Genomic DNA, 178,263 nt, shown 5'->3' with positions numbered 1-178,263 from the left:
CCCCCCCCCCCCCCCCCCCCCCCCCCCCCCCCCCCCCCCCCCCCCCCCCCCGCGGCCGCGCCACCTGCGAACTCTGCTCGGCGAAGTAGTGCTCCAGCAGCTGCTGCATGGCCGCCAGGCCCTGGCGCAGCTCGCCGTTGGTCAGCTTCTGCGGATTGCGCACCAGCTCGCGCGTCAGCTGATCCAGCTGCTGCGCCAGCGCCTGGGTATCGGGTTTGCGTTCATCGCCGAGGCTGCTGGGGCGCAGGCGGCGAATAAAGCGCGCGTCGCGCAGGCGCAATACCGGGTGGATGCGGATGATGGCGTGGGCCAGCTGTTCGATATGGTGCAGTTGAAAGGCGTTGCCGTCGGCGTCGAGAAAACCGCGCCAGGTGCACACCGTGCCATCGTCGGCCAGCTCGCCCTCGCAGCGATAATGAATGCGGCTCAGGCCATCTTCCCCCTTGACCCACAGCGGCGTCAGGTGGCGATAGCGCGGCAGGTGCGCATGGCCGATGTCTTTTTCGCAGAAGGTGAACACCACCTGCAGGTGGCGCTCTTTGGCCGACTCTTCACCGGGGGGAAAATGAAAGTCGTGCGCTTCAAACCGATACAGCTTCTGCTCCGGCGCCAGCAGCAGCGTCAGCGCATCCAGCAGGCTGGATTTACCCCAGGCGTTTTCGCCGAGCAACAGCGTGTTGTCGTCCAGCATCAGGGACAGCCGATTAATGCCGCGAAAACCTACAATTTCGATACGCTCCAAGAACATCCGCCGCCTCCCGTGCGCGCCGTCGCCTCTTCAATGAGGTGACCTTCACAGAGCATGGTCAAAAAACCCCTTGCAGGTCAAGCGGCCAACGTCAAATCTGCCACTTTACTCCGGCCGGGCTTTTGGTTAGCGTGTGCTCCTCGCCGCCGTTCGGCGCGCTTCAAAACTCAAGGACACAAGCTGCACCATGTACTCAGGACTGTTGATTATTCTGTTACCGCTGATTGTCGGTTACCTCATTCCCTTACGCCATCGCCCGCTGTTGGTGCTGATCAACCGGCTGCTGAGCTGGATGGTGTACGTGATCCTGTTTTTCATGGGTATCAGCCTGGCGTTCATGGAAGATCTCAGCAGCAACCTGGTGCTGATCTTCCAGTACAGCGCGGTGTTCTTCTTCTGCATTCTCTGCGCCAATCTGCTGTTGCTGGCGCTGCTGGAGCGGCGCATGCCGTGGCGCAGCAGCCATAAACAGGAAAAGCTGCCTTCGCGCGTGCACATGGCGCTGGAGTCGCTCAAGCTGTGCGGCGTGGTGCTCGGCGGCTTCCTGCTCGGCCTGACGCAGTGGCAATGGCTGCAGTTCGCCCATAAAGGCAGTGAATATGCGCTGATCTTCCTGCTGTTGTTGGTCGGCATTCAGCTGCGCAACAGCGGCATGACGCTGCGCCAGATCGTGCTCAACCGCCGCGGCACGCTGGTGGCGCTGGTGGTGACCGTCGCGTCGCTGGCCGGCGGCGCGCTGGCGGCGCAGCTGCTGGGGCTGCCGGTCAAGGCCGGGCTGGCGATGGCCTCCGGCTTCGGCTGGTATTCGCTGTCCGGCATTCTGATCACCGACGCCTACGGCCCGGTGATGGGCAGCGCCGCGTTCTTCAACGATCTGGCGCGCGAGCTGGTGGCGATCATGCTGATCCCGACGCTGGTGCGCCGCAGCCGCTCCACCGCCCTCGGCCTGTGCGGCGCCACCTCAATGGACTTCACCCTGCCGGTGCTGCAGCGCAGCGGCGGGCTGGACATGGTGCCCCCCGCCATCGTGCACGGCTTCCTGCTCAGCCTGCTGGCGCCGGTGCTGATCGCCCTGTTCTCCTGATCCTTTCCCCTGGGGCCGCCCGGCCCCCAAAGGGTAATAATTCCCATCCGCACGGCAAAATTGCGCTAAATCAAACTTGCCCGCAGTAGTCGCACAAAAGCCTTTTGCAACCCCGATCGCCGATCTATGCTTTTAAACAAGCATTACAAATGCAACTTTAAAAATAAAAGGAAGCGACTATGTTCTGTGTGCAATGTGAACAAACCATCCGTACCCCGGCAGGCAACGGCTGCGCGTATGCTCAGGGCATGTGCGGCAAGACGGCGGAAACCTCCGATCTGCAGGATCTGCTGGTGGCGGCGCTGCAGGGGCTCTCCGCCTGGGCGCTGCAGGCGCGTTCGCTGGGCATCGTCGACCACGAGATCGACAGCTTCGCCCCGCGCGCCTTCTTCTCCACCCTGACCAACGTTAACTTCGACTCTCAGCGCATCATCGGCTACGCGCGCGAAACCCTGCTGCTGCGCGATTCGCTGGCCGCCCGTTGCCGGCTGCTGGACGCCGGCGTACGCGTCGATCACCCGATGGCGGCGCTGCAGTTGGCCGGTGACGATATGCCTGCGCTGCTGCAACAGGCGGCGCAGTTTGCCCTCAACAGCGACAAGGCCGAGGTAGGCGACGACGTCCACGGGTTGCGCATGCTGTGCCTGTACGGCCTGAAAGGCGCGGCGGCCTATATGGAACACGCACACGTGCTCGGCCAGTTCGACGAGCAGCTCTATGCCGACTACCACGCCTTTATGGCCTGGCTCGGCACCCGACCGCGCGACGTCGACACCCTGCTGAACAACGCCATGGGCATCGGCAAGATGAACTTCAACGTGATGGCGATCCTCGATCGCGGCGAAACCCAGGCCTACGGCGATCCGCAGCCCAGCGCGGTCAACGTGCGCCCGGTGGCCGGGAAAGCCATTCTGATCTCCGGCCACGATCTGAAAGATCTGCGCATGCTGCTCGAACAAACCGAAGGGCAAAACGTCAACGTCTACACCCACGGCGAAATGCTGCCGGCGCACGGCTATCCGGAACTGAAAAAATTCAAGCATCTGGTGGGCAACTACGGCAGCGGCTGGCAGAACCAGCAGACGGAATTCGCCAAATTCCCCGGCCCGATCGTGATGACCTCCAACTGCATCATCGATCCGAACGTCGGCAACTACGGCGATCGTATCTGGACCCGCAGCATCGTCGGCTGGCCGGGCGTCAACCATCTGGAAGGCGACGACTTCGGCGCCGTGATCCGCCAGGCGCAGGGCATGAACGGCTTCCCTTACACCGAAATTGAGCACCTGATCACCGTCGGTTTCGGCCGCCAGACGCTGCTGAACGCCGCCGACACGGTGATCGATCTGGTGTCGCAGAAAAAACTGCGCCACGTCTTCCTGGTCGGCGGCTGCGACGGCAGCCGCGACGAGCGCAGCTACTTCACCGACTTCGCCCGCAGCGTGCCGCAAGACTGCCTGATCATGACGCTGGCCTGCGGCAAGTACCGTTTCAACAAACTTGACTTCGGCACCCTGGAAGGGCTGCCGCGCCTGCTGGACGTCGGCCAGTGCAACGACGCCTACTCCGCCATCATGCTGGCGGTCAAGCTGGCGGACACGCTCGGCTGCAGCGTCAACGAGCTGCCGCTCAGCCTGGTGCTGTCCTGGTTTGAACAGAAGGCGATCGTCATTCTGCTGACGCTGCTGTCGCTGGGGGTGAAAAACATCGTCACCGGCCCGACCGCGCCGGGCTTCCTGACCGACAACCTGATGGCGATCCTCAACGAGAAATTCGGCCTGCGTCCGATCACCACCGTCGAGCAGGATATCAACGCGCTGCTCGCCTGATGCCGTTACGTTATGGGGCCGCCTGCGCCGGCCCCTTTGCTTTTTGAGGTGCCCCGATGACTCAACCCACTCCGCTTTGCCCGAACCGCATGCAGGTGCATTCCATCCAGCGTGAAACCGCCGACGTCTGGACGCTGAACCTGATCTGCGACGTTTTCTACCCCTATCAGGCGGGCCAGTTTGCGCTGGTCAGCATTCGCAACAGCGAGGAGACACTGCGTGCCTATACGCTCTCCTCCTCGCCCGGCCAGAGCCGCTTTCTCAGCATCAGCGTGCGCTGCCTGCCGGACGGCGTCGGATCGCGCTGGCTGACGCAAGAGGTCAAGCCCGGCAACACGCTGTGGTTGTCCGATGCCCAGGGCGAGTTCAGCTGCGAGCGTCACCCGGCCGATCGTTATCTGATGCTGGCCGCCGGCTGCGGCGTGACGCCGATCGTCTCGATGTGCCGCTGGCTGACCGCCAACCGTCCGGCCTGCGATATCGCCGTGATCTTTAACGTGCGCACCCCCGCCGACACGATTTTCGCCGATCAATGGCGCGCGCTGTGCGCCGCCCATCCGCAGCTGCGCCTGACGCTGATGGCCGAGCGGGATCTACAACCCGGCTACCTCAGCGGCCGCATCGATGAACAGACGCTGCGGCAGGCGGCGCCGGATATCGCCGAACGCACGGTGATGACCTGCGGCCCTGCGCCCTACATGGAACAGGTGGAGCAGCTGTGCCGCCGGCTCGGCGTGCCGGCCGAGCGTTTCCATAAAGAGCAGTTCCACACGCCGGCGGCGCAGGCCGATGCCACCGAAGGGCTGACGCTGCGCGCCGCCCGTCCGCTGCGCGAATTCCGCGTGCCGGTCGGCAGCACGCTGCTGGCGGCGATGGAGGCCAATGCCCTGCCGGTCAACGCCGCCTGCCGCGCCGGGGTGTGCGGCTCGTGCAAAACCCGCATCCTCGAGGGTGACTACACCACCACCAGCACCATGACGCTGAGCGCGGAAGAGGTAGCGCAGGGCTACGTGCTGGCCTGCAGTTGCCAGCTGCAGGGCGACGTCACATTGGCGTGATCCCCTGGCCCCATCGCCGCGATGGGGCATTTATCGGCAAGTTCCCTCATCCCCGCCCGGTTACACTTTCCTCCGTCCTACGCTCTTTACCCTTCCTGACCGCATCTCGTCCACAGCCGGTAAGCTATGCTTGCAGTTGTTCTGCTGACACTCACCGGATCGAGTACACATCGTTTTTCAAACCATGTTTGGGGGAACCATGAAGCAAACCGTAGCCACACTGATCGCCAAAACGCTGGATCAAGCCGGCGTAAAACGCATTTGGGGCGTGACCGGCGATTCGCTCAACGGCCTGAGCGACAGCCTGCACCGCATGGGCACCATCGAATGGCTGGGCACCCGCCATGAAGAGGTGGCCGCCTTCGCCGCCGGCGCCGAAGCCCAGCTCACCGGCCAGCTGGCGGTGTGCGCCGGTTCCTGCGGCCCCGGCAACCTGCACCTGATCAACGGGCTGTTCGACTGCCACCGCAACCATGTGCCGGTGCTGGCGATCGCCGCACACATTCCTTCCAGCGAAATCGGCAGCGGCTACTTCCAGGAAACGCATCCGCAGGAGCTGTTCCGCGAATGCAGCCACTATTGCGAGCTGGTCTCCAACCCGGAACAGCTGCCGCGCGTGCTGGAAATCGCCATGCGCAAGGCAATCCTCAACCGCGGCGTCTCGGTGGTGGTCTTACCGGGCGACGTGGCGCTGCGCATGGCGCCGGAGGACGCGACCCTGACCTGGCATACCCCGGCGCTGCCGCTGGTGCAGCCGCCGATGAGCGAGCTGAACAAGCTGGCGGAGACGCTGAATCAGGCGAAGAACATCACCCTGATGTGCGGCAGCGGCTGCGCAGGCGCGCACGATGAGGTCGTCAAGCTGGCCGAGCTGCTGCAGGCGCCGGTGGTACACGCGCTGCGCGGCAAGGAGCATATCGAATGGGATAACCCCTACAGCGTCGGCATGACCGGGCTGATCGGCTTCTCCTCCGGCTATCACGCGATGATGAACGCCGACACGCTGGTGCTGCTCGGCACCCAGTTCCCCTACCGCGCGTTCTACCCCACCAACGCCAACATCATCCAGATCGACATCAACCCCGGCAGCATCGGCGCACACTGCCCGGTCAACATGGCGCTGGTGGGCGATATCCACACCACCCTCACCGCCCTGCTGCCGCAGCTGGAGCCCAAGCGTGACCGGGCGTTCCTCGACAAGGCGCTGGAGCATTACCGCAACGCGCGCAAGGATCTCGACGGGCTGGCGACCGCCAACGACGACCAGCCGATCCACCCGCAGTATCTGGCGCAGCAGCTCAGCCAGTACGCCAGCGACGACGCCATCTTCACCTGCGACGTCGGCACGCCGACGGTGTGGGCCGCCCGCTACGTGAAAATGAACGGCAAGCGTCGCCTGCTCGGTTCGTTTAACCACGGTTCGATGGCCAACGCCATGCCGCAGGCGATCGGCGCCCAGGCCACCGCGCCGGATAAACAGGTGATCGCCATGTGCGGCGACGGCGGCTTCACCATGCTGATGGGGGATTTCCTGTCACTGGCGCAGCTCAAGCTGCCGGTGAAAATCGTGGTGTTCAACAACAGCGTGCTGGGGTTCGTGGCGATGGAGATGAAGGCCGGCGGCTATCTGACCGACGGCACCGACCTGCATAACCCGGACTTCGCGGCGATCGCCAACGCCGCCGGCATCAAGGGCATCCGCGTGGAAAAAGCTTCGGAGCTGGACGGCGCGCTGCAGGAGATGTTGGCGCACCCCGGCCCGGCGCTGCTGGACGTGGTCACCGCCAAGCAAGAGCTGGCAATGCCGCCGCAGATCAAGTTCGAACAGGCCAAAGGCTTCAGCCTGTACATGCTGCGCGCTATCATCAACGGCCGCGGCGACGAAGTGGTCGAGCTGGCGAAAACCAACTGGCTGCGCTAAGCAAGCTGCCCCCGGTAAAATAAGGGTATATGATGCCATGTACCCTTTTCCTCTCCCTTACATTCCAGGAACCCTATGCTTATCGATCTACGCAGCGACACCGTCACCCGCCCCAGCGCCGCCATGCGCCAGGCGATGGCTCAGGCAGAGGTCGGCGACGACGTCTACGGCGATGACCCGACGGTCAACGCGCTGGAGGCCGAGGCGGTACGCCTGTCAGGCAAAGAAGCGGCGCTGTTTTTGCCCAGCGGCACCCAGGCCAACCTGGTGGCGCTGCTGAGCCACTGCCAGCGCGGCGACGAGTATCTGGTCGGCCAACAGGCGCACAACTATAAATACGAGGCCGGCGGCGCGGCGGTGCTGGGCAGCATCCAGCCGCAGCCGATCGAGGCCGACGCGGACGGCACGCTGCCGCTGGACAAGCTCGCCGCCGCCATCAAACCCGACGATATCCACTTCGCCCGCACCCGGCTGCTGAGCCTGGAAAACACCATCAGCGGCCGAGTTCTGCCGCAGGCCTACCTGCAGCAGGCGTGGCAGTTTACCCGCGAGCGGCAGCTGGCGCTGCATATCGACGGCGCGCGCATCTTCAACGCCGCCGTGGCGCTGAACCTGCCGCTGAAAGAGATCGTGCAATACTGCGACACCTTCACCATTTGCCTGTCGAAAGGATTGGGCGCGCCGGTCGGATCGCTGCTGTGCGGCAGCGAGGCCTTCATTCAGCGCGCGCTGCGCTGGCGCAAGATGACCGGCGGCGGGCTGCGTCAGGCCGGCATCCTGGCGGCGGCCGGTCTTTACGCTTTGGAACATAACGTCGCGCGGCTGCGCGAAGACCATGACAACGCGGTCTGGCTGGAGCAACAGCTGCGGCAGATCGGCGTAGAGATCGCCGAACCCGGCGCACAGACCAACGTGCTGTACCTGCGCCAATCACCGGCGCTGGCGGCCAAATTCGGCCCGTGGATGCGCGAACGCGGCGTGCTGATCAGCAGCGGCCCGCTGACGCGCATTCTGACCCATCTCGACGTCAGCCGTCAGGATCTGCAGCGGGTGGTCGAGCTGTGGCGGGAGTTCCTCCAGCAGCACGCCTGATCCCTCCTCCCCGGCGCGCCGGGGAGCCCTTCACCGCCCGCCGATGGCCTCGACAAAACGGCGGGTGATCTGCTGCGGGCGCGTAATGGCGCCGCCCACCACGACCGCATGCGCCCCCAACGTCAGGCAGCGTGCGGCCATCGCCGGCGTTTCGACATTGCCCTCGGCGATGACCGGCACCGGCACCGCCGCCAGCACCGCGCGCAGAAAGTCGAAATCGTCCTCCGCCAGTCGGGCGCCCCGGCTTTCGGCGGTATAGCCGTGCAGCGTGGTGCCCACGCAGTCGAACCTCAATCTGGCAGCCTCTTGCGCCTCTTCCACGGTGGCGATGTCCGCCATCAGCAGCAGCCGGGGATACCTGGCGCGGATCGCGGCAACCAGCGCCGCCAGCTGCAGCTCCCCTGGCCGAGAGTGGCCGGTCGCGTCCAGCGCAATCATCTGTGGCGCCGCAGCCATCAGCTCATCGATTTCACGCAGGGTCGGCGTGATATAGACATCGCTACCGGCATAATCGCGCTTGATAATGCCGATCACCGGCAGCGCCACCGTGCGCATGATGGCTTTAACGTCTTCGACGCCGTTGGCGCGGATCGCCGCCGCACCGCCTTGCTCGGCCGCCAGCGCCATGCGTGCCATGATAAAATCGCTGTGCAGCGGCTCGTCGTCCAGCGCCTGGCAAGACACCACCAGCCGGCCCTTAATCTGCTGCAAAATGGAAAGCGTCATAAATCCAACAACTCCTCGACTTCATTTTTAATAATGGTCACGTGCGGGCCATAGATCACCTGAACGCCGTTGCCGCGAACGATCACCGCCCGCGCGCCGCTGGCCTTCAGCCCGCTTTCGTCCAGCAACCGACTCTGTTTTACCGTCACGCGCAGCCGCGTGGCGCAACAATCCAGTTCGACGATGTTCTCTTTGCCGCCCAGCGCCGCCAGCACCTGCTGTGAGCGTTCGGTGCCGGTCGTCACCGCTTCCGGCACGGTTTCCACCTCGCGCCCCGGCGTTTTGAAATTGAAGCGCAGGATCAGGAAACGGAACGTGAAGTAGTACAGGAAGAACCAGGGCACCCCGACCAGCGGCACATACATCCAGTGGGTTTTCGCTTCGCCCTGCAGCACGCCGAACAGCATGAAATCGATAAAACCGCCGGAGAACGTTTGGCCGATGGTGATATGCAGAATGTGCGCGATCGCGAACGCCAGGCCGTCGAACAGCGCGTGCACCACGTACAGCGCCGGCGCGATGAACAGGAACGAGAATTCGATAGGCTCGGTGATGCCGGTCAGGAAAGAGGTCAGCGCCGCCGACAGCAGCAGCCCGCCGACGCGCTTGCGGTTCTCCGGGCGCGCGCTTTGGTACATCGCCAGGCAGGCGCCGACCAGGCCGAACATCATGGTGATAAAGCGGCCGGACATGAAACGCGCCGTGCCGATGTAGAACTGCTGCGTATTTGGGTCGGCCAACTGGGCGAAGAAAATGCGCTGCGTGCCTTCCACCAGCTGTCCGTTGATCACTTCACTGCCGCCGAGCGCGGTGGTCCAGAACGGCAGGTAGAAGATGTGATGCAGGCCGAACGGCCCAAGCATGCGCAGCACGAAGCCGTAGATAAAGGTGCCGAGATAGCCGCTGGCGTCCACCAGGCCGCCCATGCCGAAGATCAGCCGTTGGAAAGGCGGCCACACCACGGTCATCAGGGCGCCGACCGCCATCGCCGCCAGTGAGCTGACGATCGGCACAAAGCGCGAGCCGCCGAAAAAGCCCAGGAACGGCGGCAGCGCTATCTTGTTGTAGCGGCCGTGCAGATACCAGGTCACCAGACCGATGACTACCCCACCGAACACCCCGGTCTCCAGCGTCTGGATCCCGAGAATCGTTCCCTGCCCCAGCGCGCCGGCGTTCTGCGTGGCCAGCGTGCCGTTGATTTTCAACAGCGCATTGATGGTGGCGTTCATCACCAAATAGGCGATCAGCGAGGCCAGCCCCGCCGTGCCCTTGTCGCTTTTGGCCAACCCCACCGCCACGCCGACCGCGAACAGGACCGCCAGGTTGGCGAACACGATGGCGCCGGCGCTGGCCATCACCGTAAATACGCTTTGCAGCCAGCCGACGTCGAGCCAGGGATACGCCTCGACGGTATTGGGGTTGGACAGCGCGCCGCCGATCCCCAGCAGCAGGCCGGCCGCCGGCAGCACGGCGATCGGCAGCATGAACGATTTGCCGAACAGCTGGGCTTTTTCGAACCAGCCGCCGGAGCGCGACAATTCTGGTGTTGACATAAATTTTTCCCCGCTATCATTTTTATGATAAAAATTTTTACCACATTAAAATTAATTTAATGAAAATTTTATTCATAACGATGATCGGCTTCACAATCCGTCGATTTCGCTGGCGAGCGGCGGCGTCTTTCCGCCACAATAGAAACGGGCATACTCAGAAAGGTAACGTGATGAATACAGGCAATTTGTTATTGCGGCTGCGGCAGGATTTGGCGGGGTACAGCCCCACGCTGCAAAAGCTCGGCAACTATCTTCTTGCGGAACCCTCCCGCGCCGTTTACCTGACCATCACCGAACTGGCGCGTGAAAGCGCCACCAGCGAAGCCAGCGTCACGCGGCTGTGCCGCCATCTGGGCTGTAAAGGCTATACCGAATTTAAAATGGCGCTGGCCCTCAGCCTGCAACAAAACCAGCCGGAGGCGACGACGCGGCAAAGCGCAACGGAAAATTTGGTGGAAGAGAGCGTGCAGGCGCTGCGGGATACCGGCGCGCTGTTGGATCCTCAGGCGCTGCAACAGGCGGCGGACAGCCTGCAGCGTTGCGCTTCAGTGCAGATTTACGGCGTCGCCGCCAGCGCCATCATCGGTGATTTCCTGCACTACAAACTATTGCGCCTCGGCAAACCGGCGCAGCTGTTCAGCGACATGCACCGGGCGGCGATGAACGCCGTCTCGCTGAGTGAGCGGGATCTGCTGATCGTCATCTCCAGCTCCGGCTCCACCAAGGACGTGCTGCATGCGGTGGCGTTGGCCAAAGGGCGCGGCGCACGCGTGATCGCAATCAGCAACACCCAACGCAGCCCGCTGGCTAAAATGGCGGATACGCTGTTGGTGGCGGCCAAACCGGAAGGGCCGCTGACCGCCGGCGCCCTGCCGGCCAAGGTCGGCGCCATGCTGCTGGTGGAGTTGATGATCGCCGAACTGGCTCAGCGCGATCCCGCCTACGCTCAGGCGATGCAGGCTACCGCGAGCGCTACCCTACCGCTGCTGTTGTAATCAGAAGATCCAGCGGCCATAAACCCAGTACCACAGCCCCAGCACCGCCACCAGGTTGAGCGCCACGCTGAGGATGAACCAGGTTTTAAACGGCTGCTTCTGGGTTTTGTGGCGAAACAGCTGCTGCGCCGCCAGTGCGCCCAACCACCCGCCCAGCGCGCCGAACAGCAACAGCGTCGCCTCCGGTACCCGCCGCCACCCTTTGCGCGCCGCCAGCTTATCGCCGCCGTAGATCAGAAACGTCAGCAGGTTGGCCAACAGCAACCACATCCACACCGGATGCAGCGAGAACAGGCTGGCGACCAGCGCCAGGCCCAGCAGGGCGTAACAAATCACATTGAGCTTCATGACATCCGGTTTTTCGTTCGGTAAGGGGGCGCGTAGTGTGAACCTGCGCCAGGATGGATGCAACCGGCTTATACCCATACAAAAAGTGCATTTAAACCCTGAATTTGGCATCCTGTCGTTCTGCCAATCCTCTACCGCACAAGGCGGCCCGATGACACCCCAACGCGTACTGGTTCTTGGAGCCAGCGGCTATATAGGCCAGAACCTGATCCCGCACCTGATCGAACAGAGGTACCAGATTACCGCCGCCGCGCGGCGCATCGAGTGGCTGCAGGAGCGGAACTGGCCGCAGGTCAACTGCCTGTATGCCGATCTGTATCGCCCGGAGACCCTGAGCGCGGCGCTGTGGGAGATCGATACACTTTACTATCTGGTACACGCGATGGGCGACGGCGACGATTTTATCGAGAAGGAGCGCCAGGCGGCGGAAAACCTGCGCGACGCGCTGCGCAATGCCAGCGTCAAACAGGTGATCTTCCTCGGCGCGCTGCAGCCGAACGACGACAGCTCACCGCACCTGGCGGCCCGCCGCCTGACCGGCGAGATCTTGCGCCAGAGCGGCGTGCCGGTGACCGAGCTACGCGCCGGCATCGTCGTCGGCCCCGGCTCGGCGGCGTTCGAAGTGATGCGCGACATGGTCTATAACCTGCCGGTGCTGACGCCGCCGCGCTGGGTTCGCTCGAAGTCGTCGCCGGTGGCGCTGGAGAACCTGCTGGTTTATCTGGCCGATCTGCTGGCGCACCCGGCGCAGGAACACCGCATCTTCGACGTTGCCGGGCCGGAGTACCTCAGCTATCAGGATATGTTCAAACGCTTTATCGCCCTCAGCGGCAAGCGGCGCTGGCTGATCCCAATTCCTTTGCCGACGCGGCTGATTTCAGTGTGGTTCATCAGCCTGATCACCTCGGTGCCGACGCCGATCGCCCGCGCGCTGATCCAGGGGCTGAAGCACGATCTGCCCGCCGACGGCCGGCCGCTGCAGGCCCTGATCCCGCAGCGGCTGTACACCTTTGATCAGGCGGTCGCCACCACGCTGCAGCGCGAACAGGAGGTGGTCGATTCCGCTGACTGGGGCTACGATCCTGCGGCGCGGGCCCGCTGGCGCCCCGGCTACGGTTACTATCCAAAACAGGCCGGTTGTTCGCTGGACACCGCCGCCACCCGCGAGGCCCTGTGGCAAACGGTGCAGCAGCTGGGGGGCGAAGAAGGCTATTTCTACGCCAATATTCTGTGGCGGATCCGCGCGCGCATGGACGACATGATCGGCAACGGGGTGGTCTACGGCCGCCCGGCGCGCGCGACCCTGGCGCTGGGCGACGAGATCGACGGCTGGAAAGTCATCACGCTGAAGCCGCTGCGGCAACTGGCGCTGCTGTTCGGCATGAAGGCACCGGGGCTGGGGCGGCTGAGCTTCAGCATCACCGATCACGGCGATCGCCGCACGCTGGACGTGCGCGCCTGGTGGCATCCGGCCGGCTTCAGCGGGCTGCTGTATTGGTTCGCCATGATGCCCGCACACCTGTTCATTTTTCGCGGCATGGCGAAGCGCATCGCCGAGCTTGCCGAGAGCCTGGACCGGCAACGGCGCTGAACACCGTTCATTTGTCGATCAACCGCACAGTTTGCCGCTGCGCTTCGGGGCTTTCCGATTGCATAGCGCACGAAATCACGGAAGAATGGCATCTTATTTGCTGGGAGCGCCGCAAGCGCCCGCCGGTATTCCGATTTTGGGTGAGAATAGAGTCCGTTATGAAGGTATTGGTCACCGGTGCCACCAGTGGGTTAGGCCGTAACGCCGTTGAATATCTGCGCCGCCAGGGCATCAAAGTGCGCGCCACCGGCCGCAACCAGGCGATGGGCGGCCTGCTGGAAAAAATGGGCGCGGAGTTTATTCATGCCGATCTCACCAATCTGATCTCTTCGCAGGCCAAGGCGATGCTGGCCGACGTCGACGTGCTGTGGCACTGCTCCAGCTTTACCTCGCCCTGGGGCACCGAAGAGGCCTTCGAACTGGCCAACGTCCGCGCCACCCGCCGCCTCGGCGAATGGGCGGCGGCCTACGGCGTAGCGCAATTCATTCACATCTCTTCCCCGGCGATCTATTTCGATTACCACCATCACCGCAACGTGACCGAAGACTTCCGCCCGCAGCGCTACGCCAACGAATTCGCGCGCAGCAAGGCCGCCGGCGAGCAGGTGATCCAGCAGTTGGCACTGTCCAATCCGCAGACCCATTTCACCATTCTGCGCCCGCAGGGATTGTTCGGGCCGCATGACAAGGTGATGCTGCCGCGGCTGCTGCAGATGATCAAGCGCTACGGCAACCTGCTGCTGCCGCGCGGCGGCGCGGCGATGGTGGACATGACCTACCTGGAGAATGCGGTGCACGCCATGTGGCTGGCGACGCTAAAAGAAGATACCCCGTCCGGCCGCGCCTACAACATCACCAACCAGCAGCCGCGCCCGCTTCGCACCGTGGTACAGCAGCTGATCGACGATCTGGGCATGAAATGCCGCATCCGCTCCGTCCCCTATCCGATGCTCGACATGATGGCGCGCGGCATGGAACGCCTCGGCAGCAAAAGCGAGAAGGAGCCGGTGCTGACCCACTACGGCGTCGCCAAACTCAACTTCGACCTCACGCTCGATACCACCCGCGCGCAGCAAGAGCTGGGCTATCAGCCGATCGTCTCGCTGGAAGAAGGCATCGCGCGCACCGCCCGCTGGCTGAAAGATCACGGTAAGCTGCACGGCCTGTAATCAACGCGCCGCGCCGTACTTCACCAGCAGCGCATCGACAATCGCTTCACTCTCTGCATCCGGCTCGCCGCGCACATCGTCGGGCCGGAAGTGCATCTGAAACGCCGCTACCACGTTGCGCTGCTGCCGCGCATCCCATGACGGCTCGATCGCATAGCCGTAACGCGCCAGCTTTTCGAGCAGCGGCGTCATCGGTACCGGCGCATGACGATCGCGCCCCGCCAGCAAACGCTGCACGTCTCGTTCGTCCGGCCAGGCGCCGATGCCGGCCTGGGCCAGCTGCCGCCAGGGGAACAGCGGGCCGGGATCCTGTTTGCGCTGCGGCGCGATATCGCTGTGCCCCACCACGTCCTGCGGCTGGATGCCATAACGTTGGATAATGTCGCGGCTCAGCGGGATCAGCACGGCGATCTGCTCCGCCGTATAGGGTTGCCAGTGGGTGAACAGCATGCTGCGGGTGAAGCCCTTGTTGACGATTTCGATGCCGATCGAGGTGTCGTTGAGGTTGCTGCGGCCGCGCCAGGCGCTGGCGCCGGCATGCCAGGCGCGCATCGCTTCCGGCACCAGCCGATACACCGTCGGTTTGCCGTGCTCGCGCTGCGGGTGCGCCGGCAGCAGATAATGGGCGCTGACGTGCTCGTCGGTCAGCGTTTTCAGCGATGAATGGAAGTCTTCCGCCGTGTAGTGCATCACCAAAAACCGGATGCGTTGATCGGCGCCCTGCGCCTGATGCAGAGTTTCGAGCTGGTAAGCGCCGCGATCGACGAGCGTGTCCTGCTGCGGATTTTGGCACCCCGCCAACAGCGCGGCGGCGATGATCCCTGGCCAAATTTTCACTTATCCTCCTGATTTACGCCCCTGAAAGATGTAACGCCACGCGGTTAACCTGTATCCAATCATCACGCCCATCGAGAAATGATGACAGATAGCGCCGATGTGCAAGCGAGTGTTGCTCCCGGCTGGCGGCCCCTCACGCCCATGATAGTCTCAAAGTATCATCTGCGCCGAAAGAGCGGAGTCGAACATGTTCACGCCACGCTATCTGTCCTGGTTGCTCTGTGCCGCCATGCTGCCGCTCAGCGGCTGCGATCAGCAAAAAGTCGCCGGTGCGATGGGCGGGAGCACACCGCCCCCGGCCGCTCCCGCCGCCACTACAAGTGCGCCGGCCTATACGCCGCTGACCGCCGATCAGCTTTACCAATTGGTCAGCCCGGTGGCGCTGTTCCCCGACAAACTGCTGGCGCAAGTGTTGGCCGGCGCGGGTTACCCTGACCAAATCAGCGCCGCGGATGCCTGGCTGGCGCAAAACCGCGGATTGCAACCGGCGGCGCTCAGCTCGGCGGCCGACGCTCAGCCCTGGGATCCCAGCGTGCGCGGCCTGGTACAATTCCCCGACGTGCTCGATCAGATGGCGAAGAACATCCCCTGGACCACCGCCCTGGGCAGCGCCTACCTCAACGATCCCACCGACGTGATGAACGCCATTCAGGTGATGCGCCAGCGGGCGGCCAGCCAGGGTACGCTGAAAAACACCCCGCAGCAGCGCATCGTCGTGGCGCCCACCACCCGCTACGTGGAGCAACAGTCTTATCGTCAGAGCGTGGTGGCGGCGCCGGGCGAAACCATCGTCATCGAGCCCAGCCAGCCGGATACGGTTTACGTCCCGCATTACGACCCCTGGGTGGCCTACGGCACGCCAATCCCCGCCTACCCCAGCTATCAGTATCAACCTTCGGGCTATAGCGGCGGCGACATGTTGGCGGCCGGCGTGATCAGCTTCGGCGTCGGCATCGCGGTCGCCTCATTGTTCAATCAGCACAACAGCGGTTGGCACAACTGGGATATGCGCTGGGACGACCGACGCCAGCCGGTGGTCTACCGCAATGCGCCTTACCTATCGCACTCCACCACCGTGGTAAATCGCGTCACCAACATCAACCAATATAACAACGTCAACAATGTGAATCGCAGCAGCACCAGCACGGTGAACAACTACAATACGTCCCCCGCCGCGCCGACGCCGCGCTTCAACGCATCGGCGCCGAACGCGGCGCCGCAACAGCCGCGCGTCGCGCCTGCAACCCATGCGCCGATGACCATGCCGAACTTTGCGCATACCCAGCCGGTAGCGGCCGCGCCGCACGTGCAACAATCGGTCAACGCGCCCCATGTGCAGCAACCGATGAGCATGCCGACGTTCACACATACCGCGCCTGCGGCGCCCCACGCGCAGCAACCGATGGCCGTGCATTCAGCGCCGGTACAGACGCATCCAATGCCGGCCGTCACGCCGGTGCATCAATCCGCCATGCGGCCACCGGTTCAGGTCGCACCTCACGTCGCTCAGCCGGCGGTGCGCGAACCGGCCGTAGCGCCGCACCCGGCGGTAGTGCGCCCGACGTCGATGCCGCAAGAACGCGTCATGCCGCATCCGGCCCCGGCGCCGCAGATCCGCCCGTCGTTCGTTCAGCCGATACAGCATCGCCAGGAGCCGGCGCCGGTAAAACCGCAGGAGCACCGCCCGATCGTCGAGCAGCACAAGGTGGGGTAAAGCAAGAGAACGTCGCCCCGGCAGAACGGCCGGGGCGCGAGAATGGCGTTAGCGGCTGACTTTCACCGCGGTGCCGCTGACGGTCACCATCAGCATGCTGCCGTCTTTGCCAACGGTTTCATAATCGATATCAATGCCGACCACCGCGTTGGCGCCCAGCTCTTTCGCCTGATCTTCCAGCTCTTCGAACGCAATTAAGCGCGCCTTGCGCAGCTCTTTCTCATAAGCGCCCGAACGGCCGCCAACGATATCGCGCACGCCGGCGAAGAAATCACGAAAAATGTTGGCACCGAGGATCGCTTCGCCGGTCACGACGCCGCAGTATTCGGTGATGGTGAACCCTTCCAGGGTCGGGGTAGTTGAAAGCTGCATCAGAATTCCTTGTTTGATTAATTCAACGTATCTATGACCAGAGGATTGGCATTATGTTCGCTTAATCAATGGCACGCAGTACGAATGCAAGGCCAAAAAACGCATTTATACTGTAAGCTATCGGTCTTCATGGTAGAGACTTTCACATAAGGTAATAAGATGAAAACAAAAACGATTGCGGCTGTTTTACCCTTAGCGCTGTTGCTGAGTGCCTGTACCACGGTGGAACCGGCATACAAGGATATCGGCACCCGCAGCGGCAGCTGTGTGGAAGGCGGCCCGGATACGGTCGCGCAAAAGTTCTATGACCTGCGCATCCAGCAGGGCGCCGGCCTGCCGGACAGCAACCGCCTGGCGCAGCTGCAACCTTACCTGAGCAAAGTGCTGTATCAGGATCTGGTCAGCGCCGGTCAGAACCCGGGCAAGCACCGGATAACCGGCGATCTGTTCTCCGGCAATGCGCAGGGGCCAAGCAGCGCGTCCGTCGCCAGCGCCTCGACCATTCCTAACACCGATGCGAAAAACATCCCGCTGCGCGTTGACTTGAGCTACCAAAAAGACGCCAACAGCACCGTGAACTGGCAGGACGAAGTGCTGATGGTGCGCGAAGGTACCTGCTGGGTGGTTGATGATATTCGCTACCTGAATGTTCCAGCGCACGCCACCAACGGCAGCGTGCGCCAGGTGCTGGAAAACCAGTAACCCGCAATACCCCGGCCGACGCGGGCTTGCCGCGTCGGTCATCCCCGCCGTCCGCCCACCGCTCGAATTTCGTCCAATAGAAAAAATTTCGCTACCGATCTCACAGCCTGCGCCACAAATCCCCTCCCTCGGCTTGAGTCGCGGTATCTTGTGCTAATCTTTTACTGTCCCGCCGCACACTCATAAATTTTAACGCACAAAGATTGCATAAGTATTCTGTGGAAGTTAACATTTGCGGCATCAATGTCTATTCAATTCTGGCGCATGAGTATTCAACTTAACGGTATCAATTGCTATTACGGCGCTCACCAGGCGCTGTTTGACATCACGCTGGATTGTCCAGCCGGGGAAACCCTGGTGCTGCTTGGCCCAAGCGGCGCCGGGAAAAGTTCATTGCTGCGGGTGCTGAACCTGCTGGAAATGCCGCGTTCGGGCCAACTGCAGATCGCCGGCAACCAATTCGACTTTAAGCAGGCGCCGGGCGAGAAAGCCATTCGCGAACTGCGCCAAAATGTCGGCATGGTCTTCCAGCAATACAACCTGTGGCCTCACCTCACCGTGGTTCAGAACCTGATCGAAGCGCCTTGCCGCGTGCTGGGTCTGACCAAGGCTCAGGCGATGGAGCGTGCCGACAAGCTGCTCAAGCGTCTGCGCCTGACCGACTTCGCCGATCGCTTCCCGCTGCACCTTTCCGGCGGCCAGCAGCAGCGCGTGGCGATCGCCCGTGCCCTGATGATGGAACCGCAGGTGCTGCTGTTCGATGAACCGACCGCGGCGCTGGATCCGGAAATCACCGCTCAGATCGTCAGCATCATTCGCGAACTGGCCGGCACCGGCATCACTCAGGTGATCGTCACCCACGAAGTGGAAGTGGCGCGCAAGACCGCCAGCCGCGTGGTGTACATGGAAAACGGCCACGTGGTGGAGCAAGGCGACAGCAGCCACTTCACGCAGCCGCGGACCACCGAGTTTGCCAACTACTTATCACACTAATAATTAACTTGCTGTAATTTGGGGAGTTTGCGATGAAAAAACTAATAATCGCCGCCGTTCTGGCCGGCATCAGCGTTTCCGCCTCCGCAGCCGAAACGATCCGTTTCGCTACCGAAGCCTCCTATCCTCCATTTGAATTTATTGACGCCGGCAACAAGATTCAGGGTTTTGATGTCGATCTGGCCAACGCCCTGTGCAAAGAGATGCAGGCCGAGTGCACCTTCACCAACCAGGCGTTCGACAGCCTGATCCCGAGCCTGAAGTTCAAGCGTTTCGATGCGGTCATGGCCGGTATGGACATCACGCCGGAGCGTGAAAAGCAGGTGCTGTTCACCAAGCCGTACTACGATAACTCGGCGCTGTTCATCGCGCAGAAAGGCAAAATCGCCGACGTGGCGGCGCTGAAAGGCAAGAAAGTGGGCGTGCAAAACGGCACCACCCACCAGAAATACCTGACCGACAAACACCCGGAAATCACCACCGTGCCTTACGACAGCTACCAGAACGCCATTTTGGATCTGAAGAACGGCCGCGTTGATGCGGTGTTTGGCGATACCGCGGTGGTCAACGAGTGGCTGAAGCAGAATGACGCGCTGGCGGCAGTGGGCGCCAAAGTGACGGATAAAGACTACTTCGGCACCGGCCTCGGCATCGCGGTACGCCAGAAGAACACCGATCTGCAGGGCAAGTTCAACGCCGCTCTGGACAAGATCAAGCAGGATGGGACCTATGAAACCATCTACAAAAAATGGTTCCAGCAGTAATACGCCCCGATGAATGAATTACAACCTTTAGCAAGCGCCGCCGGCATGACCGTCGGCCTTGCCGTTTGCGCCCTGATCCTCGGGCTGATTCTGGCGATGCTGTTCGCCGTATGGGAATCGTCCCGCTGGAAAGCGGTCAGCTGGCTCGGCACCGCCTGGGTGACCGTGCTGCGCGGCCTGCCGGAAATCCTGGTGGTGCTGTTTATCTATTTCGGCTCGTCGCAGCTGCTGCTGATGCTCTCCGACGGCTTTACCCTCAACCTCGGTCTGTTCCAGCTGCCGATTCAGCTGGCGATCGACAATTTCGAAGTCAGCCCGTTCCTGTGCGGGGTGATCGCTCTGGCCCTGCTCTATTCCGCCTACGCTTCGCAGACGCTGCGCGGCGCGCTCAAAGCGGTGCCGCAGGGGCAGTGGGAGTCCGGCCAGGCGCTGGGGCTCGGCAAGGCGGCGATCTTCTTTCGCCTGATCATGCCGCAGATGTGGCGCCACGCCCTGCCCGGCCTCGGCAATCAGTGGCTGGTGTTGCTGAAAGACACCGCGCTGGTGTCGCTGATCAGCGTGAACGATCTGATGCTGCAAACCAAGAGCATCGCCACCCGCACCCAGGAACCCTTTACCTGGTATGTGATCGCCGCGGCCATCTACCTGCTGGTGACGCTGTTCAGCCAATACGTCATCAAACGCATTGAGCTGCGCGCCACGCGCTTTGAGCGGGGGCCAGTCTGATGATTGAGTATTTACCGGAGATCCTCAAAGGGTTGCACACCAGCCTGACGCTGACCGTCGCCGCGCTGATCGTCGCGCTGGTGCTGTCGCTGCTGCTGACGGTGATCCTGACGCTGAAAACGCCAATCCTGACGCCGCTGGTCAAGATCTACGTGACGCTGTTCACCGGCACGCCGCTGCTGGTGCAGATCTTCCTGATCTACTACGGCCCCGGTCAGTTCCCGGCCATCCGCGACTACCCGTGGCTGTGGAACCTGCTGTCGCAACCCTGGCTGTGCGCGATGATAGCGCTGGCGCTGAACAGCGCGGCTTACACCACGCAGTTGTTCTACGGCGCGGTGCGCGCCATTCCCGCCGGGCAGTGGCAGTCGTGCGAAGCGCTGGGCATGTCGCGCCGGCAGACGCTGCGCATCCTGCTGCCGTTCGCCTTCAAGCGCGCGCTGTCGTCTTACTCCAACGAAGTGGTGCTGGTGTTCAAAAGCACCTCGCTGGCTTACACCATCACGCTAATGGAGGTGATGGGCTACAGCCAGCTGATGTACGGCCGCACCTACGACGTCATGGTATTCGGTGCCGCAGGCCTGGTGTACCTGTGCGTCAACGGCCTGCTGACGCTGCTGATGCGCTTGGTGGAGCGCCGCGCGCTGGCGTTTGAACGCCGCAACTGAGGCCGCCTCCCCCCATGAGCCCCGCCATTGCGCGGGGCTTTTTTTATCCCCACAGCAATACTTAATCATTTATATTGCATTTTAATTCACCCAGTGGCAGGGTTATCAGCAGGCGCACACGTAAAAACCTCTGGCGATTACCAGTAAAAACAAACGATAGCGAATAATCACTTTCAGGATTCAGACAGGAGCTCTACGCATGAAAAAACTGCTGCTTGCCGCGACGATGTTGGCCGGGATCACCTTTAACGCCACCGCGGCCGAGACCATCCGCTTCGCCGCTTCCGCCACCTACCCGCCGTTCGAATCGCTGGACGCCAACAACCAGATCGTCGGCTTCGATATCGATCTGGCCAACGCGCTGTGCAAGCAGATGCAGGCGCAGTGCACCTTCACCAACCAGGCGTTCGACAGCCTGATAGCCGCGCTGAAATTCAAGAAATACGATGCGGTGATTTCCGGTATGGACATCACGCCGGAGCGCAGCAAACAGGTCGCTTTCACCCAGCCTTACTACGCCAACTCGGCGATCGTGATCGCGCAAAAAGGCAAGTTCAGCTCGCTGGCGGATCTGAAAGGCAAAAAGCTCGGCATGGAAAATGGCACCACCCACCAGAAATACATGCAGGACAAGCATCCGGAGATTAACACCGTCTCTTACGACAGCTACCAGAACGCCATTCTGGAGCTGAAAAACGGCCGTATCGACGGCGTGTTCGGCGACACCGCCGTGGTGAACGAGTGGCTGAAAACCAACCCGCAGCTGGCGCCGGTGGGTGAGCACATCACCGATGCGCAATACTTCGGCACCGGCCTCGGCATCGCGGTGCGCCCCGACAACCAGGCGCTGCTGGCCAAGCTGAACGCCGCGCTGGACGCCATCAAGGCCGACGGCACCTACAAGACCATCAACGACAAGTGGTTCCCGCAGTAAGCAATAAGGCCCGGTTATCCGGGCCTTATGTTTTATAAAATCCGCACCAACAGCGTCAGCACTTCGTAGTGCGCGGTATGCGGGAACATGTCGAACAGCTGTACCCGTTCGATGCGGTACCCCGGCAACATCTCGATATCTTTCGCCATGCTCTCGGCGTTGCAGCTCGAATAGAGAATATAGTCCGGCGCCATTCGGCTCAGGTAGTCGCACAGCGCCTGGCCGATGCCGCGCCGCGGCGGGTTGACCAGCACCAGCTGCGGCACCTGACCTTCGGCGGTGGCGAAGCGGGTGGAATCGAGCGCCTGAAAATCTACGTGCAGCAGCCCTAACCGCTGCGCCGACTGGCGGGCGCAGGCGATCGCTTCCGCGCTGATTTCGATGCCGGTCAGCCGCGTTTGCGGTTGCGCGCAGTGCAGGCCGAAACCGCCGACGCCGCAGAACAGATCCCACATGCTGTCGATACCCAGCGCGCGCACCCAGTCGCGGGCGGTGGCATACAGATCGGCGGCCACCTGCGGGTTGGTCTGGAAGAAGCTTTGCGGGCGGATAAACAGCGGCACCTGATTGAACCGCTCCTCCAGCGCCTGCTGTTCGGTCAGCGCGATCTCGCGCTCCCCTTCCATGATCGCCATGTGCACCGGCTGAATATTGGCGGAGATCACCTTGAGCTGCGGCAGCTGCTGCTGCAGCCACGGCAGCGCGGCCCGCAGCTGCGCCAGCTTGGTTTCCGAACGCAGCACGAAGCGCAGCATCACGCCGCCGTCGAGCGTGCTTTCGGTCAGCAGCAGGTACTTCAGCTCGCCGCGTTTGCGCGCCACGTTATACGGCGTCAGGCCCGCGCGGGCAATAAAGCTTTTCAGCACCGCAAACATCGGCGCAAAGCCGGCGGGATACAGTGGGCAGTCGCTCAGATCGACCGGCGTGCCGTCGCGGTGCAGCATGCCGAGCAGCGGGCGCTCCACGCTGCCGCTGACCACCATCTTGGCTTTATTGCGAAATGCGCTCAGCTCTCCCGCCACCGGCTGCAGCCACTGCGCGACGTCGCGCCCGGCCAACAACGATTGCAGGTGATGCTGTTTGTCGGCCAGTTGCTGCGGATAGGGCTTTTCCAGCCACTGACAGGAACGGCAGGTACCCGCCGTATACAAAGCGCAATGCATGAAGATTACCGTGAAGTTCAGGATGACGAATTAAGGGCGCAGAGTTTACCACTCCGCGCGCCTAAAATCTCACTTGCGCGCGGCGAAGAAGCGGCGGCTGGCGGTAGGGACGAACAGCAACGCCAGGATCACCACGTCGGGGATCTTTTGCAGGATCAGAACGTGCAGGATTTGGCCGCTGGTTTCCCCTTCCACGGTGAACACCTCGGGGAAAACGCTGCCGATGGTGGCCAACAGCAGATAAAGCACCACGATGCACTGGCAGGCCACATAGCCCCAGCGCCCCCAGTTGCGGCCGCGCATCACCGCAAAGCCGCAGCTGATTTGCAGGCACAGCAGCATCAGGCCGGCCAGAAAAATAAGGGTAGAATCCCACGCCTGCGCGCTGGTGTTGACGAACTCCTGCGCACCGTCGACGCCCAGTTCGCCCAACAGCAGCACCACGCTGATACACTTGATCGCGACCATGGCGGTACCCGCCACCATCACCGGCACCGGCGCATCCGAAGTCGATCCCATTCCCTGCCCGCTTTTCAGCATGTCTGACATATCCGTGTTCCGCTACGACGCGCCACCAATACAGATGGCGCATGTAAAGTCAGGTAGTTAATTGCAATACTTATTGATTGCAAAAATAGCAGGTTTGTTACGATTCAGCTACGGGCCGCCCGCTGTAATTCACGCGATCGTTGTTTTTCCGAGCGCGCCATAAACCACCAGGCGATCAGGCCGAGAATGCCCACCACCAGCAGGATCAGGCTGGCCAACGCGTTAATTTCCGGATTTACCCCCATGCGCACGCTGGAGAATACCAGCATCGGCAGCGTGGTGGCGCCCGGGCCGGAGACGAAGCTGGCGATCACCAGATCGTCCAGCGACAGGGTGAACGCCAGCATCCAGCCGGAGATCAGCGCCGGCGCGATCATCGGCAAGGTGATGACGAAGAACACCTTCAGCGGCGGCGCCCCCAAATCCATCGCCGCCTCTTCAATTGAGCGATCCACCTCGCGCAGGCGCGAGCTGATCACCACCGCCACGTAAGCGGTACAGAAGGTGACATGCGCCAGCCAGATGGTGAACATGCCGCGCTCCGACGGCCAGCCGAAGGCGTGCCCCATCGCCACGAACAGCAGCAGCAGCGACAGGCCGGTGATCACGTCCGGCATCACCAGCGGTGCAGTCAGCATAAACGCAAAACCGGTCGAACCGCGAAAACGGCCGAAGCGCACCATCACCACGGCGGCGATGGCGCCCAGTACCACCGCGGCAGTGGCGGAGGCGGCGGCGATGGTCAGGCTGAGCCCCACCGCGCTGATCATCGCCGAGTCGTGAAACAGTTCGGTATACCAGCGCGTGGACCAACCGGCCCACACCGTCACCAGTTTGGAGCTGTTGAAGGAGTAGATCACCAGCATCAGCATCGGCGCATACAGGAAGGTAAAGCCGACCGTCAGGATGGCGATGCGCCACGGTGAACGCACTACCGGCAAGTTGTTCATTCCTGCCCCCCCATTTCCTTGTTCTGGTGTTTGTGGAACCACAAAATTGGCACGATCAACAGCAGCAGCATGATGGTGGCGACCGCCGAGGCCACCGGCCAGTCGCGGTTATTGAAGAACTCCTGCCACAGCACGCGGCCGATCATGATGCTGTCCGGCCCACCGAGCAGTTCCGGGATCACGAACTCGCCCACCGCCGGAATGAACACCAGCATCGAACCGGCGATGATGCCGCCGCGCGTCAGCGGCACGATCACGCTGAAGAAGGTTTTCAGCGGCCGAGCCCCCAAATCCAGCGACGCCTCCACCAGCGAGTAATCCAGCCGGATCAGCGCCGTGTAAATTGGCAGCACCATAAACGGCAGATAGGAATAAACGATGCCGATATACACCGCCAGGTTGGTGTGCAGGATCACCAGCGGCTGGTCGATCACCCCTAGCCACATCAGAAAGTTATTCAGAATGCCGTTGTTTTTCAGAATGCCCATCCAGGCATAGACGCGGATCAGGAACGAGGTCCAGGAAGGCAGGATCACCAGCAGCAGCAGAATGTTGCGGGTTGATGCCTTGCTGTGGGCCACCGCCCAGGCCAGCGGATAGCCGATGATCAGGCAGCACAGCGTCGAGACCGCCGCCACGCGCAGCGACTGCAGATAGGCGTCGATATACAGCGGATCGTCGGTCAGCTGCAGGTAGTTGGCGAAGTTGAGCGCGATGTTCAGCTTGCCATCCGCCCAGCTCAGCAGCTCGGTGTAGGGCGGCACCGCCAGTGCCAGCTCCGCCAGGCTGATCTTGAACACGATCAGGAACGGCAGCATGAACAGCAGCGTCAGCCATAAATACGGCAGCGCGATCACCAGCTTGCGGCCGTGAGCCATCAGCAGGCGGTGGAACAGCGCCTTGAAGGTGCCGGGCGCTTTGGCCGGCGGTTCCGGCGTGCGTTCAGAAAGCAGGGTCATACGGGTTACTCCTCACCGGCTCCACTACACCGTCAACACTACGCAGCTGTCGGTTTCCCAGCACAGACGCACTTCATCGCCCCAGGTCGGCATCCCCTTGCGGAAACGGTGGCCGTTTTGCAGCTGGGCGCTGATAATCTGCCCGCTGTGCAGCTTCACGTGGTAGATGGACAGATCGCCCAGGTAGGCAATGTGCGCCACTTCCCCCACCGCAAAGTTGCAGCCGTCTGCCGGCACCTGTTCGCACAGCAGGATCTTCTCCGGCCGCAGCGCCACCTGGATCGGCACGCCGTCCACCACCGAGGCGTCCGGATCGACCTTGATCGCATGGCGCAATCCGGGGCTTTGCAGGATCAGCGCGTCGTCGTGCCGCTCCTGCAATACGCAGTCGAAGACGTTGACCGAGCCGATAAATTCGGCGCTGAAGCGGCTGTTCGGATGCTCGTAGATCTCTTCCGGCTCGCCGATCTGCACGAACTTGCCGCGGTTCATGATGGCGATGCGCCCCGCCATGGTCATCGCCTCCTCCTGATCGTGCGTTACCATCACGCAGGTCACACCGACGCGCTCGAGAATGTCGGTCACTTCCAGCTGCATGCGATCGCGCAGCTTCTTGTCCAACGCGCCCATCGGCTCATCCAGCAGCAGCAGCTTCGGCCGTTTGGCCAGGCTGCGCGCCAGCGCCACCCGCTGCCGCTGGCCGCCGGAAAGCTGGTGCGGCTTGCGCCTGGCGTACTCCTGCATGTGCACCAGCGCCAGCATTTCCGCCACCCGTTCGGCAATTTCTGCCCGCGGCATTTTGTCCTGCTTCAGGCCGAAGGCGATGTTCTGCTCTACCGTCATGTGCGGGAACAGCGCGTAAGACTGAAACATCATGTTGATCGGCCGCTGGTACGGCGGCACGTGTGACATATCCTGCCCATCGAGCACGATCTGCCCTTCCGAGGGCTGTTCGAAGCCGGCCAGCATGCGCAGCAAAGTGGATTTGCCGCAGCCGGACGGGCCGAGCAGCGCAAAGATTTCGCCCTTGTAGATAGTAAGGCTGACGTCTTCGACCGCGTTCTGCCCGTCGAAGGTTTTGGTGAGGTTACGGATTTCCAGCAGAGGGGTGAAAACCTTCTGCGACTTGGCTTGAGGGCGAGGGATGGCGTCGTTCAATCGGGGTGCTCTCCGGCGTAAAGCGGCACAAAACCACGGCGAGCGCCGTGGCCCAAAACGGCAATGCAGGCGGGGGCACCCGCCTGCCGGTTTACCGACGATAGGGGGCTATCCCCCTATCATCACTTCCCGCTTTTAACTTTAGTCCATGCGCGGGTAATGACACGGTCCAGCTTCGGCGACTGCACGTTGAGCGTGAACAGCTTGGCGCGAACATCGGCCGGCGGATAGACGTTCGGGTTATCGCGCACTTCGGCATTCACCAGCGGCGTGGAATCCTTCACCGCATTGGCGTAGTAAACGTGATTGCTGATGTCCGCCATCACGTCCGGCTTCAGCAAGAAGTTCAGGAACTGGTAGGCAGCATCCTTGTTCTTGGCGTCCGCCGGCATGGCGAACATGTCGAAGTAGGTCAGCGCCCCCTCTTTCGGGATCGCATAGGCCACGTTCACGCCGTTCTTCGCCTCTTTGGCGCGGTTGGCCGCCTGCATCACGTCGCCGGACCAGCCGATCGCCACGCAAATATCGCCGTTCGCCAGATCGTTGATGTACTGGGAAGAGTGGAAATAGCGGATGTTCGGCCGCAGCTTCAGCAGCAGATCGTTGGCCGCGCCGGTGTAGTCCCCCGCGTTGGTGCTGTTGGGATCTTTACCCAGGTAGTGCAGCACGGTGGCGTAGACTTCGCTCGGCGCATCGAGGAAGGAAACGCCGCAGCTTTTCAGCTTCTCGAGGTTTTCCGGCTTGAAGATCAGATCCCAGCTGTTGACCGGCGCGTCTTTCCCCAGCACCGCCTTCACCTTGTCGACGTTATAGCCGATGCCGGTGGTCACCATCATGTAAGGGATGCCGTATTTGTTGTCCTTGTCGTTGTGCGCCACCAGCTTCAGCATCTCGGGATCGAGATTTTTGTAGTTGGGGATCTTGCTCTTGTCGAGCGGCTCGAAGATGCCGGCCTGCGACTGACGCTCGAGGAAGTTGGACGAAGGAACCACCAAATCGTAGCCGGTGCTGCCCGCCATCAGTTTGCCTTCCAACACCTCGTTGGAGTCAAAGACGTCGTACACCACCTTGATACCGGTTTCTTTCTGGAATTTGGCCAGGGTATCCGGCGCGATATAGTCGGACCAGTTATACACGTGCAGCGTTTTCTCTTCGGCTGACGCCGTGACGGACGCGGCCATCAGCAGGCCGGCAACCACACCCGATAACCACTTTTTACGTTGGGTGACCATCCGTAACTTCCTCCAAAACAGGGTGAATCATAGAATTGAACTTGTATCTGCAGCGATACAAAACCTTTCCTGATTGAGCGCAATCGTTGCAACCGCGAACTGAATGGCTATGCATATGATTGCATGTGCCTTTTTTCACTGCCCTGCTCGCGTGGTCACAAGGGAAATCGCAAGCCCTTTGCAGAATCAGCAGCATAGTCGCTGCTACCGCAACCCGCCAGCCCCCAGGGTAAAAAACGCCTTTTATCGATTTTTTATGCAGTTTTTCTCTATGTGATACGCCATTAACGGCACAAAAGGCGAGAAAGATCGGGCGGCAAAGGCCAAAGTGCAGAACATTTTATTGCGGAGGGGAATAACGGCAGCATGCCGCCGGAGCGACGGCATGCTTAAGGTACGGCGAGGATCAGTGCAGCATCGGCTGACGCACAGCGCCAGCGGGGATCTCTTCTTCATCCCCCATAAACAGCAGATCGTTCGCCCGCGCTTCGAGGATCACCATCGAGACCTGCTCTTCACCCTGCTGCATAAAGTGGGTGAACTGCTCATAGGTGATGCCGACCGCCACGCTCAGTGACTGGCAGACGATCAGCTTCGGCAGGTTGTCGTCCTGAATGTCGACAAAGGCTTTGATGGTCAGCGAACTGGCGTTGATTTGGCTCAGATCCGCCACCAGCGGGATCAGCGCGGTCGGCTTCACCTCGGCCAGCGCGGAGAACAGAATGACGTTGTCCACCAGATCTATCTTGGCGTCGAACACGCCGTCGAAGTTCTGCATGTGCGGCAGGTGCAGCGCCTGGCAGGAATCGCACTCAAAGAAAGAAATGCCCGACTGATCCAGCCAGCGCCGCAACAGCGCCAAATCGGGGACAATGAGTGAATCCATAATAACCAGCCTCACAATATTCAATACGCGAAAAGGCGCATAGCTTACGGAATATTCACCCGATACGCCACGATCAATGCGGCTTAATTCACTAATTAAGATATTGCTCGGCGGGAAAAGCGCGCCGCCCGCCCCGTCACCCGCCGGATTTCAGGCGAAAGCCAGGCCGGCCGCGCTGCTCGATGTATTCGATCATCATGCCGGCGATGTCCAGCCCGGTGGTGGTTTCCACGCCTTCGAGCCCCGGCGACGCGTTGACCTCCATCACCAGCGGGCCGCGCTCGGCGCGCAGGATATCCACCCCGGCGACGTCCAGCCCCAGCGTGCTCGCCGCTTTCACCGCGATCGCCCGTTCTCTGGCGGTGATGGTCACCTTGCGGGCGGTGCCGCCGCGGTGCAGGTTGGAGCGAAATTCGCCGGGCTTGGCCTGCCGCTCGATGGCGGCCACCACCCGGCCGCCCACCACCAGGCAGCGCACATCGCTGCCCTGCGCTTCGCGCACGTATTCTTGCACCAGGATATGCGCGTTCAGGCCGCGAAAGGCGTCGATCACGCTTTCCGCCGCCTGGCGGGTTTCCGCCAGCACCACGCCGATGCCCTGCGTGCCTTCCACCAGCTTGACCACCAGCGGCGCGCCACCGACCAACTCGATCAGATCGCCGGTGTCGTCCGGCGAATGGGCAAAACCGGTGATCGGCAGATCGATGCCCTGCCGCGCCAACAGCTGCAGCGAACGCAGCTTGTCGCGGGCGCGGGTAATGGCCACGGATTCGTTTAGCGGGTAGCTGCCGAGCAGCTCGAACTGGCGCAGCACCGCCGTGCCGTAAAAGGTGATGGCGGAGCCGATGCGCGGGATCACCGCATCGTAACGCTCCAGTTGGCGGCCGCGATAATGAATGGTGGGCGCCGCCGGATTGATGTTCATGTAGCAGGAAAGCGGATCGATAATATCGATGCTGTGCCCGCGATCTTCCGCCGCTTCACGCAGCCGCTTGCATGAGTAGAGCGTTCCGTCGCGAGAAAGAATGGCAATTTTCACTCGTCACCCCAAAAAAGCCAACGCCTGCCTGGCAGGCGGGTTAGCGGCCGCGGCGCTCAGGCGCGCGGATCGCTGTCCTGATTATCTTTCGATTGCGGCTTGCGGCGATCGTTTTCCGGCGGCAGACCGCCGCGCATCAGCGGCCCGAAGCCCTGCACCACGCGCCACACCAGAAACGCCGCCGCCGGCACCATCAGCGCCACGCCGAGGAAAATCATGCCGACCGCCGCCTGCTGCGACGCCAGCCAGCCCGGCAGCTGCAGGTGGCCGTGAATGCTGAGGTAGGCCAACACCAGCATCACGATGCCCAGCCCTTCCAACACCAGCACCGGGCGCGGTAAGTCACCGAATGAACGCATATTTTTCTTCTCCAGAAGGTCTGCCCCCAGTGTAGTGAATTCCCGTCGGCGGCAACAGCCCCGGCCGACTAATTGGTTACATGAATCAGATTAACAGGTAATTCCTGCTTTTTTTTCACCGCCTCAACGGGCATAGTAGGCGCCATCTGACGCAGGTAATGACTTTTTCGGTGACGGGATGTCGTTGCGGTCGCGAACAATTTATTGAAAATCTAATTAAGGAGCGTTGCATGTTTGCAGTAATCTTCGGGCGTCCTGGCTGTCCTTATTGTGTCCGCGCTAAAGAACTGGCGGAAAAACTGACTGAAGAACGCGACGATTTCAACTTCCGTTACGTTGACATCCACGCGGAAGGCATCACCAAGGCCGATCTGGAAAAAACCGTCGGCAAACCGGTTGAAACCGTGCCGCAGATCTTCCTGGATGAGAAGCACATCGGCGGTTGCACCGATTTCGAAGCTTACGCCAAAGAACACCTGAACCTGTTCCAGTAAGTTTTTGAACGACAAAGACAAAAAAGGCGCTTAACGCGCCTTTTTTTATTGCCGCTGCCGCCGGTGCAGCTGCTGCAGCGTCTGCAACAGGCCGAGGGCGAACAGCATCAGCATCGCGCCGAACACGCACCAAAACACCGCGCTGGTGGCGTACGCCAGCTCCTGCCAGAACGAAGAGGACGGCGTCAGCCAGAAGTGGCGGATCAACAGGCACAGCGGCAGCGCATACAGCGCGCCGAGCAGCGGGCAAAGCAGCCGCTTGCGGCTCGACAGATAGCTGGCGATCGCACCGGGGATCACAAACAGCAGCAGGCCGGTTTCGCCGTGGTGCTCATGATCCGTGCTGCCGAACAGGCCGGTTTGCTGGCCGAGAAACACCAGGCTGAACAACAGAAAACAGCTGAGAATGCCCAGCCAATATCTATAACTCGTCATGCGAATTCTCCCCCGCCCAATTACTGCATCAATAGAAATCGGCCTGGCCCCCGCACGGAGACGCTGAACCGAATTTTTTCCTTGGTCAAAAGAGAGTTAAATGCGCACGGCGGCGCAGGAAATCAGCTTTCTGTGCTGGCTGTCATCGGTCATAGCGTCTAGAATGAACGCCGCCGAACGATGGTTCGCTTCGCCTTACGCTGGTGGTGATTTATGACGTCGTTTTAAGGCTGAATTTATCTCTTATAGTTATCTATATCAAGCACTTACTGGTAAACAATAAGTTATCCTCCGTGAACATAAACGTCGCTAGTTTGTTAAACGGTAACTACATTCTGTTACTGTTCGTGGTACTCGCACTGGGGCTGTGCCTCGGTAAACTCCGTCTGGGCTCCGTCCAACTCGGTAATTCCATTGGCGTTTTGGTGGTTTCGCTGCTGCTCGGCCAGCAACACTTCGCCATTAACACCGAGGCGCTGAATCTCGGCTTTATGCTGTTTATTTTCTGCGTCGGCGTGGAAGCCGGGCCCAACTTTTTCTCGATTTTCTTCCGCGACGGCAAAAACTACCTGATGCTGGCGCTGGTGATGGTCGGCTCGGCGATGGTGCTCGCCATCGGTCTCGGCAAGCTGTTCCACTGGGACATCGGCCTGACCGCCGGCATGCTGGCCGGCTCGATGACTTCGACGCCGGTGCTGGTGGGCGCCGGCGACACGCTGCGCAACACCATCGTCAACGGCCCGGCGCTGCTGGCGGCGCAGGATCATCTGAGCCTCGGCTACGCCCTCACCTACCTGATCGGTCTGGTCAGCCTGATCTTCGGCGCGCGCTACCTGCCGAAGCTGCAGCACCAGGACCTGTCCACCTCTGCACAGCAGATCGCCCGCGAACGCGGCCTGGACACCGACAGCCAGCGCAAGGTCTACCTGCCGGTGATCCGCGCCTACCGCGTCGGCCCCGAGCTGGTGGCCTGGGCCGACGGCAAGAACCTGCGCGAACTGGGCATCTACCGCCAGACCGGCTGTTACATCGAACGCATCCGCCGCAACGGCATTCTGGCCAACCCGGACGGTGACGCGGTGCTGCAGGTGGGCGACGAGATCTCGCTGGTCGGCTACCCGGACGCCCACGCGCGGCTGGACCCGAGCTTCCGCAACGGCAAGGAAGTGTTCGATCGCGATCTGCTCGACATGCGCATCGTGACCGAAGAGATCGTGGTGAAGAACAGCAACGCGGTGAACAAGCGCCTGAGCCAGCTGAAGCTGACCGACCACGGCTGCTTCCTCAACCGCGTGATCCGCAGCCAGATCGAAATGCCGATCGACGACAGCATCGTGCTCAACAAGGGCGACGTGCTGCAGGTGAGCGGCGACGCACGCCGGGTGAAGAGCGTGGCGGAGAAGATCGGCTTTATCTCGATCCACAGCCAGGTGACCGACCTGCTGGCGTTCTGCGCCTTCTTCATCATCGGCCTGCTGATCGGCCAGATCACCATTCAGTTCAGTAACTTCTCGTTCGGCATCGGCAACGCCGCCGGCCTGCTGATGTCCGGCATCATGCTCGGCTTCCTGCGCGCCAACCACCCGACCTTCGGCTACATTCCGCAGGGCGCGCTGAACATGGTGAAAGAATTCGGCCTGATGGTGTTTATGGCGGGCGTGGGCTTGAGCGCCGGCGCCGGCATCGGCCACAGCCTGGGCGCGGTCGGCGGCCAGATGCTGATTGCCGGGCTGATCGTCAGCCTGGTGCCGGTGGTTATCTGCTTCCTGTTCGGCGCCTACGTGCTGCGCATGAACCGCGCCCTGCTGTTCGGTGCGATTATGGGCGCCCGCACCTGCGCGCCGGCGATGGAGATCATCAGCGACACCGCGCGCAGCAACATCCCGGCGCTGGGCTATGCCGGCACCTACGCCATCGCTAACGTGCTGTTAACGCTGGCGGGTTCACTCATCGTGGTGCTATGGCCGGGGATACTCGGCTGATCGATTAGCGGGAGAGATGGATCGGCGACAAAAATATTTTGATTTTTTTGTCGCTGACCAGAACTTTCGTTGGGGGCCGCAGTCTGAATTAGTGCCACTGCTTTTCTTTGATGTCCCCATTTTGTGGAGCCCGATAATCCCGCCTTTTAGGTTCAAGATTATCGGGTTTTTTGTTGCCTGAAAAACGTATTACATCAACGGCCCACGGCCCCAAAATGCACATTTTTGCTGTGGTTCGGTCACACATCCCTCTTCTCATTCGTCATCTATATGTGTTAACCCGATAAATGAGGAGTTCTTATGACTACGTTAGTGAATACCGATCCTGTCAATCATGCGCAAACCATTGCCAACGTTTTTTCCGCACTGCTGAAAGTGCATGGCGCTATCGATGCGCACAATCTGGAGCGCAAGATCTACCATCTCGTCCTCCTGCGCGCTTCGCAAATCAATGGCTGCGGTTACTGTGTCAAGATGCATACCAAAGAAGCGCGCGAGGACGGTGAAACCAACGCACGTCTGGACAGGCTGGTGGTATGGGAACACGTTGATGATTTCACGCCTCGCGAGCGCGCCGCATTTGCCTGGACAGAAGCGTTAACGCGGCTTGAATCCCATACCGAGTATGGCCCACTGCGCGCGGCATTGCGCGCGTACTATTCCGAGGAAGAAATCAGCGCGCTAACCGCAAATATCACTATGATAAATCTGTGGAATAGAATTCATATTTCCGGTCACTAATATGAAAAACGACAAGTATGCAGCACTGTTCGAATCGAGAAGACCGTTTCTGATCGGCCTCGCCTATCGTATTTTAGGTTCTCTGGCCGACGCGGAAGATGCCGTGCAAGATACCTATATCAAATGGTTACATGCGGATCGCCACAGCATTCTGAATCCTGCGGCCTGGCTGACCACCGTCTGCACTCGTCGTTGCCTTGACCTGCTGCGCGCCGCGCAGCAGGCTCGCGTCGATTATGTCGGTATTTGGCTACCAGAACCCATTCAAACCGCCGTAGCCAAAACGCCCGAGCATACGTTGGAACTCGCATCGTCGCTGTCGACGGCCTTTATGCTGTTGCTCGAAAGACTCACTCCCCGCGAGCGCGCAGCCTATTTGCTGCATGACATCTTTGACTTGCCCTACGCGGATCTCGCCACGACATTAGGTGGGGAAGAAACGGCGTGTCGTAAACTGGTGTCACGCGCGCGCGAAAAAGTTGGCCGCCCAGAGGAGCGTAAAACCCAGCCCACAGAGCGGCAGGAGGCGTTGCTGATCGCTTTCAAAACGGCGGTGGAAACGGCAGATATCGGACCGCTTTTGACCCTGCTGTCCGAAGACGTTAAGCTCAGTGCGGACGGCGGCGGCAAAGTGCCCGCCAACCTGGCTGAACTCATCGGCAAACGTGACGTGCTCGAGTTTATCGGCGGTAAATTGCCAATGTTTTGGCAAACCTATGTCTGGCAACACGCGCTCATCAATGGCGTGCCGGGCGCCTTGCTATCCGAACAAGGCCGTATTACGGCGTCTGTCAGTCTCAGCTTGAATGCCGAAGGCCGACTGGCTCAGGTATTTATCGTGCGCAACCCAAGCAAACTTTCGCAACTCGACCGTCTGTGGACAATGCCTCTGCGGTAAGAACACCTTTACAACATGTGCCCAGTTTCTGGTAATACAGCGAGACGGCTTATTGACTGACAGGAGCAGGCGGCCATTTCCCACCACGCTTAATTAGCTCGTCTTTGATGCGCTCAAGAGACTCTTTCGCCTCACTGCCGTCCTGACTCCTATTAATCAGCCGTTGCAGTTGATTACCCATCGTCCAACCCGAGTTGCCTCTTATATCGCTATCGGCACCTTTTTCTAAAAGAAGAATGACGTGGTCATAGGAGTGATAGTCTAAAGCATCGATGAGCAGCGTATCACCCAGTGAATTTCTTATATTTATATCAGCACCATGCTCCAACATGACCTCTAATGTTTCTGTGTTTTTTGCAAAGATGCTATTAAATATAATGGGTTGATTATGAACCTTATCCCTAGCATTTGGAGAAAGTCCGCCCTCTAACATAGCCTGTATCCAGATACCTTTATCCGCTTTCATAACAAATTCAGCTGGGCTACCTGGCGTGTTGGGTTGAGGCTGTAAAGGATCTGCGCCGGCTTTTACCAAATCAGTGATAATTTTCAGCCTTTCAGGTGTGGTTTTATCATAGATGGCATTGTTTATTGCCCAGAACAATAAGGTCATGTCTTCCTTAGCTGGACGATTTAAGATCTCTTTGTTTACTGATGATAACTGTTTATCCAACTGCGGCCTATCACCATCATAAATGGCTTTGGCAATGTCCAATTGCTGACCGTCAAAATAATCCTGCGGTTGTAAATCCATACCTTGTTTGCACCCCTGCATGATGAGCGTAGACACTATCATCGTGATAATGAGAATAAGTTTTTTCATATTCTTCCCTTGATTGTGGCAATGTCATCGTCTTTTTCATTTTCAATGCATTGTATCGCCTGGTCTATACCGTGCTTGTCCAGCAGTGAGCCTGTTCCACCGGGAAGCGTGTGTTTTATTCCCGCGGCGTCAGGCGCCAACATGGACAGCCGTTCTTTCGCGATCACCGCCGGCGGATAAAATTTGAGGTCTTTGGCATCCTCCCACAAATCAACCTCCTGCAGCTTGGTCAACAGCTCCCCTTTCACGCGATACGCCTGAATATTATCGACACTGCCTATTATAGAGCCGCCGTATTTTTCTACGGTTCCCGCATGCAATCCAGCGGCATTAAACGTCCAAGCTGGCTTGCCGCTGGCCATGGAGGCAGCAGACGCCATGCCACCGCCTAATGAGTGACCTGCAACGTCGATATTGGATACCTTTGAAATTTTATCGCCAATACCAACCGCTTTTTTGTAGTATTCAGAATTAAGCCCTATTCCCTGAGCACCGTTGTTTTTCCAGTCACTGAGATTTTTAATGCCTGATAAGTCACCCCTTATTAAGGCTTTTTGGGTTGCGCGGCTTATTCCCTCCGGGAATTCTGGTGCCCGCGATCCGCGGAATACCACCGTCGGGTTCATCGCCTTGCCAAAGACACTTTCGTCTGGCTGATAAACTCGGGCTAAAAAGTCAGGATTCATTGGTTTGTCATAAAGCATGTTACTGCTCAAACCAAGCCGGCCCAGCGCCCCATCATTGTTACTAATGTCCTTCCAGCCCTCAGGGATGTCTATCGTGTCCTTGAGCGGGTTAGTGGTCTTGTAAACATTCTCAGCCAACTTCGCCTTTTCGACCGCGACGTTGTTCTCCGCCAATCGCTGTGCCGCCATACGTGCATCCGGGTAAATGCTGCGGTTGCCTCGCCCTATCAGGTACTGGCGTTCTTGCCAGCGTTCTGCCTTGGTCATCGGACGAATGGCCTGTACCGTGGCGGCAACGGTTGCCACTGCGGTAGCGATAGCTTGCTGCAGAGGGGGATTCCGGGTCGTATTCTGCCTCGCCGGCAGCACCGTCGGTTTTGCCCGCCGGCCATAGCGGCTGACCATTTCTTCATAGCGGGCGATCACGCGCCCAGTTGGATAAAAGGCAGGAAGAGAGCTGCCGGGATAGCGCTGTAATCGGCCTTCCGCGTCGACGTAAAACACGTATTTGGTCGGCGTCCAGGCGCCTATTTCCTCATCAATCGCCAGCAAACCGCCCCGGTTGAGATCATCGAACACGCTGCGCTTCACAGCCGCGTCCTCACGATAACCGGTGACGCCAATACCGGATTGAGTATTACGGGTTATGGAATACCGGCTGCTTATCGATATGCCGGCTGCGCCGCCGAACAGATAATGCCGTTCCAGCTCATGGCGCGCTTGTGTCGGGGTGAGTATCCGGGAGAAACTTTCCGGCGCCGTGTGTTCAGAAAAGAGAGAGAGCAGCTTCATACGGCACCAGCCCGTACGTCGCTTCCCTGGGGCGGCGTTCCGGCCCCTTTCCTTGTCACCTCGCCGAGATTTAGCGAACGATAACGCATTGGATATCCTTATCTTGCAAGTCACTGCATGTCCGTGAATGTTCGAAAAACTAGCACAATTCAGCAAAGATTGCTTTGTTGTCTTGCTGTTCACACCGTAACGCTCGGTGGAGGAAATCCATGCAGTGCCGTTTTTCGGCAACGGCGTCTGGCAAACGCCATAGGAAAATAAATCTCAGATAAAAGCCTGGCGGAGAATCAGAAGGGATATAGAGCAAAAGAAAAATGGCACACCCGACGTTGCTGGGCTGCTTTTGCTGCGCCGGCCCAGGCCGGCGCACCAACGCCCGTTTAGAACCGCTGTTTGATAGGTTCATCACTGTTCAGATTGCCGTTGGCCTGCGCTTCCCTGCAGGTGATGGGGCCAAAGGCCACCACTTTGCCGTCGCTGTTTCTGAAGCCGACGTAGAACGGCGTCACGGTGCCGTTCGGCAAGCGGTGGTTATAGTCGTGGCACACGCCCTGGCCGTTCAGCGTCGGCCGGGTGGCGATCGGCGCGCCGAAATCCCGGCTGACCGAGCGCTTGTCGGCGCCGACGTGAAAGGCCTCGGCGATCTTTTGATCGCGCAGCAGGCTGAAGGTATCGCAGCCGGTTAACAACAGGCTCACCGCCACAACGGCACTCCCTAACCCTTTATTCATTTTTCACTCCCTCTATATATATTGAATCTGGCGGCAATTACGCTGTTTTGCCGGGTAAACGTCGGCGAGCGCCCAAGGGCGCGCCTGCTCGCTAGAGCATTAAAAAGAGAAGCCATACAAATTAATGATTCAACGAATGAGATAACCGCCCCATCGCCGTGGAAAGAACCGAATGGAGACGCGTTACAGTTTGCGGATCACATTGCCAATCAGGCATTTCACGGCGTTGACTTGCGCCGTCAGCCCCGGCTTGTCGGCGGGAAACACGCCGTCCAGCGCCGCGGTACCGACGGTGAAGCCAACCGCATTGCCCGTCACCACGGCGGCGATGCGATCTTCGCGGTCGATAGACCCGGCGATATAAACCGGTTTGTCGACCGCATCGCACACCCGCCGAATCAACGTCGGCACGTCGCCGGCAAAGCGGTAGGCCAGCAGATCCAGCCCTGTCACGCCCGATAAAGCGGCGCGCTGGCGGGCGCTGGCGACAATGTCTTCGATGTCACCTTCCAGCACGCTGGGATGGCCGCTGATGCGGCCGGCAAACGGATAGTAGCGCAGGCCAGACTGACGAATGATCGGCAGCACGCTTTCCGGCCGCGTCCCCCCCATCAATACATCAACGCCCAACGCCAGCGCCGCGCGCGCCGAATTCATCTCGCTTTCCTCATCCAGGCTAACCACTTCCAGATAAGCGGTGGCGCCACCGGCGTGGATCGCCTGCGCCAACTGTTTGAGTTGATCCAGCGGCAGGCCGATATCCTTAAAGCCGATATGCTTCACGCCGGCAGCCAGCACCTCTGGTAGCCGCGCTTGCGCATCAGGCACCGTGCTGTCGTTGCGCGTCAGCATGAAAATAAACTCGGGTGTGTGCATGGTGTTTCCTTATTGTCTTCAGGTGATATGAGTTATTGGGCGTGCAACATTTTTTCCGCCTGCCGGAAGGCGTACAGCAGGCTGGCGTGTTCCGCCCGTCCGCTGCCCGCGATATCGAACGCCGTACCGTGGTCGACCGAGGTGCGGATAAACGGCAGGCCGACGGTGACGTTAACGCCATGATCCACCCCGAGATATTTCACCGGGATCAGGCCCTGGTCGTGATATTGGGCGACCACAATGTCGAACTCCCCGCGCCGGGCGCGCATGAAAACGGTATCGCCGGGCCAGGGGCCGCTGACGTCCAACCCCTGTTCCCGTGCCAGGGCGATGGCGGGCACGATGACGTCAAGATCTTCGCGGCCGAACAGGCCATTCTCCCCGGCATGCGGATTCAGGCCGGCCACCGCAATGCGCGGTTTCGCAATGCCCAGCGCCCGACAGGCCGTTTGCGCCAGATGAAACGCGCGCAGTTCGTTTTCCACGGTCGCCGCGTCGATGGCGTCCCGTAGCGAAACGTGAATGGAAACCAGGATCACCCGCAGCTCGTCGTTGGCCAGCATCATGGCGAAGTCCGGGGTGCCCGAGCGCGCCGCCAGGATCTCGGTGTGCCCCGGATAATCGATCCCCGCCAGGCGCATCGCCTCCTTGTTCAGCGGCGCGGTGACGATGCCGGCGATACGCCCCGCCAACGCCAGATCGATGGCGGCAACCACCCAGGCATAAGACGCCGCGCCCGCGCGCTTATCGAGCCTGCCGAGGGGCAAGTCCGCCGGCAGCGCAACGCCGGCGGAATAGACGGCGGTTTCTCCCCGCATCCAGGCTTCGTCCCATCCCGCCAGCGAGGCGGGCAGCTCGCGGATGTGCAGCGTCAGCCCCAGACTGGCCGCCGCGCGCGCCAGGGCACCGGCATCGCCAATCACTACATAAGGCGTGCTCAACCGCTCTGTGGCCGCCAGTTTGGCGATGATCTCCGGCCCGATGCCGGCGGGATCGCCCATGGTTATCGCCAGCGGCAAGGTGGAAAGGGTCATCGTTCTTCTCCTTCTCGGTCAGCGCGCAACCGGGTTACGCAGTTCAACAACGTGGCAGCCCGGCCAAAACCGCCCGCCTTGGTGGCGAACGGCAGCCTGCGGCCCGGCAGATTTAACAACCCGAAAGGCACGCCGGGTTCCACCTCACCGAACAGCGTCAATGAGCCGGCCGCCATGGCGTCGACGATGCGCCGCGCGGTATCGCCGCCGGTCGCCACCAGCCCGTCGAAGGCGGGCGTGCAACGGCTGACGACCGCGCCCAGCGCCGCGGCATGATCCGCCGCGGCCGCTCGCGACCGGGGCGACATCAGGCAAACCACATCGGCACGCGCAAACGCCGCTCGCACCTCTTGCGCTACCGCCTCGGGATCGGCCGCTTCCGGCAGCGTGACCAGCACCGCGCCCGCCTGCCGCAGGCTTGCCAGCTGGGCGTCATTCGCCGGATGCAGGCTGCCAATCGCCACCAGCACCTTGCGGGCTCGCAGCGGCGGTTGAGCGGGCGGCGCGTTCTCCTCCGAGGACAACGCACGCGACAGCGCCGCCGCCAGGCCCGGCGATCCCACCCACACCACCGGTTCGGCAATGCCAATCCGCCTCACGACCTCATCCAGCTCGCCGTTGTCTGCGGCGTCGAATACCTGAAAGCGCGTCGGCTCCAGCCCCGCCATGCGCTCCATGACGTAGCCGGTGACGATCGGGTTCTTCGGATCGCGCGCAAAGGCGGTCTGCTCCAGCGCGACGCCGTCGACGTATTGCCGGCCGCCCACCGTGGTGCGGCCGGCATCCGGGAAGGCCGGCGCGACGATGGCGAGACGGCGCCCGCTGCCCGTCAGCGCCCCGCGCGTTTCCGGCCCCAGATTGCCGCGCAGCGTGGAATCCACCGTTTTGTAGATGAGGCGCGCCGGTTTCACGCAGGCGGCGGCATGGCGAAAACGCCGCTCCGCCTGCTCCGGCGAAACGAAGCGGGAATCTAAATCGAAGGCGACGATCTCCGCGTCCTGCAACGCGGCATCGGGCAGGCGCAGCATGACGCAGGCGTTCAGTCCGCGTGCGGCGAACGGGGCCGCGCCGTCGAGCGCGCTGGTAAGATCATCGGCGAGAATGGCAATCATCGCAGTTACCCGTAAGTGGAAAGTGATGCACACTTTGGCGGATTTGGCTGGCAATAAAAAACGATTTGCGTAGTATCGATGATTGACAAAAACTCAATCAAAAGGGGGCGCAGTGCGTCAACGAAGATTGCCTAACCTGGCGGTATTGCGGGCTTTCGAAGCTACGGTGCGGTACGGCAGCGTGTCGAAAGCCGCCAAATCTCTCAACGTCACCGACGGCGCCGTCAGCCGCGCGGTGCGCGAATTCGAGCAGACCCTGGGATTCGCGCTGTTTCAACGCACCAGCCGCATGGTGCATCCGACGCCGCAGGCGCAAGAGCTGGCGAGCGAGATCGGCCGGGGGCTGGACAACCTGCAGTCGGCGATCGACCGCGCCTGTCGGCATCATCAGAATCGCCCGTTGGTGATCTCCTGCGAGCCGACCTTTCTGATCCGCTGGCTGATCCCGCGTCTGGCCGGTTTGCAGCAGGCGGTGGGGAAAGAGCGCGATCTGCAGCTGGTCTCCGCCGGCGGCGCCGTCGCCTTCTCGCGTGAAGGCATCGATCTGGCGATTCGCCGCAACGATTTCCCGATCGCCGACGACGTGGTCGCCCGCCCGTTCCTCAAAGAACGGGTCGGCCCGGTATGCCGCCGGGAGCATGCCGCGGCGGGGCGTGAACTGCGCGGTACCCTGCTCCACACCGAGACGCGCCCGTATGCCTGGCGCGACTGGTGTGCCCACAGCGGCATCGAGATCCGGCCGGGCAACGAGCTGCGTTTCGAACATTTCTATCTCAGCCTACAGGCAGCGGTCGCCGGTGCCGGTATAGGCATCGGCCCGTTGGCGCTGGTGGCGGATGATATCGTCAACGGCGCACTGGTGGCGCCATATGGCTTTGCGCCTGACGGGACGGATTACGTGCTGATGACCCAGGCCGACGCCCAGGAGGATGCGATCTTCTCAACGGTGTTGGATTGGCTGATCGCCATGGGGGAAGAAACCGAACGGGCGGTGTTGGTGGGCGAAAAAAAAGCGTAACGGGGGAAAGTCTCCGCCTGCCGCGCAGGGCAAGCGGAGTGGCGTCAGACGGCGATTACTTCTGTTCGGCCTGGCTTACGGTGTCTTCGGCTTTCCAGATGCGGTATTTCACTTCCGCGTCTTTCGGCGCGTACACCACGATCGGCAGGCGGCTGTTGTAGCGCTGCATCGCAGCATCACCCAGGTTGGCGGCGATGAATTGCTTGGTCTTGGTGTTGTCCGGGCATCCCATCAACGTGGAGGCCGGATCGGACAGCTTCTCCAGCACCAGGTAGTCATAGCCCCAGCCGGAGAGGGTTTTGGTCTCCAGCGTGCCGCCAATCATGTGGCGGTTGCAGTCCACTTCCAGCGTCTTGCCGATCAGCAGTTCCACCTTGTAGTTCTCTTCGTGCTCTTGCTTCGGCAGGTAGATCACCTGGCGGTTCATGCCCTTCTCGGCTTTCGGGTAAGGCGCGATTTTTTCCAGCGGCTGTTTGCTGATATCCGCATCATCACCAGAGGTCGCCGCCATGGCGCCGGCGGAAACGGCCATCAGCAGGCCAGAAAATACAACGGATGCCTTGTTCATGTTTTATCCCTACACGTTGTCAAATAATCCGCCTATAAACTAATACACTACAGCCAAGCTCGCCACAGGTTTAATCTTCTTTACAATAGGCGATCAATAGTGACAATCGCCTGATATCGCCGATTAACCGGAGTAATGACTCAGCGTTTCTTCAGGTTGGCAACATAGGCCTTCACCACCTGATAGACATAATCCTGGCATGCCAGCCCGGTTTGCGGATCGTATTTGCCCTGATTGGTGATGTTGTTGGACAACACGCGAATGCCGACGAACGGCACCTTGAACTCGGCGGCGATCTGCGCGGCGGAGGCGGTCTCCATCTCTTCGACCGACGTCCGATAGCGGTCGTGGAAATAGCGAATGCGATCCAGCTCGCTGTTCCATACGTCGGCCGAGCCGATCACCCCTTCCACGACCTTGCCCTGTCGGTAATCGCTCTTAACGCCTTGCGCAATCGCCAGCAGGTTGGGGTCGGCGGGAAACTGACGCAGGCTATGCGCCTTTTTGTCCTCGCCGGCGCTGCCTTTGGAAGCCAACAGATCCATCGGCTGCCACTGCCGCGAGTCGCTGCCTTCCCCCAACGCCTTGGCCGGCGTTTTGAACGCCCCGAGATTGACCGAATATTTGCCCAGCACGATGTCATATACTTTCAGTGCCGGATCCTGGCCGCCGGCGGTACCCTGGTTGATGATCGCCACCGGGTGAAACTGCGTGGCGGCGATCGCCGTGGCCGCCGCGGCGTTGGACATGCCCTTCAGCGTCTCCGACACCACCACCGGGTAGCCGTCTACGGTGCCGTGCCAAAAGCGCCAGCCGCCGATCTGCTCCTCGCGCGGGTTTTCCAACCGCTGGGCAAAACGTTCCGCCTCCACCGGCATGGCGCCCTGCACCACGATCGGCCCGGCGGCCGCAGGTTGGCCAAAGCTCAGCGGAGAAAAGGCCGCACCGGCAGCCGCCAACAGTAAGACACGCGCTTTATTCTGCATCACCACACTCTCATCCCGAAAAAAAGCAAACGATTACCTTAGCCGAAGGCGGTGGCCTCGGATAGGGTTTTCTTACCGGTGGACTAAGGTTTTCTTAAGACAGAATTATTACAGTGGCGTTATTCAATCCTGCCACCGAGCCTGCGCGTGAATCCAGAATCGTCATTAAATCAATCCTCAACGGCACCGCAAATTAAGACAACCGCCCTTTACTCCCTGCCGGCATCCTTTTACCGTTGGCAGGTTTTTGGCCTGCTGATCAGCGGCCTGCTGTTCCTGTGGCTCTCCCGCAACGAACAGCTGGACTGGGCGATCAGCAACTTTTGGTACGATCCCGCCAGCGGGCATTTCCCGTGGCAAAACAATTATTGGTTGGATCTGATCAACCACCGCCTGCTGAAGCAAATAGTGATCGTCGGGGCGGTGCTGACGCTGTTTTGGAGCATCTATCGCCGCAGCGCGCGCCTGATCGTGACCATGCTGTTGATCGGGATCGGCCCGTTGGTGGTGGGCATTCTCAAGGCCACCAGCGCGCACTCCTGCCCGTGGGATCTGATCGAGTACGGCGGCAAGGCGATGTCCTTCCCGCTGTTTGGCACGGTACCGGCGCTGCCGGGCCCCGGCCGCTGCTTCCCCGGCGGGCACGCTTCGAGCGGTTTCGCGATCATGGCGTTGTTTTTCCTGTTTTATCCGCAGCGTCCGCGCCTGGCCTGGTGGTGCTGGTGTGGCGGCATTGCGCTCGGCATGCTGATGGGCTTTGGCCAGATCATGCGCGGCGCCCATTTTCTTACCCATAACCTGTGGGCGGGTTGGTGGGTTTGGTTAAGCCAGTTGGCTATTTATTGGACGGTTAGCGGCTATTGGCGCCGCAAGACGAGGTAACGGTTATGGAACAGTTGAACCATTTTCTTTTCGCCTGGATCAATGCGACCCCGGCGTCTCCCGAGTGGATGATCGATTTCGCCACCTTTTTGGCGCGCGATCTGATCATTATCGTGCCGCTGCTGATCGTCGGTCTGTGGCTGTGGGGGCCGCAAAGCCAGCTGGTTTCGCAACGCCAGGTGGTAGCAAAAACCACTATCGCGCTGCTGTTCGCCATGCTCGCCGCCGCCACCATCGGCGCGCTGCTGCCGCATGAACGCCCGTTCGTTGCCGGCGTTGGCTATACCTTCCTGGCACATGCGCCGGACAGCTCGTTCCCGAGCGATCACGGCACCGCCATCTTTACCTTTGCGCTGGCGTTCCTGTTCTGGCACCGGGTCTGGTCCGGCGTGCTGCTGATGATCGTCGCCGTCGGCATCGCCTGGTCACGCGTTTACCTCGGCGTGCACTGGCCGCTGGATATGGTCGGCGGTTTCCTGCTCGGCCTGGTCGGCTGCCTGTTCGCCCAGCTGGTGTGGAATCTGTTCGGCGATGTCATCGCCGACAAGCTGTCGCGCCTGTATCGTTTCCTGTTCGCCTTCGCCATTCGCCGTGGCTGGGTGAAAGAGTAACTGCACAATATGACCGGGGCGTTACCGCCCCGTTATTTCACACCACGCCGGTGGTCACGCAAAACGCCCGCGTTTTTCCCGCTCCCAGCATCATTCCCGCCTCTTCCTCCAGCGCATTCGGGCGACAGTTCGCCGGCTGGATAAAAGCCAGCAGCCGCCGGTTGCCCTGAACGGCGATACGCCGCAGGCCATAGTTGAATTGCCCGGTAGCGAAGCGCGTCACATAGCGCCGGCCTTGCGGTGCCAGCATAAAGAACTCGGCCTGATCCACATAGCGCGACAGATCGTCGGAGCACAGCAGTTCCTGCCCGAGCGCATCCCCCAACAGCGCCGGCGCCGGCAGGTTCTGACGGAATACCGCGTCGGGAATGCAGCCGTAGTTGAGGCGACACACATAGCGCAGCGGCTGCGGCCGCTCGGCCAGGTTGGTGACCGTCATCTCAATGGCGAACTGCGCGCTCTGCGCCGCCAGACGCAGCGCCGGGCCGATGCGCCAACGCCCACCCGCCCGCTCCCCTTCGCCGTGCAACGTCAGCTCATCGCCCGCCAGCTGCAGCCACACGCGTTGCATCTGCAGCGGATCACCGTCCTGATTCGGCCAGGCAGGGCAGAACGCGGCATCGTCAGCGCGCTTTCTTCCGGCGCCCTTTACGCTGCGGCGGCCCGACTTCAGCGAATAACCGTCAAACTCGGCGTCCCAGATCGCGAGGCCCTGATACGGCAAAACCGTCAGTGCGCCACGATGATTCGCCAACGTCAGCATCGGCCCGCGTTCTGTACAGCGATGCGTGCTCACCGCGAAATCCGCATTGCGGAACAGTTCCTGCCGATGCGCCCCGAAAGCTTCAGGAGCCAGATCGATGTTGATCTTCATCTTTTTTCCCTCGACGTTGCGCCCGCGCAGGTCGCGAGCCCTGGAATGTTATTTAAATAACAAATGAAACGCCTTTAAGTTATACCTATAACAGCCTGATAGCGATGATCGGATCGACATTTTTTAAACATCACTAGGTTTATCGGCATCTGAATGTTATTATTTTCACATTATCCATCCCGTTTACTGTCTTAACCTCACTAAGGAATCGCGATGACCACCGAAACCATCGATTACGCCAGCTATGTTGACCACACCCTGCTGGCGATGGACGCCACCGAACTGCAGATCGCCAAACTGTGCGAAGAAGCTCAGCAGCACAACTTCTATGCGGTATGCGTCAACTCCGGCTACGTGCCGCTGGCAGCCCAGCTGCTGCAGGAAAGCACCGTAAAAGTCTGCTCGGTGATCGGTTTCCCGCTGGGTGCCGGCCTGACCGTCGCCAAAGCCTTTGAAGCCAAAGCGGCAATCGCCGCCGGCGCGCAAGAGATCGATATGGTGATCAACGTCGGCTGGTTGAAAAGCGGCCTGCTGGACGAAGTGAAAGCCGACATCGCCGCCGTGCGCGAGGTTTGCGCGGCGATCCCGTTGAAGGTAATATTGGAAACCTGCCTGCTCAGCGATGCGCAGATCGTCCAGGTTTGTGAAATGTGTCGCGAACTCGATGTGGCCTTCGTGAAAACCTCCACCGGCTTCAGCACCGGCGGCGCTCGGGAAGAGCACGTCAAACTGATGCGCGAGACCGTGGGCAGCGAAATGGGCGTGAAAGCTTCCGGCGCCGTGCGCGATCGCGCCACCGCCGAGAAGATGATCAACGCCGGCGCCACGCGTATCGGCACCAGCTCCGGCGTCGCCATCGTTTCCGGCGCCCAGCCGGCGGCGGGCAGCTACTGATCGTCGGCATGCCCTGACGGGCACAGCCAATACACTCCGATGCGGGACAATACGGGCGGCCAAGGCGGCCCGATATTGCCCCGCATTGTTGTGTTTAGCGCCGGACACGCCGGCACGCCCTTTTACCTCTACTACCTGTGGGAAGACGGACCTATGGAAACGCGGCGCGAAGAACGTATCAACCGGCTAGTTCAGGCGTTAAAGCGCGCTGACAAGATCCACCTGAAAGAAGCAGCCGTGCTGCTGGGGGTCTCGGAGATGACCATTCGCCGCGATCTGAGCGCCGAACCGGCGGCGGTGGTGCTGCTCGGCGGCTATGTGGTGACCGATCCGCGCAGCAACGGCGTGACCAACTACTTCGTTTCCGATCAAAAAGCCAAGCAGGTGACGGAGAAACGGCGCATTGGCCTGCTGGCGGCCCCCTTAATCAATGAAAACGACACGGTGTTTTTCGACTGCGGCACCACTACCCCGGCGATCATCGACGCCATCGCCGACGAGCTGACCTTCACCGCCGTCTGTCATTCGCTGAACACCTTCCTGGCGCTGCAGGACAAACCGAACTGCAAGGTGGTCCTGTGCGGCGGTGAGTTCAAACCGAACAACTACATCTTTTCCAGCGTCAGCGGCCGTAACGAGCTCGATCACATCTGCCCGAACATCGCCTTTATCTCCGCCGCCGGCCTCAGCCTGCAGCACGGCGCCACCTGTTTCAACTTCGACGAGCTGGAGATGAAGCATCGCGCCATGGCGATGGCGCAGCAAAAGATCCTGGTGGCAGACCACAGCAAGTTCGGCAAAACCAAACCGGCCTGCATCGGCCCCCTGACGCAGTTCGATCGGGTGATCAGCGACCGCCAGCCGGACGCCGACTTCATGGCGTTCTTCAACGACAACGCCATCGCTACCCGCTATTAATCCGCCTTCTGCGCCGTCGAAGCCGACGGCGCACCGCTGCAATCCCCTTCTTTCCCCGCCCGAAAATGAACAAATAATGCGCAATCGATTCGCGTTTTTCGCTTATCCGCACGCAACATCAGGTTAATAAAATGCAACAGGTCACCCGGGTGATTATTTTCTCGCAGGCTAAACCGGCTGTCGGCTGCGTGAATTAACGACTATTTATGGCTTTTATATGATAAATCGCGCCAAAGGCCGGGATGTTTAAATAAACGGCGGTTTAAGCGATTGCAGCAAATCTCGCCAATACCTGTTAGTTATCTGTTATTTATATGATGAATGGTTACGCATTTTTATCCGCTAACCACGTAAGTAATTTCCCTTCGTTATTAGCGGTGTTTTTTAATTAAAAACCATTAAAAACAAACAGATGAATTGAATTTTACTTAAAAATACAATGTGATCTACGTCACTAAAACTGCTTAATCCGGGTTTTTCGCTAGATCCAAAACCACGCATAAAATATATTGCTCGGCTTGCTGCTGAGCACAGCGCTTTATCCGGCTAATTATTGTACAAACCGCATAATCGCAGAAATCTTTATGAGAGCGTTCTCAGCACAAAATCTTACACAAATGTGCAACAAATGCGCGAAAAATCGATAAAAAAGCGGATAACTGCACATATTGCGCATTTGAGAGCAGGATCACGGTTGTTTCTACTGTAAATCGTTATCTTGCCGCCAACAAAAATCGACAGGCAAAGACCTGTCGGCAGCGGTAACGACTTTTATCGCCCGTGACGGTGAAAAGTCTTTAGTGAATTACCCGGCGCTGTGCCTTGGTAATGAACGCAATAAACAACCAGGGGGACGCCAAAACATCCCCGCAAGCAACACCTGATTCTTACCGCAAGCGTTGCCTGAATAGGACGTTTGACGGTTTAACCTTAAGTTTTGCCTTTTAATTTTAAATTCGTGTTCACTTCGGAGATATTTATGGACACTACACAGACCGGCACAATTGCCTCTGCGGCCTCGGGCTCCAGCAGTACCTGGCGTAAAACGGATACCATGTGGATGTTGGGCCTGTACGGCACCGCCATCGGCGCAGGCGTCCTGTTCTTGCCCATCAACGCCGGTATCGGCGGTTTGATTCCTCTGATCATCATGGCCATCATCGCTTTCCCGATGACCTTCTTTGCCCACCGCGGCCTGTGCCGTTTCGTTCTGTCCGGCAAAAATCCCGGTGAAGACATCACCGCCGTGGTAGAAGAGCACTTCGGCATCACCGCCGGTAAGCTGATTACCCTGCTGTACTTCTTCGCCATCTACCCGATTCTGCTGGTTTACAGCGTGGCGATCACCAACACCGTCGACAGCTTCATCACCCACCAGTTGGGCATGACATCGCCACCGCGCGCCATCCTGTCGCTGATCCTGATCGTCGGCCTGATGACCATCGTGCGCTTCGGCGAGCAGGCCATCGTGAAAACCATGAGCATCCTGGTCTTCCCGTTCGTCGCAGTGCTGATGCTGCTGGCCGTCTATCTTATCCCTAACTGGACCGGCGCCATCTTCGAAAACGTGTCGCTGTCCGGCAGCGGTACCGGCATGGGCCACGGCCTGATCATGACCCTGTGGCTGGCGATCCCGGTAATGGTGTTCTCCTTCAACCATTCGCCGATCATCTCCGCCTTCGCCGTCGCCAAACGCGAAGAGTACGGCGCAGACGCCGAGAAAAAATGCTCCCGCATTCTGGCTTATGCACACATCATGATGGTGCTGACCGTGATGTTCTTCGTGTTCAGCTGCGTGCTGAGCCTGACGCCGGAAAACCTGGCGGAAGCCAAGGCGCAGAACATCTCGATTCTGTCTTACCTGGCTAACCACTTTAACAACCCGATGATCGCGTACATCGCGCCGGTTATCGCCTTCGTCGCCATCACCAAATCGTTCCTGGGCCACTACCTGGGCGCCCGTGAAGGCTTCAACGGCCTGGTTGCCAAGTCGATGAAGAGCCGCGGCAAAACCGTCAGCACCGCCAAGCTGAACCGCATGACCGCTATCTTCATGCTGGTGACCACCTGGATCGTCGCCACCCTGAACCCAAGCATCCTGGGCATGATCGAAACCCTGGGTGGCCCAATCATCGCCATGCTGCTGTTCCTGATGCCGATGTACGCCATCCGTAAAGTGCCTGCCATGCGCAAGTACAGCGGCCACATCAGCAACGTGTTCGTGGTTGTGATGGGTCTGATCGCCATCTCTGCTATCGTGTTCAGCCTGCTCGGCTAATCACGTCCGGCCGGCGCCGCTGCGCGCCGGCCCTCCCGCACTCCCCCATTTCCCGTATTCACCGCCTGAAACCTGAAGAAGGAGGCGAGACCATGGTCAGCGTTTTCGATATTTTCAAAATTGGCATCGGCCCATCCAGCTCCCACACCGTTGGCCCGATGAAAGCCGGCAAACAGTTCGTCGACGATCTGATCGCCCACCAGCAGCTGCAGGACACCACCCGCGTGGTGGTCGACGTGTACGGTTCGCTGTCGTTGACCGGTAAAGGCCACCACACCGATATCGCCATCATCATGGGCCTGGCCGGCAACCTGCCGCACGACGTGGACATCGACAGCATCCCGGACTTTATCCGCGACGTCGAACAGCGCGGCCGCCTGCCGCTGGCCAACGGCCATCACGAGGTGGATTTCCCGCTGCACGGCGGTATGAACTTCCACAGCGACAACCTGCCGCTGCACGAAAACGGCATGCGCATCCGCGCCTTCGCCGGTGAGCGCCTGCTGCACAGCAAAACCTATTACTCGGTCGGTGGCGGTTTCATCGTCGACGAAGAGCACTTCGGCCAGTCCGCCGAGGGTGCCACGCCGGTGCCCTACCCGTTCAAATCGGCGCACGATCTGCAGCAGCATTGCAAAGACACCGGGCTGTCGTTGTCCGGCCTGGTGATGCAGAACGAGCTGGCGCTGCGCAGCAAGGCGGATATCGACGCGCACTTCGCCGACGTCTGGCAGGTGATGAGCGCCGGTATCGAACGCGGCATCAACACCGAAGGCTTGCTGCCCGGCCCGATGAAAGTGCCACGCCGCGCCGCCGCGCTGCGCCGCATTCTGGTGACCGGCGATAAGAACAATATCGACCCGATGAACGTGGTCGATTGGATCAACATGTTCGCGCTGGCGGTCAACGAAGAGAACGCCGCCGGTGGCCGCGTGGTCACCGCGCCGACCAACGGCGCCTGCGGCATCATCCCTGCGGTGCTGGCTTACTACGACAAGTTCATCCGTCCGGTAAACGCCAATTCCTACACCCGCTACTTCCTGGCGTCCGGGGTGATTGGCGCGCTGTACAAGATGAACGCCTCGATCTCCGGCGCCGAAGTGGGCTGTCAGGGGGAAGTGGGCGTAGCCTGCTCGATGGCGGCGGCCGGGTTGACCGAGCTGCTGGGCGGCAGCCCGGCGCAGGTGTGCATCGCGGCGGAGATCGCCATGGAGCACCATTTGGGGCTGACCTGCGATCCGCTCGCCGGCCAAGTTCAGGTGCCCTGCATCGAACGCAACGCCATTTCCGCCGTCAAGGCGGTCAACGCCGCACGCATGGCGATGCGCCGCACCAGCGAACCGCGAGTTTGTCTGGATAAGGTGATCGAAACCATGTACGAAACCGGCAAAGACATGAACGCCAAATACCGCGAAACCTCCCAGGGTGGGCTGGCGATCAAGGTCGTGGCCTGCAACTGACCGCCACGGCGAATCACTAAAGGCGCCGGCCGGTCCGATCTGGCCGGCGCCGTTTCAATGCCGCTCTTTCCCTACCGCAACGGCCGGCTGAATGCCAGCTCGCCCCCCCACGGCGCCGGGACGGGCGCTGTGCCGCAGCCAGCCGTAAAGTTCGGCATTACGCCGGAATCCCATCTTGCGCATAACGCTCATCTTGTGATTGCTGACGGTTTTCACGCTGATGTCCAGCATCCGCGCAATTTGCGTCACCCCCATCTCCCGCGTCATGCAGCGCATGATCTCCTGTTCGCGCAGCGTCAGGCCTCGGTGCTGGCATACGCAGTTCATGCCACAACCCGGCCTGCCCGGCCATTTGCTGCGCCGCTCCAGTTCGGCGCTCACCTGATACAATGCCGATACCAGCGGCGTATCGTGGTAAATGACGCCGGCCTCCAGCGAGCAGCGGGTGCCGACGGTGCGTTTATGCCGCCCCTCCGGCGTTCGCAACGAGAAATACAGCGTTTTGCGCCCTGCGGCCTGCGCCTCAAAGAAGTGACAAAAGCAGCTTTGCACGCCAGGAGGAAAATAGCAGAACACCAGATCGGCTTCGTGAACCTGCTGCGCATCCAGTAACAGCGTGCGCTTGCCGTAAGTGCTGAAATGCAGCGCCAGGGCCTCCTGCCAACCGGCGCTGAAGTAACGGTTTTCATCAAATAGCGCGATTTTTATCATGGTGTTCATCCCTGCCCTCCCGCCGTTCCGGCTTCCCGTTTAACCGCCTGGGCCCCCTTTGTCGGAGCCTGACTGTTGTCGATGCGTAATTCATAAATCATGGTGGCGTTAGGTGGCACTTTCGGCGGGTAGCCGGTTTCGCCGTAGGCCAGCGCCGGTGGCACGACCATCGTCAGCGAACCGTGGTTATGCAGATGGCTTATCGCCTCCCGGAACAGCGGCGGATACTCGGACAACGGTTGCGACAGCACCTTGCCGCTCAGTTCCATATCCTGGATCACCGTGCCGTCGGTCAATTTCTCCTTCACGACCACATCGACCACCGCCGTTGGCGCCAGCACGCCCTCTCCGGCGTAATCCACCCGATACCAAAAGCCCATCGCCGATTGTTTTACGCCCTTTTGTTGACTGAACTGCGCCAGATAATCTTCATCACGCCGCCGCTGTTCGTTAACGCGTTTCTCACGCGCGGCCATGGCGGCGGCATCCGCCTGCGCCGTCAGCGTATTCAGTTCATCCGGCGGCAGCTGCAAACGCCCCGACACGCTATCGATGACGCCCGCCAACAGGCTGTCGCGGTCCACCGGTACGCCCCAGCTTTGACGCTCCGTCACTACCCCCTGAATATCCCGCCCCAGCGCACTGCCCGCCGCATAGGACAAACGCTTGCGTTCATCCTTCAACTGCTCCGGCGTCACCTCCCATTGCAGTCGCTTATGCAGCGCCAACAGCGCTTCGCGCGTCTGCTGGGTCACTTTCTGCTCATCGGCCCGCTTCTGCTCACTCGCCTCCAGCGCGGTACGCAGAGCGTGCAGTTCCTCCTGGTGCTCGCGCTGGCGTTGTGCAAGCGTCTGTACCGATGCCTGCGCAGCGGACTCCAGCTCGGTGACGCGCCGTTCGGCCTGCATCGCCGTCGCTTTGGTTTTGGCGGTTTCCTGCGTCGCCTGCCGCAGCAGCGCCTCGGCGCGCTGCGCATCGGGCGAGCCGCGCCAGGCGGCGCCCAGCCCGGAGATCCACTGCTGCAGCGTTGACGAATCAGGCAACGTCGCGACGGGTGGCATCGCTTTCTCCGCCCGCAGCGCGGCGAGTTCCTGGCGCAACACCGTCAGTTCCATTCGCTGGCGCGCCAGCTGTTGGTCACGCGCCAATAATTCCTGGCTCAGCGTAAAAGCTTTGGCCGGTGAAGCAGGCTGGTGGGTATCCGACGGACGCTTTGCCGGCTCACGCTTTTTTTGCCCCGCCCCGCGGTCGGTTGGCGCCGCGTTTTCGCTCTTCGGCGCGGTGTTCTGCCGTTGATACTGCTCGGCAAACTGCAGCAGCGCCGGCACGCCGTCGTCCGCCTGCGCGACACCGGTGAACAGCAGAGCCGCACAGCCCAGCAGGCGCAGCCTCATTTAACCTGTTCCCCGCGATCCGCCAAGCCGGTCAACACCGCCTGATTCACCCCGGCGCACAGATAGTTGACCTTGTAGCGATACAGCGCATCTACCGTTTCCTGCGTGTCGCCGTTTACCCGTGCGCGCAGGTTGGCGTACTGCGAAGCGCCGCTCATCAGGCTGTCGAAGGCCTGTTTATAGCGCTGGTACTGTTTCTCGTCGATCGTGCGCAATGCACCCAGTTGCTCCTGGCACTGCTGCAGCTGCTCGGCCTCACGCTGCTTGCGCAAAGCCTCTTCTGACGGAGCTTGCACAGCCTGATTTTTGGTGTTCACGGCGGGCTTGCCCGACTTTTGGTTTTGACAGGCAGCGGCGCTCAACGCCAACAGGCACAGCAGGCCCATGCGCAGGGCGCGATTGAGGGGCTTTATCATCATTGCGTTTTTTGTCCTTGTAGACGCTTATTCGTATTCCAACGTAAAAGTGGCCACCGCGCTGAAGGTGCCGCGGCCGATGGACTTCGTTTGGATGGCCTCCGGCTCCCCCTGCACATAGGCCTGCAGCGTGAGCGTGGTGTTGCCGGCATTCAGGCGGAATTTATCGCTGGCGCGATTGAGCGGCAGCGCCTTGCCGGTGCTGTCCTCCAGCCCGATGCCGATCCCCGAGGCCAGGCTGCCGGCATCCAGCGCCAACAGGCCGGGCAGTTTGGCGTTCTCGGTGCCGGTAAACGTGATGGCCACCGTATTGCCCAGGCTGAGATCGCACTCGGTCAGGTGCAACGCGAAGCTTTGGCTATGGGTGCGGATGTTCAGATACAGGTATTTGTCGACGATGGTGCCGAAATCCAGTTGGATATCCTCATCTCCCGGCTGAATGACGCACGGCTCGGCCACCAGCGTACCGTGAAAGCGCATGTTTTCCGCCGCAGCCGCCGGCGGCGCCATCATGCCGGCCGCCATGACCATGCCTGCCCCCAACAGCGCGCTCCGGCGCCGGTTCGTCTCTGTCGCGCGCATAACGCCACTCCCTTTGGTTGTGCTTACGCCGGTCCGGCGCAAGCGGCGTATTAGTCGTAATAAAGGCGGAAATCGATCGCCGCACGGTAGGCGCCGGCGCTCAGCGTCGCCGGGGTTCGCACCGGCGTCACCGTATACGTCAGAGTGTTTTGCCCCGGCGTCAGCAAGATCGGTTTGTTACGCGCGCCGAGGCGCACCGGCAGGCCGCTGGCATCCGCTAACTGCAGCCCCAAGCCGGTGACGCCGGCCACCCTGACCAAACCCGGCGCGTCGTCATCCGCAGGCGCGGCAAACGCCACGGACACTGCGGGCTGACTGCCGCTCCAGGCCAGAACTCCGGTCCAGGCGTCGCGGTTGCTCGCCGGCGCCCGCAGACAGTCTTTCAGCGTCAGCTCGAACGCCACCGGCGTGCCGCGATCGCCCGGACGCTGGAAGTGCGCCGTTCCCGTCTCGCCCAGCCATACTTCCTGACGAGCAGTGGTCATTTCCAGACTGCAGGCGCTTTCCGTCAACGCGCCGTAGACGTGGAGCGTGCCGTTCGCGCCCTCCACGTCCCAGTTGTCCACCGCGCGGGCCGACGGCATCAGCATCAGCATCGTGCCTGCCGTCAGCGGTACCATCAGCGCGGCCAACACCGTCAGGCCGATAGTGCGTCGCTGATGACGTTCATAGGCCTTTCCCAACAGCATGGGGATCTTTCGTTGCATGATTCGTTCACTCCGCTGTGTTCACTCTGTCTTCCCTGCTTGCGCGCGGATCGTCATTTGGCGACCGGCACGACCTGGCAGGCATTGCCGGCGCAGCGGAAGTTCAACTGCGGCCGCCCACCGTAATCGTTGATGTATGCCAGCGACGGGCCGTTGCCGAGGCTCGCGGCGGAGACGTTCAGCGGGGCACTGGCCTTCGGCGCCACCATCAGCGGTTCAAAGCCCGCCGCCCCTTTTCCGCCCTTGCCGGCGCTCGCCTCAACGATCGTCACGTAATAAGGGGTCGGGTTGTTCACCACGTACTTGTCGCCCTGCCGGGTCAGCGTCAGCTGCTCCTGCCACGGTGCGGCGTTCTTTTTCGGGGCGAGCGCCGCCGGGCGATAAAACATTTTGATGCGCGTCTGCAGCGCTATCTGCAGCGTGTTCGGCTTATTGCTGCGCGGCGGGATCTCGCGCAGGTTGAAGTAATACAGCGTCTCCCTGTCCTGCGGCAGCTGACGCGCGGCCGGCAGCGACTGGATCTTCACCTGGCTCGGTTTACCCGGCTCCACCCGTTGCACCGGCGGCAGCACGGTGAAAGGGCTTTGGATTTTGTTGCCGCGATCGTCTTCGATCCATCCCTGCGCCAGATACGGCAACTGTTTGTTCTGGTTACTGATGTTGAGACTGACCGTTTTCAGGTCGCCGTCGAAAATCACGCGCGTGCGATCCAGCGCGATAGCCGCATGAGCGGGCAGGCTGACCGCGCCGATCGTCAACGCGGCGGCGAACGGGCCCACAAGGAAAACGGTCTTTCTGGTCATAGTCAGATTCATCATGTCTTCACGGTTCCAGTCGGCCGGAAGCGGACGAGCCCGCCCCGGCGGTTTAGCGGCGGAGCGGGCTCCGCCGGGTGTATGTCAGTTGGCGTCAGCCGCCGGCTTGCTGCCGGCAAGAGGGCGGCAAGGCAGCAGCAACGTGTTCATCAACATTTCGGCCGGCAGCGGCGACGGCAGCTGAATTTCACACTGCGCCGCGCCGTTCCAGTGCACGCTCATACGCTCGCCGGGGTTAAGGCCGGACAGGTAAACGCTGCCGCCGTCATTGATGATGCCGGTCTCCTGTTTGCGGGCATTCAGCACCGTGGCACCAAACGGCGGCTCGCTGCCGTCCGCCAGCTTGACGATCGCCATCGCCTTCTCACCGGCAATCACTTCAAACTTGCGGTAGCCGATGGCTCCCTCGGTCAACGTGGCCTGCACCACGGAACGCGTCGCCTCGACGTTGTCGCTCAGGCTGTTGAGATCGATGCTGGCCTTGTTGCGGTAGTAGCTGTTTACATCCGCCACCACCGCCTTGCCGTAACGGTTGGTCAGCACCGTACTGCCGTAGCCACGCACCGGCACACCGGCGACGCCTTCGGTATCGAGCAGCAAACGCGTACCGCCCGGCGTATTGACGCGGTGCAGCACCGCCCCTTCCGCCGCCATCGTCAGGCCGCCCTGCGCACCGATGCCGACGGCGCTGTAGCGGCCGGCCTGGTAGCTGGCGTTGGCGTTGATCTGCGCCATGTCGCCCTGATGGCTGTAATAACCGCTGGCCGTCGCTCCGCTGCGTGCGGCGCCGGCGCTGATCTGATAGTTGTTGTGTTCATCGACCCGGTTGTAGTACCCGACTCGGTGAGCGTTCTCTTCGCGATCGAGCGTCATGTTGTAACTGAGCGTGCCTGCACTGCCCCAGGGCAGCGACAGCGACAGATACATCCCGTCGTCGTTGCGCTCGTTGTAACGGTTGCGATAGGCCGACAACGACACGCTGACGTTCTTGAAATCGCCGATGTCGAAGTAGCGCGATACCATCAGGTTGTAACGATCGTTCGGCGCCCGATCCCAGTAGGTTTGGTGGCTGTAGTTGAGATAGGTGCTCAGCCCCAGCTCGCGGAACTGCTTGTTGAAGGTGATGGTGTACATCTCCTTGCTCTTGCCGCTGCGCCCCCCTTCGTAACGCGCATCCAGGTAGTCCCCCATGCTCATGAAATCTTCCTGGGAGAAGCGGTAACCGGCGAAGGTGACCTGGCTGTCGTATTCATCGAAGTTCTTCGAATAGCTCAGCCGGTACGAACCGCCGGTCAGCGTGCCATCCTGCGGCAAACGCGCGCGCGACTGCGTGGCATCGAACGACAGCGCCCCCAGCGCCATCAGATCGCGCCCGATCCCCAGCGACAGCGCGTTGTAATCGCCGCCGGCGATGCCCCCGCCGTATAGCGACCAGCCGTTGCTGATCCCCCAGGAGAACTCGCCGGTGCCGAACATCGGCCCGCGCAGATGGTGCCCCCACTCTGACGGTTTGCCCGTCGCCAGCTTGTAACGCACCGTACCCGGCCGCGTCAGATAAGGAATGTTGGCGGTGTTCATCTTGAACTCCTGCACGCTGCCGTCTTGCTCTTCGACACGCACGTCCAGCTCGCCGGAAACTGCATCATTGATGTCCTGAATGCGGAACGGCCCCGCCGCTACCTGCGTTTCATACAGCACGCGCCCCTGCTGGCTGACCACCACCTTGGCGTTGGTTTTCGCCACGCCGGTCACTTCCGGCGCATAGCCGCGCAGGTTGGGCGGCAACATGCTGTCATCGGATCGCAGACTGACGCCGGTAAAGCGCAGGCTGTCGAAAATGTCGGAGTTCAGGTAATCCTCACCCATCGTCAGCCGCGAACGCAGCGCCGGGATCGCCCGGTAGGCGTAATAGCGGCTCCAGTCGAACTGTTTATCGGTAGGCTGAGAAGAACCGGTCTGATGGTTGAGGTTGGCCTGCCAGTCGGCGCGCAGACGCCAGGCGCCCAGGTTGGCGCCACCGGTACCGTTGCCGCTCAGGCTGTAACTGCTGCCGCCTTTCTGATGCTTTTGCGTTTGGGCGTTGACGTTATAGTCAAACAGCAGCCCAGGAATACCGTCATCCCAGCGCGAAGGCGGGTCCCAGTTTTCCGAGCTGTATTCCAGATAGGCCTGAGGAATGTTGAGATACAGTGAGGAGCTGGCAAGATCGCCGCGGGCTTCCATCCCCGCCAGACTGGAAGCGTCAAGGCAACGGCCGCCGTGCGTCCAATTCAGCGTGCTTAACAGTTTTTCTTTCAGCCCCAGTTGGTTGACCAATTCCGGCGAAAGACAGGCTTCGCTGCCTTTTGGATCGTTCTCGGGCGCCATAAACGTCACCGGCTGTTCCGGCAGATCGTTCTTATTGACATGCACCACCATGGTATAAACGCCCGGCATGATGTAGCCGCTGCGCGTAAATTGGCTCAGATCGATATTTTTACGATCGTTGATGTCCAATACGTCGGTATTGAATTGAATCACGTCGGCGGCATAGACCAACGCGATTGGATTTCCCAGAGAAAGGGCAACGCAAAGCCCCAAGGCCTGAAGACGAAATAACTTCCCTGCCGGTGAAAGCATAATAAAGTCCTTTCAATAACGAATTAACCGTCAGTACGAGAAAAAATCAAAAATAATCCAGCTTAAAACGCACTGTGGAAAAATACGCTCCCACCTTCAACGGCTGGTGATTCGGCATCAACGTCATGGAATAATTCAGCACTCGGTTTCCCGGTATTATTCCCTCCATCGGCAAAGGTTTCCCTGGAATAACCGCCGTGCCGCGGCTGTCTTTTATCTCCAAAGCAACGCCGCGCGCATCGCCCTGTACGCCAAACAGAGCGCCTTCCGCATAACCATCAAACGTGACCTGAAAGAATTTCCAGTCAGGCTTGTTTTCCGGCCGTTCCAAAATGCAATTGACCAATTCGATACTGAAAGGTTTGGTCATCCCCTGGCCGTCACGAATGATCTGCCCGAGAGGAATAGTGTCCATATCGATCGTCTGATCGCGGCTGCCGGCGGCAATGGCGCAGGCGGTGTCGATAATGGCGCCGTGCATGTTGACTTTGCCCCACCCCTGCGCGGCGGAAGTTGCATAGCCGGGCGCAAACGCCAACGACGCCAAAAGAACGGCACCCGCTCGATTCCTTGGTAAAAACATCGCGACATTCCTTTGACAGGGAGATTCACCAGGCATGCGGCGAACCCCATGCCTGGTTGATTAAGCCTTCGGACTCACTTACTGATAAGCCAGGGTGAAATCGGCTACGGCAGTGAAATCGCCCGGAACGATGGCGGCGGAAGCGCCTTCACCCTGCAGGTAGGCGGCGAAATGCAGAGTGTTGTTGCCGGTGTTCAGGGTCTGCGCGGTAGTCGCTTCACCCAGTTTGATCGGCTGACCATTGTAAGAGATGGCTACGCCGGCGCCGCTGGCGGTACCCGCGATACCCAACAGATCCTTGTCGGTGGACGACGCTACGCCGCTGAAGGTGGTTTTAACGGTTTTCAGCGTGGTGATATCACACTGCTCCAGTTTGATTTCAAACGGACGCGGGTTGGATTTGCCGCCGTTTTTCAACGCCACGTTGGAAACCTGGCCCAGATCTACGGTCTGATCGATCGACTCGGGTGCAATAGAACATGGCGCATCAATAATAGAGCCCGTGAAGGTGACCTTACCGTGTCCCTGATCGGCTGCCTGTGCAAAAGAACTTGCGCCAAATGCAATCACTGCAGCCATCATGATTTTGTTAAGTTTCATAGAACCTATATTCCTTATAAGAAAAAATGCATATTCCAATCAAGAAAAAGAGCAACAGGAAACCCGCTCGCGCTTATATATGCGCAGCCCTGATTCTTTAGCATCTTGCTGGTTGGTTAACTGCCAAAACCCAAAGGCACCGACAATAAATATGTCGATTACGGCAAGCTCGCAGCGGCCCACCCATTAATGAATTCGTCATATAAAAATAAACGAAATCACAACAAGCAGAGGCCAATACTTTCTAATCCGCCCTTCTTGTCCGGCGATGAATATTCTGGCAAATGCCTCCAAGCAAAAAAGGCTTTTTTTGATCAAGGCGAACATTCGCAATTTATTTCCTAATTGAAGTTAATTTACTGTTATTTTTAGGCTCATAGATCGTAAAAGATGCTTTTATAGAGCAATATCCTGTTTTTCTGGGATTCCCAAGTAATCAGATCGCAAAGTGGCACTTTGTGAATATAATAAACCAAAATTTTAGGTTTCCGCGTGACGCCTCCCCTGCCTTGGTATAGGTAAAAACGGGGCGGGCAACGCCTTTTTTTTCAATCCTGATAAATAGATAGGATTTTTCTTTGTTCGCGTTTTACCTCGTTGTTGGTAGGCAGCGAAAGTTTGTTTTTTCTTAGGAATACGGCAATCGGAATACAGAGGAAGTGCTATGGAAGCGTTATCTCCGAAACAAAAGGAAATACGGCAATTGCAGCACGATCTGCTGCAAACATTATTTGCGCAGTCACCCCGCAAGTGCCCTGTCGCCGGTCTGCCGCCGCCGCAGCAATGGCTATCGACGCGGCAACTGGCCAATGCCGTCAACGTCGGTGTTTACCGGGCTCGGCGGCTGTTGTTGGATCTTGTCGCCCGGCAAAAAGTGATTGTGACGGACGGCTCTATCAACAACTCGTTGAGGTGGTATCCCACCGCGTTGCTGAACGGTGATAACGACGGCATCCCCAACAGAGATGCCCTCACTCCCCTTTAACGAAATAAATATGGCCAACCGGCCTGATTGGCGATATTTCATTGCGGAGTAATGCCGCACACTATTTATATATATTGGGATATTATCGTGAGAAAAACAGCCCTGCTATTTTTACGTTGCTGCCTGGCATTATCTTTCTTCATGCTGCTTGGCAATGCCAACGCATTTACCTGCCGCACGTCCGATGGCGGACTGATTCCACCCGGGGGCTCCACCACGCCGGTTGACGTCCGGGTACGCATCGGGCCACAGCTTTCTTATGGCAAAAACGAAATCGTCAACGTCAGCCAGGTCACCTGTAAAAACGACGTCGCGAGCTGGTATGACTATCTCAAAACCGACAGCCCGGCGCTGTCGATGAACAGTGCGATTTTTGGCACCATCGGCAGCGGTACCACCATCAACGGCAGCGATTACAACTCTCCGGTGCCATCAGGTATCAGCGTACTCAGCCTTACCGGGTTACAGACCCAGTCGGTCGCCATCCGGGTCTATATCGTGTTGAACCGTTTCCCAACGCCGGACATCAAGGTGAACAAGGGTGACGTCATCGGCCAAATCAACTTTATTCAGACCAACGATCAGCCGGGTTGCCCGCAGTGCGGCGTTTATCGCTGGCGCCTGATCGCCGACAACGACGCCTACTTCGTCACCACCAGTTGCACCATCAACAACGGCCAGCAAATTAACGTCGACTTTGGTCAGATCCGCCAGGACTTTCTGACTCAAAGCGCCAGCGACGCCCAAATCAAACAGGACAAGGCGCTCAGCTACCAATGCGACGACCAGAGCGCGACGCAGGATATTCTGATCCGCATGGTCAGCGACGCCAGTGGCTTCTCCAGCGATTTTATCAAAACCAGCAACCCTAACGTCGGCGTGGCCATGGTGTATAACGGCGCGGTGGTAAAGCCCAACAATGCCTTCAGAACGCGCATCGTCAACGGGCTGGGCAACGACACCGTAACCTTTGTGCCGGTGAAGAACAATGTGCCTTACACCAGCATCGCCACCGGCCCGCTGTCAGGCTCGGCCACGCTGATCTTCAGCGCACCTTGAAACGGGAGCCAGAATGAACATGACGAAAAAAATGCGCTGCGCTCTGCTGTGGTCACTGAGCCTGATCAGCGCCGCCGCCCAGGCCGCCGACCAGGGCACCAAGGTCAACATCACCGCCACCGTGGTGGCGCCTCCGCCTTGCGTGATCAATGACGGGCGCACCATCGATATCGACTTCGGCAAGGTCGGCATCAAGCGCATCGACGGCAATCGCTATATGCAACGCATCGATTACAGCATCAAATGCGAGTTTCTGGATAACAGCCGCCAGCTGAAAATGAAGATCATGGGCGGCGCGGCGTCCTTCGACGGCAGCGTGTTAACCAGCAGCGTCAATGGATTGGGCATCAAGCTGTTGGCCAACGGTAAGGCCTTCGCCATCAATACGCCGCTGAACATCGATTACGCCAATCCGCCGACGCTTGATGCAGTGCCGGTGAAAAACAGCGCCGTCACCCTGGCGGAAGGCGATTTCACCAGCGGCGCCACCATGCTGGTGGACTACTTTTAATCACCGCGACCCAGGAACTCGCGAAAAAAAAGCCGCAACGTCTCCGTTGCGGCTTGGTCGAGAATCTTGCGCCTGGGGCGCGCTCCTCACATCAGGGTATTTAGCCGAAGATCCCGCCGAACCACTGGCTCAGCTTCATCATCACCATATCCCAGATGCGGCTGAAGAAGTTGCCCTCTTTCACCTCTTGCATCACCACCAGCGGGTGCTGTTCGATGGTCTTGCCGTCCAGTTGGAAATCGATGGTGCCGACCACCTGGTTTTTCGCCAGCGGCGCTTCCAGCGTCGGCTGGGTCAGCTTGTAGCTGGCCTTCAGGTTTTTCATCTGCCCTTTCGGAATGGTGACCGAGGCGTCTTTCGCCACGCCGAGCGGCACTTCGCTGACGTCGCCGAACCACACTTTCTGGGTGACGAACGGCTTATCGGCCTTGATTGGCGTCGCGGTTTCATAGAAGCGGAAGCCCCAGGTCAGCAGCTTTTCGCTTTCGCTGAAGCGCACGCGATCGCTCGGCGCGCCCAGCACCACCGAGATCAGACGCATCGGGCCGTCGGTGGCCGACGCCACCAGGTTATGGCCGGCGCCGCTGGTGTAACCGGTCTTGATGCCGTCGACGTTCAGGTTGCTGCTCCACAGCAGGCGGTTGCGGTTAATCTGGCGGATCTTGTTAAAGGTGAACTCTTTTTCTTTATGCAGCGCGTATTCGTCCGGCACGTCGCGGATCAGCGCCTGGCTCAGCAGCGCCATGTCGCGCGCCGTGCTGTACTGCCCTTCCGCATCCAGACCGTGCACCGTCAGGAAGTGGGTATTCTGCAGGCCTAGGGATTTGGCGTAGTTGTTCATCAGGCCGACGAACGAATCCTGGCTGCCCGCCACGTAGTCCGCCAGCGCGATGCTGGCGTCGTTGCCCGACTGGATCACGATGCCCTTATTCAGCTCCAGTACCGGCACCTGATCGCCCGGCTTGATAAACATCAGCGAAGAACCGCGCAGCGCCGGGTTACCAGGCGCCCAGGCGTCTTTGCCGACGGTGACCAGGTCTTCCGGCTTGATCTTGCCGGCCTTGATCGCCTGGCCGATCACGTAGCTGGACATGATCTTGGTCAGGCTCGCGGGATCGAGACGGGTGTCGGCATTGCCTTCGGTCAGCACCTTGCCGCTGTTGTAATCCATCAGAATGTAGGCCTTGGCGTCTACCTGCGGCGGCGCCGGCGGCTCGGCCGCGTGCACGGCCGGGGTGGCCAGCAACAGGATGCCTACGCTGAAGGTCAGTTTTTTCAGGGAAGTGGATAAGTTTTTTTTCATCATGACGTCGCCAGAGTGTCCATTCAAACCATTGAAATAGCGTTAACTTTCAAACATGTTCACGTTTTAAGCCAACCAGCGAGAGTGGCCCGGTGCGCGCGTGCCGGCCGCAACCCCCTGCGGCGCCCATAGCGGGTAACGCAACGCACCGAAAATGCCCTTGCTGTGAGTTTATGTGATTTATCTTATTTTTGCAGGGTTTAGCGTGAATTTTCAGCATTTTTACATAACTGTACGCAGGCCCCCGCTTATCGTTCAAAAAAGCATCGTGACGCGCATTTTTGCATCCACCCACGGCTACACGGCCAAGCATCTGCACCGCTAAACATCTGCGCATCTATACGTCTAAAAAAGATTAATATATTCCATAATGGCATATAGAACCGTTATTTGTTCTTTTTAAAGCGCTTATCCTCAGCGCTATCATCCATATAACGACTTTTATACCGAATAATCCTGGAGATGAGTCATGGCGATCCCCCATTCCGTCATCGAGATGATTGGCAATACCCCGATGCTGGAACTGACCCAGTTCGATACCGGCCCGTGCCGGCTGTTCGTCAAGCTGGAGAATCAAAACCCCGGCGGTTCGATCAAAGACCGCGTGGCGCTGTCGATGATCGAACAGGCCGAGCGCGACGGCAAGCTGCAGCCGGGCGGCACCATCATCGAAGCCACCGCCGGCAATACCGGCCTGGGATTGGCGCTGGTGGCGGCGCTGAAAGGCTATAAGCTGCTGCTGGTGGTGCCGGACAAGATGAGCCGCGAGAAGATCTTCCACCTGCGCGCACTGGGCGTGGAAGTGCTGTTGACCCGCTCGGACGTCGGCAAGGGGCATCCGGCTTACTATCAGGATTACGCCAAACGCCTGGCCGGGGAGATCCCCGGCGCCTTTTATATCGATCAGTTCAACAACCCGGCCAACCCGGCGGCCCATACCACCACCACCGCCCCCGAACTGTGGCGGCAGATGGAGCATGAGGTGGACGCTATCGTGGTTGGCGTCGGTTCCGGCGGCACGCTGGGCGGGCTGAGCCGCTACTTCGCCGACGTTTCGCCGCAGACGGAATTCGTGCTGGCCGACCCTGCCGGCTCTATCCTGGCGGACTATCTCGATAACGGCCACATCGGTGAAGCGGGCAGCTGGCTGGTGGAAGGCATCGGCGAAGACTTCGTCCCGCCGCTCAGCGACTTTGACCAGGTCCGCCACGCTTACCGCATCGGCGACGCAGAAGCCTTCACCACCGCGCGCGATCTGCTGCGCAAGGAAGGCGTGCTGGCGGGCTCGTCCACCGGTACCCTGCTGGCCGCCGCACTGCGTTACTGCCGCGCACAGACCGAACCCAAGCGGGTAGTGACCTTTGTCTGCGACAGCGGCAACAAATACCTGTCTAAAATGTATAACGATCACTGGATGCTGGAACAGGGCCTGCTGAGCAAACCGCAGCACGGCGATCTGCGCGATCTGATCGCCTACCGCCACGACGAAGGCGCCGCCGTTTCCGCCGCGCCGGACGACACCTTGGCGATCGTGCACGCCCGCATGCGGCTGTACGACATCTCGCAGCTGCCGGTGCTGGAAGGCGATCGGGTGGTCGGCCTGATCGATGAGTGGGATCTGCTGAACGCCGTCCAGGCCGACGCCGCCCACTTCAGCCTGCCGGCCAGTAGCGCAATGACCAAGCGGGTCCATACGCTGCAAAAAGAAGCCGGCTACGACGAATTACAGGCCACCTTCAACCATGGCCACGTCGCGGTAGTGCTCGACGGCGAGCGCTTCCTCGGCCTGATTACCCGCACAGACGTGCTTAACGCCTGGCGCCAAAAATTACGTTAATAAGGACCCATTATGGCCAAGTTTGATACGTTGACCGTTCACGCCGGTTACACCCCGGACGCGACCGGCGCAGTGATGCCGGCAATTTACGCCACCTCCACCTACGCCCAACCGGCGCCGGGCGAGCATACCGGCTACGAATACTCCCGCAGCGCCAACCCGACGCGCACCGCGCTGGAAAGCGCCATCGCCGAATTGGAAGGCGGTAGCCGCGGCTACGCCTTCGCCTCCGGCCTGGCGGCCTGTTCCACGGTGCTGGAGCTGCTCGATAAAGACAGCCACCTGATCGCGGTGGACGACCTGTACGGCGGCACCTATCGCCTGCTGGAAAAGGTGCGCAGCCGCACCGCCGGCCTGCGCGTCACCTACGTGTCGCCGGCGGATCTCGCCGGGCTGGAACAGGCGATCGAGCCGGATACCAAAATGATCTGGGTGGAAACCCCGACCAACCCCTTGCTGAAACTGGCGGATCTGAGCGCCATCGCCGCGATCGCCAAAAAGTATCAGCTAATCAGCGTGGCGGACAATACCTTCGCTTCGCCGTATCTGCAGCGTCCGCTGGATCTGGGCTTTGACGTGGTGGTGCACTCCGCCACCAAATACCTCAACGGCCACTCCGACGTGGTGGCCGGCGTCGCGGCGGTGGGGGATAACCCGGCGCTGGCAGAGCAGCTCGGTTTCCTGCAAAACGCGGTCGGCGGCATTCTCGATCCGTTCAGCAGCTTCCTGACGCTGCGCGGCATCCGCACCCTGGCCCTGCGCATGCAGCGCCACAGCGACAGCGCACTGCGCATCGCCCAGTGGCTGGAGAGCCAGCCGCAGGTGGAAAATGTCTACTATCCCGGCCTGCCGAGCCACACGCAGCATGAGCTGGCGGCGCGCCAGATGACGCGCTTCGGCGGCATGATCTCGGTGCGGTTGAAAGGCGACGACGCCTATGCGCGCCGGGTCATTCAGCGCTCGCGCCTGTTCACCCTGGCGGAAAGCCTGGGCGGCGTGGAAAGCCTGATCAGCCAGCCGTTCAGCATGACGCACGCCTCCATTCCGCTGGAACAGCGCCTGGCAACCGGCATCACGCCGCAGCTGGTGCGCCTGTCGGTGGGGATTGAGGATGTGGAAGATCTGATCGCCGATCTGCAGCAGGCGCTGGCGGAATAATCGCCCGAATCAATCGCCATCAGCCCGGCCGGCGCGCCGGGCTTTTTTGTGCCTGATGTTCAGACGCCGATGACGTCCCGATAAAAGCGCTGTGCCACATCGGGGTGGGAACGGATGCGGCCTTTCAGGTAGTTATACCCCACGTCGCGCAGCAGCGGGTTGAGCGGATCGCTGGCCGGGCCGCGCGCCTGCGCCGCCAACTGCGGCGGCAGTTGATACAACGGCACCACCGCGTCCAAGCGCGCGCCGAGGAAGAAGGCGATCGACAGCCTATCGCGCCCCGCCGGCGGCGTTTCCACCCGGTGCACCGTGGCGCGCAGGTAGCCGTTGGTCGCCAGCTCCAGCAGCTCGCCGATGTTCACCACGAAGGTGTCCTCACGCGGCAGGGCGTCAATCCACCGCCCTTCGCTCACCTCCACCTGCAGCCCTTTTTGCGCGTCCTGCAGCAGGAAGCTGAGAAAGCCGGAGTCCTTGTGCGCGCCGACGCCCTGTGCGCTGGCGGTAGCGTCCCGCCCCGGGTAGCGAATCAGTTTGATGTGTTCGTTGGGCTTCTCGCCGTACAAGCGATCGAAAGCCTGCTCCGGCAGCGACAGCGCCAAAGCGAAAGCGCGCAGCAGCCGCAGCGACATGGCGGTCATCGCCTGTTGCCACTGCAGCAGCAGCGGTTTCAGCGTCGGCAGCGCCGCCGGCCACTGGTTTGGCCCCTGCAGACGCGCCCAGCGCGGGGTGTCGTCAGACAGCGTCAGCGCCGGGCGTTCGGCGCCGATATCGAACTGCTCACGCCAGTCCGGCTGGCCACGCGTCAGCTCCGCCGCCGCCCGGTTGTAACCACGAAAGTGCGGCGAATGCACCATCTGCACCGCCAATTTGTCGGCTTCCGGCAGCGCGAAGAATTGCCGCGCGCCCTGCTGCAGCCGCGCATTCAGCGCACTGTCCACGCCGTGGCCGCGCAGATAGAAAAAACCGACGTCGCGGGCCGCCACGCGCAGATCGTCGAGAAAGGCGCGCCGCCGGCGCGCATCGCCGTCAAGCTGCGAAAGATCCAGCAGCGGCAGCGTCTTCAGCGTCGTCAGGTGCGTCATCTTGCGGTTCCTCGTCCTCCCCGATCGCGATCGGGCTGCCATACAGGCGAATAATCAACATTGTCACTCCCCCCAGCGGTTGGCTGCATTGGTCTTCTAGTTAGCACCGCGTTCGCCGGGGCGGCCAATATTGTTGCGTTCTAAGTTATGCAAACGTTCAACAAACTGTCGCAAAACCGTCATCAATGTTTCTTATGCTCTGCGCAATTTCGCCGACGCCGCTGGCTGGCGATGGGCGCTATCCGCTATCCTGTAAACGACCTCATACCCTGCCTGCCGGAGAAATACTGATGGATTTAGCCTTATTCGACCTGGATGAAACCCTGATTGACGATGACAGCGCCAGCCTGTGGATCCGCTGGCTGGTCGGCCAGGGCTTCGCGCCGGCGGAGCTTGAACTGCAAGAGCAGCAGCTGATGCAGCTCTATTATCAGGGCAAGCTGTCGATGGAGGACTATATGCAGGCTACGCTGGCGCCGTTGACCGGCCTGAGCGTGCAAACCGTGGCCGGCTGGGTGCAACGCTACATTCGCCGCGATATCCTGCCGCGCGTCTACCCCGCCGCCCGTGAGCGCCTGCAGTGGCACCGCGAGCGCGGCGACTGCATCCTGGTGATCTCCGCCACCGGCGAGCATCTGGTGGCGCCGATCGCCGAACAGCTCGGCGCCGACGATGCGCTGGCTATCGGCGTGGAAATCAGCGACGGCCGCTTCACCGGCAACACCTACGGCACCATGACCTACCAACAGGGCAAGGTGATCCGCCTGCAGCACTGGCTGGCGCAGCATCCGCACCTGAAATTCGAACATAGCCACGGCTACAGCGACTCTCTCAACGATAAGGCGATGCTGCAATTCGTCGACAGCGCTACAGTGATCAACCCCGACAGCGAACTGAGCGCGCTGGCGGCGGAACACGGCTGGGAAGTGTGCCGCTGGGAGCGCTGAGCGGCAGGCAAAAAGTGCCCTGAGGTGTGACAAAAAGCGCATTGTGGCGTAGGTATTAAGGGTCTTTAATCCGCTAACGGAGTTATCCCATGCTGACCATTTGGGGTCGTGAGAATTCGAATAACGTCAGGAAGGTGCTGTGGTGCGCCGCCGAACTGGGGCTGAGCTACACCCACATCAACGCCGGTGGCGCGTTCGGCAAGGTGAACGAAGAGAGTTACCGTGCGCTGAACCCGAACGGCCTGGTGCCGCTGCTGCAGGACGATGACTTCGTGCTGTGGGAATCCAACACCATCGTGCGCTACCTGGCGGCGAAATTCGGCGACGCGACGTTCTATCCGCAAGATATGCAGGCGCGTGCCGCCGCCGAGAAGTGGATGGACTGGACCACCTCGACCATCGTCCCGGCCTTCACCATCGTCTTTTGGGGCCTGATCCGCACCGCGCCGGAATTGCGCGACATGGCGAAAATCGAAGCGGCGATCGCCACGCTGGAAAAACACTTCGACGTCATTGAACAGACGCTGGCACGCCAGCCTTACCTCTCCGGCGATGCATTCGGCTTCGGCGACATTCCGCTCGGCAGCTTCGCCTACGCCTGGTTCGAGATGCCGATCGCCCGCCGTTCGCGGCCGAACATGGAGCGCTGGTATCAGCAGCTGCGCGCTCGCCCGGCCTACCAGCGCGGCGTGATGAGCGAACTCACCTGATGCGTGCGGGGCGTTACGACGCCCCAACCTTCAGCAGCTTGCCGTCCCGTTCGTCCGTCAGCAGATACAGGTAGCCATCCGGCCCGCTGCGTACCTCGCGAATGCGCTCGCCGCGATCGCCCAGCAACCGCTCCTCCGCCACCACCTTATCGCCTTCCAACGTCAGGCGAATCAGCTCCTTTTGCGCCAGCGCGCCGATGAACAGCGAGTGCCGCCAGGCGGTGAAGCGCTGCCCGTCATAAAACGCCATGCCGCTGAGGCCGGGCGAAACCCGCCAATAGTGCAGCGGCTGTTCGGTGCCGGGCACCCGTTCCCCCTTGGCCTCCGGGATCGGCTGGCCGGAATAATTGATGCCGTAGGTGGCCAGCGGCCAGCCGTAGTTTTTACCCGGCTGCGGGATGTTGAGCTCATCGCCGCCGCGCGGACCGTGCTCGTGTTCCCAGATCGCGCCGCTCCACGGGTTCAACGCCAGCCCTTGCGGATTGCGGTGGCCGTAGGACCAAACTTCCGGCCGTTTGCCGGCCTGGCCGATCCATGGGTTGTCCGGCGGCACTGCGCCTTCGGCGGTCAGCCGCACCAGCTTGCCCTGCAGCTTGTCGGTCTCCTGCGCCGTCGGCCGCTGGTTGTTTTCGCCCAGCGCGATAAACAAGTAGCCCTGCCGGTCGAACGCCAGCTTGCCGCCGAAGTGATTGCCGACCGACAGCTTGGGCCGTTGGTGGAAGATCACCTTGAAGTTTTCCAGCCGCGCGCCGTCTTCGCTCAAACGGCCGTAGCCGACCGCCGTGCCGGCTTTGCCGCCCTCGCCCGGTTCGGCGAAGCTGAGGTACACCCGGCGGCTGGCGGCGAAGTCGGGGGCCGGCAACACCTCCAGCAGGCCGCCCTGCCCCTCGGCGTATACCTGCGGTACGCCGGCGATCGGCGGCGACAGGCCTTTGCCCTGCTGCCACAGCCGCAGCCGGCCGGGCCGCTCGGTGATAAGCAGGCCTTGTTCCGCCGGCAAAAAGGCCAGCGACCACGGGTGTTCCAGGCCGTCCTGCAGTTGGCTGACCGTCGGCGCGGCGTGCAGCAGGCCGCTGCACAGCAGCAAACCGGCCAGCAAAGTCAATCGGGGCATGGCATCCTCCTGGGGGTGAAATGACCCGTTTAGTGTAGCCCACTCAGCGGGCGCGGTCGTTTGCATTACATTTCAACAGGTTGCCTTTTGGCCACAGTGTGCTTAAGTTAACGCATCACCCAGGAGGAATCATGGACATTACCGTTACCGACGCGATTGACGAACACACCCTCGATGCGATCAGGCAAGGCCTGCGCGCTTACAACCTGCCGCATATCGACGCCCGTCACCGCAAGTCGCTCAGCGTCTATGCGCGCGACGAGGCCGGCACGGTGATCGGCGGGCTGACCGCCGAAACCTGGGGCAACTGGCTGAGCGTCGAGTGGCTGTGGGTGGCGGACTCCCAACGCGGCAGCGGCCTCGGCGGCCGGTTGATGCGCGCCGCCGAACGCGAGGCGCAGGCGCGCGGCTGCCGCTACGCTCGCCTGGATACCTTCAGTTTCCAGGCGCGGCCGTTCTACGAAAAACTCGGCTATCAGCTGCAAATGACGCTAAAAGATTATCCGGTGGAACATGAGTGTTATTTTCTCACCAAAACCCTGACTGATTAATGGATGGACGGATGGACAGCAAAAGCATGGTGGTGAACTGTGTGGCGTACAAAGCCGGCCAACGGCTGGGCGAAGTGACCATCGACGATATCAGCGAGGTGGTCAAACAGCCGGACACCTTCGTCTGGCTGGGGCTGCGGCAGCCGGAACCGGCGTTTATGCGCAAGGTGCAGGAGGAGTTCGGCCTGCACGATCTGGCGATCGAAGACGCGCTGTGCGCGCACCAACGGCCGAAGCTGGAAACCTACGGTGACTCACTGTTCATCGTGGTAAAAACCGCGCAGTGGGGCGAACACGATGAAATCGAATACGGTGAAACCCACTTCTTCGTCGGCAAAAACTTTCTGGTGACGGTGCGCCACGGCGCCTCGCCCAGCTACGCGCCAATCCGCGCCAAGGCGGAAGAGAACCGCAAGCAGATGTGCCGCGGGCCGGGCTTCGCCCTCTATTCGGTGTTGGACTTCGTGGTGGATAACTACCGCAGCGTGGTGACGCGCTTCGAGAGCACCATCGAGAATATCGAAGCCAACATGTTCCAGTCGGAGTTCGATCAGGCGGCGATCGAGAACGTCTATACCCTGCGCCGCCATCTGCTGGCGCTGCGCAACGCCGCGCTGCCGATGGATGAAATCTGCAACCAGCTGATCCGCCTGCACGAAGAGGTGATCCCGAAAGAGCTGCGCGCCTACGTGCGCGACGTGCAAGATCACGCGCATCAGGTGGTCAGCAATATCGACGACATGCGTGAAATGCTGACCAACGCCATGCACGTCAACCTGGCGCTGGTGACGGTCAAGCAGAACGAAGTGGTGAAACGGCTGGCGGGCTGGGGGGCGATTTTGGCCATTCCGACGGTGGTCTTCAGCCTATACGGCATGAACTTCGCCGACATGCCGGAGCTGAAGTTCCCGTGGGCCTATCACGCCACGCTGGGGGTGACCGCCGTCGGCTGCATTTTCCTGTATCAGAAGTTGAAGAAATCGGGCTGGCTGTAAGCGCCAAAACGGCGGCTGTTGCCGCCGAAAAAAGCCCCCTGCGGGGCAGCCCGCCCCGCCGCTTCAATACAGCATCGGCCGCCGATCGCGATGCACATGATTGTGGCGGCCGATGCGCTTGTCATCGGCCGCGCCGATATCCATCGATGCCAGCACCATGCCTTCGCCCGTCAGGCTCTGCGTCAATGGATAGCCGTCGGCGTCGACAATCACCGATCCGCCGATCCACGCAACGCCGCGCTCCGTTTCGCAACGATCGCACACCGCGATAAACAGCCGATTGACGGCGGCGTTGGCCTGCGCCTTCACCATCTCCGCCGGCCGTTCGCCCTGCGGGCGCGGTGCCAGCGGCCAGTTGACCGGCGCGCACAGCAGCTGAGCGCCGGCCAGCGCCGGCAGCCGCACCCACTCCGGGAATTCGAGATCGTAACAGATCATCACCGCCAACCGGCCGAAGCAGGTCTCGATGACCGGTGGCGGCCGATCGCCGGCGGTAAAAATGGTGCTCTCTTCGTGCCACAGGTGCGCTTTGCGATAAATCGCCCTCACCCCCTGCGCATCGATCAATGCCGCACTGTTGGCCACCTCCCCATCGGGCAGGCGCTCACAGAAACCGGCGACGATCGCCACATCCAACTCGCGCGCCAGGGCTCCCCACAGGCTGAGGCTAGGCCCGTCTTCGGCCTCGGCCAACGCCCGCGCCTCCGCCTTATCACGCAGCACGTAGCCGCTGTTCACCAGCTCCGGCAGCACGATGACGTTGGCACCGCGCTGCGCCGCCCGGCGGATCGCCTGGGCGGACAGTGCCCGATTGTGTTCCGCTTCCCCCACCCGCAAGGCTAATTGGCAGCATGCGACGCTGATTTTACCCATGACTCATCCCTCACCGTTAAACCAACTGGGCAGCGATGCGCCCAGCTGCCCAGTAAATCAGTAAAGACGCCGTGTTAAAAGCCGGGATCGTGCCTCAACGTTCGGTTTGAGCCTGCAGCTGCGCTGCCGGGCGGCTCAACAGGCTGCCCAACACGAAGGCGACGCCGCCGCCCAGCAGGCCGCCGTAGATTGGGCTGTTGGCGTCGATGCCGTGCCAGGCCATCAACCCCACCACGCACAGGCTGCCGGTCAGCATGCTGGCAATGGCGCCGGCGCTGGTGGCGCGCGGCCAGAAGATCGCCCCCACCAGCGGGATCAGCATGCCGCCCACCAACAGGTTGTAAGCCAGCGTCAGCGCCGCCAGCACGTCACGTACCACAAACGCCAGCCCCAGCATGACCACGCCCATGAGAAGCGTGGTGAAGCGCCCGGCGGCCAACCCGCCGGAAGGTTTGCGCCGGATGGCCGGCAATACGTCCTCCAGCGCGATGGTGGAAGAGGCCAGCAGGCAGGCGCTGGCGGTGGACATCAGCGCTGCCAACGCCGCGGCGGCCACCAGCCCGCTGACGCCGACCGGCAACACCGCCTGCGCGATGGCGGCAAAGGCGCCGTCAGTGTTGCTGAGCGACGGCAGCACGATCTTGCCGGCCATGCCGATCAGCGCACCGGTCACGCCGTACAGCACGCAATAGACGCCCGCCCCCAGCCCAGCGAAGCGCGCCACATTGGCGCTGCGGGCGGTAAACACCCGCTGCCAGATGTCCTGGCCGATCAGAATGCCGAAGAAGTAGATCAGGAAGAACACCAGAATGGTGTCCAACCCGATCGACGACAGTTGGTAGTAACCGGCGGGCAGCAGGCTGGTGAAGGCTTCCCAGCCGCCGGCCTTGACGATGCTCATCGGCATCAGCACCAGCATCATGCCGACGGTCATGATGATGAACTGAATGATGTCGGTCAGCGTCAGCGACCACATGCCCCCCAGCGTCGAATACAGCACCACCAGCCCGCCGCCGAGCAGGATAGACGCGCTGAACGACAGGCCGAACATCACCTGCATCACGCTGCCGATGGCGATGATCGAGGTCACCGCCACCATCAGGTCATACGCCAGCATGATCGCGCCGCTGGTGACCCGCGCCGCCGGGTGATAGCGCCGCGACAGCACCTGGCTGACGGTATACAGCTTCAACTTGAGCAGCGGCTTGGCCAGCACCAGGCTCAGCACCACGATGCCCAGCCCGAGCGCGCCGCACAGCCAGACGCCGGAGATGCCGTAGGTGTAGCCGAGTTTGACGCTGCCGATGGTCGACGCGCCGCCGAGCACCACCGCCGACAGCGTGCCCAAATACAGCCCCGGCCCCAGATTGCGCCCGGCGACCAGATACGCCTCTTTGGAATTGGCGCGGCGAATGCCCATCCACCCCACCGCGCCTATCACCAGAAAGTAAAACACCACGACCAGCAGATCGAGATTCATGGGTACCTCCACTCCGTTGTTATTGTTATCAGGGGGCCCGACGCAACCGCTCCGCCGGTAGGGTCAGCGCACCGGCCTCAGCGGGCCGGCAGCACGCACAACATTTCAAACAGCAGGTTGGCGGCCAGCAGCGCCGTGTTGCCGGAGCGATCGTAAGGTGGCGACACCTCCACCACGTCGCCGCCCACCAGGTTCAGCCCTTGGCAGCCGCGCACGATCTCCAGCCCCTGCCAGACCGACAGCCCGCCGACTTCCGGCGTGCCGGTGCCCGGTGCGAAGGCCGGATCCAGTCCGTCGATATCGAAGCTGAGGTAAACCGGCGCATCGCCCATCTGTTCGCGGATCTCCGCCATCAGCGGCGTCAGCGACCGGTGCCAGCAGGCCTCGGCCGGCACCACGCGGAAGCCCTGGCGCCGTGACCAGTCGAAGTCGTCCGCCGCATAGCCGCTGCCGCGCAGGCCAATCTGCACCACCTTTTCCGGCGCCAGCAGCCCCTCCTCGAACGCGCGGCGGAAGGTGGTGCCGTGCGCCAGCTGTTCGCCGAACATCTCCTCGTTGGTGTCGGAATGCGCATCGACGTGGATCAGCCCGACCGGGCCATGCCGACGGGCGACGGCGCGCAGCACCGGCAGCGTCAGCGTGTGGTCGCCGCCGAGCGTCAACGGCATGCAGCCGTGCGCCAGGATCTCGTGGTAAGCCGCCTCGATGCGCTGCACGCTGTCCGCCAGGCTGTAAGGGTTGATGGCGACATCCCCCAGATCGGCCACCTGCAGACGTTCGAACGGGGCGGAGCCGGTGCCCATGTTGTAAGGGCGGATCATCACCGACTCCTGGCGGATCTGGCGCGGGCCATAGCGGGTGCCGCTGCGGTTGGAGGTGCCGATATCCAGCGGAACGCCGACAAAGGCGGCATCCAGACCGTGCGCCTGGTCGGCCGCGGGCAGGCGCATCATGGTGGGAATACCGGCAAAGCGCGGCATGTCGTTACCGCTTTGGGGTTGGTTCAGCATGGCGTTTCCTTGTCTTGATCTGCGATGAATTGAAACATTTGAGCAACATTCGCAGACTACCCCGTTGGCCACCCCGGCTACCATTCCCGCTTTTGCATGTAAACATCGAAAAACACGATGCAACTAACTTATTGAAGTATTGATTTTTATTTCCAATTCATGCCATAAGGAAGGCCATATCTTCAGCGCCGCCCCTATTTCTTCGATGTTAAAAATGGGTTAACCGGCCGACGTTCTGCGGAGGGGGAATGCTCACCAACCTAAGCGATATCGATCTGAAACTGCTGCGGGTGTTCGTCGCGGTGGCAGAAGCCCAGGGCGTCAGCGCCGCGCAGGAAACGCTGCTGATGAACCAATCCACCATCAGCACCCACCTGGCCTCGCTGGAAACCCGGCTGGGTTTTCGCCTGTGCCAACGCGGCCGCTCCGGCTTCCGGCTGACGCCCAAGGGCGAACGCATGCTGATCGCCTGCCGTTCGCTGTTCAACGCCGCCCGCGACTTCACCCGGGTCAGCCAGTCGCTGAACGGCCTGCTGACCGGCGATCTGCAGATCGGTCTGGTGGATAATCTGGTTTCGCTGCCGGGCAACCCGTTCAGCCAGGCCATCAAACACTTCCAGCGCCGACATCAGGACGTGCAATTGCAGTGCCGCATCTGTTCACCGAACGAGATTGAGCAGGGGCTGCTGCACCGGCAGCTCGATCTGGGCATAGGCTACTTCGGCCAACAGTTGGAGGCGTTGCGTTATAAGTCATGGCTGGAGGAGACGCAGGCGATCTACTGCAGCGCGGATCACCCGCTGTTCGCGGTGGAAGAACCGGAGCGCGAGCAGATTGAAAACGCGCGTTGGGTCAAGCGCGGCTACCTGCTGGCGCAGCAGCTGTGCCCGATCGCGCCGCCTCACCTGGCTGCGGTGGCCCACCATATGGAAAGCGTCGCCCATCTGGTACTGAGCGGTTCCTGTCTCGGCTACCTGCCCACCCACTACGCGGCGCGCTGGGTGGAACAGGGGCTGCTGCGGCAGCTGGGCGGCGCGGCGCTCTCTTACCGCGCCACGCTCAGCCTGGTCAGTCGCCCTGTCCAGCCCGACGAGGCGTTGAACGCGCTGCTGGAGGATTTGGCGCGCGCCGCACGCCAATCACCTCATCGCTGAGAGGCCAGCGCCCGATTCATGGCAAACAGCGTGCCGGTTAAAGACAGGATGAGGAGCCCGATGATGGCCCAGGCAAAAGAGGCCGCTCCGCCCTTGTCGAGCAGCATGCCGCCGATCGCGCCACCGGCGGCCACGGCGGTATTCCAGCCCGTGGTATACATGGACTGCGCCATATCGGCCGCGCGGCCGGAAAGGCGTGACAATGCCGTCTGCGTGAGGGTGGCGAAACCGCCGAAAGCCACGCCCCACAATGCGACCGCGAGATAAACCATCGGGGCTATCCGTCCCCCACTCCCCAGCAGCACGGCGGCGAGGGCAAAGGTGACGATGCTCATTACCGTAAGAGATTGGACTCGTCGATCGACCAGCATCCCGGCGACGCCCAATCCGGCAATCGCGCCCAGCCCGAAGATAAACAGCACGATATCGACCCGCTCGGATAACCCCGACGGCTTGAGGAAAGGCTCCAGGTAGATATACAGAATGTTGTGGGCAACGATGAAGGTGAACACCACGAACAGCACGGCGCGGATCCCGCATTGCAAGAATACGCCGCTCAGAGACGGGCGATGCGCCTTAGCCTGGCCGGGGAAATCCGGCACGATGGCGATGATCCACACCACGAGCATCACCGCCATCAACGTCATCAGGCCAAAGGCGCCTTGCCAGCCGATGGCTCGGCCAAGCAACGTGCCGAGCGGTACGCCGAGCACCAGCGCCAGGGTGGCGCCGGCGCCGGAGATCGCAATAGCGCGGCCGCCAAGATGGGCCGGTGACATGCGCACGGCGTAACCGGCCAGCAAGGACCAAACGATGCCGCCGAAAACGCCGGCGAAGAAACGCGTCGCCAATGAGACGTGGTAATCATGCGACAGCGCCGTGACGAGGTTGACGATGGCAAAGCCGCCGATCGCACTCAAGAGCAAGGGGCGGCGCCGCATGCCCTGCGTCAATGCGGTGAGCGGAATGGCGGCGACCAACGCGCCCACCGCATAGGCGGTGATGAATTGCCCCGCCAGGCTTTCAGACACGCTCAAATCGCCCGCAATCGAAGAAAGCACGCCCGCCGGCATGATCTCGGTCAGCAGCGTGATGAAAGCGGCCATCGCCAACGCCAGCAGGCCCCCCAGAGGCAACCGCTCGCTGCTCGCGGCAGGCGCAGATATCGTCGTTTGATTCATCAATCACTCCTCATTCAAAGATGTTTCCGCCCATTGCGGATGACGTTTGCATCATGCTGCCCACTCGCTGATAAAAGAAAAATAGGCTAAAGTGAACAACACTCATGACGTAAAGGTCATCAATAGAATGAAAGTCTATGGAAAGCTTGGGTTCTCTCGACGTTTTCGTGCGGGTCAGTGAAAGCCGCAGCTTCACGGCGGCCGGGCAACAGCTGGGGATCTCCGCGTCGGCGGTCAGCAAAACCATCGCCCGGCTGGAGGAACGGCTCAGCGTGCGGTTGTTTCACCGCTCCACCCGCACGGTCAACCTGACGCCGGAAGGCGCCTTATTCCTGGAAAGGTGCCGGCGCATTTTGAGCGAGGTGAAAGACGCGGAAGCCGAACTGTTGCAAACGCGAGGAACGCCCCAGGGTAAGCTGCGCATCAGTCTCCCGTCGCTGGGCACGCTTTTCATGCCAAAACTGGGGGACTTCAAGCGCCGCTATCCTGAGATCGAGCTGGATATTGATTATTCGGATCGGCTGGTTGACGTGATTGAGGAAGGTTTCGATGCCGTTATCCGCAGCGGCACCCCGAGCGATTCACGGCTGGTTGCCCGCCGGCTGGGCACCTGTCGCAAGGTTTTCGTTGGCGCGCCAAGCTATTTCAGCCAAGCGGGTATGCCGAACAAGCCCGAGGATCTAACAAGCCATGCCCGTTTGCATTATCGCTTTCCCAGCACCGGCAAACTGGATGCCTGGCCGCTGGGGGACAAGACGGAGATGATCCCCGAACGGCCGGCCAGCATGGTGACAAATACCCTCGATCCGCAGGTGTGCTTCGCGGAGCAAGGGCTCGGCATCGCTTATTTGCCGGAGATCGCCGTGCGCAGACAGCTGGAACAGGGCAGCCTGGTGACGGTTCTGGATGAATACGACCGCGAGAACATGGTTTTTCATGTCCTCTGGCCGTCGGGCCGCCACCTGTCAGTCAAAATCAGGCTGTTCGTCGACTTTGTGACGAGCCACCTTTTCCCGCTTTAAACGACGCATGCTGCCTTAACTGACCGGCATGCGCGCCGGATCGGGATACTGATACTCAAAACCCAGCTCGTTGCAGATGCGGTTGCCGTCGACCAGCCGCTCATCCTGCTCCGCTTCGTCGGCGAACTGCGGCGGTTCCAGGTGCAGCTGCTCGGCCAGCGCCGGATAAAATTCGCGTTTGGCCGGATGACGCGGCGCGCACAGGTTGTACACGTGGCCGCCCTTCGGCAGCTTCAGCAACAGCTGGATGGCGGCGATGACGTCGTCCTGGTGCACCAGATTCACCCCCTGCGAACCGCCCTTCACGTCGAGTTTGCCCGCCAGGAAGCGGCCGGGGTGACGATCGGCGCCCACCAGCCCCGCCAGCCGCAGAATGTCCACCGAGGTGTTCGGCAATTCATGCAGCCAGCGCTCCAGCTCGGCCAGCACCCGGCCCGACGGCGAGACCGGCCGCAGCGGCGACTCTTCGCGCAGCGTGCCGGCGGTTTCGCCGTACACCGAGGTGGAACTGGTAAAGATCACCCGCGGTACGCCGAAGGCCATCGCGCTGTCCACCAGCATGCGCACCGCATTGAAATAGTTTTCGCTGCCTTCGACGGTGCGGCGAGCGGGCAGCGTCACCACCAGCGCATCCACGCGCAGCAGCGATTCCAGATCGTCCGGATCGCACACCAGCTCAGGCGTCAGCTCCAGTTGATAGCATTCGATGCCGCTCATGCGCGCGGCCTCGACGCCGTCCGGCGTGGTTTTGCTGCCGACCACATCATACCCGCGCCCCATCAGCGACAGCGCCAACGGCATGCCCAGCCAACCCAAACCAATAATGGCTACCTTTTTCATCCTCTTCCTCTCCTGAAGATCGCAGCGCCCTACCCCTAAGGCTACGCCACTGTGCACGGCGATACAATCTGCCCGGCTTCAGGTTAGGTAAAGCCGTCTGTGGCTAATAACCTAACCTGTTTCAATAAATTAAATTTATGACGTTAAAAAAGGGTTGCGCGGTGGACAGCGGATAGTTTAGCTTAATTGGCATACGGTTTTTACCGGCTTTTGATTAGAGAAAAACACCATGACACGCGTTCAGTTCAACCACCATCATCACCATCACCCTGACTAGTCTTTCAGGCGATGAGTGCTGGAAGACGGTTTGTTAATCTTCCAGTGGCGCGCAGAACGCAAGAGAGAGCCCTCGGAAGATTTCTTCCGAGGGTTTTTTTTTGGCTCCGGACAGACAGAAAAGAATAGTTTTTACAATAAATTCATAAAATTACAGATTAAACAGAGGTTACCATGCTGGACAAGACACGTTTACGGATCGCAATGCAGAAGTCGGGCCGCCTGAGCGATGAATCCCAGGAGCTGCTGGCGCGCTGCGGCATCAAGATCAACCTGCAGCAGCAACGCCTGATCGCCTTCGCGGAAAACATGCCGATCGATATCCTGCGCGTGCGCGACGACGACATTCCGGGCCTGGTGATGGATGGCGTGGTCGATCTGGGCATCATCGGCGAAAACGTGCTGGAAGAAGAGCTGCTCAGCCGCCGTGCCCAGGGTGAAGACCCGCGTTACTTCACCCTGCGCCGCCTCGATTTCGGCGGCTGCCGCCTGTCGCTGGCCACCCCGCTCGACGCCGAATACGCCGGCCCGCAAAGCCTGCAGGACGCCCGCATCGCCACCTCTTACCCGCACCTGCTGAAGCAATACCTCGACCAGCAGGGCGTGCGCTTTAAATCTTGCCTGCTGAACGGCTCGGTGGAAGTGGCGCCGCGCGCCGGCCTGGCCGACGCCATCTGCGATCTGGTTTCTACCGGCGCTACGCTGGAGGCCAACGGCCTGCGCGAAGTGGAAGTGATCTACCGCTCCAAGGCCTGCCTGATTCAGCGCGACGGCGAAATGCCGGAAGCCAAGCAGCAGCTGATCGACCGCCTGATGACCCGCATTCAGGGCGTGATCCAGGCGCGCGAATCCAAATACATCATGCTGCACGCGCCGAGCGAGAAGCTGGACGAGATCGTCGCGCTGCTGCCGGGCGCCGAGCGCCCGACCATTCTGCCGCTGGCCGGCGCGCAGAACCGCGTGGCGATGCACATGGTGAGCAGCGAAACCCTGTTCTGGGAAACCATGGAAAAACTGAAAGCGCTCGGCGCCAGCTCGATTCTGGTGCTGCCGATTGAAAAGATGATGGAGTAACGCCATGTCGACCTTCAACACGCCGATCGATTGGGCAACGTGCAGCGCCGAACGCCAGACCGAGCTGCTGATGCGCCCGGCAATCACCGCTTCCGACAGCATCACCCGCACGGTGAGCGAGATCCTCGACAACGTGAAGGCCAACGGCGATCGGGCGCTGCGCGACTACAGCGCCCGTTTCGACAAGGCGCAGGTCGCCGCGCTGCGCGTCAGCGCCGAGCAGATCGCCGCCGCCTGCGCCCGACTGGGCGATGACATCAAACAGGCGATGGCGGTGGCCGTCGCCAACGTGGAAACCTTCCACAACGCGCAGCGACTGCCGCCGGTGGACGTCGAAACGCAGCCGGGCGTGCGCTGCCAGCAGGTGACCCGCCCAATCGACTCAGTGGGCCTGTATATTCCCGGTGGGTCGGCGCCGCTGTTCTCCACCGTGCTGATGCTGGCGACGCCGGCGCGCATCGCCGGTTGCCGCCGGGTGGTGCTGTGCTCGCCGCCGCCGATCGCCGATGAGATCCTGTATGCGGCACAGCTGTGCGGCGTGCAGGAAGTGTTTCAGGTCGGGGGCGCGCAGGCGATCGCCGCCCTGGCGTTCGGCACCGAAAGCGTGCCGCGCGTGGCGAAAATCTTCGGGCCGGGCAACGCCTTCGTGACCGAAGCCAAGCGGCAGGTCAGCCAGCGTCTCGACGGCGCGGCTATCGACATGCCGGCCGGGCCTTCGGAGGTGCTGGTGATCGCCGACGCCGGCGCCACCCCGGCGTTCGTCGCCTCCGATCTGCTGTCGCAGGCCGAACACGGCCCAGATTCGCAGGTGATCCTGCTGACGCCGGACGCGGCAATGGCGCAGGCAGTGGCCGAAGCGGTGGAAAGCCAGCTGGCCGAGCTGCCGCGCGCCGAGACCGCGCGCCAGGCGCTGGCGAGCAGCCGCCTGATCGTGGCGCGCGATCTGCCTGAGTGCGTGGCCATCAGCAACCGCTACGGCCCGGAGCACCTGATCATTCAGACCCGCAATGCGCGCGAGCTGGTAGACGGCATCACCAGCGCCGGTTCGGTATTCCTCGGCGACTGGTCGCCGGAGTCCGCCGGCGATTACGCCTCCGGCACCAACCACGTGCTGCCGACCTACGGCTACACTGCCACCTGCTCCAGCCTGGGGCTGGCCGATTTTCAAAAACGCATGACGGTGCAGGAACTGACGCCGCAGGGCTTCAGCAACCTGGCCGCCACCATCGAGACGCTGGCTGCCGCCGAGCAGCTGATCGCCCACAAAAACGCCGTGACCCTGCGCGTCGCCGCCCTGAAGGAGCAAGCATGAGCATCGAAAAACTGGCGCGCGCCAACGTTCGCGAGCTGACCCCTTATCAATCGGCGCGCCGCCTCGGCGGTAAGGGTGACGTGTGGTTGAACGCCAACGAATATCCGATCGCGCCCGAGTTCCAGCTGACCGCGCAAACCTTCAACCGCTATCCGGAGTGCCAGCCGGCGTTGGTGATCGAACGCTACGCCGCCTACGCCGGGGTGAGGAAAGAGCAGGTGCTGGTCAGCCGCGGCGCCGATGAAGGCATCGAGCTGCTGATCCGCGCCTTCTGCGAACCGGGCAAAGACGCCATTCTGTTCTGCCCGCCGACCTACGGCATGTACGCCGTCAGCGCCGAAACCTTTGGCGTGGAGCGCCGCACCGTGGCCGCCAAAGAAGATTGGCAGCTGGATCTGCCGGCCATCGCAGACAGCCTGGACAATGTGAAGCTGATCTACGTCTGCAGCCCGAACAACCCGACCGGCAACCTGATCGACCCGGACTCTCTGCGCAACCTTCTGGAGCTGGCCAAAGGCAAGGCGATCGTCGCGGTGGACGAAGCCTATATCGAGTTTTGCCCGCAGGCCTCGGTGGCCGGGTGGCTGAGCGACTATCCGCACCTGGCTATCCTGCGCACGCTGTCGAAGGCCTTTGCGCTGGCCGGCCTGCGCTGCGGCTTTACGCTCGCGAACGAAGATCTGATCGCCCTGCTGCTGAAAGTGATCGCGCCTTACCCGCTTTCGACGCCGGTGGCGGATATCGCCGCGCAGGCGCTGAGCGAAGAAGGTATCCGCACCATGCGCCAGCGCGTCACCGACATTGCCGCCACCCGCAGCTGGCTGCAGCAACAGTTGGAAAAATGCGCCTGCGTCGAGCAGGTTTTCGCCAGCGACAGCAATTACCTGCTGGCCCGCTTCACCGCCTCAAGTAATGTGTTTAAAAGCTTGTGGGATCAGGGCATTATCTTACGAGACCAAAACAAACAGCCCGGGTTGTCCGGCTGCCTGCGCATCACCATAGGCACCCGCGACGAATGTCAACGCGTGGTGGACGCCTTGTCCGCCCTGCCCGGCACCAACCAGACTCGCCAGGAGCCTATGTGAGCCAAAAAATCCTCTTTATCGATCGTGACGGCACGCTGATCGCCGAGCCACCGGAAGATTTCCAGGTTGACCGCCTGGACAAGCTGGCGCTCGAGCCGGACGTGATCCCTTCCCTGCTGGCGCTGCAACAGGCGGGGTATCAGCTGGTGATGATCACCAATCAGGATGGGCTCGGCACCGCCAGTTTCCCGCAGGAAACCTTCGATCCGCCGCACAACCTGATGATGCAGATCCTCAGCTCGCAGGGCATTCAGTTCGCCGATGTGCTGATCTGCCCGCACCTGCCGGCGGACAACTGCGACTGCCGCAAGCCGAAAACTGCGCTGGTGAAGGGTTACCTCGAACCCGGCGTGCTGAATGCCGCCCACAGCTACGTGATCGGCGATCGGCCGACCGACGTGCAGCTGGCAGAAAACATGGGCATCCAGGGGCTGCGCTACCAGCGCGGCGTGCTGGGCTGGAAAGAGATCGTGCGCCAGCTGACCCTGCGCGATCGCCACGCGCGGGTTAATCGCGTGACCAAAGAGACGCAGATCGACGTCAACGTCTGGCTGGATCGCGAAGGCGGCAGCAAGATCAAAACCGGCGTCGGCTTCTTCGATCACATGCTGGATCAGATCGCCACCCACGGCGGCTTCCGCATGGAGATCGACGTCAAAGGCGATCTGTATATCGACGATCACCACACGGTGGAAGACACCGGCCTGGCGCTGGGTGAAGCGCTGAACAAGGCACTCGGCGACAAACGCGGCATCGCCCGCTTCGGCTTCGTGTTGCCGATGGACGAATGCCTGGCGCGCTGCGCGCTGGATATCTCCGGCCGCCCACACCTGGAGTACAAGGCCGAGTTCAACTATCAGCGCGTCGGCGATCTCAGCACCGAAATGGTCGAGCATTTCTTCCGTTCGCTCTCTTACACCATGGGCTGCACGCTGCACCTGAAAACCAAGGGCAAAAACGACCACCACCGGGTCGAGAGCCTGTTCAAAGTGTTTGGCCGCACGCTGCGCCAGGCGATCCGCGTCGAGGGCAATACCCTGCCGAGTTCGAAAGGAGTGCTGTGATGAACGTGGTGATTTTGGATACCGGCTGCGCCAACCTGGCCTCCGTCACCTACGCGGTGCGGCGCCTGGGCTATCAGCCGGAGGTGAGCCGCGATCCGGAGATCGTGCTGCGCGCCGACAAGCTGTTCCTGCCGGGCGTCGGCACCGCACAGGCGGCGATGGATCAACTGCGCGAGCGCGATCTGATCGAACTGATCAAGGCCTGCACGCAGCCGGTGCTGGGCATCTGCCTCGGCATGCAGCTGCTGGCGGCCAGCAGCGAAGAGAACGGCGGTGTGACCACGCTCGGCCTCATCGATACGCCGGTCAAGCAGATGACCGACTTCGGCCTGCCGCTGCCGCACATGGGCTGGAACCAGGTGTCCGCGCAGGCGGGCCACCATCTGTTCCGCGGCATCGATGACGGCGCCTACTTCTATTTCGTTCACAGCTATGCGATGCCGATATGCCCCAGCACCATCGCCCAGGCGAACTACGGCGAGCCCTTCACCGCCGCCGTGCAAAAAGACAACTTCTTCGGCGTGCAGTTTCATCCAGAACGTTCTGGAGCGGCCGGCGCGCAACTGTTGAAAAACTTTCTGGAGATGTAGGCAGCATGATTATTCCGGCTTTGGATTTGATCGACGGCAACGTGGTGCGTTTGCATCAGGGCGATTACGGCCAACAGCGCGACTACGGCAACGATCCGCTGTTACGCCTGCAGGACTATCAACGGCAAGGTGCACAGGTGCTGCACCTGGTCGATCTGACCGGCGCCAAGGATCCGGCGGCGCGCCAGATCCCGCTGCTGCGCAAGCTGCTGGCGGGGGTTGACGTGCCGGTGCAGGTCGGCGGCGGCATCCGCAACGAGCAGGACGTCAGCGCCCTGCTGGAGGCCGGCGCCACGCGCGTGGTGATCGGCTCCACCGCGGTGAAACAGCCGCAGTTGGTGCAGAGCTGGTTCGAGCGCTACGGCGCCGACGCGCTGGTGCTGGCGCTGGACGTGCGCATCGACGCGCAGGGCGTGAAACGCGTGGCCATCAGCGGCTGGCAGGAGGATTCCGACGCCACGCTGGAACAGGTGGTGGAGCAGTTCCTGCCCTACGGGCTCAAGCACGTGCTGTGCACCGACATTTCGCGCGATGGTACGCTGGCCGGTTCCAACGTGGCGCTGTATCAGGCGATCAGCCGCCGTTATCCGCAGGTGGCCTTCCAAGCCTCAGGCGGCATCGGTAATCTGGACGACATCGCCCAGCTGCGCGGCAGCGGCGTTGCCGGCGTGATCGTGGGGCGCGCCCTGCTGGAAGGTAAATTTAGCGTTGAGGAGGCGATCGCATGCTGGCAAAACGGATAATCCCGTGTCTGGATGTTAAAGACGGGCAAGTGGTGAAAGGCGTGCAGTTCCGCAACCACGAAATCATCGGCGACATTGTGCCTCTGGCGCAGCGCTATGCGCAAGAAGGTGCGGACGAGCTGGTGTTTTACGATATCACCGCCTCGAGCGACGGCCGGGTGGTGGACAAAAGCTGGGTATCGCGCGTGGCGGAGGTGATTGATATCCCGTTCTGCGTCGCCGGCGGCATTAAAAGCGCCGAGGACGCCAGCCAGATCCTGTCTTTCGGCGCCGACAAGATTTCAATCAACTCGCCGGCGCTGGCCGATCCTGAGCTGATTAGCCGCCTGGCGGAACGCTTCGGCGTGCAGTGCATCGTGGTAGGCATCGACACCTGGTTCGACAGTGAAACCGGCAAGTATCACGTCAACCAATATACCGGCGATGAGAGCCGCACCCGCATCACCCAGTGGGAAACCCTCGACTGGGTACAGGAAGTGCAGCGCCGCGGCGCCGGTGAGATCGTGCTGAACATGATGAACCAGGACGGCGTGCGCAACGGTTACGATCTGCAGCAGCTGCGCCTGGTGCGCGAGGCCTGCAAGGTGCCGCTGATCGCCTCGGGCGGCGCGGGCACCATGGAGCACTTCCTGGAAGCGTTCCGTGATGCGGACGTCGACGGCGCGCTGGCGGCGTCGGTGTTCCACAAACAAATCATCAATATCGGCGAACTGAAAAGGTTCCTGGTTGAACAAGGCGTGGAGATTCGCGTGTGCTGACAGAACAACAGAGAAACCAGCTGGACTGGGAAAAAACCGACGGCCTGATGCCGGCCATCGTGCAGCACGCCGTTTCCGGCGAAGTGCTGATGCTGGGTTACATGACGCAGGAAGCGTTGGCGGCTACCGAGCAGAGCGGTAACGTCACCTTCTTCTCACGCACCAAGCAGCGTCTGTGGACCAAGGGTGAAAGCTCCGGCCACTTCCTCAAGGTGGTCAGCATCACGCCAGACTGCGATAACGACACGCTGCTGGTATTGGCCAACCCGATCGGCCCGACCTGCCACCTCGGCAACAGCAGCTGCTTCCACCCGGCCGCCAGCGACTGGGCGTTCCTCTATCAGCTGGAGCAGCTGTTGGCGGAGCGCAAGCACGCCAGCCCGGACAGCTCGTACACTGCGAGCCTGTACGCCAGCGGCACCAAACGCATCGCGCAGAAGGTCGGGGAGGAAGGCGTGGAAACCGCGCTGGCCGCCACGGTCAACGATCGCGAAGAGCTGACCAACGAAGCTTCGGACCTGATCTATCACCTGCTGGTGCTGCTGCAGGACCAGGATTTGGATCTGAGCGCGGTGATCGGCCGGCTGCGCGAGCGGCATCAGAAAAAAGCGTGACGTTAAATCACGCACAATAAAAAAGCCGCCGGGCGTTAACCTCGGCGGCTTTTTATTTGTTCACAGGAAATAGAAATCTGCAGCAGGAGAGAGCCGCTTCCAGCCTACACTACGCGAATCTTATTTGTCGCTTTTACGCGAAGGCCAAAACAGAGCCATCATCCGCCATGGCCAAGAATTCACGATCTCACGATTATGCGTTTCTAACTCTTTGAGTTGATGCGTAAGCGCCTCTCTCTCTTTTTCGGCGTCTCTCAATTGATGGGCTTTCTCAAGAATTACCTCTTCGTGAGCTCTGAGTCGAACCTCTAAGGAACTCAGCTTAGCCTCGATAGCTTGCTGCTCAGCATGAAACTTCTGTTCCAATTCCTCTTTCCGTTTAAGTTCTGCGCAGGCATCTTGATAGGAGGTGGACAATATCTGATAAGATGATGCGGTTTCGCGATTGGCAGAAGAGAGATCATAATTAGCAGAAACCAGCTCATCGTTTTCATTCTGCAGACGTCGACTTAAATAAAAGAGATAGTCATCCGCTGACAAACGATAAAGACTGTCGAAAAAGACTTGTGTTCTTTCTTCGTAAAGATCCTCAAACTTGGCACCGAGTTTATTCAGATAATTTCTGACATCTTCATATAATGTGAAGTAAGCCTTACCATACAGGGTATTCAGATGCCACTCGAGGAATGAAGCCGAGTAGTTGATAAAATCGATTTTTCGTCCATCATAGAACCCTCGCTCAATCATTAAGGATCTCAATGCTTCCAACGCATCAATTGCACAGTGGTAGGACTTTTCGCGGGTATTAGACAGAGATGTTTCTCTGGAAACAGTGTGATCAATTAATACATCATCAAGAATGCATATTTTTTCAGATAACAAAACGAACGCACAAATGAAATAGAGATCGTTTGAAGTTCTTATCTGTTGAAATTGCAAACCTTCAGCTAATATCCTCTCACGCTTCAACATTTTGTCCCAAGGCCACCAAACAAAAGCGTTAAAAAAGTCCTTTTCAATCTCAACGGAAGAGAATACGTTTTTTTGTGGCAGCAGATCTGTGCGTATCGACCAGGGTATCGACAGATGCTTATCCTGCTGAACGTTATAGAACTGGCTTCTATAAATGACAACATCGGCATCATGCGATTTCGCCATTGAATAGGCCTTTTCCATCAGGTTTTCATCAACGAAATCATCATCATCGAGGAAAACAACAAACTCACCTCTAGCATGGCTTAAACCAACATTGCGCGCAGCACCTGCACCTCCACCTTCAACTCCGGAAAGCAATATAACCCTGTCATCCTCGGCAGCAATACGTTCCAGGATCGCCTTGGTACTATCCGTGGAATTATCGTCAACGATAATAATCTCGAGCGATTTCAGCGTTTGCTTTCTGACTTTATCAATGACATCGAAAATATAAATCTCGGCATTGAAAACTGGCATGACTACCGAAACATAGGGTATCGTTTTATCTTCAGACATTATTATTCCACCATGTTTATTGTAATAAAGCCAACTATAGAAATGACATTGGCCCCCAGTGAAACCTCCCGCGCTTAATCCCATAATCATATAATCGAAGGAGAGAAAATGAAAAAAGCCTTATGCTGTCGCATAAGGCCCCTTTCTAATTACTTAATTTCTTCAACCTGTTTCTTTATTTCTGCAATTCTCTGTTCCTGCAGAATAAATCCAGATTCAACCATCCGCTCTAATTCCGACAAACGCCAATGAATAGAATCCAGTTTTGCATTGTTTTCAATTAACAAAGTTCGCGTACTCTTGCGATGTAGCCCGCGTTCGACAAACTTGTGCTTGCCAACACGTACCAGCATGTTCAGCAAACCACTCGCACCCAGTTTGTCGTAGTTGAAGCGTAATTTTTCAGCCTTTGTTTTCGCTACCCAGCCATTCATGACTTCTGAGAAATCTGCACTGCTTTCTTTCATCAGTGCGATAACCAGACCTACCGTTTTTCTGTCATAGAAGCGCGTAGACAAGTACCGCTGAATTTCATCTTTCTGATAGCGTTTTACATGCGGCAACAGCGTTTGGTAGAACTCTGTGGAAAATGTAGGTGTGAGAACCTGGCTTACCCAAGCAATATGGCCAATCAGCCAGTTGAGTGAGTACTCACGATATTGCGCCAGCATTTTTGACTTTTCAAGATAGTCAAAAATAACCTGGTGCTGCAGGAAAACGCCGAGCAACCGATCCCCACCCGCCATCATCGTCTGGCCAGCACGATTACGTCGGTGATAGCACAGCACTTCGTCGACAAAGCAGACTTTATCTGACGTTAACGTGACAAACCAATGGAATCCATTATCTTCAAAGAAGTATTTTCCAACAGGGAATTTCAGATTATTGTCAGTAATGAGTTTACGCTTGTAAATTTTACGCCATGGCACAGGCAATAACTCGAGAACTTTCTTCTTGTTCTCAACACTGCGGATATCCCAAACAGGCTCTTTCGCCAATGGTGCCCACGCAGGCTCATACGGCGCATTTTCGATACCGGTTTCTGTCTCAAACTCGAGGAAATTACACATCGCGACATCGGCATTTTCAGCCACTGCAATGTTATAAAGCTTTTCGAACATTGTCGGATCGTAAAGATCGTCACCATCGGCAAAACCAATGAATTCGCCTGTAGCTGCTTCCATGCCTATATTGGCAACGGTAGCAACCCCACCAGGTGAGTTCTCTTTCATCAGAATAGGAATGATGCGCTGATCTTTCTCGGCATATGATTCGATAATTTTCGGCGTGCTGTCTTTAGAACCATCATCCACTACAATGATTTCAATATCTTCTAGCGTTTGAGCCAGAACATTGTCCAAACATTCGCCAATGTACTTTTCGATGTTATAGGATGTGACAATGATAGATAATTTTGCAGTCATTTCAAAAAACCTTTTTATTAACTAAATACTCACACACTTTAGAATGAATATATTTATCCGTGTGGAAAATTTTTTGCAGATCGCTGTAGCTACTCTGCAGGAAAACGTCTCTCACTTTGGAGATTAGTGCTGATTTGAAGTCAATGACTATATTTTCTTTTGCCCAATCAACCAGATTAACGCTAAACACGAAGAAACTCGTTGTATATACACCATAGCGCTCATCTGACTTAATATAGTCATATAATTCGGCAATAGCATCTACGCACTGCATACGTAACTGACTTTTATTATTAGTCACATTGCTGCCTTCTGGGCAAAGCATATAATTACATATTGCGTCGTTCAGAATGACAATCTTTTCTGCATTCATCAAAATTTTCCAGTGAGGTAAAATATCTTCATGCAGACGCAAACTGCCAAATTTTATGTCATTATCCTTTAAAAATTGTGTTCTACAGACTTTATTCCAAGGGTAATTTGTTAGCGTCAGAAAATTGGGTAACATTTGCAGAGAAAGGATATCACCATATTTTACACGCACTTCCTCAAACAACTTCTCATCGCCTTCCCACATGCCAATGCTTTCTTTGGCTTTGCCATAAACGATATTGTACTGAGTTACAGCAACGTCCAGTTTTTCTTTTTCAAGCTTGGCGATGGCATTATCAGCCACATTAGGCAACATAAAGTCATCGCTGTCGAAGAAGATCGTATACTCACCGCTCGCTGATGCCAGGCCTACATCTCGGGCAACACCCGGCCCCTGATTTTTCTCTTGCCTAATGAGCTTGATATTTTCTCTCTGGGCAAGATAATCCTCGATCACCAAGATAGTATTGTCACTTGAGCAATCATCGACAAGGATGATTTCATATGTACTCTTAATCGCACGTAAAATAGAATCCAGGGTTGCAACAATGAAATTCTGAGCATTGTATACCGGGATTATTATCGAGACCTTAACGCTTTCGTTTGCTGCGGAAGCATTACTATTAACGTCGATCATAGCATCCTTATTCATTCATTGAATCCACTTAAAAATTTCAGCCATATATTTGATAGTTGCTAAAATCATGCTATTTTTTTAGCGAATACATTTGCCATTTTGATTGAGGGCAAATCAACATACTTTTCAAAGTAGTAAGAAAGCAGTAGGCATACTGATACGGTTACTAACAACAGCATAATGAATGTAGACATGTGAATCTCACCATAATAACTCTTCGCTATTGCTGCGACAATATTAAGTATACAGACGTGTACGACATATAACGGGAAAGAGATGCGTCCCAAAAACTGCGCCAGCTTATTTTCGAGCAACTTTTCGCTCAAACTGCTGCCTAAAATAGACATGAAAATCAGCATACTTCCCGTCAACATAAGCATTTGATAAGTATCACGATATGAACCAACGGATATATATTCGATGTATTTATAGACCCCCCCGTATAAATACACACCATCCCGTTCATACGGCGAAGTTGCCAACACAATGCCGATCAAAAACATAAGCGCACGCAGCACTCCATGGATTTTAAATTTATTGCCAATGTATAAATCGTTTAGAATCATTCCAAAGACGAAGAGACAATAAAAGGAGCCCCATGCATAAAGGAAAGAGAAAACCAATGCATAAAATATTAGTCGCCTACGATGCATGCCGAAAAAAGCAAGCAGACCGAAAACAATAAAAGATCCATAAAATTCGAAAGATATAGTCCACAGTGCATAATTATGCAGCGGTACATGTTGGAAAGGCGCGAAATACACCGCTTCAAGAACCGCTGGAATAAAACCGAGTTCAATCACATGACCAGTTGTATACTTCAATACATAATATAGCAATGCACTCATCAGCATAGAGGCTAAAATAGGAAGAACCAGTCTCGGGTATCTCTTTACAACGCCATTGAATATGGCACTACTCTCGTGGGTTTTATTGAACTTAATTGAAAGAACAAAACCGCTTAGAATGAAGAAGATGCAAACAGGCGCAATTCCACTGTAAACTATATTTAACGGTGTCCATGCAATTAACCGCCGTAGCATCCCTCCGATATCGCTAAACGATGTATATCTAATATCTGGCTTATAGATGCTGACACAGTGATCAATAATAACAATAAAACAGCATATACCCCGTAAACCTTCAAGGTAGGTTATTTTTTTCATAAAAACCTTTGTATAAGCCTTTCTCTCTATCTAATAGTGTCGTTGAGAGTCAGCATATATATGCTGTCCTGGTAATTTCGCAATATTGAAGACAGAGGGAATGACGCCAAATGAATTAGCAACAATGAATGCAGGAACAGCTAGCGGAAATAATTAATTAAAGCCAAGAAAACCACCATGCCAATGACATGGTGGTTTAAAATATCAAACAATTACAGTATGTTAGTCTAACCACTCGGTGTGGAATACACCTTCTTTATCCGTACGCTTGTAAGTATGAGCGCCGAAGTAATCGCGCTGCGCCTGGATCAGATTAGCCGGCAGCACCGCAGAACGGTAGCTGTCGTAGTAGGCGATCGCGGCGGAGAAGGTTGGCGTAGGGATACCGTTCTGCACGGCATAAGCCACCACGTCACGCAGCGCCTGCTGGTATTCGTCGGCGATTTGCTTGAAGTATGGCGCCAGCAACAGGTTGGCGATATCGGCGTCCGCCGCATAAGCGTCGGTGATCTTCTGCAGGAATTGAGCGCGGATGATGCAGCCAGCGCGGAAGATTTTGGCGATTTCGCCGTAGTGCAGATCCCAGTTGTTTTCTTTAGAAGCGGCTTTCAGCTGAGAGAAGCCCTGCGCGTAGGACACGATTTTGCCCAGATACAGCGCGCGACGCACTTTCTCGATGAATTCAGCTTTGTCGCCGGTGAACGGTGCCACTTTCGGACCGGTCAGCACTTTAGAGGCGGCAACGCGCTGATCTTTCAGCGAGGACAGGTAGCGTGCGAACACCGATTCGGTGATCAGAGACAGTGGTTCCCCCAGATCCAGCGAGCTCTGGCTGGTCCACTTGCCGGTGCCTTTGTTGGCGGCTTCGTCCAGGATCACATCGACCAGGTATTTACCCTCTTCGTCTTTCTTGGTGAAGATGTCTTTGGTGATGTCGATCAGATAGCTGTTCAGCTCACCCTTGTTCCACTCGGCGAAGGTTTCGGCCAACTGCTCGTTGCTCAGGTTCAGCGCCTGCTTCAGCAAAGAATAGGCTTCGGCAATCAGCTGCATGTCGCCGTATTCGATGCCGTTGTGCACCATTTTCACGTAGTGGCCGGCACCGTCTGCGCCGATGTAGGTCACGCAAGGCTCGCCTTCCGCAACCGCAGCGATTTTCTCCAGGATTGGCGCCACCAGCTCGTAAGCTTCTTTCTGGCCGCCAGGCATGATGGAAGGCCCTTTCAGCGCGCCCTCTTCACCGCCGGAAACGCCGGTGCCGATGAAGTTGAAGCCCTGGTCGGACAGTTCGCGGTTACGACGGATGGTGTCCTGATAGTAGGTGTTGCCGCCGTCAATCAGGATATCGCCCTTGTCCAGGTGCGGAGTCAGCGAGGCAATGGTTTTATCCGTTGCTTCGCCCGCTTTCACCATCAGCAGGATGCGGCGCGGTTTTTCCAGCGATTCGACAAACTCTTCAACGGTGTAATACGGCGCCAGATTCTTGCCCGGGTTCTCAGCGATCACTTCGTCAGTTTTGTCGCCAGAACGGTTGAAAATGGAAACGGTGTAACCACGGCTCTCGATGTTCAGCGCGAGGTTGCGGCCCATTACCGCCATGCCGACAACGCCGATTTGTTGCTTGGACATTTAGGAACTCCTGTCTGAGGATGACCCTGCTGGCAACGTCGGCCAGCAGGTTTTGTGATGTGGCACACATGTTAACTCAGGATTGAGCCGGGTGGGTAGTGATTGGTGCGATAGGCTTTGCAACAGATTGCGAACCATCAAAAATTGCACAATCGCGACAATAACAGCGATTTAGGTTACTGCCATGGCTCTTGCTTACAAATTTGGGTTTTCCACTGCCCTTTCAGCGAAAAACCCAACGTTCACAAGACGCTCAATAACTTCCGGCTGCGATCGCACGCTGATAGAGCTTTAGCGTGTCATCAATAACCAATGATGAGGCGAACTTGCTCTCGATACGCTCACGGCTGCGCACCCCCATCTCGACACGCTTGCTTGGGCTGGTAAGCAGCTGTTCCAACTTCTCTGCCAGAACCTCGATATTGCGCATTTCCACCAGGCTACCGGTGTACTCATCAATAATCAGACTTTGGCAGCCGCCCACGTCATAAGCGATACAAGCACGCCCAACCGAAGACGCTTCCAGCAAAATACGTGGAATGCCTTCTGAATACGTAGAAGGCAGAGCGACAACGTTAGAGGCTTCAATCAGGCTGTAAACATCGCTGCAACGACCCAACCAGTTGATGAGCCCTTGCTGATGCCATTCTTCTATTTGCGACAGCGGAATAGCATCCGGATCGTCAACAATGGAAATTCCCGCCACATTCAACACAAAATCCACGCCTTTCTGCGCCAAGCGCTTTTTCACCTCAACCAGATCGCCCAATCCTTTGCTCCAGAGCAAACGGCTGGCGAACAGGACGACCGGCTTTTCGCGGTTGATTTCTAGCGAGTAGTGATAAATATCGGGGTTAATACCAGCACCATCGATCACAACCGTTTGGCTTTTTTTCGCTTCAGTCAGCGCCAGAAGCCGATCGCGGTCGTGTTCATGCTCAAAGGCCAGCAAGCATTTTTTGTTCTTAAAGATATGATTGTACGAATGTAACGTCAGATAACGAATGACGTTCATTGACAATTTATCCTCCATAAAGACACGTCCAAGCCCGACAAAGCCTAGAATAATCGGCTTGTTGTAAAAACGCGCAAAGAACCCACCCATCAAGCAAGGTTTGATAGTGATGCAATGCAGTACGTCAGGGTCAATTTTTTTCAGCAATGACCATACCTTGGCCAATGAACCAAAGAAATTGAACGGGTTGATGGACAGCTCAGATACCGACGAATCGTGGCAGATGAAACCTTTATCTGCCAACTTTTGCTGAATGTCGTCTCCCACAAAGTGGCTGACAACGTGGATTTCATAGCCAGCAGCCTGAGCCGCCAGCGCTCTTTCAACCCAATGCAGTTCAAAGTACCAATCTGAGTTGATAAAATAACAAATCTTTTTCATTTAACTCTTACCGGCTAATGTTGTTTACCATTTTTACGTGATATACCGTCAACAATACCGCGCACTACGTATTTAATATATTCGCCTTTTTTTCCTTGAGAGGTAAAAGAAAGTAAATATTTTGCAATACGTAACACGATAGCTCCGAGTGAGTAAGGTCTTTCATGTTTGTTGAAAAGCGTCCTTGAAAGGAGCAGGTTTCTGACCAGATAGTAGGCTTTCCAGGACGGGTTTATCCCCCCCTGGTTAGCAGGCACATCGTGCAGAAATACCAACTCTGGTGAGTACCGGAACCGATACCCTTGTTGACTCAACCTGTAAGAGAAGTAAAGATCATCATAATAAATAAAAAGTTCTGGCCAGATGTACTCAATGTTAGCAGCTAAAACGTCTTTGCGTATTATTGCACCAACAAATGAGAAAGTCACGACATCCGCGGGCGTAAGCTCTGCGGGGATGTAACGTACGGGTCTGGAAATATAACCCAAAGTCTGTACCAACGACGTTGGCATCTTGCTGAAAGGTACGTTCATTTTGCATAACGTCCCTTGCTTATCCAAGACTCGGCAACAGTAGGCAGCATAGTCAAACCGTTGCGCCAATTCAGCGAAACGTGTCAATAATGCGTGATCGGGATAAGCGTCATCATCGAACATAAACACCCAGTCAGTGTCTATCTTGCTCGCAATATATTCAGCTCCGAGCCTGAACCCGCCTGCGCCGCCGTCATTTTGCGCGGCGCGTATGACGTGCAAACGGCTATCTTCGATACCGTGCAGCCACGACTGCGTTTCGTCGGTCGAAGCGTTATCGACAATGACAATGTCATCAAACGGCAACGCAGAAGTTGCCGCCCAACATTGTTTTAATTTTTCCAGGCGATTGAATGTAACAATTAACGCCGAACATCTCATCTGATGCTGACCGTGAATACTGGCATAGCGTTTTCTTGCTCCAGACTGGCCAGATAGGTTTCAGCGGTTTTCAACGCTTCGGCAATGGTCACGTCCATGTCCAGATAGCGATACGTACCCAGGCGACCAATGAAGGTAATGTCATGTTCTTTTTCGGCCAAATCGACGTATTTTTCCAGCAATGCCATTTCACCGACCTGACGAATCGGATAATAAGGGATATCGTTTTCTTCACAAGCGCGGCTGTACTCTTTATAGCAAACCGACCCTTCGTGCTGTTCCCAAGGGGAGAAGTACTTATGCTCGGTGATGCGAGTATAAGGTACCGACTGTTCACAATAGTTCATCACAGCACAGCCTTGATAATCCCCTTCCACGGTAAATTTCTCAAAGTCCAGCGTACGGTAGCCGAGGCGCCCAAACTGGAAATCATAGAACGCATCCAGCGGGCCGCTGTAAAACACATGATCGTAGCCCTCGCGGTCCTGCATTTGGAACTGGGTATTCAGCTCCACCAAGATGTTCGGGTGATCCAAAATACCTTCAACCATCTTGGTATAACCGTCTTTCGGCATCCCCTGGAATTTATGATTGAAATAGTTATCATCATAATTAAAGCGAATTGGCAGACGTTTGAGGATCGAGGCCGGTAACTGCGCCGGAGACATGCCCCACTGCTTGATGGTGTAGCCTTTGAAGAAGGCTTCATACAGTTCTTTGCCGACAAAGCGCAGCGCCTGCTCTTCAAACGACTGCGGGTCGGTAATGCTGGAATCGCCTTTCTCGGCGATCAAGGCTTTCGCTTCCGTTGGTGAACAGGTTTTTTTGAAGAACTGATTGATGGTGTGCAAATTGATCGGCAGCGAGAAAACCTGGCCGTTGACCGTCGCTTTTACGCGGTTAACATAAGGCATCATTGTGGCGTACTGATTCACAAAGTTCCAGACTTGCTCGTTGTCAGTATGGAAAATATGCGGGCCATAGGTATGTACCATTACATCCGTCTTTTCATCCCGAGCGTCGTAGCAGTTGCCAGCGATATGGGTACGACGATCGATAATATGAATTTGATGGCCTTGCTCAGCCAACTTTCTCCCGATTACCGCACCGGAAAAGCCTGCTCCAACGATTAAAATTTTCTTACTGTTCATCATCTTATGATCCGCGAATTAGCTGCCTAAATTTGTAGTAGTATTTGGTCATTGCATTACGCCGCATTGTCCCTTTCGGCGCTACACTATTAAGAATAAACATTATGGAGCGTTTTAATATCGGTGCCCCACTATTCTTACGTGTGGGTGAAAAATCCTTCCTCTCGCCTTGCAAGCGGGCATAAAGCTCCGGAGCCCAGGGCGTATTCAGTATATTCTTGTAATAATTATCAAAAAAATCAACGTAACGCGTATTCCACGGTTTATTCTCACCAGCGAAGTGAATCATCTTCGGATTACGACGCGCCTCAAGGAAACGCATGTAGGTCGAAAATGGCAAGTTGGGGAAAAATGTCTCTGTATTACCGTTACCATGATAGACATTCCATTCCAACGGCAAATAATGTACGCGACCATGGAAGACTTTATTCATAATATCCTGATCGAGGAACCAGTATCGCTTGCTCTGCATGGCCTCCATCAGACTGGAAAAGGTATTTTCTTGATTCATCTGAACGATGTTAAATACTAATATTCCCGCTTGGAAATATTCATCTGGATTGGTTAAATCCAATGAAGAAGAAAGGTACTCCTTCGCCGGCATCACCCCATCACTGGATTGTGACATGGCACCAAGCAAAACGAATCCTTCCATTACGATATCTTTTACCGCCGCAACCAAATTATCGGCCAACGGAATATCGAGTAACTCTGCCAAATCATTCTCGACTACTGTATCCGAGTCAATAAAGATCACTTTTTCATACTCAACAAACAACCGAGGAATAAACAAACGCGCATAGGTTGCAGCGCTAAAATGCGCACGCGTAAACGCATTCTTTATCTCTGAAAAAGCGTTAACATCAAAGAAGCGAAGATGGATATTGTCATGCTCAGCAAGCAGAGAAAAGAAACGCTGCTTATTCGCCAGAGAGACTCCGTTCTCAAGCACCACCAAATCATAATTCAAAAGAGGATTAGCATGCTTAATGATAGAGTTGATTAATGCAGCCCCGCTAATTGCATAATTATCATCGAAGCAAATGACAACTGGTACATTATTATCAGAGAATGCAGGTTCCAGGGTCGCCGAGAAGGTCTCATTCTTAATGAAAGTTCTCTGCAATTCTTTAATATTTAAGGTCTCAACCTCTCGCTTGTGGCCAACATAAATATTAAGTAACCGCTCTGCTATGTGGCCGACAACTCGCTTTTCCTGATCGTTGTAATTTTTAAATCTCAGCCTTTCTTCCAATTTATCCAAAATAGAAAAGAGCCAAATTGAATAGTCCTCAAAGATATCCTTTCTCATCACGAACATATTCGTATAATAACCATCTGATGCTTGGTTAAATTTTTCTGCAGCGGTGATATATTCGGGGTAAAGCTCCTCCAACACGGTCAATGCAGCATCATAGTCTTCGATATGCAGATGGTTAGAGATTTTATAATGCTGATAATTATTCTTGCTACCTGCAGCACCGACATCCCATTTCTTAGGCAAAACAATATCGACGCCTTCGAGACACAGAGGAATCGCTTCGTCATTCAAACCAAATTTATCTTGGTATTCTTTACTTATCTTCTCAGCCCCCACCACACCCCATCGATCTTCAGGAACACGCTGATCTTCAGAAAAGTTTAGATGACGGCGGTAGTGCATAAACCCAACATAGTCGGCTGGCTCTGCATTTTTCCACACCCAGTAATGCGCAGTCAGCTCACAATAAAATGGGTTTTTGAACGATATATTATCACCCGTATTATCACCAAGGCATCCAATCTCGGTAAGGCTATTAGCCTTACCGACGTGGATTGGCTGTATCCACTTTGAGTCGAGAAAAGCACTAGGCTTGTGATGACATGTATATATTTTAATATTCTGCATTTGCACTACCTGGCAATCACGATTATGAATTTCAACTCATTGCTTCTTTATATTGCGCTATAACAGAATGAGCCTCACCCATAACTTTCATCTTATGGTTTTCTATCCAAATAACTCTATCGCAAATTTTTTCGATATCACGAAGATTGTGGCTAACAAAAAGAATTGTCACCCCTTTCTTCTTGAACTCATTGATTGTTTCAAGGCATTTTCGTTGGAATGAAATGTCCCCGACTGCCAAGACCTCATCGATAATCAGAATATCTGGATCAACCTGCGTAATGACCGAGAACCCCAGCTTCGCCAACATACCGCTGGAGTAAACTCGAATTGGCTCATCGATAAATTCACCCAGCTCGGAAAACTCGATAATTTTATCCAGACGCTGCTTCAATTCCTTACGACGAAGGCCTAACAACGTCGCATTCAGTCGAATATTCTCGCGGCCAGTCAGTTCGGGGTGAAAGCCGCCGCCTAACTCCAGCATCGAAGCCACCCGACCAACGACATGAACCGAACCGGATGACGGTTTCATCACACCGGCGACCAAACCAAGCGACGTACTCTTCCCTGCACCGTTTCGGCCTATAAGCGCAACCGATTCGCCTTTTTTCACCTGGAAACTAATATCCTCTATCGCCAGATAACTGCGGCCGCTCAGTAAACTCAACGCTCTACGAGGGTTAAAAATCAGCTCTTTAATGCCAGATCCAATATGATGATATAATGGATAGCGCTTAGTGACGTTTTTAAATTCTATAGCTACGCTCATTATAATATCTCTGCAAATCTGTACTTCAACTTATTGAAAATGCTGACGCCGATGATAATGAACAGTAACGCATATCCGTAGAGCATGCCTATCTGATGATAATCAATTACACCATTCATAAAAAGATCACGCCAGCTCAGTATCATGTTAGCCAGTGGGTTAAAATCAATCAGGAATCGATATTGTTCTGGAATCATATCACCGGAGTATAAAATCGGCGTGCAGTAGAACATCAGCATGATGCCCAGCGTGATGAAGCGTTCCAGATCGCGGAAGAAAAGATTCAGCGTTGATAGCATCATCGCGATCCCGAAGGTCATCATCATTTGTGCGATGCCGATAAGCGGAACTCCCCAAAGCCAATCGATTGATGGACGCATGTCATAAACATAGAGAAAGAAGATAATGACCGGAATCGTGCACAGGAAATGCAGGCACTCCATTAGGACATTACTAAAAGGAATAACCGAACGCGGAAATACGGTTTTTTTGATGATCTGTGCGTTTGCAATAAACGAATATAAGGAGTTAGTCGTTGAACTGGCAAACCACTGCCAGGGGAACAGGCCTGTAATAATAAAAATGGTATAGTTTGGTATTTGAACCCGCATGACCAATTTAAAAATAAAATAATAGATCATAGCAAAGAGTAATGGATTAGCAATTGACCATAAATAGCCAAAGAAGCTGCTTTTATATCTTACTTTTAATTCTTTCTCTGTGATGACCGAAGCCAAATCCCAAAGATAACCTAAGCTATACTTCATATAAAAACTCGATTTAAGATTGAAATTCCCTGACAGATGAAACATGGCCGTACGTCTTCAGGTCCAGCGTAACCTGGGTGGCAGAATGGGTAGAATGCGTTTCTCAACTAATCGCAGCCACGCTACCGCCCCTGGCATTGCGGCAACCAGAGCACACTTAAAACAACCTGTTGATTTTACTTCATAACCGGGAAAACTTCCTGCACCCAGTTCGCTACACACCAAGATGAGCGCGTGTAGCCTGCCCTCAAGCTACATCCAGCCGCTCCATTTTACTTTAGGAATCGGCTGGATTCGTCAGGTACCGCAGGTGTTTAAGCCGGCAGCATCCCCTTTAACCACTCAGAAAATGCTTCACCCTGCGTTGGATGACGAAGACCATACTCAACAAAGGCCTTCATGTAACCTAATTTATCGCCACAGTCATGCGAACGTCCAACCATGGCGAAAGCCTCAACCGGTTTTTGCTCCATCAACATGGCGATGGCATCGGTAAGCTGGATCTCACCGCCAGCACCATAAGGCGTTTTTTCCAGCAGCGGCCAGATATCAGCTGCCAAAACATAGCGACCAACGACGGCCAAATTTGAAGGCGCCTCTTCTTGAGAAGGTTTTTCGACGATCGCATGCATCGGCACACTTTGGCCTGGCGCCACAGCCACGCCGCGACAATCGACCACACCGTATTTGGACACATCTTTTTCTGGCACAGGTTCTACCATGATCTGGCTGCGACCGTGCGCTTCGAATTGGGCAATCATACTGGCGAGGTTATCTTTCGTCAGATCGGAGGCAATATCGTCCATCAGCACGTCCGGCAGCAATACGGCAAACGGCGCATCACCGATCAGAGGTCTGGCACAGAGTACCGCATGGCCCAATCCTTTAGATTGCCCCTGCCTTACATGCATCAGGGTCACGCCTTTCGGACAGATAGACTGAACTTCTTCCAGCAGTTGGCGCTTAACGCGTGACTCCAGCATGCTTTCCAATTCAAACGAGGTGTCAAAGTGGTTTTCAATCGCATTTTTTGACGAGTGCGTGACCAGAATAATCTCTTTAATACCGGCAGCAACGCATTCATTTACGATGTATTGGATAAGAGGTTTGTCTACAACCGGCAGCATTTCCTTAGGAATTGCCTTTGTGGCCGGTAACATGCGGGTACCAAGACCGGCAACGGGGATGACAGCTTTCAGCATATCTGTGGGGGCTCCCAACGACTTCAGTTTCATTAATGCAACATGTCAAAATTATCGCGATAACACTCAACGTTATCACCGCCCCCTGCTATGCAACCAAGGGGCCTCTATTTTCTTCGGGCTGAATTATACACCCATGTGGGAAGTTAATACATTAACGCCACATAGACAAAACGTCATTTGTCTATGCAGTAACCGCCAGTCACCAAGAAAAATTTCAATGCATTGAATAAAAATAAAAAAAAGCAAAATCCCGTACACTTTCTCACTAACCCTAAGAGTCTTCTGGCTCTTGGCACTTTTTGCGCCTGCAGGGTTGGAGGGGGCCACGAAAGGAAAATATAATTAGCACACTAACAAAAACATCAAGTTATTGAGAATGATTGCTAATTACTAAAGCTGCGTTTCCCTCACTCGCCACAGATAACAACGAAAAAGCCCACAGCTTGATGTGGGCTTTTCATTGCTTAACTTTATATCAGTATTCTTACTTATACCCTTGCGGATTTTTTTTCTGCCAGTTCCAAGTGTCGCGCATCATATCATCGATATTCCGACGAACTTTCCATCCCAGCTCTCGATATGCCAGATCCGCGTTCGCCCAGAAAGCAGGCAGATCGCCGTCGCGGCGAGGCAATATTTGGTAAGGGATCGTTACGCCGGACGCTTTTTCAAATGCCTGAACCATCGCCAGAACCGAATGCCCTACACCAGCCCCCAGGTTATAAGCCTTGAAGCCATTGATCTTCGCCAGATGATCCATCGCTTTGAGATGGCCTTCGGCCAAATCCATGACGTGAATGTAATCACGCTCTCCCGTGCCGTCTTGCGTAGGATAGTCACCGCCGAAAATACCCAACTTCTCCAGCTTGCCGATAGCCACCTGCGAGATGTAAGGCAAGAGGTTATTGGGAATACCGTTAGGATCTTCACCGATCAAACCCGATTCATGGGCACCTACCGGGTTAAAGTAACGCAAGGCAATGATCGAAAATTGCGGCTCTGCCTTAGCGAAATCTTGCAGGATCTGCTCCACCATCAGCTTAGACGTGCCATAAGGGCTGGTCGTGCCGCCGATCGGTGTTGTCTCAACATATGGCACCGGCGAATTGGCCCCATAGACAGTAGCGGAAGAACTGAAGATGAAATCATGTACGCCGGCACGGCGCATAGCATCCAACAGTACCAGCGTGCCGGTGACGTTATTCTGATAATACTCAAGCGGTTTGCGAGTCGACTCCCCAACTGCCTTGAGGCCGGCAAAATGGATCACGGCCGAGATGTCGTGCGCCTCGAAGATACGCTGCAGATACTCAGCATCCAGGATATCGCCCTGATAGAACACGGTGGCTTTCCCCGTCAATTTTTCCACACGACGTAACGACTCAGCAGAAGAGTTCGACAGGTTGTCCAACACCACCACGTCTTCGCCACGTTCCAACAGAGATAAAACGGTGTGGGATCCGATGTAACCGGCACCACCGGTGACTAGGGTTGTCATGCAAGCTCCTTTGATTACGCTAAAGTACGGCCTTAAGGTTAGATAGACGCTCATTCTAACGGGATACGTGGTGATAAACATCAGAATACATCTGGTTGAATCATACCATTGAGGCTACCTGCAGCGGACAGATACAGACCTGGCCTGGATATCGTAATGATTTTATGCGACTTACGCCCCGAACGGGGCGTCACGAGAAAGGCAGGATACGAGGGGAGCAAAACAGAAAAGAGGGTCTCATTGCGAGGAAAGAAACTAAGGCGCACCTCATCGTAGGTAGAATGACACAAAACAATCTATGCAAGCGGTGGCTGTCATCAAAGAGACAGCCCTGTTCTCACAAGTATTTGTCAATACGCGGATTTGTGTATAAAGCCTTTAAATACTGTAAGGAAAATTATTTTTAGATCGAGCCAAATACTCCAGTCACGAATATACTCAAGATCATATTCGACTCGCTTTTGCATCTTATCCAAGGTGTCTGTTTCTCCCCGCCACCCATTAATTTGAGCCCAACCTGTAATTCCTGGTTTGACTTTGTGTCGGAGCATATAACCTTCGATAAGATTTCTATATTGTTCATTGTGTGCCACAGCATGCGGCCTAGGCCCAACGATAGACATCCCGCCAATAAGAACATTGAAAAACTGCGGCAACTCATCCAAAGAGGTTCGTCGCAAAAACGCCCCGACCTTGGTCACCCTGGCATCACCTTTTTTTGCCTGGATGACTACATCATTATTTTCCATAACAGTCATAGATCTGAATTTCCAAACCATGATGGGCTTGCCATCCATACCGTAACGTGTTTGACGAAATATAACTGGCCCTTGAGATGTAAATTTCACAGCGAACGCGATCAAAGCAAGTACCGGCGAAATAAATATCAATATCAGCATTGACAAAATAATATCTTCAGCTCTTTTAAAAACTTTATTTATGCCATTCAATGGGGTATCGAACAAAGGAACGACGGGAACTCCATTTACTTCTTCAGTTCTTGACTGCAAGATATTAAACGTAAATACATCAGGGATAAACATGACAGAACAGGTTGTGTCGGTTAACTGCCCCAGTATCTTCTTAAACTTATGCTCTTCGCTCATTTTCATCGCGATATACACATAATCAAGTCGTCCTTGGCGTGCATCCTCGACTAACTTATCCAAGTCACCACAGTACTTTATTTCATTATCATTGTGACTTTGTACATCGTCGTATATACCTTCAACGATAAATCCTAACCAAGGTTCTTCTTTAAAATTTTTCAGCAGCCTTACACCGATAGGCATCGAACCCGCAACGGCTACCTTTCGGTTGTTGTATCCCAGATTTCTAATTGTCCCCACCAAAAAACGGATTGCAGAACGACAGAACGTGAACCCGAGACATACTGATAGATACCAGTATAAAAATACTTCAAATGTAAAACTGGAACTCGGCATGAATGAAGTTATACCGGCAGTAACGATTATGCTTAGCGTCCAATTTTTAAGTATAAGTCGAAGCTCTGATGAGAATTTCCCGCCACGCCAAGAGCGATAAAAATCAGTTATACCACCAATCATTTGAAATGCGACTAAAGCTATGAGAGCAACCAAAATGATTTCATAGTTAAAGTTAAAACCATTTATTTTACTTGCAACAAACGCGCCAAAGAAAATAATAGAGATATCAGAAAAACGCTGAACCATAGATATTAGAGATGCATTTGCTTTGGAATGCGCCCGCTGATGTTGTATTTTCATAATAAAAGCACTCTTATAAATGAGTGCGCAATTACTTCTAAAAAAATAAATGCGCACCCTTTAAATTATAAATTCAACAGATTCAGAATTTCCTTAACCTTTTCTTCCATCAATTTTTTATTATTTCTAGACTCTACATTAAGCCGAACTACAGGCTCCGTATTTGATGAGCGAAGATTGAAACGCCATTCAGGGAACTCAACGCTTATGCCATCGGTATAATCGACCGAGCTTGCTTTCGAAACATAGTGGTTTTTAATACCTTCAATCGAACCTTCTGGGTTCGACAACTTGATATTAATCTCACCGGAAGACGGGTGGGCGACAATGCGCCCCTGCACCAGTTGCCCCAGAGTTTGCCCTTTCACACAGACCAATTCAGCGACCAACAGCCACGGTATCATGCCACTGTCACAATAAGCAAAATCACGAAAATAGTGATGGGCGCTCATTTCTCCGCCATAAATAGCGTCTTCCGCACGCATGCGCTCCTTAATGAAAGCATGGCCGGTTTTCGACATCACGGGTACGCCCCCCGCCTCGGTGACCACATCGATGGTGTTCCAGCTCAGACGCGGATCGTGGATGATCTTCGCACCCGGTTGTTTCTGCAGGAAGGCCTCCGCCAGCAAGCCGACAATGTAATAGCCCTCAATGAAATCACCTTTTTCATCGAACAGGAAACAGCGATCAAAATCACCGTCGAACGCAATGCCCATATCAGCACCATGCTCACGCACCGCTTCGGCGGTATCTGCACGACACTCCGGCAATAGCGGGTTTGGAATACCGTTGGGGAAAGTGCCATCCGGCTGGTGATGCACTTTGATAAACTCAAGCGGTACGCCCTGCGCCTTCAGTTGCGCTTCCATAGCATCGACCACATGTCCCGCAGCGCCATTCCCCGAATTGATCACCAACTTCAACGGCTTGAAATTTTTTACGTCGACATAGGAAAGAATGTGCTCTACATAAGCACTCAACACGTCCTGGCGGACATAGTTACCACGTGTTGCCGTCGGCGCTTGAAATTGGTTTTTCTCTGCAAGCTCTTGAATCGCTCTCAAGCCCGTATCGCCGCTAATTGGGCGAGAGCCTTCGCGCACCAATTTCATTCCATTATAATCGATAGGGTTATGGCTGGCGGTCACTTCCACGCCACCATCCGTTTTCAAATAGGTCGTGGCAAAATAGATTTCTTCGGTCCCGGTTAAGCCGATGTCGATAACGTCGGAGCCCGCATCCTGTAAGCCTTTCGCCAGCGCCAGCTTCAGGCTTTCACTGGTCAAGCGTACATCGCTGCCCAATACGATAGACTTGGGCTTCAAAAACTCGCCGTAGGCGCGCCCAATACGATACGCGATGTCCTCATTCAGCTCTTCGCCCAGCTTTCCGCGAATGTCATAGGCTTTAAAACACGTCAACTTTTTCATCAAAGATTCCTTAATTAGGCTCTGCCATATCGATCGTGTAACCGTTCGATATCATCCTCTTCCAGATAGCGTCCCGATCTGACCTCAATCATTTCCAGATTGATTTTCCCTGGATTTTCCAGTGTGTGCACGCTGCCAGCAGGAATAAAAGTTGACTGATTTTCGGACAGAAAGAACTCTTTATCATCGACATTCACTTTCGCCGTTCCGCTAACCACCACCCAATGCTCCGCACGATGCAAATGGCGTTGTAGCGAAAGCCCCTCGCCAGGGCGCACGATGATTTTTTTTACCTGGAAGTGAACGCCACTGTCGATGTCGCAAATTTTCCCCCACGGACGGTACGAGGAAGAATGTTGCCGGAAATGATGAAGATTGCGCTTTTTCAGTTCCTCGACGATTTTCTTCACCTCTTGAACCTTATCTTTGGTGGCAATAAGCACGGCATCGCTGGTCGTAACAACAACCATGTCATGCAACCCTATCGTAGCCACCAGAGCAGAGTCAGAAGATATGTAATTATTATTTGAATCAATGGAGATAACCTCCCCGACATTCACATTTCCCGAATGGTCCTTTGCAGACACATCCCACAATGACGACCACGATCCGACATCACTCCATCCTGCATCGATCGGGATCACAACGGCATCCTGGGTTTTTTCCATCACGGCATAATCAATGGAGTCACTCGGGCAGCATTGGAAAGTTTCTTGCTCCACGCGAATGAAATTCATATCGCGTTGGCTCTCCATGACTGATTTTTTAGTCGTTTGGTAAATCTCCGGGCTAAATTTTTCCAGCTCGCTGAGAAATTTCTCCGTCTTGAACATAAACATGCCGCTGTTCCAGCTATAATCGCCGGAAGCGACATATGCTTTTGCTTTTTCCAGACAAGGCTTCTCAACAAAGGCTTCAACTTTGAAGCACTCCTTGGAGAGGCTGTCGCCACGTCTAATATACCCATAACCCGTCTCTGGATGCTGAGGGATAATACCAAACGTCACCAGCCGATCTTGTGTGGCAAACTGAGTAGCCGTGTTGATTGCCTCATGAAAATTGCTCACTTTCGTGATCAAATGATCGGCAGCCAATACCAGAAGTATACCGTCAAAGGCTTCTTCTGCCGCCAGATGGGCCGCCAAAGCCACAGCTGGTGCAGTATTCCGCCCCATAGGTTCCAAAATTATATTTGTCCCCAGTTGGCCGATCTCACGCAACTGTTCTGCGACCAAAAAACGGTGCTCTTCGTTACATATCACTAAAGGTGCCGCAATCTCTAGATTGGCAGCGTTCTCCAAGCGCACTAACGTCTGCTGCAACAGGCTTAAACCACTATCGTCAATCGACAGGAATTGTTTAGGAAAAGATTCTCTAGACAAAGGCCATAAGCGGCTACCCGTTCCTCCGGCCATAATTACCGGGACTATCTTGGACATAATTTAACCCTTCGCTAATCTATTATTTCAATATGAGCTTTAAAAACTATAATTCTTGATAAGAAATAGGAAGCCAGTGCATTCGAAAATAATCTTTGAAGTTATTAATGTGATAATTCTCAAAAGTCTGCAAATGACTGGTAAAAAATTTTCAAATCGATAATAAGAATAACCTTAGGGCATAATATTAATATCAGAAACGTGATTTACTATTATACAACATGGCTCCAGCACTCCAAGTGAGGCCCAGGCACTGACAGCATCAAATCGAAAAACAAAACCCGTAAAAATCAATAAATTAAAAACACAACGCTACCGCCCTTGGCTTCCAGTTACCAATCACTGATGTACGCGTCCACTTGTTGCCATTAATGGTCACTACTACGATGTTTGTCACCAGGTAAACATCGCATACCAAGCGGCGATAAAGCGTGTTAACACATCACCACATCTGACGTCATAAGGCTTATATAAGGCAGGGAAGCTATTTTTTCTCACCTCGCCAATCAAGCGATAACATAACGTATAAACACAAAAAAGAGCAGCTTTGAGCTGCTCTTTCAGATTTATACTTAGGGTGGTCAGAACTGTTCGCCGAATTATTGTTCAGCGCCCTGCAGAAAAATACTGCGCCACACGCAGCACATCCTTCTCGTCCAGCGTGCCGGAGTCGCTCAGCAAGGTAATCCAGGACTTAATGTAGGTGTACTTGGCAGAAGCCAGATCGCGCTGGGCGCTATAGAGCTGCTGTTCGGCGTTGAGCACATCGACGTTAACGCGCTGCCCCGCCAATACGCTCTGCCGGGTCGCCGTCACCTGCGTGGTCGCCGACTTCACCGCCAGCTCGTAGGCCGCCAGCTTGGCGCGGCTGCTGATGCACAGATTGAACTGTTTGCGCAGATCGTTCAGCGTCGAACCCACTTGCGTATCCATTTCGGCCATCGCCTGGCCGTAACGCGCCGCCGCCTGCCGCGTTGAGGCCGCCACGCCGCCGCCGGAGTAAATCGGCAAACTCACCTGCACCCCGATGCTGTCGGTACGGTATTTCTGGTTAACCGTGTTGTCGCTGCTGGAATCGTTCTCCGAATGCGAAGCATAGAGTTGCACGTTCGGCATAAAGCCGGCGCGATTTCTCTCTACCTCGTATTTTGCCGCATCGACGCCGTGGCGCGAGGCGGCCAGCACCGGGTTATTCTCCAGGGCGATCTTTTGCCACTCTTCGAACTTCGACGGTATCAGTGGTGCCACCTGGAACTTGCCCGGCCGTAAGACCTGCAGCTCATCCAGTTGATTCAACGGCACGCCGATGATCACCTCCAGCTCGCGCTGCGCGGCATCCAGCGCGTCGCGCGCCTCGATCACCTGCGCCTCGGCCAGGCTGTAGCGCGCCTGCGTTTCGGAAACGTCAGTCAATGTCCCTTCACCCGCACTCATCAACCGATCGTTCAACGCCAGCTGCTCTTTATAGGCCGCCTTTTGCGCCTCGGCCAGGGCGATTTGATCTTTGGAATAGGCCACTTCGACGTAGGCGCTGATCACCCTCACCGCCAGATCGAGCAGTTTGCCGCGGTAGCGTTCATCCGACATCATCGTCTGCGCCACGCCGCCTTTGTAACGCGCATAGGCCTCATAATCGAACAGCGGCTGCGTCAACGTCACCGAGCTGGAGTAGCTGCGGTACTGCTGACGCCGCGTCGCTTCCGTAATGTTGCCAAAGAAATCGCTTTGCGGGTACTTCTGCGTTTGCCAGTTGCGCGGCGAATTCTGGTAGTTCAGCGATACCTTCGGCAACAATCCCGCCCTGCCGATATTTTCGTTCTCATCTCCCGCTTCTTTTTCTTTTATAGCCGCCCGGAAGGTCGGGTCCTTTTCTAATGCCAGCGAATATGCGTCTAAAATCCCTATCGAATAAACCGGCGCAGACATCGCAAACAAAAGGGTGCCGATAACCAGACCGGCAGCCTGTCGTTTTGAATGAATCAAAATTATTCCTCGGTTAATGAAGTATGAGCGCGATCCAAAATAGGTTTAAACAGATAGCTCAGCAGCGAGCGTGACCCCGTTTTCACGAACACCTCCACCGGCATCCCCGGCTTGATGTCCTCACCATTGAGCATTTTCATGCCCTCTGGCGAGACCGTGACCTGCATCTGGTAATAAGGTTCGCCATTGGTTTTGTCGACCAGACGGTCGGCGGAAACCAGCGTGACCGTTCCCGGAATTTTCGGGGTTTTGTTTTGGTTGAAGGCGGTAAACATCAGATCCACCGGCAACCCGTTGTACACCTTATCGATCAGGTCAACTTTGAGGCGAGAATCCACCACCAATGTGGCCTGGCTGGGTACCACGTCCATCAGGTGGTCACCCGCTCCCACGACGCCCCCCTGAGTGAAGATATTCAATCCGACCACGGTGCCGTCCACCGGTGAAGTGATGGCAGTGTTGCCCAGATCGAAATCGGCCATTTGCAGTCTGTTGCGGAACTCGCTGGCGTCCATTTGGGTTTGCGCCAGCTGCGTTCTTACTTCGCGCTGATAGTCGGCGAAGCGCTGATCGATACGTTGCTGAGATTCCTGCAGCTGCTTTTGCAGTTGGCCAATCCGCCCGACGGTCTCATCGATGCTGCTGTTCACCTCGGCGAACTGGCGCTGTATTTCCAGGTAGCGGTTGCGCGGCAGGTAACCGTCCGCCGCCAGCTGTTTCATGCTGTTCATCTGCTCACGCAGGCTGGAGAGCTGGATCTGTTTGTTGGCGCGTGAGTCCTGCAGGCCTTTCAACTGGAAACGGATCCCGTCCATCGACTGCTTATAACCGTCAATTTCACTCTGCAGCCCTTGGCGACGGGAAGAGAACAGCTGCGTCTGCAGCGCAATGATCTCCGCGACACGCGGCTGATCCTTAACTTGAGCGAAAACAGGGGAAAAAGTGACCTTGCTCAGACCATCCCGTTCAGCCAGCAAGCGCCCTTCGGTGGCCAGCGTGGTGTAATATTGATCGCGCAGCGAATCGACCTGTGCCTGTGCCTGCACCTGGCTCAACTGCACCAGAACTTCGCCGGCTTTCACCTTGTCGCCGTCTTTCACCACGATATTTTTGATGATGCCGCTGGCCGGCGCCTGCACCGTTTTACGGTTGCCGGAAACGGTTACCGATCCCGGCGACGCCACCCCTTTGTCTAGAGGCGCAAACGCCGCCCAGGCCAAGAAACCGAACACACCTACACCCAGCGCCAACCACCCGAGGCGGGTATAACGGCGCTCATCCAGCGGGATCTGTTCTGAGTACGAGTCATTCGGCTCGCCAATATGCGTAGACATACCAACTCCTTTGACTGCCGGCGACGCAACAGCGCCGCCAGGCCAGTTCACGGCTTAATTAATTTGAGTTTTAGGAATATCGCCTTCATCCGGCTCGGAGTTCACCGCACGCGCCGCTTGCGGAGGTACCTGCGCTTTTTGCGCATTTGCCAAGGCCTGCAGCACCTGCTGCGTTGGGCCAAACGCATTGACGTTCCCGTTAACCAGCAGCAACAGCTTGTTGGTCATCGCCAGCAGATTGGTGCGGTGCGTAATCAGGATCACCGTCTTATTCCGCTGTTTAAGGAACGTAATGGCCTGGTTCAACGCCCGCTCACCGGCATCGTCCAGATTGGAGTTGGGTTCATCCAGCACGATAAGAGACGGATCGCCATACAGCGCACGCGCCAAACCGATACGCTGTTTCTGACCGCCGGAAAGCCCGGCGCCACCGTTGCCGATCACCGAATCATAGCCATTGGGGAAGCGCAGAATCAGCTCATGCACCCCGGCCAACTTGGCGGCCTCAATCACTTTCACCGAGTCCAGCTCGTTGAAGCGGGCGATGTTCTCCGCGATGCTGCCGGCAAACAGCTCAATATCCTGCGGCAGATAACCGATGTAAGGCCCCAGTTCGTCCTTGTTCCACTGGTAGATGTCGGCGTTGTCCAGCCGTACAATGCCTTCGCTGACCGGCCAGATGCCGACCAGCAGGCGCGCCAACGTAGACTTGCCTGAAGCGCTTGGCCCGATAATCCCCAGCACATCTCCCGGCTGAATCGCGAAGTTGACGTTATGCAGCACCGCGCTCCCCTTCGAGCCAGGCGGCGTCGCGGTCACCCCTTCAACTGAAATCACCCCTTCCGGGCGCGGCAGCGACATGGCGGTACCGCGCGGCGGATGCTGCTCCAACAAACGCACCAGGCGCTGATATGCCAGCTTGGCAGAGCTCCAACTTTTCCAAACGTTGATCACCTGCTCGATCGGCGCCAGAGTACGCCCCATCAAAATGGAACCGGCGATCATCATGCCCGGTGTGATGTGCCCATCGATCGCCAGCCAGCCCCCCAGGCCCAAAACCAGCGACTGGAGCGACAGACGCACAAACTTAGTGATCGATGTAACACGCGATGCCCGTTCGCTAGCGATGCGTTGGCTGTTCAGGAAGCGCTGATGCAGACCGAACCAACGCCCCTTCAGGTTGGGCAACATTCCCAACGCTTCGATCACTTCGGCGTTACGCAAGTTGGTGCTGGCCAGGTTGCTTGACATGATTGAAAGCCGGCTGGCATCCGCCAGCGGCTTTTTCGACACCACTTCGTTGATCACCGCCAAGGCGATCAACAGCAAGGAGCCCACCAGTGCGAACAACCCCAGCCAAGGGTTAAACAGGAAAATCACCAGCAGATAGATCGGGAACCAGGGCGCATCGAAGAAGGCAAACAGCGCACTGCCGGTCAGGAATTGACGCACGTTGGTCAGATCGCTCAACATCTGGCCGGCATCGGAGGAACCGTTTTTTAAATTCGCCTCGTAAGCCGCAGTATAAATGCGCGTATTGAGCCGCATATCCAGCTGACTGCCGATACGGATCACCACCATGCTGCGCACGTATTCCAGCAAGGACATCATGCCGAACATCCCCAGCATGATCAGCGTCAACATTAACAGTGTGATTTCATTACGCGAAGGAAGCACCCGGTCGTAAACCTGGAGCATGTAAATGGAAGGTACCAACATTAATAGGTTAATAAACGCAGTGAATATACCAACGGTCCAGAAGACTTTACTGCGCGTGCGTATAACATCCGCAATTTCGTTGCGCGGGATAAATTGATTCACGTTCTGCCCTTACATCATGTGCACTGTCAGTCCAATCCGCATTGACCCCTCCCCTAAAGAAATTCCTAAAAAAGAATCCTCCGGGAAGGCTCACCCCAAAAAAAATGCCCGAGACTGCAGATACTTTCGTTAACTATAGGTAGAGAAAGTGAAAACCGGCAAGGTATGTTATAAAAAAAAAACCGGCCACCATGCTTTTAAAAAGCATGATAAAACAGAGTGATATGGGAAAACAAAGGCGGGGATGGAAGATAACGAAATGGAATAACTTAGAGAGGATGATGCCGCTCACAAATTTAAATATGCGGGGGAATAACCTCCCCCGCATTATTTAAAACTCAATAGTTCCATTGGGAATTATTGGCTGTTGTGGTTTTACCCTTAGGCGTAGTGCAGAGTATCCACCAATTGCTGGTGGTTCTGGCCTGTCAGGTAAATGACGGTATCGTTAGCATCCAGCGTGTGGTTATTGTTATTGTCAATAATCACATAGGAGTCAGCATTGTTACCTGTACCACTGAACACCACCGAGGCCACGCCCACTTTTGCCGTCAACGAGTTTGGATTGCTCAGCCCCAGGATGCCCCCCAGCAGGCCGACAACGCCGGTAGTTAGACCGCCAACCAGCGAACCTAACAGCGCATCCAACGTATCTGAAGCGCGAGTACCGTAATCCGCCACCGCGGTACCGGTGTTGGACAGGGTCAGGCCGGAAGCCGCATCCACGATTTTGTCTTTCGCAGTGCTGAAGTCGGTGATGGTGACCCCCGCCTGCGAAGTACTGGATTTCAGATCGTAGATATTCGCCCCGGTGCCCCCGGTCAACGTGGTGTTACCCAGTACGTTGAAGCTGTCGGCCGTGGACGTGCCTTCTACCGTCAGTTGGTAACCGTTCAGACCCAGCGTGTTCAGCAGCGGGGTCAGCAATGCGGTGGTAACCGCACTCAGTGGCAACGCGTTCAACAGCTGCACGATAATACCGTCACCGGTACCCGCATGGCTTGAATCCAGGTTCAAACCGCCGGTATTGGTTGAGGCGTTAACGTCACGAACGTTGCTGAAGCCGCTACCCAACGTCAAGTTCAGCGCATGGTCACCGGTCACGTTGACAGTCTGAACCTGCGCATTGGTACCAGCCAGGGACAGAATGTTGTTGAACGAACCGGTACCGCCGGAAGCCACGTTCACCGTCGTCAGCGCGGTGCCCAACAGCGCACTGCTGCTGCTGTTCAGGCTGATGGCGCCGGCATTCACGTTCGCCGAGCTCACTGCATCAAAGTTGATGTTGAAGTGGTCGGTGGCGTTTTGGACGAAGGTGAAGTTCAGCGTACTGGCTGATGTCGCGTCGCCTTTCACTTCCAGCTGTGCGGCGTTACCGCCGGCAGCGTTGATGACGTTGACGTTAGCCAGACCGGAGATCACGAACCCTTGTGCCCCCAGGTTGGTCGCCGCTGCGTTCTGGGTGACCGTACCGCCCGTAGTCCCTTCTACCGTAGACGTGCCGTTGGTCAGGCCAAAGTCGAAGGTGTTGGTTGGCGTAGTGACGCTGGTGGTGGTCGGTGAACCAATCAGCGGTGTCGTAATCAGCGTACCGACAGACTTACCGATATAACCGGTCAGATCAATCTGCTCAAAGTTCGAGAAGTTGTTGGCGTTGCTGGTCACGGTGCTGGTGCGAACGCCCAGGGCGTTCTGGTTGGTCACGACGGTTTTGGTGATGAAGTTGGCAGAGATGGAATCCGTGCCGGTACCGCCGTCAGCCTTGACGGCATTGGCAACGGTGTTCGCACCGCCGGAGACCGCGTTACCCGCCCAGTGCAGGCTGTCGTTGCCGGCGCCGAGGTTAAACTGTGCGGTACCGGTCGCGATGTTAGCCGTCGAAGTCACGACCACGTTATCTGAACCGGAGCTGGCGTTCAGGATAATGTTGCCGTTGTTGACAGTCACCGCCACGCCAGGGTTGACGCCGTTATCTGACAGGTTCACCGTTGCAGCGCTGGTGCCGTTGATGGTCAGGTTAGCCAGGTGATCGGCGAACTTCAGATTGACCAGGCTGGCTGTGCTAGCGTTGAGTTGGACATCAGTCAATACTGCCGTTTCGGCATTACTGATCTGATGGGAAAGTCCAGAGTTAATCGTACCAATGGCATTGCCACCAGAAGCAGATGACGACAAGGCTGCAGCGGTGTTGTAAACCAGACTGGTGCCGATCTGATATTCAAAGGCATGCTGTTGCGTAACTGTAGTAGCATCCGTTGCAGTCGAGTTACGTAAGTCATTGATAATAGCCTGAGTAATAACAGACTTGTTCGTTCCCAAAGCGTTATAAGTTGCCAGTTGAGAAGCTGTGGCATTCACACCATACACACCATTAAAAATGTGCTGTATGAATGCATCACCGGCCAAATTGGCGCCTTTCTGCTGAAACTCCGAAGAAGCCAGCAGGTTGCTAACCAAAAGAGAAAATGACTTACCTGGTTGTAATAAATAGTTCGTCCAATAGTTCAACCCACTAGAGTCAGCCGAACGGTAAGGTACAGCCAGATAAACAGAAGCTACCTGTTCCTGAGACGAAAGCGCAACGCTCCACTGGTTCCATGCCGCCGTACCGTAATTATTAAACAGCAAAGCATCGATGTGGTTGTCAAAATTGGTTTGGGCAGCCAAATTAGTGCTATCGAATTGCTTATAATTTAATAAGTTATCGATTGCGCTGTAAATGGCATTATTCAACGACGTTGTACCCAGAATACCTTGGAGAACGCTATCAGCAGGTGCAGAACCATAAACCTTGGTATAAACCGTTCGTAAGATATCCAACGAAGAACTCGAGCCATACAGCGCCTGCCCTTCAGCAGATGCTAGCAGGTTGCCAACGTAAGTCTGTGCAGTAATTTGTCCCGTACGGATTTGACCGGCATCGGCATCAAAGGCTGTGAGACTAGTAAAAGTACTATGTCCTAAGACGGCGTACTGTATAGCTGCCACTACCTTCTGGTACAGCAAAACTTGAGAAGCCATAAGTATATCCTCAAAATTAAAAATTAATTTCAGATATCAAAAGGTTAACAAAAACAAAAAAGAAACATGCGGACACATGCAAGTTAAGGAAAGTTCAAAAAATCAAAATTGTCAAACAACAGGATAAAATTAAAATAAAAATAATCCTAACAACACAAAAAACCAAGAAACACAGCAATCGAAATATAATTTAATGTGACGTTGAATTTATTCGCAAATTAATAATCACATAAAAAATCAAAGTATAGCTATACTCAGGCATCGTAAAATGCAGTTTCATCAAGCGAAGTCTTCACCAAACGGATATCACCTATATGTCTTGCTATGGTGACCAACTCCCTGTATTAGATACAACGGTCAGTTAGTAATGTCGATTTGTTTACCTTCAAACGCTCCATTTCACCAGCTTGATGCAAATTCAGCCGGGGTTTGGTAATTCAGTGATGAATGTGAATGATGCTCGTTATAATATTGCCGCCAGTCATTAATCGTTTTCCTAGCGTAAACAATACTGCTGAACCAGTTCTTATTCAGGCACTCATCTCGAAGTCGTCCGTTACAACTCTCAATAAATCCGTTCTGGGTTGGTTAGCCTGGCAGAATAAGCTGCCGTTCCACGCAATTCTCGATGGCCCATTGATCCAGTGTGCGGCAGATGAATTCAGGTCACTGATCGGTTCTTATCGTCGCCAAATAGCCATGAAACAGTGCTATGCTGGCCAGACTACGAATGACCTACATACCAGAAATCCCGAAATTAGCAGTAATCGTCGGGCACTTCATAGTGAAATCATCCATACAGGTCAGGCACTTGTTCCTCCGACCGGCGGCCAATGTATCCATGACGAAATCCATCGACCAGCTCAGGTTCGGTGCATCCTGGCGCTGAAGCGAAAACAGCCCGCTCGCCAACCCTTTACGACGTCGTCTACGTTTACGCTCTGTCCGTTACGGTATACCCGCTAGTGATTGACGTGAAATCCCTCCCGACGCAGTCACTGCCAGATTCACCGGTAACCAAAACCTCCAGATTTCAAGAGCCAGTTCAGTGATGCGCCCTGATTAATATGCATCAAAAGACGGACGCTGAGAGTCATAGCGGTAGGTGGACAGGCACGAACCTATGAGCCTACAGGCACGAAGTTGCAACAGGCCCGTGGTTTCACACGCGACTTCCAAGGCTACCCGCTTCTAGTCTGCCGTAAGAACTTTCGCCCCAGAGCCACCTGAAGCACATCCTTATCCAGCATGGGTTCAGCGTGTAGCTTCTTGACCTCTTCAAGTGATTTGAACCGCTTCACTTCAGGCACATCCATGACGCCAAACTTTTTGCACGAGGAAGTAGGGGGTAGTTTATAAACTAGCATACTTGTAGTCGGGTCCCCCGGCCGAAATCCCAACTTCAATCTCGCGGAGGATACTGATGACCTGCACGTCGGTAAACGCTTCTTAGTAGCGATGTCCTCACGTTGCTTAAAAGCATTATTAGCGTGGGATTGCATTAAACTACGGAGATCAGGCTAATGAGATTAATATCAAGTTACCGGGCTAAAAGGAGGCTGACCAATAAATTCATTACAAGACCTTGCCAGCGAAACTGAATAATCAAGGTGTTTACCACCATTAATAATCACCGTATTATTGCTTATTTTGTCATTTGATGAACCAAAATTTTTTATCACACGCCCTCTATTATCAACATCAATTCTATTGAAAAAATCGAGCAGACCATCAAAGCGACAATTATCTATTTTATTCTTAAAACCGCCATTGATAAAAATGACAGGTGTTCCCATTGCCAAACATGGAAGTGCAGTGTGAATACGTGACGTAACAACCAGTTTAGCCGAAGAAAGTTTCAGCAGAAAGTTATGGGCCATTTCAATCCCCACCTCATAAGGAACATAAGGAACTATTTGAGTCATCACTCTAGCATCATTTAAGAGCTCTTTCTCAAAGCACTCTCTAAGCACTTCCCGCTTGTGGAAAAGCTCCCACACACGTCCATTAAGAATTCTTTTGGCTAAACGCAGAGGTTGTCGCAGCAGTTCGAAAGGTGTCAATGAGTCATACATAACATCAACAAAGTAAATATCATCAGAGCAGGAGTTTCGCTTATATGCTTTGCCTAATGTCAAAGTCATACACCCCGAGTAATATGCAGGTATACCATATTTCTCGAGCAAGTTTACCGTATAGAAATCCCGGCATCCTATAGGAGCATATTGCTTCAGGTGATAAATGGCCTCAGCAGAAAATATTTTATTTTCAACCGAAGAATTGATATGTACAGACGTATAAAAGGGATAAATGTTACAGGAGGGCGGAAAATTTTCTGGTGAGTCCATATACCATGCATTCATTATCACCTTCACAGGCTCCCCATGATAACCACCTATAGCATCACGTGGAATTGGGATATCACACGAAGGGAGAAACTGCCTGGCGGCAAGAGTTTGTACATAATCACCTAAATTAATCCACCCTCTTTTACGGTAAAGATCACTCTCGTAAGTCAGAAATCCATACTTTGTCATTACAATCCCCTCTCACTGTACTTCAGTTTCCTAAGCAACTTGAGAAATGATGCTCTATCATCAGCATCAAAAACGATAAAGAAGAACATTACAGCAACAAGAAACAAGTTTAAAAAAGAAACCATTAACAAAGAAAAATAACCATCAACAACCTCATTTTTAATATAAAGACAAGTCAAAACTGAAATTATTGCCACAATAAAAAACTTTGGGAGAAGCTTAAACAAAAAAATATTAAGATTACAGTGAGGAAAAATACTTTGCGTCCACAAAACCCTCAACACGAGCAGTACCAGCACGCACAGCGCCCTTATCAAAAGAACAAAATAGATTGAATAATGCAAGAAAAACAAAGCGGTCATCAACAGAATGGAAAACCCAAGAATAAGAGATATGACCAGTTGATATCTTTTTAACTCCCCTTTTGTATATATAGCAGTAACGAAAGGATTAGATAAGGAATCAATGAACACATAAACAATGACAATTCGAATAAAATTGGGAAGATAATCCGGTACACCACCAAGCCATACAGTACTCACGAAATCAGCAAAAACAAAAACAGGCACACCTGACAATATCGTGACAAATGCAGTCAGCTTGCAGGACAGAAAAATTAAGCCATTCATCTCACCAAAATGCTCCAAAGAGCCACTCTTTATTATTTTCGGCGCAAAGGCCATTTGCAAAGCACCGGTAACCCGATTAAAGGCGTTCAGGACCTGTTCAGCCAACCAGATAGAAGCATTAGCGACCAACCCTACAAAGTAATAAACTAAGAATGCAATTGATTGGGAAACGCTTACAATACTGAACGCACCTAACAATGGCCAACGAGAGAACGACAGAATCTCCTTTAAAAAGACCATGTCAATATCTCTTGAGACCCCCCCCCTATATAACCGAACGTATTTTGAACAAAAACAAACATACACAATAAAAACAAAAACAAAACCAATGAGAACAAGGCAAGAATAAGAAACAACTTTATGTCGAAACTCGAAGGACGAGAATATAAAAACCATCAACCAACGTTGAAAGGCATCAAATACTCCAACCTTAGCAAAAACAGACATCTTTTCCGTGGCGAGTAAGTATCCCATAAAGGGTGTCTGCATAATTTGAAAAAGGAGGGTTATTATTGTGAATTGGTATAGCATGAAGATATCGTTAGCGCTTACAGTTGAAGAATTCACTTGCGACAAAACAAACCATAAGCCTACAGTTTCCGCCAAAAAAAAGACAAGGAAACAAACACCCAAGTACATAATAATAATAGAAGCAAACCTTTTTTCAAATTGTTCACTTTCTTTTGCCACCTCAACAGTAAGAAATCTTTGCGTGGAAAGTGAAAAAACATTTTGAATGAACGTAAACAAAAAGATGACACTACTAACAAGGCTATAGAGACCAAAATCGGAGACACCAAGAGAATTTAGCGCCATACGCGAGGTATATAAAGTGACAAACATCAATATCAACGTACGGCCATATAAAGCAAAAGAATTAAGTAGCACCGTTTGCCTATTGTTCACGCCTCCTCCCTTCCGTCCACTGCCGTCATATTTCAGCCAACAAGGAAAATTTTAATACCTTTAGAAATAGATAAGGTATACCCTACTTATGTCACTTTTTCCCTTCCCTCTTGAAGAAAAATTCTGATATTTTCTTACTCAACTCATACGCCTCGAAGTCTGCACTGCCAGTATTATAAAGTGAGTCGGCTTTCAAATAATTAATCATTCCGTCTCTAGCTGGTGAGATAACAGGTATATTTCTCGCTAAAGACTCAAGCATTATTAATGGAACCCCTTCATACCGTGATGGAACGACAATGAAGTCTATATCTCTGGAATCTGCCCAAACATTATTTTTCCACCCTAAGAAAACGACTTCGATGTTCGGCGAAAGCTTAGTAGCCAACTCCCTAAATCGCTTGAGATCTGGGCCATCACCAAAAACTCGCAATTCAACAGGAAATATTATATTTTTCAAAGCATTAATAAGTATGTCCTGTCCCTTTTGACGAAAAAGAACCCTCCCCGCCATGACAACTTTCAATGTCTCATTTGATGGTATAAATTCATATCCCACCCCTCTTATTTCAGATATTTCTGGCCTGGCGACAAAATTTTCCAAAACCCGGACAACAGCCTTTTTATTTTTGATAATGATATCGTTAGCTGTCGTGTCACAGATAGTGAAAAAGCAATTACAATTCCTATATACATACCTAGCAAGAAAGTCTTTAATGGAAGGGGCCCAGCTTTCCATTTTCCTAAAACTATGCGTATAAGGAAGATAACTAATGATACTTTTTATCCCCAACATTTTTCCCACATTGATAAAAACAGAGCCAAACTCAATGTCTCCTTGAATTACAAAGATAAAATCAAACTTGTTTTTTATTGAAAGAAGGAAATAAGCAGTGCGAAGAATATGACATGGATTAAAAAAAGAATGGATTATTTCCATATTATTATGTCGAACACCATGAAACTCATAACAAATAGAAGAGGCATTCAATAATTCAGCCATTTTATTATTCCCCAAGGGAATATAACATACCACTCTCATCCCTTTTTTAATATATCGCCTTAAATGAGCAACAGCCATCATTTCATGGCCTCCGAGGATTGATGCCGTAAAAATAACTGCGATTTTCCGATCTTTCAACATACACCCTCATAAAACAACTAAGCTATTATCTGCATAGTGAAGTATAGTAGCGGGGGAGTAAAATATCAGAAAAGATTACTCTGAACACATAAAAACGTCCAGTTTTGTTATTAATATTTCGGCACTAGCTCACAAACCTGAAACATAACTGCATTCTTAGCACGATAAGAATAAAGAGCTGTATAGACACACCGTAAACATAATTATTTCTTCAGATAAGAACTCAAAACTTAAAAATGCAATCAGTTAAACCATAGAAAATATAAATATCATACCTCCCTACAATACTAAGTAAGCATGGTAAAATAGTCATAAAAATCACCACTGGCACAGTGATGTTATTAAAATTAATACACTGTTTGGAATCCACAATAAATCGTGGAAAGGAAAAAGACTACTTGCACCATCATAAAATACAAGTTCCATAAAAAAGGCCAAATTTTAGAATAAAATTTGGCCTATTAAAACACTTTGTAAAACTCAAAAAGACGCTTTATTTATTGACACTCCTGGTAATTTCTTTCAAAGCACTACTAAATTCTTTAGTTACTAACTTTTCAGAAAGATCATTTTTTAAGAGGCCAAAATTATACTCTCTATTTTTTTTATCAACACCATCATCGATAAAGTCGTACCACCAAACACCTTCTATATAATTCATTTTACTTGCCGATGTTATATATTCATAAGCGTATTTCGCGACTTCTGCGTCAGAGAGATTTGCCCCACCATCATATGCTGGATATCCAACCTCCGTGATATAGAAAGGAATTTTCTTACCTATGATTTTAACTAACTCAGCTTGGTAAAGGTCAATTCTCTTAAGATTAAGCTTTGGATCGGCAACAGTTCTATTCTGGTAAGAATAAGGATGCAAAGAGATTCCATCCACATAGTTAAGTATGCCTAGCTGTACGAGTGTAATTCCCCAGTTCTTGTCAGTATTATCGAGAGGATTAAAGCCGCCGGCAATGACTATTGCTGCCGGATTCTCTTTCTTCACTGCTTGTGAAGTTTTTTTAACCAACTGAAAATAGGCCTCAGCTGAAATATTATTAGCCGCATCCTGGGCCTGTCCACTGCGATGAGACCATTCATTCCAAACTTCAAAAATCTCAGCCTTGCCTTTAAAATGTCTAGCTGTCCATGCCGCATAATTAACGAAAGCGTCCATCGCTAATGGTGAAAGAGGTTTTCCTCCCCCATAGTTTTTATTACCATAGTCTAATATGATCAATGGAGAGATTCCATTGCCTTTAGCAATATTGATAAGCTTATCGGTTGTATCATTTGAACTCGTCAATATTCCTTTTGTAATCTCTACATTACTCCATGGATAGTCAGTTCGGAACGACTTAATTTGATACTTTTCCATCAAACCAATAAGTTCCTCTGCACTACCTTTAAATTCATTAGGATGAACTCCAACTCCAGGGTAGAATCCATATGAGTACCCAACACCTGAAATCAAGTAAATAAAGACGAATATGTGAAATATTTTCTTCATGACAGTACCTTTCTCATGAAACCAACCTGTTTATACAGAGATTCACCCCAAAAATCAGTATTTAATAACTTATCGCCTTTGAACAACTGAAAGCATTCCACTTATTGTTTACATACTCCTCCATTTCTGATTGGAATCGCGAGACGGAAAAACGTAATGCATTATCACGGCAATCTTGTGGAAGAATAGAAGTACTAATTTTCTCAAAACTAGAAACCGCATCAACAATAGCAGCTATTTCTTGGGTGGGAAAAAATAATCCTGTCGCTTTCGACTCACCAAATGGACGTATAGTTTCTAAAGAGCCACCTTTGCCAAAAGCAATTACAGGCGTCCCACAAGCTTGTGCTTCAACCGGAGTAATACCGAAGTCCTCTTCGGCTGCAAAAACAAATGCTTTTGCTTTCTGCATACATTCAAGCATAACATCATTTGATTGATAACCGAGAATCTCTACATTTTTTTTGGCTTTTGACTTTATTTTAGTCATTTCTGAACCATCACCTATCACAACAAGCCTTTTATCAGGCATGTGACTAAATGCTTCAACAATAAGATCTATTCTTTTATAAGGAACCATTCGTGAAGCTGTAAAGTAAAAGTCTTCTTTATCATCTTGATAGCTGAAACGTTCAACATCTACTGGTGGATATATTACATCAGCCTCGCGCCCGTAAACTTTCTTAATTCTTCGCGCAATAAATTTCGAGTTAGCGATAAAATGATCAACTCCATTCGCAGTTCGATAGTCCCACATTCTCATTTTATGTAGAATCCATCGAGCAAGATGACCTTTCATGCCTTTATCTAAACCCGCCTCTTTCAAATATTGGTGTTGCAGATCCCACGCATAGCGGATCGGTGAGTGCACGTAACTAATATGCAACTGATCAGGCCCTGTTAATACACCTTTAGCAACGGCATGGCTGCTAGAAATAATAACATCATGGGATGAAACGTCTAATTGCTCGATAGCAAATGGCATGAGAGGTAGATATTTTTGATAAGCGCTTGCTTTTGGAAGCTTTTGTATAAATGTTGTATTTGCCTTCTTACCTAGAAATTTAACACGTGCATCATCAGATAAAAAATCAACAACTGAATATAGCGTAGTTGATGGATAAATATTAATAATCTCTTGAATAACCTTTTCAGCGCCTGCAAACGTCACAAGCCAGTCAGCAACGACACCCACATTCATTTGACTACTATTCATTTTTCATCCTAAAATCAAAAAGACTTTAACTAAAATTATGAGCTTTCTAAGCTTATGATTAAATCATTTAATTTTTTCGCAGAATTATCCCAAGAAAATCTTTTTACGTTCCTAAAACCACGTTCAATTAAGTCACTTCTTATTGACTGGTCATTGATGAGTAATTCCATTGCTTTTATTATATCCTCTTCATCATCAGGTGAAAAATATAACACGCTGTCAGATAGAACCTCTGGTAACGATGCCCGATTCGAAGATGCTACCGGGCATCCGCATGCTTGAGCTTCTAGTGGTGGGATACCGAACCCCTCATAAAATGATGGGAATATAAATGCCAGTGCATTTGAATAAAGCTTGACCAACTCTTCATCAGACACTCTTCCTAAAAATTTTATACTACTTAAATCGTCATGTTCGATAGCCGAATTTAGCCTAGGATTAGCAAAGTTCTTATTCCAGCCACCTATTATTTTCAATTGAATACCATGTTCATTCGGCATTTTTTTAAAAGCACTTACTAATCCATGGAAATTCTTATGAAAATTAGAAGAAGAGACCGCCAAAAAGTATCTGTCCCCACTTTTTTCATCTACTTTCCGAGTAAAATCGCTGTTAGTTGAGTTGTATATGACATGAGTCTTGCTGAGATCATAGCCATACGCAGCGCAAATCTCACCTTTAGAAAACTCACTAACAGTAATTAATGCCTTACTGGTTCTTAATATAATTGGAATAATTGCATTATAAAGCATCCTGAATTTTAATGAATAACTATTGGGATATCTTTTATACGTTATATCGTGATGAGTCACTATTTTGTTCTTATAAAAAACAGGGGCTGTATTACTTAGATTAATCAGGAGAGAATCACCACGTCCTTTTAAATACTTAGGGAGATCATATTGTTCCCAAATATGCCCTGTATTCTTACCAATTATTTCAACATTACCTAACTGTGTAACTCTAGGGTAATTAACATTAGGAGGGCATAGTATTTTTATATCATCACGAAACTTCTTTAAGTGAATGGATATCTCTTCAGCAAAACGCTGAACACCGGTGACCTCTTGTGTAAGGAATCGTCCATTTATATATATCACAGCATTTAATTCCTTGATATTCAGACTATTTTGTCACATTCTCTAGTATTTCGCACCAGCGCTGTTTAATACTCGCCTGGCTAAACTTAGAATCGGCCACATCCCTACTATTCTTTCCCATTAAAGCTCGCAGTTCTGGCTCGTTAATAAGAGATGACAATTTTTTAATAAACGCTTCCTTATCATCCTGAGCTATAATGTAACCATTATAGCCATCAATTATAATGTCTCTGATACCCGGCGCGCAGTCATAGCTAATTAATGGCATCCCGCTAGCAGCAGCCTCAATCAAACACATTGGCATTCCCTCATATTTTGAGGTTAAAAGCATAATATCAGCAGTCCCGAGAGCTTTATCTATGTCGTTCGAAAAACCATGCATGGTGATAACATCACTACAATTCTTAGTCACTATCAGCTCAGCGAGTTTCTTTTCATCAGGGCCACTTCCGTAAACATCGAGCCCCCAACCATTTAGTTTGTTGTGATTTTTAAGGGACTCCATTATTTCTATGGCATGGGACAGTTGCTTCTGTCCCTCATCAATACGGCCAAGAAATATAATTCTCTTGTTACTTTCAGATCCCTTTCTATCGGCTATGCAAATGGTAGTACTATTAGGTACATAAGTCCCATTACTAGCGCTAAATTTCTCATGATATATTTCCGCATCTGCTTTTGATAAAAAAACAATCCTATCAATAAATTGGTGTTTTTTCTTCAACAGCGTTGACGTCACCTTACCGGTCAAATAATGCTCCAAGGAAAAATGAACCATTAATATCTTCTTATACTTATTGTTATTAAATTCTATATTTTTTATACTTGTATGAAATACCACATCTGGAGAAAACGAATCTATGCATCTGCTAATCGCTCTTTTCAGCAAAAGATCGTGTAATCGGTAAAATTTATCGTTGTACTTGAAAAGTACTACATGAGGAAATACGTAACAAATATTAATTCCTTCAGCAAGATTTAGATCTGATGCGGCATTTTTAACTTTTTGGTAAAGACTAACAATTGTTACTTCGTGGCCATTCAATTGTAGAAGATTCGCCAGTTCAATCGTTGCCTTTTCTGTTCCACCAATCTTATGGATACATTGAACAACCATAACTACTTTCATAAAATCCCCGTCCTTGATCGGTTAAACAAGGTAATAGAAAAACTCTTTATTAAACCAAGGATAACTTTTCCATAGTTCCATACCTTCTAATGCACCGCCACTATACAGCGGACCCAAAAGCAGTATTTTCAAAGTAAAAAAAGCAATAAGAATTACTTTAAAAACTAATGCTGCCCTATAGAAGGCAATAAACATAAGAAAGCCGGGAAGGTAAGAAACCATCAACATTAAAATTCTATCTGACGCTAAAGGAAGCGGCAGAAAAATGATATACATTGCACCACCAAAAACTAGCAGACTATTCCATCTTTCGTTAACTTTGCTTCTAAAGAAAATCGCTCCGCACCACATAATAATAAGAAATTTAAAAAAAGAATCCAGGTTGAAACCTGACAATTCCGTGGAGGCATAGTAATTGAATTTATAAGTTGCTGCCCCTAGCAAACTACTACCTAGTACATACGATAAGAATATTGTAAACAATGAAACAAAACCAATACTTATTAATAATATTATGTACTTTTTATATCTATCCTCTCCCATTAATGTTGTGATAACAAAAAACAATAAGACAGAACTCAAATGAGAAAATACTGCCAACGCGAAAAATATAACAAAGGATAGTTTTTTCTTTTCAGTCCAAAGCGACAAGGCATACAAAAGAAACACAGTAGATATCATCTGTCTCATCAACTGTGTAGTACTAAATAGAACGAACAATCCCAAAGATGCCGCTACACATAATGCTCTTTTATCCGCATCTATGTTCTTTAGAGCATATTTCTCAAGCCATATATAGAATAGTGTCAAGCAAAGTGCGGTAACGGAAAAGAAAATATAAACCGGATTTTCAATGTTAAAAACAGAACCGATTATTTTAAAATATAAAGGTAAAATAAACTCTATACCACCTGAAAAATCATGATAGAAAATTGATTCCCCATGTTGCATCAGTTGATATACGTAATAGTTAACGTTAAAATCGTCACCCAGTACCATTAATGTATTACGGGATGCTGCAATAAACGAACCACTTATGATAGCGATAATAGCCACATTGATCCTAAGGATCCTTAGTGAGAATCCCTGAATCGCAAGATAGATCAGTGAACCATAAAATCCCAATAATGGAGAAAATGCAGCAATTCCCCATAGAAGAAATGAACCTAAGAAAAATATCAGACTGGCATCTGTCTTTATCGTTCTGCTTTCATATTCAGTTAACACTATCAGTCCTTTTCTTCTAAAGAATTGTGCCTATTTGATAGCTGTTGCGCCCGTACATAACTGTAAAATTTCCTAAGAAAAAAGAGTCGTTTTTTTAAAAAAGCTTTAAAAACCAAAGGAAGTGTTCGGTAGGATGTGAATTTTATTATTTCATAAATAGAGAAACTTTCATTTTGCCCCAGTTTAAAATTAACATAAAGGGCTTTCTTTTGTCTCTCATCCATAAGATCTGCGTGGACATTAGTAAACCGCTCAAAACCATTTTTCACCTTATTGCTAGTAGAAATCCTTTGATGTTCATGCTCCATATGCATAATATAGCTTACGTTACCAACTCGATACCCGTTACCAAATTTATTGCAAAGACGAACCCAACAATCATAATCTTGCCAAGCAGGGAATGACGTATCAAATCCTCCAATATCTTGCAGGTATTTCGTTTTAGTCAGTACTTGATTCCCTACAATGTTTGAGCTAAGTAAATCATCCAGGCTAACTGCTCCGCGTTTGGTATAGCCAAACGAAGTTACTTCTTTCTCCCTCATTTCGATGCCACTACAAACAAATGCGTAGCGACTGTTTGCTAAACAAAGGGCACTAAATAATTCCTCAAGCCTGGTTTCAGTGAACTCGTCATCATCATCCAAACCAGTGATATATTCACCTTTCGCCTCGAATATTCCCAAATTGCGAGCTGCACATGCCCCTTTCGGGGTTGGATTTTTTAAATAGCGAATGTTTTTATATTTTTCTTTTAGTAAAGTAACAACTTGCTCAGTGTCATCAGATGAGCCATCATCACAAATTATTATCTCGACATTTTTATAAGTCTGTCTAAGTACTGAGGACACTGCCCGCTTAAGCATTTCACTTCGATTATGCGTAGGAATGTATACTGAGATCAGTGCATTATTCATATTCAAACTCTTAATTAAGATCAGGTTCTGAATAAAATCAGAACCTGATAAAAACTAACGGACTAATTAGCCACTAACATCATGTATTCGATGATTTATAGTCGTATTGATAATAACCGTAATATCCTGACGCCTTTTTGCGAACGGCATTTAGGATAACTCCTTTAATCTCAACACCACTTTGCTCAAATCGACGAATACTTACCTCAATTTCTTTCAAAGGTGTTACATCAAAACGCGCAACCATTAATGATGTCCCAGCTTGCTTGCCTATAATAGCGGCATCGGTAACAGCTAATATAGGTGGTGTATCAATTAACACAATATCGTAATTTTTTGATACCGTACTTATCAGGTGTTCGAAATTCTTATGCATTAGCAATTCTGATGGGTTAGGTGGAACTTGGCCCCTTCCCATAAAATCTAATCCGTCAATTTTTGTTCTGAAAATTGCTTGTTCAATAGAATCTTTACCAGACAATACCGACGATAAGCCTGCATCATTCTTTCCATCTGTAAAGAGTTTATGTGAATAGCCTTTACGCATATCTCCATCAATGAACAATACGCGCAATCCACTCAATGCAACCGTTGCCGCCAAGTTAGCACAAACAAATGTTTTACCAATGCCTGGGCTAGCACCGGAGATAACTATTACGTTATTTTTTGCTTCCATCATTGCGAAATGCAAACTTGTCCGCAGGCTTCTGATGGCCTCCATAGCCAGATCAGCGGGATTGCCGACCGCTAGTAAAGAATCATTGCTAACGTGATTCTTTGTAAACTTCATCTTGGCTAGGTTTTTTGTGACCTGACTAACCTGCCATTCCGAAAGTGGGATACTTGCATATACACTTATACCATTCTCCTCAAGCTGTTCCGCACTTTCAATTCCGCGGTGTAACAAACTCATAAGAACAACATAGCCTGAGGATATAACCAGTCCTGCTATCATTGCAGCTAATACGAGGATTGTTTTCTTCGGTTTTACAGGTTTAGGTTGTGTTATTGCATTATCAACAATTCGAACGTTACCGATAGTACTTGCCTTGTTTATATTGAGCTCTTGTTGTTTATTCAACAACTGCATATAAACTTCTTGCCCCGATTGAACATCACGTGTCAACCGCAAGATCTCTTGCTGAGTCTTTGGCATACTGCTGACGCGCTTATTCAATTTTTCCTTTTCGTTTTCTAGTGTTTTTCTTTTTTCTAAAAGAGCTTTATATGCAGGATGCTCTTTCGTATAAAGTTTAGATATTTCAGCCTCACTAAACGTCAATTGATTAAGCTGTGATTCAACAGAAACCATTGTATCAAGTACAGACTTTGCTTCCAGAGACAGATCAACGGAGTCATTCTGCTGACGGTAACTATTGAGCTTATTTTCCGAACTGTCTAGGTTTGCACGAATAATGGGAAGTTGTTCTTTGAGAAATTCAAGGCTTTTCGCGGCTTCTTCAGATTTCCGCTCAACATTCTGGCGCAAATAATTTTGACTAATTCCATCCACGATTTTACGGATAAGGACCGGGTCTGGACCAGTTAAAGATATCTCTAAAACACCAGTTTCCTTTCCTTTATCTGAAACCGTAAGCCTGTCCAATATGTCATTGATAGACTCTAATCGTGTATGTTTGGTAATAGTAAAGCTCGTACCCGCAGGGGCATTAATGCCACTAATCAGCAAATTCACGCCATTGTGAGACTCAAAATTATTAACTGTCCCCTTAAATAAGTCGCCACCATCAAAGGAAACCTCATAACTATTTTTATCAAGGATGGTAACCTTTATTTCCTGATCTTTGTCAGCCCAAGCTTCAGGTAATGAAAGCCTGGAAACAGCAATCTCAGCCGGTTTCTCCCCCTTTAGTCGGTTAAATCCCTTTCCGAATACTGGGAAATAATCTTGATTAGTTTCGATGTCAAGATTCAGATCATCAACCGTTTTACCTATAACCATGCGTGATTGAATGAGCTCTATTTCTGACGCAGAAGCGGACGAATTTGTCGGCAGCATCGATGATATGTCATTCAACAATGAGCTACCAATATTCTTTTCGACCTGAACTAATGCATCAGCGCGGTAAATGGGCGTTGAAAACAATGCATACATAATGCCTATCAGGGTTATTAAGGCTGTTACCGCACAAATTAACCATCGATTGTCAACCAAAGTAGCCATCAATCGTGTTATATCCAACTCACTCAAGACATCCGAAGATGGAACCGACTTCTTTTTATCTGACATAACTATTCCAATTCAGCTCTTTAACGCCGTAGCCCACAGTTTCGATGAGGCTTCAAGTGATCGGTATACAAAGTCAAATGCTTCGCGACTTTGCTTGTAAGGATCGGCTATTTCTCTATGATTATCCCAATGGCCGAAAAGCATTATCTTTCCCCGCATTTCAGGGACAAGCTGACATACTGCCTCGATATGTTTTCTTTCCATTACGAGTAATAGATCATGATCTCTGCACATTTCTTTTGTTAACTGTCTTGCTACATGTCCACCTAAACTTAACCCATAAGACCTTGCGACTTCTTCTGCACTGCTATCTGCAGCATGCCCAACAACCGCACTAATGCCTGCTGAATGGATTTTCTTCTCTGGTAGTTCACGTTGCAGCAAACGCTCCCCTGTTGGGGAGCGGCAAATATTACCAACACATATAACCAAAACTGAATCAAACATTATAAGCCTCTCTCGAACGACTAAGGCCAGTTACGAATACGCAGCGACCCTTCGCTAAGGTCGTTGAAACCTGTGATTGTTGGTACCAATTGGCTAATAACGCGGTTCCAACGAACTACAGGTGCAGTAGTGACATATACAATATCGTAGGGTTGTAATTGGAACTCGGTTCCCATCACCATAGCAGCCGCATCTGAGGCATTAAGTTGATAAATATTAGCCAATTTTTGACCTTCAGTACCTCGTAGAGGACGAATGACGAAGACCCCTGTTGCATCAGCGAAACTTTGATCCATCCCCTCAGCATTACCTAATGCCTCAGTTAAGGTCATACCACTGCGATCCATTTTGAGAGTGGCCTGTTTTTTGACTTCCCCCATGACGAATACTTTTAGATCGTCATTTCGGGGTATGTAAAGAATATCGCCAGGATAGAGTAAACGGTTTTGTGTCAAATCACCACGCTGCATCAGTGCTTGCAGAGAAATACGCTGCTCTTTACCATTATGGGTCAGAACTACATTACGCCAATCCGCATTCTCCGATAGCCCCCCTGCTGCGTTAATAGCATCCATTACCGTTAAGGGAACGTTCGTTATCGGTTGCTGACCTGATTTAGCAACTTCACCTGTTACGTACGTTTTTTGTGAACGAAAAGCAGCAATACTGACATCAACTTGAGGGCTTTCAATGAATTGCGCCAAACGATTTGCGATTTCACTACGAACTTGGCTCATCGTCTTACCGACAACCTTAACCTTCCCAATGTAAGGGTAGAAAATCGTCCCATCAGAGTTGACCCAGTTGCCTGTATCACTCGCGCTGCGATACTGCCCCGCAGGGGTCGTCAGTTCTGGATGATCCCATACGGTCACCATCAACACATCGCCGACACCTATACGATATTCATAGTTTTGCAATTCACGCTCAAGTGAGGAGTTAGTTTGTGCAACAACAGGCTTTGGTCTCATTTTTTCAACCAGACCTGGCGTCATTGGGTAAATATTAACCAGCCTGTCAAGGTCAAAATCGCTATCTTGTTGTTTGACGACATCTTTGCCGCTGGTTGAAAGATGAGAGCCAGGCACGATAGTACAACCGCTAACCACACTGATAGATACCAAAAGCGGTATCAGTTTCCATTGTTTTTTTGCCATCGAGTTATCATCACTTTCAAAGTAAAAAATGCATGTAATGCCAAGCCCCATGCCAACCATGGCACCTACCGCGGCACTTAGCGAAATGAGTTGTCAACGCTTGCACAAAGACACCATAAGATGCGCTTTCATTGAGCAAGCGTTGAATTCAAATTTGTTAGGCTTAAACTCTCGGAACATTATTGCATAGTTCATAAAAAAAAGAGCAGCGTAAGCCGCATAGTTTTATCCGAGACCTAGCCGCAATTGCTGGAATAATGCCTCGTCTCAGCCATAACAGCATAGGGTGAGCTTTACAAAGAAAGTTGTTCAGCCCACTCGCGAAAGGCCTTGCCCTGCGTTGGGTGGCGCAAGCCATAAGTCACGAATGCCCGCAAGTAGCCCATCTTCTCACCGCAGTTAAACGACTCACCAACTAATTCAGTGGCTTCTACCGTCTGCTGTTTCAGCAATCCGGCAATCGCGTCCGTCAACTGAATGCGCCCCCAGGCGCCTGGCTCGGTTTTTTCCAAAATGGGCCAGATAGCGGCTGAAAGCACATAGCGCCCAACGGCTGAATAGTTGGATTGCAGCTGAACACCACTGTCCGGCTTTTCGATGATGGCGGTAATGGGTGAGGATTCACCTTGCCGCAACGCACTGTTCTGGCACTCCACAACAGAATAGTCGCGCAAAACATGTTCATCCACGGGTTGGATTAGCACCTGACTCAAACCCGTCTCTTCGAAGCGGGAAATGAGGTGAGCCAGATTATCTTTTTTTAGATCGGCTTTAGCATCGTCAAGCAACACATCCGGCAACAGCACCACGAAAGGAGCGTCTCCGACCAGCGGTTTGGCGCAAAGTACCGCGTGACCAAGCCCTTTAGGCTGCCCTTGTCGAATATGCATCAACGTTACACCTTTCGGCGTTATCGATTGGACCTCATCCAACAACTGGCGCTTAACGCGTGCCTCAAGCATCGCTTCCAATTCAAAGGACGTATCGAAATGGTTTTCTATTGCATTTTTAGATGAATGCGTAACCAAAATGATCTCTTTGATACCCGCCGCTACGCACTCATTAACAATGTATTGGATCAAAGGCTTATCGACGATCGGCAACATCTCTTTAGGAATCGCTTTGGTCGCCGGTAGCATGTGCATACCCAGGCCAGCGACAGGAATGACAGCTTTTAACTTCGTCATACTCGTCCTCTTCAATCTTGTGAACGCACTCAGCCACAATGTTACTTGTTATTCAAATTCAGCTTCAACCATTGAGCGAAATCTTCACCTTCAGTGGTATGACGCAGACCGTATTGCACAAAGGCTTTCATATATCCCAACTTATCACCACAGTCATGAGACTTACCGCTCATATGGAAGGCCTCCACCGTTTGCTCATCCATCAGCATGGCGATCGCATCAGTCAACTGGATCTCATCGCCGGCACCAGGCGGCGTCTTCTCCAGCAGCGGCCAAATCGCGCCTGAAAGCACGTATCGCCCAACGACAGCCAAGTTGGAAGGCGCTTCCTCACGAGAGGGTTTTTCTACCACCGCCGACATCGGCGCGCTTTCACCGGCGGCCAGCACCACACCTGCGCAGTCCACTACGCCATATTTGGATACATCCTGCTCTGGTACCGGCTCAACCATGATTTGGCTACGCCCTGTGTCCTCAAAGCGTTGGATCATTTTAGCCAGATTTTCTTTACGCAGATCCGCAGTGGCGTCATCCAACAGCACGTCAGGCAGCAATACAACGAAGGGCGAGTCTCCCACCATCGGCTTCGCACACAACACCGCATGCCCAAGCCCTTTCGCTTGCCCTTGACGCACTTGCATCACGGTCACATCCGGTGGGCAGATGTTTTGTACTTCAGCCAGCAGTTGGCGTTTTACACGCGCTTCCAACACAGCTTCCAACTCGAAGGAAGTATCAAAATGGTTTTCAATCGCATTCTTGGACGAATGAGTGACCAATACTATGTCTTTGATACCGGCGGCAACACATTCGCTAACGATGTATTGGATAAGTGGCTTATCGACCACTGGCAGCATTTCTTTAGGAATCGCCTTGGTTGCCGGCAACATGCGGGTTCCCAAACCCGCTACAGGGATCACAGCTTTTAGTCTTTTCTGCATTTCCACTTCCACAAGCAAATAACTGATTTATTTGGCATATACCCCACCAATCAGGCAAGATATTGTAATGAAAAAAGTCGCTCAGGCACGCTACCGCCCTTGGCTTATAGCTGCCAAAGTGCTATTGATTCAGTATTTGTTGGCGATTATCCGGGATTATCATCACGCTTCTACACACAATAGAGTCCGTGTACCAACACAAATATTTGTCACTCACAAAACGGCAAAAAAATCTGTGCCTTATAACTAAACAATGCTAGTTTTTGCCACTTATGAGGCTAAGATTCTTATACTATTGACCTATTGATACAAGCCTTAGATACTTGACACTGGGTGTTTTCAGAATAAGACTACTAACGTGTTGAGTCCATGCGAATATTGGCATAACCTACCCACCTCAATATGTTGATTTAGTTAGCTTTTAAGGCATGTCTTTTTTCTGAACAAGCGCGTCCACGATTTGTACAGTACTTTCCTCGCTACTCTGAGTTACGCGATGAAGGTTAATGATTTATACATTACTATTTTTCTGTTTTATCCTATACAGCCCGGATTAAAGTTGAATTTTGCCGCCTCAGCGCCCATCATTCCCCTGCGGCATAAGCCGTAGAACTTACAGGTGAAATTGGGCGTATGGAATGGATCGCTGATCCAACAATTTGGGCCGGCCTGGCCACATTGGTCGTGCTGGAAATCGTTCTGGGTATAGACAACCTTGTCTTCATCGCCATTCTGGCGGACAAACTACCAAAACAACAAAGAGATAAGGCTCGTGTCGTCGGTCTGTTGCTGGCGCTGGTCATGCGCCTGGCGCTGCTCGCTTCCATCTCGTGGTTAGCGACGCTGACCAAACCGATGTTTATCGTCGCGGAGCACCCCTTCAGCGGCCGCGATCTGATCATGCTGGTCGGCGGGATATTCTTGCTGTTCAAAGCCACCATGGAGCTTAATGAGCGGCTGGAAGGCAAGGATGAAGAGCAGCACGGCGCACGCAAAGGCGCGCGTTTCTGGCCGGTGGTGGCGCAGATCGTGGTGTTGGACGCTGTCTTCTCCCTCGACTCGGTGATCACCGCAGTCGGCATGGTCGACCACCTGGCGGTGATGATGATCGCGGTGTGTATCGCCATCGGCCTGATGCTGCTGGCCAGCAAGCCGCTGACGCGCTTCGTCAACGCTCACCCGACTATCGTTATCCTGTGCCTGAGCTTCCTGCTGATGATCGGCTTCAGCCTGGTGGCGGAGGGCTTCGGCTACCACATTCCGAAAGGTTACCTCTACGCGGCGATCGGCTTCTCGGTGATGATCGAAGCATTGAACCAACTGGCACAGTTCAACCGCCGGCGCTTCCTGTCGAAGGTGCGGCCACTGCGCGAGCGCACCGCCGAAGCGGTACTGCGCATGCTGAGTGGTAAACACGAAGAAGCGGAGGTCGACAGCCACTCCGCCAACCTGCTGGCGGACAGCGACAGCGAAAACGGCGAGATCTTCAATCAGCAAGAGCGGCGCATGATCGAACGCGTGTTGGGCATGGCGCAGCGCACCGTCAGCAGCATCATGACTTCGCGTCACGATGTCGAATACCTTGAGCTGAACGATCCGCAGGAGAAACTGACGCAGCTGCTTGAGCGTAATCAGCACACGCGCATCGTGGTGGTGGAAAGCAGCGCCAGCGACGAACCGCTGGGCGTGATCCACACTATCGACGTCCTCAAACAGCAGTTGGCGCAAGCGCCGCTGGATCTGCGCGCGCTGATACGTCAACCGCTGATCTTCCCGGAACAGCTCACGCTGTTAAGCGCCCTGGAGCAGTTCCGCCAGGCGCAGACGCACTTTGCCTTTGTGGTCGACGAGTTCGGCTCCGTCGAAGGTATCGTCACCCTGACGGACGTGATGGAAACCATCGCCGGCAATCTGCCGGAGGCCGGCGAAGAGGTGGACGCACGCCATGACATTCAGCAAAACGAAGACGGCAGCTGGATTGCCAACGGCTATATGCCGCTGGAAGATCTGGTGCTGTACCTGCCGATGCCGCTGGAAGACAAGCGCGAATACCACACGCTGGCGGGGCTGCTGATGGAACACAGCCAGCGTGTGCCGCAAGAAGGCGAGCAAATCAAGATCGGTGACTATCTGTTCGAACCGCTGGAGGTTAACAGCCACCGCATTCTGAAAGTGAAGATCACCCTGCCTCCCCCACCGGAGGACTACGAGGTTTAGCATTGAGGCCGGGCATCGCCCGGCCTTTCTTTTACTGGGGAACCAACAGCTCGGTCGCCACGATCACCACCACCAACCCGACAATCACCGGCACCGAAGTGCGTTTCACCACCTCGAACGGCGAGATTTTCGCCATGCCGGAAACCGCCACCACCACGCCGGAGACCGGCGACAGCGTGCGGCCGAGGTTAGACGCCTGCAGCATCGGGATCACCAGATAGGCCGGATTCACGCCCATTTGCGCCGCCAGTTTCGGGATCAGTTCGACAAACGCATAAAACGGCGCATTGCCGGAACCGGTAGTCATGGCCGCCAGCATGGTGATCACCACCAGCACCAACATCATGATCAAACCGCCGGTGCCGAACGACTGTGCCAGCCCGATCAAGCCGCTGATAAAGCCAACGGTGCTCAGCCCCTGCGCGAATACACCCGCGGCCACCAGCAGCATCACCACGCTGGCGAAAGCGTCCGCCATGCCGCGATAGGCCACTTCCAGGCCGCTGAATACCTGTTTGGCGCTGAAGCTGCGCACAAACTCGATCACGGCCGCCAACAGTATGCACCCGACCAGTACGGTAATGATGTGCAGCTCCGGCCCCCATTTTCCGTCGAAAATCAGCACGCCGAGGATCGGCGTAAATGGCAAAATCGCATAGAACCCCGGCGCGTGGGTGTTGATTTCGCTGACGTCCATGATGTGATGCTGTTCATTGTTCTTTTTGTCGAGATAGCGCTGCCAGAAAAAGTGCGCCACGGCCATGCAGACGATGGCGGCAATCGAGATCGGCAGCGTGGTTTTGAACGCGAAGTCCACCAGCGGCATCTCCGCCGCCTTGGCCGCCAGCACCACGTCGCCAGAGGTCGGCGCCAGGATAATCGCCGCCGGCGAAGCGCAAATGGCCGCCGCCGCCCCGCGGCTGATGCCAACGTTCACCATCAACGGGAACAGCGTCGCCATCAGCAATACGCCGAGGCCAGTGGCGGAAGAGACCGCCAATGACATCAGGCAAGCGACAAAATAGGCCGCCACCATCAGCAGATAAGGCGAGTTGATCATCTGCAACGGGCGCGAGGCCAGCTTGACGACCACGTCGTTGGCGCCGATATGCGTCATGTAAGCGGCGAAACCACACAGCATCATGATCATCATGCCCAGATCGCCGCCGCGGCTCATCAGCAAGATCTTGACGTATTCGATAATATCGGTCGCGCGCCAGCCGGTAGACGCGGCGCCGGACGGCAACAGCGTTTTCCCCATTAGGGCGCTGATACCGAGCAGCAGTAACCCGCCCACCATCAAGACGCCGGTGGCGGAATACCCCTTGATGATGTAACGGCCCACGCCCGCCGCCACTACGGCGCCAATAAGAAGCTCTATCATGTTTCCTCAACTCGTCATGTTTTCGCGCTCAGGCGCATAGTCATAGCAGAACAGTCCCTTACTCTGCACAAACTGCGCGCGAGTCTTCATGACCTTCATCAAGGTAACGGAGAGAAATTATCGCGGGAAACATCGAGATTGACGCGGGCCACAATGCGACCCGCGTCAGAGGAGATTACAGCTTGTCGAGCAGCTTCTTCAGATCCTGGCCTTCGCGCGAATCCTTGTTCTTGTCAGCCCATTTGTTCAACGCATCCTTGGCCCGATCCTGCAGCGTTTTGCGCAGCACTTGATCGACCTGCAGTTGATAATTCAGCTGTTGCCAAGGCCCATAGACCCGCAGCGGGATCGGCGTTTTTTGCAGTTGCTCAATCAGCTCGCCGCGCCCTTGCCAACCGCCGGTGACGCGCACGTTGAGCGCCATGTCGCACTGTTTGCCCGGCATATCGATGCTGCCGGCGCCGGTCAGCGCCAGCAAAGGCGAATCCGCCGTCAGGCCGCTGAGTTTGACCGTGCCCTGACTCAGGCTGGCCTGCGCCGAGACGCTTTTGACTTCGGTATAGCGCTGATAGCTGTCTTGCCCACGTACGCTGTTATCATTACGCGCCACCGCCTGCTGAATCAGCTGCTGAATATTCAGGCCGTGCAACTGCGCATCCTGCATCGCCAGCTGCGCCGTACCGCGCCAGCGGCGCTCAAATGCCTGTGAAGAGAGGCGATCGCCGGTCAGATCCCCTTTCATGCTGAACTTGCCGGTGAGCATCTGCGGCATATCGAATGCCTTGAGCACCGTGCCAAGCTCAACCTGATTCAGCACTGGTTGCACGCTTATCACCGGTTTATTGCCGCGCGCGTCGAGCGTTCCCGGCAAGGAGAAATCTCCGCCGGCCAATTGCCCGGCAAGCTTGTGCAACGTCAGCAGGCCGCGTTGGTTGTCCGCCGTAACGGCCAACTGGGTAACGTTCATACCGCGATAGGTTACCTGTGCCGCCTGCAGGTTCAACTGTGCAGTGAAATCGCGCAGCGCCTCCAGGTTTTGCTGCCGATCGTCAACCTGGCTGGCGATCACCGGCGCGGAAGTCACGGCGGGCTGCTCGGCGGTCGTGGTGCTGGATTGCCAGCCGGAAAGCGCGTCGAGATCGAGGTTTGCCGAATTGAGGTTCACCACATAGCCGGGCACTGCCCCCAGCGTGGCGCTGATATCGCCGGTCAACTGACTGTTATTGGCGCTGACGTTCAGCTGGCTGACGGCAATCTGCGCCGGCGTCTGCTGATAGACCACCTGGGCATTACCCTCTCCCTGAATACCGCCGTTCAGAATATCCGCGCCCGCCAGTTGGTAATTGAACTGGGTCACTTTGGCGCCAATCTGGCGTGGGAACTGCTGCAGATCGACATCGGCCGCCATGCTGAAGGTCAGGTCACGTTGATCGCGGTTGACCCGGCTGGAAAGTTCCAGCTGCGCCTGGCGTTTCTCCGTTTGTTGCAGGGTGAGATTGATATCCCGGACATTGATTTGTTCGTTATCGGCACGCTGCCAAATCAGCAGGCTGTCTACCACCCGAAGGTTATCGATATCGAACTTCCAGGCCGCGTCTGCCGCGTCAGTACCGCTACCGGCGGGTGCGATCGGGGCATCCACCTGCGAGTGCTCTTCACTGTCGGACGTGAGGCGGATAACCGCGTTTTTCAACATCACCTGCTTCACAAACAGCTGATGCGACAGCAGCGGCAACAGTTTGACATCGAGGCGCATGTTTTCCGCACTCACCACCGGCGCTTTGGCACCCGGTGCGGTTAGCGTCATGCGGCCGGCCAAAATGCTGAGCTGCGGCCAGATGTGCCACCGCAGGTCGCCTTCGAGCGTCAGCTGGTAGCCGCTCTTCTGCTCGACTTTTTTGACCATGTAGCCGCGAAAATCATTCGGATTGACCAGCAGTACCAGCGCGGACATCCCCGCCACCACGACCACCAGTAAAATCGCCAATGTCGTCAGTAATCTTCTCATGCCACCCTCTTGTCAGCGCCACACCGACGGTGCATCCCGCGCCGTTAGTCCTTGTCGATTCGACTGGCTACTGCGCCCTGCTGATCGCGATATTTTGCGTCCTGGCGGCTGTTGTATGGCCGGGCCGCCGGGCCGGACAACGGCTCAAAGCTCAAGGCGCCAATCAGCATCCCCGGCCGCAGCGCCAGCGGCAGCTTGCCGGAGTTGTAGAACTCCAGCACGATGCGCCCATGCCAGCCCGGATCGATACGGTGCGCGGTCACGTGCACCATCAGCCCCAGGCGCGCCAAAGAAGAACGGCCGTCGAGCCAACCGACCAGATCGTCCGGCAGCGTCACGGATTCGAACGTCACCGCCAGGGCCAGCTCGCCGGGATGGAGGAAGAACGCCTCGCCTTCCGGCAGGACAATCTCGTCGCTCATCACGCGATCCAGCGCGGCGCTGACTTCGTCTTTCGGCCCGCTAAGATCGATAAAAGGCGCGGTATGGCCACTGAACACGCGGAACTGATTGCCCAAACGGACATCTACTGTGGCCCCGTTGATGCGTTCGAGCGGCGGGCGCGGGGAAATCACCAGTTTCTCGCTATCCAGCCAGGCTTCTATATCGCGGTCGCACAGTCTCATGTCTTTCTTCTCCATCAAAACGCGTCACTAAACAAAAATTGCCACACAACGGGCGAAAGGTCTACGCCGGGGTGCAAATAGTTGGCCGCCGGCCGGAAATACACATTTCCGGCCATTAAGCGGCATTATTCAAAGAATTGGCTGATTTTGGCTTTCAGAATATCGATCGCGATGCGGTTCTTGCCGCCACGCGGGACGATGATATCGGCGTATTGTTTGGAAGGTTCGATAAACTGCAGGAACATCGGGCGCACGGTCTTCTGGTATTGCGCCATCACCGAATCCATCGAGCGGCCGCGCTCGTTGACGTCGCGCTTCATGCGGCGCATCAGGCAGATATCCAGCGGCGTGTCGACAAAGATCGAGAAGTTCATTTCCTGGCGCAGGCGGATATCCGTCAGCAGCAAGATCCCTTCCAGAATAATCACTTTTTTAGGTTCGAGATGGACGGTTTCTTTCTTGCGCGTGTGTTCGGTGTAGCTGTACAGCGGCAGTTCAATCGCCTTGCCGGCCTTCAGCATCTGCAGATGCTGGAACAGCAGGTTGTGATCCATGGCGCTCGGGTGGTCATAGTTGGTTTTGACCCGTTCTTCCATGGTCAGGTGAGTCTGGTCTTTATAGTAACTGTCTTCTGGAATAACGCCGATGTGCTCATCGCCGACCTGCTCGCGGAGTTCGCGGTACAACGTGCTGGCAATAAGGCTTTTTCCGGAGGCAGATGCGCCAGCTATACCAATAATGACGCACTGATGCGGATTGTCAGTCATAAAATTAAAGACCTGATTTCGTAATGTGAAGGGGGGAACTAAAACGCGACAATTATAGGGAGTCGTCGGGGTTTGCGCCACTGTATATTGCGCGACGGCGGGCGAATTCGGGCTATCGCGCCGTATCGGCAACGCGCATTTTAAGAATCTCACGGCTAGGGCAATGCCCGGCAACAGGTTAAACTCCAGCGCTGACTTCTGGACCCCGTAGTCTTTCATCGGAGATTGATGTGCTGGATTGGTATTTTTTGACTTTTTTCGGCGACAGCATGCTGCTGCTACCCTGTGCGCTGATTCTGTTTTTGTTGCTGCTCGCGTCTTCCGCCACCCGCGCGGCAGGCTGGCAGTGGGCGTTGATCTTCGGCTTCACCGGCGGGCTGGTCTGCCTGTCCAAACTGGCCTTTATGGGCTGGGGTATTGGTAACGCAAGTTATGATTTCACCGGATTCAGCGGCCATTCGGCCCTCGCAGCCAGCATCTGGCCGCCGCTGTTCTGGGCATTGACCGGCCGATTTTCCCATCCGGTGCGCAGCCTCGCGCTATTGACCGGGTGGATATTGCCTTTCACCATCGGCGTGTCGCGGCTGGAAATTCGCGTTCACTCGGTATCCGAGGTGATCAGCGGATTGATTTTAGGCTACCTGGCCAGCGCACTGTTCCTGTGGCTGCAACGCGCCAAGGCTCGCCCATGCCTTTCCTGGCCACACCTGGCCATCGCGCTGGCCTTGCCGTTGGCACTGATGGGACAGCGTCAGCCGGCCCCCACCCAGGGGTTGCTGGAACATATCGCCAAAACGCTGGCGCAAATCGAACGTCCTTATACCCGCGCGGATTTGCACAACCCTGTCCGCATCCCATAAAAAAACCCGGCGTTTAAGCCGGGCTCTTGCATTGCCATAGGCAGATTACAGCGCGCGGAACGCAATCTCCGTCGGGATTGCCTCGCCCTGCCAATACATCTGCGCGGCCACGCGGCCAGCGAGCTGACGATACATTTCGGCGAATTCGCTGTCCGGGCGGCTGATCACCGTCGGCGTACCGCGATCCAGGTCTTCGCGCAGCGAGATATGCAGCGGCATCTGCCCCAGCAGGCGGCTGTGGTATTTCTGCACCAGCTTCTCGGCGCCGCCGGTGCCGAAGATCGGCTCATGGTGTCCGCAGTTGCTGCAGATGTGCACGCTCATGTTCTCCACGATGCCCAGCACCGGCACATGCACTTTCTCGAACATCACGATGCCCTTGGCGGCATCCAGCAAGGCGATATCCTGCGGCGTGGTGACCACCAGCGCGCCGGTCACCGGAATGTTCTGCGACAGCGTCAGTTGGATGTCGCCGGTGCCCGGCGGCATGTCCAGCACCAGATAATCCAGATCCGGCCACAGCGTATCCTGCAGCAGTTGCATCAGCGCCTTGCTGGCCATCGGGCCGCGCCACACCATGGCGTTGTCGTCGGTCACCAGATAGCCGATGGAGTTGGTCGCCAGACCGTGCGCCACGATCGGCGCCATGTGCTGACCGTCCGGCGAGGTCGGCCGCTCATGTTCGGTGCCCAGCATATTGGGGATCGACGGGCCGTAAATGTCGGCGTCCAGAATACCGACCTTGGCGCCTTCGGCGGCCAACGCCAGCGCTAGGTTGACGGCGGTGCTGGATTTTCCCACCCCGCCTTTGCCGGAGCTGACGGCGACGATGTTGCGCACGCCTTTGATCCCGGCCTGGCCGTTCGCACGCTTCAGCGTCGTGATGTCGTGTTTCAGCTTCCAGTCGATGGCGGAGGCGCCGGTCACGCGCAACAGCTCGGGGCCGACGCTCGCCTGCAGCGCCTCAAAACCGCTCTGCCAGGCAAACGGCATCGTCAGTTCGATATGCAGTACATCGTCCAGCAACGCGCAGTGATGAATGGTCTTCAATGCGGTCAGGTTGTTTTTCAACGTCGGGTGTTCAAAGGCGGCCAGTACACCGGTCACCAGGGCGCGCAGAACTTCGGGGTTGGTCTGCTCAGGGGATTTTGCGTTCATCCCGGCTCCTTGATTTTGAATGAGTAGCTTCCGGCTAAGCATATCAGAACTGCGCTGCCGCTGGCGCATATAACCTGCAAGAAACCGCCCTAGCAGCGAAGGGCGCGATCGGTTAACATCGAAGGCCCTTTTATTCATTACAGAAAGCAAGTTCTCACTATGGCTCAAGTCGCGAAAAAATTATTGGTGACGTGCGCGCTACCGTACGCAAATGGTTCCATCCATCTCGGCCACATGCTCGAGCACATCCAGGCGGATATCTGGGTGCGTTACCAACGAATGCGCGGCCACGAAGTGCATTTCATCTGCGCAGACGACGCGCACGGCACGCCGATCATGCTGAAAGCGCAGCAACTGGGCGTGAAGCCGGAAGAAATGATCGCGGAGATGAGCCAGGAGCACCAACAGGATTTCGCCGGCTTTGGCATCAGCTATGACAACTACCATTCGACCCATAGCGATGAAAACCGTGAGCTGTCCACCCTGATTTACAGCCGCCTGAAAGAAAACGGTTTTATCAAGAACCGTACCATTTCTCAGCTGTACGATCCGGAGAAAGGCATGTTCCTGCCGGACCGTTTCGTGAAAGGCACCTGCCCGAAATGCAAATCGCCGGATCAATACGGCGATAACTGCGAAGTGTGCGGCGCCACCTACAGCCCGACGGAACTGATCGATCCGAAGTCCGTGGTTTCCGGCGCGACGCCGGTGATGCGCGACTCCGAGCACTTCTTCTTCGACCTGCCGGCCTTCAGCGAAATGCTGCAGGCGTGGACGCGCTCCGGCGCGCTGCAAGAGCAGGTGGCGAACAAGATGCAGGAGTGGTTCGAATCGGGCCTGCAGCAGTGGGACATCTCCCGCGATGCGCCTTACTTCGGCTTCGAGATCCCGGATGCGCCGGGCAAATACTTCTACGTCTGGCTGGACGCGCCAATCGGCTACATGGGCTCCTTCAAGAACCTGTGCGACAAGCGCGGCGATCTGGACTTCGACGAGTTCTGGCGCAAAGACTCCACCACCGAGCTGTATCACTTTATCGGCAAGGACATCGTCTACTTCCACAGCCTGTTCTGGCCGGCGATGCTGGAAGGCAGCAACTTCCGCAAACCGACCAACCTGTTCGTGCACGGCTACGTGACGGTGAACGGCGCCAAAATGTCCAAGTCGCGCGGCACCTTCATCAAGGCCGGCACCTACCTGCAGCATCTGGACGCCGACTGCCTGCGCTATTACTACGCCGCCAAGCTCTCTTCACGCATTGATGATATCGATCTCAATCTGGAAGACTTCGTGCAGCGCGTAAACGCCGACATCGTCAACAAGGTGGTGAACCTGGCGTCACGTAACGCCGGCTTTATCAACAAACGCTTCGGCGGCAAGCTGGCCGACAGCCTGGCCGATCCGGCGCTGTACCAGACCTTCGTCGACGCGGCGCAGAGCATCGCCGAAGCTTACGCCGGCCGCGAGTTCAGCCGCGCGATCCGTGAAATCATGGCGCTGGCCGATCTGGCCAACCGCTACGTGGATGAGCAGGCACCTTGGGTGGTGGCGAAGGAAGAAGGCCGCGACGCCGATCTGCAGGCCATCTGCTCGATGGGCATCAACCTGTTCCGCGTGCTGATGACTTACCTGAAGCCGGTGCTGCCTTCGCTGACCGAACGCGCCGAAGCGTTCCTCAACGCCGAGCTGAGCTGGGACGCAATACCGCAGCCGCTGCTGGGCCACCAGGTGAACGCATTCAAAGCGCTGTTCAACCGCATCGATCTGGACAAGGTCAGCGAAATGGTCAACGCCTCGAAAGAAGACATGGCCGCCGCCAAGCCGGTGACCGGTCCATTGGCCGATGATCCTATTCAGGAAACCATCACCTTCGACGACTTCGCCAAGGTGGACATGCGTATCGCCCTGATCAAGAGCGCCGACTTTGTCGAAGGCTCCGACAAACTGCTGAAGCTGCAGTTGGATCTGGGCGGCGAATCGCGCCAGATCTTCTCCGGCATTCGCTCCGCTTACCCGGATCCGAAAGCGCTGGAAGGCCGCCTGACCATCATGGTCGCCAACCTGGCGCCGCGCAAAATGCGCTTCGGCGTTTCGGAAGGCATGGTGATGGCGGCGGGCCCCGGCGGGAAAGAGATCTTCCTGCTGAGCCCGGACAGCGGCGCGCAGCCTGGCATGCAGGTCAAGTAACCGCGCCGGCGCGTTACACCAAGGGTCGAGCTTGCTCGGCCCTTTTTTAATGCCTCAAACCCGACGTTATAAACAGTAAGAAAAAGTCATAACCGCTCTGATTCCCTCGCCTGCCGCATCTCGCTATGATGCTCCTCAACAACAAATAGACGTCCAGACAGAAAGACTGCTATAACAGACCTTCACCGGGACCGTTTACCCGCTTTTTTGGAGCCGATAATAATGAAAAATCTCAAGACTTCGCTGCTCGCCCTCAGCCTGTTGGCCGCCCTGCCGCTGCAGGCGGCGGAAAACGCCGCCGTGCCGGCCGCCATCGCTCAGCATCAGGGGCCGGTACGCATCGCGGTGATCCGCAACCTCGGATCCGACGACAACACCACGCAATTTTTGGCGGGCGCCATTCAGGAAGGACGTAAGCTGGGCTTCAAGGTGGACTCCTTCCTCAGCAACGGCGACGACGCGCGCTTCCAGGACTTCGTCAACCAGGCTATCAGCCAGAAATATGACGGCATCATTCTCTCGCAGGGGCGAGCCCCCTATTCCACCGAATTGGTCAAACGCATCGCGGCGGCCGGCATCGCCGTCGCGGCTTTCGATACCGACGTCAGCGGCAGCGTTCCCGGCGTCACCGTCTCGCAGCAGGACGACGCTTCGCTGGCCAACGCCTCCTTCGGCCAGCTGGTGAAGGACTTCAACGGCCAGGCCAACATAATCAAACTCTGGGTAGCCGGCTTCCCGCCGATGGAACGCCGCCAGGCCGCCTATCAGCAGCTGCTGAAACAACATCCGGGCATTCACGAGCTGGAATCGATCGGCGCGGTCTCCTCCGACGTACAGGGCGATACCGCCAATAAAGTGGGGGCGGTGCTGGCGAAATACCCGAAAGGCAAGATCGACGCCATCTGGGGCACCTGGGACGCCTTCACCCAGGGCGCTTACAAAGCATTGAAAGAGAACGGCCGCACCGAGATCAAGCTGTACAGCATCGATATCTCCAACCAGGACTTACAACTGATGCGCGAAGCCGGCAGCCCGTGGCAGGTCAGCGTGGCGGTGGATCCGAAACTTATCGGCGCAGTCAACCTGCGCCTGGTGGCCAACAAGATCGCCGGGGAAAGCACGCCGGACAGCTATCAGTTCAAAGCGACGGTCATTCCGCAGGCGCTGTTGCTGGCGCAGCCGGGGCCGGTCAACGTCGCCGGGCTGGCGAAGATCATCCCCGGCTGGGGCAGCAGCAGCGACTTCGTGCAGCCGTGGTTCGCCACGCTGCAGGCCGAACACGGTAAATAATGCTGTTTTTGACGAGGCTGCCGACGCAGCCTCTGTTTTTAAACTAATTTTCGGCTTTCCCCTTCCGTCCTCGCCAAAATACGCTATGTTATCTGCATTGCCCAATAACTGTATGCATACACAGGCTTCGAATGAAGGGATTTCCCTCGCTGATTAACATGCTGCTGGCCAGTTCGCTGGTGTTGACCATCGGCCGCGGCGTGACGCTGCCGTTCATTACCATCTATCTCACCGAGCATTTCCATCTGCTGCCGAAGAGCGTGGGCGTGATCCTGGGCATCAGCCTGACCCTCGGCATCCTTGCCAGCCTGTACGGCGGCTATCTGGTGGACAAATTCAGCAAGAACCGCCTGATCCTGCTGTCGATTTTATTGTTTGCGCTGAGCTTCTTCGCCCTTCCCTGGATCCCGCGCCCCGGCGGCGTAATCGTGGTGCTGGCGATCCTGCATACCTGTTATTCGGTGCTGAGCATCACCATTAAGGCCTGCTTCGCCGACTGGCTGCCGGTCGAGCAGCGCATCAAGGCTTTTTCAATCAACTACACGCTGGTCAACGTCGGCTGGGCGATCGGTTCTGCGCTCGGCGTTCTGGTAGCCGGGCTTAGCCCGCTGCTGCCGTTTTACCTGTCGGGCGGGTTGGCGCTGGCGACGGTAGCGGCACTCAGCCTGCGCTTGCGCGGCCGGGAACAGCGCGCAACGCCAGCCGCCGCCGCACCGGCAGCGCTCCCCAACTTCCGCCAGACGGTGACTATCCTGCGCAGCGATCGGCGGCTGATCTACTTCACCCTCGGCAGTACCCTGGGCGCCGTCGTGTTCGGTCAGTTCACCGGCTATCTGTCGCAGTACCTGATCACAGTCTCCAGCGCCGAGTTTGCCTACAAAATCATCGGGCTGGTGATGATCGTCAACGCCAGCATCGTCATCGCCCTGCAATACCTGCTCAGCCGCGGCATGCGTCAGGAAAATATGCTGCGCTGGCTGGCGCTGGGCACGCTGTTTTTCATCGTCGGGCTGCTCGGCTTTATGATGGCCGGCCAGGTGGTCTGGCTGTGGCTGGCGGCGATGGCGGTGTTTACCCTCGGCGAAATCATCGTTATCCCGGTGGAATACATGTTCATCGACTTTATCGCGCCGCCGCACCTGAAAGGCAGCTACTATGGGGTACAGAACCTCAGCGCGCTGGGCGGCGCCATCAACCCGGTGCTGTGCGGGGTGCTGCTCAGCTATGCTGCGCCGCCGTTGATGTTCGTGATGCTGATCGTCGCCGCGCTGCTCAGCCTGCTGTTTTTCTTCCTCGGCCACCGGCTGGCGGAACACGCGGCGATAACCGCCGAAGATACACGCTAAACCCACGCGTACCAGCTATTGCGGGCTGTCAACCCGCCGATCGGGCATGGCATCCATAGCGAGAATTCATGGTGCGATCTGTGGCATGGCTCACAGTTTAATTGTATGATGAATGCATCAGTTAAACGGGAAAAGACAATGGCCAACGTGCTCACACTGTGCTGGAAATACCTGAGAGCCCTGCTCCTCATCTACCTTTGTCTGTTCGTCGGCAATGCGCTGGCGGCGCTGCTGCCGTTCGCCATTCCCGGTAGCATCCTCGGCATGCTGCTGCTGTTCGCCCTGCTCTCTACCCAGATTATGCCGGCCAAATGGGTTAAACCCGGCTGCCATTTGCTGATCCGCTACATGGTGCTGCTGTTCGTGCCGATCGGCGTCGGGGTGATGAAATACTACGACCAGATCGTCGCGCATCTGGGCCCGCTGGTTATCTCTTGCCTGATCAGCACGCTGATGGTGCTGGTGGTGGTCGGCTATACCTCACACTATTTTCACCGCGAGCGCCGCATCGCCGGCAAGCCCGATGACACGGAGGGCAACCCATGATCCATGAAATCTGGTGGTCGCTGCCGCTGACGCTGGCGGTCTATTTCGCCGCGCGCTGGCTGGCGCGCAAGCTGAACATGCCGCTGCTCAACCCGCTGCTGGTTTCCATGGCGGTGATCATCCCGCTGCTGTTGCTCACCGGCATCCCCTATGAGCGCTACTTTCAAGGCAGCAAAATCCTCAACGATCTGCTGCAGCCGGCGGTCGTCGCGCTGGCCTTCCCGTTGTATGAGCAGCTGCACCAGATCCGCGCGCGCTGGAAGTCGATTATCGCGGTGTGCTTCATCGGCAGCCTGACCGCCATGATCAGCGGCGGCGCCATCGCCCTGTGGCTGGGCGCCACGCCGGAAATCGCCGCCTCTATCCTGCCGAAATCGGTCACTACGCCGATCGCCATGGCCGTCGCGGACTCGCTCGGCGGCATTCCGGCGATCAGCGCGGTCTGCGTCATTTTCGTCGGTATCCTCGGCGCCGTGTTCGGCCATACGCTGTTCAACCTGTTGAAAATCACCACCCACTCGGCGCGCGGTCTGGCGATGGGTACCGCATCCCACGCACTGGGCACCGCACGCTGCGCGGAGATGGACTACCAGGAAGGCGCTTTCGGCTCGCTGGCGCTGGTGATCTGCGGCATCATCACCTCGCTGCTGGCACCGTTCCTGTTCCCGGTGCTGCTGCACCTGTTCGGTTGAACAGGGTGAAACTTGCGATACATCTCGCATTTATGTATCTCATTGCATTAATTTCACCAATTAAGAGACATTAGTCACACTTTAATGTCTCTGGCCTGCCTAGAATGTTATCCCGTTAACCTGTAGAGAGACTTTCTATGCATCCGCGTTTTCACACCGCGTTCAGCGCACTGCCTGCGACACTGCAATCCGCCCTGCGGCCCTATCTGGACGCGCCTGACTTTCCGGCGATGTTCACGGCCGAGCAAGCGGCGGCGATCCGCACAGGCTGCGGGTTGGACGATGACGCGCTGGCATTCGCGCTGCTGCCGCTGGCGGCGGCCTGCTCGTTAACCCCGATATCGCACTTCCACGTCGGCGCCATCGCGCGCGGGCAAAGTGGCAACCTCTATTTCGGCGCCAATATGGAATTCAGCGGCGCACCGCTGCAGCAAACCGTGCATGCGGAACAGTGCGCGGTTACCCATGCCTGGCTGCGCGGCGAGCCGGCGCTGGCCTCGGTCACCGTCAACTACACGCCGTGTGGCCACTGCCGTCAGTTTATGAATGAACTGAACAGCGGCGGCGAGCTGCAGATCCGTCTGCCGGGCCGCGCGCCGGCCACGCTGGCGGACTATCTGCCGGACGCCTTCGGCCCGAAAGATCTGGATATCGCTTCGCTGCTGATGGACAAGGTCGATCACGGCCATCGGCTGGCGCTGGACGATGCGCTGACGCAGGCGGCGCTGGCGGCGGCCAATCAGAGCCACGCGCCGTACAGCAACGCTCACAGCGGCGTGGCGCTGGAAACGCAGGACGGTAACCTCTACACCGGTCGCTATGCGGAAAACGCCGCCTTCAATCCGAGCCTGCCGCCGCTGCAGGCCGCGCTGATCCTGCTGAACATCTCCGGCGGCGATTGCCTGAACATCCGCCGCGCCGTGCTGGTCGAGCCACAGGAGGCAATCCTCAGCCAGTGGGACGCCACCCGCGCCACGCTGGCGGCGCTGGGCTGCCAGAACGTCAGCCGCGCCACCTTCTGAATGCGCAACGGCGGAGCCACCGGGTTCCGCCGTTAACAGCCCCGCCCGCCAAATACAATGCCCCGACGCCGCCAGAGACACTTTCTTTAGTTAAAAAATCATTTGATTGTCGATAATTACGCCAACCTGGTTCATCATCTGGCAACAAATGCTGTACATCTTCTCTTTATCTCTTAGGATCGTCGGCAATAAAGTTATCTGATACGTGAAGAGTAAAACTGATGGAACTAGAATACGAAAGCAAACGCCCGCTCTACATCCCTTACGCCGGCCCGATTCTGCTGGAATTTCCGCTGCTGAACAAAGGCAGCGCTTTCACCGAGGAAGAACGTAGCCACTTCAACCTGCACGGCCTGCTGCCGGAAGCGGTGGAAACCATCGAAGAACAGGTGGAACGCGCCTACCGTCAGTACCAGGATTTCAAGAACGACAACGACAAGCACATCTACCTGCGCAACATCCAGGACACCAACGAAACCCTGTTCTACCGCCTGCTGGACTCGCACCTGAGCGAGATGATGCCGATCATCTACACCCCGACCGTCGGCGAGGCCTGCGAACACTTCTCCGATATCTATCGCCGCGCGCGCGGGCTGTTCATCTCCTACCCGAACCGCGATCGCATCGATGACATGCTGCAAAACGCCACCAAGCAGAACGTCAAGGTGATCGTGGTCACCGACGGCGAGCGTATCCTTGGCCTGGGCGACCAGGGCATCGGCGGCATGGGCATCCCCATCGGCAAGCTGTCGCTGTACACCGCCTGCGGCGGCATCAGCCCGGCCTACACGCTGCCGGTGGTGCTGGACGTCGGCACCAACAACCCGCAGCGCCTCAACGATCCGCTGTACATGGGCTGGCGCCATCCGCGCATCTCCGGCGAGGAGTACCACGCCTTCGTCGAAGAGTTTATTCAGGCGGTCAAACGCCGCTGGCCGAACGTGCTGCTGCAGTTCGAAGACTTCGCGCAGAACAACGCCACCCCGCTGTTGAACCGCTATCGCGACGAGATCTGCTGCTTCAACGATGACATCCAGGGCACCGCCGCGGTCACCCTCGGCAGCCTGATCGCCGCCAGCCGCGCCGCCGGCAGCCAGCTGCGCGATCAGACCGTCACCTTCCTCGGCGCCGGTTCCGCCGGCTGCGGCATCGCCGAGCAAATCATCGCGCAGATGAAGTCCGAAGGTTTGAGCGAAGACGAAGCGCGCGCCCGCGTATTCATGGTCGACCGCTTCGGCCTGCTGACCGACAAACTGCCGAACCTGCTCGATTTCCAGAGCAAACTGGTACAGAAGAGCGACAACCTGACCGATTGGGAAACCGCCAGCGACGCCATCTCGCTGCTGGACGTGGTGCGCAACGCCAAGCCGACCATTCTGATCGGCGTGTCCGGCCAGCCGGGGTTGTTTACCGAAGAGCTGATCCGCGAAATGCACAAGCACTGCGAACGCCCTATCGTGATGCCGCTGTCCAACCCGACCTCGCGCGTGGAAGCCCGTCCGGAAGACATCATCAACTGGACCGACGGCGCCGCCCTGGTGGCGACCGGCAGCCCGTTCGCGCCGGTAAGCTATAAAGAGCAGCTGTACCCGATCGCCCAGTGCAACAACTCCTACATCTTCCCGGGGATTGGCCTCGGCGTGCTGGCCTCCGGCGCCACCCGCGTCACCGACGCCATGCTGATGGCCGCCAGCCGCGCGCTGGCGGACTGTTCGCCGCTGGCCACCGACGGCCACGGTGCGCTGCTGCCGAATATCGACGATATTCAGGGCGTATCGAAATGCATCGCCATGGAAGTGGGTAAAGCGGCGCAGCTGCAGGGCGTGGCGATCGTCACCTCCGAAGACGCGCTGTCGAAAGCCATCGAGCACAACTTCTGGCGGCCGCAGTACCGCAGCTACAAGCGCACCTCGTTCTGAATTAGCCAGGCCTATCGCGACCTTCCCTGCATCTGTAACGATAGGCCTGCAATTTTTATTGATCATCACCGCCCGTCTAAGGATTTTCTTACCAGGCTATAAGCCTGAGTGCCGGGCAATTATTGCTCTCACTGTCTTTCACGCATGCATTACGTTTGCAATGTCGGCGATCTCATGTTTATAGATGCATTTCAACCACCTCACAAGCAAACTTCGCGGCTCGCTCTGAAGCAGTTCACCGTCAATCTCAACCTATTCTGATAATGCTCTCAGCTTCTACAGAACCCTTGAAAAATGTGACTCGCTATGTCTAAATAGCCAATAAATTGTTTTCTTAAGGCATATGATTTTGAAAAATAAAAAAGTACATTATTCTCTTGAAAAGACTTTGCACTTTTTAACAATATTTCGAAGTTGATGGGTATTTGAAATTTTCTTATTAGCGGCACTCTTATTCTTTAAATGTGAATATTATTTTCAGGGTCTAAATTAGTTTTAAGGTTTTTTATGAGCGCATCAAGTAATGCAAAGTGGGTAACTCTGTCACAAATGGGTAAGGTTTTCACCCAGTTAATGAGCATGCTCGTTCTGGCAAGGCTGATTCCTCCAGGGGAATTCGGTTTAATGGCCATGGCTTACGTAGTGATTAACTTTTCTCTTTTGATCAGAGACTTGGGCACTTCTGCGGCCATCATTCAACATCGTGAATTAAAGAACAGCACAATTAACGCCATTTTCGGTCTCAACATTACAATGGGAACAGTAATCGCCATTGCAATTGTAATTTTTTCACCGCTAATCGCGCATTTATTCAAGGAACCTCGATTAGTCGACGTCTTGCTTCTCCTGTCTATTTCCTTTCCTATTGCCAGCAGCGGCTCTACTCACCTAGCGTTATTGGAAAGAAATTCAAAATTCATGACAGCTTCTTTGATTGAGTTGTCGGCAGGTATTATATCGCTTATCGCTGCGATTATACTGGCATATATGGGTGCTGGCGTTTATAGCCTTGTCATATCAAACTTACTGACAGCAATTATATCAACGACCCTACTTTGGATAAAAAGTGATTGGCGCCCAAGCATAAAGAAAATTTTCAACAAAGATGAGTTGAAGTTGATTTTCTCCTTTAGCAGTAATCTTACATTATTCAACTTTGTCAATTATTTCTCTAGAAACGCCGACAGCATACTTATCGGCCGCTATATGAGTGCCAACGTTCTCGGCTCTTACTCTCTGGCCTACAGAATCATGTTATTCCCGCTTCAAAATTTAACATTCATCGCGTCCCGATCTCTATTCCCCATAATGAGCCGTCAGCAAGATAATAAAGCAGAGGTCAAAAAACTATTTCTGAAATCGATTGATGTAATCACATTCCTTGTTTTTCCTCTGATGGTAGGTCTGGCAACGTTACGAGAGCCGTTCTTTAATATTGTTTTCGGACCTGAATGGGCACTGAGTGCAACGATTATGCTCTGGTTAGCACCAACAGGTATTGTCCAAGCAGTGACCAGTTCTACTGGTGCAGTTTTAATGTCCAAAGGACGTGCTGACATATTGCTTATGTTGGGAGTCCTTGGAGCATTTCTATTGCTAAGTGCATTTACCATCGGTGTACGATACGACATTATTACGCTCACCATGCTTTATTTCGTTGCTAACGTAATAAATTTCATTCCGGCAATGCTTATTACAATGCGGTTGTTGGGAGGTAACCTCTTCGAGGTCATTGTCCGTCTCGTTGGACCTGCATTTTGTTCAGGAGTCATGTTCGCAGCACTCTACTGGTTGTTACATTTCTCTCATTTAAATATTGCGGTAAATAGTGTACTTTCGTTGATTGGCGTATCATTATTTGGTGCACTTGTTTATTTCATCGCATCAGTGCTATTTTTGCGTGACCGAATTAGTCACTTCAAGAAGCTTGTATTAAAGAAGGTATGATTTAACTCAAGCAGGGTCGGAGCCTACTTCCTATCCTGCTGCCTACAGTCTATAGAATAAATCCGTCACTTCAGAGTCATCTAATTATAATAAAGGGTGTACCAACATGCTAAGCCACCTATAAAACTCGGTTACGCATTCATTTTTATGTTTAAAATTGGCCTTGACCATGGTAGCATTATCGAGACTAATCTAGATTGAGTTTAATCAATATGAATCCGAAAGTCAGCATTATTATAGCAAGTTACAACACGGACAAATACATTGTTGAGTGTGTGAACTCTGCACTTGGGCAGGATTACGAAAATATTGAAGTCATCGTTGTCAACGACGGGTCGACTGATACCACTGAAGAGCTTTTATTTGAACTTGCTCGCAATAACACTAAACTCAAAACTCTAACGCAAGAAAATCAGGGGCAGTCAGTCGCTAGGAACAACGGACTTACACTGGCGACAGGTGAGTTCGTTATTTTTCTTGATAGCGATGATAAATTTTATAACTCATTGATATCAAAGTGCATTTCCGCACTAAACTCAACAAAAAGCGACATTATCTTCTTCAATGGTGAGAGCTTTTACGATAATGAAGGTGATCCTCTCACTGCGGGCTTTGCTCCTAAGTACATTAGAAACACCAGTTTGTGTGGCAAGGCGATGGATAGCCACACATTCTTTAAAAAGTCGTGGGGATTAAATAATTATACAGTAAGTCCATGCATGTTCATCGCCAGGACTCAACTTGTGAGAGATAATCCATTTTATCCAGGCATTGTGCATGAAGACAACTTATTTACCACTAAAATCTTGCTATCAAAAAAATCAACCATTGCCTGTATAAACGATATTTTATATAAAAGGCGTATACGCCCCGATTCAGTTATGACATCAAAAAAAAGCGAAAGAAATGCCATAGGTTATTTAACGGTAGCAAAAGAAATGATATCCCTTCGTTCGCAAACGGATAATGAACTGAATGCCTGCTTAAACAGCTTTATTTCTCATTGTGTTAGCTCATCACTGAACGACGCTAAAGCTTGTTTCGAACGGATACCTAAAGAGCTGAAGAAAGAGTACCTGGAGGTCATCAAAGATATTGGTTGGATGAATATCAGGAAAAAAACCTTAGCTAAATTTATTTTAGCTTACTTTTAAAACGCCACTAAAAAGCGACCCTCAGCGCTGAGTTTCAGGGTTGCTTTTTCATGTCACCTGTCTACGCCCGCAACACGTACACTTTCCTAACAGGGCTGACCAATACTTCTCAGCAAAACCGCCGAAAAATGCGGCGTTGCGCGTGCTTCAGGCGGTTCGCGTCTTGCGTCGATCGGTCAGGTAAAGTAGCCTTGATCCATCTTTTTCAGCCCGGCGCGCGTAAGGCAACAACATGTGGAAACGCCTGATCATCAGCTTGTTCATCATCATTGCGGTGTTGATGGGTTCGGCTATTGCGCTGGATCGCTGGATCAGCTGGAAAACCGCGCCTTACGTCTACGACGAACTGCAGGAATTGCCACACCGCCAGGTCGGCGTGGTGCTCGGCACCGCCAAGTATTACCGCACCGGGGTGATCAACCAGTACTACCGTTACCGCATTCAGGGGGCGATCAACGCCTATAATAGTGGCAAGGTGAAATACCTGCTGCTGAGCGGCGACAACGCCCAGCAAAGCTATAACGAGCCGATGACCATGCGTCGCGATCTGATCGCCGCCGGCGTGGCGCCGAGCGATATCGTACTGGACTACGCCGGTTTCCGTACCCTGGACTCCATCGTGCGCACCCGCAAGGTGTTCGACACCAACGATTTCATCATCATCACCCAGCGTTTCCACTGCGAGCGCGCGCTGTTCATCGCCCTGCACATGGGCATTCAGGCGCAGTGCTACGCGGTGCCGTCGCCGAAAGACATGATGACGGTCCGTGCCCGCGAGATCTTCGCTCGCCTGGGCGCGCTGACCGATCTGTACATCCTCAAGCGCGAACCGCGCTTCCTCGGCCCGCTGATCCCGATCTCCGCCATGCACACCGTGCCGGAAGACGCCCAGGGCTATCCCGCCGTTTCGCCGGAACAGTTGGTGGAGCTGGAGCACAAGCTGAAAGAAGAGAAGCAGAAAGCCAAACAGCCCTGATGCGGCAAACGCCCAAAAGAAAGGCCGGCAATAGGCCGGCCTTGTGGTCTGCGAGGTGGCAAATCTACTTCTTCTTGGCGTATTTCAACGAGTCCAGCGCCACGGCGAAGATGATGATGCTGCCCTTGATAATATACTGCCAGTACGGGTTGATGCCGATATAGGTCAGGCCGTAGTTGATGACGGTGAAGATGATCACCCCGGTCACCACGCCCCACACCGTACCCACCCCGCCGGCGAAGGAGACGCCCCCCACCACGCAGGCGGCGATGGCATCCAGCTCGTACATAAAGCCGAGGTTATTGGTGGCGCTGCCGATGCGCCCCGCTTCCAGCAGGCCGCCGAAGGCGTAGAACACGCCGGACAACGCATAGATCATGATCAGGTTCAACGGCACGTTGACCCCGGACACCTTGGCCGCTTCCGGGTTACCGCCGATGGCGAAGATGTTCTTGCCGAAGCGGGTCTTGGTCCACAGGATCCAGACGAAGATGATGGCGATCAGCGCATAGAAGGTAATGTACGATAGCTTAAAGTCGCCGAAGCGCAAGAACCCCTGGGCAAAGGTGGAAAACTTCGGATCGAAGCCCGCGACCGGCGAAGCGCCGACCGAATCGTAATACAGCGAGTTGATGCCGTAGACGATGATCATGGTACCCAGCGTAGTGATGAACGGCGTCACGTTGAGATAGGCGATAATCAGGCCGTTAACCAGGCCGATCACCGCACCAACCGCACACACCAGCAGGATGACCAGGGGGATCGACCAGGTTTCCATGTGCGGGAACACCTTGTTGACGTTATCCATCGACTGCAGCAGCGTGGCCGCCACCACCGCCGCCAGCCCCACCTGTCGCCCGGCGGACAGGTCGGTGCCCTGGGTCACGATCAGCCCCGCCACACCCAGCGCGATGATGATGCGCACCGAAGACTGCGTCAGGATGTTACTCAGGTTCATCAGGCTGAGGAAAGTCGGATCCTGAATGATGATGATGGCCAACAGCACCAGCAACACCACGTAAATGCCGCCTTCCTTGAAATAGGTAAATAAGGTTTTTTTATTTAGCGCGTTCATAATTCCGATCCTTAAAGGTGCAGGGAGGCGAGACGTAAGATTTCATTTTGCGAGGTCTGTTTGGTGTTAACGATGCCCGCAACCTGACCATTGCTCATCACCAAAATACGGTCGGTGATCCCCAAAAGCTCCGGCATTTCGGACGAGACGATAATGATCCCCTTGCCCTTCTTCGCCAGTTCGGTCATCAGCTGATAAATCTCGAACTTGGCGCCCACGTCGATGCCGCGCGTCGGTTCATCCAGCATCAGGATCTCCGGCTGCGTCAGCAGCCAGCGGCCGATGATCACCTTCTGCTGATTGCCGCCGGACAGCGAGCCGATATGGGTGTGATGCCCCGGCGTTTTCACCCGCATGGCGTCGATCACCCACTGGGTGTCGCTCTTCATCCGCGCGTTATCCAGCAGGCCGAGCTTGTTTTTATAATTGCGGATATTGGAGATCAGCGAGTTGAAGCCCACGTCGAGGTAGGCATAAATCCCGGTGGATCGGCGTTCTTCGGTCACCAGCGCAAAACCGTGGTTGATGGCTTCGTTGGCGCTGTGGTTGTCAATCGCCTTGCCGTGCAGCTTGATGGTGCCCGCCACCTTTTCGCGAATGCCGAACAGCGTCTCGACGATATCGGTTCGCTTGGCACCCACCAGCCCGGCGATGCCGAGGATCTCGCCTTGATGCAGATCGAAGGACACATCGCGGATCGAAGGCTGACGCAGCGACGTCAGGTTCTTCACCTCGAGGATCACCTCACCCGGCGTATTCTGCCTGTCGGGGAAGCGCTGGCTGAGCGAGCGGCCGACCATCATGGCGATGATCTTGTCCATATCCAGCCCTTCCAGCGGCTGGGTGGCGATCCACTGCCCGTCGCGCAGCACCGTTATCTCGTCGCACAGCTGGAAGATCTCTTCCATCTTGTGCGAGATATAAACGATGCCGCAACCTCGCTCTTTCAGCTTGCGGATAATGGTGAACAGGTGATTGACCTCTTTCTCCGTCAGCGAAGAGGTCGGTTCATCCATGATGACGATTTTGGCGTCGTAGGAGAACGCCTTGGCGATCTCGATCATCTGCATCTGCGACACCGACAGGTTGCCCACCTTTTCACGCGGGTTGATGTCGATATCCAGCTCGTCGAATATCGCCTGGGTGTCTTTGAGCATTTTTTCCTGATCGACGAACAGGCCTTTGGTCGGGTAGCGCCCCAGCCACATGTTGTCCATCACGGTGCGCTGCAGTACCAGGTTCAGCTCCTGGTGCACCATGGAAACGCCGTGCTCCAGCGCTTCCTTCGAACTCTTGAAATCGATTTCCCGGCCCTGAAACACAATGCTGCCGCTGTCTTTTTTGTAAATGCCGAACAGGCATTTCAACAACGTCGATTTACCCGCGCCGTTCTCCCCCATCAGGGCGTGAATCGAGTGCGGGCGGACGCGTAAATTGACATTGTCCAAGGCTTTGACGCCGGGAAACGACTTACAGATATCCGTCATTTCCAGCAGAAATTCGCGTGAGCTATCGGCCATAAATACACCTGGCTTAACGATCTTGCAGTCGTAAACATCCCCGCCTGCGGTATTCCTGGTGTTGGCGCCGCAGGCGGGGTCTTAGCGGGATCTCAATTCTTATTTAATGAACTGAGACAGGTTGTCTTTATCTACGCCGACGTAAGGAATACGCACGACTTTATTTTCGATTTTATATTGGGTGCCTTCGGTGGCCGGCTTGCCCGCCGCCAGGTTCTTCGCCAGCTCGAAGGTGGCTTTCGCCTGGTTGTCGGCGTCGTTCAGCACCGTGCCCGCCATCGCGCCGGATTTCACCAGCGCCAGCGCTTCAGGCAACGCATCGACGCCAAACACCGGGATACTGGTCTTGTTGTGCGCTTTCAGCGCTTCCACCGCGCCCATCGCCATGGCGTCGTTGTTAGCGATCACCACTTCGATCTTGTTGGCGTTCGGGCCAGAGAGCCAGGCGTCCATCTTGTCTTTCGCCTGCGCGGTATCCCACATCGCGGTATCCATCTGCAGCTGCTGAGTTTTGATGCCCTGGTCGTTCAACGTTTTCACCACGTAGGTGGTGCGCGCCTCAGCATCCGGGTGGCCCGGTTCGCCCTTCAGCAGCACGTACTGGATCTGGCCGTCTTTGTTCAGATCCCAGGCCGGGTTGGCTTTCCAGTGTTTGGCGATCAGCTCGCCCTGGATCACGCCGGATTCTTTAGAATCGGTGCCGACGTAATACGCCTTGTCGTAGCTGTCCAACGCCTTGCGGGAAGGTTCTTTGTTGTAGAACACCACCGGGATATCGTTTGCGCGCGCCTTATCGATAACCACCGGCGCCGCGGCCGGGTCGACCAGGTTGATCGCCAGCGCTTTCACGCCCTTGGCCAGCAACACGTCGATCTGATCGTTCTGCTTGGACTGGTCGTTCTGCGAGTCATTCATCAGCAGGGTGACGTCCGGTGAAGCCTTGGCGTCTTTCTCGATCGCCTTGCGCACCACCGACATGAAGTTGTCGTCGTACTTGTAAATCGTGACGCCAATACGGGTGTCAGCATGGGCTGCGGCGCCAAACATCATGGCTGCGGCCATGGCGGCCAGGGTGAAAACCTTCTTATTCATTGTCAGTCTCCGGTTCTGTGTAGGGTATTACTCGTCTTTAAGCCAATGGTCACCGGCAGTGCGCACACCCCAGGCCAGGCGATTTCCACTCAACACCTGTCGTCCGTGGATCTTGTTATTTCCGAGAAATGCTGTGTCAGCGCGAGGTAAAGGTTGCAGCGGCAAGGGCCTTTGCGCCGGAAAACGCCTAGAGCATAGACGGCGCGATGTTAATATTCTGTGAATTTTCTCACAGATTGAAAACGGTTACACAAGATTAAATCGTCAGAGAGTGACCGTCGCCTCACTTTGCCAGGGGGCGACAGAATGGCGGCGCACCAGCGTCGGCATGAACAGATGAGCGGCCTGCGGCTCCGCCAGGCCCGCTGCACCCTGCAATGCCAGCTCGGTCGCCAGCGTGGCCATCGAGACGATCGGGTAGCGCACTGTGGTAAGTTTGGGGCTGGTGTAACGCGCGATGGGGATGTCGTCGAAGCCGATCAGCGAGAAATGCTGCGGCACCGTGATACCGTTTTCTTTCAGCACCGCCATGGCGCCGGCGGCCATGGCGTCGTTGTAGGCGAACACCGCGCTCAGCTGTAGGTTACGCCCCAACAGTTCCACCATCGCGGCCTCGCCGCCCTGCAGATCCGGTGAACCGTAGGCGCGCCAGTTGTCGGGCGTCGCCAGCCCGGCGGCGGCCATCGCCTGCGCATAGCCCTGCTGGCGCAGCGGCCCGTCTTCGATCGGGTGATTGGAGCCCAGATAGCCGATGCGCCGATGGCCCTGCGACAGCAAAAGACGCATCGCCATTTCCGCGCCGCAGACGTTATCCAGCCCGACGCAGCGCGGCTCATAGCCGGGGATAATCCGGTTGATCAGCACCATGCCCGGCACCTGCTCCAGAAAGCCGATCAGCTCGGCGTCGCTCAGGGCTTTGGCATGGACAATCAGGGCATTACAGCGCTGGCGGATCAGCACTTCGATCGCGTGGCGCTCTTTGTCCGCCTGATGATAGCTGTTGCCGATCAGCAGGTATTTGTGGTGTTTCTGTGCCACCGTGTCTACCGCTTTCACCAGCGCGCCGAAGAACGGGTCGGAGACGTCCATCACCACCACGCCCAGGGTATCGCTGCTTTGGGTCGCCAGCGCCTGCGCATTGGCGTTGGGGCGATAGCCCAGCTCCGCCACCGCCTGCAGCACCTGCTCGCGCGTCTCTTTGCTGGTCAGCGCGCTGTGGTTCAGCACGCGGGAGACGGTCGCCACGGAGACCCCGGCGCGTTTCGCCACGTCGCGAATGGTGATCGGATGAACTGGAGGCATGCGGGATCCTGAAATCGGGGTAGTGGCCGGTGGCGCTATCCTACCCCGATTGGCCCGCTGCTCGCGTGAATTACGTCACAGGAAAGAAAACGTTTACATACATTTTTTTAACCTGCCGGCTGGCGCTCACTTCAGCGCTTTGGGTTCCGCTGTGCCGGCGGCCAGCTGCGTCAGCTTGCGCCACAGCCATTCCATCGGCCCCTGAGCGAAGTAACGCAGCCACAGTGCGGAAAACGCCAGGTTGGCCAGCCAGACCAGCGGCACGAACGCCAACAGCTGCAGCCGGTCGAACTGCTCATAGAGGCCGAAGCGATAAAACAGCGTGGTGCAGATCAGCGTTTGCAGCAGGTAGTTGCTCAGCGCCATGCGCCCCACCAGGCTCAGCCAGTGGGCGATGCGCATGCGCGACAGCGCGGGCCAGAAACCGTAGCACAGCGCCAGATAGCCCATCGCCTGCAGCGGGGCGCCCAGCTCACGCGGCACCTGCAGCAGGAAACCGCTCCAGCGATAGTCCCAGTGGACCTGCCATTGCAGCGCCACCGCCGGCAGCTGGATCAGCACCGAAAGCGGCAGCAGCCACGCCGCCTGCCGCAGGTAATAACCTGAGGAATAACTGCCGCGCAGCCAGCCGCTGCGCATCAGCCCGGCGCCGAACAGCATCAGCCCCGCCAGCTCCCAGCCATACTGCGCGCCGATGGCCAACAGGCTGGACGAGAGCAGATCGGCGCGGCTGCGCCAGGCTTCGAAACCGCCCTGCAGCTTCCAGAACTTCTCGTACTGCAGCTCCGCCACGCCCGGCTGCCAGAAGCTGCCCGGCTCACCGTGCGAGACGAAGCCGAGCAGCAACAGCACCGCTACGCCGATCAGATAGAGCACCACGCCGGTTTTCAGCAGCTGGAAGGTTTCTTTGGCTTCGCGGATCATGCGCCAGCACACCAGGCCGATCAGCCCATAGGCCAGCAGAATATCGCCGTCCCACAGGAAGATGGCGTGCGCGAGGCCGAACAGCACCAGCCACGACAGCCGCGCGCGGATCCAGCTTTTGCCGCGCCGCAGCAGCATCTGCAGCCCGGCGCCGAACAGCAGCGCGAACATCGCCAGGAACTTGGCCTGGGCGAAGAGATCGAGCAGCGCCCAGGTCCAGGCGTCGTGCGACGACGGCATGCCCAGATAGGCCGGGTTGAGATAGGCGGCCTTCGGCAAGCCGAAGGCGCTGATGTTCAGCAATAAAATGCCGAGAATGGCGATGCCGCGCACGCAGTCCAGCGTGGCGATGCGCGGCAGAGGGTGACTGTTCATTTTTTATCGCTGTCTTCCGCTCATGAAAAAGGCGCCCGCAGGCGCCTGTTGTCGTCGTGCGGGTCGCCCCGCAACGCCATCACCCCTGGTGATGACGCACCGCGCGCAGGAACTCCTGGCGGGTATTCTGGCTGGACTTGAACAGCCCCCCCAACGAGGTGGTGGTGGTGGCGCTGGTCGCGTCACGGATGCCGCGCGCCTTGACACAATAATGGACCGCATCGATCGATACCGCCACGTTATTGGTGCCGAGCAGAGTCTGCAGCGCCACCAGGATCTGCTGGGTCAGGCGCTCTTGCACCTGCGGGCGCTGAGAGAAGAACTGCACGATGCGGTTGATCTTCGACAGGCCGATCACCGAGTCTTTCGGGATATAGGCCACGGTGGCCTTGCCGTCGATGGTCACGAAGTGGTGCTCGCAGGTGCTGGTCAGCGTGATATCGCGCACCGTCACCATCTCATCCACCTTCATTTTGTTCTCGATGACGGTGATTTTCGGGAAATTGGCGTAGTCCAGCCCGGAGAAGATCTCGTCGACATACATTTTGGCGATGCGATGCGGCGTCTCCGCCAGGCTGTCGTCGGACAGATCGAGATTCAGCAGCTGCATGATTTCGGTCATGTGCTCTTTGATGCGACGCTTGCGCGTTTCGCGATCCAGCACTTCCCCGCGCAGCGGTGTCTCCAGACCACGCTCTTCCAGCGCCGCATGCACCAGCGCGGCTTCTTTACTTAATGATGTCATGTATTTGTTCTCCTGCGGACGGAACCCGCCGGCGGCCTGGTAGGGCGTGCGGCCGGCGAATTGCTTGCTCTCGTGACGGCAGAGTTTTCGTGATGGATAACGTGAACCCGGTCAAGATTTTGCCCCCACTGTAGATGAGAGCGCGGCGATTATCCAGTGATTGTGCTTCATCCGCAGGTGAAATATTCGCATTTAGCACAATCAGGCCGGCTGCGGGATCCCACGCTTTTTGTATGGATTTTAATCAGCGCATCGCCGTTTTTTGCGCCAGCCGCCGCGCCGGGGTATTCACCACCAGCGCACCGGCCACCAACAGCGCTGCCACCGCCACGTACAACGCCGGCTCCAGCCGATGGGTCATGGCGGTCGACAGCGCCGACAGCATCGGCCCAACCAGCTGGCCGATCGCATAACCGGTAGTCAGCAACCCGGCCATATAGCGCGCATGCCGCGGCGCCAGTTCACGGCCGTGCTGAAGGGCGAGCTGCACCACGCAGAGGAAACCGCCGCCGGTCAGCAACGCCCCGAGCGCCAGGCCGGCCACGCCCGGCACCACTTCGGCGCTCAGCACGCCCAGCGCCTGTATCCACAGCGTGATCGCCAGCCGGGTCTGGGTGGTCAGCCTGTGGCGAGTCAAAATGCCGATAACGATCCCCAGCACCGCCGCGCCGCCGAACACCGGCCAGACGAACTGCGCGAACAGGCTACCGGGAAAACGTGCCGCCGCCATCTGCGACAAGAACGTCGCCGGCAGGATGTAGCCGAACCCGGCCAGACTATAGCTCCACACCAGGCGCTTGAGCGCCGGCGTCAGCAGCAGCGGCTCAGGGGCCGCCTCCGGGCGGTGCAGCGCGCCGGTGCGCGGCAGATAAGCGCTAATCGCCCCCACCAACACCAACCCCAGCACGCCATACACCAGCCAGGCCTGCGCCGCCGTCAGCCCCAGCGTGTTGATGCCCACCGCCAGCATGCCGCTGAGGAAGATACCGGCACCCGGCCCGGCGAACACCGCCGCGCTCAGCGCCGGCCGGCCGTAGTGCGCCAACCGCTCGTTGGTCCAGGCCGCCACCAGCACCATCGCCCAGCCGCTGGCCCAGCCGATGACGAAGCGCAGCGCACCGTGCGTCCATTCATCCTGCGCCAGCGCCGACAGCAGCGTCAGCACCACCGCGCCCCACACGCCAAGCCACAGGCGCCGCTCGACGTGGCGCGTGGCGCGCATCGCGTCGTAGGCGCCGCACAGGTAGCCCAAATAGTTGATCGCCGCCACCATCCCGGCGCCGGTGAGGCTGAACTGGTGCTCCGCGAGCATCAGCGGCACCTGGGGAGTGAAAGCGAAGCGGCCAATGCCCATCGCGACGATCAGCGCGGCAAAACCGCTCAAGGCAATACGTAAAGCCATACCGGTATCCAAAAGGTTAAAAGAAAGTTGCCAGTATCATGCCGCAGTATTAAACTCACAAAAACTGAATAATAGTTATCAAGTTCATCACGAAACGAGAATATTATGGATCTGACCCAGCTTCGCATGTTCTGCTGCGTGGCGGAAACCGGCTCGGTCGCCCGCGCCGCCGAGCAGCTGCACCGCGTGCCGTCGAATTTGACCACCCGGCTGCGCCAGCTTGAGCAGGAGCTGGGCGCCGATCTGTTTATCCGCGAAAAACAGCGCCTGCGCCTGTCGCCGATGGGCCATAACTTTCTGTGCTACGCCAACCGCATCCTGGCGCTGAGCGATGAGGCGATGAGCATCACCCACGCCGGCGAACCGGCGGGTAACTTCGCCCTCGGCTCGATGGAGAGCACCGCCGCCACCCGCCTGCCCTCGCTGCTGGCGGCTTACCACCAGCGTTTCTCGCAGGTTTCGCTGTCGCTGACCACCGGCACCTCCGGCGAAATCGCCGATCGGGTGCGCGCCGGCACGCTGGCCGCGGCGCTGGTCGACGGCCCGGTACCCTATGACGAGCTGAACGGCTGCATCGCCTATCCTGAACATATGGTGGTGATTTCCTGTCTCGATCACGCGCCGATCCACAGCGCCAAAGACGCCAATGGCGAGACGCTGTTCGCCTTTCGCGCCAGCTGCTCCTACCGCCTGCGGCTGGAGGCCTGGTTCAAGCGCGAAGGCGCGCGGCCGGGGCAAATTATGGAGATCCAGTCCTATCACGCCATGCTGGCCTGCGTCGCCAGCGGCGCCGGGCTGGCGATGATCCCGCACTCGGTACTGAGCCTGCTGCCGGGCCATGAGCGGGTCCGGGTTCACCCCCTGCCACCGGACGTGGCCGACACCGCCACCTGGCTGCTGTGGCGCCGCGACGCGTTCGGGCCGAACGTGCGCGCGCTGAAAGAGTTGATTATTGAACAGACGGAAACCGCCGCTGTTGATGAAAGCACCCCCAACGATTTATCAGACGTTGTCGATATCGCCTGATTTAAAAAGAAAACCACTGAGGAGACTATGATGGAGATGATCAAAACCCGCGCCGCCGTTGCCTGGGGCCCGAACCAGCCGCTGAAGATCGAAGAAGTCGAGCTGATGCCACCGCAAAAAGGCGAAGTGCTGGTGCGGATCGTCGCCACCGGCGTTTGTCACACCGACGCCTACACCCTGTCCGGCAAAGATCCGGAAGGCGTGTTCCCGGCGATCCTCGGCCACGAGGGCGGCGGCGTGGTGGAAGCGGTCGGTGAAGGCGTCACCAGCGTGGCGGTCGGCGATCACGTGATCCCGCTCTACACCCCGGAGTGCGGCGAGTGCAAATTCTGTAAATCCGGCAAGACCAACCTGTGCCAGGCGATCCGCGCCACCCAGGGCAAAGGGCTGATGCCGGACGGCACCACCCGCTTCTTCAAGGACGGCAAGCCGATCTTCCACTACATGGGCACGTCCACCTTCTCTGAGTACACCGTGGTGCCGGAAATCTCACTGGCGAAAATCAACAAGGAAGCGCCGCTGGAAGAAGTGTGCCTGCTGGGCTGCGGCGTGACCACCGGCATGGGCGCGGTGATGAACACCGCCAAAGTGCAACCGGGCGACACCGTGGCAATCTTCGGCCTGGGCGGCATCGGCCTGTCGGCGATCATCGGCGCGCAGATGGCCGGCGCGGGCCGCATCATCGGCATCGACATTAACACCAGCAAGTTCGATCTGGCCCGCAAGCTGGGCGCCACCGATCTGATCAACCCGAAAGACTATGACAAGCCGATTCAGGAGGTGATCGTCGAGCTGACCGACGGCGGCGTCGATTTCTCCTTCGAGTGCATCGGCAACGTGAACGTGATGCGTTCCGCGCTGGAGTGCTGCCACAAGGGCTGGGGCGAATCGGTGATCATCGGCGTCGCAGGCGCCGGCGAAGAGATCTCGACCCGTCCGTTCCAACTGGTCACCGGCCGCGTCTGGCGTGGTTCGGCGTTCGGCGGCGTCAAGGGCCGTTCGCAGCTGCCGGGCATCGTCGAGCGCTATCTGGACGGCGAATTCGCGCTGAACGACTTTATCACCCACACCATGGGACTGGAGCAGATCAACGAAGCGTTCGATTTGATGCACGAAGGCAAATCGATCCGTTCCGTCATCCACTTCGACCAATAAGCCAGGAGGCAGAGATGACGTTGTCATTGGAACTTCTCGAAGAGCACCGCATGTTCGGCGGCTGGCAGCAGCGCTATCGCCACGCGGCGCAGAGCCTGAATTGCAACATGACATTCAGCATCTACCTGCCGCCGCCGCGCGATGACAACCCGCCGCCGGTGCTGTACTGGCTGTCGGGGCTGACCTGCAACGACGAGAACTTCACGTTGAAAGCCGGCGCGCAGCGCATCGCCGCCGAGCTGGGTCTGGTGCTGGTGATGCCGGACACCAGCCCGCGTGGCGACGAAGTGCCGAACGACGAAGGCTACGATCTGGGCCAGGGTGCCGGGTTCTACCTGAATGCCACCCAGGCGCCGTGGGATCGCCATTTCCGCATGTACGACTACATCAGCGCCGAACTGCCGGCGCTGATCGAACAGCACTTCAGCGTCAGCGATCGTCAGTCGATCTTCGGCCACTCGATGGGCGGCCACGGCGCGCTGATGATGGCGTTTCGCAATCCGCAGCGCTTCCGCTCGGTATCGGCGTTCGCGCCGATCGTTAACCCGTGCCAGGTGCCGTGGGGCCGCAAGGCGTTCACCGCCTATCTGGGCAGCGACGAAAACCAGTGGCTGCAGTACGACAGTTGCCATCTGCTGGCCAGCGGCGCGGAAAAAATGCCGGTCCTTATCGACCAGGGCGACGACGACCAGTTCCTGGCCGACCAGCTGCAGCCGGCGCGGTTAGCGGAGCTGGCGCGCCAGCGCGACTGGCCGCTGACGCTGCGCATTCAGCCGGGGTACGATCACAGCTACTTCACCATCGCCACCTTCGTGGAAGATCACCTGCGCTTCCACGCCGAGCACCTGTTCCGCTGATAGAAAAATCCGGGTGGTTAAACCGCCCGGATTTCTTCAGATTCCGTTGAGAAAAAATCGATAATTATCCTCCCATTTGTGTGGGCTGAGCGAGTGCCCAGAGATCGGCGGGCAGCCTGATACTATTTGAAAAATCAATAAAACAGGGAGAACACAAAAAATAAAAACAGGGTGATATAACGAGCAAACCTCATGACAACTAACTAATTATCTGCAATCTCCACATCTAATATTATTCTAATTAATTAAGTGGCCATTATTCCACCCTGATTTAAGCAACTCCTAATTATTGTCATTTCATATCCTTTAATTAGCTCAGCAATTAAATAATTTAATATCCAAGCTTGTTGTGGAAATAAATTACTCTGATACGATTAAGTGTAAGGCCAGGATTAAACCTCATGCCGACGCACAGATAAATAACGCTTTTTTATTACACAGTAAATATTAAAGGAAAATACCATGAGACAAGTTCAGAAAATCACCGTAAATAATAAAGGTGGCTATGTATTTAATTTCTCAGTTCAATGGTTAGGAAGCGACGGAAAATGGAATACCACTGACTGGAACAGTGGGAATTATCCTGTCGCGCAGTCCAGAACAACACCTCCGCTTAATGAAATTGGTGTCCCGGATGATGCATTGGCTGTAACGCCATATGGGCATGCAGTGCTCGGCACTTCGGGCCAGGGAACACCGTTTGTTTCCTCTGCCTCCAACGGGCAGATTGCGACCTATGATGCCGTTGGCACGACGTTAATCGGTTTTGCCATTGTGCTGATCGAGTAGCTTGGATAAAGGGAATTGCAGGCCTGAAATACCGGCAATTCCCAAAAGAGCGCGTTCAACAGCGGCAGAAGATCTTTAATAACACGATTATCAGTAAAAACTGGCCGTACCTAACCCTGGTCAAAAAGACCTGCAACAAACCACAGCCAAAATAAAATACAAACGCAGAGAAATAGGAATAAAATAACACGCCAGGACACATCATCAGAAGTAAAAGCAATTTATTGGCAAAACAGCTTTAACGGCATTAGCATATTGAACCCACTCATCGAGCGACGGGCAACCAAAAGTAAAGAAGAACGTGGATTTCACTTTTCCTCCCTTAATCGCGATAACAAAAAGCGAGCACGCAAAAAAATTGCAAAGGTCTGAATATCCGGCAGAAACAGGCTATTCGCCATGCAGAATACCCACATGGCAATAGCTTTCTCCATCATCCCTTCAGCTTAGGATCCAACGCGTCACGCAATCCGTCGCCCAACAGGTTGAAGACCAGCACGGTGATGAATATCGCCAGGCTAGGGAAGATCGCCACGTGCGGCGCGATCACCATATCGGCACGCGCTTCGTTGAGCATCGCCCCCCACTCCGGCGTCGGCGGCTGGGCGCCCAGCCCCAGAAACGACAGGCTGGCGGCGGTGATGATCGAGGTGCCGATGCGCAGGGTGAAATAGACCACTATCGAAGACAGGGTGCCCGGCAGAATGTGCCGCAGGATGATGGTCCAGTCCGAGGCGCCGATGCTGCGCGCCGATTCGATATAGGTCAGGTGCTTCAGCACCAGCGTATTGCCGCGCACCAGGCGGGCGAAGGCCGGAATGCTGAAGATCGCCACCGCGACGATCACATTGGCCATGCCGCTGCCCATGATCGCCACCACGCCGATCGCCAGTAGAATGCCGGGAAACGCGAACAGCACGTCGCAGACGCGCATGGTGAGGCGATCCCACCAGCCCTCATAGTAGCCGGCCAGCAGCCCCAGCAGGGTGCCGATCGCCCCGCCCGCCAGCACCGAGAACACCCCGGCCGCCAGCGAAATGCGCGTGCCCATCAGGATGCGGCTGAAGATATCGCGCCCGAGGGAATCGACGCCCAGCCAGTGCATCAGCGAAGGCCCTTCGTTCAGCCGGTCGTAATCGAAATAATTTTCCGCATCGAACGGTGCCAGATAAGGCGCCAGCAGCGCCGCCGCAATCAGCAGCAGCACGAACAGGCCGGCGACCAGCGCCGCCCGCTGGCGGCGAAAACGCCGCCAAAACTCGCCCCACGGCGTGCGTACCGCGTTGGGATCGATAAGCGGCATCGCCTTCAGTGCGGCGTTGCGCCGCCAATGCTTAATCATGCCGCGCCCTCATTGATAACGAATCGCTGGGTTGATCGCCGCGTACAGCATATCCACCAACAGGTTGATCAGGATGAACTCCAGCGAGAACAGCAGCACCTCGGCCTGGATCACCGGGTAATCGCGCATCTCCACCGAGTCCACCAGCAACCGCCCCAGCCCCGGCCAATTGAACACCTTCTCCACCACGATCGAACCGCCGAGCAGGAAACCGAACTGCAGCCCCATCATGGTCACCACCGGGATCATCGCGTTGCGCAGGCCGTGCTTCATCACCACCACGCTTTCCCGCACGCCCTTGGCGCGCGCGGTGCGCATGTAGTCCTCCTGCAGTACCTCGACGAACGAAGCGCGGGTGAAGCGCGCCATCACCGCCGCCACCGCCGCCCCCAGGGTGATCGAAGGCAGAATGTAGTGCCGCCAGCTGTCGGCGCCCACCGTCGGCAGCCACCCCAGCTCGACCGAGAATACCTGCATCAGCAGCATGCCGAGCGCAAAGGCCGGGAACGAGATCCCCGACACCGCCAGCGTCATGCCGAGGCGATCCGGCCAGCGGTTGCGCCACACCGCCGACACCACGCCGATCGCCAAGCCGAACGCCACCGCCCACAGCATGCTGGTGACGGTCAGCCAGAAGGTCGGCATAAAGCGCGAGGCGATCTCTTCGCTCACCGGGCGTTTGGACACCATCGAGATGCCGAAGTCGCCCCGCAGCGCGTTGACGAAGAAGTGCGCGAACTGCTGCGGCAGCGGCTTATCCAGCCCCAAATCCTTGCGCACCAGCTGCACCACCGCCTCGTCGGCCTCCGGCCCCGCCGCCAGCCGCGCCGGATCGCCCGGCAACAGGTGGACGAACAGGAACACCAGCACCGCCACGATCAGCAGCGTCGGGATCAGGCCCAGCAGTCGTTTCAGAAAATAATTGAGCATCTCATTCCTTCCCCCGCCCGCCGCCGCTTGGCCGCAGGCGGGGATGGGCGCCTTATTTCAGATCGGCGTTATCAAAGTTGAACGAGGTATCCGGCATCACGTAGAAGCCGCTCAGCTGTTTGCTGTTGGCCGACAACAGACGTTCGGTCGCCAGGAAGATCCAGGGCGCGTCGGCCCAGATGCGATCCTGCGCGTCCTGATACAGTTTCTGCTTCTCGGCGCGATCGGTGGTCGCCAACGCGTCGGTCAGATCCTTGTCCACCTGCGGGTTGCTGTAGAACGCGGTGTTGAACTGCTTCGGCGGCGCCGCCTGGGTAGAGAACAGCGGCGACAGCGCCCAGTCCGCTTCCCCGGTCGAGGCCGACCAGCCGGTGTAGAACAGCCGCACCCCGGTGTCCTTCACCCCGACACTCTCCACCTGCGCCGCACGCTGCCCGGCATCCATCGCCGTCACCGTCACTTTCACCCCCACCTGCGCCAGCTGCTGTTGGGTGAACTGCAGCACCTTCTGCGCGGTGCTGTGGTTGTGGGAAGACCACAGCGTGGTGGTGAAGCCGTTCGGGTAGCCGGCCTCTTTCAGCAGCTCGCGCGCCTTGGCCGGATCGTACGGCCACGGCTTATAGCGGGCGGCGAAGTCGATCGCCGGCGGCACCGGGCCTTCCGCCGGCACCGCGTAACCGGCGAACGCCACCTTGATCAGCGCGTCCTTGTTGATGGCGTAGTTCAGCGCCTGGCGCACCTTCGGGTTGTCGAACGGCTTTTGGGTGACGTTCATGCTGATGTAACGCTGCAGGATCGACGGGGCTGCCACTACGTCCAACTTGGCGTTGCCCTCCAGCACCTTGGCCTGCTCGTAAGGGATCGGGAAGGCGAAGGTCGCCTCGCCGGTCTGCAGCATCGCCGCGCGGGTGTTGTTATCCACCACCGGTCGCCAGGTGATGCTGTCGAGCTTCGGCAGCCCCGGCTGCCAGTAGCCGTCGAACTTCTTCACCTTGACGAAATCGGTCTGGTTCCAGGTCACGAACTGATACGGCCCGGTACCAACCGGGTGGAAACCGATCTCCTTGCCGTATTGCTTCAGCGCCGCCGGCGAGATGATCGCCGCCGCCGGGTGCGCCAGGTTGTTGACGAACGCCGAGAACGGCGCCTTCAGCACGATCTTCACCGTATTGGCGTCCACCGCCTCGGTTTTGTCGATCATCTTAAACAGGTTGTAGCGCTTGAGGTGGCTGTCCGGGTTGCTGGCGCGATCGAGGTTGATCTTCACCGCTTCGGCGTTGAACGCGGTGCCGTCGTGGAATTTAATCCCCTGGCGCAGTTTGACCGTGTAGGTCAGGCCGTCTTTGCTGACCTCATAGCTGTCCGCCAGCACGTTCACCAGCTTCATGTCCTTATCGAAGCCGAACAGCCCCTGATAGAAAGACTTGGCCACCGCCTGCGACAGCGTGTCGTTGGCGTCGTAAGGATCGAGGGTGGTGAAGTTGGAGGCCACGGCGATCACCGCGTCCTTCGCCGCCCAGACCGGGCCGGTTCCGGCCGCCAGCAGTACGGCGGCCAACAGCGCATTGCGTTTGAATGTGTGCTTCATGTCGCTTGTCTCTCCTGAGGTCTTTAAAAAGCACCGGCGATCGGGTGGCGGGCGACAAAGTGCCCAGCGCCAACCTGCACCAGCGGTGCGGTAACGGGTTCATCGCCCAGCGCGCGCACCGGGCTCGGGATCTCATCTGCCGGCAGCGGCTGCCGTTTGTGGGCATGAGCGGGATCGGCCACCGGCACCGCCGCCATCAGCTTGCGGGTGTAGGGGTGCTGCGGATTGTCGAACACCGCCTGCCGTGGGCCGATCTCGACGATCTGCCCGAGGTACATCACCGCCACCCGGTGGCTGATGCGCTCCACCACCGCCATATCGTGTGAAATAAACAGAAAAGCGATGCCGAACTCGCGCTGCAGATCGAGCAACAGATTGACGATCTGCGCCTGAATCGACACGTCCAGCGCCGAGACTGCCTCGTCGGCGATCACCACTTTCGGGTTCAGCGCCAGCGCACGCGCGATGCAGATACGCTGGCGCTGGCCGCCGGAGAATTCGTGCGGGTAGCGGCGCGCATGCTCCGGCAGCAGGCCGACGCGTTCCAATAGCCAGGCCACCCGCCGCTCCGCCTCCCGGCCGCGCATTACGTTGTGTACCAGCAGCGGCTCCATGATGGAAAAACCGACCGTCAGGCGCGGATCGAGCGAGGCGTAGGGATCTTGAAAGATGAACTGAATATCGCGCCGCAGGTGCTGCAGCGCCGACCCCTTCAATTGGTCTATCCGCCGCCCGGCGAAGGTGATGGTGCCGCTCTGGCTGTCCACCAGCTTCAGCAAAGAGCGCCCGGTGGTGGACTTGCCGCAGCCGGACTCGCCCACCAGCCCCAGCGTCTCGCCGGGGTAAAGATCGAAACTGACGTTTTCCACCGCGTGCACCCGGCGAGTGATCCGATTGAACAGTCCGCCGCGCAGATCAAAGCGCGTAACCAGATGCTCCACCCGCAGGATCGGCGCGGCGCTGGGCGGCACGGTATCCTGCGGCACCGTATCCCCCTCGCTGCCCGGCAGCGGAAATTTCGCCGGCAGTGGCCGATCGGCCATCGCCCCCAACTTCGGCACCGCCGCCAACAGCGCCCGGGTATAGGCCTGTTGCGGCGCGGCAAACAGCTCGCGCACCCGATTCTGTTCTACCTGTTCGCCGCGGCGCATCACCAGCACCCGATCGGCGATCTCCGCCACCACGCCCATGTCGTGAGTAATGAAGATCACCCCCATCTGCAATTCTTGCTGCAGCACGCGGATCAGCTGCAGGATCTGCGCCTGAATGGTGACGTCGAGGGCGGTGGTGGGTTCATCGGCGATCAGCAGCGCCGGTTTGCAGGATAGCGCCATGGCGATCATCACCCGCTGGCGCATGCCGCCGGAAAGCTGGTGCGGGTAGCGCCCCAGCACCTCTTTGGCCTCCGGAATGCGCACCAGATCGAGCATGCGCAGCGCCTCCTGGCGCGCGCTGCGGCGATCCATGCGCTGATGCAGGCGCAGCGATTCGGCAATCTGCTCGCCGACCGGAAATACCGGGTTGAGCGAAGTCATCGGCTCCTGGAAGATCATCGCCATATCGGCGCCGCGCACCGTGCGGAGCGTGCTCTGTGAGGCGCGCGCCAGATCGAGCAGCGCGCCGTCGCGCTGGCGCAGCGTCATGGCGCCGCCGACGATGCGCCCGCCACCCTGCTCCACCAGTCGCATAAGCCCCAGCGAAGTCACCGATTTGCCGGAGCCGGACTCACCGACGATCGCCAGCGTCTCGCCGCGATCGAGATCGAACGACAGGTTGCGCACCGCTGCCACGGCGCCGTCCGGTTGAGGAAAGCTGATGCTCAGATCGCGCACCGTCAACACCCGCTGCGGCGGCAATGACAACCCGTTGTCGGCGGGCCGGAATGAAACGTCGGTCATGCACCCTCCCGGTGAACGCTTAGCGGTAAATCCCGACGGACGGCGCATCGCCGACATAGCCAAAACCGCGATACATCCCCTCGCAGTTGAACGGCAGCGCGATATTGCCGTGGCGATCGACGGCGATCATGCCGCCGCTGCCGCCCAGTGCCGGCAACTTCTCCATCACCACCCGATCGCTGGCGGCCTGCAGGCTGAGGCCGCCATATTCGATCAGGGCGGAGACGTCATAGGCCGCCACGCCGCGCATGAAGATTTCGCCGGTGCCGGTGCTGGAGACTGCCACCGTGGCGTTGTTGGCATAGCAGCCGGCGCCGATAATCGGCGTATCACCTACCCGCCCGGCCTGCTTGTTGGTCATGCCGCCGGTGGAAGTGGCGGCGGCGAGGTTGCCCAGCGCATCGAGCGCCACCGCACCGACGGTGCCGAATTTGCGATCGGGATCGAGCGGCTCGCCGGCCTGCGCCGCACCGTCGTGATCGAGCAATACCCGGCCCTGCTCCGCTTGGGCGCGGTGCAGCTGATCGAAACGTTCCTGGGTAAAGAAGAAATCGGGAGCGACCATTTCCAGGCCGTGGGCTGAGGCAAACTTCTCGGCGCCTTCGGCGGCAAACAGCACGTGTTCGCTGTTTTCCAGCACCGCGCGCGCCGCCAGCACCGGGTTGCGGATACGGCTGACGCCGGCGACGGCGCCGGCATCGCAGGTACGGCCGTCCATCACGCAGGCATCCAGCTCGTGGGTGCCCTGATGGGTAAACACCGAGCCTTTGCCGGCGTTGAACAACGGGCACTCTTCGAGCAACCGCACCGCTTCGGTCACCGCGTCCAGCGCGCTGCCCCCCTGTGCCAGTACCGCCTGCCCGGCGGCCACGATCTCGGACAGCGCCTGAATATACTGCCGTTCTTTTTCCGCACTCAGCGCCGCTCGGGTAATTGCGCCCGCGCCGCCATGAATGGCAATCACTGGTTTGCTCATTTGCCTGACACCCTGTGTTAATCCCGCCGTTGCGCAGCGAATAAGCTGAGCGCGGTATCATTATTATTCAGTCTTTTTCGACTCTATTTAGTCCTACAGTGGAAGTACAGCATAACGTCCACGCCTCGCTTTTAGCGTAGCGCGCTTAGACCATTTCGCACCTTGAAATAGCTTATTGGAATAAAAACAGCAGGTTATAAAAAATCAAACCGCTGAACGTGCGGCTGAGATTATTGGTAATTTCGCGTGTGGAAATAGCGGCATGGCGTAAGGAAATAAACGTTCGCGCTGAATAACGCTTATTATGGCGCCCGGCCTGCTGTTTTTTCCCCGGCCGGGCGCAGATGATCCAACGATTAAAAGCCCGATCCAGGCTGCTGTAAAAAGGCCTCTTCTTCCGGCGTGCTGGTGCGCCCCAATATCGCATTGCGATGTGGGTAGCGGCCGAAACGATCGATGATCGCCTTATGGCGCAGCTCGAACTCCAGCTGGTCGCCGTTGTTGAGCTCGGTGTACAGCACCAGGGCCTGTTGGTGGATCAGCGGCGATTCCGAATGCATAAACGGCAGATAAAGGAAGCCGCGCTGCTCGCGGCTCAGCCGTTCGCACTCGCCGCTGCGGATCGCCTCCTGCGCCAGGATCAGCGCCATGCCATCGCAGGCGAACGACTGAGGCGTGCCGCGGAACAGGTTGCGGCTGAACTGATCGAGCACGATCACCTCCGCCAAGCGCCCTTCGATGGTGTCGCGCCAGTGTGCCAGCTCGCCCGCCGCCGCCGCCCGCCAGATTTCGCCGAAACGGCTGTGCAGCAGACGATCGAAATCATCATCCTTTTTAAACCACATGACCGGTTCGATCTCGTCGAACCAGAACTCGATAACCTGTTTATGCATGCCTTTTCTCCTCTGTTTTACGCAGTTTATACCCGATCGCCCCAGCGCCGCAGTACGAAAGATGGCAGGCATAACCCGTTCTCCCCCTCGGCGTTCTCTGCCATAATACCCGCACTTTGTCGCTACTTTAGCGCACCCTGATTACGGAGTTCCCCTTATGGATCATTGCCATACTTCCGATCTCATTTCCCTGGAGCAAGCACTGGAAAAAATGCTCGGGCAGATCGCCCCACTGCAGCAGACCGAATCCGTTGCCCTGACCGCCGCCGCCGGTCGCATCACCGCCGCGCCGGTCGTCTCGCCGCTCGACGTGCCGCCGTTCGCCAACTCGGCGATGGACGGCTATGCGCTGCGCCTCGCCGATCTCGCGGCCAATGCGCCGCTGCCGGTCGCCGGTAAGGCCTTCGCCGGTGCGCCGTTCGACGGCCAATGGCCAGCCAACAGCTGCGTGCGCATCATGACCGGCGCCCCGATCCCGGCCGGGGCGGACGCGGTGGTCATGCAGGAGCAGGCAGAGGTGAGCGACCAGGGCGTGCGTTTTACCGCACCGGTTGAAGCCGGCCAGAATATCCGTCTGGCGGGCGAAGACATTCGCCGAGGCGCGAGCGTGTTGCCGGCCGGCGTGAAGCTGGGTGCCGCGCAGCTGCCGCTGCTGGCTTCGCTTGGCGTCGCCGAAGTGCAGGTAATGCGTAAGCTGAAGGTGGCGGTGTTCTCTACCGGCGATGAACTGCAGCCAGTCGGCCAGCCGCTGCAGGCGGGCCAAATCTACGACACCAACCGTTTCGCGGTGCGCCTGATGCTGGAACAGCTGGGCTGCGAGGTGCTCGATCTCGGCATTATCCGCGACGATCGCGATGCGCTGCGCGCCGCTTTCGAGCGGGCGGACAGCCAGGCCGACGTGGTGATCAGCAGCGGCGGCGTCTCGGTCGGCGAGGCCGACTACACCAAACAGATGCTCGACGAGCTGGGCCAGGTTAGCTTCTGGAAGCTGGCGATCAAACCCGGCAAACCCTTCGCCTTCGGCAAGCTGGGCCACGCCTGGTTCTGCGGCCTGCCGGGCAACCCGGTTTCCGCCGCCCTGACCTTCTACCAGCTGGTGCAGCCGCTCCTGGCGAAGCTGGCCGGCCACAGCGACTGGCGCCTGCCGCCGCGCCTGCGGGCGCGCGCATTGACGCCGCTGAAGAAATCGCCGGGCCGCCTCGATTTCCAGCGCGGCGTGTTCAGCAGCAACGCCGCGGGCGAACTGGAGGTCAGCACCACCGGCCACCAGGGCTCGCACGTCTTCAGCTCCTACAGCCAGGGCAACTGTTTCATCGTGCTGGAGCGCGAACGCGGTTCGGTGGCGGTAGGCGAAACGGTGGAGATCGAGCCGTTCAACGCCCTGCTGAGGAGCTGAGCATGCTGCCGGAATTGACCGACGCCGAAGCGCTGCGCTACAACCGCCAGATCGTGCTGCGCGGCTTTGACTTCGACGGCCAGGAGAAGCTGAAGGCCGCCCGCGTGCTGATCGCCGGGCTGGGCGGGCTGGGTTGTGCCGCCGCGCCTTACCTGGCGGCGGCCGGCGTCGGCCATCTGGTACTGGTGGATTTCGACACCGTCTCGCTCTCCAACCTGCAGCGCCAGATCCTGCACCGCGACGATCGCATCGGCCAGAGCAAAGTCGCCTCCGCCAGGCAGGAACTGAGCGCCATCAACCCGCATATCCGCATCGACGCGATCGACGGCCGTTTGGAAGATGAGGCGGTTGCGGCAGAGATCGCCGCCTGCGATCTGGTGCTGGACTGCACCGACAACGTGGCGGCGCGCGACGCCCTGAATCGCCTGTGCCACGCGCAGCAGAGGCCGCTGGTTTCCGGCGCGGCGATCCGCATGGAAGGCCAGCTCAGCGTGTTCACCTATCAACCGGGCGAGCCCTGCTACCGCT

Annotated in this window: 159 protein-coding genes, 1 pseudogene and 1 other annotated feature (1 of these 161 running past the window's edge); of the genes and pseudogenes, 65 read left to right on the top strand and 95 right to left on the bottom strand. The window is 56.1% G+C overall.

Annotated elements, in window-relative coordinates; genetic code table 11:
- Positions 1-748 (bottom strand): DUF2813 domain-containing protein (locus ACJ8HT_RS14215; RefSeq protein ID WP_442520132.1); only part of this gene is annotated, 748 nt, incomplete at its 3' end.
- Positions 749-935: 187 nt separating this feature from the next.
- Between ACJ8HT_RS14215 and ACJ8HT_RS14210 the strand changes: the two genes are divergently transcribed.
- The 5 genes from ACJ8HT_RS14210 to ltaE all read left to right on the top strand — a co-directional run bounded on the left by ACJ8HT_RS14210 (position 936) and on the right by ltaE (position 7,732).
- Entirely contained in the window at positions 936-1,832 is an 897-nt protein-coding gene (locus ACJ8HT_RS14210) for a lysine exporter LysO family protein (RefSeq protein WP_004928363.1), read from the top strand.
- Between the two features lie 179 nt (positions 1,833-2,011).
- Positions 2,012-3,661 carry a hydroxylamine reductase gene (gene hcp, locus ACJ8HT_RS14205; RefSeq protein WP_060421649.1) on the top strand — a complete coding sequence of 550 codons (1,650 nt, stop codon included), beginning with the start codon at positions 2,012-2,014 and terminating at the stop codon, positions 3,659-3,661.
- Positions 3,662-3,717: 56 nt separating this feature from the next.
- Positions 3,718-4,719, top strand: coding sequence for an NADH oxidoreductase (gene hcr, locus ACJ8HT_RS14200; protein WP_197652059.1), 1,002 nt, complete (start codon positions 3,718-3,720; stop codon positions 4,717-4,719).
- Between the two features lie 199 nt (positions 4,720-4,918).
- Complete coding sequence (poxB, locus tag ACJ8HT_RS14195; RefSeq protein WP_049202200.1) at positions 4,919-6,640, top strand: ubiquinone-dependent pyruvate dehydrogenase; 1,722 nt, start codon at positions 4,919-4,921, stop codon at positions 6,638-6,640.
- 75 nt (positions 6,641-6,715) lie between these two features.
- Positions 6,716-7,732 (top strand): low-specificity L-threonine aldolase, encoded by a 1,017-nt coding sequence (gene ltaE, locus ACJ8HT_RS14190; RefSeq protein WP_049202201.1) that lies wholly within the window; start codon positions 6,716-6,718, stop codon positions 7,730-7,732.
- Between the two features lie 30 nt (positions 7,733-7,762).
- Here ltaE and ACJ8HT_RS14185 read toward each other — a convergent pair whose 3' ends face one another.
- Positions 7,763-8,458, bottom strand: a complete 696-nt coding sequence (locus tag ACJ8HT_RS14185) for an N-acetylmannosamine-6-phosphate 2-epimerase (RefSeq protein WP_197652060.1) — start codon at positions 8,456-8,458, stop codon at positions 7,763-7,765.
- The gene (locus tag ACJ8HT_RS14180) at positions 8,455-10,011 is read right to left on the bottom strand and encodes a PTS transporter subunit EIIC (protein ID WP_197652061.1); all 1,557 of its coding nucleotides are present in this window, start codon (positions 10,009-10,011) and stop codon (positions 8,455-8,457) included. Before ACJ8HT_RS14180 ends, ACJ8HT_RS14185 begins: the two co-directional genes overlap by 4 nt.
- 167 nt (positions 10,012-10,178) lie before the next feature.
- Here ACJ8HT_RS14180 and ACJ8HT_RS14175 point away from each other — a divergent pair, with 167 nt between their 5' ends.
- On the top strand, positions 10,179-11,006 hold the full coding sequence (locus ACJ8HT_RS14175) for an SIS domain-containing protein (RefSeq protein ID WP_197652062.1): 828 nt from the start codon (positions 10,179-10,181) through the stop codon (positions 11,004-11,006).
- Here ACJ8HT_RS14175 and ACJ8HT_RS14170 read toward each other — a convergent pair whose 3' ends face one another.
- Positions 11,007-11,354, bottom strand: a complete 348-nt coding sequence (locus ACJ8HT_RS14170) for a DUF1294 domain-containing protein (RefSeq protein ID WP_033654657.1) — start codon at positions 11,352-11,354, stop codon at positions 11,007-11,009.
- A 151-nt stretch (positions 11,355-11,505) separates the two neighbouring features.
- Here ACJ8HT_RS14170 and ACJ8HT_RS14165 point away from each other — a divergent pair, with 151 nt between their 5' ends.
- Both ACJ8HT_RS14165 and ACJ8HT_RS14160 read left to right on the top strand, forming a co-directional pair.
- Entirely contained in the window at positions 11,506-12,945 is a 1,440-nt protein-coding gene (locus ACJ8HT_RS14165) for a DUF2867 domain-containing protein (protein ID WP_197652063.1), read from the top strand.
- 158 nt (positions 12,946-13,103) lie between these two features.
- Positions 13,104-14,114, top strand: coding sequence for an NAD-dependent epimerase/dehydratase family protein (locus tag ACJ8HT_RS14160; RefSeq protein WP_004928393.1), 1,011 nt, complete (start codon positions 13,104-13,106; stop codon positions 14,112-14,114).
- On the opposite strand, the gene ACJ8HT_RS14155 is transcribed toward ACJ8HT_RS14160, so the two are convergent.
- Positions 14,115-14,951: an N-acetylmuramoyl-L-alanine amidase gene (locus tag ACJ8HT_RS14155; protein WP_100396489.1), complete on the bottom strand. Its 837-nt coding sequence runs from the start codon at positions 14,949-14,951 to the stop codon at positions 14,115-14,117. It abuts the gene before it with no gap.
- 187 nt (positions 14,952-15,138) lie between these two features.
- On the opposite strand from ACJ8HT_RS14155, the gene ACJ8HT_RS14150 reads away from it, so the two are divergent.
- Complete coding sequence (locus ACJ8HT_RS14150; RefSeq protein ID WP_197652064.1) at positions 15,139-16,665, top strand: DUF3300 domain-containing protein; 1,527 nt, start codon at positions 15,139-15,141, stop codon at positions 16,663-16,665.
- A gap of 48 nt (positions 16,666-16,713) precedes the next feature.
- Here ACJ8HT_RS14150 and ACJ8HT_RS14145 read toward each other — a convergent pair whose 3' ends face one another.
- A complete protein-coding gene (locus ACJ8HT_RS14145; RefSeq protein ID WP_004928400.1) occupies positions 16,714-17,037 on the bottom strand; it encodes a heavy metal-binding domain-containing protein in 324 nt (107 codons plus the stop codon).
- Between the two features lie 159 nt (positions 17,038-17,196).
- Between ACJ8HT_RS14145 and ACJ8HT_RS14140 the strand changes: the two genes are divergently transcribed.
- The 6 genes from ACJ8HT_RS14140 to artJ (ACJ8HT_RS14115) all read left to right on the top strand — a co-directional run bounded on the left by ACJ8HT_RS14140 (position 17,197) and on the right by artJ (ACJ8HT_RS14115) (position 21,824).
- On the top strand, positions 17,197-17,739 hold the full coding sequence (locus ACJ8HT_RS14140; RefSeq protein WP_049202208.1) for a lipoprotein: 543 nt from the start codon (positions 17,197-17,199) through the stop codon (positions 17,737-17,739).
- A gap of 264 nt (positions 17,740-18,003) precedes the next feature.
- Positions 18,004-18,732: an arginine ABC transporter ATP-binding protein ArtP gene (gene artP / locus ACJ8HT_RS14135; protein WP_038884338.1), complete on the top strand. Its 729-nt coding sequence runs from the start codon at positions 18,004-18,006 to the stop codon at positions 18,730-18,732.
- Positions 18,733-18,764: 32 nt separating this feature from the next.
- Positions 18,765-19,496: an arginine ABC transporter substrate-binding protein gene (gene artJ / locus ACJ8HT_RS14130; protein WP_004928409.1), complete on the top strand. Its 732-nt coding sequence runs from the start codon at positions 18,765-18,767 to the stop codon at positions 19,494-19,496.
- Positions 19,497-19,505: 9 nt separating this feature from the next.
- Positions 19,506-20,222, top strand: a complete 717-nt coding sequence (artQ, locus tag ACJ8HT_RS14125; RefSeq protein WP_025159684.1) for an arginine ABC transporter permease ArtQ — start codon at positions 19,506-19,508, stop codon at positions 20,220-20,222.
- The gene (gene artM, locus ACJ8HT_RS14120; protein ID WP_033637817.1) at positions 20,222-20,890 is read left to right on the top strand and encodes an arginine ABC transporter permease ArtM; all 669 of its coding nucleotides are present in this window, start codon (positions 20,222-20,224) and stop codon (positions 20,888-20,890) included. Before artQ ends, artM begins: the two co-directional genes overlap by 1 nt.
- A gap of 199 nt (positions 20,891-21,089) precedes the next feature.
- Entirely contained in the window at positions 21,090-21,824 is a 735-nt protein-coding gene (artJ, locus tag ACJ8HT_RS14115) for an arginine ABC transporter substrate-binding protein (RefSeq protein WP_197652065.1), read from the top strand.
- A 32-nt stretch (positions 21,825-21,856) separates the two neighbouring features.
- On the opposite strand, the gene rlmC is transcribed toward artJ (ACJ8HT_RS14115), so the two are convergent.
- The 9 genes from rlmC to ACJ8HT_RS14070 form a co-directional block, all read right to left on the bottom strand.
- On the bottom strand, positions 21,857-22,987 hold the full coding sequence (gene rlmC, locus ACJ8HT_RS14110; protein ID WP_141958672.1) for a 23S rRNA (uracil(747)-C(5))-methyltransferase RlmC: 1,131 nt from the start codon (positions 22,985-22,987) through the stop codon (positions 21,857-21,859).
- Positions 22,988-23,056: 69 nt separating this feature from the next.
- Positions 23,057-23,536, bottom strand: coding sequence for a YbjO family protein (locus tag ACJ8HT_RS14105; protein WP_060440305.1), 480 nt, complete (start codon positions 23,534-23,536; stop codon positions 23,057-23,059).
- Positions 23,537-23,640: 104 nt separating this feature from the next.
- Positions 23,641-24,486, bottom strand: a complete 846-nt coding sequence (potI, locus tag ACJ8HT_RS14100; RefSeq protein ID WP_025302238.1) for a putrescine ABC transporter permease PotI — start codon at positions 24,484-24,486, stop codon at positions 23,641-23,643.
- Positions 24,483-25,445 (bottom strand): putrescine ABC transporter permease PotH, encoded by a 963-nt coding sequence (gene potH, locus ACJ8HT_RS14095; protein ID WP_147095641.1) that lies wholly within the window; start codon positions 25,443-25,445, stop codon positions 24,483-24,485. Before potH ends, potI begins: the two co-directional genes overlap by 4 nt.
- 24 nt (positions 25,446-25,469) lie before the next feature.
- Positions 25,470-26,603 carry a putrescine ABC transporter ATP-binding subunit PotG gene (gene potG / locus ACJ8HT_RS14090; protein WP_038880684.1) on the bottom strand — a complete coding sequence of 378 codons (1,134 nt, stop codon included), beginning with the start codon at positions 26,601-26,603 and terminating at the stop codon, positions 25,470-25,472.
- A gap of 122 nt (positions 26,604-26,725) precedes the next feature.
- Positions 26,726-27,835 carry a spermidine/putrescine ABC transporter substrate-binding protein PotF gene (gene potF, locus ACJ8HT_RS14085; protein ID WP_141958668.1) on the bottom strand — a complete coding sequence of 370 codons (1,110 nt, stop codon included), beginning with the start codon at positions 27,833-27,835 and terminating at the stop codon, positions 26,726-26,728.
- Between the two features lie 406 nt (positions 27,836-28,241).
- Positions 28,242-28,721 (bottom strand): YbjN domain-containing protein, encoded by a 480-nt coding sequence (locus tag ACJ8HT_RS14080; protein ID WP_004938666.1) that lies wholly within the window; start codon positions 28,719-28,721, stop codon positions 28,242-28,244.
- A gap of 136 nt (positions 28,722-28,857) precedes the next feature.
- The gene (gene rimK / locus ACJ8HT_RS14075) at positions 28,858-29,760 is read right to left on the bottom strand and encodes a 30S ribosomal protein S6--L-glutamate ligase (RefSeq protein ID WP_038880682.1); all 903 of its coding nucleotides are present in this window, start codon (positions 29,758-29,760) and stop codon (positions 28,858-28,860) included.
- Positions 29,761-29,816: 56 nt separating this feature from the next.
- Positions 29,817-30,119: a YbjC family protein gene (locus ACJ8HT_RS14070; RefSeq protein ID WP_033646672.1), complete on the bottom strand. Its 303-nt coding sequence runs from the start codon at positions 30,117-30,119 to the stop codon at positions 29,817-29,819.
- A gap of 230 nt (positions 30,120-30,349) precedes the next feature.
- On the opposite strand from ACJ8HT_RS14070, the gene ACJ8HT_RS14065 reads away from it, so the two are divergent.
- Entirely contained in the window at positions 30,350-30,613 is a 264-nt protein-coding gene (locus ACJ8HT_RS14065) for a GrxA family glutaredoxin (protein WP_004938676.1), read from the top strand.
- 45 nt (positions 30,614-30,658) lie between these two features.
- Here ACJ8HT_RS14065 and ACJ8HT_RS14060 read toward each other — a convergent pair whose 3' ends face one another.
- Entirely contained in the window at positions 30,659-31,048 is a 390-nt protein-coding gene (locus ACJ8HT_RS14060; RefSeq protein ID WP_033637808.1) for an inner membrane protein YbjM, read from the bottom strand.
- A 293-nt stretch (positions 31,049-31,341) separates the two neighbouring features.
- Here ACJ8HT_RS14060 and ACJ8HT_RS14055 point away from each other — a divergent pair, with 293 nt between their 5' ends.
- From ACJ8HT_RS14055 to sigJ, 3 genes are all read left to right on the top strand, one after another.
- Positions 31,342-33,030 (top strand): aspartate:alanine antiporter, encoded by a 1,689-nt coding sequence (locus ACJ8HT_RS14055; RefSeq protein ID WP_047728000.1) that lies wholly within the window; start codon positions 31,342-31,344, stop codon positions 33,028-33,030.
- Between the two features lie 300 nt (positions 33,031-33,330).
- Positions 33,331-33,771, top strand: a complete 441-nt coding sequence (locus tag ACJ8HT_RS14050; protein ID WP_087762253.1) for a carboxymuconolactone decarboxylase family protein — start codon at positions 33,331-33,333, stop codon at positions 33,769-33,771.
- A 1-nt stretch (position 33,772) separates the two neighbouring features.
- Positions 33,773-34,669, top strand: a complete 897-nt coding sequence (gene sigJ / locus ACJ8HT_RS14045; RefSeq protein ID WP_194572170.1) for an RNA polymerase sigma factor SigJ — start codon at positions 33,773-33,775, stop codon at positions 34,667-34,669.
- 49 nt (positions 34,670-34,718) lie between these two features.
- Here the strand turns inward: sigJ and ACJ8HT_RS14040 are convergent, their stop codons facing one another.
- The 6 genes from ACJ8HT_RS14040 to ACJ8HT_RS14015 all read right to left on the bottom strand — a co-directional run bounded on the left by ACJ8HT_RS14040 (position 34,719) and on the right by ACJ8HT_RS14015 (position 40,777).
- Entirely contained in the window at positions 34,719-35,492 is a 774-nt protein-coding gene (locus tag ACJ8HT_RS14040) for an ankyrin repeat domain-containing protein (protein WP_197652066.1), read from the bottom strand.
- Complete coding sequence (locus ACJ8HT_RS14035) at positions 35,489-36,970, bottom strand: phospholipase (RefSeq protein ID WP_197652067.1); 1,482 nt, start codon at positions 36,968-36,970, stop codon at positions 35,489-35,491. The genes ACJ8HT_RS14040 and ACJ8HT_RS14035 overlap by 4 nt, the downstream gene beginning before the upstream one ends.
- 380 nt (positions 36,971-37,350) lie before the next feature.
- Complete coding sequence (locus ACJ8HT_RS14030; RefSeq protein WP_197652068.1) at positions 37,351-37,701, bottom strand: hypothetical protein; 351 nt, start codon at positions 37,699-37,701, stop codon at positions 37,351-37,353.
- A 183-nt stretch (positions 37,702-37,884) separates the two neighbouring features.
- On the bottom strand, positions 37,885-38,577 hold the full coding sequence (locus ACJ8HT_RS14025; protein WP_194572166.1) for a 4-hydroxythreonine-4-phosphate dehydrogenase: 693 nt from the start codon (positions 38,575-38,577) through the stop codon (positions 37,885-37,887).
- 32 nt (positions 38,578-38,609) lie between these two features.
- The gene (gene pdxA / locus ACJ8HT_RS14020; protein WP_149572168.1) at positions 38,610-39,611 is read right to left on the bottom strand and encodes a 4-hydroxythreonine-4-phosphate dehydrogenase PdxA; all 1,002 of its coding nucleotides are present in this window, start codon (positions 39,609-39,611) and stop codon (positions 38,610-38,612) included.
- The gene (locus ACJ8HT_RS14015) at positions 39,608-40,777 is read right to left on the bottom strand and encodes a four-carbon acid sugar kinase family protein (RefSeq protein ID WP_197652069.1); all 1,170 of its coding nucleotides are present in this window, start codon (positions 40,775-40,777) and stop codon (positions 39,608-39,610) included. Before ACJ8HT_RS14015 ends, pdxA begins: the two co-directional genes overlap by 4 nt.
- Before the next feature lie 58 nt (positions 40,778-40,835).
- On the opposite strand from ACJ8HT_RS14015, the gene ACJ8HT_RS14010 reads away from it, so the two are divergent.
- Positions 40,836-41,741 carry a LysR family transcriptional regulator gene (locus ACJ8HT_RS14010; RefSeq protein WP_060440311.1) on the top strand — a complete coding sequence of 302 codons (906 nt, stop codon included), beginning with the start codon at positions 40,836-40,838 and terminating at the stop codon, positions 41,739-41,741.
- A 55-nt stretch (positions 41,742-41,796) separates the two neighbouring features.
- Here the strand turns inward: ACJ8HT_RS14010 and eco are convergent, their stop codons facing one another.
- Together eco and ACJ8HT_RS14000 are read right to left on the bottom strand one after the other, a co-directional pair.
- On the bottom strand, positions 41,797-42,309 hold the full coding sequence (gene eco / locus ACJ8HT_RS14005; protein WP_049202226.1) for a serine protease inhibitor ecotin: 513 nt from the start codon (positions 42,307-42,309) through the stop codon (positions 41,797-41,799).
- A gap of 140 nt (positions 42,310-42,449) precedes the next feature.
- Complete coding sequence (locus tag ACJ8HT_RS14000; RefSeq protein WP_197652070.1) at positions 42,450-43,295, bottom strand: 5'-methylthioadenosine/S-adenosylhomocysteine nucleosidase; 846 nt, start codon at positions 43,293-43,295, stop codon at positions 42,450-42,452.
- A gap of 147 nt (positions 43,296-43,442) precedes the next feature.
- Between ACJ8HT_RS14000 and ACJ8HT_RS13995 the strand changes: the two genes are divergently transcribed.
- Both ACJ8HT_RS13995 and ybjG read left to right on the top strand, forming a co-directional pair.
- Complete coding sequence (locus ACJ8HT_RS13995; protein ID WP_197652071.1) at positions 43,443-44,177, top strand: phosphatase PAP2 family protein; 735 nt, start codon at positions 43,443-43,445, stop codon at positions 44,175-44,177.
- Between the two features lie 5 nt (positions 44,178-44,182).
- Positions 44,183-44,788 (top strand): undecaprenyl-diphosphate phosphatase, encoded by a 606-nt coding sequence (gene ybjG / locus ACJ8HT_RS13990; protein WP_060421609.1) that lies wholly within the window; start codon positions 44,183-44,185, stop codon positions 44,786-44,788.
- 37 nt (positions 44,789-44,825) lie between these two features.
- On the opposite strand, the gene ACJ8HT_RS13985 is transcribed toward ybjG, so the two are convergent.
- The gene (locus ACJ8HT_RS13985) at positions 44,826-45,662 is read right to left on the bottom strand and encodes a hypothetical protein (protein WP_194571707.1); all 837 of its coding nucleotides are present in this window, start codon (positions 45,660-45,662) and stop codon (positions 44,826-44,828) included.
- A 213-nt stretch (positions 45,663-45,875) separates the two neighbouring features.
- On the opposite strand from ACJ8HT_RS13985, the gene deoC reads away from it, so the two are divergent.
- The 4 genes from deoC to ACJ8HT_RS13965 all read left to right on the top strand — a co-directional run bounded on the left by deoC (position 45,876) and on the right by ACJ8HT_RS13965 (position 51,212).
- Positions 45,876-46,556, top strand: coding sequence for a deoxyribose-phosphate aldolase (gene deoC, locus ACJ8HT_RS13980; RefSeq protein ID WP_038881133.1), 681 nt, complete (start codon positions 45,876-45,878; stop codon positions 46,554-46,556).
- A gap of 153 nt (positions 46,557-46,709) precedes the next feature.
- Positions 46,710-47,474, top strand: coding sequence for a DNA-binding transcriptional repressor DeoR (gene deoR / locus ACJ8HT_RS13975; RefSeq protein WP_060421601.1), 765 nt, complete (start codon positions 46,710-46,712; stop codon positions 47,472-47,474).
- Positions 47,475-48,453: 979 nt separating this feature from the next.
- Entirely contained in the window at positions 48,454-49,752 is a 1,299-nt protein-coding gene (locus ACJ8HT_RS13970) for an HAAAP family serine/threonine permease (RefSeq protein ID WP_038881129.1), read from the top strand.
- 92 nt (positions 49,753-49,844) lie between these two features.
- Entirely contained in the window at positions 49,845-51,212 is a 1,368-nt protein-coding gene (locus ACJ8HT_RS13965; RefSeq protein ID WP_197652072.1) for an L-serine ammonia-lyase, read from the top strand.
- Between the two features lie 54 nt (positions 51,213-51,266).
- On the opposite strand, the gene ACJ8HT_RS13960 is transcribed toward ACJ8HT_RS13965, so the two are convergent.
- The 9 genes from ACJ8HT_RS13960 to ACJ8HT_RS13920 form a co-directional block, all read right to left on the bottom strand.
- Positions 51,267-51,932 carry a response regulator transcription factor gene (locus ACJ8HT_RS13960; protein WP_195873615.1) on the bottom strand — a complete coding sequence of 222 codons (666 nt, stop codon included), beginning with the start codon at positions 51,930-51,932 and terminating at the stop codon, positions 51,267-51,269.
- Positions 51,929-53,317 (bottom strand): FKBP-type peptidyl-prolyl cis-trans isomerase N-terminal domain-containing protein, encoded by a 1,389-nt coding sequence (locus ACJ8HT_RS13955; RefSeq protein WP_197652073.1) that lies wholly within the window; start codon positions 53,315-53,317, stop codon positions 51,929-51,931. Before ACJ8HT_RS13955 ends, ACJ8HT_RS13960 begins: the two co-directional genes overlap by 4 nt.
- A complete protein-coding gene (locus tag ACJ8HT_RS13950; protein ID WP_060435266.1) occupies positions 53,314-53,736 on the bottom strand; it encodes a hypothetical protein in 423 nt (140 codons plus the stop codon). The genes ACJ8HT_RS13955 and ACJ8HT_RS13950 overlap by 4 nt, the downstream gene beginning before the upstream one ends.
- Before the next feature lie 24 nt (positions 53,737-53,760).
- The gene (locus ACJ8HT_RS13945; RefSeq protein WP_195873613.1) at positions 53,761-54,315 is read right to left on the bottom strand and encodes a fimbrial protein; all 555 of its coding nucleotides are present in this window, start codon (positions 54,313-54,315) and stop codon (positions 53,761-53,763) included.
- Positions 54,316-54,365: 50 nt separating this feature from the next.
- A complete protein-coding gene (locus tag ACJ8HT_RS13940; protein ID WP_053056822.1) occupies positions 54,366-55,004 on the bottom strand; it encodes a fimbrial protein in 639 nt (212 codons plus the stop codon).
- Between the two features lie 71 nt (positions 55,005-55,075).
- Positions 55,076-55,840: a fimbria/pilus periplasmic chaperone gene (locus ACJ8HT_RS13935; RefSeq protein ID WP_376787970.1), complete on the bottom strand. Its 765-nt coding sequence runs from the start codon at positions 55,838-55,840 to the stop codon at positions 55,076-55,078.
- Positions 55,841-55,921: 81 nt separating this feature from the next.
- Positions 55,922-58,456, bottom strand: a complete 2,535-nt coding sequence (locus ACJ8HT_RS13930) for an outer membrane usher protein (RefSeq protein ID WP_072271313.1) — start codon at positions 58,454-58,456, stop codon at positions 55,922-55,924.
- A gap of 46 nt (positions 58,457-58,502) precedes the next feature.
- Positions 58,503-59,039 (bottom strand): fimbrial protein, encoded by a 537-nt coding sequence (locus ACJ8HT_RS13925; protein WP_197652075.1) that lies wholly within the window; start codon positions 59,037-59,039, stop codon positions 58,503-58,505.
- 78 nt (positions 59,040-59,117) lie between these two features.
- Complete coding sequence (locus ACJ8HT_RS13920) at positions 59,118-59,639, bottom strand: fimbrial protein (RefSeq protein WP_025302212.1); 522 nt, start codon at positions 59,637-59,639, stop codon at positions 59,118-59,120.
- 664 nt (positions 59,640-60,303) lie between these two features.
- Here ACJ8HT_RS13920 and ACJ8HT_RS13915 point away from each other — a divergent pair.
- The 3 genes from ACJ8HT_RS13915 (at position 60,304) to ACJ8HT_RS13905 (ending at position 62,194) form a co-directional block, all read left to right on the top strand.
- Positions 60,304-60,624: a hypothetical protein gene (locus tag ACJ8HT_RS13915; protein WP_047728024.1), complete on the top strand. Its 321-nt coding sequence runs from the start codon at positions 60,304-60,306 to the stop codon at positions 60,622-60,624.
- 141 nt (positions 60,625-60,765) lie between these two features.
- Positions 60,766-61,683, top strand: coding sequence for a fimbrial protein (locus tag ACJ8HT_RS13910; protein WP_072265445.1), 918 nt, complete (start codon positions 60,766-60,768; stop codon positions 61,681-61,683).
- A gap of 13 nt (positions 61,684-61,696) precedes the next feature.
- Positions 61,697-62,194 carry a fimbrial protein gene (locus tag ACJ8HT_RS13905; protein ID WP_195873611.1) on the top strand — a complete coding sequence of 166 codons (498 nt, stop codon included), beginning with the start codon at positions 61,697-61,699 and terminating at the stop codon, positions 62,192-62,194.
- Between the two features lie 100 nt (positions 62,195-62,294).
- Here ACJ8HT_RS13905 and ACJ8HT_RS13900 read toward each other — a convergent pair whose 3' ends face one another.
- A complete protein-coding gene (locus tag ACJ8HT_RS13900) occupies positions 62,295-63,500 on the bottom strand; it encodes a serine hydrolase (RefSeq protein ID WP_193776816.1) in 1,206 nt (401 codons plus the stop codon).
- A 466-nt stretch (positions 63,501-63,966) separates the two neighbouring features.
- Here ACJ8HT_RS13900 and ACJ8HT_RS13895 point away from each other — a divergent pair, with 466 nt between their 5' ends.
- On the top strand, positions 63,967-65,334 hold the full coding sequence (locus ACJ8HT_RS13895; RefSeq protein ID WP_197652076.1) for a pyridoxal-phosphate dependent enzyme: 1,368 nt from the start codon (positions 63,967-63,969) through the stop codon (positions 65,332-65,334).
- Positions 65,335-65,346: 12 nt separating this feature from the next.
- On the top strand, positions 65,347-66,492 hold the full coding sequence (locus ACJ8HT_RS13890; protein ID WP_197652077.1) for a trans-sulfuration enzyme family protein: 1,146 nt from the start codon (positions 65,347-65,349) through the stop codon (positions 66,490-66,492).
- A gap of 59 nt (positions 66,493-66,551) precedes the next feature.
- Here ACJ8HT_RS13890 and ACJ8HT_RS13885 read toward each other — a convergent pair whose 3' ends face one another.
- Positions 66,552-67,574 (bottom strand): isopenicillin N synthase family dioxygenase, encoded by a 1,023-nt coding sequence (locus ACJ8HT_RS13885; protein WP_197652078.1) that lies wholly within the window; start codon positions 67,572-67,574, stop codon positions 66,552-66,554.
- Between the two features lie 290 nt (positions 67,575-67,864).
- On the opposite strand from ACJ8HT_RS13885, the gene ACJ8HT_RS13880 reads away from it, so the two are divergent.
- On the top strand, positions 67,865-68,521 hold the full coding sequence (locus ACJ8HT_RS13880; RefSeq protein WP_004938759.1) for an HAD family hydrolase: 657 nt from the start codon (positions 67,865-67,867) through the stop codon (positions 68,519-68,521).
- Positions 68,522-68,610: 89 nt separating this feature from the next.
- Entirely contained in the window at positions 68,611-69,231 is a 621-nt protein-coding gene (locus ACJ8HT_RS13875) for a glutathione S-transferase family protein (protein ID WP_197652079.1), read from the top strand.
- Between the two features lie 13 nt (positions 69,232-69,244).
- On the opposite strand, the gene ACJ8HT_RS13870 is transcribed toward ACJ8HT_RS13875, so the two are convergent.
- Positions 69,245-70,345 (bottom strand): PQQ-dependent sugar dehydrogenase, encoded by a 1,101-nt coding sequence (locus ACJ8HT_RS13870; protein ID WP_197652080.1) that lies wholly within the window; start codon positions 70,343-70,345, stop codon positions 69,245-69,247.
- A 131-nt stretch (positions 70,346-70,476) separates the two neighbouring features.
- Here ACJ8HT_RS13870 and ACJ8HT_RS13865 point away from each other — a divergent pair, with 131 nt between their 5' ends.
- Positions 70,477-70,896: a GNAT family N-acetyltransferase gene (locus ACJ8HT_RS13865; RefSeq protein WP_197652081.1), complete on the top strand. Its 420-nt coding sequence runs from the start codon at positions 70,477-70,479 to the stop codon at positions 70,894-70,896.
- An 11-nt stretch (positions 70,897-70,907) separates the two neighbouring features.
- The gene (locus ACJ8HT_RS13860) at positions 70,908-71,891 is read left to right on the top strand and encodes a magnesium and cobalt transport protein CorA (RefSeq protein ID WP_197652082.1); all 984 of its coding nucleotides are present in this window, start codon (positions 70,908-70,910) and stop codon (positions 71,889-71,891) included.
- A 63-nt stretch (positions 71,892-71,954) separates the two neighbouring features.
- On the opposite strand, the gene ACJ8HT_RS13855 is transcribed toward ACJ8HT_RS13860, so the two are convergent.
- From ACJ8HT_RS13855 to speB, 3 genes are all read right to left on the bottom strand, one after another.
- Positions 71,955-72,764, bottom strand: coding sequence for a nitrilase-related carbon-nitrogen hydrolase (locus ACJ8HT_RS13855; protein ID WP_197652083.1), 810 nt, complete (start codon positions 72,762-72,764; stop codon positions 71,955-71,957).
- 94 nt (positions 72,765-72,858) lie between these two features.
- Positions 72,859-74,244, bottom strand: coding sequence for a sodium:solute symporter (locus ACJ8HT_RS13850; protein ID WP_197652084.1), 1,386 nt, complete (start codon positions 74,242-74,244; stop codon positions 72,859-72,861).
- 77 nt (positions 74,245-74,321) lie between these two features.
- Positions 74,322-75,254 carry an agmatinase gene (speB, locus tag ACJ8HT_RS13845; protein WP_197652085.1) on the bottom strand — a complete coding sequence of 311 codons (933 nt, stop codon included), beginning with the start codon at positions 75,252-75,254 and terminating at the stop codon, positions 74,322-74,324.
- 248 nt (positions 75,255-75,502) lie between these two features.
- Between speB and ACJ8HT_RS13840 the strand changes: the two genes are divergently transcribed.
- Positions 75,503-76,408: a LysR family transcriptional regulator gene (locus ACJ8HT_RS13840; RefSeq protein WP_194572007.1), complete on the top strand. Its 906-nt coding sequence runs from the start codon at positions 75,503-75,505 to the stop codon at positions 76,406-76,408.
- On the opposite strand, the gene ACJ8HT_RS13835 is transcribed toward ACJ8HT_RS13840, so the two are convergent.
- Positions 76,399-77,589, bottom strand: coding sequence for an MFS transporter (locus tag ACJ8HT_RS13835; RefSeq protein WP_080440228.1), 1,191 nt, complete (start codon positions 77,587-77,589; stop codon positions 76,399-76,401). The two genes, ACJ8HT_RS13840 and ACJ8HT_RS13835, sit on opposite strands and share 10 nt — an antisense overlap.
- A 137-nt stretch (positions 77,590-77,726) precedes the next feature.
- On the opposite strand from ACJ8HT_RS13835, the gene ACJ8HT_RS13830 reads away from it, so the two are divergent.
- Positions 77,727-78,611 carry a LysR family transcriptional regulator gene (locus ACJ8HT_RS13830; RefSeq protein ID WP_197652086.1) on the top strand — a complete coding sequence of 295 codons (885 nt, stop codon included), beginning with the start codon at positions 77,727-77,729 and terminating at the stop codon, positions 78,609-78,611.
- A 15-nt stretch (positions 78,612-78,626) separates the two neighbouring features.
- Here the strand turns inward: ACJ8HT_RS13830 and ACJ8HT_RS13825 are convergent, their stop codons facing one another.
- Positions 78,627-79,451, bottom strand: a complete 825-nt coding sequence (locus ACJ8HT_RS13825) for an SDR family oxidoreductase (protein WP_015377257.1) — start codon at positions 79,449-79,451, stop codon at positions 78,627-78,629.
- A gap of 229 nt (positions 79,452-79,680) precedes the next feature.
- Between ACJ8HT_RS13825 and hisL the strand changes: the two genes are divergently transcribed.
- From hisL to hisIE, 9 genes are all read left to right on the top strand, one after another.
- Positions 79,681-79,728, top strand: a complete 48-nt coding sequence (hisL, locus tag ACJ8HT_RS13820; protein ID WP_100396937.1) for a his operon leader peptide — start codon at positions 79,681-79,683, stop codon at positions 79,726-79,728.
- Positions 79,704-79,830, top strand: a sequence feature (His leader region). (Overlaps the previous gene by 25 nt.)
- 71 nt (positions 79,831-79,901) lie before the next feature.
- On the top strand, positions 79,902-80,801 hold the full coding sequence (gene hisG / locus ACJ8HT_RS13815) for an ATP phosphoribosyltransferase (RefSeq protein ID WP_063989350.1): 900 nt from the start codon (positions 79,902-79,904) through the stop codon (positions 80,799-80,801).
- A 4-nt stretch (positions 80,802-80,805) separates the two neighbouring features.
- Positions 80,806-82,113, top strand: coding sequence for a histidinol dehydrogenase (gene hisD, locus ACJ8HT_RS13810; protein WP_197652087.1), 1,308 nt, complete (start codon positions 80,806-80,808; stop codon positions 82,111-82,113).
- Positions 82,110-83,198 carry a histidinol-phosphate transaminase gene (gene hisC / locus ACJ8HT_RS13805; protein WP_197652088.1) on the top strand — a complete coding sequence of 363 codons (1,089 nt, stop codon included), beginning with the start codon at positions 82,110-82,112 and terminating at the stop codon, positions 83,196-83,198. Before hisD ends, hisC begins: the two co-directional genes overlap by 4 nt.
- Positions 83,195-84,262 carry a bifunctional histidinol-phosphatase/imidazoleglycerol-phosphate dehydratase HisB gene (gene hisB / locus ACJ8HT_RS13800; RefSeq protein ID WP_033637767.1) on the top strand — a complete coding sequence of 356 codons (1,068 nt, stop codon included), beginning with the start codon at positions 83,195-83,197 and terminating at the stop codon, positions 84,260-84,262. Before hisC ends, hisB begins: the two co-directional genes overlap by 4 nt.
- On the top strand, positions 84,262-84,852 hold the full coding sequence (gene hisH / locus ACJ8HT_RS13795) for an imidazole glycerol phosphate synthase subunit HisH (RefSeq protein WP_033637766.1): 591 nt from the start codon (positions 84,262-84,264) through the stop codon (positions 84,850-84,852). Before hisB ends, hisH begins: the two co-directional genes overlap by 1 nt.
- 5 nt (positions 84,853-84,857) lie before the next feature.
- Positions 84,858-85,595 carry a 1-(5-phosphoribosyl)-5-[(5-phosphoribosylamino)methylideneamino]imidazole-4-carboxamide isomerase gene (gene hisA, locus ACJ8HT_RS13790; protein ID WP_197652089.1) on the top strand — a complete coding sequence of 246 codons (738 nt, stop codon included), beginning with the start codon at positions 84,858-84,860 and terminating at the stop codon, positions 85,593-85,595.
- On the top strand, positions 85,577-86,353 hold the full coding sequence (gene hisF, locus ACJ8HT_RS13785; RefSeq protein WP_041034248.1) for an imidazole glycerol phosphate synthase subunit HisF: 777 nt from the start codon (positions 85,577-85,579) through the stop codon (positions 86,351-86,353). Before hisA ends, hisF begins: the two co-directional genes overlap by 19 nt.
- Positions 86,347-86,967 carry a bifunctional phosphoribosyl-AMP cyclohydrolase/phosphoribosyl-ATP diphosphatase HisIE gene (hisIE, locus tag ACJ8HT_RS13780; protein ID WP_197652090.1) on the top strand — a complete coding sequence of 207 codons (621 nt, stop codon included), beginning with the start codon at positions 86,347-86,349 and terminating at the stop codon, positions 86,965-86,967. Before hisF ends, hisIE begins: the two co-directional genes overlap by 7 nt.
- A gap of 120 nt (positions 86,968-87,087) precedes the next feature.
- Here hisIE and ACJ8HT_RS13775 read toward each other — a convergent pair whose 3' ends face one another.
- The 35 genes and pseudogenes from ACJ8HT_RS13775 to galU (ACJ8HT_RS13605) form a co-directional block, all read right to left on the bottom strand.
- The gene (locus ACJ8HT_RS13775) at positions 87,088-88,458 is read right to left on the bottom strand and encodes a glycosyltransferase family 2 protein (RefSeq protein WP_197652091.1); all 1,371 of its coding nucleotides are present in this window, start codon (positions 88,456-88,458) and stop codon (positions 87,088-87,090) included.
- Between the two features lie 149 nt (positions 88,459-88,607).
- Complete coding sequence (locus ACJ8HT_RS13770; protein WP_197652092.1) at positions 88,608-89,882, bottom strand: glycosyltransferase; 1,275 nt, start codon at positions 89,880-89,882, stop codon at positions 88,608-88,610.
- A gap of 1 nt (position 89,883) precedes the next feature.
- Positions 89,884-90,906, bottom strand: a complete 1,023-nt coding sequence (locus tag ACJ8HT_RS13765; protein ID WP_197652093.1) for a glycosyltransferase — start codon at positions 90,904-90,906, stop codon at positions 89,884-89,886.
- Positions 90,907-90,956: 50 nt separating this feature from the next.
- Positions 90,957-92,057, bottom strand: a complete 1,101-nt coding sequence (locus ACJ8HT_RS13760) for an acyltransferase family protein (protein ID WP_197652094.1) — start codon at positions 92,055-92,057, stop codon at positions 90,957-90,959.
- A 222-nt stretch (positions 92,058-92,279) separates the two neighbouring features.
- Positions 92,280-93,686 carry an NADP-dependent phosphogluconate dehydrogenase gene (gene gndA, locus ACJ8HT_RS13755; protein WP_042784055.1) on the bottom strand — a complete coding sequence of 469 codons (1,407 nt, stop codon included), beginning with the start codon at positions 93,684-93,686 and terminating at the stop codon, positions 92,280-92,282.
- A gap of 253 nt (positions 93,687-93,939) precedes the next feature.
- A complete protein-coding gene (locus tag ACJ8HT_RS13750; protein ID WP_033650622.1) occupies positions 93,940-95,082 on the bottom strand; it encodes a glycosyltransferase family 4 protein in 1,143 nt (380 codons plus the stop codon).
- Between the two features lie 14 nt (positions 95,083-95,096).
- Complete coding sequence (locus ACJ8HT_RS13745; RefSeq protein WP_197652095.1) at positions 95,097-95,996, bottom strand: glycosyltransferase; 900 nt, start codon at positions 95,994-95,996, stop codon at positions 95,097-95,099.
- The gene (gene glf, locus ACJ8HT_RS13740) at positions 95,993-97,147 is read right to left on the bottom strand and encodes a UDP-galactopyranose mutase (protein WP_197652345.1); all 1,155 of its coding nucleotides are present in this window, start codon (positions 97,145-97,147) and stop codon (positions 95,993-95,995) included. The genes ACJ8HT_RS13745 and glf overlap by 4 nt, the downstream gene beginning before the upstream one ends.
- A 4-nt stretch (positions 97,148-97,151) precedes the next feature.
- Entirely contained in the window at positions 97,152-99,035 is a 1,884-nt protein-coding gene (locus ACJ8HT_RS13735) for a DUF4422 domain-containing protein (protein ID WP_197652096.1), read from the bottom strand.
- 31 nt (positions 99,036-99,066) lie between these two features.
- Positions 99,067-99,807: an ABC transporter ATP-binding protein gene (locus ACJ8HT_RS13730; protein WP_049272859.1), complete on the bottom strand. Its 741-nt coding sequence runs from the start codon at positions 99,805-99,807 to the stop codon at positions 99,067-99,069.
- Positions 99,807-100,574, bottom strand: coding sequence for an ABC transporter permease (locus ACJ8HT_RS13725; protein ID WP_019454384.1), 768 nt, complete (start codon positions 100,572-100,574; stop codon positions 99,807-99,809). Before ACJ8HT_RS13725 ends, ACJ8HT_RS13730 begins: the two co-directional genes overlap by 1 nt.
- Positions 100,575-100,888: 314 nt before the next feature.
- Positions 100,889-101,776, bottom strand: coding sequence for a UTP--glucose-1-phosphate uridylyltransferase GalU (gene galU / locus ACJ8HT_RS13720; RefSeq protein WP_197652097.1), 888 nt, complete (start codon positions 101,774-101,776; stop codon positions 100,889-100,891).
- Positions 101,777-102,263: 487 nt separating this feature from the next.
- Positions 102,264-103,277 (bottom strand): UDP-glucose 4-epimerase GalE, encoded by a 1,014-nt coding sequence (galE, locus tag ACJ8HT_RS13715; protein ID WP_197652098.1) that lies wholly within the window; start codon positions 103,275-103,277, stop codon positions 102,264-102,266.
- Positions 103,278-103,627: 350 nt separating this feature from the next.
- Positions 103,628-105,025 (bottom strand): undecaprenyl-phosphate glucose phosphotransferase, encoded by a 1,398-nt coding sequence (gene wcaJ, locus ACJ8HT_RS13710; RefSeq protein WP_197652099.1) that lies wholly within the window; start codon positions 105,023-105,025, stop codon positions 103,628-103,630.
- Positions 105,026-105,090: 65 nt separating this feature from the next.
- Positions 105,091-106,458 carry a phosphomannomutase CpsG gene (gene cpsG / locus ACJ8HT_RS13705; protein WP_197652100.1) on the bottom strand — a complete coding sequence of 456 codons (1,368 nt, stop codon included), beginning with the start codon at positions 106,456-106,458 and terminating at the stop codon, positions 105,091-105,093.
- 14 nt (positions 106,459-106,472) lie between these two features.
- Positions 106,473-107,897: a mannose-1-phosphate guanylyltransferase/mannose-6-phosphate isomerase gene (locus ACJ8HT_RS13700; protein ID WP_197652101.1), complete on the bottom strand. Its 1,425-nt coding sequence runs from the start codon at positions 107,895-107,897 to the stop codon at positions 106,473-106,475.
- 606 nt (positions 107,898-108,503) lie between these two features.
- Entirely contained in the window at positions 108,504-109,880 is a 1,377-nt protein-coding gene (locus ACJ8HT_RS13695) for a TolC family outer membrane protein (protein WP_197652102.1), read from the bottom strand.
- A gap of 2 nt (positions 109,881-109,882) precedes the next feature.
- Complete coding sequence (locus ACJ8HT_RS13690) at positions 109,883-111,214, bottom strand: HlyD family type I secretion periplasmic adaptor subunit (protein WP_126179413.1); 1,332 nt, start codon at positions 111,212-111,214, stop codon at positions 109,883-109,885.
- Positions 111,215-111,268: 54 nt separating this feature from the next.
- A complete protein-coding gene (locus ACJ8HT_RS13685; protein ID WP_174136018.1) occupies positions 111,269-113,035 on the bottom strand; it encodes a type I secretion system permease/ATPase in 1,767 nt (588 codons plus the stop codon).
- A gap of 381 nt (positions 113,036-113,416) precedes the next feature.
- Positions 113,417-116,056, bottom strand: a complete 2,640-nt coding sequence (locus ACJ8HT_RS13680) for a beta strand repeat-containing protein (protein ID WP_197652103.1) — start codon at positions 116,054-116,056, stop codon at positions 113,417-113,419.
- 399 nt (positions 116,057-116,455) lie between these two features.
- Positions 116,456-117,490, bottom strand: a pseudogene (locus ACJ8HT_RS13675) (IS3 family transposase).
- A 101-nt stretch (positions 117,491-117,591) separates the two neighbouring features.
- Complete coding sequence (locus ACJ8HT_RS13670; protein WP_197652104.1) at positions 117,592-118,593, bottom strand: polysaccharide pyruvyl transferase family protein; 1,002 nt, start codon at positions 118,591-118,593, stop codon at positions 117,592-117,594.
- Positions 118,593-120,128, bottom strand: a complete 1,536-nt coding sequence (locus ACJ8HT_RS13665) for a hypothetical protein (RefSeq protein WP_197652105.1) — start codon at positions 120,126-120,128, stop codon at positions 118,593-118,595. The genes ACJ8HT_RS13670 and ACJ8HT_RS13665 overlap by 1 nt, the downstream gene beginning before the upstream one ends.
- A gap of 91 nt (positions 120,129-120,219) precedes the next feature.
- Positions 120,220-121,272, bottom strand: a complete 1,053-nt coding sequence (locus ACJ8HT_RS13660; RefSeq protein ID WP_197652106.1) for a glycosyltransferase — start codon at positions 121,270-121,272, stop codon at positions 120,220-120,222.
- A gap of 493 nt (positions 121,273-121,765) precedes the next feature.
- Positions 121,766-122,779 carry a glycosyl hydrolase gene (locus ACJ8HT_RS13655; protein ID WP_197652107.1) on the bottom strand — a complete coding sequence of 338 codons (1,014 nt, stop codon included), beginning with the start codon at positions 122,777-122,779 and terminating at the stop codon, positions 121,766-121,768.
- A 61-nt stretch (positions 122,780-122,840) separates the two neighbouring features.
- Entirely contained in the window at positions 122,841-123,995 is a 1,155-nt protein-coding gene (locus tag ACJ8HT_RS13650; protein ID WP_197652108.1) for a glycosyltransferase, read from the bottom strand.
- Positions 123,996-124,030: 35 nt separating this feature from the next.
- Positions 124,031-125,095, bottom strand: a complete 1,065-nt coding sequence (locus tag ACJ8HT_RS13645; RefSeq protein ID WP_197652109.1) for a glycosyltransferase family 4 protein — start codon at positions 125,093-125,095, stop codon at positions 124,031-124,033.
- A gap of 25 nt (positions 125,096-125,120) precedes the next feature.
- Positions 125,121-126,224 (bottom strand): glycosyltransferase, encoded by a 1,104-nt coding sequence (locus ACJ8HT_RS13640; protein WP_197652110.1) that lies wholly within the window; start codon positions 126,222-126,224, stop codon positions 125,121-125,123.
- Between the two features lie 21 nt (positions 126,225-126,245).
- Positions 126,246-127,451 carry an EpsG family protein gene (locus ACJ8HT_RS13635; protein WP_197652111.1) on the bottom strand — a complete coding sequence of 402 codons (1,206 nt, stop codon included), beginning with the start codon at positions 127,449-127,451 and terminating at the stop codon, positions 126,246-126,248.
- A 2-nt stretch (positions 127,452-127,453) separates the two neighbouring features.
- The gene (locus ACJ8HT_RS13630) at positions 127,454-128,368 is read right to left on the bottom strand and encodes a glycosyltransferase (protein WP_197652112.1); all 915 of its coding nucleotides are present in this window, start codon (positions 128,366-128,368) and stop codon (positions 127,454-127,456) included.
- A gap of 79 nt (positions 128,369-128,447) precedes the next feature.
- The gene (gene wzc / locus ACJ8HT_RS13625; RefSeq protein ID WP_197652113.1) at positions 128,448-130,619 is read right to left on the bottom strand and encodes a tyrosine-protein kinase Wzc; all 2,172 of its coding nucleotides are present in this window, start codon (positions 130,617-130,619) and stop codon (positions 128,448-128,450) included.
- Positions 130,620-130,631: 12 nt separating this feature from the next.
- Positions 130,632-131,066 (bottom strand): arsenate reductase/protein-tyrosine-phosphatase family protein, encoded by a 435-nt coding sequence (locus ACJ8HT_RS13620; protein ID WP_197652114.1) that lies wholly within the window; start codon positions 131,064-131,066, stop codon positions 130,632-130,634.
- A 20-nt stretch (positions 131,067-131,086) separates the two neighbouring features.
- A complete protein-coding gene (locus ACJ8HT_RS13615; RefSeq protein ID WP_197652115.1) occupies positions 131,087-132,223 on the bottom strand; it encodes a polysaccharide export protein in 1,137 nt (378 codons plus the stop codon).
- Positions 132,224-132,516: 293 nt separating this feature from the next.
- Positions 132,517-133,410, bottom strand: a complete 894-nt coding sequence (locus ACJ8HT_RS13610) for a sugar phosphate nucleotidyltransferase (protein ID WP_197652116.1) — start codon at positions 133,408-133,410, stop codon at positions 132,517-132,519.
- Between the two features lie 41 nt (positions 133,411-133,451).
- Positions 133,452-134,351, bottom strand: a complete 900-nt coding sequence (gene galU / locus ACJ8HT_RS13605) for a UTP--glucose-1-phosphate uridylyltransferase GalU (protein WP_197652117.1) — start codon at positions 134,349-134,351, stop codon at positions 133,452-133,454.
- A 67-nt stretch (positions 134,352-134,418) separates the two neighbouring features.
- Between galU (ACJ8HT_RS13605) and ACJ8HT_RS13600 the strand changes: the two genes are divergently transcribed.
- Positions 134,419-134,601 (top strand): hypothetical protein, encoded by a 183-nt coding sequence (locus ACJ8HT_RS13600; RefSeq protein ID WP_197652118.1) that lies wholly within the window; start codon positions 134,419-134,421, stop codon positions 134,599-134,601.
- 383 nt (positions 134,602-134,984) lie between these two features.
- The gene (locus tag ACJ8HT_RS13595) at positions 134,985-136,568 is read left to right on the top strand and encodes a TerC family protein (protein WP_197652119.1); all 1,584 of its coding nucleotides are present in this window, start codon (positions 134,985-134,987) and stop codon (positions 136,566-136,568) included.
- 31 nt (positions 136,569-136,599) lie between these two features.
- Here ACJ8HT_RS13595 and dcuC read toward each other — a convergent pair whose 3' ends face one another.
- The 4 genes from dcuC to udk form a co-directional block, all read right to left on the bottom strand.
- Entirely contained in the window at positions 136,600-137,952 is a 1,353-nt protein-coding gene (dcuC, locus tag ACJ8HT_RS13590) for an anaerobic C4-dicarboxylate transporter DcuC (protein WP_060421426.1), read from the bottom strand.
- Between the two features lie 175 nt (positions 137,953-138,127).
- Complete coding sequence (asmA, locus tag ACJ8HT_RS13585; RefSeq protein WP_197652120.1) at positions 138,128-139,960, bottom strand: outer membrane assembly protein AsmA; 1,833 nt, start codon at positions 139,958-139,960, stop codon at positions 138,128-138,130.
- A 44-nt stretch (positions 139,961-140,004) separates the two neighbouring features.
- The gene (gene dcd / locus ACJ8HT_RS13580) at positions 140,005-140,586 is read right to left on the bottom strand and encodes a dCTP deaminase (RefSeq protein WP_019454407.1); all 582 of its coding nucleotides are present in this window, start codon (positions 140,584-140,586) and stop codon (positions 140,005-140,007) included.
- A gap of 125 nt (positions 140,587-140,711) precedes the next feature.
- Positions 140,712-141,353 carry a uridine kinase gene (gene udk / locus ACJ8HT_RS13575; RefSeq protein ID WP_004938922.1) on the bottom strand — a complete coding sequence of 214 codons (642 nt, stop codon included), beginning with the start codon at positions 141,351-141,353 and terminating at the stop codon, positions 140,712-140,714.
- Positions 141,354-141,583: 230 nt separating this feature from the next.
- On the opposite strand from udk, the gene ACJ8HT_RS13570 reads away from it, so the two are divergent.
- Positions 141,584-142,213 (top strand): phosphatase PAP2 family protein, encoded by a 630-nt coding sequence (locus ACJ8HT_RS13570; protein WP_197652121.1) that lies wholly within the window; start codon positions 141,584-141,586, stop codon positions 142,211-142,213.
- Positions 142,214-142,258: 45 nt separating this feature from the next.
- Here ACJ8HT_RS13570 and apbC read toward each other — a convergent pair whose 3' ends face one another.
- Positions 142,259-143,371, bottom strand: a complete 1,113-nt coding sequence (apbC, locus tag ACJ8HT_RS13565; protein ID WP_197652122.1) for an iron-sulfur cluster carrier protein ApbC — start codon at positions 143,369-143,371, stop codon at positions 142,259-142,261.
- Positions 143,372-143,530: 159 nt separating this feature from the next.
- Here apbC and metG point away from each other — a divergent pair, with 159 nt between their 5' ends.
- From metG to sanA, 10 genes are all read left to right on the top strand, one after another.
- The gene (gene metG / locus ACJ8HT_RS13560) at positions 143,531-145,558 is read left to right on the top strand and encodes a methionine--tRNA ligase (protein WP_033637732.1); all 2,028 of its coding nucleotides are present in this window, start codon (positions 143,531-143,533) and stop codon (positions 145,556-145,558) included.
- Between the two features lie 222 nt (positions 145,559-145,780).
- A complete protein-coding gene (locus ACJ8HT_RS13555) occupies positions 145,781-146,848 on the top strand; it encodes a sugar ABC transporter substrate-binding protein (protein ID WP_197652123.1) in 1,068 nt (355 codons plus the stop codon).
- Positions 146,849-146,979: 131 nt separating this feature from the next.
- The gene (locus ACJ8HT_RS13550) at positions 146,980-148,194 is read left to right on the top strand and encodes an MFS transporter (protein ID WP_197652124.1); all 1,215 of its coding nucleotides are present in this window, start codon (positions 146,980-146,982) and stop codon (positions 148,192-148,194) included.
- A gap of 138 nt (positions 148,195-148,332) precedes the next feature.
- A complete protein-coding gene (locus ACJ8HT_RS13545) occupies positions 148,333-148,740 on the top strand; it encodes a CidA/LrgA family protein (RefSeq protein WP_049199025.1) in 408 nt (135 codons plus the stop codon).
- On the top strand, positions 148,737-149,432 hold the full coding sequence (locus ACJ8HT_RS13540; protein ID WP_019454415.1) for a CidB/LrgB family autolysis modulator: 696 nt from the start codon (positions 148,737-148,739) through the stop codon (positions 149,430-149,432). Before ACJ8HT_RS13545 ends, ACJ8HT_RS13540 begins: the two co-directional genes overlap by 4 nt.
- 137 nt (positions 149,433-149,569) lie before the next feature.
- Entirely contained in the window at positions 149,570-150,454 is an 885-nt protein-coding gene (cdd, locus tag ACJ8HT_RS13535) for a cytidine deaminase (protein WP_194572100.1), read from the top strand.
- Positions 150,455-150,675: 221 nt separating this feature from the next.
- Positions 150,676-152,373 carry an NAD-dependent malic enzyme gene (locus ACJ8HT_RS13530; protein WP_049199018.1) on the top strand — a complete coding sequence of 566 codons (1,698 nt, stop codon included), beginning with the start codon at positions 150,676-150,678 and terminating at the stop codon, positions 152,371-152,373.
- A 507-nt stretch (positions 152,374-152,880) separates the two neighbouring features.
- Positions 152,881-154,320: an MOP flippase family protein gene (locus ACJ8HT_RS13525; RefSeq protein WP_197652125.1), complete on the top strand. Its 1,440-nt coding sequence runs from the start codon at positions 152,881-152,883 to the stop codon at positions 154,318-154,320.
- Positions 154,321-154,532: 212 nt separating this feature from the next.
- Complete coding sequence (locus tag ACJ8HT_RS13520) at positions 154,533-155,474, top strand: glycosyltransferase family 2 protein (protein ID WP_197652126.1); 942 nt, start codon at positions 154,533-154,535, stop codon at positions 155,472-155,474.
- A gap of 232 nt (positions 155,475-155,706) precedes the next feature.
- The gene (gene sanA / locus ACJ8HT_RS13515) at positions 155,707-156,450 is read left to right on the top strand and encodes an outer membrane permeability protein SanA (RefSeq protein ID WP_004938948.1); all 744 of its coding nucleotides are present in this window, start codon (positions 155,707-155,709) and stop codon (positions 156,448-156,450) included.
- Between the two features lie 64 nt (positions 156,451-156,514).
- Here the strand turns inward: sanA and mglC are convergent, their stop codons facing one another.
- The 7 genes from mglC to ACJ8HT_RS13480 all read right to left on the bottom strand — a co-directional run bounded on the left by mglC (position 156,515) and on the right by ACJ8HT_RS13480 (position 164,885).
- Complete coding sequence (mglC, locus tag ACJ8HT_RS13510) at positions 156,515-157,525, bottom strand: galactose/methyl galactoside ABC transporter permease MglC (RefSeq protein WP_004938953.1); 1,011 nt, start codon at positions 157,523-157,525, stop codon at positions 156,515-156,517.
- 11 nt (positions 157,526-157,536) lie between these two features.
- A complete protein-coding gene (gene mglA, locus ACJ8HT_RS13505) occupies positions 157,537-159,045 on the bottom strand; it encodes a galactose/methyl galactoside ABC transporter ATP-binding protein MglA (protein WP_033637724.1) in 1,509 nt (502 codons plus the stop codon).
- A 99-nt stretch (positions 159,046-159,144) separates the two neighbouring features.
- Positions 159,145-160,137, bottom strand: a complete 993-nt coding sequence (mglB, locus tag ACJ8HT_RS13500) for a galactose/glucose ABC transporter substrate-binding protein MglB (RefSeq protein WP_049199016.1) — start codon at positions 160,135-160,137, stop codon at positions 159,145-159,147.
- Positions 160,138-160,401: 264 nt separating this feature from the next.
- The gene (galS, locus tag ACJ8HT_RS13495; protein ID WP_038880975.1) at positions 160,402-161,439 is read right to left on the bottom strand and encodes an HTH-type transcriptional regulator GalS; all 1,038 of its coding nucleotides are present in this window, start codon (positions 161,437-161,439) and stop codon (positions 160,402-160,404) included.
- Positions 161,440-161,565: 126 nt separating this feature from the next.
- Complete coding sequence (gene yeiB / locus ACJ8HT_RS13490) at positions 161,566-162,738, bottom strand: DUF418 domain-containing protein YeiB (RefSeq protein WP_274611583.1); 1,173 nt, start codon at positions 162,736-162,738, stop codon at positions 161,566-161,568.
- Positions 162,739-162,817: 79 nt separating this feature from the next.
- Positions 162,818-163,483, bottom strand: a complete 666-nt coding sequence (gene folE / locus ACJ8HT_RS13485; RefSeq protein WP_004938969.1) for a GTP cyclohydrolase I FolE — start codon at positions 163,481-163,483, stop codon at positions 162,818-162,820.
- Between the two features lie 244 nt (positions 163,484-163,727).
- A complete protein-coding gene (locus ACJ8HT_RS13480) occupies positions 163,728-164,885 on the bottom strand; it encodes a YbfB/YjiJ family MFS transporter (protein WP_197652127.1) in 1,158 nt (385 codons plus the stop codon).
- 105 nt (positions 164,886-164,990) lie between these two features.
- On the opposite strand from ACJ8HT_RS13480, the gene ptrR reads away from it, so the two are divergent.
- From ptrR to ACJ8HT_RS13460, 4 genes are all read left to right on the top strand, one after another.
- Positions 164,991-165,911 (top strand): putrescine utilization regulator PtrR, encoded by a 921-nt coding sequence (ptrR, locus tag ACJ8HT_RS13475; protein ID WP_033654969.1) that lies wholly within the window; start codon positions 164,991-164,993, stop codon positions 165,909-165,911.
- Between the two features lie 30 nt (positions 165,912-165,941).
- Entirely contained in the window at positions 165,942-167,066 is a 1,125-nt protein-coding gene (locus ACJ8HT_RS13470; protein WP_038880962.1) for an S-(hydroxymethyl)glutathione dehydrogenase/class III alcohol dehydrogenase, read from the top strand.
- 14 nt (positions 167,067-167,080) lie between these two features.
- Positions 167,081-167,923 (top strand): S-formylglutathione hydrolase, encoded by an 843-nt coding sequence (fghA, locus tag ACJ8HT_RS13465; protein ID WP_077038636.1) that lies wholly within the window; start codon positions 167,081-167,083, stop codon positions 167,921-167,923.
- A 462-nt stretch (positions 167,924-168,385) separates the two neighbouring features.
- Positions 168,386-168,712: a hypothetical protein gene (locus ACJ8HT_RS13460; protein WP_074181154.1), complete on the top strand. Its 327-nt coding sequence runs from the start codon at positions 168,386-168,388 to the stop codon at positions 168,710-168,712.
- Positions 168,713-169,145: 433 nt separating this feature from the next.
- Here ACJ8HT_RS13460 and gsiD read toward each other — a convergent pair whose 3' ends face one another.
- From gsiD to ACJ8HT_RS13430, 6 genes are all read right to left on the bottom strand, one after another.
- The gene (gene gsiD / locus ACJ8HT_RS13455; protein ID WP_197652128.1) at positions 169,146-170,054 is read right to left on the bottom strand and encodes a glutathione ABC transporter permease GsiD; all 909 of its coding nucleotides are present in this window, start codon (positions 170,052-170,054) and stop codon (positions 169,146-169,148) included.
- Positions 170,055-170,063: 9 nt separating this feature from the next.
- Positions 170,064-170,984, bottom strand: coding sequence for a glutathione ABC transporter permease GsiC (gene gsiC / locus ACJ8HT_RS13450; RefSeq protein ID WP_038880960.1), 921 nt, complete (start codon positions 170,982-170,984; stop codon positions 170,064-170,066).
- A 52-nt stretch (positions 170,985-171,036) separates the two neighbouring features.
- The gene (gene gsiB, locus ACJ8HT_RS13445; RefSeq protein ID WP_016928459.1) at positions 171,037-172,572 is read right to left on the bottom strand and encodes a glutathione ABC transporter substrate-binding protein GsiB; all 1,536 of its coding nucleotides are present in this window, start codon (positions 172,570-172,572) and stop codon (positions 171,037-171,039) included.
- 23 nt (positions 172,573-172,595) lie between these two features.
- Positions 172,596-174,470 carry a dipeptide ABC transporter ATP-binding protein gene (locus ACJ8HT_RS13440; RefSeq protein WP_197652129.1) on the bottom strand — a complete coding sequence of 625 codons (1,875 nt, stop codon included), beginning with the start codon at positions 174,468-174,470 and terminating at the stop codon, positions 172,596-172,598.
- Between the two features lie 19 nt (positions 174,471-174,489).
- Positions 174,490-175,446 (bottom strand): isoaspartyl peptidase/L-asparaginase family protein, encoded by a 957-nt coding sequence (locus tag ACJ8HT_RS13435; RefSeq protein ID WP_194571345.1) that lies wholly within the window; start codon positions 175,444-175,446, stop codon positions 174,490-174,492.
- 356 nt (positions 175,447-175,802) lie between these two features.
- On the bottom strand, positions 175,803-176,339 hold the full coding sequence (locus ACJ8HT_RS13430; protein ID WP_038880951.1) for a DUF924 family protein: 537 nt from the start codon (positions 176,337-176,339) through the stop codon (positions 175,803-175,805).
- A gap of 157 nt (positions 176,340-176,496) precedes the next feature.
- Between ACJ8HT_RS13430 and moeA the strand changes: the two genes are divergently transcribed.
- Together moeA and moeB are read left to right on the top strand one after the other, a co-directional pair.
- A complete protein-coding gene (gene moeA / locus ACJ8HT_RS13425; RefSeq protein WP_047728154.1) occupies positions 176,497-177,735 on the top strand; it encodes a molybdopterin molybdotransferase MoeA in 1,239 nt (412 codons plus the stop codon).
- Between the two features lie 2 nt (positions 177,736-177,737).
- Positions 177,738-178,263, top strand: partial view of a molybdopterin-synthase adenylyltransferase MoeB gene (gene moeB, locus ACJ8HT_RS13420; RefSeq protein WP_197652130.1) — the 5' portion only. The gene runs 230 nt beyond the window's last position; only the first 526 of its 756 coding nucleotides appear in the window; it begins with the start codon at positions 177,738-177,740; its stop codon lies beyond the right edge, outside the window.

Origin of the sequence: Serratia sp. CY44782 (assembly GCF_052168715.1) — a bacterium.
Taxonomy (GTDB): Bacteria; Pseudomonadota; Gammaproteobacteria; order Enterobacterales; family Enterobacteriaceae; genus Serratia; species Serratia nevei.
The sequence above is the reverse complement of the archived record's forward strand: the minus strand, read 5'-3'. Positions and strand labels throughout refer to the sequence as shown.

Coding starts and splice junctions, on each gene's coding strand:
- ACJ8HT_RS13895 (WP_197652076.1), top strand. CDS start 63,967: ATGGCGATCCCCCATTCCGTCATCGAGATGATTGGCAATACCCCGATG.
- asmA (WP_197652120.1), bottom strand. CDS start 139,960: ATGAGAAGATTACTGACGACATTGGCGATTTTACTGGTGGTCGTGGTG.
- udk (WP_004938922.1), bottom strand. CDS start 141,353: ATGACTGACAATCCGCATCAGTGCGTCATTATTGGTATAGCTGGCGCA.
- ACJ8HT_RS14070 (WP_033646672.1), bottom strand. CDS start 30,119: ATGCGTTCATTCGGTGACTTACCGCGCCCGGTGCTGGTGTTGGAAGGG.
- ACJ8HT_RS13700 (WP_197652101.1), bottom strand. CDS start 107,897: ATGTCCAAGATAGTCCCGGTAATTATGGCCGGAGGAACGGGTAGCCGC.
- ACJ8HT_RS13930 (WP_072271313.1), bottom strand. CDS start 58,456: ATGCTTTCACCGGCAGGGAAGTTATTTCGTCTTCAGGCCTTGGGGCTT.
- ACJ8HT_RS14035 (WP_197652067.1), bottom strand. CDS start 36,970: ATGAAGCTGCTCTCTCTCTTTTCTGAACACACGGCGCCGGAAAGTTTC.
- ACJ8HT_RS13555 (WP_197652123.1), top strand. CDS start 145,781: ATGAAAAATCTCAAGACTTCGCTGCTCGCCCTCAGCCTGTTGGCCGCC.
- ACJ8HT_RS13935 (WP_376787970.1), bottom strand. CDS start 55,840: ATGATGAATCTGACTATGACCAGAAAGACCGTTTTCCTTGTGGGCCCG.
- artP (WP_038884338.1), top strand. CDS start 18,004: ATGAGTATTCAACTTAACGGTATCAATTGCTATTACGGCGCTCACCAG.
- hisF (WP_041034248.1), top strand. CDS start 85,577: ATGCTGGCAAAACGGATAATCCCGTGTCTGGATGTTAAAGACGGGCAA.
- ACJ8HT_RS13950 (WP_060435266.1), bottom strand. CDS start 53,736: ATGATGATAAAGCCCCTCAATCGCGCCCTGCGCATGGGCCTGCTGTGC.
- gsiC (WP_038880960.1), bottom strand. CDS start 170,984: ATGCTCAATTATTTTCTGAAACGACTGCTGGGCCTGATCCCGACGCTG.
- yeiB (WP_274611583.1), bottom strand. CDS start 162,738: ATGAACAGTCACCCTCTGCCGCGCATCGCCACGCTGGACTGCGTGCGC.
- eco (WP_049202226.1), bottom strand. CDS start 42,309: ATGAACAAGGCATCCGTTGTATTTTCTGGCCTGCTGATGGCCGTTTCC.
- ACJ8HT_RS13660 (WP_197652106.1), bottom strand. CDS start 121,272: ATGTTGAAAGATCGGAAAATCGCAGTTATTTTTACGGCATCAATCCTC.
- ACJ8HT_RS13620 (WP_197652114.1), bottom strand. CDS start 131,066: ATGTTTGATTCAGTTTTGGTTATATGTGTTGGTAATATTTGCCGCTCC.
- cdd (WP_194572100.1), top strand. CDS start 149,570: ATGCATCCGCGTTTTCACACCGCGTTCAGCGCACTGCCTGCGACACTG.
- ACJ8HT_RS13735 (WP_197652096.1), bottom strand. CDS start 99,035: ATGCAGAATATTAAAATATATACATGTCATCACAAGCCTAGTGCTTTT.
- wzc (WP_197652113.1), bottom strand. CDS start 130,619: ATGTCAGATAAAAAGAAGTCGGTTCCATCTTCGGATGTCTTGAGTGAG.
- fghA (WP_077038636.1), top strand. CDS start 167,081: ATGACGTTGTCATTGGAACTTCTCGAAGAGCACCGCATGTTCGGCGGC.
- hisA (WP_197652089.1), top strand. CDS start 84,858: ATGATTATTCCGGCTTTGGATTTGATCGACGGCAACGTGGTGCGTTTG.
- ACJ8HT_RS14160 (WP_004928393.1), top strand. CDS start 13,104: ATGAAGGTATTGGTCACCGGTGCCACCAGTGGGTTAGGCCGTAACGCC.
- ACJ8HT_RS13960 (WP_195873615.1), bottom strand. CDS start 51,932: ATGAACACCATGATAAAAATCGCGCTATTTGATGAAAACCGTTACTTC.
- ACJ8HT_RS14150 (WP_197652064.1), top strand. CDS start 15,139: ATGTTCACGCCACGCTATCTGTCCTGGTTGCTCTGTGCCGCCATGCTG.
- ACJ8HT_RS13775 (WP_197652091.1), bottom strand. CDS start 88,458: ATGTCTGAAGATAAAACGATACCCTATGTTTCGGTAGTCATGCCAGTT.
- ACJ8HT_RS13640 (WP_197652110.1), bottom strand. CDS start 126,224: ATGAAAGTAGTTATGGTTGTTCAATGTATCCATAAGATTGGTGGAACA.
- hisC (WP_197652088.1), top strand. CDS start 82,110: ATGAGCATCGAAAAACTGGCGCGCGCCAACGTTCGCGAGCTGACCCCT.
- ACJ8HT_RS13955 (WP_197652073.1), bottom strand. CDS start 53,317: ATGAGGCTGCGCCTGCTGGGCTGTGCGGCTCTGCTGTTCACCGGTGTC.
- folE (WP_004938969.1), bottom strand. CDS start 163,483: ATGACATCATTAAGTAAAGAAGCCGCGCTGGTGCATGCGGCGCTGGAA.
- ACJ8HT_RS13525 (WP_197652125.1), top strand. CDS start 152,881: ATGAGCGCATCAAGTAATGCAAAGTGGGTAACTCTGTCACAAATGGGT.
- hcr (WP_197652059.1), top strand. CDS start 3,718: ATGACTCAACCCACTCCGCTTTGCCCGAACCGCATGCAGGTGCATTCC.
- gsiD (WP_197652128.1), bottom strand. CDS start 170,054: ATGATTAAGCATTGGCGGCGCAACGCCGCACTGAAGGCGATGCCGCTT.
- ACJ8HT_RS13435 (WP_194571345.1), bottom strand. CDS start 175,446: ATGAGCAAACCAGTGATTGCCATTCATGGCGGCGCGGGCGCAATTACC.
- ACJ8HT_RS13650 (WP_197652108.1), bottom strand. CDS start 123,995: ATGAATAGTAGTCAAATGAATGTGGGTGTCGTTGCTGACTGGCTTGTG.
- ACJ8HT_RS13725 (WP_019454384.1), bottom strand. CDS start 100,574: ATGAAGTATAGCTTAGGTTATCTTTGGGATTTGGCTTCGGTCATCACA.
- ACJ8HT_RS13870 (WP_197652080.1), bottom strand. CDS start 70,345: ATGCCCCGATTGACTTTGCTGGCCGGTTTGCTGCTGTGCAGCGGCCTG.
- deoR (WP_060421601.1), top strand. CDS start 46,710: ATGGAAACGCGGCGCGAAGAACGTATCAACCGGCTAGTTCAGGCGTTA.
- ACJ8HT_RS13840 (WP_194572007.1), top strand. CDS start 75,503: ATGCTCACCAACCTAAGCGATATCGATCTGAAACTGCTGCGGGTGTTC.
- ACJ8HT_RS14080 (WP_004938666.1), bottom strand. CDS start 28,721: ATGGATTCACTCATTGTCCCCGATTTGGCGCTGTTGCGGCGCTGGCTG.
- ptrR (WP_033654969.1), top strand. CDS start 164,991: ATGGATCTGACCCAGCTTCGCATGTTCTGCTGCGTGGCGGAAACCGGC.
- ACJ8HT_RS13915 (WP_047728024.1), top strand. CDS start 60,304: ATGGAAGCGTTATCTCCGAAACAAAAGGAAATACGGCAATTGCAGCAC.
- ACJ8HT_RS13690 (WP_126179413.1), bottom strand. CDS start 111,214: ATGTCTACGCATATTGGCGAGCCGAATGACTCGTACTCAGAACAGATC.
- ACJ8HT_RS13965 (WP_197652072.1), top strand. CDS start 49,845: ATGGTCAGCGTTTTCGATATTTTCAAAATTGGCATCGGCCCATCCAGC.
- ACJ8HT_RS13630 (WP_197652112.1), bottom strand. CDS start 128,368: ATGAATAATGCACTGATCTCAGTATACATTCCTACGCATAATCGAAGT.
- ACJ8HT_RS13850 (WP_197652084.1), bottom strand. CDS start 74,244: ATGAATCTCGATCTGCTGGTCGTGGTGTTTTACTTTCTGGTGATAGGC.
- artJ (WP_004928409.1), top strand. CDS start 18,765: ATGAAAAAACTAATAATCGCCGCCGTTCTGGCCGGCATCAGCGTTTCC.
- ACJ8HT_RS13460 (WP_074181154.1), top strand. CDS start 168,386: ATGAGACAAGTTCAGAAAATCACCGTAAATAATAAAGGTGGCTATGTA.
- ACJ8HT_RS14060 (WP_033637808.1), bottom strand. CDS start 31,048: ATGACGAGTTATAGATATTGGCTGGGCATTCTCAGCTGTTTTCTGTTG.
- ACJ8HT_RS14140 (WP_049202208.1), top strand. CDS start 17,197: ATGAAAACAAAAACGATTGCGGCTGTTTTACCCTTAGCGCTGTTGCTG.
- galU (WP_197652097.1), bottom strand. CDS start 101,776: ATGCTGAAAGCTGTCATCCCCGTTGCCGGTCTTGGTACCCGCATGTTA.
- ACJ8HT_RS13855 (WP_197652083.1), bottom strand. CDS start 72,764: ATGGGTAAAATCAGCGTCGCATGCTGCCAATTAGCCTTGCGGGTGGGG.
- ACJ8HT_RS13670 (WP_197652104.1), bottom strand. CDS start 118,593: ATGACAAAGTATGGATTTCTGACTTACGAGAGTGATCTTTACCGTAAA.
- ACJ8HT_RS13885 (WP_197652078.1), bottom strand. CDS start 67,574: ATGACGCACCTGACGACGCTGAAGACGCTGCCGCTGCTGGATCTTTCG.
- metG (WP_033637732.1), top strand. CDS start 143,531: ATGGCTCAAGTCGCGAAAAAATTATTGGTGACGTGCGCGCTACCGTAC.
- ACJ8HT_RS13900 (WP_193776816.1), bottom strand. CDS start 63,500: ATGATGAAAAAAAACTTATCCACTTCCCTGAAAAAACTGACCTTCAGC.
- ACJ8HT_RS13600 (WP_197652118.1), top strand. CDS start 134,419: ATGAAAAAAGTCGCTCAGGCACGCTACCGCCCTTGGCTTATAGCTGCC.
- ACJ8HT_RS13830 (WP_197652086.1), top strand. CDS start 77,727: ATGGAAAGCTTGGGTTCTCTCGACGTTTTCGTGCGGGTCAGTGAAAGC.
- ACJ8HT_RS14145 (WP_004928400.1), bottom strand. CDS start 17,037: ATGCAGCTTTCAACTACCCCGACCCTGGAAGGGTTCACCATCACCGAA.
- ACJ8HT_RS13925 (WP_197652075.1), bottom strand. CDS start 59,039: ATGTTTTTACCAAGGAATCGAGCGGGTGCCGTTCTTTTGGCGTCGTTG.
- ACJ8HT_RS13875 (WP_197652079.1), top strand. CDS start 68,611: ATGCTGACCATTTGGGGTCGTGAGAATTCGAATAACGTCAGGAAGGTG.
- moeA (WP_047728154.1), top strand. CDS start 176,497: ATGGATCATTGCCATACTTCCGATCTCATTTCCCTGGAGCAAGCACTG.
- ACJ8HT_RS13825 (WP_015377257.1), bottom strand. CDS start 79,451: ATGAAAAAGGTAGCCATTATTGGTTTGGGTTGGCTGGGCATGCCGTTG.
- hcp (WP_060421649.1), top strand. CDS start 2,012: ATGTTCTGTGTGCAATGTGAACAAACCATCCGTACCCCGGCAGGCAAC.
- ACJ8HT_RS14185 (WP_197652060.1), bottom strand. CDS start 8,458: ATGACGCTTTCCATTTTGCAGCAGATTAAGGGCCGGCTGGTGGTGTCT.
- ACJ8HT_RS13940 (WP_053056822.1), bottom strand. CDS start 55,004: ATGCTGTTGGGAAAGGCCTATGAACGTCATCAGCGACGCACTATCGGC.
- ACJ8HT_RS13430 (WP_038880951.1), bottom strand. CDS start 176,339: ATGCATAAACAGGTTATCGAGTTCTGGTTCGACGAGATCGAACCGGTC.
- potI (WP_025302238.1), bottom strand. CDS start 24,486: ATGAACAACTTGCCGGTAGTGCGTTCACCGTGGCGCATCGCCATCCTG.
- mglC (WP_004938953.1), bottom strand. CDS start 157,525: ATGAACGCGCTAAATAAAAAAACCTTATTTACCTATTTCAAGGAAGGC.
- ACJ8HT_RS13540 (WP_019454415.1), top strand. CDS start 148,737: ATGATCCATGAAATCTGGTGGTCGCTGCCGCTGACGCTGGCGGTCTAT.
- gndA (WP_042784055.1), bottom strand. CDS start 93,686: ATGTCCAAGCAACAAATCGGCGTTGTCGGCATGGCGGTAATGGGCCGC.
- ybjG (WP_060421609.1), top strand. CDS start 44,183: ATGGAACAGTTGAACCATTTTCTTTTCGCCTGGATCAATGCGACCCCG.
- ACJ8HT_RS13970 (WP_038881129.1), top strand. CDS start 48,454: ATGGACACTACACAGACCGGCACAATTGCCTCTGCGGCCTCGGGCTCC.
- cpsG (WP_197652100.1), bottom strand. CDS start 106,458: ATGAAAAAGTTGACGTGTTTTAAAGCCTATGACATTCGCGGAAAGCTG.
- ACJ8HT_RS13615 (WP_197652115.1), bottom strand. CDS start 132,223: ATGGCAAAAAAACAATGGAAACTGATACCGCTTTTGGTATCTATCAGT.
- gsiB (WP_016928459.1), bottom strand. CDS start 172,572: ATGAAGCACACATTCAAACGCAATGCGCTGTTGGCCGCCGTACTGCTG.
- artJ (WP_197652065.1), top strand. CDS start 21,090: ATGAAAAAACTGCTGCTTGCCGCGACGATGTTGGCCGGGATCACCTTT.
- ACJ8HT_RS14040 (WP_197652066.1), bottom strand. CDS start 35,492: ATGAAAAAACTTATTCTCATTATCACGATGATAGTGTCTACGCTCATC.
- ACJ8HT_RS13550 (WP_197652124.1), top strand. CDS start 146,980: ATGAAGGGATTTCCCTCGCTGATTAACATGCTGCTGGCCAGTTCGCTG.
- dcuC (WP_060421426.1), bottom strand. CDS start 137,952: ATGATAGAGCTTCTTATTGGCGCCGTAGTGGCGGCGGGCGTGGGCCGT.
- pdxA (WP_149572168.1), bottom strand. CDS start 39,611: ATGACCCTTTCCACCTTGCCGCTGGCGATAACCATGGGCGATCCCGCC.
- ACJ8HT_RS13440 (WP_197652129.1), bottom strand. CDS start 174,470: ATGACCGACGTTTCATTCCGGCCCGCCGACAACGGGTTGTCATTGCCG.
- ACJ8HT_RS13920 (WP_025302212.1), bottom strand. CDS start 59,639: ATGAAACTTAACAAAATCATGATGGCTGCAGTGATTGCATTTGGCGCA.
- ACJ8HT_RS13520 (WP_197652126.1), top strand. CDS start 154,533: ATGAATCCGAAAGTCAGCATTATTATAGCAAGTTACAACACGGACAAA.
- ACJ8HT_RS14170 (WP_033654657.1), bottom strand. CDS start 11,354: ATGAAGCTCAATGTGATTTGTTACGCCCTGCTGGGCCTGGCGCTGGTC.
- ACJ8HT_RS13770 (WP_197652092.1), bottom strand. CDS start 89,882: ATGACTGCAAAATTATCTATCATTGTCACATCCTATAACATCGAAAAG.
- mglA (WP_033637724.1), bottom strand. CDS start 159,045: ATGGCCGATAGCTCACGCGAATTTCTGCTGGAAATGACGGATATCTGT.
- artQ (WP_025159684.1), top strand. CDS start 19,506: ATGAATGAATTACAACCTTTAGCAAGCGCCGCCGGCATGACCGTCGGC.
- ACJ8HT_RS14050 (WP_087762253.1), top strand. CDS start 33,331: ATGACTACGTTAGTGAATACCGATCCTGTCAATCATGCGCAAACCATT.
- galU (WP_197652117.1), bottom strand. CDS start 134,351: ATGCAGAAAAGACTAAAAGCTGTGATCCCTGTAGCGGGTTTGGGAACC.
- wcaJ (WP_197652099.1), bottom strand. CDS start 105,025: ATGAAAATACAACATCAGCGGGCGCATTCCAAAGCAAATGCATCTCTA.
- glf (WP_197652345.1), bottom strand. CDS start 97,147: ATGAACAGTAAGAAAATTTTAATCGTTGGAGCAGGCTTTTCCGGTGCG.
- ACJ8HT_RS13880 (WP_004938759.1), top strand. CDS start 67,865: ATGGATTTAGCCTTATTCGACCTGGATGAAACCCTGATTGACGATGAC.
- ACJ8HT_RS13860 (WP_197652082.1), top strand. CDS start 70,908: ATGGACAGCAAAAGCATGGTGGTGAACTGTGTGGCGTACAAAGCCGGC.
- ACJ8HT_RS13760 (WP_197652094.1), bottom strand. CDS start 92,057: ATGAAAAAAATAACCTACCTTGAAGGTTTACGGGGTATATGCTGTTTT.
- ACJ8HT_RS13680 (WP_197652103.1), bottom strand. CDS start 116,056: ATGGCTTCTCAAGTTTTGCTGTACCAGAAGGTAGTGGCAGCTATACAG.
- ACJ8HT_RS13655 (WP_197652107.1), bottom strand. CDS start 122,779: ATGAAGAAAATATTTCACATATTCGTCTTTATTTACTTGATTTCAGGT.
- ACJ8HT_RS13905 (WP_195873611.1), top strand. CDS start 61,697: ATGAACATGACGAAAAAAATGCGCTGCGCTCTGCTGTGGTCACTGAGC.
- ACJ8HT_RS13595 (WP_197652119.1), top strand. CDS start 134,985: ATGGAATGGATCGCTGATCCAACAATTTGGGCCGGCCTGGCCACATTG.
- ACJ8HT_RS13470 (WP_038880962.1), top strand. CDS start 165,942: ATGGAGATGATCAAAACCCGCGCCGCCGTTGCCTGGGGCCCGAACCAG.
- hisD (WP_197652087.1), top strand. CDS start 80,806: ATGTCGACCTTCAACACGCCGATCGATTGGGCAACGTGCAGCGCCGAA.
- ACJ8HT_RS14025 (WP_194572166.1), bottom strand. CDS start 38,577: ATGCACACACCCGAGTTTATTTTCATGCTGACGCGCAACGACAGCACG.
- ACJ8HT_RS13835 (WP_080440228.1), bottom strand. CDS start 77,589: ATGAATCAAACGACGATATCTGCGCCTGCCGCGAGCAGCGAGCGGTTG.
- ACJ8HT_RS13865 (WP_197652081.1), top strand. CDS start 70,477: ATGGACATTACCGTTACCGACGCGATTGACGAACACACCCTCGATGCG.
- ACJ8HT_RS14105 (WP_060440305.1), bottom strand. CDS start 23,536: ATGTCAGACATGCTGAAAAGCGGGCAGGGAATGGGATCGACTTCGGAT.
- potF (WP_141958668.1), bottom strand. CDS start 27,835: ATGGTCACCCAACGTAAAAAGTGGTTATCGGGTGTGGTTGCCGGCCTG.
- ACJ8HT_RS13610 (WP_197652116.1), bottom strand. CDS start 133,410: ATGACGAAGTTAAAAGCTGTCATTCCTGTCGCTGGCCTGGGTATGCAC.
- ltaE (WP_049202201.1), top strand. CDS start 6,716: ATGCTTATCGATCTACGCAGCGACACCGTCACCCGCCCCAGCGCCGCC.
- ACJ8HT_RS13530 (WP_049199018.1), top strand. CDS start 150,676: ATGGAACTAGAATACGAAAGCAAACGCCCGCTCTACATCCCTTACGCC.
- ACJ8HT_RS14165 (WP_197652063.1), top strand. CDS start 11,506: ATGACACCCCAACGCGTACTGGTTCTTGGAGCCAGCGGCTATATAGGC.
- ACJ8HT_RS13545 (WP_049199025.1), top strand. CDS start 148,333: ATGGCCAACGTGCTCACACTGTGCTGGAAATACCTGAGAGCCCTGCTC.
- ACJ8HT_RS14180 (WP_197652061.1), bottom strand. CDS start 10,011: ATGTCAACACCAGAATTGTCGCGCTCCGGCGGCTGGTTCGAAAAAGCC.
- ACJ8HT_RS13985 (WP_194571707.1), bottom strand. CDS start 45,662: ATGAAGATCAACATCGATCTGGCTCCTGAAGCTTTCGGGGCGCATCGG.
- artM (WP_033637817.1), top strand. CDS start 20,222: ATGATTGAGTATTTACCGGAGATCCTCAAAGGGTTGCACACCAGCCTG.
- ACJ8HT_RS13745 (WP_197652095.1), bottom strand. CDS start 95,996: ATGAGATGTTCGGCGTTAATTGTTACATTCAATCGCCTGGAAAAATTA.
- ACJ8HT_RS13480 (WP_197652127.1), bottom strand. CDS start 164,885: ATGGCTTTACGTATTGCCTTGAGCGGTTTTGCCGCGCTGATCGTCGCG.
- galS (WP_038880975.1), bottom strand. CDS start 161,439: ATGCCTCCAGTTCATCCGATCACCATTCGCGACGTGGCGAAACGCGCC.
- galE (WP_197652098.1), bottom strand. CDS start 103,277: ATGACAACCCTAGTCACCGGTGGTGCCGGTTACATCGGATCCCACACC.
- potH (WP_147095641.1), bottom strand. CDS start 25,445: ATGACCCTGCTTTCTGAACGCACGCCGGAACCGCCGGCCAAAGCGCCC.
- ACJ8HT_RS13890 (WP_197652077.1), top strand. CDS start 65,347: ATGGCCAAGTTTGATACGTTGACCGTTCACGCCGGTTACACCCCGGAC.
- poxB (WP_049202200.1), top strand. CDS start 4,919: ATGAAGCAAACCGTAGCCACACTGATCGCCAAAACGCTGGATCAAGCC.
- apbC (WP_197652122.1), bottom strand. CDS start 143,371: ATGAACGCAAAATCCCCTGAGCAGACCAACCCCGAAGTTCTGCGCGCC.
- ACJ8HT_RS14210 (WP_004928363.1), top strand. CDS start 936: ATGTACTCAGGACTGTTGATTATTCTGTTACCGCTGATTGTCGGTTAC.
- speB (WP_197652085.1), bottom strand. CDS start 75,254: ATGCTGAACCAACCCCAAAGCGGTAACGACATGCCGCGCTTTGCCGGT.
- ACJ8HT_RS14030 (WP_197652068.1), bottom strand. CDS start 37,701: ATGAATAAAGGGTTAGGGAGTGCCGTTGTGGCGGTGAGCCTGTTGTTA.
- sigJ (WP_194572170.1), top strand. CDS start 33,773: ATGAAAAACGACAAGTATGCAGCACTGTTCGAATCGAGAAGACCGTTT.
- ACJ8HT_RS13730 (WP_049272859.1), bottom strand. CDS start 99,807: ATGAGCGTAGCTATAGAATTTAAAAACGTCACTAAGCGCTATCCATTA.
- hisH (WP_033637766.1), top strand. CDS start 84,262: ATGAACGTGGTGATTTTGGATACCGGCTGCGCCAACCTGGCCTCCGTC.
- mglB (WP_049199016.1), bottom strand. CDS start 160,137: ATGAATAAGAAGGTTTTCACCCTGGCCGCCATGGCCGCAGCCATGATG.
- ACJ8HT_RS13945 (WP_195873613.1), bottom strand. CDS start 54,315: ATGCGCGCGACAGAGACGAACCGGCGCCGGAGCGCGCTGTTGGGGGCA.
- ACJ8HT_RS13910 (WP_072265445.1), top strand. CDS start 60,766: ATGCTGCTTGGCAATGCCAACGCATTTACCTGCCGCACGTCCGATGGC.
- ACJ8HT_RS13765 (WP_197652093.1), bottom strand. CDS start 90,906: ATGAATAAGGATGCTATGATCGACGTTAATAGTAATGCTTCCGCAGCA.
- rlmC (WP_141958672.1), bottom strand. CDS start 22,987: ATGCATTGCGCTTTGTATACGGCGGGTACCTGCCGTTCCTGTCAGTGG.
- hisG (WP_063989350.1), top strand. CDS start 79,902: ATGCTGGACAAGACACGTTTACGGATCGCAATGCAGAAGTCGGGCCGC.
- ACJ8HT_RS14000 (WP_197652070.1), bottom strand. CDS start 43,295: ATGCAGAATAAAGCGCGTGTCTTACTGTTGGCGGCTGCCGGTGCGGCC.
- sanA (WP_004938948.1), top strand. CDS start 155,707: ATGTGGAAACGCCTGATCATCAGCTTGTTCATCATCATTGCGGTGTTG.
- deoC (WP_038881133.1), top strand. CDS start 45,876: ATGACCACCGAAACCATCGATTACGCCAGCTATGTTGACCACACCCTG.
- ACJ8HT_RS13750 (WP_033650622.1), bottom strand. CDS start 95,082: ATGAAAAAGATTTGTTATTTTATCAACTCAGATTGGTACTTTGAACTG.
- dcd (WP_019454407.1), bottom strand. CDS start 140,586: ATGAGACTGTGCGACCGCGATATAGAAGCCTGGCTGGATAGCGAGAAA.
- ACJ8HT_RS14065 (WP_004938676.1), top strand. CDS start 30,350: ATGTTTGCAGTAATCTTCGGGCGTCCTGGCTGTCCTTATTGTGTCCGC.